The organism is Marinomonas dokdonensis (assembly GCF_052747885.1).
This window is the reverse complement of sequence record NZ_JBRAND010000004.1, coordinates 173,015-403,700: the sequence shown is the minus strand read 5'-3', so window position 1 is coordinate 403,700 and position 230,686 is coordinate 173,015. Positions and strand designations below refer to the sequence as shown.

The following is a 230,686-nucleotide window of genomic DNA, read 5'->3' as shown; positions in this document are numbered from 1 at the left end:
CCTACTGAAGATCAGATTGCACTGTTTAATCAATCTATGTCTCAGCAAGAATTCGAACGACAGCATCAAGCTTGGATGGCGCTTAAGTCTAATAGCGCCTCTCGAGGTGTTGAGCAGGCTCAGTTAAATACTCAGGCTCAGTCTAAAAATGCTGCAGCGAGCAATGCCTCAGCTAGTGATAAATTGACTTTAGCATCAGGGCAAAGTGTTTTGCCTCAATCTAACGCCAGCTCAAATGGTGGCGGTGGTCAGGATGTTGCGGAATTGAAAAACCAACTGTCCGCTTCTCAGGAGTTGTTAGATAAAGAGCAGCGTGAGAAAGCTGAGTTATCCGACAAGCTGGGAGATTTGAATCAGCAGTTAGCTACACTAGAGCAACTAATAAGTCTAAAAGACAAACAAATGGCTGAGCTGCAGTTGCAATTTAGCCAGGCGCAACAAGCGCTACAAGAGCAGAAAAATACAGTAGATCAGCTTTTAGAAGCGGACCAAATGCGCCGTGAAAAAGAGTTGGCGGAAGAAAATTCTCTTTTCAATAAAATATTTGGTAATTCGATTATTGTTTCCATCGGTGCCGTGGTCTTAATGTTACTTGGTTTCTTAGGTGGTATGTTGCTGCGTAAGGGCGGCAAGAAGAAAGAGGATGAACGCGCAACGGATGAGTTCGACCTCGCCAGTGGCGCGGCATTAGCAACAGTTGCTGCCGCACCTGTTGTAGCAGCGGTTGCTGAAGAAGAGCCAGAACCAGTTGTTGAAGAAGATCCATTTGCCTTTGATTTTAATGATAACTCTGAACTTTCTGATGATTTGGACACTTTTGAAGAAGAGTCTTTTGAAGTGGAAGAAACCGAGTTGGCAGATGAGTTCGAATTCCCAGAAGATGACGAGCCAGAAGTGGAGCTTGCCCCAGAAGCAGAAGAGCTTGAAGATGACTTTGCGGAAATTGATTTCGAAGATGAAGACGAAACAATTGAAGAAGAGTCTGTGCCAACGGTTGATCCAATAGAAGATATTAGTGATGAGTTGGACGGGCTTGATGATCTCGACGAAGAAGAAATTAGTGAAGAAGAATCCTTTGTTTCTAGTTTGTTGAACGATGTTGAGCAAGATGATGTAGATGAGTCTGCAGTCTTTGATCAAGACCCCAATGAGGCCCTTGCTAACTCAATTGAAGAAACCTTAGCGGAAGCTCAAGAAGAGATCGAAGCGCCATCCTTTGGTGTTGAAGATGCCATTGAAGATGAAGTAGAAAGTGACGATGAAGAAGAGTTCGATTTCTTTGACGCCAGTGGTGATGAAGTTGCCACTAAACTTGATCTAGCTCGTGCCTACATGGACATGGGAGATGATGAAGGTGCCCGTGTGATCTTTGAAGATGTCGCCAAAACAGGTAACGAACAGCAAGTAGCAGAAGCTAAGAGTATGATGGAGCGGATGTTCCCAAGTGACTAGAAAGAAAGTGGTATTGGTTGTTGAATACGATGGCAGCGCTTACAAAGGCTGGCAAGCTCAGAAATACGGTGTGGCAACGGTTCAGGAGAATTTAGAAAAAGCGTTAAGTGTTATCGCAAATCATCCGGTCACTGTGATTTGCGCTGGACGAACCGATGCAGGTGTTCACGCCAGTGCACAAGTTGTACACTTTGAAACCGATTGTGATCGTCCTATGCGTGCTTGGACGCTAGGCGTGAATTCTCATCTACCTGCGGACATAACTGTAGTGGCTGCAAAGCCGGTTAATGAGGATTTTCATGCGCGCTTTAGTGCTGTGAGTCGTCGTTACCGCTATGTGATTTATTCCTCAGAGATTCGACCGGCGGTATTGTCTAAAGGCGTTACCTGGACTTATAAACCCCTTGATGTCAGCGCCATGCAGCAAGCCTGCAAGGTGTTTTTAGGTACCCATGATTTTACTTCATTCCGTGCTATTGGTTGCCAAGCGAATAGCCCTATCCGAACCATTTTAAATTTCGAAATTCAGCAGCTCGGCCATTATATTGTCTTAGATGTTCGCGCCAATGCTTTCTTGCATCATATGATTCGTAATTTCGCGGGCGTGCTAATGAGTATTGGGGCTGGCGAGAAACCGGTTGCTTGGGCAAAGCAAGTGCTTAATGCTAAAGATCGTGCCCAAGGGGGAGTGACAGCGCCACCACAGGGTTTGTATTTTGTTGATGCGCAATACCCAGAACATTTTAAATTACCTCAAGTACCATTAGGGCCACATTTTTTACCTTTTATTCAAGAGCCTGTTTATGACCTGCCGAGTTAAAATTTGTGGCATTACGAACCTTGAGGATGCGCTGCATGCTTGTGAAGAGGGAGCGGATGCTCTTGGTTTTGTTTTTTATCCGCCAAGCCCTCGTTACATTAGTCCAGAACAAGCCAATGCTATTGTTGAGAAACTACCTCCTTTCGTGACGCCTGTTGCCTTGTTTGTGAATGCCAGCGAAGAGCAGGTGGCACAAGTAGTGTCACAAAACTCCCGTTGGTTGATCCAATTTCATGGTGATGAAGTGGAGTCTGACTGCGTAAAGTATGATCGACCCTACATAAAAGCCTTACGAATGAAAGATGGTGTAGATATTAAAGCGCAAGCAGAATCTTTTCCAAGTGCCTTGGCTATCTTACTCGATGCCTACAAGGCTGGAGTGCCAGGAGGCACGGGAGAATCTTTTGATTGGGCAGCGATACCAAAGCAAATGCCTAAGCCCATCGTTTTAGCTGGGGGATTAAGCCCAGAAAATGTAAAATTAGCGGTAAAAGCCACTAAACCATACGCTGTTGATGTCAGTGGTGGTGTAGAATTGTCGAAAGGCATTAAAAACAAATTTAAAGTAAAAGAATTTATCAGTGGAGCAAAAAGTGGATATTAAAGATATCAACCAAGAATTGCCGGATTCCCATGGCCGTTTTGGTCAGTATGGTGGCGTATTTGTCTCGGAAACCTTAATGGCCGCACTTGATGATCTGACTGAGATGTACGAGCGTCTTTCTAAAGACCAAGAATTTCAAGCCGCTTTTGATAAGGATTTGGCGCATTATGTTGGCCGACCTTCTCCTTTGTACTTTGCCGAGCGTCTTACTGAAAAGGCGGGTGGCGCAAAAATCTATCTAAAGCGTGAAGATTTGAATCACACTGGCGCTCACAAAATCAACAATACCATTGGCCAAGCTTTATTGGCTAAGCACATGGGTAAGCCGAATATTATTGCGGAAACGGGTGCGGGTCAGCACGGTGTTGCTTCCGCTACGGTGGCGGCGCGTCTTGGTCTTAAGTGTAAGGTCTTCATGGGGGCGGAAGATATTCGTCGTCAATCTCTAAACGTTTATCGTATGAAACTGCTAGGGGCAGAAGTTGTATCGGTTGAATCAGGTACGAAAACCCTTAAAGATGCGTTGAACGAAGCCATGCGTTATTGGGTGGGTAATGTTGATGATACCTTCTACATTATAGGTACTGCCGCAGGACCTCACCCATATCCTAAATTGGTTCGTGATTTCCAAGCTGTGATTGGCCGTGAGGCTAAAGCGCAATGTATGGAGCAAGAAGGGCGCTTACCTGATGCAGTGGTTGCTTGTGTCGGCGGTGGCTCTAATGCCATTGGCATGTTCTACCCATTCATCAAAGACGAATCTGTTGCCATGTATGGCGTTGAAGCGGGTGGTGATGGCATCGAGACAGGTCGTCATGCAGCACCTTTGTCTGCGGGTCGTCCTGGGGTGCTACACGGAAACCGTACCTATGTAATGGCGGATGATGATGGTCAGATTATCGGCACCCATTCTATATCGGCAGGTTTGGATTACCCGGGCGTGGGACCAGAGCATGCATGGCTAAAAGATATTGGTCGTGCCAACTATGTGGCAATCAATGATGATGAGGCGATGGAAGGCTTCCGTGACTTAACCCGTCTTGAAGGTATAATGCCTGCCCTTGAGTCAAGCCATGCGGTTGCCTACGGTATGAAACTGGCAGCGACTATGGATAAAGACCAAATTGTCGTGGTGAATTTATCGGGCCGTGGTGATAAAGATATTCTGACAGTAGCGCAATTGGATGGTATTGAAGTATGAGTCGTATAAAACAGTGTTTTGAAAATTTAGAAAAATCTGGTAAAAAGGCGCTCATTCCGTACATTACCGCTGGCGACCCAACACCGAATCATACTGTCACCATTATGAATGAGTTGGTGGCTGCGGGTGCCGATGTTATTGAAATTGGTATGCCGTTCTCAGACCCTATGGCAGATGGCCCGGTTATCCAACTAGCGTGTGAGAGAAGCTTAGCTGCGGGTACAAGTGTTCGTAAAGTACTTGATATTATCCGTGAATTCCGTCAAACGGATACTGAAACCCCTGTGGTTTTGATGGGCTATTTGAACCCAATTGAATTCTTCGGCTATCAAGCATTTTCCGATGCAGCAAAAGAAGCTGGGGTAGACGGTATTTTATTAGTCGATCTGGCTCCAGAAGAAGCGACAGATGTAGTAGAATACTTCAAAGCAAATGAGATTGACCTGATTTACCTATTAGCGCCGACAACAACACCTGAACGCGCTAAAAAGATATGTGACCTAGCTTCAGGCTACGTATATTACGTTTCGGTAAAAGGTGTCACAGGTTCTGCTGAACTTGATGTGGATAGTGTCAAGCAGCATGTAGATTCATTGCGCACGATTACAGACCTGCCAATTGGGGTGGGTTTTGGTATTCGTGATGCAAAAACAGCCGCAGCGGTTAGCCGATGCGCTGATGGTGTCATTGTAGGCAGTGTGCTAGTAAATGCCATTGCTGAAAATCAAGAACGCGAAAAAGAATACATTGCTAATGCGTTAGGGGCGATTTTAAAGCCTATGCGTACCGAAATGGACGCCTAAGCATTAGCTTACAAAGATATGGAGAATTAAATGAGTAGCTGGCTAGATAAATTTGTTCCTTCGATTGTACGCAGTGAGTCGAAGAAATCTGCAGGTTCTGTACCTGAAGGCTTATGGAAAAAATGTCCTAAGTGTGAAAGCGTACTTTATCGCCCAGAGCTTGAAAAAAACCAAGATGTTTGTCCTAAGTGTGAACACCACCTACGTGTTGGCGCGCGCCGTCGCTTAGATTTGTTCTTGGACAAAGAAGGTCGTCAAGAAATCGGTGCTCACTTAGAGCCAGAAGACAAGCTTAAGTTTAAAGATTCTAAGCGTTATAAAGATCGTATCGTTGCCGCTCAGAAAGCAACAGGCGAGAAAGACGCTTTGGTTGCAATGGAAGGTGTGTTAAACGGCATGCCGGTGGTTGCCGTTGCCTTTGAATTTAGCTTCCTAGGCGGTTCTATGGGAGCCATCGTTGGTGAGCGTTTTATTCAAGCTGTGAATGTTTGTCTTGAAAAACGTATCCCGCTTGTGTGTTTTTCTGCAAGTGGTGGTGCTCGTATGCAAGAAGCATTAATTTCTCTTATGCAAATGGCAAAAACCAGTGCAGGTCTTGAACGCATGAAGCAAGAAGGCATTCCGTATATTTCGGTAATGACTGACCCTGTGTTTGGCGGTGTTTCTGCATCTCTTGCTATGCTAGGTGATCTAAACGTCGCTGAGCCAAATGCCTTGATTGGTTTTGCTGGCCCTCGCGTTATTGAGCAAACTGTTCGTGAAAAACTTCCAGAAGGTTTCCAGCGCAGTGAGTTCTTATTGGATAAAGGTGCTCTTGATATGATTATTACGCGCAAAGACATGCGTCAGCGTTTGCATAATATTCTTTCATTGCTTACCAATAAGGCGGCTTAATTAAATGACCCACCCGTCATTGGATGCCTGGCTTTCATATATTGAAAGCCAGCACCCCACTGAAATTGAGCTTGGTCTTGAGCGTGGTGCTAAGGTGCTGGCCAAATTAAATATTGGCCGGCCTAAAGCAAAAATCATTACGGTAGCTGGCACCAATGGTAAAGGCTCGACCTGTACTTTATTGACGCAATTTCTCACCGCACGAGGACATCGTGTTGGTACCTATACTTCCCCTCATTTTATCGCTTTCAATGAGCGTATCGCCCTAAATAATGTCCCTTGTGATGATGCATTAATTTGCCAAGCTTTCGAAACTATCGAGGCCTTAAGAGGTGATGTTTCTCTTACTTACTTCGAGTTCAGTACCCTTGCTGCATTGTGGATTTTTGACCAGCAGCAGCTTGACTATTGGGTGCTTGAGGTAGGGCTAGGCGGTCGTCTCGACTCCGTTAATATGGTCGATACAGATGTGGCGGTGGTCACCTCTATTGCTCTGGATCATACCGATTGGTTAGGGGACAGTTTAGAGGTTATTGCTCAAGAAAAAGTTGGTATTGCCCGTGCCGGTAAACTACTGGTCAGTGGTGTGGTTGCACCACCTGAGTCCTTGGCAGATACAGCTAAGAAAATTGGTGCTAACTTGTATCAAAAAGGTGTTGATTTTCACCTTAGTCAAGATGCTCAATCTTGGTCTTGTGCAGTAGGGGAAACAAATTACACCTCTCTGCCAATGCCACAGTTACCTTTAGAAAATGCGGCAACGGTTGTCGCCGTATTAACCTATATGGGATTAGCACCAGAAAAAGCCGAGTTAGTGGATTTGCTAACGAACTGTCAAATGACAGGTAGATTTCAACAAGTCTCTAGTGAGCCATTAACTTTCTTGGATGTTGCTCACAACCCTGAGGCCGCTCAGCAGTTGGCAACCAAGTTGGCTGAGTTAGATAAGCCTGCTATTGCGGTGTGTGGCATGCTAAAAGATAAAGATATCGCTAGCGTTGTTGAACACCTGAGTGGCGCCTTTAGTGCTTGGTTCTGTGCGGATTTGAATGTTCCGCGAGGATCGAAAGGTACGGATATAATAAACTTATTGCCAGCTAATGTGGCGACTAAAAGCCAAGCCTACGGGAGTGTGGCATTAGCGTGTGAAGCGGCTTATCAGGTGGCGCAGAAAGAAAACTGTGCACTGATTGTATTTGGATCATTTGTGACGGTAACTGACTACCTTTTATCGCAACGACCCCAGGATTAACTATGATCGATAATGCCATTAAGTATAGATTGATTGGTGCCGGGATAATGGTTTTATCCGCTGCGGCGCTTTTGCCCTTGGTATTAGATGGCGAACGCCCCGCTGAGCTTGATAGACAAGTTGAACTAGCCAAAGCGCCCGAATTTGTCGTGCAAAAAATTGAACCTGTACAAAGTTTAGAAGAAATAACGCAGGCACCAAGCTCGACTTTTGAAGAATCTACCAGCGATGAAATTCAGCTTATTCCCGTTCCTAAACAAACCAATGCTGGCAACACTGTCACCAACCTAATTGAAAAACCGACGGCCAAAGCCTCTGTCGTTGAAAAGCCCCAGCCTGCTCCGAGTGTTTCTGCACCGAAAGCGACTCCTGCCCCGGCGGTTTCGACTAAGCCCGCTGAACGCTGGACATTGCAGATCGCGACGTTCAAGAGTCAAGAAAATGCCCAACGTTTGGTGGCTAAATTAAAAGATGCTAATTACGACGCTTACAGCATTACCGTTAACTCTCTTTATAAAGTCTATGTAGGACCTGAGTTTAAGCGTGAAGTATCGGAAAAAGCACGTGATCAAATTAAGAAAGACTTCCGATTAAGCGGCTTTGTTATTAAATATTCTGTGAATTAGTAAAGCATAGTGTGTAGATCCTCAGTGACAGGACTTACAACGACATATGATTGAAATGAGGTTTTAATGGGTTCGTTAGATGCAATTTCCACCATTGATTGGTTAATTATTGCAGTGGTAGTAATTTCTACCTTGTTAAGTTTGAAACGAGGTTTTGTTAAAGAAGTTCTCTCCCTCGTTACCTGGGTGGTGGCTTTTGTTGTCGCTGTAAAGTTTTCAGATCCAATGCAATCCTTATTGGTAGAACAAGTGCAAAGTGATCAGATTCGATACATTGTCGCTTTTGTCTCCTTGTTTATTGCAAGTTTGGTAGTGGGTGCATTGGTAAGCTTTTTGTTAGGCTCACTCATACAAGTTACTGGACTAAGCAGTACCGACAGAGTGCTGGGAATGGTGTTTGGCTTTGCTCGCGGCAGTATGGTTGTGGTGGCCTTTGTTTCGCTATTAAGTTTGAGCCCAGCCATAGAAAAAACAGATATGTGGAAATCCTCTCAGCTGATTCCACAGCTAGTACTATTAAAAGATTGGACAAGAGAAATGCTTGGTAAAGGTTCGGAGTTGGTTAATCCAAGTCTGATTGACCGAGCCTTAAGCAGTTAGTTGTTTGCCAGTTAAATCAAATTGTTAAAACCTGTTGCGGCTGAACCAGCCGCCGTTTCCCAATACGAGGATCTAGAACATGTGTGGTATCGTTGGTGTCGTAGGCACGTCTATAGTTAACCAAGCAATTTTTGATGCGTTAACGCTTCTTCAGCATCGTGGGCAGGATGCTGCGGGTATGGTCACAAGCCATAATGGACGTTTATGTTTACGTAAAGACAATGGTCCTGTCAGTGAAGTGTTTCGTACACGTCACATGAAAAAACTACTTGGGAATATTGGTATTGGCCATGTTCGCTACCCAACAGCAGGCACTTCAAGCTCTGCTGAAGCTCAACCTTTCTATGTAAACTCTCCTTACGGCATTTCACTCGCTCACAATGGTAACCTTACCAATACAGCGAAGTTGAAACGTGAAGTGTTTGAGTCTGATTTACGCCATATCAATACTACTTCGGATTCTGAAGTGCTGGTAAACGTATTGGCTCATGAGTTACACGAAGAAGGTAAATTGGTACCAACTCCCGATGACATCTTTAATGCGCTAGAGCGTGTTTATCAGCGTATCGAAGGTGGTTATGCGGTAGCCGCTCTCATTACTGGCTATGGCATTCTTGCTTTTCGTGACCCAGATGGTATTCGTCCATTGATTTATGGATCACGTGAAACAGAGCAGGGCATTGAGTACATGGTTGCTTCTGAAAGCGTGGCATTAGATGCTGCAGGCTTTAAAGTAGAGCGCGATATTCAGCCGGGAGAAGCCATTTTTTTAGATGTCAATCACAAGGTCCACATGCGTCAATGCACGCCTAAAAAAGTACCACGCCCTTGTTTGTTTGAATACGTTTATTTTGCGCGTCCAGATACTGTTATTGATAGTATCTCGGTTTATAAAGCGCGTATTAACATGGGTGACCGTCTGGCTGAAAAAATTCAGCGTGAATGGCAAGATCATGATATTGATGTGGTCATTCCAATTCCGGATACCAGCCGTACAGCAGCACTACAGATCGCACAGACTCTTGGAATTCCATTCCGTGAAGGCCTGGTGAAAAACCGCTACATTGGCCGTACTTTTATTATGCCCGGACAAGCGGTACGTAAAAAATCTGTACGCCAAAAACTTAATCCTGTGCCATTTGAATTCAAAGATAAAACCGTGCTTTTGGTAGATGACTCGATTGTTCGTGGTACGACCAGTAAAGAAATCATTGAAATGGCCCGCGAGGCAGGTGCTAAGAAGGTGTATATCGCCTCCGCTGCGCCTGAAGTGCGTTATCCAAATGTTTATGGTATCGATATGCCAGCTGCCCACGAATTGATTGCACATAATCGCAATGTAGATGATATCTGTGAACTGATCGGCGCTGATAAGCTCATTTTCCAAGATTTGGATGATCTGATTGAAGCTTGTATTGATGAGAAACACTCTGATGTACGTGAATTCGATACCTCAGTTTTTGATGCAACCTACATTGCTGGCAACATTGATGCAGACTATCTAGCCAACTTAGAAGGTAGCCGTAACGATACCAATAAAACGAATGTTGAAGTGACGGCATCTAGCGATATGATGCACCCAATGTAATCTCGACTAAAGTAAAAGTATGCATTCAACGTTCAGTGAGTATTTAAGGATAAAAAATGTCGAATTTTAAAGATGCGACAAATGCCATTCACGCAGGTGTCGCGCAAACCCAAGAACAAGAAAATAGTGAAGCTATTTTCATGACCTCTAGTTTTGCCTATGCCAGCGCTGAAGAGGCTGCTGGTAAGTTTTCTGGCGATGATGATGGTAATGTGTATTCCCGCTTTACTAACCCAACCGTAAGTTTGTTTGAAAAGCGTTTAGCCAGCTTAGAGAAGGGTGAGGCCGCCATTGCAACCAGTTCTGGCATGGCAGCGCTTATGACACTGGCTTATAGCTTACTAAGTGCTGGCGATCGTGTGGTTTGTTCCCGCAATATCTTTGGCTCTACCGTGAAGTTTTTTAACACCTATACGGTTAAGTTTGGTGTTGAAGTGGTCTATGTGGATGCGACTGACTATGCCGCATGGGAAGAGGCCATTACAGATAAAACAAGCCTTTGCTATTTTGAAACACCTTCTAATCCACTTTACGAAGTGGTTGATGTGGCGAAAGTGTCACAATTAGCACATGACAAAGGTGCTTTGCTTTGTGTTGATACGGTTTTGGCAACCCCTGCATTGCAAAACCCTCTGACACAGGGCGCGGATATCGTTATGCAGTCCGCTACCAAGTTCATCGATGGCCAAGGTCGTTGTTTGGGTGGGGCGCTTATTGCTAGCCAAGAAATCGTTGATGTTTTCACTGCCTTTATGCGCAGTGCTGGGCCTTGCATGAGCCCTTTCAATGCTTGGGTCTTGCTCAATGGTTTAGAGACCTTGTCTCTGCGTATGACGGCCCATTCAGCCAATGCCATTAAGTTGGCGCAATACCTGGAAGCGCACGAGAAAGTGAAGAAGGTAAATTATGGTGGTTTACCGAGTCATAAGTATCATGAGCTGGCGAAACAACAGCAAAAAGACTTTGGTGGTCTGTTATCTTTTGAGCTAGAAGGTGGACGCGATTCGGCTTGGCGCTTTATTAATAGCACTAAGCTTATGTCGATTACCGGTAACTTGGGCGATACCAAAACCTTGGTGACCCATCCTGCTACCACTACCCATGGACGCTTAACGGATGAAGAAAAGCAAAAGGCAGGTATTGCTGAAGGCTTAGTTAGGGTATCGGTTGGTTTAGAAGATATTGACGATATTATTGCGGATGTTGAGCAAGCGTTAGGCCAACTAGATTAGTTTCTTTAGCTAGAATAACTTAGCTCAAATAACCCTCAATGCTTGGTTAAGCCAAACATTGAGGGTTTTTTTATGCCTTACTCAAAGTGAATGGATTCAAGCTGAGCTTTTTCCTTTTTACGATACCCCAATACCAGTAGGCAAGGAGTCAGTATCAGTGTTAAAGGTGTCGCAAAGGTGAGTCCGCCAACAATGGCAGTTGATAGCTGGGTCCACCATTGAGCCGAAGGCGCGCCGACACTCATTGCTTGGTGAGTTAGGTCAATATTGAGCTGGAACACCATAGGTAATAACCCCAGTATGGTGGTGATAGTGGTTAACATAACCGGTCTCAAGCGTTGTACCCCTGTACGAATGGCCGCTTCACGCACCAACATGCCTTGCTTACGTAGGCTATTAAAGGTGTCAATCAATACAATGTTGTTGTTGACCACTATGCCCGCCAAAGCAATGACACCAACACCACTCATAACCACGCCAAAAGGTTCGCCTTTGGCCATTAAGCCAATAAATACCCCCATGGTAGAAAATATAACCGCACTCAGAATCAATAGACATTGGAAGAAGTTATTGAACTGAGTCACAAGAATAATCGCCATGATAAAGAAAGCCACACCAAAGGCTTTCATCAAAAAAATCATAGATTCCTGTTGATCTTCGGTATTACCACGGAACTCATAGGATACATTATCCCCTAAATGAGAGGCATCGAGTTGAGCTTTGATAACTTTAATGACCTCATCGACAACCAGCCCATCTCTAACATCCGCTTCAATCGTCACAGTCTTTTTGCCATCTGTTCGATTTACTACCCCTTGTTTCGGCGCAGCATAGCGGTGAATAAAGTTACTGGCTGGGATGCTGCCTTGGGCAGTCGGAATTTGTAGTTGATCCAATTGCTCTAGATTTCTCTGCTCAACCGGGTAGCGGAGCACAATATCGATTTTGTCATCAGCGCCTTCTGGTAAAAAGTCACTTAACGTAATACCTGTCGTAACCAGCTTAGTGACATTGCCAAGCATGTTGACATCTACCCCATAGAGACTGGCTTGGGCACGATCAATGTCTATTCGCCATTCAATGCCGGGCAATGAACGGTTATCACTGACCGTGATAATTTCATCACGAGCGAGCAGTTCAGCACTGATTTTATCCGCAGCGATATTTAAGGCCTCGGTGAAATTCGAACTAAGTTGCAATTGAATATCTGCACCGGATTGAGGTCCGCCTTGTTGCACCTCAGAGCTTACTTCAATGCCCGGGATTTGATTGGTTCTGGCTCGGATCTTATCTAAGATAATACTGGCAGGCTCACGGCTATACCAGTCGGTAAACTCCAAACTCATGGTGCCGATACTGTCTGTGGCGGCGTTATTACCAGGTGTTGAATAGACAGACACAACCGTACTTTTCAGGCCTGGGAAGCCAAGTACTTGTTGCTCAACTTGTTTAACGAGCTGATCTTTTTCGTTCAGGGATAAATCCCCGCGGGCACGGATATCAAGGCTGGCGGCTTCAGGTTCTACATTGGGGAAAAACTCTACACCCTTACCAAACTTACCGTAACTGATAAAAATACTGATCATCAAAGCTATGGTGAAAAGTAATACCCAGACTGGACGCTCAACTAATCGAGCTAATAAGCGGCTATAGAAGCCTGAGGGGCCTTTAAGTAAGCTTAAATCACCCGTTTCGGTAATGCGTAAGGTGTTGAGCATTTTGTCTGAATAGGCGCCTTTCTTACCTATGATGGAGCCGATCGTTGGGATAACGATTAGCGCCATGACTAATGAAGAGGCCAAAGTAGCTATGATGGTGATGGGCATATAGCGCATGAACTCACCAACAATGTCTGGCCAGAATAGCAGAGGCATAAATACTGCAAGTGTTGTTGCTGTAGAAGCGGTTATGGGCCAGGCCATGCGTTTAGCCGCTTCACTGTAGGCTTGCTGCTTGGAAGCACCTTCAGCCAGTTTTCGGTCAGCGTATTCAGTGACCACAATGGCGCCATCCACCAACATACCCACACTTAGTATCAGCGCAAACAGTACCACCATATTGATGGTGTAGCCTTGTATGTCCAGTAACAGAATGCCAGATAGGAAAGCGCCCGGAATGGCTATGCCCACTAAAAATGCGCTGCGAATGCCAAGCGCCCAAACAATAACGATCATGACTAACAAAGTAGCCGCCAGCACATTATTAAAGAGATCGTTCAGGGAAGTTTCAATTTCTTTAGATTGGTCTTCTGTGAGCTGATATTGAACGCCTTCTGGCCAATATTGACTTTGCTCGGCGACAACATTTTTAACACTCTCTATGGTTTCGATTATATTAGCGCCAACTCGTTTGGATACTGCCAGGGTGATGCTTCGCTGACCGGCTGTTCTCGCATAGCTGGTGGCGTCTTCAAAAGTAAGCTCGCCGGTGGCGATATCACCAAGAAGCACCACATCGTCACCACTTACCTTAATTGGAAGGTTTAAGATGTCTTCTTTGGTTTTTAACAGCCCAGGAACTTTTAACGCAAACTTACCTGCGCCTGTGTCTAAGTTACCCGCGGCCACAAGACGGTTATTGTTGGCCACAAAGCTGGCAACATCTGATAGAGATAAGTTGTAAGCTTCAAGCTGTTCTGGGCGGATGATGATCTGTGCTTGCTGATCTCTGTCGCCACTAATAGCGGCTTCTAATACACCGGTTGTCGCTTCTATAGCGTCTTGAAGGTTATTGGCAACTTGGCTCAAAACTGCAAAGTCAACATTGCCAGATAAGTTCACTCGCAAAACAGGAAAAGTCGACAGGTTGATTTCATTAACCGTGGGTTCGTCTGCGTCATCAGGCAGTTCACTTTTGGCTCGGTCTACCTTTTCTTGGGCATCGATAATGGCTTGATCGATATCTGTACCAGAATCAAACTCAAGAATAATCGACGCATGACCTTCCGAGGCGGTGGAACGCAATTCCTTTAGTCCCTCTAAGCCTTTAAGCTCTTTTTCAAGAGGATGAACCAGCAAGCTGTCTGCATCTTCAGGCGAAATGCCTTCTAAAGAAACTGACACATAAGCCATCGGAATGGTGATGTCAGGGTTACTTTCTTTGGCGATCTCAATATAAGAAACCGTACCAGCGATGAGTATCAACACAAAGAACATCATGACGGTTCTTGAGCGCGCTAGGGCCGCTTCAATAACTTTTTGCATCGGATTTATCCTTAGTCTTGATAATGAGCGTTTACTTTATCGCCTGGCGAAACAAAGCCTTGGCCCACGGTAATGATATTGATGTTATCGGGTAATCCGGTCACCCATACTTTGTCCCGCTCAGATTTCACAATTTCCACAGGCATGAGGGTAACAATGTTGTCGACATCCAAAACCTTGACAGCGGTGTTGCCACTGTCATCAAGGGTTAACAGGGCAGGTGAAAATGCTTGGGCTTTTTGATCCTCTAACAAGAAATCAACATTTGCAGAGAGTCCAGCTGGTATTTTGTAATCAGGGTTGTCGACGAGTATTTCCACACTAATGGTACGACTTGCCTCATTAGCTGTGGTGCTAATATAAGACACTGTGCCTTCAGCACTTCTACCAGATTCGAAGGTCACATCTGCTAGTGTGCCCAGATCAATTTTGCTGACTTTATTTTGCGGTATGTTTACTTGAACTCTAATAGGGTCAAGAGAAACCAAGGTGCCTACGGAAGCGTCGTTGGTCAGAAAAGCGCCTTTTTGCACGTTTAAGGTGTTTAGCACGCCAGTGAATGGTGCCGTTAGATTGGCGTTTTCTAAGTCAATTAACAAAGACTGATAATTAGCTCTTGCGGTGGCTAAATTAGCATCGGCTTGAGCAAGGTTAACCCGAGTGCTGTAGTTGCTCGAGGAAAGTTTCTTAATACCTTCGAACTCTAGCGTTCTTTGCTTAAGAATTAATTTAGCCTCTTCAGTTTGACTGGCTAACACTCTGGTATCGATTTTTAGAATAGAACGCCCTTCGGTGATTGTGTCACCTTTGTCGGCGAAAAGTTGTACGACACGGCCTTGGAAGGTGTTTCTTAATTCAAGGGTTTCATTTGCAAGTGTTTTTCCACTAAGTGGAAGGTGCAATTGTATTGGGCGAGCAGTTATTGTTTGCGCTTGAACGGAATAGCTGGGTTTTGATTCTGCTTTTGCAGTACTGACTTGAGTGTCTGTCGTGGCGCTTTGGTTTGTCTGTGAAGGGGCGGTTGTTAAACCATTGTCACCTGTCGCCATCCATAATATTGCAACACCGGTAACCACCACTGCCGTGATTGGGCCTATTTTATTTTTTAATTCCATTCAATACTCCACTTTCAAGTATACGGCTAATGTGACATTAACTTAGCTGAGAAAAATTTAACTTTATGTCTTGTAAGATAACACAAGCATTAGCCATTTATGTGCGGCTAAGTGGAATTTTTATCAAATTGTTTGCACATTTATACGGCGGTCCATGCAAAGGACTTTTTGTGATTATGTGCGGGTAATTGCTGAATCTGTGTTAGGAAGAATGCTAATATACCGCCACAAAATTTTTACATTATTTGGATAGATATGAGTCTATTGTCATTAGAGCAGGTGAGTGTTGCATTCGGACACAATCCTTTGCTTTCAAAAATTAGTTTTTCTGCAAACGCTGGTGAAAGGGTTGCCATCATAGGTCGCAACGGCGCCGGTAAATCTACCTTACTTAAAATTATCTCTGGCGAACAAGTCGCCGATGAAGGTGTGGTGCGTTTAGAAGGAGGCATGCGCTTAGCACAATTGCCTCAAGAGTTACCTGATGCCAATGAGAAAACAGTGCGTGAAGTGGTAAGTGAAGGGGCAGGTAAAGCGCATGAACTTATGTCTCGTTACTACAAATTACTGGAAGATCTAGACACAGATCACAGTAATGAGCTTGGAGACATTCAAGTAGAGTTAGACAAAATTCAAGGTTGGGATCTCGAACAACGTGTGAATCACATGGTGCAGCGATTGGCACTGCCGGCTGAGAAATTAATGTCTGAGTTGTCAGGGGGCTGGCGCCGCCGAGTGATACTCGCACAAGCGCTGATTTCTAACCCTGATGTATTGTTACTGGACGAGCCAACCAACCACTTGGACGTACCCACCATTGAATGGATGGAACAACAACTCCAGCAATTCCGTGGTTTGATCCTATTTATTACCCATGACCGTCGTTTTCTTGAAAAGCTGGCTAACCGTATTGTTGAGCTTGATCGCGGTAATTTATTGTCGTTCAGCGGTAATATTAATGAATTCTTAGTGTTTAAAGAAAAACTGCTAGAGGAAGAAGAACGTGCTAATGCTTTGTTTGATAAGCGCCTAGCGGAAGAAGAGGTGTGGATTCGCCAAGGTATTAAAGCGCGTCGTACCCGTAACGAAGGCCGAGTTCGAGCATTGAAAGCTTTACGCGTTGAACGTTCAGAGCGTATTAACCGTCAAGGCAATGCCAAAATGGCCATTGAGAGCAAAGAAAAATCAGGCAAAATGGTGGCTGAATTCACTCAGGTTGCTCATGCGTTTGACGACAAAGTTATTTTGCAGCCCATGGACCTTGTGGTTTCAAGAGGCGACCGCATCGGACTGATTGGTCCTAATGGTTGTGGTAAAAGTACCTTCTTGAAGATTTTACTGGGCCAACTTGAGCCGGCTGAAGGAGCTGTGCGTATAGGTACCAAGCTTAAAGTCGCATATTTTGATCAGCTTAGGGAGCAACTCGATCCTGAACAAACGGTTGCTGAGAACGTTGGCGAAGGCAAAGAAACCATTGAAATCAATGGCCAGAACAAGCATGTGATCGGCTACCTAGGCGACTTCCTATTTCCCCCAGAAAGAGCTCGTACCCCAGTTAAAGCATTGTCTGGTGGTGAAAGAAACCGAGTTTTGTTAGCCAAGCTGTTTACCAAACCTGCTAACTTGTTGGTGATGGATGAACCGACCAATGATCTCGATGTGGAAACTCTAGAGTTGTTGGAAGAGCTGCTAATGAATTATGACGGCACCTTGCTGTTAGTTAGCCACGACAGGGCATTCCTAGACAACGTTGTTACCAGTGTGATTGCTTTTGAAGGGCAAGGCTGTGTACGCGAATACGTTGGTGGTTATCAAGACTGGATTCGACAAGGTGGTAAATTCCCAAGTGAATCTACCTCTCAGACCGATGATGTAAAGACTGCAAAACCCAGTGTCGTTGCTGAAACGCCAAAAGCACCGGTAGAACAAAAAACGGCACCTAAACCAAAAGCTAAGTTGAGTTATAAGTTGCAACGAGAGTTTGATGGTATGCCAGAGTTGATTGCCAGTCTTGAAAGCGAAGTGGCAGCTTTGCAAGAAATCACAGCTGGGGCGGATTTTTACGCAGGTGATGCGCAACAAGTACAAGATACGTTGGCCAAAATGGCTGAAAAAGAACAACAACTTGAGAACACTATGGAAAGGTGGCTTGAGCTTGAAGAAATGCAGAATGGGTAAGTTATGAGTAGTGAAATTAAACCTGTATCCTTTGCCGCTCGCTTTGCGGGCGCATTTGGGCAATTTTTTAAATACCTTGGTGATGGTCAATATGCGGCCCGTTGTCAGCAGCTAAGCCATGGCGAGCTATTGGCCAAAGAAGTTGACGCAAAAGTTATTACGGAGACAGTAGAAGTTATCCGTGAGATTGAAGTGCCAGCACCCGTATTAGACACAGTCAATACAGATGGTGCATTGCATCTACTACAGCTTCTACAGCAAGAAGCTCGTTTCATCGATTTCTTACAAGAAAGTATTGATGACTACAGTGATAGCGATGTGGGGGCTGCTGCTCGTCAAATCCATAAAGGTTGTGCCAAAGTCTTGTCTGGGCATTTTACGCTTGAAGTAGTGAACCATAGCCCGGAAAACAGCCGCATAGAAGTGGCAGCCGATTACGACAATAGCCAGATCAAACTGGAAGGTCGCGTCACTGGCGAAGGTCCTTATCAGGGTACGCTAGTGCATCCCGGTTGGCAGGTGACGGACATTCGATTGCCAAAAGTAAGTCGAACCGATCGTTTGCACATTATTGCTCCTGCCCAAGTCGAGGTGTAATCATGAGTCAGTATTTTATTGGTATCGACCTCGGTACCACGCATTCGGCTGTGTTTTATTCTGCTAAAAATGGTGACGATGCAGGACAAATTAAACCTTTAAAAATTCCTCAATTGGTTGCTCCAGGGCAGGTGGATGAATTGGCATTATTGCCGTCATTTGTTTATTACCCTCATAAAACAGAATTTCTAGAAAGTGATTTGCAACTACCTTGGGGGAAAGCCTCCAGTGTGATTGGTCAATTCGCCCGCGAGTTGGGAGCAAAATCTTCTGGGCGTATGGTGCAAAGTGCAAAAAGCTGGTTGTGCCATGCAAGTGTGTCAGTCGATGAAGCGGTTTTACCAATAGACGCTTTAGACGAGGTTGCTAAAGTCTCTCCCCAGTATATTACTCAAGCCTTGCTAGAGCATTTGGTTCAGGCTTGGCACCTTGCCTTTCCAGAAGCTGCGATGGCAGACCAAGAAGTAGTGATCACAGTCCCCGCTTCTTTTGATCCAGCGGCAAGGGTTGCGACAGAACAAGTCGCGCAACAATTAGGGCTGCGTGCGCGCTTAATTGAAGAGCCGTTGGCGGCGTTTTATGCCTGGTTAGGGGATCAATCTAACTGGGCAGATAAACTCACGGTTGATGATCAGGTTTTGGTCGTGGATGTGGGTGGTGGTACAACCGATCTGTCCTTGATTCAAGCGGTTGAGAAAGACGGTGCGCTAGGGCTTGAGCGTGTCGCTGTGGGTCGCCACATCCTGCTCGGTGGCGATAACATGGATATGACCCTTAGTTATCATCTTGCTGCACAACTGGCTCAGTCTGGGACGCAACTGGAAGCTTGGCAGGTTAGTGGTTTAACTCAAGCTTGCCGACAAGCAAAAGAACGTTTGTTAGCTGATGCTTCCCTCGCTGAAGTGAGTGTGGTGGTACCCAGCCGTGGCCGTAGCTTATTCAATAACAGCATTAAAGCAACGCTTACTCAAACAGATGTAGAAACTCTACTACTACAAGGCTTTTTTCCTGAAGTTAATTATGGTGAGCACGCTCAAAAAACGACTCGTAGTGGTTTCAGCACCATTAACCTAGATTATGAAACCGATCCTGCGATCACACGTCATATCAGCGAATTCTTAGCCCAGCATGATGCCAAGCCAAGCAAAGTATTGCTCAATGGTGGTGTCTTTAATGCAAGCATGATTCGTCAGCGTATTGAAGCTCAATTAGCACAGCTTCTTGAGGACATATCTCCAGTTATGCTGGTGCCAAGTCATTTGGACTATGCGGTGGCCAAAGGCGCAACCTTTTATGCTCAGACTCAAGCCGAGGGCGGCATTAAGGTGAAAAGTGGTCTAGCGGCTAATTACTATATTGGTGTCGCCAGTCCTATGCCGGCTATACCTGGTATGCCAACACCTGTCGATGCTTTATGTGTTGCGCCGTTTGGCTTGGAAGAAGGTTCAAGTGAGCTAATGTTGCCCAATGAATTTTCTTTGGTCGTTGGGGAAAAGGTGACATTTCGATTCTTCCAATCCCAGGACGGTGAAACCGATAATATCGGCAAGGTGATTAGTTCTTTCGCTATTGGCAAGCTATTGGAATTGAGCCCTTTGTCAGTAAGTTTAGAAGCGGGACATTATCAAGCGGGCGACATGGTGCGCGTTTACTTAACCGCGCAAGTGACAGAGCTTGGTTTGCTGTTGTTGCAAGCTCACGACAGTCAATCGGATCTAAGTTGGACAATTGAGTTTTTAGTTAGGGAGTCTTAATGTCACCAAATAGCTATCGAGTGGGTATTGATTTAGGCACTACGAACTGTGTGGTTTCTTACCTTTCAGCGGGAGTAACAGAACCTCTGTTATTATCGATGCCGCAAGTGATGGCGGATAATTCGGTGCAGGAGTTTGACTATCTGCCCAGTGCTATTTATCTATTGGCAGAAGATGAAACGCCTTCGACCGTTTTACCTTGGACAAAGACAGCCTACGATAATCTCGCTTGTATTGTGGGCAGTGGCGCATTGGCGTTAGGTCAACGACGTGCGGATCAACTGGTACAAAGTGCTAAGAGTTGGCTAAGTCATAGTAAGGTCGATAGAAGAGCAAAAATTCTGCCTTGGGGCAGTGAAAACGGCCAAAAACTTAGCCCGTTGCAAGCCAGTAAAATCTTGCTGGCGCATATTCGTGCAAGTTGGAATCAGCAATTCCCAGAGGCCTTATTGGAAGAGCAAGAAGTGGCTTTGACGCTGCCAGCTTCCTTTGATGAAGAAGCCCGTGCTTTGACTCTGGAAGCGGCGAAGCTAGCAGGGTTGAAACATTTATACCTATTAGAAGAGCCTCAGGCAGCTTGTTATTATTATATGAATGATGACGCCAAATTGGCTGCGATTGCCGATAAAAAAATGCTCTTAGTGGTGGATATTGGTGGCGGCACAAGCGATTTCAGTTTAGTAGAAATAAAACCATCTAATACTCAAACGGGTGAGATTACTCTGAAGCGTATTGCGGTTGGAGATCACCTTTTACTAGGGGGCGATAATCTTGATCAAGCCCTTGCTTTCCAGTTAGACCCTCAGCAAATATCTGCGTTGTCTACCAGTCGACTTGCCGCTCTGGTACAGCAAACACGCCAAGCGAAAGAGCAGTTGTTAGCTGCGAATGCTCCTGAAAAAGTCAGTATTACTGTGCTGGGTGGCGGTCGCCGTTTAATTGGCGGTTCGCAAAAGTTTGATGTGTATCAGCAGGCCTTACTCGAACAGGTGGAAACAGGTTTTTTGCCTAACGTGACCCTCAGCGATAAGGTCGTGAAAAGTAGCTATGGTATGCATACACTAGGCTTGCCTTACGAAGCGGATGCTGCCTTCACTCGACATCTTGGGGCCTTTTTGACCCAGCACCAATCAGTGATTGTTGCGGCCACAGGCCATAGTATGCCAGATGCTGTGTTATTTAACGGTGGTCTGTTTAACAGCCAAATCTTAAAACAGCGCTTTCTTGATCAACTGACGTCATGGTCTGACCATCCTTTACTGAGTTGTTTAGCGCCAGAGCCTAATTCAGCAGTGGCGAAAGGTGCCGCCTTGTACCTAAGTGCTCTAGCAGGTGAGGGTAAGGGCATAGAAAGTGGGGCTGCTCATAGTTTATATCTACAATTGGCTGATGATCAGTTTGTGGGTATTTTACCGAAAGGAACCCATAGTGCCCAAGCGATTACCCTAGAGCAGACATTTTATGTGGCTGTGGGTGAACCCGTACAATTCCCTTTATACCGCGCTGATGATTCCATCGAATGCCTTCCTGGGGCACTTCATGACGCTTCAGGCATGCATTTTGTGTCGAATCTAACTACTGAACTCGATAGTCAATGCCAAGATGAACAGGTGGCGGTGCAAGTGAGCGCCCAGCTTACCGAAGTGGGTGTGTTGCAGGTCAGCCTTGTGGCAAGGGATTCTAATGACCAATGGCAGTTAGATTTTTCTACACAAGCAAAACAAGAGTTGGCTTCTTCATCCCAAGAAGAGTTACTGCATGCCAATACCGGCGCCGCAGAAGAACACTTGATGAAGTGTTTCTCTAATGTTGGGCAGAAACAATTTCCTGATTTAGTGAAATCCTTAAAACAAGATTTAGATCAGCTGTTGGGAAGCCGTGATACATGGAATCTAGCCACTTCAAGGCGCTTGGTTGATAAGTTGCTGAGCCTTAAGTCAGGCCGCAGTAAGTCTCCTGTCCATGAACGCCAATGGCTACAGTTAGTTGGGTTTTGTTTGCGCCCCGGCTGTGGTGATGCCGCAGATAAACCTCGGGTAGAACAGGTTATTAAGTTGACCAAAGCAGGGGCACTGCATGATTCTGCGCCAGTATGGGGACAGTACTGGACACTGTACAGGCGTATCGCTGGTGGTCTAAGTGTTATGGGTCAGCAGGCGCTATTAAAAGAGTTTAATCAATTCTACTCGCCAGCAGGGCAGCGTTCGCGTGAAAAGATGAAAGCGCTAACGACTCGATCTAGCGACGATCTTATTCGCTTGGTGGGGGCTTTGGAGGCTTTGGCGCTTGAAGATAAGCAAGCTTTATTGGCTTGTTTGCTCAAACGATTAAACAAATCGTCTGAACCAGATACCGCATGGTGGAGTGTTGGGCGTTTGGCTTCCAGACATTTACTCTCAGGGCAAAGTGCTGTCAAACTGCCTGAAACAGAGCTTTACCCTATTCTAGATGCTTGTCTAAAAGAAGATTGGAAAAAGCGTAAACAAGCTGGCTTAGCCGCTGTTTTGATGTCCCAAGTTTGTCTTGATGAAACCGATAAAATGCCGGCATATCGTAAAAAAGTGGCCAACAAACTTAAGAAAGATAAATGCCCAAGTCAGTGGTTAGAGCGTTTAAACAGCGTGGATGAAATCAATGATGATGAGCTAAATGCCTTATTAGGGGAAAGTTTGCCAATAGGTCTACGTCTCTAGACTACTCTAGAGGCCATGGCTTTCCACTAAGGCTAATCTAGTGTAAAGCCAAAAACATTGATGTCTGTCTTGTAGGTCACTTCTTTAGGCTCTTGCTGAAATTCATTGAGCTTAGCAAGGTATGTCACCATTTTATGTGCTATTAAGTTCTTTTCACTAGGAATGCTACTGCCGAATTTTGTGGCCCGTAGCATGCTTTTTATGCCTGTTGTAAGCGCATACTGATTGTTTCCTTGTAAAATTACCTCATCCCCCATGTGCCAAAATATATCAAGATTGGTGATCTGCAAAGGGCTGATAGGCGGCACCAGCGGCACTATATCTTCTGGCGTCACGACTCGTAGCAGGGGGAGGGCGATAAACTTTTTAGCGCCAGTCACATTGGTTACCTTGGGCTGACCAAAGGTAATGACCTGCTGTAAATTGTAGCCATCCTGTTCAAGATACATGGCTAAAATGACGGCGATGGCGCCTCCCAAGCTATGACCTGTAGTAGTGATTGGCTTGCCATCAACTAAGTAGGGTTGAACCTCTTGATAAACCGCCCGAGCGGCACTGGCAAAGCCTTGATGCAAGCTGATCTCTAATGTGGCGTCTGTTTGCAACGCGAGATTAAGGTTCAGCATAACGTTTTCAAGATTGGCGGTGCCGCGAATGGCGATGGTTTGTATGTCGTCATTTGTGCTTAGGAAAAAGCTTACCTGAGAGTTTGTAAAGGTCGCTTGATGCACCAGTGTACGTTGACTCTTTTCGAGTGTTTCTCTAAGTGCTTCATCATCTAAATAAGTACCGTTTGACAATTCTGCATGTTGTTTTATCGCTGCAAAGTCGGGAGCCGAATGGGCATGGGTGGAAAAAATAATCAGCAAGATTAAAGCAAGTACGAGGCGCATAGTGTAGAGCTAATCACAATAGTAAATGGAGGACAGAGACTACTAAATAAAGCATGGCTCGTGAACTAAAGAAGTGTTTATTTAAGTAGTGCTTTTAGTAGATCAAGGAAGTAATTCACAAGTTAAAATATTTACAGTGACTATTGTATGATTATTTGTGACACTCAAAATTCAATAATTAGAATATCGGAGATGAGTAGATGGCTAGTCAGAAAATTGATGCAGGAATGGCGTTTCCAACCTTTACTGCAAAATCTGTAGCGACTGGAGAGCAAATCACTGTAGGTGAAGCCAATGGTAAATGGCAATTGGTGATTGTTTATCGCGGCAAGCATTGCGGACGCTGTAAAAAATACTTAAACATTTTAGAGCAGCAACAACAGGCTTGGGCAGATGCTGGCTTTGATATCATGACTGTCTCTGCAGATTCTCAAACCAAAGCTCAGCTGGATGTTGCTGAGTTTAACTGGACCTTCCCAATCGCTTGTGAGCTGAGCATTGATGAAATGAAAAAGTTAGGCGTCTATATCAGTGAGCCATTGAGTGCCAACGAAGCGGATGGTCCATTTTCTGAACCTGCCGTATTCTGTCTACGTCCTGATGGTAGTGTACAAATTGTGGCGCTATCGAATGGTCCTGCAGCACGACCGGATCTTGCGGAATTACTAGACGGTATGATTTTTACCATTGAGAACGAACGTCCAGCGCGTGGTACTTATCAATAAGTCGTTTTATTTGGGTACCCTGTTGCTAGGGTATCCAAATTTGCCGATTCCTCTCAAGGAAAGGCCTTATTCCTGTTCTATGTCGGCAGGATCGATAAGTTCATGGTCTGCGGCGATTTGCAACAACTGCATGATCAGTTCGTCCGGTGGCAAAAGGTGTAAAGGGGTATGGATTCCCATGTCATTGACCACCTCATCTAATTGCACATCTCGCTCTTCAAACCAAGTATAAATGCTTTGCACCTCAAAACTTGGCTCTAAACCTTTAGCATCATACGTGGCTTCAATGAGAGGCGATATTGTCTCTGGTTCGAGTGCATACACCACATCCGTATCAAATTCGTTAATCCATTCTGCTAAAATGTCACTGGCTTCAAAGCCAAATTCATAGAGCTGTTGTTCGTCTAAATCTAATGGGTTTGATTCTATTGAGTGATCTTCCAACCAGGCATCATCAGGGATGACTAATACTTCTTTTACCTGTGCTGTGTGTGTAGACCAAGTAAAGAGTAATGGGAAAGCTGGCTCGTCGGAAGAATTAGCGACAGCCGTTATGAATATAGGTAAACTTGCCATAATATAGAATCACAATTTAAGTGTAAGGAATAAATGAATGACCAGCCGAATCAAGATTAGTAGTGAATTTGATGGCGGTAATATTTCCGTTATTGACGCGACGGAACCCGACAATATTAGAGTAAAAATCCCTAACGATACAAACTCTAAATTCCTACAGTGGTTTTATTTTCGTTTACAAGGCGGAATGGGCGAACAATGTGTTATTCATTTTGAGAATGCCAGCCAGGCCGCTTATCCAGATGGTTGGGTAGATTATCAGGCTGTGGCCTCTTATGACCGGGAATATTGGTTCCGAGTGCCTACTGAATACAAAGACGGCAAGTTGGTTATTCATCATCAGCCAGAACAAGACAGTGTCTACTATGCCTATTTTGCCCCTTACAGCTATGAGCGCCATTTAGACATGCTGGCTTGGGCGGCCAGCCATGAAGATTGTATTACCGATCATATCGGTGAAACCGCTGAAGGCCGTGATATTACGCTTTTAGAGATAAGTAAAACTCAGGGTTTAGCCAAGAATGTCTGGATCATTGCCCGTCAACATCCTGGCGAAACAATGGCAGAATGGTTTGTCGAAGGCCTGTTAGAACGTTTGTTTGATGAGTCTCACCCTATTGCAAGATCATTACTGAACCAGTGTCGCTTTTACGTTGTCCCCAATATGAATCCAGACGGTGGAGTGCACGGTAATCTCAGAGTGAACTCCAAGGGCGTGAACTTAAACCGCGAGTGGAAAAATCCGAGCAAAGAGTTCAGCCCAGAAGTTCTGGCCGTACAGAAAAAAATGGCTGAAACAGGTGTAGATGTCTTCTTAGATATACATGGTGATGAAGCTTTGCCCGTCAATTTTGTGGACGGTTGTCAGGGTGTGCCATCTTTTGATGAGCGAATGGCCACTATGGAAAGTATTTTCAAAGATGCTTTTTGTGCGGTTAGCCCAGACTTTCAAACAGAGATTGGCTATACCCCGGATCAATTTGGTGAAGCGAACTTAACGGTGGCAACCAAATGGGTAGGGGAGACTTACCGTTGCTTGGCGTTAACCTTAGAGATGCCCTTTAAAGATAACCAAAACTTACCCGATGAAATCGTGGGTTGGTCGCCTGAGCGAGCTAAAATTTTAGGCGCTGATGTGTTATATCCTCTGCATCAAATTATGGCCAGTGCGTCTATGAAAGCTGAGGATTAATTGGTGATATTTAAGGGTGAAGTCTAGATGACAAAGGCATTTTTTCAGCTACACTAGACGACACACTTAAACTTGGATTGAGTGTGTATTTTTAATGGTTTTTATCAGGATATAGAGAATGCCAAAAGCGTCTGAAATTAAAAAAAATGTTGCCATAGATTATGATGGTAAGACCTTTATCGTAAAAGATATTGAGCGTTCTGTGCCTCAAGGTCGTGCTGGTGGGAGCCTATATCGCATGCGTATGTACGATGTGGTAACAGGCAGAAAAGTGGATGAGACCTTTAAAGATTCAGACATGATCAATCTGGCTGATCTTGTGCGTCGTCCAGCGATGTTTTCTTATTTGGATGGTGAAGAATATGTCTTTATGGATACAGAAGACTACACACCTTACAATTTGAATAAGGCCTCCATTGAGGAAGAAGTGCTCTTCATTAATGAAGAAACCACAGGCATCCAGGTGATTTTGGTCAGCGACTCGCCTGTTGCGTTGGATATGCCCACCAATGTGGAATTGGAAGTGGTTGAAACTGATCCATCTATCAAAGGTGCTTCAGCCACGTCTAGAACAAAGCCTGCAGTACTTTCAACTGGAGCAACGGTTCAAGTACCAGAGCATATTTCTACGGGTGACCGCATCAAGGTTAACGTGGAAGAGCGTAAATTTGCAGGTCGTGCTGAAAAATAGCACCGAATGTATTTAGATTAAAAAATGCAGCCTAAGTGCTGCATTTTTTATGCAAAGTTTGTTGAACCTAACTCTGCTCTAAGGTGTAATAATTTACCGATTAGCTTAATAAGCTGCGTAGTTACAACATGTTCAATGACGATGTGAGAAGACCTAATGAGTGAAGCCAAATATCCTATTAAAGGCGCTTGTCAGTGTGGACAAGTGACTTATGAGTTATTAGCCGCCCCAGCTATGGTGGCAGCTTGTCACTGCCGTGAATGTCAAAAACTTTCAACGAGCGCTTTCAGCTTAACAGCCTTTGTAGACAGTAAAAATATTCGCTTTCAAGGTGAAATGGCCGAATGGAAACGCCCAGCAGACAGTGGTAATATCAGCGCCGCAAAGTTTTGTACTAATTGTGGTAACCGCTTATACCATTATAATCCTGCTGAGCCGGACAGTATCAAGCTGAAGCCTTCAACACTTGAAGACACCAGCATCCTGAATCCTGCTATTCATATTTGGACCAGTGAAAAGCAAGACTGGTACCAAATACCTGAAGGTGTTAAAACCTGTGAAAAGCAGCCATAACAGTATTTGCTAAGCGTTACTATGGATATCAAGCGCCCTATATGGGCGCTTTTATTATGTTAAGGAAAAATGTGTGTTAAGGGATTTAAGTGTTAGTGCCATTGTGGCAGGTTTTGTTGCCGTCTTAATTGGTTTTGCAAGTTCAGTGGCAATTGTGTTTCAGGCGGCTCAAGCCGCTGGTGCGGACCCTGCGACTATCGTTTCTTGGATTATGGCGCTTGGTCTTGGCATGGGGTTAAGCTGCTTCTTTCTCTCTTTATGGTATAAAGCCCCTGTCATTACCGCTTGGTCGACTCCCGGTGCCGCACTTTTAGCCACAAGCCTAGGGGCTATTAGTTACCCTGAGGCCATTGGTGTATTTGTTTTTGCCAGTGGCTTAGCCGCCATCACAGGATTGACTGGTGGCTTTGATAAACTCATGCGCTGGGTGCCCTTACCAATCGCTTGTGCCATGTTAGCAGGGGTGCTGTTTAATTTTGGTCTTGCTGTTTTTACATCCTTTGAAAGTAATATATTTTTAGTAGGCGCCATGTTATTGGCGTACTTGGTTAGCAAGCTGGTGGTTCCACGCTATTCAGTGTTAGTGGTATTAGTCACAGGCGTTGTTTGGGTCCTGCTGAATGATAATAGTGCGAGTATGGGTGAAATTCCCCTTACATTAGGGAGCTTTCATTGGGTATGGCCAGAATGGAATCTTGGGGCCATTATTGGTATTGGTATTCCTCTTTATATTGTTACCATGACCTCACAAAATATCCCTGGTGTGGTGGTAATGAAAAATGCTGGCTATCAAACACCGGTTTCCCCGTTGATTTCGTGGACAGGTATTGCTGGCGTTGTGCTAGCGCCATTAGGCGGTTTTGCGTTTAACTTAGCGGCCATTACCGCGGCTATTTGCTCAGGTGATGAGTGTCATAAAGATCCAGCTAAGCGCTATATTGCAGGCTTATCGGCTGGTGTCTTCTATATGCTTGCGGGTATGGCCGGTGCCACGGTTGTCGCTATGTTTTCTATATTTCCTGCTGCCATGATTGCAGCGTTAGCAGGAATCGCCTTGTTTGGCACTATAGCAACTAATTTGAAAAATGCTCTGGGTGAAGATGCTACTCGTGAAGCGGCCTTAGTGACGTTTTTAGTGACTGTATCTGGGTTGTCTTTCGCTGGCATTGCCTCAGCATTTTGGGGGATTTTATTTGGAGCGATTTTCCTAGTGGTGAGCAGAATCAAGCGCTAGGTTTTAAATAATATTAAAAAGGCCCGCACTAAAATTTTAGGCGGGCCTTATTTTTATGAGTCAACAACGTGTCTATTGAGGCAGATAAACCGCTAAGCGTGCGCCACCCAGTAGCGATGACACTTCACGTTTAATAAAACCTTTCGTATCTTTAAGCTGATGAGCATTGGCTGAAAGGGCAGAGAAATAGAGCCCTAGACCTGTATTAGACTCATCGAAGTCACTGGTATCTTCTATTAAATCACTGTCAAAACCTTTGCCATCATCATCAATGGCAAGCACTAAGAAACCATTGTCCAAACTGGCGTTTATGCAAATTTTAGATTTTGCAAAGCGGATAGCATTATAGACAGCCGTACTCACTACAGCAGTCATTAATCGTTCATCAAATGTGCCAATAAGTTTTGGGTCACATTGATACTCTAGCTCTAGAGACTTGGCATTGGCGGATGGTTGTAGGGCGAAGGTTTGATCGTCTAAAAACTCATCCATTAAAAAAGTATCTATATGTAATTCGTAGCCGTCAGAAGCCAGCTTATAGAGATACAGATATTCCACCCACTCATCATTGAGCTTTTTTAATGACTCTTCAATGGTCACTATCTTGTCTTGGTTTTGATCACTTTGGGGAAGGGTATCTTTTAAAGACTGTAATTTGTAGAGCAGGGTGCCAACTTGGTTTTTACTTTCATGAATAGCACTGGCTAATATGGTGCTGATGTCCAAGTTTTTCATAGTCAGGCTCCGAAAGCAGTTTGGTAGGTGGCTATTTGTTCATCGCTTAAAGGGGTAGTTTGTTTTGAGTTGGATTCTGCACTCCAAGTATTAAATACTTGCTTAGCATTTTTCTTATCATTTTTAGCAAGAAGCAAATCGATTTCATAGGAGTAACAGGTAGCACGAACAGAAGGTTGATCAAAAAACAAGTTGTGAAGCTTTTTTAGTGTATTGTTGAAATTACCTTCATGTCGACTAAGTAAGTGCTCTTCCTGAGCAATTTTGACAATAGACTTAAGGTGTCCAAAATATATTTCAGGACTGTTATAACAAGAGTTTTTGGCAAGAAATACCGCTCTACGATAGGCTGTCTCCGCTATGTCGTAATCTCCAAGGGATAAACTAACCTTCCCCAATTCAATTTGACGCATTAGGTTTTTCGGTGAGCGTTCAACCGCATCAATCAAAACTTGCTGGGCTTCTTGTGGTAAGTTCTGCGCCATTTTGATTTTTGCTAACCAATCATAAGCACTTACAAAGAAGCGATTGTCCATCATGAGCTGGCGGAACATTTGTTCCGCTTTATCTAGCTCGCCAATATGGAATTTTGCTTGTGCTTTGCCAAACAATGCCCAAGGCATTTTTCGTTCATTTAGGGTTTTATTAAAGACAGCAATTGCATTTCTGTAGTCTTTAAGTTTTAAGTAACTTTCACCGACAATACGCTGGCATTTACCCGCAAGTTGAGGGTGTTCCTCGGCGATAACTTTTGCTTCCGTGATGGCTTTCTTAAGGTCGCCCGCGTCTAATGCTAGGTTAACCGGAAGTAATTTTTCCTTCATGGTTAACATCTTATCAAGTCGGCGTTGTAGTACTGCTTGAGAGAAGGGTTTGGTAATGTAGCCGTCTGGTTGAAACTCGATGGCGCCCATTACCATCTCAATAGAGGTTTCAGCAGTTACCATTAGATAGGTTGTGGTGTGAGGAATAAGGTTAGAATGGCGTAGCTCTTCCAAAAGCTCCTGACCATCTTTACCACGACCAAGATTGTAATCTGACAATATGACATCGAAAGTGGTGTTTTGTAGTAATTCGATGGCAATTTCTGCCTTCATTGCAATCTCAATAGAGCCAAATCCAAAGTCATTAAGCATCTTCTTCTGCATAATACGCGCTTCCGCCATATCTTCTATCAGCAGTGCTTTTTTCTTTGAAAAATTTTGAGAATGCATGTGTTGTAAACTTCCTGTTTAAGATTTATAAAAATGATTTATTCGCATCAACCCTCAGATCTTCTGAAAATATCTCGTCCTCTTCGGATGTCTGTTGGGGGATTGCGTAAGATTCATTTGCCCATTCACCTAAATCAATGAGTTTACACTTCGAGCTGCAAAATGGTCGATCTGGATTCTCTGTAGACCAGACCACTTTTTTACTGCAAGTCGGACAAGCAATTTTTGCTTGTGATATTTTGTTATCTGTCATAATAACTCTAAAATTTCTTTGTGTAATCTATGAACTTTACCATTCAAATCAATAATATTACCAGTATTTTCCAATACAAAGTCAGCTTTAGAGAGTCGTTCGTCATTACTTAACTGAGAAGCTATTATTTTATCTGCATTGACTTCACTGGTATTGTCCCGATTCATTACCCGTACCCGCTGTAAAGATGTAGGAACATCGATGGCGATAGTGAATTGACATTGGGAGTTTTGACCTGTTTCAAAAAGAAGCGGATGGACCATCAAGACATAGGGTGAAGTGGCTTGGTTTAGTTCCTCTAGAAGCTGTTTTCTAATGGCTGGATGAGTGAGTTGTTCAAGCCATTTTCTTTCGTCACTGTTATCGAAAACTATACTTCTGAGCAGACTTCTATTAAGTGAGCCATCGTCTAGCAATATGTCATCACCATAACGTAAGTGAATGGCTGTAAGGCAATGTGTGCCGATTGCCACCGCCTGTCTTGCCACATCGTCAGCGTCGACAGATTGAATGCCAAGCTCGTTAAACAGTTTTGCAATGGTGCTTTTTCCGGAACCTATGCCACCAGCAAGGCCAATAATAGGGGGGTTATTGAGCATAATAAAAAAACACTACTATTCCTGATATTGCCAAAAAAGGCCCAAAAGCTATCTGGGATGTTTTGCTTACTCTAGAGTTGGTTATAAGCATGGCTAAAGTGTACAAGATGGCCATAAGGCTTGCACCCAGTAAAATACTGGTTAAAGCGCTAGGACCCAGCCAAGCTGCCATTACTGAGTAAAGCTTTACATCCCCCAGCCCCATAACCTCTTGATTTTTAAACATTGAAAAGAAATATCTCAGCAAGAAGAGTGCACCGAAGGCAAGCATCATAGCCAGAACATGACTAGAAAGAGTGTGTGTATTTAATTGAATGGTTAGTGCGCAAACGAGTATGACAAGACAGCATTCGTCGGGTATGTAGCCTGTTTTAAAGTCAATCCTAGAGAGTGTTACTAAAGCGCTTAAAATCAGGAGATTTAATATAAGGCTAATCGCGTTAGGTATTACAAGAGATAAAAGGATTGCTATTATCAGGTGTGTTACTTCTAGTGCAGGGTAAAGCTTAAAAAGAAAGTTATTACATGATGGGCATCTTCTCTGGTTAAGGATGTAGCCCATAACTGGAAGGCGGTGATGGATTTTAAGGGGCTTCTGGCAGCAGTCGCTTTTCCAGAAAGACCCACTATAGCTTATGGGCTTGAATTCTAAGTCGAGAATTTCGTGAGCCTCTCTACGCCATAATAGATCTTGTTGTTTTGGCCAGTTTATACAAAAATACGCACTATAACTGCCTAGAAAAGGACTTAGGAAGATGATCGCTAGGGTTAATGATTGATCCATCATGGTGAAAGATTAAACATGGGGCTGTATAGGACAAGTAGCGTTTTTGCAACAAAACCACCAGCAATGAGTAGGCAGATAACAGGTAGGGTTTTCTCAAAAATATTAATGTTTCGTTGCCAGCGCTTTTCATGTTGGGACGCAGCAAGGGTTAATGCTCGTTCAATATTGCCATCTTTGGCGGCACTATGAAGAGCAAGTTCTGCTTGCTGTGGAAACCAATTTTTGGGAAAGCTCTCAACATAACTTTTACCCAGTTTTAAAGCGTAATAGGTTTTGAGTATTTCGGCCTGTAACCCTTTATGAACAAAATAGTTAGGCATTTGCTGTAGGGCTTGTTGAAAGGCATAACCGGATTTCCGTAATGTATTGATAATGATGAAAAGTTTCGTTAAACGAAAATGCTCATTGTATTTTTCGACGTAAGTGCAAGCATGGCCCGTGATAAGTGCTCTGAATAACAAGACTTGTACACTCGTGATCAAAATGTATTGAGTGAGGATAATTACTAAGTCCATATTACTATCAGGTGATTCAGTTGATAGTAGTAATTGGTTGGCCATCATCATCAGGAAGGCAATTTGAATAATACAGCTGGGGTACATTAATGCTTTAATTAATCGTTTCGACCAAGAGAGCAAAGCGTCTAATTGAGAGATAGACAGCTCAAGGCTAGCAATGCAATCTTCTCTGGAGCCGTGTTCATTGATTAATTGGCAAAAGGCTTGCGTTTGTTTGTGGGATAAACGATTAAGAATACTATTAAGACTGTTACCACGATCTAACTCATTTAAGATTGCTTGGTTAATATCGCAGAAGTTCTGATTGGTATTGGATCTAGTTAAATGTTCAAAGGCGTCTTTTAGTTGAAGCCCAGAAAGCAATGCACTGTGTAGCTCCCTATAAAAAAACAATAAACCCTTATAATGAAAAGGCTTTGGATTCCAGCAGGTTATTTTAATTTGCCATAGCCCAAGTGCTAGGTAGTCATAGAGTAGCGTATCGGGATTTTCATGGAATCGAAATTCGTGCTGATTCTTAGTTGTGTATATTTTAAACCAAGGCATAGGCTTTACTCACTCCTAGTCTTTTAGTGGGCGCTCCAAAGGGTAGGTTGCTCAATTAAGACTTCATAGCTGTTTGGTAGGGTGCCTTGCCAATTAGGCTCAATGGCACTAAAGGCGGCGTATCCAGATGCATCCTTGTAGGACATAGTTTGATGAATGATGAGCTGAAGTGAGCTGACCAAAGAAAAGAAATCTACATTCCAAGCTCGGCAACGATGGATGGCATCCAATGGTGAATTGGTGTGCAGTGTGGCAAGCACTAAATGCCCTGTAAGCGCGGCGCTAACGGCTAAATTGGCTGTATGTGTATCACGGATTTCACCAACCATGATCACATCGGGGTCTTGACGTAGAAATGCCTTTAACAAGTCAGAACTGGTCATTTGAATGGCATCATTGGGCTCGCATTGATTAATGCCAGAAATTTCATATTCCACTGGATCTTCAATAGTGAAAATACTTCTTTGACCTGTGTTTAATTTATCTAAACAGGCATATAAGGTTGTACTTTTTCCGGCGCCTGTTGCTCCGCAAACTAAAATTAACCCATGGGAATGGTCGAGCGCTTTTTCTAGGCTGTTTAATAAGCCATTCGGAAAACCCAGCTGATTGATTGTGAGCCTTTGTTTATCAGGTAGTAATCGTAAGGCAACTTTTTCTCCTTTAATGGTGGAAATAATACTGACGCGGACAAAACATTGGCACCTATGGTCCTCATATAAGAACTGACCTTCTTGGCTGCGACGACTTTCTGATAAATCTAAGTTTGCCCGCATTTTAATTCGATTCACTAAATGACAATCTCGTCTTTGCAACTCGATCGTTTCGAGTTGGCCATAAACACGTTGAGAGATGTAAGTAAGGTCATCTATGTGGGCTATATGAATGTCTGTAGCATGATTCGCAATGGCATTACTGAGAATTTGTTCTAGAGTCATTCTTCAATCTCCTGGCAATGGCTAGGCAACAGAGCTTGTTCAAGATCTGAAGTGCACTTCCAGTTTTGATCGCTATCTCGTTGATAATCAAAATACTGCCCATCATCAATACCCGCATCTGCATTGAGACTAATCACTATATGTCCTGTCATTCCGTCGTTATCTTTAACCTGTACGGATTTAACAACTGAATTATCAGGGAGAGTACGTTTTAAGGGGGAGAATTGTGTGGAGGATGGGAAAGCTCCATTAATCAGTATGAATTCTTCTACTATGGCTTGGTGCTGTGTGGCGATGTTCTGTGCTTCAACTAATTTGGCTTTGGCGATTTGACGAACAAAAGAGGGGGCGGATAGGCTGGCAATGATAGAGATGATCGCAATAACAACCATAAGTTCTAATAGGGTGAAGCCACCCTGTAAGCGTCGGTTTCTCATTCTTCTCTCCTTGAAGATTTACGCTCTAGCATCCTGCTTAAGCGTCATTTGGGATTAGGCTAAAGTATCAAGCCGGTCTCCTATTCTAGTTTGTTGTTGGTAGCGCTCAAGCTGTTGTTGCTCTTCAATAAGCAGTTGCTCACGGGCAAGGTATTCTTCTCTTTGTCGTTCTAGCTGGCGTTGTTGATTAAGTTGTTCTGCTTGTTGTTTCAGCTCATCAATGGATACTTGGCGATTTTGTTCTGCAAGGGCTTGGCTTTCTTCGGATACAGTAACCACCAAATCACTCGATGCTTTGGCATTTCTAGAATGTTGGGCAGCAAGGTTGTTATCATCGTCAGAGCGTTGGTCGAATTGCTCTTGTATAGGCCGTTGGTTAACACTCAAGGTGCTTGAAGCGGCTATAGCATGAGGTAGGCTACCTGACATTTTAATCACCAAATGAGTTAATGGAACAATTTAAGTTTAGTCACCATATAAAATAAATCCAACTCAGTAAACGACTGAGTTGGATTTATTTTTAAGGGCCTAATTAATGTGCAACCTGTCCTGCCTGAATGGCAGTGATGGCAATAGTGTAGACAATGTCGTCAACTAAGGCGCCGCGAGATAGGTCGTTTACTGGCTTACGAATCCCTTGCAACATAGGCCCGATACTGACCACATCTGCGCTTCGCTGAACGGCTTTATAGGTAGTGTTACCTGTATTTAAATCTGGGAAGATAAACACGGTAGCTTTACCAGCAACCTTGCTGTTTGGTGCTTTTTGTTTCGCTACCTTTTCCATGATAGCTGCGTCGTATTGTAGCGGACCATCAATTAATAGATCAGGTCTTAGCTCTTGAGCTATGCGAGTAGCTTCTCGTACCTTGTCCACGTCATTACCTGTACCAGAGCCACCAGTACTGTAGCTGATCATGGCAACTTTCGGTGCAATACCAAACGCTGTCGCAGAGTCAGCACTTTGAATGGCAATCTCAGCGAGCTGCTCGGCTGTTGGGTCTGGGTTAATGGCACAGTCCCCATAAACAAGTACTTGATCAGGTAGACACATGAAGAATACTGACGATACAAGAGATGCGGTAGGAGATGTTTTTACCAACTGTAAAGCAGGGCGAATGGTGTTGGCTGTGGTGTGAATAGCACCCGATACCAGACCATCAACATCGTTGGTTTGGAGCATCATGGTGCCTAACACAACATTGTCTTCAAGTTGTTCTCTGGCAACAATGTCCGTCAAACCACGGTGTTTACGTAATTCGACCATAGGCGCCACATAACGATCACGAATACTGGCAGGATCAAGTATTTCCACACCATGGCTCAATTCAATACCGTTGTTTTGCGCAATGCGGATGATCTCAGCTTCATTACCTAATAAAGTACAGCGAGCAATGCCTCGCTCTGCACAGATTGAAGCCGCTTGTATGGTACGAAGCTCCTCTCCTTCTGGAAGAATGATGCGTTTGTTAAGTGAGCGAGCTTGCTCAATCAAACGATAACGGAAAGCCGGTGGTGAAAGCTTACGTTCGTCTTGGTTTAGGGCAAATGAATTAATCCAATCATGGTCGATACAGCGGGCAATATGTTCTTTAACATTCAAGATACGCTCTTTGTCATCTAAAGGTATCTCTTGGTTAAAAGACTGCATATTGATAGCCGTTTCCCAGCTATTAGACGCAACAGAAAGAATAGGTAAGCCTTTTGCCATAGCTTTACCGCACAAGGCCATAAGGGCTTCACTGGGCTGGTAATTGCCTGTTAATACAAGCGCAGCGATTTTTGTGTCGTTCAATGCCGCAATGGCAGTGGCCATGATGATATCGGTTCTGTCTCCTGGGGTGAAAACCAATACGCCAGGTTTTAGCGCTTCCAGCATGTTTTCAACACCGCGGGCACACAAGGTATAAGAGTGCACTCGACGGCTCTCCATCTCACCGGCATTAACCACCTTAGCTTGTAGAAAGTCAGCTACGTCTTTTACCCTTGGGTAGGTAAGTTCCTCGGAGCGAGGAATCTGACCTAACAAGCTAAAGTTGCGTTTAAAAATACTGCGTTGGGCAAATAAATCACCGTAGGATTTCACACCCAAAGAGCCTGGTGTGGTTTTGTTTAAGATACAGCCGATAACATCTGGGTCTTTAATGCCACCATAAGAGCCAGCAGCGATTTCTACATGATGCTCCAGCTCATTAACACGCATATCTTTTGGAGCCGTCACCAACACAAGACCAGCATCTAGGGTGCGAGCAATGGCTTTATTAAGGCGTGTTGCGTATGGGTGGCCTGGAATCTGAGCAAGACCTTCCACAATCACGGTAGAGTCAGCTTCAACACAAGCCTGGAAACGGCCGACCACTTCTTCCATGAGCTCATCTATGTTGTCGTTATATAAATAACGTTCGGCTTCATGCAGCGGAATAGGTTCAGAAGGGGTAAGGGTGGAACCTTGCGCGACCATTGCGGTAGATTTGTCAGGCCCTGAATCCCCCGGTTGTGGTTGTGCGATAGGTTTGAAAAAACTGGCTTTTAGACCTTGCTGCTCTAAAGCTCTGACCAAGCCAACCGAGACTGAGGTCAAACCAACACCTGGGCCTGTTGGTACGGTCATGAGTACATTGATTGACATAGTTATAAGTCCTTATAAGACGACAAATAAGTCATCTCGGTTATTTCTGAATAAGTGAAATGGTGTCCAGGGCGATCATCAACTCTTCATTAGTTGGGATAACCCAAATTTGAGTCTGGCAACCTTCATTAGTTAGATTACTGATTTCGCCTCTAGGCGCTTGTTGGTTTTTGGTTTCATCAAGCTTGATCCCAAAAGCCTTTAAGCGCTGACAAATTTGCTCACGTAAATAAACTGAATTCTCGCCAATGCCACCCGTGAAGACTAAATGGTCAATGCTGTCTAATGTGGTCGCTGTGCTTGCCAAATATTTTGCAGTGCGAGAGGCAAAGATATCCAACGACAACTTGGCTCTTTCGTCCCCAGACAGCATGGCTTCTTCTAACGTTCGGCAATCATTGGATAATTCTGAAACACCTAATAAGCCGCTTTGTTTATTGAGTACATCTAGAGCGGCGTCTTGACTGATGTTTTCAGCTTGACTGATAAAGGAAATAAGACTTGGATCTAGACTGCCGCTGCGCGTGCCCATCATCAACCCTTCTAATGGCGTGATTCCCATGCTGGTGTCACTGGATTGACCATGGTTGATGGCACAGGTACTGGCACCATTACCCAAGTGTGCAACCAACACCCCTTGTTGTTCACTGCCTGGAGAGGTTTTCGCTAATTGTTGGCTAATGTAGCGGTAGCTGGTGCCATGGAAACCGTACTTACGAAAGCCATGGTTACGGTAGTAGGACATGGGGATAGGGTAGAGGTACTGTTCTGCTTCTAATGACTGGTGGAAAGAAGTATCGAAAACCGCCACCTGTGGAATGCCTGGAAACAGCTCAAAAGTTACTTCAATACCCTTAATGTGTGCTGGGCTATGTAGAGGAGCAAATTTAGCACACTCTTCAATGCCGTTGATAACGTACTCATCAATTATGATGGAGGAAGCGAAGGTTTCACCACCATGGACAACTCTATGCCCAATACCAACGAGACCCTGTAGAATATCTGGGTGCTGATCTAGCCATTGTTTAATCACAGTGACCGCTTCTTTATGAGTGCCTTCTATTAAAGGTGATTGTGATTTTTCACCTTGGTACTTAATGCTAATAAGGCTCTCATCGCTGCCGAGTCTTTCGGCTATGCCCTCGACAAGGGTTTGCTGTCCTGCATTAGCAAGCACTGCAAACTTTAACGAAGAGCTGCCGCAATTAACGACTAAAATATTGTCTTGCATAATGACTCCTAAGCTACCCGTAAAGAAAGGTCGATGGCTTGAACATGTTTGGTAAGGGCGCCAATGGATACGAAGTCCACTCCGGTTTGCGCCACTCTAACTAGCTTTTCTTGATCCATGTTACCGGATGCTTCAAATTTGACTCTATGGCCGTACTCTTCAACAGCAATGGTCATATCTTCATAAGAGAAATTATCCAACATTATGATGTCGACGCCAGCCGAAACAGCCATCGCAACTTCCGATAAATTTTCAGTCTCAACTTCAATAGGCTTGCCGGGGGCAATCTGTTTGGCCATAGAAACGGCGTTAGCAATAGAGCCCGCTGCCATAATATGGTTTTCTTTGATTAAAAAGGCATCATAAAGGCCAAGGCGATGATTCTGTCCGCCGCCGACACGCACGGCATATTTTTGCGCGTGACGTAATCCAGGCAGTGTCTTACGAGTGTCTAGAATGGTTAATTTGCTGTCGGCCACTAAGCTTGCATAATGATGAGTAACCGTAGCGGTAGCAGAAAGTGTTTGTAAGAAATTAAGAGCGGTCCTTTCAGCGGTTAAAATACTGCGCGCATTACCTTCTAAGGTTAAAAAGATCTGATTTTCACTAAGTGAGTGACCTTCTGGGAAATGCCAAGTCAATTTTACGGACTCATCCAGTTGGCGAAATACTTCTTCCACCCATGGCTGACCACATAAGATGGCAAACTCACGGCTAATAACGTTGGCGACAATGTGTTGAGATTCTGGGATCAATTGGGCAGTAATATCAAGATCACCAATATCTTCTTGAAGAGCGAAAGCGACTTGTATCTTCATGTCTTCAGTTGTTTTATTGTCCAGCGAGACCATGATTTATCCTAATTCTTGTTAAGCGAAATTCAATATTGTAGCCGTATATTTATCTATAGTCAGTTACGAATGTTTCTTATTGCCCAATTTACACTAAGTTTTCTGTGAAAAGCTTGATGGTCATCATAATTGTGTCATCACGCTAATTTATTAAGCAAATGTTTGGTTGTTTTTTGTACGAAATGGGGGTGTTTAGTAGATAGAAATCAATGAAAAACACGTATAACTAAATTTTATGGTTGCTATCCATTTGCTGAATGTTAGTGTTTGCTCATAATTTTACAGTGGAGTGGTAAGGATCTCAGAGAAGCAATAGTGACTTATCTGTATGACAAATAGCCGTTTTCATAGGGTAAATGCACGGATTCTTGGGTAGGGTGGCTAGGCGATTTATTGATTAGATGATAGTCTTACGTCCGAATGCCCTATATATCGTAAAATATTGACCGTATTTTTAAGTGAAAATTCAGTGGATATTTTATGATTGGACCACATCCAAAATAAAAAACGATGCAGGTCTTGGTGTTCACTATGATAGAGATTTGAGTGTTTTTGTTTTCATACGGTACAGCTGTATGTTTTGCAAAAGCTTATTTATGGGTTTGATGAACCAAACCCAATAGGAAGCGAACCGACTAGATCTTTTGGTGGTCGATGCAGTGACGCCGTAAGTCAAAATAATAAAAAAATGTCATTGAAAAAATAAACAGGCATCTTGAATTCAGTAGAGATGCTTTTTGTTAGTTGGCTGGAATAGTTATGGCTATTCATACTGTTCCGACGGTTCGTTTAAGTAGCCGCCAAGGCTTTAAAAAAATAGATAGACCTTGGTTGGTTAAGTACTGTTCTAATAGCGGGAGTTATTAATACAATGACTGAGCAGCATATTCTCGAAGACATTGATCCAATTGAAACCAAAGAGTGGATTGATGCGCTTGAGTCTGTCCTTCGTGAAGAAGGCCCTGAACGCGCGCAATATATTTTAAATAAATTGTCGAGCGAAGCGTCAAAAGCGGGTACAAATTTACCATCATCAATCACGACACCTTATCGCAACACGATTTCTCCAGAAAACGAGAAACCACTACCAGGTGACGTATTTATGGAGCGTCGTATACGCTCTATCATTCGTTGGAATGCGTTGGCGATGGTAATGAAGGCAAACCGAGTAGACTCTACTTTGGGTGGCCATATCACGAGTTTCTCATCAGCAGCAACGCTTTACGATATCGGCTTCAACCACTTCTTCCGTGGTGGTGACGGTAAGCAAGAAGCTGATATGGTGTTCTTCCAAGGCCATATTTCTCCAGGTATTTATGCTCGTTCATACATTGAAGGTCGTTTGACTGATGAACAGCTTGATAACTTCCGCCGTGAAGTTGATGGTAAAGGTATTTCCTCTTACCCACACCCTTGGTTGATGCCTGATTACTGGCAGTTCCCAACGGTATCTATGGGTCTTGGCCCACTACAAGCTATTTACCAAGCCCACGTGATGAAGTACCAGCACAGCCGTGGCTTGATCGATCAAGGTGATCGTAAAGTATGGGCGTTCCTTGGTGATGGTGAGTGTGACGAGCCAGAATCTTTAGGTGCCATTGCCCTTGCAGGCCGTGAAAGCCTAGATAACTTGATCTTTGTTATCAACTGTAACCTACAGCGTCTAGATGGCCCTGTACGCGGTAACAGCAAAATCGTTCAAGAGCTTGAAGGCGTCTTCCGTGGTGCCGGCTGGAACGTTATTAAGTGTCTATGGGGCCGTCATTGGGACCCATTATTTGAAAAAGACACGAAAGGTTTGCTTGTTAAGCGTATGAACGAAGTTTGCGATGGCGAGCTTCAGAACTACAAAGCTAACGGTGGTGCCTACACTCGTGAGCATTTCTTCGGTAAATACCCAGAATTGCTAGAGATGGTTAAAGACATGACTGACGATGAGATTATGAATCTTAATCGCGGTGGTCACGATCCATACAAGGTTTATGCAGCCTATGCAGAAGCGACTGCCCACAAAGGTCAGCCGACTGTTATCCTTGCCCAAACGGTTAAAGGTTACGGCATGTTTAAAGCGGCGGAAGCACAAAACACCGCCCACCAAACTAAGAAATTGGATGAAGAGTCTTTGGCTCAATTCCGTGACAAGTTTGGCATTCCTATCAGTGATGAAGAGCTTAAAGATCTTCCTTACTACCGTCCTGCTGAAGACAGCCCTGAAATGCAATACTTGCGCTCTCGTCGTAAGGAATTGAGTGGTGACTTCCCAGTACGTCGTCGTGACTGTGAAGCGCTTGAAGTGCCTTCACTAGAAGCATTCAAAGCACAAATTGCTGGTACTAAAGGTCGTGAAATTTCGACTACTATGGCATTTGTACGCGCCTTGAACGTCATGGTTAAAGACAAGAAGATCGGTGAGCGTGTTGTGCCTATTTTGGCCGATGAAGCACGTACATTTGGTATGGAAGGTATGTTCCGTCAGCTAGGTATCTACAGCTGTGAAGGGCAACGTTACACGCCACATGACCACACACAGATCATGTACTATAAAGAGTCTAAAGACGGTCAGATCCTTCAAGAAGGTATCAACGAAGCCGGTGCATTCTCTTCATGGTTAGCGCTTGCGACGTCTTACAGCAACAGTAATCTACCTATGATTCCTGTGTACATTTACTACTCTATGTTTGGTTTCCAACGTGTTGGTGACTTGGCATGGGCAGCTGGTGACTCACAAGCACGCGGTTTCTTGATCGGTGCTACAGCAGGTCGTACTACCCTAAACGGTGAAGGCCTACAGCACGAAGATGGTCACTCTCATATCTTGGCAGGTACGATTCCTAACTGTGTCTCTTATGATCCTACTTACTCATACGAAGTAGCTGTGATCGTACAAGACGGTTTGCGTCGTATGTACCAAGATAAAGAAAGTGTTTTCTACTACCTAACAGTGATGAATGAAAACTATGCTCATGAAGATATGCCTGAAGGCGTTGAAGATGGCATCATCAAAGGTATGTACAAGCTGCAAACGAATCAGAAGAAAACGAATAAGAAACAAGTTCAATTGCTTGGTTCTGGTGTGATCTTGCGTGAAGTTGAAGCTGCTGCGAAAATTCTTTTCGAAGACTATGGTGTGAACTCTGATGTATGGAGTGTGACATCTTTCAATGAGCTACGTCGTGAAGGCTTAGACGCTAGTCGTTGGAACATGCTTCACCCAGAACAAGAAGCACGTTTGTCTTATGTTGAACAATGCTTAGACGGCAATGGTCCGGTTATTGCGTCAACTGACCACGTTAAATTGTTTGCTGACCAAATCCGTCCATTTATCAAAGGCACTTATAATGTCCTTGGTACAGACGGTTTCGGTCGCAGTGATACACGTGAGCAATTGCGTCATTTCTTCGAGATCAACCGTTATTGGGTTGTTGTTTCTGCTTTGAATGCGCTGGTAAAAGACGGTGTGATCGATGCATCTGTAGTTAGTGAAGCGATCGCTAAGTTTGGCTTAGATCCAGAAAAACCAAACCCAGTTACTTGCTAATTACATAACAAGCTAGTCCATCTAGCTAAGGTTCTGCCTTAGCTAGATAAGTTTTTAAAGTTTGATGCGTCTATACGACAAAGGAGATTTCCGTGAGTACTGAAATCATTCGAGTACCGGATATTGGTGGTGCAGCTGATGTTGAAGTTATTGAAATCAGCGTTCAGGTTGGCGATGTAATTGCCGTTGACCAATCCATTATTGTGTTAGAAACAGATAAAGCTTCTATGGACGTTCCATCGTCTATGGCAGGTAAAGTTGTCAGCATTTCCGTAAAAGAAGGCGATACCGTCTCTGAAGGTGATGAAGTGTTGGTGATTGAAGTGGAAGCAGCAGCAACAGCTGAGAAAGCTGAGGTCGCAGCGCCTGTGGAATCTGCTCCAGCGCCTGTCGCGGCAGCAGCTTCTAGCGAAGAAAAAATTACCATTCCAGACATTGGTGGCGCAACAGATGTTGAAGTTATCGAAGTTTGTGTTGCCGAAGGCGACAAAGTAGAAGAGGGTGATTCCATCCTTGTTCTGGAAACTGATAAAGCTTCTATGGACATTCCTTCTCCGTTCACAGGTACTGTTGGCAAAATCGTTATCAGTGTCGGTGACACGGTATCTGAAGGTGCTGATGTTCTAACCTTGGTGACAGAAGGTTCAAGTGCCCCTCAAGCAGCTCCAGCTCCAGCTCCTGCGGCTGAAGCGGCGGCACCAGCTGCTGTTGCAGGTGGTGTTGAAGCAGTTAATGTTCCTGATATCGGCGGCGCAGAAGGCGTTGACGTAATTGAAGTAGCCGTTGCTGTTGGTGATAAAGTAGAAGAAGGTGATTCCATTATTGTTTTGGAAACTGATAAAGCTTCTATGGAAATTCCTGCTCCAAAAACCGGTGTTGTTAAGTCCTTGTCTATTAAAGAAGGTGACACGGTTTCTGAAGGTGATCTAATTCTTGAATTAGAAGTTGAAGGTGTGGCGGCTCCTGCAGCAGCTCCAGCTTCCGCGCCTGCAAAAGCAGCTGAACCAGCTCCTGCTGCCGCTAAGCCTGCTTCTGCCCCAGCTGTGGATTCATCTGCTGTGCTTTCTACACCGTCTAAGAAAGTTCACGCTGGCCCAGCAGTACGCATGTTGGCTCGTGAATTGGGTGTTGAATTGTCTTTGGTTCGTCCTACGGGCCCTCGTGGTCGTATCCTTAAAGAAGACTTGCATGCTTATGTTAAAGCCGCTGTTCAAAAAGCGACTTCAACGCCTGCAGCAGGTTCAGTAGCCGGTGCCGGTTTACCGACTGTTCCAGACCAAGATTTCAGTAAGTTTGGTGAAATCGAAGTTGTTAAGATGAGCAAGATACAAAAGCTTACTGCACAGAATATGGTGCGTAATGCTCTTGTTGTTCCTCAGGTTACTCAATTCGATAAAGCAGATATTACTGACCTTGAAGGATTCCGTAAGGGTCTGAAGGCTGAAATGGAGAAGCAAGGTGTTAAGCTAACGCCACTACCTTTCCTAATTAAAGCCGTTGCTCAAGCCATGGTCGCTAACCCTGCATTTAATGTGTCTTTGACTGCTGATGGCGAAAGCTATGTACAGAAGAAATATGTACACATTGGTATTGCGGTAGATTCACCTGCTGGTTTGGTTGTTCCTGTATTACGTGATGCGGATAAGAAATCTGTTGTTCAGATTGCTAAAGAAGCTAACGTTCTGATCAAGAAAGCCCTAGATAAGCAACTTAAACCTGCAGATATGCAAGGTGGTTGTTTCACTATTTCAAGTCTTGGTGCTATTGGTGGTACAGGTTTCACACCAATTGTTAACTGTCCTGAAGTGGGTATTCTTGGTGTTTCTAAAGCAGACATCGAACCACGTTGGAATGGTAAAGAGTTTGAACCACGTACTATGTTGCCTCTTTGCTTGTCATACGACCACAGAGCCATCAATGGTGGTGATGCAGGTCGCTTCATGACCTTCTTGAACTCCCTTCTAAGTGATCTACGTCGCTTAACTCTATAATCAATTAGAGTCTAAAAAGCCGCTTTTACTGAGTAAAAGCGGCTTTTTTGTGCCTGCCATTTAATAGCAAGTCATTCTGCTTATTTGATCTTATCAATCTCCAGAAAATCCAAAATCTTATCTTTTTCCCACATAGCATCTTTTTGCCCAAGCTCTATGAGTGCTCGACAGTATTCTGGGGTAAACAGCAAGTAGCTAGCAGCTGAACTGGTTCTTTGTGATGATGAGCCTCCCGCGGCTTTAAGTAGAGTGCGGACGTTTTTGGGTAAGGTGGCGATATGTTGGTCAGCAATTTCGTTAATCTCTTCTGATGGGGAGATAATTAAGGTCTCAGTGGGCAGCTGATGTTGGGCTTTTTTATCATCTGGCAAGTCACGCAAAATGTCATTGAACAGCTCTAATTGATTGATGTCATCCTCTAGGTTATCGATAAAAGCACTGTTTAACAGCTGTCCAAGAATTTGCGTCATGCTGGGCGCAGAAGCAGGTGCCTCAACGGTTTTGCTTGGCCATTCCTTTACTCTTCTGTTGCCACTTACTCCAATGATCATAATTTTTTTCGCGCCTAACTTGAGGGCGGGGTAAATAGCGGATTTTTGTCGAATGGCACCATCTCCGTAGTAGCTCTGATCAATCTTATTGGCAGGGAAAATGGTCGGGATCGCACTGGAAGCGAGCAGGTGATCAACATTGAGCTGCGCTCTAACCCCTTTGCGACGATTACCTTGCCAAGGCTCTATATCCGACAAGGCTTGAAAAAATGTCGTTGACTCGCCAGTGGAGTAACTCATTGCCGTAATGGCAAGAGACTTGAGCCGTTGTTGGTCGACTGCCGTTTGAATGTCTGCAAAGTTCAAATAGTTTTCTAAAAGCTGCTTGAGGGGCGTGTTATCCATCAGTGCAATGGGGTCGTTATGATTGTGACGATGAAATAAGCCGAGCAGCGTTTTTGTGAGCGAGCTGGCCATGGGCCAACGACTCATGGTGTAAATCTGGTCTGGAGTAAGGTGCCGCCATACGAATGCGAGAGTAGACACAGCACGGGTAAAGTTGCCAGCATGACTTGCCAGCATACTGGCATTTAAAGCCCCCGCTGATGTGCCGCATAAAATGGGAAAGGGAAGCTCGCAGGACTTAGGTAGTAATTTGCCAATCGCGGAAAGAACCCCCACTTGATAAGCTGCTCTGGCACCACCGCCAGATAGAATTAAAGCCGTATCCTTGTTGTGATCGTTAATCATAATGGCCTCAAAACCTAAAAATATTCATATATAAGCTACAGTTATCCAATAGTAAAACAAGCATTTGAATCAAATAATTTTGAAAAAAACTGAATATCATGGCTTCAGTGGTATAAATAAATGATATAGTGGTGCGTGAAATATATTTGTATTTAGTAATTTTTTAAGTCTTGGGAAGATGCGAATAAGTCTTCTGCACTTCAGTCTTATTAGAGAAACGGTCTATCAAGGCAAGAGTGAGCAGGAATGTTAATACCTTTCAATCACTCTTAACACAGAGAGGCCGTTTCTCTGAAAGACCCGAAGGGCGCGGGCTAAACATTTTTTATTCTTTGTTAAGCTTCTTACCAATATGTCCAATATTGGACTGCGAAGCTAGCCTCGAATAATAAAGTTTTATCCACACGCTGAAGCCAGTGGACTTGTTCGTATCTTCCCTAGGGAAGGTGCGATAATTACAATAATAAAAGGACAATGTGATGGCGAATTCTGTGGTGATCAGTGGGGTAGGCCTATGGACCCCAAAGTACAGTGTTAGTAATGAAGAGCTGGTGGCGAGTTATAATGCGTGGGCGGCAAACTATAATGAGCAGCATGCTGAGGCAATAGAGCAGGGTGATGTTATCGCAAAGCCTTTTTCAAGCGCGGAATTTATCGAAAAAGCCTCCGGCATTAAAAGTCGATATGTCTATGCAAAAGAAGGTATTTTAGACATCAATCGAATGCGACCCTCGATCGCTCCTAGACAAGATGATGAGCTTTCTCATCAAGCTGAAATGGCTGTTGAAGCTGCGAAAAAAGCTTTATTAGCCGCCAATAAAACCGCGCGTGATATTGATATGGTGGTTGTCTCTTGTGCTTACACCCAACGCTCTTATCCGGCTATTGCTATTGAAGTGCAAGCGGCCTTAGGGATCGAAGGTTTTGCATTTGATATGTTAGTGGCTTGTTCTGCTGCTACCTTCGGCCTACAAAGGGCTTATGATGCTGTTCGCTCTGAAAGTGCAAAAGCTGTGCTGGTGATCAATCCTGAATTAACATCTCCTCAAGTGAACTATAAAGACCGTGATTCACATTTTATTTTTGGCGATGTGGCCACTGCTATTGTTGTTGAAAGTGAAGCAACCTGTCGCTCACAACACGCATTCGATGTGCTGGGTGTGAAATGTGTAACATCCTACTCTAATAATATCCGCTCCAACTTTGGTTACGTCAGTTTTGCAACCGATGAAGCGCCTTATGGGGTGGACAAACTCTTTCATCAAAATGGTCGCAAGGTTTTTAAAGAAGTGTGCCCTATGGCGGCTGAGCATATTGAAGGGCATCTAGCTTCACACGGGATTGAAGTATCTCAACTAAGGCGTTGGTGGTTGCATCAGGCCAATATAAACATGAATTTATTGATCAGTAAGCGACTGTTGGGCCGAGATGCCAGTTTTGATGAAGCACCAATTGTCTTAGACGAGTATGCTAATACCGCCTCAGCAGGTTCAATTATAGCCTTCGCCAAGTACCATGAAGATATGCAAGCCAATGATATTGGGGTGATTTGCTCCTTTGGTGCTGGATACTCTATAGGCAGCTTAATTCTACAAAAGAGATAGCCCTGTTACTGTTAAGTCATTGAAACTATTGTTCAATTAAGGGAGACTGTAAGAACTTAGTTTTAATGACTTAGAGGCATTTATAATATGGCAATTCACCCTCAAGCAGGTAAGCTTGCTCCACTCGATTCATTGGTTAATATTCCTAAACTAATGAGCGCCTACTTTTTGCAAAAACCCGACGTTACCCAAGCTGAGCAACAAGTGGCCTTTGGCACATCAGGACACAGGGGGAATGCTTTTCATACTAGTTTCAACGAAGATCATATTCTGGCGATCAGCCAAGCCATTGCAGAATACAGACTTCAGGAAAAAATTACTGGACCTTTATATTTAGGTAAAGATACCCACGCTTTATCGGAAGCCGCTTTTCAAACTGCATTAAGCGTATTGACCGCCAATGGTGTGAAAGTAAGGGTTCAGTCGGATAACGGCTACACTCCTACACCAGTCATTTCCCATGCAATTCTTACCCACAATGTGTCCAGTAACGAGTTAAGTGACGGCATTGTGATTACACCTTCCCATAACCCACCGACAGATGGCGGTATTAAATACAATTCTTACAAAGGCGGCCCTGCAGATAAAGAGATTACCGATTGGGTTGCAGCGCGAGCCAATGAGCTGTTAGCAGAAGGCCTCATCGGTGTAAAACGCTTGTCTGAGCAAGGCCAAACTGACTCTGGGTTGATTGAACCGTTTGATTTTATTAATCACTATGTGAACGATCTAGAAAATGTCATAGATATGAAAGCCATTGCTAAGGCTAAAGTGCGTATTGGTGTAGACCCTATGGGTGGCTCTGGCATTCATTACTGGCAGCCTATAGCGGATAAATATGGTTTAGATATCACAGTTGTTAATACAGAAGTCGACCCAAGCTTTCGATTTGTACCCCTAGATAAGGATGGCAAAATCCGTATGGATTGCTCGTCACCTTATGCGATGAATGCTTTGTTAAACATCAAAGATGACTTTGACATAGCAGTCGGCAATGACCCGGATTATGACCGTCACGGTATTGTTTGTCCCAAATCTGGCTTAATGAACCCAAATGCTTACCTAGGGGTGGCCATTGAATATTTATCTCAACACCGTGAGCATTGGCCCGCTGATATAAAATTCGGTAAAACCCTAGTTTCCAGTGGCATGATTGATAGAGTAGTCAATGGACTTGGCAAGCAACTAAGTGAAGTGCCTGTCGGCTTTAAATGGTATGTGGAAGGTTTATATCAAGGAGATATGGCCTTTGGCGGTGAAGAAAGTGCGGGGGCCGCATTTTTGCGTAATAACGGCAAGGTTTGGACCACAGACAAAGATGGCTTCATCCTGGCGCTGTTGGCGGCAGAAATTTTAGCTGTTACAGGCAAAGATCCGTCAGAGCTTTATGAAGAACAGGTTTCCAAATATGGCCGACCTTATTACAAGCGAATTGATGTGGCGGCCACGCCAGAGCAAAAAACCATTCTTTCTCGTTTAAGTGCAGAGGATGTTAAGCAAACAGAACTGGCGGGTGAAGAAATTTTGCAGGTTTTGACCCATGCCCCAGGTAACAATGCAGCCATTGGTGGTTTGAAAGTCGTTACCCAAAACGGCTGGTTTGCTGCCCGTCCTTCGGGTACTGAAAATGTTTATAAAATTTATCTAGAGAGCTTTATTTCGGAGCAGCATTTAGCTGAATTGGAGCAGGCGGCGAAAGCCCTAGTGGATCAAGTGTTTGCGGTTTAAAGAAACGAAAGCCCCAACTCTTTAAAGTGTTGGGGCTTTTTTGTGTTATTTTTTCTTAGCTTCTTCTAGAAGGTAAGCAATGAAATTCTTGATGCCAACGATGTTAAGCTCTGCACTTTTCATGTGGTGATCAAGATCAGAAATTTCATGCTCTTGTTTTAGATGTTCACGGCGCGTGACTTCTTCTTTAAGCTCAGCAAGTGTTTGATGAGTTTCATCAATCAGCTTGTGGAGTCTTTCATTGGTCAATACTTTTAAATCACTCATAAATACTCCCGAAACTAAATTACGCTACTAACACCAAGGCATAGTGCTGGAAAGACAAAGAACACCCCTAAGATGTAACCAAGGGCAGCAAACTTATTGTCAGCTGCTGTGTGGCCTAGGGATTCAGCAGCTTTGATGGGGAGGTTGCGAAGCATAGGGATACCATAAATCACCAACACACCCAGAATGTTGTAAATCAAGTGGATAAAGGCGATTTGTAGCGCGGCCTGAGCATTACCCGTCACCGCTGTAGCGGCAAGCACTGCCGTTACGCAAGTACCAATGTTGGCTCCTAGCGTAAATGGATAAATATCTTTCAATTTGAAAGAGCCAGAGCCTGCAAGAGGCACCATAAGTGATGTGGTAGTAGAAGATGACTGAACCAAGATAGTCACTAGGGTTCCAGAAGTGATACCGGAAATCGGTCCACGGCCAATAGCCGTATGCATGATGTCTTTGGCTTTGCCAACCATTAGCTTCTTCAATAATTTACCAACATAGGTAATGGCGATAAAGATTAGAACAATGCCGAGAATGATAAGGGTGATACCGCCCACTTGGTCACCTAATGTCTGAGTTGCTCCTTTAAAGGTATTAACCACAGGTGCGGTAGCCGCTTTTACGAAGTTGAGCCCACTCATAGAGGTGTCACCAGCGCCGTAAAACAAGCTGGTTAACCATGCGCCTGCTTTTTCTAAAATGCCAAAAGCGACTTCTAGAGGCAGGAAGATGAGTACAGACAAAAGATTGAAAAAGTCATGAACGGTAGCCGCTGAAAAAGCACGTTTAAACTCTTCTTTGGCTCGAACATGCCCTAAAGATACTATCGTGTTGGTGATCGAGGTGCCAACGTTTGCCCCCATTACCATAGGAACCGCTAACTCAACCGGTAGACCGCCGGCCACTAGGCCAACGATAATGGAGGTTACGGTAGAAGAAGACTGAATGAGGGCTGTAGCGACAATACCAACCACTAGGCCTGCAAAAGGGTTGCTGGCGAAAGCAAACAGCTCTTTGGCGTGACCACCCGTAGCCATTTTAAAACCACCACCAATCATGCCTACGGCACAAATGAGTAGATAAACCAGTAGGGCAACCATGGCCCACTGCATATAGTTCTGGTATTCACCTCTGTTAGGAAGTGCTGCTTGATTGTTTTCCATAGTGCATTCTACCTATTGGTTTTAAGATAAAATGCATGTTACGTGCACATTCTTACAGTGGTATGACAGCTAGTTCTGCTCTAAACAGGAGGAGCGGGATTAAGATATTTCAGCGAGTCTGGAAAGCCATTTGGTCAGTGGAATATCCAAACTGGTGCTTAATTTTTGCGCCATAGCTTTCATAGCTTTTGCATTGACGGTATGTGTTTTCTTGCAGGCAATAACCACCCAGTTGCCCGTGCCTGTGTCCAACGCCCTAACATCCACAAAATTGTCTTTGAGTAATTCGCTAAGGCCTTCATGGTTTTTGTAGTCACTCCAGCAGTTAAGTACCAGCCAGCCGTTTTCTTTAATATTCCGGGCGCAGTTCTCGATGAAACTGGTGGCTAAAACCGAGCGGTCCATACCCTCTGTATGATAAATATCCGTCATCAAGAGATCGACTTTCTTATCTAAACCTTTATCAAGAAAGCTTGCCGCATTATCCACTACGAAGTTAATACGCTTACCTTGGGGGAGTTTGAAATACATTTGTGCGGTATCCAGCACTTCTTGGCGCAGTTCCACCGCCGTGATTTGTATGCTGGGTACACTATGATAAAGCGCATTCACCAATGCACCGCCCCCTAAGCCTAAAATACATACTCGTTTTGGTTGTATGAAGAGTAAGGGGAGCATCATGGCTTGAGTATATTCATGTTGAAGAATGTGAGGACTGGCAAGTCGGATACGGCTTTGTTCATCACCTTCTGCGAAGGAAAGAATTCGATATTGACCGACATCAATTACGCGAATAGGACCGTATTCGTCTGCACTGTCATGGATAAGGTTATGTTGATTCATGGTTTTCCTGAAAAAATTGGCCCCTTGAATGGGGCCAATTTATAAGCAGCTAGGCTTGGTTGGCAGCAATAGGTTGCTGGGCTTTTTTAAGGTGGGACAAAAGTACCTGTGCCGGATGAGGCAACTTAGCATCATCGAGTCGTTTGGCTTGGCTACGGCATGAATACCCCGTTGCTACCAATTTGCCAGTAAGGCTGGCATCGGTGACTTTTTCCTGCCATGACAACTCATAAATGTGCTTAGACGTTTCTAGGTTGGCACTTTCGTGACCGTAAGTCCCCGCCATACCACAACAACCGACATTTTCAATTTTCAGCTCAAGACCTAATGTACGGTAAACCTTCTGCCAGTCACCGATTGAGCCCGCGGCATTGGTCTTCTCAGTACAGTGGGTCATTAAGTGATAGGTAGAACCTTCACAAGTGAGTGGCTGCTTAGTGAGGTGTTCGGTTTTTTGTGCTAACCATTCTTGCATCAACTGAATATTAGGGATTTGGCGGCTATCGGCAAAAACCTTGGCGTACTCCGAGCGATAAGTTAAAGTCATGGAAGGGTCTATGCCGATAAATGGCAATCCATAAAAAGATAGGCTTTGTAGCATATCTAGGTTCTTACGAGCTGTCTTATGAAAAGCACGCATAAAGCCGTGAACATGCAATGGCTTACCGTTTGGCATGTAAGGAGCAAGGTAGGCTTGGAAGCCTAATCGGCTCAGCATTTCCATGGTATCCAGTACCAACTCGGTTTCAAAGTAACTGGTGAAAGCATCTTGCACAACAATGACAGCGCGCTTTCTGTCTTTAGGGCTAAGGCTTTCGATGGCAAGGGGGGTCGCCAAACGAATGCCGCGCTTAGACATTTCTTTCTTTAAATTGAATTTACTGAACTTAGGGTTATCCGCCAGGCCTAGATATTTGCTGCTAAAGTGATTGATCCAGCTGCGGCTTACTAACCAATTGTAAGGCTGAGGCAAGACAGCAAGGCTTGGCAACATAAATTCTAAAGAGCCGATAAGATAGTCTTTCACAGGGCGTAAATAGCGACCGTAGTAGAGCTCTAAAAATTTAGCACGAAATTCTGGGACATCGACTTTGATCGGACATTGGCCAACGCAAGATTTACAGGCCAAACACCCCATCATTGACTCATGAACCTCATGGGAGAAGTCGTACTCACCACGTCTCTTTGCCAGAGTGTTTTTAAGCTTGGGGATGAAGCTGAAAAGGAAATTACTGTGTTTAACATCTTCACTGGCTTTTTGTGTATCCACCCCTTGGTTGCTCATGCCGCGTAACCATTCGCGCATTAAAGAAGCTCGGCCTTTTGGGGAGTGGCGTCTATCTCTGGTGCCTTTCCAAGAAGGACACATGGCATCGTTCGGGTCAAAATTATAACAGGCACCATTACCGTTACAGTACATGCCTTCTTTGAATTGATCACGATTGTGCAAGGGTATTTGACGGTCAAACTGACCGCGCAGTGGAACTTCGTCAATCTTAAGAAGTTCAGCGCCTAGCTCGAAAGGTGTGGCAATTTTTCCTGGGTTTAATTGATTGCGTGGATCAAAAGCGCCCTTTACTTGCTGGACACTTGGGTATAAGTCACCGAAAAAAGCAGGAGCGTATTCAGAGCGAACGCCTTTACCGTGTTCACCCCATAATAAACCATCGTATTTCTGTGTTAGTGCCACCACCTTATCGGTGATTTCACGAATCATTGGCTCTTGGCTTTCGTCTTTTAGATCCAATGCAGGGCGCACGTGAAGTACCCCGGCATCTACATGGCCAAACATGCCATATTGGACTTCATAGCTGTCTAATACGGCACGAAACTCCATGATGAAATCCGCTAAGTTTTCCGGTGGCACGGCGGTATCCTCAACGAATGGGATAGGGCGCTTTTCACCTTTAGCATTACCTAACAGACCCACAGACTTTTTACGCATGGCCCAGATTTTATTGACGTTATTGTGGCCTTTGGCAATGGTGTAGCCTAATGCGCTGCTATCACCTTGTTCTGCGAGTTTATCCAATTGATCTGTTAAGACTTTGATGCGCTCTGAAACTTCTTGCTCGCTCTTGCCAGTATATTCAACCAGATTGATGCCTTGAATATCTTCCCCAGCTTTTTCGGGGAAAAACTCAGAGACCGAGTTCCAAATGATGTCACCTTTGGCAAGACCCAGAACTTTTGAGTCAACTGTTTCGATAGAGGTCGGTTCGGCTTCTAATAGTTCTCTGGCGTGACGCAATGAACCTTCAAAGCTGTTGTAACGAATGTTAACTAGGGCTGCATAGGTTGGAATGGTTAGCAAATTGACTTTCGCTTCGACGATAAAGCCAAGTGTACCTTCGGAACCACACAACACTGAATTCATATTGAACAAGCCTTGTTCATTACGAATATGAGCAAGGTCATAACCTGTTAGGCAACGGTTAAGCTCTGGGAAGGTTTGCTCAATTTGCTCTGCCTTGTTTTTTTGGATGCTATCGACCAATCTGTGAGCGTGAGCGGCATAACCCTCACCAGATTTAATGGTTTCTAAGGTATCGTCATCTATAGGAGACGAATCTAGCAAACTACCGTCGAGTAAAACGGTTTTCAGAGACAAAACATGATCACGGGTTTTGCCATACATAACCGAGCCTTGTCCGCTTGCATCGGTATTGATCATGCCGCCAATGGTGGCGCGGTTACTGGTAGACAACTCTGGAGCAAAGAACAGCCCATGGGGCTTTATGGCTTTATTCAACTGATCTTTGACAACACCGGTTTGGACTCTTGCCCAGCCTTCTTCGGCATTGATTTCAAGGATTTTATTCATGTGTTTGGATAAATCTACAATCAGACCATCACTTAACGACTGACCGTTGGTACCCGTACCACCACCACGAGGGCTCAGTACTATGTCATGAAATTCGGATTCATTGCTGAGTTTGGTAATCAGCTGAATGTCTTCCACGGTTTTCGGGTAAATAACCCCTTGTGGTAACACCTGATAAATAGAGTTATCGGTAGAAAGGACAACACGGTTGGCATAATCTGGATTGGTGTCGCCGGTAAAACCGGAAGCTTTTAGCCTCTCAATAAAAGCTAGGTACTTGGACTGAAGTGGTGACACTTCAGAAAGCGTTGGAATCATGTTTCATCTCCACAAATGATGAGTGCGCAGATTTTAACAAAATTTATCCTATAAAAGGCAGATTTATCAGGGATATTCTTCGTCTATAAAGAGTAAAGGGTCGCCTTTATTGAATTTTGCCGAGCTTACAGAGAAAAGTGCTTTAAACGAATGGAGATTGCCTATGATATTATGCGTAAAAACTTGATGTTAAGAGACTTTTCGCTTCGTGCTTGAACCTATTGTTATCCCTGCCAACCCTTCATCAAACTCACTTCAGGATTATGAGTTGTTTATTTACCGTGGGGATTTAGAGAACCAAGCTGCCCCTGGTAATAAGTGGCATAAGCTCAAACATCATTTATGTGCAGCTAGCCAGCATAAAACTAAGGTTATAGCGACCTTTGCTGGGCCTTATTCCAATCATCTGCACGCATTTGCAAACACCCTAGAAACACTAGGTGTAAAAGGTATTTGTGTCGTACGTGGTGAGCTACAAGTTAACCTTACACCCACTTTAAAAGATGCCGCAAAAAGTGGAATAGAGTTGTGGCCATCGAGTAGGGCAGATTATCGTCTTGGGGTGGACTCTCTGGTAGCAGCGCAAATTCATGATGAATATGGCGATGTGTATTGGGTGCCAGAAGGGGGCGGCGGCATACTCGGTGCTAAGGGTTGCCAAGAATGGGCTCAGGATATTGCGATGCAAGATAACGACTTTGATGCTTGGGCGGTGGCTGCAGGCACAGGCACAACCGCCGCAGGTTTTTTGTCCGCACTTGAGGTTCCCTTTTTGCATGTGTTCAGTGCGTTAAAAGGGGCGGCTGACCAACAAGCAGAAATTGTTCAGCTTGCTGGTAAACTTAACAGTGCAAACTGTTCTGACAGATTGAAATTTCACAGTGACTGCCACCATGGTGGTTATGCAAAGCACAGTGAAGAATTACGGGTTTTTATGAAGCAAATAGCCCAGCTAAATCCTAACCTGATACTCGACCCTGTTTATACCAACAAAGCCCTCTTTGCCATTATCAAAGCAATGCACTCTGGCCAGTGGCCCCATAGGCGAACATTATTTATACACACTGGTGGTATTCAGGGCTGGCGAGGCTACCAGGATGAGCATAATCCATTTTTGAAAGTCTGTTCACATAGCGAGAGCTAGAGACTTCGTGTTAAAGTGGCGACAACTTAGAAAACAAACCCTGAGCCTTGGCTCATCGAGTTTGTTCGTAATTGTATTGATTGCATTTGATTGATGATAAGAGAATAACGCATGAGTCTTTTTACACGTGTGGGCATTATTGCAAGATTGGATAAGCCTCAGGTTCTAGAAACAGTCAAAAAATTAATGGAATACCTTCAGGACAAGAATCTAGTCCCTGTGTTAGAAACCGAACTGGCTACCATGATGCCAGGGGTGAAGATTGACTCATCCCCGCTTAAAGAACTGGGGGATCATTGTGATCTGGCTATAGTTGTGGGGGGCGATGGTAGCTTTTTAGGGGCCGCTCGCGCTATTTGCAGTTATGATATTCCTGTCTTAGGCATCAACCGAGGAACCCTCGGCTTCCTAACGGACATTTCTCCTCATCAATTAAAAGAAGAATTAGACCCGATCTTTCGTGGTGAATTTCATGAAGAAAAGCGTTTCATGATTCAAGCCAAGGTGAAGCGACAAAATCAAGCCCGTGGTGAAGGGATAGCGTTAAACGATTTGGTTCTTCACCCGGGAAAATCCGCTCGTATGATCCAATTCGATCTCTTTATCAATGATCAATTTGTGATGAATCAAAAATCCGATGGTTTGATCGTGGCTACGCCAACGGGTTCCACCGCTTATGCTCTGTCTGCTGGTGGCCCAATTATGCTACCAACACTGGATGCCATTGTATTGGTACCTATGCACCCCCATACCTTAAGTAATCGACCTATTGTGATTAACGGCAGCGCTAAAATTCGAATTGTTGTCTGTGAATCGAATCTTACTTACCCGAGTGTGAGTTGTGATGGTCAGTTAAACATTACTGCAGCCCCGGGTGATGAAATACATATTACCAAGAAAGAGGGTGGCATCCGCTTAATCCATCCTATGAATCATGATTTTTATGATGTTTGCCGAGACAAATTAGGTTGGCAAAGCAGTTATAAATCCTAACTATAAACCTAACTTTATATTACTAGAGGGGACTCCCAGTAAGGGTTAGATGTTTCCAATTTATCGTTTTAAACCCGATGCCGACCCAGCGGTGCTTAGCCGTTTTTTATGGCAACAGAAAATTGCCCATCGTATCGAATTTTCCAATGGCCACAATGAGCTCTGGCTTGCTAGTGCTCAAGACCAAGCTTATGCGGTAGAAATTATTACGGCTTGGGAAAGTGGCGAGGATTTGTCTCAAATTGTGTCATCCGCAAGCGCAAAACCCGTTCATAAGGCCACATCAAAAAGTCTAGTGGGTTTCTACCTAGCTTATCCTGCAACCATTACGACTATTTTGCTGGCAGCCATCATTGCTTTTGTCACCCAGTTGGGTGCAGATTTAACCAGCGTGGCGTATTTCTCTATTAGTCCGTTTGAAGTGTATGGCAACCAAGTGCGCTTTTTACCACTAGAAGAAGTCCTAGCACAGGGTGACTATTGGCGACTGCTGAGCCCTGCGTTTCTGCATTTTAGTCTACTTCACTTTATCTTTAATGTTCTTTGGGTCTGGGATGTAGGACGTAAAATTGAGCACCTACTGGGTTCTTTTTTATGGCTGTTCGGTGTGCTAATTACCGCATTGCTTAGTAATGTCTTGCAATACGAAATTAATGGTAATCCATTGTTTGGTGGGCTGTCTGGCGTTGTTTACGGGTTAATTGGCTTTGCATGGCTGACACCTTTACTACACCCACGCTGGCCAAGATTGATTAGTAAACAATTGATGGTATTTTTTGTCGTATGGTTGGGTATTGGCTATACGCAAATACCTGAAATGGTGGGTTTAGGCAGTATTGCTAATAGTGCCCATACAATTGGTTTGGTTACGGGGTTGATTTTGAGTGCCTTGTACTGTTTAGCAAATACCATATGGACTAAGAAAAGCCGTTAGCCCTCGCGATTGGTTAAGAGAGAAGAGATATGAACTTTAAAGAAATGATCGACAATATGTCGCCCGAAGTTTACGCCAGCCTAAAACAAGCGGTTGAACTGGGAAAATGGCCAAATGGTGTACGTTTAACACCAGAGCAAAAAGAGCTTAGTTTGCAAGCTGTCATCACCTACGATTACAGCAATAAATCAGAGACGGAAAGGGTTGGGTATATTAATACCGAAGTACACTCAGGTTGTGACAGCAAACAATCTACCGCCGAGCATGAAACCATCAAGTGGGTAGATAACTCGACTAAGGGAAATAATTAATGCTAACGGGTGATCTGAAAAAGATGCAGACCGAGGCTGTAGATGGCAATGTTCGATACCGTCTGCAATTAGGCCAAGACAGTGTTCTCATGAATGAGTTATTGGGGCAAAAAGTACGTTTAGATTTTGCTGGCGTCATTCATTGTGTGAAATGCCAAAAAGTGACCAAAAAATCTTTTAGCCAAGGTTACTGTTTTTCTTGTTTCAGAACTCTGGCTGCTTGTGATACCTGCATTATGAGCCCTGAAAAATGTCATTTTCATTTAGGTACTTGTCGTGACCCACAATGGGCCGAGCAGTTTTGCATGCAAAGTCATTATGTTTACCTTGCCAATTCTTCCGCCTTAAAAGTTGGTATTACAAGAGGGGATCAATTACCCACCCGCTGGATTGATCAGGGCGCAACCCAAGCAAGGCCTTTATTTCGAGTAACTAACCGCCGTATGTCTGGTTTAGTGGAAACATTGTTTAAAAACGAAGTGGCGGATAAGACCAATTGGCGCAATATGCTAAAAGGTTTGGATATCACCATGGATCTGGAGCGTGAGCAAGAGCGCTTAATTGGACTCTTGTATGAAGGGTTAGATGCCTTACAAAATGAGTTTGGTTTGCAAGCCATCACAGATTTATCCGATGAAAATGAAACCCACGAATTTAGCTACCCCGTTATAGAATACCCGACCAAAATTTCTAGCCTTAATGCCGAGAAAACACCAGTCATTGAAGGGACGCTAATGGGCATTAAAGGTCAATATTGGATGCTTGATACAGGCGTTATTAATATTCGTAAATATACTGGCTATCAAGCAAGTTTTACATTTTAGGAGAGAACCCATGAAAGAGAGTCAACCTTCAGCGATATACTTAAAAGACTACCAAGTTCCTCCATTTTTGATTGATAAAACAGAACTCACTTTCGATCTTGATGAAACCACTACGGTTGTCACCTCACGCTTACACATGCGTCGCAACCCTGCCAGTGGCAAATCTACTCAGCCATTGATTCTAGATGGTGGGCCAGATATGAAACTGATTGGCGTAGCCATGGACGATTACCAGCTGCCCCCAGAAGAATATCGCCTAATCGATGATAAGCTTATTATCACTGCGACCGCTGATGAGTTTTTACTGACCTGTGAAACCCTTATTGAGCCGCAAAACAATACCCGTTTAGAGGGGTTGTACCGTTCTTCTTCGATGTTTTGTACCCAGTGTGAAGCGGAAGGTTTCCGTCACATTACCTACTACTTAGATCGTCCTGATGTTATGTCAGTTTTCACGACCACTATTATCGCTGACAGCAAACGTTACCCTGTTATGTTGTCTAACGGTAATGAGATCGAGCGTGGCATGACAGATGAAGGCAAGACCTTTGTTGTTTGGCAAGACCCTTTTCCTAAGCCAGCTTATTTGTTTGCCTTAGTGGCGGGTGATTTGGCAGTCAAAGATGATCATTTCGTGACTATGAGTGGTCGCAAGGTGGCGCTGCAGATTTTTACTGAGTCTCATAATATCGACAAGGTTGATTATGCCATGGAGGCTCTAAAACTCTCCATGCGTTGGGACGAAGAAGTTTATGGTCGTGAATACGATTTAGACATTTTTATGATAGTGGCGGTAGATGACTTTAATATGGGCGCCATGGAAAACAAAGGGTTAAACATCTTTAACTCCTCTTGTTTGTTAGCTAGTCCAGAGACAACCACAGACGATGCGTATTTACGCGTAGAAGCTATTGTTGCTCACGAATACTTTCACAACTGGTCCGGAAACCGTGTTACCTGTCGTGATTGGTTTCAACTGAGTCTAAAAGAAGGCTTTACAGTATTTCGTGATCAGACCTTTTCGGCGGACATGCATTCCGAAACCGTTAAGCGTGTTGAAGACGTTTCCTTTCTTAAAACAGCGCAGTTTGCCGAAGATGCAGGCCCAATGTCTCATCCGGTTAGACCTTCTTCTTTCATTGAGATTTCCAACTTCTATACTCTAACCGTGTATGAAAAAGGCGCAGAAATTGTGCGTATGATCCATACCTTACTAGGTGCCCAGAAGTTCCGCCAAGGCTCGGATCTATATTTTGAACGACATGATGGTCAAGCAGTTACTTGTGACGATTTTATCGCGGCGATGGAAGACGCCTCTGGTGTAGATTTGAGTCATTTCTCACGCTGGTATTCTCAGGCCGGCACACCTGTGGTCACGGCGAAAGACGAATACGATGCTGAACAAGGTATCTACCGCCTCACTTTAACGCAAGAAACCCCTGAGACGCCAAATCAACCAACCAAACTCCCTTTGCATATGCCGGTAAGAGTCGGCTTATTGGATGAAAATGGAAATGAGTTGGCCGCTGGCTATCAAGGTGATGCATCTGTTGAGCATGTTTTAGACTTTACCCAAGCTAGCCAAGTATTTGAATTTACAGATGTCCGTGAGTGCCCAGTGCCCTCATTGTATCGAGGTTTTTCAGCGCCCGTTAAATTGCGTTATGACTACAGCAGTGAAAATTTACTGACACTTATGTCAGCGGATTCTGATGGCTTTAACCGTTGGAGTAGTGCACAGCAGTTGGCGGTCAATGAACTCACTCAACTGATTGAGCAGGCAAAGAGTGGGGTGGAGTTGTCAATTCACTCTCAGCTGGTAAAAGGTTTTAAACGACTTCTTAGTGATGAAAGCCTAGACCCAGCTATGGTCGCGTTAATTTTAGCGTTACCAAGTCAAGCTTACTTGTCTGAATTGGCAACCAGTATTTATCCGGCCGAAATTAAACAAGCCCGTGCCCATTTAAAAGCGTTATTGGCGAACAGTCTTAAAGATGAATTCAAGAAGACTTATCAGTCTTTGAATACTCAGGTTGACTATGAAGCAACCGCTACCGAGATTGCTCGTCGTAGTTTGAAAAATACCACGCTGTCTTATTGGTTAGAAACCGCGGATGAGCAAGCTTTGGTCGCGGTAGCAGAGCAATTTAGTAACGCTAACAATATGACAGATCAATTCGCAGCCTTGTCTATTGCGGTTCAAAACTCTCATCCGCAAGCGGATACCTTCATGGATGCTTTCTATCAGCAGTGGCAAAACGAGCCATTAGTGGTCAATAAGTGGTTGATGTTAAGTGCAAGCCAAGAACGTCCGGATGCATTAGACGTCGTTACTGGATTAATGAGTCATCCTGCCTTCGATCTTAAAAATCCGAATAAAGTACGTTCGGTATTGGGTGGTTTTGGGCAAAGTGTTTCAGCTTTTCACAATCTTGATGGCAGTGGTTATGCCTTTCTTGCCGATCAAATTATTGTCTTGAATAAGCGAAACCCGCAGATCGCTTCTCGCTTGTGTACACCATTGACTCGATGGAAAAAAATGCAGCCAGAATTATCAAGCAAAATGAAAGCTCAGCTTGAACGTATTATGGCCGAAGAACTGTCGAAAGATGTATATGAGGTGATCTCTAAAAGTTTGCTATAAATTAACCTTAAGCAATACCCTTGATAAATTAGGGTATTGCTTTTCCCCTTACCTGAGGTTTTTTGCAATCTTTACAGAAATCTGGCATAAGAGATAACTTATTGTAGAACTTACGTTTATTTGGGAGTGAATAATGAACAAGTGTACGGCAGCGTTAATTCCTTTTGCTTTAGGTCTATTGGCGACAGCCTGTTCTACAAATTCCTCCCAACAGCAAGCTGGTGTGGGTTCAACCGCGAGCTTGGAATCAAGTCAGATCCAATCTGAAACACTTTCTGACTTAAATTCTGCGCTTCAGAGCAAGAATCAAGAAATTTCCCAGTTACAGCAACAACTTAATGACAACACGGCACAACTCACTGAACTGCACAAAGCTTTAGATGAAAAAGATCAGCGTATCGCAGCCCTGGAAAAAGCCAACATAAATGCTGAAACCTTAGCAGAGCTAGAGCAGGAGAAGGGGCGTAGGCTTGAGTTAGAGGCTGAGTATGCTCAGTTAAAAGTTGAGAACGTATCCCTCGTTGATCGTATTGCCGCATTAGAGCAAGAGAAGACACAAAGTATAGTAGCGGCTGTTCCCCCAACAAACCAACAAGCCGATCAAAGCCTTACCGCAATAGATACAAACACAGAGTTTCTTGCGTTAAATAAGAACTTTCAAACCTTAGATTCCGCCCATTATGCACTAGGGCAGAAATATCAGACCTTATTGACTGAAAACTCTCTACTTGAAAGAAAGTATGCAAATTTGCAGGCTGAAAATCAGCATAACCAAGAAAGGTTAACAGAACTACAAGCCGAGAATTTAACGTTAGGCGGTGCGTTATCGGATGCACGAGCCCAGCACCAGCTATTGTGGGACGAAATTAAAACTCTGAAAGCAAATAACAATTCAGGCTTGATTACAGCTAAGAATGATACGTCTCAAGTGCAAGCACCCCAGCCGCCATCAGTGAACGAATCGCCTGTACAGGCGTCAACTCAAACAGAAAGTGAGTTATCGCTTCAGCTAGAGCAAAGTCAGTTGCGTGAATCGACTCTTAGCCAACAATTGGATGCGTTGACTCGTCATACGAAAGATTTAGAACGCTCCATCATTGCGTATGAAAACGAACTGCAACTGGTCAATACAGAACTAAGTGAAAATGAACAGGCAGCCAGTGAGAGACTGCAAGCACTTGGGGAGCAACGTGATCAGTTGTCTCAAGCTCAGCTGGCATTGCAAGAGGAGCTTATCGAAGCGAATCAGCGCCTTGTCACCAGCCAAACAGAACTGTCAGAACTTGCTGAACACTTGAAGATGGTCGAACAAGCGTTACAGACTCAACAAAACGAAAGCATCTCTTTGGTTGCGGCCATGGATGCTTTTGATGCCCAGTTAAAAGCTAAATTAACGCCCCTACAATGGCAATTGCCCAATGAAATGGTGTTGCACAATACCTTTGAAGTGGTGGTCGCTACCCAAGTGGAGGGCGGCGTGTCAGGCCAAACCTATACGGCTCAACTCTTTACCGACAGTGCCATTAACTTGATCAGCTCTGCCAGTGTCGATTCTGTCGTGCAAGACGGTAAGCTACAGTGGCGTTGGCGTTTATCTGGGTTGAATGAAAAGCCCGATGCCAACCTACATTTATTGGTTAACCAGCAAATGAGTTACCAAAATCAAAAGGTCAGTCGTCAGGTTTTGAACGAAAGTCGCAGTTTGGCTCTGACCAACGATAACTTATTAGATAAATACGGCTATTGGGCAGCAGCCATATTGGCTGGGTTGCTGGGTGGCTTCTTAGTTGGCCGCATCAATAAACGTAAAAATTAATCTGTTTAACAAGTCTTCATAAGGCCAAAAATAGCATCGCGCTATTTTTGGCCTTTTTCATTAGATCATTCACTTTCACATTACTAATTTTCAACACTTTTTTATGCGCTTTTAGGTATAGTTACGCTGCATATTATTTTTTGAGGTAGTGACAGTGGTAAAGTCCGATTCGTATTCGATTATAGAAAAACGCTTAGCTGAAAATGTTCTGATCCTAGATGGTGCTATGGGCACCATGATTCAGGACTACAAGCTCGAAGAGGCCGATTATCGTGGTGAACGCTTTGCGGATTGGCAAAGTGATTTGAAGGGTAATAATGACCTACTGTCCTTAACTCAACCAAAAATCATTAAAGATATCTACAGCAGCTATCTCGCTGCTGGGGCTGATATCATAGAAACTAATACCTTCAACGCCAATGACATTTCCATGCTGGATTATCATATGGAAGCATTGAGTTATGAGCTTAATTTTGAGTCCGCACGTCTTGCACGAGAAGCGGCGGATGAGTTCACGGCTCAAAACCCTAGCAAACCAAGATTTGTTGCGGGCGCTGTTGGACCCACCAGTCGTACTTGTAGTATTTCTCCAGATGTAAATGACCCAGGCTATCGCAATGTTCACTTCGATGAACTGGTTGCAGCTTACACCATTGCCGTGGACGGCTTGATTAAGGGGGGCGTAGACCTCGTCTTGATCGAAACCATTTTTGATACCCTCAATGCCAAAGCGGCTATCTACGCGGTGCTGGATTATTACGAAAAAACCGGTGTCCGTTACCCTATCATGATTTCCGGTACAATTACCGATGCGTCGGGTCGAACGCTTTCCGGTCAAACAACCGAAGCCTTCTGGAACTCTATTTCCCACGCCAAGCCACTTTCTGTTGGTCTTAACTGTGCTTTAGGGCCTAAAGATTTAAGACAATATGTAGAAGAACTGTCTCGAATTGCTGACACCCATGTATCTGCTCACCCAAATGCTGGTTTACCAAATGCCTTTGGTGAATACGATGAAAGCCCAGAAGAAATGCTCGAAGAAATTCAAGAGTGGGTTGATGCAGGTTTCTTAAATATCGTTGGTGGCTGTTGTGGTACTTCTCCAAGTCATATTCAAACTTTTGCTGAAGCCTTCGCCGAAGCTGCGCCACGTACGATCCCTGTAGTCGAAAAAGCCTGTCGTTTATCAGGCTTAGAGCCATTTAACATTGATGGTAATAGCCTGTTTGTTAACGTTGGTGAGCGTACTAACGTAACCGGTTCTGCCATGTTTAAGCGTCTGATCAAAGAAGGTGATTTTGATACAGCGCTGGATGTCGCTCGTCAGCAAGTGGAAAACGGCGCACAAATAATAGACATCAACATGGATGAGGGCATGCTGGACTCTCAGGCTGCCATGGAGCGCTTCTTGAAACTGATCGCTTCTGAGCCGGATATCTCTCGTGTGCCTATCATGTTGGATTCGTCTAAATGGGAAATTTTAGAAGCGGGTCTTAAATGGGTGCAAGGCAAAGGTGTTGTCAACTCCATCAGCATGAAAGAGGGTGAAGACAAGTTTATTGAGCAAGCCCGTAAACTTATGAAATACGGTGCCGCAGTAATTGTCATGGCCTTCGATGAAGTAGGTCAGGCCGATACGCGTGAACGCAAGATCGAGATTTGTCGACGTTCTTATCACTTACTTGTAGATGTGGTTGGCTTCCCACCGGAAGATATTATCTTTGACCCGAATATTTTTGCCATTGCTACGGGCATCGAAGAGCATAACCGTTATGCCTTAGACTTTATTGAGGCCACAGGTGATATTACTCGTGAACTGCCTTATGCAAAGGTTTCTGGTGGTGTATCTAACGTTTCTTTTTCCTTTAGGGGGAATAACCCTGTTCGTGAAGCGATTCACGCGGTGTTCTTATACCATGCCATAAAGCAAGGCATGACCATGGGCATAGTGAATGCCGGTCAGTTAGCACTTTATGAAGACATTCCTGTTAAGTTACGTGATGCGGTAGAAGATGCAGTATTAAATCGCACTCCGGATGCTACGGATAACTTGTTGGCGATTGCTGGTGAGTTTGCAGGAACAGGCGCCGTTGTTGAAAAAGAGACACAAGAATGGCGAGGCTTACCTGTTAATGAGCGTTTAAGTCACGCTTTGGTGAAAGGCATTACTGAGTTTATTGACGAAGATACTGAAGAAGCGCGTTTAGCACATGATCGCCCACTGCAAGTCATTGAAGGGCCGTTAATGGATGGTATGGGCATTGTTGGTGACCTTTTTGGTTCCGGTAAAATGTTCCTTCCTCAAGTTGTAAAATCAGCTCGTGTTATGAAAAAAGCGGTTGCCTACCTGATGCCCTTTATTGAGGAAGAAAAAGCCCGCAACCTTGATACAGCGTCTTCCAGTAATGGCAAAATTGTCATGGCGACCGTGAAAGGGGATGTGCACGATATCGGTAAGAATATCGTGGGTGTTGTATTGCAGTGTAATAACTTTGAAGTCATTGATCTTGGTGTCATGGTGCCAGCTGAAAAAATTCTTCGCACAGCGAAAGAAGAAGGGGCTGACATGATTGGTCTGTCTGGGCTGATTACCCCTTCGTTGGACGAGATGGTTCATGTGGCGAAGGAAATGGAGCGTCAAGGCTTCGACCTGCCTGTACTTATTGGTGGGGCGACAACTTCCAAAGCTCATACGGCGGTTAAAATTGAACAAAACTACAAGCGCAACCAAGTTGTTCATGTTACCAATGCTTCACGAAGTGTTGGTGTGGCCAGTGCGTTATTATCCAAGGATGCGGATCGTCGTCAGGCCTTTGTAGATGACATCAAATCCGATTACGAAAAAACTCGAATTCGTTACAAAGACAGAGCAAAAGCAGGTCGTCGTGTTTCATTAGATAAAGCTAGAGCGAACAAAACGCCAGTAGACTTTACTCAAGGTATCAGTGTACCTAAGCAATTAGGGGTTACCGTACTAACAGAGAAGGATATTTCCCTTGAGGAAGTAAAGAACTACATTGATTGGACGCCTTTCTTCCAAACATGGGAACTGGCCGGTGCCTACCCTCGCATACTTACTGATGAAGTGGTAGGTGAAGAGGCTACTCGTGTTTATGAAGATGCACTCGTCATGCTTGATCAGGTTATTAGTCAAGCAAGTTTGCAAGCTCGTGCTGTGGTGGGCTTATTCCCTGCTAATCAGGTGAATGACGACGATATTGAGCTGTACAAGGATGAAACTCGTGAAGAAGTCATTGAGACCTTGTCTTTCTTGCGTATTCAAAACGAACTGACGGCACCTGGAAAATACAACCAGTGTTTGGCAGATTTTGTGGCCCCTAAAACGGCTAACATCCCAGATTACATGGGGGCCTTTGCCTGTGCTGCAGGTTTTGGCATTGATCCATTGGTCGAGAAGTACGAAGCCGATCATGATGATTACAACTCTATTATGATTAAAGCGGTAGCCGATCGCCTTGCCGAAGCCACAGCTGAATATCTGCATGAAAAAGTACGTAAAGAGATCTGGGGGTATGCGGCGGATGAGTCCCTATCCAATGCTGAGTTAATTAAGGAAAAATATCAGGGTATGCGCCCAGCACCGGGTTATCCTGCTTGTCCAGATCATACAGAAAAAGCTAAGCTTTGGTCGCTGTTGGATGTCAAAGATAATATTGATATGGAAATTACGGAAAGCTTTGCAATGTTGCCAACCGCTGCGGTTAGTGGCTGGTACTTTGCTCATCCTGATGCTCGCTATTTTGGTGTCGGTAAAATTGGACCAGATCAAGTCGATAGTTATGCTGAACGTAAGGGTATGTCTAAAGACGATGCAGAGCGTTGGCTTGCACCTAACTTAGGTTATGACCCAGAAGACGACCGAATCTAGAAAATACGAAAAGGCGTCTTTATAGACGCCTTTTTTATGCACATACATGTAAGGTATTAATCGTGGCGAAAACCATTAAAGATCCAGAACTGCACCAAAAGCGCATGCAAGCCATTAAAAAGCACGTTGATAAACGTATTGCTAACGCCCAAGAAGATAAGGGTACTTTTGTGCTTTTAACGGGTAATGGTAAAGGCAAATCCAGTTCCGCTTTAGGTATGGTTGCACGAGCATTAGGGCATAACCTAAAGGTTGGTGTTGTGCAGTTTTTAAAAGGTGATTGGAACACAGGCGAGATAGACTTTTTCCGAAAACAGCAGGGGGTAGAGTGGCAAATCATGCCTTCTGGCTTTACGTGGGAAACGCAGAACCGTGAGGCGGATAGTGAATCTTCTAAACAGGCGTGGCAAATGGCACTAAGAATGTTGCAAGATGCTAGTGTAGATTTAGTTGTTCTAGATGAACTCACGTATTTGCTCCATTATGAGTATCTTGATGAAGATGAAGTGCTAGCGGCATTAATGGCTCGCCCAGAAAATCAGCATTTGGTTGTGACAGGTAGAGGGGCCAGCGATGCCTTGATTGCATTGGCGGATACGGTTAGTGAAGTTAAAGAAGTGAAACATGCTTTTAAAATAGGCATTAAGGCACAGAAAGGTCTGGAGTTTTAATGGTAGAAAGAATTAAATGCCGATGTTCGCTTGCAATACAGTGCTAAATTCTAATAATGGCTTGTTAGAATTGTTTTTTTAATAGATCAAAAAGGGTGATGAGAAAATGACGATTGAGCGTATGGAAGTTGGTCAACGTATGAGCCGTATTGTTAAGCATAACGGTACAATTTATCTGTGTGGCCAAGTGGCAGCTGATGCCTCTGCAGGTGTTCAAGAGCAAACACAAACTATGCTTGATAAAGTTGAAGCGTTACTTGAGCAAGCAGGTTCAGATAAATCTCATATCCTTTCCGCGACTATCTACATTCGTGATATGAAAGATTTCTCTGCAATGAATGAAATCTGGGACGCATGGATTCCAGCGGGTGCGGCACCTGCCCGTGCTTGTGTTGAAGCCCGTATGGCACGAGCTGAGCTTTTAGTCGAAATTTCTGTGGTTGCTGCAGAGAAGTAATGGCTGGCTGGGCGATCACCTGATTGCCCAGCATTTCAACGCATTATCAAACCTTAGTGTTTTCCTTTTTCACAATCGTATTCCCTAGCGAGCGAATAGTTCTTGCCATTTCTCTTGAAAGGTTAAGCAATAAAATCCCAAAGTCAAAAGGGTGGTGGTCGTGGAAATCACTAAATAATTGACTGCTAACCTCCAATAATACCCCGTCTTCAATGGCAACCCCTTTTCCCACTCTGTCGTGTAAAGCGATCATGGAGACAAACCCCATAGCCTCGCCAAAGCCAATTTCTCGGGTCAAAGCCGTTTGGTTATTATGCTGTTTAAAGTAGTTAACCTTGCCTTTGAGGATGATAAAAAAATTATCGCCTTTTTCCCCGTGTCGAAAAATCACATCATGCTTAGAGGCTGCATATAGGGCGCCATTTTCTAGCAGATACGTGATGGCATCATCGCTTAGGGCGCCAAACACCGAACCCTTTTTTAACTGCTCAATGGTTAAGCTGGAATCGAGCTGCGCATGTTCAATCAAATTCATAAGTACTCCTTAAACCGCAGGAGGTAGAAGCCATTGTTAAGATGTCTGCTGGCATAATATTTATTTATATTAAGTCTATTGTAGGACTCAGCTTACAAAATATCAGACTATTTTTACAAAATTTTGTTTTCTTATAGGGTTTCTCTGTATGCTTTTGAAAACTTGTGTATTTCGAAAGTTTATCTCCCATCTAGGTTAGTGCTGTGTGAAAACTATGCGATAATAGTGCCAATATATATGGCTTGTAGATCAAGCTAACCACTCAATATGCTAAACGGAAGAATGCTTTGTTAATTACTGCCAATATCACCATGCAATTTGGTGCCAAACCTTTGTTTGAAAATGTTTCTGTTAAGTTTGCTGAAGGCAAGCGTTACGGTTTAATCGGTGCCAATGGTTGTGGTAAATCCACCTTCATGAAAATCCTTGGGGGCGACCTAGAACCTAGTGCTGGTAACGTATCAAAAGACCCTAATGAACGCTTAGGTAAGCTTAAGCAGGATCAGTTTGCCTACGAAGAGTTTTCTGTTATCGACACGGTTATTATGGGGCACACTGAGTTGTGGGCGATTAAGTCTGAAAAAGACGCTATCTACGCCAACCCAGAAATGAGTGAAGAAGATGGTCTTCGTGCCGGTGATCTAGAAGCAGAATTTGCCGAAATGGATGGTTACACTGCAGATGCCCGTGCCGGAGAGCTGTTACTAGGAGTTGGCATTCCAACAGAACAGCATTATGGCCTAATGAGTGAAGTGGCCCCTGGCCTAAAATTACGTGTATTGTTGGCCCAAGCATTGTTCTCGGATCCTGATATTTTGCTACTTGATGAGCCGACCAACAACTTGGACATTAACACTATCCGTTGGTTGGAAGGGATTTTGGTCGAGCGTAACTGCACCATGATTATCATTTCCCATGACCGTCACTTCCTTAACTCGGTTTGTACCAATATGGCGGATTTGGATTACGGTGAGCTTCGTCTGTTCTCTGGTAACTATGATGAATACATGACAGCTGCCACCCAATCTCGAGAAAGACTATTAGCAGATAATGCTAAGAAGAAAGCACAAATTAATGAGCTTAAGTCTTTTGTGAGCCGCTTCTCTGCCAATGCTTCCAAATCTAAGCAAGCCACTTCGCGTGCGAAACAGATTGATAAAATACAGTTAGAAGAAGTGAAACCTTCTAGCCGTCAGAACCCTTTTATTCGTTTCGAACAAGAGAAGAAGCTTCATCGTCAGGCGGTGCAAATAGAGAACTTGGCTAAAACCTATGATGAAGAGTTGTTCAGTGGCCTGAATATGATGGTTGAGGTGGGGGAGCGCATTGCGGTAATCGGCCCCAATGGTATTGGTAAAACCACACTGCTTAAATGTTTAGTGGGTGACACTGAACTGACTAAAGGTGAAGTGAAATGGTCAGAAAATGCCAATATCGGTTATTACGCACAAGACCACGCCCATGAGTTTGAAAAAGATGTGGATCTTATCGAGTGGATGGGGCAATGGGGGCAAGAAGGGGATGATGAGCAGGTTATTCGCGGTACCCTAGGTCGTTTGTTGTTCTCCCAGAACGACATCAAAAAATCCGTGAAGGTTCTATCTGGTGGTGAGCAAGGGCGCATGCTGTTCGGTAAGTTGATGTTACAACAGCCAAACGTTTTAGTAATGGATGAGCCGACTAACCACATGGACATGGAATCTATCGAGTCATTGAACTTGGCGTTAGAGCATTACCCTGGCACTTTGCTTTTTGTCAGCCATGACCGTGAGTTTGTCTCTTCATTGGCAACACGTATCGTGGAAGTGACTGCCCAAGGTATTGTTGATTTCCACGGCACCTATGATGAGTACCTTGCTAAACAAGAAGCTTAATTCTATTACTTTGGGATATAAACGTTACGAAATATAAAAGCTTCGAGATAAATACAAAAAAAATTGTGCCATAAAAAAGGAAGCCTATTTGGCTTCCTTTCTTGTTTCTGCTCATTATTTTTTGCGTCTATCCAAATAGCTTGGTGCTTCTTGATATTCAAGCACCTCAACCTTGTCACCCACATTTATTTTGCCACTGTTTTCAGCCACCAAATTAATGCCGAAATCTATAGTCTTGTGTGGTGAGAGTCGAAATTTGGCCAAGGTTTTGAGGGGCTCGCCTTTTCGACTGCGCTCTGCAGTTTGTGGGTTTAGTGTCGTGAAGATACAGCGCTCGCAAGGCTTCACATTTTCAAAAATAACTTCACCAATTTTAATCCGCTTCCAAGTGTCTTCAGCAAAGGCCTCATCGCTATCCACCACAATGTTAGGTCTAAACTGAGCCATATTGATTTCTTCTGCTGCAAAGCTATTAACTTCTGCTAAAGAGGCACTCGTGGTCAATAAGAAAGGATAGCCATCGGCAAATTCTACCGGAGTATCGGGTTTTCTATTAGTAAAGCGCTCAGAGCTTGGGCCAAAATAGACAAGTTTAACTTGGGCTTGAAGGACTTGGTTAAACCATCGATCTATATCGTTACCGCAGTGGTGGCCTGTTACTTGGTGGTCCCAGATTTGACACTCAAGGGTAAGGTCAGAAAAAGTTTGGCCGTCGATCACAAGGTCATCTGGCATACTAGGGTGGCTGAGTTGCCATTGTTGTTCTGCCAATTGTTCCGCTCGCACAAGAGAAAGCTGTGGAAACTCGCGGGCTGTAACAGCAACACCTTCAGTGTCAACTAACATATAGTGCCTATCATCAACTAGGCCACTGAGCGTCACTTTAGCTGAAGGGAGGGAAATACCCTGAATGGATTTAATTGGGTAAATGTTTAATTGAGACAAAAATGGTGACACTAGGACCTCCGTTCATATTAGATGCAGTGATAATCATTCTATCAGTAAAAGCCATATAGTTACCAAGCTATCGTTAATTGTCAGTTGTGTGTAAGGCTGGATGTATTCTTCTGCTAAATTAGGGAATTATATTCTTTTGTCTTGATCTTAAATGTTACGTGTTAATAAAATCATTAGAATGAATAATCCTTCATCACGTAGGTTAATTCGAACCATTAAATCAGAAAGCTAATTTGAGAAGCCATTTTGCCAAATGAAATCTGGTTAGGGCCTAAGACAGGTTTAAAATATGTATTTTTACTGCCTAACCCTCCTTTACTAAGAGACGCACCCGATCATGGTTGGGTTGAAACGCCTAATGTTGCCCAACTGATTGAAGACAATGGCAATCACTGGCGCAAAATAGTGACCATCATGGCGAAACTGATTTCGACAGATGAGCAAGATTGGCGTTGTTATCGTGATGAGCACTTGTTTGATCAATGTGCCTTGGTGTTCTCGTTACAACAGCTTAAGCAAATTGAAGGAGATAAATGTACTTTGTTTATTGTGGGTAATGGTTTTCGTCAGGCTATGCCCATATCTGAAAACGCCCAAACACTAGGGGATAAACAGCTTGCCTATGTTAATCAAGATCGCACAATATGGTGTCCCTATTTAGATTATCGGCAATTTCCCAATGCATTAGTTAGCGCTATTCGATTAAAACTTTAGGCAGACTCTGGAGAATCTATGTTACAAGCACTGAAAAACCTTTTTACCCCACCTGCCGAGCAGCGAGAAACCATAAGTTATCACCGTGCGGTTGCCGCTCTTTTAATGGAAGTGATGTTGGCAGATCATAAAATCACGGTAGAAGAAGAAAAGCAGGTTAAGTTGTTGCTAAATGAAGTGACTGATTTGGGTGAAGATATTGATGTTTTGTTTGAGCAAGCCAAACAAGGGGTGGAGGATGCTAATGATTTGTATCAGTTTACCAAGGTCATCAACGCCCAAGCTTCATTAGATGAAAAAATCAACTTACTGAAAGGGCTGTGGCTGGTGGCTTTGGCAGATGGGGATTTAGATGCCTATGAAGATCATCGCATTCGTCGTATAAGCGAGCTGTTATTTTTGTCTCACTCAGAGTTCATTCAGAGTAAGTTAGCGGCACAAGCTGAATAGGGTTTTGTCATCAATAACCACAAAAAAACGCAGCCAACTGGCTGCGTTCTTTTTGACTGGTCTTTTTTAGCTTAAGCTGCGAAGTTTGCTGCGGCAAATTCCCAGTTAGCTAGTGCCCAAAAACCTTTAAGGTAATCAGGGCGAACATTGCGGTAATCAATGTAGTAAGCGTGTTCCCAAAGATCTACAGTGATCAAAGCCGTTTGACCGTTAGTAGCTGGAGTACCAGCGTTGCTAGTGTTAACAATTTCCAAAGAACCGTCAGCGTTTTTAACCAACCAAGTCCAGCTAGAACCAAAGTTGTTTACCGCTTTATCATTAAAAGCTTCTTGGAATGCTGCGAAAGAACCCCAAGTTGCGTTGATCGCATCTGCCAATGCGCCAGTAGGTTCACCGCCACCATTTGGGCTTAGGCTGTTCCAGAAGAAAGTGTGGTTCCAAATTTGTGCTGCATTGTTGAAAACAGGACCAGCAGGAGCACTAGCAATGATTTCTTCCAATGATTTGTTTTCGAATTCAGTACCAGGAACTAGACCATTTAGCTTAACAACGTAAGTGTTGTGATGCTTGCCATGGTGAAATTCCAATGTCTCTACAGACATGTGTGGCTCTAGTGCGTCTTTAGCATAAGGAAGAGCTGGTAATTCAAAAGACATTTCTTTTCTCCTTGCTTATATTTAACGAAAAATGCTTGTTATCAAGCAGTTATTGGTGCTTATATGATAGCATTGAACTTATTAAGATAATATTCTTTAAGTAAGCTGTGTGACCAAGTTCACCTTAATTTAACCAAAGTGATGATGTAAAGTTCCATGCATAGAGATGATGATGTTGAGATCCCAAGTCTAGTCTTGGATCAAGATGAAGTTAGTGACAGAAGACCTGCTGGTGCAACGACTCCTGCACCTAAGCGTCGATTAAATCCCGCTCCTGCAAAACCTGTACAGGCAACAGCAAAACCTCAAAAAACAAGTTTGGCTGGCGTTTATTTTTTATTGTTCTTGATACTTGGCGCCTCTGGTGGCGCCGCATTTTGGCTATGGCAACAAAACACCCAATTGCGCAATGAATTGTATGGCGCGAAAAGCGAAATTCAAAATCTAGATCATCAATTGTTAGCGGCTGACGTTTCGGCAAATAAGCAAGGTGAAACACTAGAAGAAACACTTAAAACCCATGATAGCGAAATTCGTAAATTATGGGCCGTAGCTTATGACCGTAATCGTGGTGCGATTGCAGATAACCTTGCTGCCATTAAAGCTCTAGACAGTAAATTAGCGGCGACTCGTGACAGTCTCTCAACGCAATCTAAGCGTATTGCCATTCAAGCCGATGTCTTTAATGATGTTGAGGAGGGGTACAACAAACTCCTACCGGCAGTTGCTAAGGTAGAAGAAGAGTTTAATGGGGTTAAAGCTGAAATGACTGAATTAAAATCCACAGTCGAAAGTCAATCTCAAACAGTTGGAAGAAATGAGCAGGGTATAACAGCTCTAACAGGCAAGGTGGAAGCGCAAACCCTTAGTCTTGAGCAAGTCGCGCAAGAATTGGCGAGCCTTAAAACCCAGTTAGACAAAATTGAATCCACACCTGTGGAGTCAAATACGACTGAGCTAACAGCAATTACCAGCCAGTTAGCTAAGCACCAAGAAGCCATTGACTCAAGCGATGCATTTCGTAAACAAGTTAATGCAGAGCTTATTCGCTTGCGCCAGCAAGCCAACGAATTTTTACTACAACAGCGATTAGATGCTGAGAATTAGTTAAAAGCGTTTAGCATAAAAAGGGGCCGATTCTGTCGGCCCTTTTTTTGTGAGTGACGTTTGTTGTCCCATACAAAGCATTTTCTATTGCACAACATAAGTTAATATCCTTATGCAATAAAAGTTTAGTTGGGGTGGTTTTTATAACTAATAGGCATGTTATAGTAAATAAAACTGCCTAAGCCTTTAAAAAGAGATGGGGAATTATGAACGAGGCAAGACTGACTCACTTAAAACAACTCGAAGCGGAAAGTATTCATATTATCCGCGAAGTAGCGGCCGAATTTGACAATCCGGTTATGCTTTACTCCATTGGTAAAGATTCTGCGGTAATGCTTCATCTAGCGATGAAAGCTTTCTACCCAGGTAAATTGCCATTTCCACTTATGCACGTGGACACTGATTGGAAATTTAAAGAAATGATTTCCTTTCGTGATGAGCTAGTTGCCAAACTTGGTTTAGAGCTAATCGTTCATAAAAACCAAGAAGGTATTGACCAAGGCATCGGGCCTTTCACCCACGGTAGCTCTAAGCATACTGACGTGATGAAAACTCAAGGCTTGAAGCAAGCACTAGATAAATACGGCTTTGATGCAGCTTTTGGTGGCGCTCGTCGTGACGAAGAGAAATCTCGTGCAAAGGAGCGTGTGTATTCTTTCCGTGATAAACAGCATCGTTGGGACCCTAAAAATCAACGTCCAGAGCTGTGGAACATCTACAACGGTAAAGTGAACAAAGGCGAGAGCATTCGAGTTTTCCCTTTATCTAACTGGACTGAGTTGGATATCTGGCAATACATATACTTAGAAAGTATCCCAATTGTACCGCTTTACTTCTCCAAAGAGCGCCCAGTAGTTGAGCGTGATGGAACCTTGATCATGGTTGATGATGAGCGTATGCCATTGAACGGTGAGACACCGCAGATGAAATCAGTACGTTTCCGTACACTTGGCTGTTACCCACTGACGGGTGCGGTTGAATCTGAAGCGGCTTCCTTGCCTGAAATCATTCAAGAAATGCTATTGACGAAGAGTTCTGAGCGTCAAGGCCGCATGATTGATCATGATTCATCAGGGTCAATGGAAGAGAAGAAAAAGCAAGGTTATTTCTAAGTTTGGAGTAAAGAAGAATGTCTCACCAGTCAGAATTGATAAGTCAAGATATCCTTGGCTATCTAAAACAACATGAAGAAAAAGATCTGCTGCGTCTTCTTACCTGCGGTAACGTAGACGACGGTAAAAGTACCCTAATTGGTCGTTTGCTGCACGACTCTAAACTGATCTATGAAGATCATTTAGATGCGGTAAAACGCGACAGTAAAAAATCCGGTACACAAGGTGAAGAGGTCGATTTAGCCTTGTTAGTCGATGGCCTACAAGCTGAACGCGAGCAGGGCATTACCATTGATGTAGCTTACCGTTATTTCTCAACGGAAAAGCGTAAGTTCATTATTGCTGATACCCCTGGGCACGAGCAATACACACGCAACATGGCCACAGGTGCTTCTACTTGTGACCTTGCTATTATCTTGATTGATGCCCGTTACGGCGTGCAGACTCAGACTCGTCGTCACAGTTACATTGCGGCATTGCTTGGTATTAAGCACATTGTTGTGGCGGTCAATAAAATGGATTTGTTGGACTTCTCTGAAGATAAGTTCAATGAAATCCGTGAAGACTACTTGAATTTTGTTGAACAACTTGGCGATCGTAAAGCCGAAGATATTCACTTCGTGCCAATGTCTGCCTTGCAGGGTGACAACGTAGTAAATGCTTCTGAGAACACACCTTGGTATCAAGGGCAGCCTCTCATGGCAATCCTTGAATCGGTACAAATTAATCGTGATGTGAAGCAAAGCGCTTTCCGTCTACCGGTACAATATGTAAACCGTCCGAACCTAGATTTCCGTGGTTTCTCTGGCACTATCGCATCTGGGGTTGTTAGCCCAGGTGATGAAGTCGTAGCTTTGCCATCGGGTAAAAAGTCCAAAGTGGCTGAGATCGTAACTTACGATGGCAACCTAGATTCTGCCCATGTTGGTCAAGCGGTTACAATTACCCTAGAAGACGAAATTGATATTAGTCGTGGTGATATGTTGGCCCACCCTAGTCATCAGCCATTGATTGCGTCAACTTTGCGTTCATCCGTGGTTTGGATGGCTGAGCAACCTTTGGTGCCGGGTAAGCTGTATGACTTTAAACTAGGTACGCAAACTGTGCCGGGTAAAGTGCATCACTTTAACCATAGGGTTGATGTAAACACCTTAGAAAAAGCGCCCATTACAGAGCTAGAGCTTAATGGTATTGGTGATTGTGTTATTCAGCTGGATGCCCCTGTAGCATTTGATGAGTATCAACAAGTTCGATTAACGGGCGCACTGATCATCATCGACAGATTAACCAATGTAACCGTTGGTGCGGGTATGGTTGAAGAAGCTGTAGCCGATTTGGATGAAGAAGGCCAAGTAAGCGCTGAAGATCGTGCGGCACGTCTAGGTCAAAAACCTGCTGTTATTGCGTTGGCTTCTGAAGTCTTTGCGAAAGCTGATGCCCTTGAGCGCTTGTTGCTGAAACAAGGTATTGTGGCGCTGGCGAAAGCAGATGCAACCCAAGAGCAAGCTAAACTTGTGCGTAGTACAGGTGTGACTTTGTTGGTAGAAAATGCTGATATTGCGGATTCTGCTATCAGTGAAGTGGCTATTGATGAAGTGGTTGAGCGAGTGATCGAAAGCGTTCGCTTATAATTCACTCAAGCTTAAAAAACAAAGGCCAGTTTAGTTTTCTAAACTGGCCTTTTTGTTGTTGAAGAGTTTACTGATTAACTAATGGCTTCAGCGTCTTGGCGTTTGACGACTTTGTGCTCTTCTTCATTAATCCCTAACTTCCAGTAGCTCGAAAGGTATAGGTTTTCTTTGCTGATAGCTTTTTCAACTTTAAAATACTGGCGTAAAACCTTCATAGAGCTGAACTCGCAAGCAGCCCATGCGGCAGCTTCACCCTCTAACCAAGGTAAATCTTTTATGTGATTGTATAAAAACTCACTGTCTACCCCAGGGTTTGGGTTGATTACCCACTTAACGTCCACCCCTGCAGGGGATTTAACGGGTTGAATGTCCTGTTCAGACATAACTTCAATCACAGCGTAGCCTTTAGCGTCGTCTGCTAGGCTTTCTAGATTAACGCTAATGGCGGGCAGGGCAGTCATGTCGCCGGCGAAAATATGCCAATCAGCTGTTGTGCTGGGTAATTTAGCTGGGCCTGGGCCTCCAACAAGAATGGTATCACCAGGTTTTGCATTCATCGCCCAACTACTAGCGGGCCCACCGTCTTGATGAGCAACAAAGTCTAGATCGATTTCATTAACGCGCTGATGTCTAATGGTATAAGTTCGCATGTCGCGTCCATCAGCCTTAGGGTAGATAAGTTTTACATAACCGCCTTCATGTTTTTCTGGAATGCTAGAAATCTCAGCGCCCCCCAAGGTTACCCTGATCATATTAGGGGTAATAAATTCCTGGTGGGTGACAACAAGCTCTCTAATTTTTGGTGCGCTCATACCTGGGCTCCGTAGTGGGGGTAACAAGGTTATAATTCGTTTAGGTTGCTAATCATTTTTTCAGCAATGTGTTTGAAAGACTCAATCTCTTCAGGTGTTAGACCGTAGGCAAGTTTCTCCTGACTTTTTAACTCTAACTCCCTAAAGCGATTAAAGACTTCTTCGCCTTCAGAACTTAAGGTAAGTATCTGGCTGCGTTGATCATTTGGGTTCTTTTGCTTTTTAATTAAGCCTTTTTGAGCAAGCTCATTGATTACACGAGTGATCTGAGCTTTGTCTCTATCTAGGCGATTACTAATAAGCTGTACAGTACAAAATTCAATGCCATTAACGCATTTAAAAATTCGTATATAACTAGCGGGCAGGTTTAATTGGGCATCAACCGTTGCCTGCTGCAATTGTCGCCGATAGCCGTGAATTAATTTTAGTATTGGGTCGGACAATGGCGTGTTCATAGTCTTCTCAAATGTTAATGATTATCATAAATTAACAGTCATCGTTGATACTGTCAACTAAATATATTTACCAAACCGAAAGTCATCTTGTTTGCAAAATTTGATGTAACAAATGTTACTCGAGCTTTATTATGTGAGTTGATTAAAAATAGGACTCCATAGCGAATAGGAACGATGAAACAAGCTAAGATGATTGATAAAGCACAGGTGTACAAAGAAGTTCTTAAAGTTTTGGCTGAGCGCAATAAAACAGCCCAGTTTGCCGCTAAACAAGCGTATGAGGCCGCAACCAACAGTGAGTCTGTCGCGGAAAATAAATACGATACATTTGGTCTGGAGGCTTCTTACTTAGCCCATGGGCAATCTCAACGACTTCTAGAATGTGAGCAAGAATACTTGGCCTTTACAAAATGGCAGCCTGAATCTTTTACAAGTGAAAGTGAGATTAAACTCGGGGCGTTAGTATCTTTATTGGACATGGATTCAGGTTTGGAAAAACATCTTTTTATTGCCCCCATCGCGGGAGGATTATCCATCAGTGTTGAAGATAAAAAGGTGCTTATCATTTCCCCATCCAGTCCCGTGGCAAAAGCAATATGGCATAAAACCCTAGACAGTGAGGTTGATTTGCCCGTCAGCGGGCATAAGGTCAATTTTTGCGTGGAATATATTGCTTGATAATCCACATAGAGTAAGACAATTTTTCGTCTTGCTCTAGTGACGGGCAGCGTGTTCGCATATAATGCTGTGCCTAAAAAATTTAGAACCTAAGGTTTTGGTGTAAGTTAAGCTGGTTTTCTTAGAAGAAAAGCCAACCAAAACCTAGGTAGCAAGAACACATCACTCTTACGAAGACAGTAATAGGATACAAATTATGCGCAGTCATTATTGCGGCGAGCTTAATGCTTCAAACGTTTCACAAGAAATAACCCTTTGTGGTTGGGTTCATCGTCGTCGAGATCATGGTGGTGTTATCTTTTTAGATGTACGCGATCGTGAAGGTATTACTCAAGTAGTATTTGACCCAGATCGTGCTGATAGCTTCGCACTGGCGGACAGTGTGCGTAATGAATACGTTATTAAATTAACTGGTTTGGTTCGTGCTCGCCCTGAGGGAACTGTAAACCCAAATATGGCTACTGGTGAAATTGAAGTGCTAGGCACGAGTTTAGAAATTCTAAATGCCGCACAAACACCACCATTCCAGCTAGACGAGCACCAAGCTGTTGGTGAAGACATTCGTCTTAAAAATCGTTTCATAGATTTACGTCGTCCAGAAGTGCAGCAAAAAATGCGCTTCCGTTCTAAAGTGACGTCAGTATTACGTCGCTACCTTGATGACAATGGCTTTCTTGATATTGAAACACCAATCTTAACACGCGCTACACCTGAAGGCGCTCGTGATTACTTGGTTCCTAGCCGTACACAACAAGGCAGCTTCTTCGCATTGCCTCAGTCGCCACAGTTGTTCAAACAATTGTTGATGGTGTCAGGCTTTGACCGTTATTACCAAATCGCTAAATGTTTCCGTGATGAAGATTTGCGTGCCGATCGTCAACCAGAATTCACACAGGTGGACATCGAAACATCCTTCATGAGCGAAGAGCAAATCATGGCCATGACGGAAGAGATGATCGTAGGCTTGTTTAAAGAACTGCTAAACGTTGATCTTGGCAGCTTCCCGCGTATGCCTTATTCAGAAGCCATGGAAAGCTACGGTAGTGACAAGCCTGATCTACGTATCCCACTGACAATTCAAACAGTTTCAGACCTAATGCTAGGCGTTGACTTCAAAGTCTTCTCTGGCCCAGCGGCCGACCCTAAAGGTCGTGTTGCAGCCCTTAAAGTACCAGGTGGTAGCTCATTAACGCGTAAGCAAATTGATGAGTACACTAAGTTTGTTGGTATTTACGGCGCGAAAGGTTTGGCTTACATCAAGGTAAATGATAAATCTAACCTAGAAGAAGGCTTACAGTCTCCGATCGTTAAATTCCTTCCTGTCGAAGTACGTGCCGCTCTATTAGAGCGCGTTGGTGCAGAAGATGGCGATTTGATCTTCTTCGGTTCTGATAGTGCCAAAGTAGTAAACGAAGCATTAGGTGCTTTACGTTGTAAAGTGGGCGAAGACCTTGATCTTTACACTTGCGAGTGGGCGCCACTTTGGGTTGTCGACTTCCCAATGTTTGAAGAAACGTCTGACGGTGGCATTACCGCTATTCACCACCCATTCACTGCGCCTTCATGTTCTCCAGAAGAATTGAAAGCCAATCCATTAACGGCGCTTTCGCAAGCCTATGACATGGTATTGAATGGTACCGAGCTAGGCGGTGGTTCTATCCGTATCCACCAATCTTCAATGCAGGAAACAGTTTTCGAACTTCTTAACATTAGTGAAGAAGAGCAAGAAGAGAAATTTGGCTTCCTATTAGATGCACTTAAATTCGGTGCGCCACCACACGGTGGTTTAGCATTTGGTTTGGATCGTCTAGTGATGCTAATGACGGGGTCTCAGTCTATCCGTGATGTTATCGCTTTCCCTAAAACTCAGAGTGCAACTTGTTTGTTAACACAAGCACCGGGTGAAGTTAGTGAGAAGCAACTTAAAGAGCTTAGCATTCGCGTTCGTAAACCTGTTGTTGAATAATTACAATTTGTAAACGTCCTAGCTTTACAGACGTTGAAATTGTTAACAGATTGAAAAATATCTGTAAAAGGCCGCTTTAATGCGGCCTTTTTACGTTTTGTCGTTGCATAGTTTGCTCAGGGCTGTTGAAATATACAGTAATTAGGTTAATGGATTATTATTTGTGAGTAAGACAAGAATATTGGCAATTGACCCAGGCTCTCGGGTAACCGGCTTTGCCATTATTGATGTAGACAAAGGTAAGAATCAGTATGTGGACAGTGGCTGCATTCGCTTACCTGATGGTGAACTGTCGGTTCGCCTCAAAGCTATTTTCACGGGTGTTAGCACTCTGTTAGATAAACATCAACCAGATGAGTTTGCCATTGAAGAAGTGTTTCTGGCTAAGAATGCAAATTCTGCCTTGAAACTTGGACAAGCAAGGGGAGCCGCTATCGTGGCCGCTGCGATGCAAGGCCTAGCGGTAAATGAATATGCCGCTCGTCGTGTGAAGCAATCCGTTGTGGGTAATGGTAATGCCGATAAAAGCCAAGTGCAGTCCATGGTGACCTTGTTGCTCGGTTTGTCATCTACACCCCAAGCAGATGCTGCCGATGCCTTGGCGATTGCCCTTTGTCATGCAAACACACGTACGTCAGGTGGTTTAGAATACGGCGTAGGTAAACGTGCTGGTCGCAGTTCTAAACGCTGGTCTGAACAAGATGTAAGGAAGGCCTTGTGATAGGTAGAATTGTTGGAACTCTGATTGAAAAATCCCCCCCAGAATTATTAGTTGATGTGGCGGGCATTGGTTATGAACTAAGTGCCTCCATGACAACTATTTATGACCTGCCACCTGTTGGTGGTGAAGTGGTCCTACACACACATTTTCAAGTAAAAGAAGATTCTCATACCCTTTATGGTTTTAGTAATAAAGGGGAGCGGGCGTTATTCCGTGTACTAATAAAAGTAAACGGTATTGGGCCAAAAATGGCTCTCGCCGTATTATCCAGCATGTCTTCCGAGGAGCTGGTCGCAAATGTCCAAGATTCGGATGTGACGGCTTTGACCAAAATACCAGGGGTCGGCAAAAAAACTGCAGAGCGCTTAATTATTGAATTGCGAGATAAACTCGGTCAGGCCGCTAAGAAGGACTTATTTACGGCGCCTGCCGTACTGCGTCAGGTGCAAGCAGACCCTAGGCAAGAAGCCGAAGCAGCGCTTATTGCACTGGGATATAAGCCTCAGGAGGCCGCTAAAGCTGTGGCAAACGTACCGGTTGATGGTGCCAGCAGCGAAGAAGTGATTCGAGCCGCACTGAAGGGAATGTTAAGGTAACTTTATGATAGATCATGATCGAATTATCTCGGCAGAACTTAAAGGAAATGATCGGCAGGTCGATAGAGCTATAAGGCCTCAGGCCCTAGCAGAATATATTGGTCAACCTGTTGTTCGCGAGCAGATGGAGATTTTTATCCAAGCCGCTCGTCAACGGGGTGAGCCATTGGATCACACGCTAATATTTGGGCCGCCAGGCTTGGGTAAAACTACCTTGGCCAATATTATCGGTAATGAAATGGGCGCCGAAGTTAAAACCACTTCTGGTCCTGTGTTGGAAAGAGCTGGAGACCTTGCGGCCTTGCTTACCAATCTGGGAGAGGGTGATATTTTATTTATTGATGAAATCCACCGTCTTAGTCCAGCGATTGAAGAAGTGTTATATCCAGCCATGGAAGATTATCAACTGGATATCATGATAGGTGAAGGGCCAGCAGCTCGCTCAATTAAAATTGAACTCCCTCCATTCACATTGGTCGGAGCTACGACAAGAGCGGGTTTGTTAACCTCGCCTTTGCGCGACCGCTTTGGCATTGTGCAACGCTTAGAGTTTTATGATGTTGAGTCTTTAACCACGATTGTGGCGCGTTCAGCCAAGAAAATGGGCATGAACCTAGACCATTCTGGTAGCTTTGAAGTTGCCAGGCGCTCACGGGGCACGCCAAGGATAGCCAATCGACTATTAAGGCGTGTGCGAGATGTTGCCCAGGTAGAAAATGTCGACCTAGTGGGGCAAGCAGTTGCCCAGCGGGCATTAGATATGTTAAGTGTAGATAGCCAAGGTTTTGATCACCTTGACCGTCGTATGTTATTGACTATGATAGAGAAATTCGATGGTCGACCAGTTGGCTTGGACAGTGTTTCAGCAGCTCTAGGGGAAGACAAAGATACCATTGAAGATGTCATAGAGCCTTTTTTAATACAGCAAGGCTTTGTTATGAGAACGCCTCGAGGTCGTCAAGTGACGAAACGAGCGTATGAACATTTTAATTACCAATTACCGTCAGAATTAGAATAGAGGTTAATAATGTCAATTTGGGGACTGATCGCCAGTGCTAGTATCGTAGTTCAACTTGTTATGTTGATATTGTTAGCGGCTTCCATTTTTTCTTGGGTGGTTATTTTTCAACGTATTAGAGTGTTGAAACTAGCAAAGAAAACCCGTGCTGAATTTGAAGATCAATTTTGGTCAGGTATCGACCTTAGTCAACTGTACCGCAAACTCACCACTGAAGGTCGTAAGGTACAAGGTGTTGAAAGCATCTTTACCGCTGGTATTAAAGAATTCACTCGATTACGCCAAAGCCACAATGTGGACCCAGACGCCGTAATGGAGGGAGTACAAAGAGCCATGCGCGTCGCCTTGTACCGTGAAGAAGAAAAGCTAGATCAGCATTTACCGTTTCTTGCCACTGTCGGCTCTACCAGTCCATACATTGGTTTGTTTGGTACGGTTTGGGGGATTATGCATTCCTTTATCGGTTTGGCAGAAGTGCAGCAGGCAACCTTGGCAACTGTAGCGCCAGGTATCGCTGAAGCCTTGATTGCTACCGCGATTGGTCTAGCGGCTGCTATCCCGGCAGTCATTGCTTATAACCGATTTTCTGCCAGCGCCGAATCTTTAGCGTCAAGTTACGAAAACTTTTCCGATGAATTTAGTAGTGTCTTGCACCGTAAAGTGCATGTGCGTGAGGGAGGGGTGGCATAGTGGCTCGCTCCAGAAGACGCAACAAACGTCGCCCAATGGGCGAAATCAATGTGGTTCCTTACATAGATGTTATGTTGGTACTGCTGGTTATCTTTATGATCACAGCGCCAATGTTAACCCAAGGAGTTGACGTTGAATTACCCAATGCAAACGCTTCTCCTATCCAAGATACAGAAGAAGATGTGATGATCGCTTCGGTGGATTCATCAGGTCAGTATTATTTGGACTTTGGCGGTGAGCAAACGGCAATCAGCCTAGCTCAACTACAAGATAGAGTGCGTAAGGTAATTACTCAAAACTCAAAAATATCTGTGTTGGTTCGTGGCGATAAAAATGTTTCCTACGGTGAGGTAATTGGTTTAATGGTTGCCTTACAAGGTGCTGGGGTACCAAATGTGGGCCTAGTAACTGAGCCGGATAATAAATAATGAAATGGTTTAAGCATGATGGTTATGGCTTGCCTGCCACCTTAGCGGTTGGTTTGCACGGTGCTATTGCTATTGCTACTTTAGTTGCGGTGGATTTTTCTGAAGAGAAAAAACCAGCACCAAAACATCCTCCTGTGGTTAATGCTAGGGTGCTTGATGTTTCGCAAACAGTCATTGGTCAGCGCGAGGCGGAAGCCGAGAGACAAAAGCAAGCTGAACAGCAAGCCCAGAAAAAGAAAGCAGAAGCTGAGCGCAAACGCCAGGCGGATGCTAAGGCACTAGCCGAGCAAAAACGCAAACTTGCTCAAGCTAAAAAAGAAAAAGAAGAGGCGGTTAGGAAGTCTCAAGAAGCCAAACGCTTAGCGGATCAAAAAGCCGCTGAACAGAAAAAACGCGAGCAAGAGCAAAAACGTTTAGCGGAAAAGCAAGCGGCCGATAAGCGAAAAGCGGAGCAGCTCAAACAAGAGCAGGCCGCTTTGGCAAAGAAACAAGAGGCAGAGCGTCAGGCGGCAGCAGAACGTAAACGTGAAGCAGAGCGCCAGCAAGCCGAACAGGCAAGACGTGAAGCAGAGATTCAGCGAGCAGAGCAAGCCGCCCGTGAAGCAGAAGAACAACGTTTAGCGAAAGAGGCTGCAGAGAAAGCCGCTGAAGAACAAAGGCAGAGGCAAGTTGCCGAGGCTCAGATGGTTCAATCTATTAGTGGGCTGATTAATAGCCGCATAGAGGCCGTGTGGAGCAGACCAGCGAATGCAAGAAATGGTATGCAAACTACTTTGCGTATCTATTTTGTGCCGACTGGTGAAGTAATTAATGTGGAAGTACTTAAACGCAGTGGTGATGACTTATTTGATCAGCGAGCAGTAGACGCTGTTTATAAAGTGGGTCAAATTGAAGAGCTCGCAGATGTTGAGCCTTATGTGTTTGAGCGTAACTTCCGCCAGGTAGAATTATTATTTAACCCAACAGACTTGAGAAATTAATAATGTTTAATAAATGGGTCGCGATTTTAGTATTTGGTCTTTTCTTTAGTAGCGTTTCTAGGGCGCAATTGGTTATTGAGATTAACAGTGGGGCAGACCAGTTACTCCCCATTGCAGTAGTGCCTTTTGGTTACACTGGTACTAGGGCATTACCAGAAGATATCGCACAAATTGTTGAGAATGATCTGGTAAGAAGCGGCTTATTTGACGCAATTCCTCGCGCTAATATGTTAAGCATGCCAAGTAAAGAAGCGGACGTTTATTACCGTGATTGGCGCTTATTAAAAAGTGATTATGTCGTCATTGGTAGTGTGCAAGCGTTAACAGACGGCAAGTTTAGAATTGGTTTCGAGCTGCTTAATGTATTGAGTCAAAAGCCTGTACAAAAACATGCTTACATAGATGTCTCTGAATCCAACTTTCGAGATGCAGCTCATTATATTAGTGACAAAGTTTACGAGTTGCTGACGGGTATACCAGGTGCATTTAGCACGCGAATTCTATATGTTACTACAGAGGGCGATCAAAAGGCCCCAACCTTTAAGTTGCAGGTTGCGGATGCAGACGGGTATCGTCCAATCGTTGTGGTAACATCGAAAGAACCAATATTATCTCCTTCTTGGAGCAGTGATGGTCGCAACATAGCTTACGTAATGTTTCGTAACCGTCGACCAAATATCTTTATCCAAGAGCTGGCTTCTGGTAAAAGACAACAGATAGCGCAGTTTCGCGGATTAAATGGAGCGCCTGCTTGGTCTCCGGATGGCAAGAAATTAGCCTTGGTATTATCTAAGGATAATAACCCAGAGATTTATACGTTAGATATAGCAACACAGAAGCTAGAACGTATGACAAATCATTATGCCATCGATACTGAACCAAGCTGGGAGCCCGATGGTAAAGGTATAGTGTTTACATCTGATCGAGGTGGTAACCCACAGATATACCGTTTAGATGTAGACAGCAAAAGAGTAGAAAGGGTGACCTTTGAAGGTGACCTTAATACAAGAGCAAGAATGACTCCAGACGGTCGTTACCTTGTCACTGTACAGAAGAATGGTGGTAGTTATCATGTTGCTTTACAGGACATGAAAACAGGTCGAGTACAGATCTTAACAGAGACTTACTTAGACGAGTCACCAAGTATTGCGCCAAATGGTAGCATGGTCATATACGCCACAACTCATCAAGGACGCGGCATCTTAGCTGTGGTTTCCGTTGATGGACTTGTTAAGTATAGGTTACCATCAGCTGACGGTGATGTTAGGGAGCCGTCTTGGTCTCCGTATTTCAAATAAAGATAGTTAGGAGTGAATAATGAGTGTAAATAAATTAGGTAAGTTCGCTGTAGTTGGTTTATCTGCGGCTTGGATTGTAGGTTGTAGTACTTCTGCATCAGACACTGATACTTCTACTTCTGCTGAGTCAGAAGCAGCGGCACAAGAAGAAGCGGCTGCAGGTGAAACTGACCAAGCATTTGGTGCTGGCTCAGATAGCTCTTTAACAAGCGTAATTGTTGACGAAGAAGCGGCTGCTGCAGCGGCGGAAGCAGAAGCTAAACAAGCGGCTATGGATCTATTGAGCAGTGCTCAAACTGTTTTCTACTTTGACTTTGACAAATCTATCGTTCGTCCAGAGTCTCGTGAAGCCCTTGCGATTCACGCTCAGTACCTAGTTGCAAACCCATCTGCACGTGTTGTGCTAGAGGGTCATGCTGATGAGCGTGGTACTCGTGAATACAACATGGCTCTAGGTGAGCGTCGTGCTAAAGCGATCAGCCGTTACCTTACTATCCAAGGCGTTGCTGCTTCTCAAATCGAAACAGTTAGCTTCGGTGAAGAAGTGCCAGTTTCTTTCGGTCATGATTCTGCTTCTTGGCAAGCAAACCGTCGCGTAGAAATTCGCTACGAGCAATGATCGTTAAAGCAATGAGAGTACGCTCTTTTGCAATGGCGCTGTGTTTCACAGCGCCTTTTGCGCTTGCAGACACTCTGTCAGTGTCTGCAGGTGGGCTTTCTCCAAACGCCGCGGCAGATTTATTGTTTCAGCTAGAAACGCTGCAGCAAGAAGTACAACACCTGCGTGGTAAGCTAGAAGAACAAGAGTACGAGCTCAACAAAATGAAACAACAGCAACGAGATCGGTACATAGATCTTGATAAGCGTATTTCATTAGTGATGGCAAACGCCTCTAAAAATCCTCAGCCTGCTGTGCAAAGTACACCGGCTGTAGCTGCTACTCCAGCGACTAGTCAACCTACCGTAAACGCTACCGAAACAAACTTAACACCTCTTATCGCACCAATTAAGTTAGAACCTACCTCTGCAGAAGCAAAAGCTGCTTATTCAAGTGCTTATGGATTAATTCGTCAAAAACAATATGAAGCTGCTCATGCTGCTTTTATTCAATTTGTCGCAGACTATCCTAACAATGCTTTAACAGGAAATGGCTACTATTGGTTAGGGGAATTGAAACTCGTTTTGGGCGATCAACAAGGTTCATTGAACGACTTTAAAACCGTGGTACAAAAATTCTCTGGCCACAGTAAAGAAGCCGATGCCATCTATAAACTGGGCATTGTCAATGATCAACTTGGTTCCACAGCTGACGCTAAGCAATACCTGCAAGACGTTATTCGACGCTTCCCAAATACCAACAGTGCAAAACTCGCAACAAAGTACTTGGCTGGCCTAAAATAACTTGCAATTCTCAACGGGCTCTGTAGTATACGCAACCCGTTGGGTCGTTAGCTCAGTTGGTAGAGCAGTTGACTTTTAATCAATTGGTCACTGGTTCGAATCCAGTACGACCCACCAACAACTTCTTTTATTCCATAGTGATTTTTGGGTCGTTAGCTCAGTTGGTAGAGCAGTTGACTTTTAATCAATTGGTCACTGGTTCGAATCCAGTACGACCCACCAAAAACACCTCATTACTGCTCCCCGTATTTAAGGAGTTATCACATGACCGAGCTTTACAACAAAGCGGCTCTTCGCGAGACTGTCCAACAGCACCTGTCTGCTGCTGAAAATACTCTTAAAACACCTTCTGTTGATAATCAATCCATCCGTGATGAAATCAAATCTCTGCTGGAAGAAAAAAATGCAGTGCTTGTGGCTCATTACTACACAGAAGACGCTATTCAAGAGCTAGCAGAAGAAACAGGCGGCGTCATTGCAGACTCCTTAGAAATGGCACGCTTTGGTGCTCAGCACCCAGCACAGACATTAGTCGTTGCTGGCGTAAAGTTCATGGGTGAGACGGCTAAAATCCTTAGCCCAGAAAAAACCGTGTTAATGCCAACTTTAGAGGCGACTTGTTCTTTAGACATCGGTTGTCCGATAGATGATTTTTCTGCTTTCTGTGATCAGCACCCTGATCGCAAGGTTGTGGTATATGCCAATACCTCTGCAGCTGTAAAAGCCCGCGCAGATTGGGTGGTGACATCCAGCATTGCCCTAGAAGTTGTTGAACATTTAAAGGAGCAGGGTGAAAAGATTATCTGGGCACCGGACCAGCACCTTGGCGGCTATATACAACGTGAAACCGGTGCTGACATGGTGCTTTGGGATGGCGCATGTATTGTTCATGAAGAATTCAAAGCCAAAGGCATATTAGACCTTAAAGCAGTTTACCCTGATGCGGCGATTCTGGTTCACCCTGAGTCTCCTGAATCAGTGGTTGAGATCGCTGATGTGGTGGGTTCTACATCTCAATTGCTTAACGCATCGAAAAAAATGTCCAACAGCACGTTTATTGTGGCGACTGACCGAGGTATTTTCTACAAAATGCGCCAAGCATCCCCAGACAAACGTTTTGTGGAAGCACCGACGGCTGGCTCTGGTGCAAACTGCCGCAGCTGTGCTCATTGCCCTTGGATGGCGCTCAATAGTCTAGAGATGCTTAGAGACTCCCTAAAAGCCACTACGGGTGAAATTCAAGTAGATGAAGAGGTGAGGGTTAAAGCGCTCATTCCTTTACAGCGCATGTTGGACTTTAACGTCGCTAAATAAAGCATCAATCTAGGGGTAACAATTATTGATTGATTACCCCTAGATACTTCCTCTCTAAATCCGCAAAGGCTAATTGTAAGCGGTCATATTCTAGGTTTTTCTTGTTGTATTCTACGCGCAGGGCTTGATGGTCATCTTTTGTGATGGCTTGTACATCTTGCTCCTTAAGCTGAGTGATTCTCTGTAATAATTCCCGGTTTTTTGTTCTCTGCGTTTGTAAGCCCTCAGGCACTTGATGCCCCATGGACTCAGCCAGTTTAGCTTTTAGTTCGTCGTTAGCTTTTTCCGCCGTAGTAAGTTCTTGAGCAAGAAGCTCCACACAGGTTTCAGACTCGTGCAGTAAACGCTCTAGCATCTGGCTATCTTTATCCTGCTCTCTTAATGCATCGTTAGGGGCTGACTCCAGAGCAGCGCTAAGGCCTTTTTGAAGCGAATCAAGAGCATCACGTTTATCGCTGTTAATGGATTGTAAAGAACTAATGGCAGACTCATTTTTTTCTACCAGTTGCTTTTCTAACTCTGCTAATCGTTGATCTTTTTTACTAATAGATTTTTTGAGGTTCTGGATGGACAAGTCCGTATCTTTTAGTTCGTGTTCCAATTGTTGGACTATCATCTGAGATTCGGCTGATAACCTTTCAAGTCGGCTCAACGCAACACGTTGGGCTTCTTCTGTATCAGTAGGAGTCGCTTCCTTGTCACCAATTTGATTCTTTAGCTGGTCAATGACGATTTTCTGACGATGAGTAAGGCTCGCTAAACTTGCCGCCTGCAATGCAGAGGCGGGTTTATCTTTGTTCGCTTTAGAGTATTCCGCGGCATTATGTTTAATTAGTTCTGGTGTATCAACCTCCTGACCATTGAGTTTTGCTATTTTCTTTTGTAACTCACTTAGCTCTAACTTGAGTCTTTGGTATTCCGTATGTTTAATCCCCATGCGGCGGACTTTAGTTTTAGTATTCTCAATACTCTTGCGAAGGTCTTCATTAAGAAGCGCTTGGTTCGCTTGCAAAGCTTCTTTAGAAATAAGAATTTCTGTGGTTTGAGTGAACTCTTGTTCTGCCAGTTTCAGCGATTTTTTAAGTTCCTCGCTGTCTACTTTTTGTAACTTAGGTGACGTAATGGCATACAGTAAACTGGATAGAAAACGGCTTAGGGTGGGTTTAGGTTGTTCCGCTTGGTTGTTCAGCAGAATTGAACGCTCAGCTTGCAGTAAGCTGCCCCAAATTTTGAATAAATTGAGCTGTGAAGGGGATTTGATAGTGGGTAGCACAGCAACAGCGTAAGATATTTGCTGATTAATATAGTGTACTAAGCCATGGTAGTTTTCACTATCTTGCAAATTATCAGCTTCAAGACTTTGTTGGCCTTTAGATGCCTCGTCTGCATTTTTAGTATTTTGATTATTTGCGTGCTGTCGACGTACTAACCATGCCATAAGCAAGCTTGCGACAAGTAACACTGTGTTGAATTCAACTAATAACCAGATAAGCCATTTTGGCATAAAAACTCCCATTTGGTGGGTGTAGAGGTATCTTGCTCTAAAGCCATATTGATATACTAATGATTATAGTGCCTTTTAATATATTTTGGATCTAGCTTTTATGAGTGATGAAATTGTTAACTTTATCCGTCAGCGAGCTTCCCATGCTGATTTGTCTTTGCCAGCTCCTAGCCAAGAAGAATGGTTGAAAATACTTGATGCCGCTAGTCGAGCCCCAGATCACGGTAACCTAAAGCCTTGGCGTTTCAGAGTATACCAAGGGGAAGGGCGTCGCAAAATTGGTGAGCTATATTGGCAACACGCCCTGGCGGAAGTGCCAGACCTTAGTGAAGAGAAAAAAGAAGCTTTCATAAAAAAAGCCTACCGTGCACCCAGTATTTTACTTGTTTATGCCAATGTTCAAACCCACCCCAAAGTGCCAGATTTTGAACAAATCATGGCAACTTCTGCTGCTGCACAGCTTGCGCTATTAGCCTTAGAGTCTTTAGGCTATGGTGGCATTTGGCGAACAGGCCCTGCTTGCTTTACCAGTAAAGCAAAAGAGCTTTTGTCATTGTCAGAAGAAGATCAACTGGTCGGGCTTATCTACGCAGGCACGCCAAATAGTGCCAATAGAGAAGTGAAAGATACTCAGATTGAAAATCACCTGGAATGGGTAACAGATTAATTTTTAAGACTATTTGTAAAAAATAGTTGCATTGAAATAGCGACATCATTAATATACGCGGCACAAATTACGCACTGCGTAAATTTTGGTGAGCTGTCCGAGTGGCCGAAGGAGCACGCCTGGAAAGCGTGTATGTCGAAAGGCATCAAGAGTTCGAATCTCTTGCTCACCGCCATTATTCCATAAAGATTAAGACTTAGAAGCCTACTTCTTGATCTTGTACTGCAATCAGTACATCAATAGAAACCGAATAGATTAATTTCTGTTCGGTTTTTTTATGACTCCGGCATCGTCTTAAGCTTCTTCAAGTAGTATTTTATCTTTTATTTTTGAGCTGACTTAACTCATTGAAAAGTTAAATATTCTGGTTACAAATAGTCTTTAAATGGTATCTCTAAGCAAGAATTATTATTTGTAAGTAATTAAAAACCTATTATTTAACACCATGGGCCTACTAGAAGCTAATAATCTCTGGCAAACTCATGGCAGCCCATACTGTTTAAGTTTTTTATAGCGCTTTCAAACTAATAGTACATCAAAATGTGTTATAGAATAAAAACCAGTATTGCGCTTCAGATAATTCAAGCCTGTAAGGATTTTTATGTTAAAAACGGAATTAAAGCAAATTAACTTTAGGCTTTGGCTAGTCTTAATGGTTAGCAGCTTCATCCCGCTTATTTATTCGACAACACGTATTCATTTTATTGGCAGTATGCCAGATAGCTGGTCGCTTAGCATTGCGGCCCAAGTAGCCTGGTTAAACATTGGCTATGAGGTTATTGGTGAAGCTCTCATGCTTCCATTAGCCTTTATTCTTGGGCAAGCTTTCCTGAACCCCGTAGAGTTTAGAAAAAGGGCAATTTCATCATTCGCTATCATTGTTTTGGTTTATGCAATCATGACGGCTTTTGTTGTTCACTTTACTCCTCAGCTTGTTACAGCCATGCAGCAAAACAGCAAGCTATTACAGGAAACCATTGTGTATATCCGCTTAGAAGCACTCGCCATTTTTATTTCTAGTGGTTATATGTTTATGAATTTGCTTCTTGTACTTTATAGTAAGTACAAAGCACTTTATACACTTTTGGTCATCCAAACAGTGCTTACTGTGTTTTGTGACAGTGTTCTGGTTAGCCAACTGCCGTTCTCTTATAAACTTGGTGTAAATGGCATTGCAGTAACAAATATTCTAGTTAACTCATTATTAGTTTTTGTTGCTCTTCAGTTACTCAAGCACAATGGCATTAAGCTATCTTACAAAGACATAAGTTTCAAAAATCAAGTCTGGTTAAGATTATGGTTCAACGTAGGAAGCAAGTCTGGTATAGAGTCTTTTGTTAGAAACACCGCATTTGTGGTTATGATTCTTCAGTTAATGAATCAGCTTCAGCAGGCAGGGACGTTCTGGGTTGCAAATGGATTTATTTGGGGATGGTTGCTATTACCTATACTGACGCTAGGGCAAGTGGTGAAGAGAGATGCAGCAACGAACAACGGACTTAGTGAAGAGCGAATTAATAGCTATTTAATGATCACGCTAGGTGTTGTCGCGTTATGGTTGCTAACGATACCGTTTTGGGAAAGTTTTGTTCATAACGTCATAGGCATAAGCAATGCTTCTGAAGTAACGCATCTAGTGGTGGTTATGATTGGCTTCTATGTTGTCTTTGCCTTCAACAATGTGATCGATAGCTATTTTTACGGCATAGGTCGAACAGACTTAATGTTGTATCAGTCGTTGATCGTAAATACTTTGTTTTATGGCGCAGCTTATATTAGTTATCAGCAAGGAGTGTTTGTACCTTCTTTGAACAAAATTGCGATTATGTTTGGGCTTGGTATCACTCTAGATGCGGTCATTACTTGGCTTTTATATCGAATGGTAATAAAACAAACAAAAACTATGAGGGACGTCTCAGAGCTATTGTTCTCTTAAGACAAATTTGAATTTATTCACCCATTCAGCGATGGAAACGGACGAATGGGGCGCTTTTGGCAGACACTAGTATTAAAGCGTTGGCATCCTTTACTTGCATTTTTACCGGTAGAAACCGTCATCAAAGCGAGACAAGAAGAATACTATCAATCGCTTCGAGAAGCGGACGCCAAGTCTGACTGTAGTGTCTTTATAGAATTTTTGTTATCCGCTATTAATGAGTCACTTACAGAAGCAATCCAGTCGGAAGAAAAAACGACGGTAGAAGTGTCGGTAAAAACCCCAGATCAAATTCTAGCTGCATTATCTGTAAGTCCAGACCTGACATTAGCTGATGTAGCAGAGAGAATTGGTAAGTCATTGAGAACTGTGGAACGGGCTGTGTCGAAGCTGAAAGAGGAAGGGCGCTTGGAGTACCAAGTCCCTAAGAAAAATGGTATTTGGGTGGTTAAAAAAATTTAAAACAGGAATGTTTTTTCCCAAACAAACTAGGAAAAAGAGAAGTCAATGTCGACGTGAAAACGTTAAGTCCATTCCTTTTTCAGATTTCATCCGCTATGCATCAACGACGGAAAAACAAACGTTTTTTGAGAAAGTAAGAGATTTAGCCATTGATGATCAACGGCAAGTCATTGCCCAGGCTGAAGAGCTTAAACATAGAAAAGCAAAGTAACTAGCTTTTATATTACAGAGACTAAAAAGCGTGACAGCTATGAAAAATGGTATAGAGAATACTTGGAAGGAGAAAAGTCTGAGTTAGATAATTGCGAATGGTTTTGAAAGAAAGGAATGGTCGCCTATTATGGACCGGACGATACGGTCACCTCTTTCTACGCAATGGTAGGTGAGCGAGAGAATTCTGACCGTTTACCAAAGTTATGTCAATAACCTTTTCCTGAAATGCAATCAGGCAATAAACGAAGCTTTGCCGATATAGGTGTTGTTGATGGGGATGCATTTGGTGGTTTGATCAGGAGTAGAAGACAATAAAAACCCCCACGTAATCTCAAAGAGACAAGAGGCAGGGGCCATATTACTGATAATGTTAAATTTGGCGACGCTAACAAGTCAAGCGATAACTCCTCTTAATAGGAATCTGACAAATCCATATACAATTGAGTTAGTTGTGCAAGCTTGGATGATAAAACGGGAAAGATAGTTTATGTTCAGTAACTTTGGAGTAACGTGAAATGTTAAAGAGCAATTAGGGACTACTCTTGGTTTAGTTGCTAACCTACCGCAATTTTCATTACTATCACTCACCAAAATAATAACTCAGGATGAGCCCCCATGACCTTAAGTTTCATCATTACGCTTTTTACCATTTGTCTTCTAGGTGCTATGTCTCCAGGGCCAAGCCTTGCGGTTGTGGCTAAGCATTCTTTAACAGGTGGCCGGTTGTATGGTATCGCAGTGGCTTGGTCTCATGCGTTGGGTATTTTGATTTATGCTTTTTTTACCATGAGCGGCTTGTCGATTTTGCTGACACACTCACCGATGTTATTCAAAGCTATTACTTACCTTGGAGCAGCCTATCTTGCTTATTTAGGAATACGATCGCTGTTATCGAAAGGTGGCCTTGAAGATAAGCTAAAGTCGGGGAATAAGGTTAGCATTAAACAAGTCATGATAGATGGCTTGGCTATCTCATTGCTCAACCCCAAGATTGCCCTGTTTTTCATCGCCTTGTTTAGTCAATTCATTAATGAGGCTAACAGCGTATCCATGAACCTAGTGATCGCTTTTACGCCCGCTATTCTTGATGGATTGTGGTACACCTTGGTGGCCATTATTCTTTCTAACAGTGCCATCATTGAGCATATTCGTAGCAAAGCGTCTGTCATTGATAAGGTCACAGGGTTTCTGCTTATTTTGTTGGCTCTAAAGGTTGTTTTTAATTAGATGGCCATGGAGTCACGAATATCATTTCTGGAAGCCATTACGACCCCTAAAAACTCTTCTATCGTGGTGTTTAAGCGACTGGTTTTATACTGGATCTCCATGGGGATTTCAGTATTTACTTTCTCTAGACGGATAAAGTCACAGCCATCACTGTATAGCTTTCGGGTACAGTAGGGGGCTATGGCCGTCCCAAGCCCCGCAGCAACTTCTGTCACCAGGGTTTGCATATGTTTAGGTTGGCTTACGATATTAGGTGAAAAACCTGCCTGACGGCACAGAGTGATGGTTTCATCAAACAGGCCAAGCGCTTCATTTCGATTAAAAATTATAAACTCTTCATCTTTCAATTCACTCAGCTCAACTTGTTGACTGCCAGCTAACCTGTGGTGTTTGTTGACAATCAGCACCAGTTTATCGGTATAAACGTTATGGGCGCTGTAATCGCCTTTGAGGGACTCTGGTAGGGGTCTTGAGAAGGCAATATCTATGGTGTCGCTTTGCAAAGCCTCTATGTTTTCCGTGGCCGTCATTTCATATAAGGATACATGGACATGGGGAAAACTAATTTTATATAAACGAATGATCTGGGCTAGGAAAGATAAGCAGGCCGATCCAAGGTAACCAATATTGAGGCTTCCGATCTGCCCTTTATGAGCGCGCTTAGCCTGAACTTTGGCTTGTTCACTTAATTGCAAGATTAAGGCAGCGTCTTTTAAGAGCTGTTCTCCAGCTGGCGTTATCGATACATCTCTTGAATTTCGACGAAAAAGCAAAACGCCAAGCTCATCTTCTAAGCTAGAAATGTGACGACTAATGGCAGGTTGAACTGTGTTTAGCTCACGTGCCGCTTCAGAAAAGCTCTTATGCTTAGCAACACAAACAAAGCTTTTAAGGGGTTTAATATCCATTGCTATGTCCTTTGGAACACTTTGCTCAATAGGGAATTTATCTATGCTTTTTTAGTATTGAATCAATAAAATAATAACATTTTTGTTATTAATAAATAGACTTTATGATTCAAGCTTAATTAATTGAAAGAGTGTTTCATGAGTCAGACATCCGCAAAACTAGGTCGCTTTTTACTATTGCTGATGACAACTGCCATCGCAGCCAGTGCAGCCAATTTGTACTATAGCCAGCCCATTTTGCCCTTAATGAGAGCAGAGTTCGGTCTTACAGATACCCAGTTAAGTGGTGTACCGGCGCTCACACAACTTGGCTATGCCGTTGCATTATTGTTTATCTCTCCATTAGGGGATTCTATACCTAGAAGAAAGTTAATTAGCATTTTGTCATGCTGTTTGGTGGTTTCGTCGCTACTAGCCTTTGTGACACCAAGTTATTGGCTGCTGCTAGTCGCAGTATTCGTTATTGGCGTTAGTGCGAATATCACACAACAGCTGATCACGTTTGCAGCGTCATTAGTGAGTCAAGAAAATCGCGGTGCAACCTTAGGTACTCTTATGATGGGGTTAACCATAGGTATCTTATTGTCACGAACGTTGAGTGGCTTTCTAGGTGAGCAAACAGGCTGGCGCATTGTGTTTCTGATGTCTGCACTGCTGGCTACTCTGTTCGGTATTCTACTGCAAATGTATCTACCATCGAACACTCCACAAACCAATCTTGGTTATTGGGCGCTTATAAAAAGCTCAGTGAGTATTTTGGCAAAAAGCAAAGCCTTGCAAATTTATACGTTCTCTGGGGCGTGTTGGTTTGCAGCCTTTAATGCTCTTTGGGCCACATTGGCCATTTATGTTAGTGATGTGCCTTTTGAGTACAACGCCCAACAAGCTGGCTTATTTGGTGTGATCGCACTGGCTGGTGTGATTGGCGCAAAATCCTCTGGGAAATGGGTGCATAAAATTGGCTCGAAAAAGCTCATTCATTGGGTGCTAGTGGTTGGCGCGGTCGGTTTTATTGGTAGTGGTGTTTTCGCTGGAGAACTCATTCCTTTAATTATCGGCATTATTCTGATTGATTTCGCAATTTTCAGCGCTCAAGTAGCTAACCAAGTACGTGTTTTTAGCATCGACCCTAAAGCTCAGAGCCGTATTAATGGCTTATACATGCTGGGTTATTACATTGGTGGCGCTGTAGGTTCGACCCTTGGCGTCATAGCATTCGACTACCTACATTGGTTGGGTGTCGTAATAGTAAGTGTGGCGTTTATTTTAATGAGCATGATAACCAATGCTTTTGCAAAGCATTAATATTCAACATTTATTTATAGAGAAGAAACTATGACAAGATTAACAACAGCAGGACAATACACATTGTTATGTATTGCCAGCCTAACCATCATGGTGGGTTCGGTGGTTGCACCTGGGCTTATCAGCATTGCGGCAGGCTTAGGCATTACCGAAAATTCGGTTCTATTAGTCACTTTGCCCGCTTTAGGTGCCGTGTTATTTGCTCCTATTGCAGGCAAAATAATCGATAGATACGGTGCTTATCCATCCTTAGTGATAGGTTTGTTTCTATATGGCCTGATTGGCGCCAGTGTGTATTTATTACATGGACCAACACATGTATTCGCCAACCGTATTCTACTAGGTGGTGTCACATCAATTGTCATGGCAGCCTGTACCGTGCTTATTTCACAATGGTACTTTGGTCACGAAAGACTCGGGATGATCGCTAAGCAGGGCATGGCAATAGAGTTGGGCGGTGTCATCTTTTTGTTTGTGGGTGGACTTTTGGCAGCACAATATTGGGGCTTGCCTTTAGCTATCTATTTATTAGCATGGTTGTTTTTAGTTATGTTGGTGGCCTTGGTTCCACGAAAACACCCAGCTGAACCAAAGGACGAAAGTCCAATTATCGATACAGTCCAACAGCTTGGCATGTCACTTAAGACTGTTTATTTAATTGCTGTATTGGCCATGGTGATTTTCTTTACCAGTACGGTATCTCTGCCATTGGTGTTGCACGAAAGATATTACTCAGAAGAAGAAGTAGGGATACTACTTGCCTTTATCTCAATGGTAGCGGTAATAACGGCGCATTTTCTTCCTAGAATGACAGGGAAATTGGGTGAGCAAAACACCTTACTGGTCGCCTTTATAAGTTTAGGCATTTCCTATGTGTGTTTCATTCAGCCTAATTATTTTGTGTCTTGGGTAGGAGCTATTGCCAGCGGTATAGGTTTTGGTTTTAGTATTCCGCTGCTAAATCACATGACAGTAGAAAGAAGCCCATTGGCAGTAAGAGGGCGCAATTTGTCTTACTTCACCATGGCGGTATTTTCGGGGCAGTTTCTAACTTCCTTTGTAGAATACATACCTGGGGCGCTAACGAATGTTTATATTTTGAACGTGGCAGCCAGCGTTATCATTGTGCTAGCTTTGTTTTTCACAGGAAAAAAGGGTGTGGCATCTAATGGAGCAGAAGCTCAATAAAACTTACTAAGCTGATGAAGGGCTTAGCACCAACCGTCCCTATGACCACCTTCATAGGGGCGGGCATGACCCGAAGTGATCAGTTTATCTGTCAAAGACTCACCATCAATATAAACATCCGCGATTAAGCGAAAATACTTGCCACGTTTTAAGTCTCGAAGCTCAATACTCTTACTATTGGAAAGTAGGCTGCGAGTGAAATCACGAGCAGCTTTGGCCTGTACTTTTTCACTCTCACATTTGCCCCGAATCTCAGCGGCGTCAACGCCGTTAACCCGAATAGACATGTTTTTACCGATAATGTCTGGCCAGCCATTAATGTCGACACGGAAGGTATCGGCATCGTACACAGAAATAACCCGTTCTACGAAAACAGACTGACTATAGGAATGGATAGGGAGCAGTAAAAAGCAAAGTACAACAAGACGATTCATTAAAAGCCTAACAATGTTTTTAGCACGCTCCTTGTGCGATGAAATATTTGAAAATAATTAAGCCAGTTTACTCTTTGAAAAGCAATTCGGCTTCTTTGAAAATAATCGGCTTGCCTTCCGTGTTGGTAGAAGTCACCGTCATATTCGCAGTTAACACCAATTGATTAGTGGTCGCGTGAAAGATCTCTTGAACAAAGATAAGTTTTAACTTTGACTGTCTATCAACATGGGTCTGAATATAGAACTCATCGCCACTCTTTAAAGAGCGTTTGTAATTCAATTCTGCTTTAATCAGCACAAGATGAATGCCTTGCGCTGTGATCTTGGCAAAGTCTAAACCCTTTAATTTGATGAATAGATGCCTAGCGTGCTCAAGATAGTTTTGGTAAACAGAATTATTAACAATCCCCTGCATGTCACACTCGTAATCACGAACTGAAAAGAAGGTCTGTTTAGGAGTAATTAAGTTTGTCATCTTGGCACCTACGTTTAGTTAAGCACTTAAACCATGGGTAGAAACACAATTTTTACCCGAGGCCTTAGCCATGTTTAAATTTCCTTCTGCCCGCGCCATAAGTTCTTGGCAGGTCTCATCACCAAAAATGGTCGCTATACCCACCGATACGGTAACGGGCTTCAACAAAATCTTTGTTTGTTTATAGCGAATCTTTTGGATCGATACCTTTTCACGGATTTGTTCACCTAAATGCGTAGCACTTTTCAATTCCATATCATTGATCACGATGGCAAAACGGCCACCTTGTAATCTGGCAATATAGCCATCATCAGGTAGGCAGGATTTAATCGTTTCAGCGATAAAACGAATGAGGGCGTTGCCTGCTCGTTTGCCGTATTCCTTATTGACAAGGGACAAGCCATCTATGTCAGCCACTAGCAAGCTCAAATCTTCTTCTGCCTGAGGAATGGAATCAACAAGATGCCTTTCCAAACCTCTAAAATTGGCCATTTTTGTTAACTGGTCCAATTCGGTATTCTTTTTCATCTCATTCAATTCGGTATTTAACTTGTCCAGTTCCTTCTGCACATTTTGCAATGAATGACTAAATTGGATGGCCGCTTTGTTGGCTTTCTGTGTGCCTCTTTCGAGATATTTAATGACTTTTTCAACTTGTTTTGGCTCATCAGTATTTTTCAAAGCATGACGGCTCTTACTCAAGGTTTTGGTCAATTGCTGAATTTCTTTGTTCATTTCATTGGAAGAATCTCCAATGTCACTGGTCATGGTCTCCAGTGTTTTTTGATGTTCTCTTTGATAGGAAAACTCATCGGATAACAAAAAATCATGAAAAAGCTCTCTGGCAACATAGCTTGGAAAACTGCCAAAGTTTCTTAGGGTGCTATCCATGAGTTGATTAAGTTTTTGATTGCGATTTGAAACGTATTCGTACCAAACTCCATAGTTGTATGGAGTGGGGGCAATATCGAGCTTTAACATTAGTGGGACTGCTTTGCGCATTAGCCGATTTGCTTGCTTGTTGTTTTCCTGGTACATGAAAACCTCATTTTTACGACTTTCCTTAAACATCCCGTATTCAAGAAAGAGCAATGATGTATATGAGTTTCTAACTCATAGCTATATTATTGATGTTAATCGTTTTTTTAGAACTTTGTAAGCTCTAACCACCAGATATCTTTGCGCTAACCCCTTGTTTTTGGAGTAAATCTTTAATTTTTTCGCGATTATCGCCTTGAATCTCAATCTGGTTGTCTTTTACGGCTCCACCCGTACCACACTGTGCTTTAAGCTTTTTAGCGAGCTGCTTCATCTCATCTAAGGTCATGGCTAAACCGGAAACTAGGGTGACACCTTTTCCTTTACGCCCTTTGGTTTCAAGTGTGATACGCACATTACCATCCCCCAAAATAGAAGATTGGTTGCACTGACAATCATCAATAGCATGTTCACATTCTGGACAAGTACGGCCTTGGTCTGTTGAATAGACTAGGTTTCTTTTCTTCATTATTAAGCCTTGATAATTTGAAACGATATTCAGCTATGCCTATTTATCGACCGGAAGGATTAATTCTTTAGGGGCAAAGAGATAATTAAATTTAATGACAGGATAAACTTGATCGAAAGGTTAATATTTATACGAATCAAGCTTATCTAAAATGCTTTGCAGCTCAATTGGGAAGGGGGCTGTTACCGAGATGTTCTCCTGGGAGGCAGGGTGCTCAAAGGAAAGCTCGGAAGCGTGTAACATTAAACGAAGTTCTTCTGTCCATAATTCTCGACACGCTTTATTAATGTGTCGACAACCATAGCGAGAGTCACCCACTAGAGGGTTTAGCAGGTGTTTAAAATGGCGACGTATTTGATGCTTACGGCCTTGCTTTGGGGTTACTTTTAACCAGCTCAGTCTCATAAAATCATAACGGCTGACAGGTATTGGCAGCTGAAAGCGCTGCACTAACTCAAATTCTGTTACCGCTTCTTTCTCTGTGCCTTCAATTTTAAAGCGAGAACGTCCTTTTACTTCATTCAGCTTGGCTAATGGGTAGTCAATTACTCCATTGGAGTCGCAAAAGCCTCGCACTAAGCAGTGGTAATTTTTACTGACTCGCGCTTCACTAAATTGCAGTGATAATTGGCGCGCAATCTCAGGTGAAAAGGCAAGTAACAAGGCGCCAGAGGTTCCTCGGTCTAAACGATGAACCGGAAATACCCATTGTCCTGTTTGGTCACGAAGACGCTGCACAACAGCGTCTTCTTCCTCTTTAGCAAGCTCAGTACGATGAACCAATAGCCCCGAAGGCTTATTAACGACGATTAAATCATCATCTTGATACAGTATTTCTAGATTCATGAAAGGTTTTCTATAAAGGTGCTCATCTTATCTTGAGCGATTCCCACCAGCTTACGCATGGCATCATCACTGGCCCAAGCAACGTGCGGGGTCAATAAGAAGTTGGGCATATCAAGCAATTCATTCAATGGACTGTTTGCAGGCATAGGTTCGGTTTGTGAAACATCAAAAGCCGCCCCTGCGATCAATTGATTTTTCAGCGCAGTAACTAATGCCTGCTCATCCACTAAGCCACCACGGCCTATGTTTAATAACAAACAAGAGGGCTTCATTTGCTTGAACTCAGCCGTTGATATGAGGTTTTGAGTGGTTGGTGTTAATGGGCAATTAAGGCTAATTGCATCTGCCAAACTAATGGCTTCTTCAAAAGAGATATACCCATCACGAACGGTTTCGGCATCTTTATGATCCGCAAATACCACCTTCATACCGAAAGCTTGCGCAATCTTAGCAACATGAGTGCCAAGAGTGCCTTTGCCAAAAATTGCCATGGTGGTCCCAGCTATATCCTTAATCGGGTAGTCCAGAAAGCAAAAATGCTTTGATTCACTCCATTTGCCGGCTTTTACATCACTAACGTATGACAGCAAATTGCGACGTAAGGCTAACAGCAATGAGAAAGTATGTTCCGGCACACTGTCAACGGAATAGCCCTCAACATTTTGAACCGTGACATTAGCTTCTTTACAGGCTTGGTGATCAACATTATTGGTACCCGTTGCCATCACTTGCACAAGTTTAAGACTCGTTGCTTGAGCGATCGCCTCAGCGTTTAAAATGGCTTTGTTTGTCAGCACGATATCCGCATCTTTAATGCGTTCTATAGCTTCTTCCTGTGTCGAAATTGGGTATTCAACAAATTCGCTAATTTGATCAGGAAGAGCGATATCAATGTAGTTAGGGAAGGTTTCACGGTCTAAAAACACAGCTTTCATTAAATTTTCCTTATTTCTGAAGCATTTCGTATAAGGTTGGCTCAATATTTTCCAGTACAATAATTTGACCTTGAGCATTAGGGTGCAAACCATCACCTAGCATTAGGTCTTTATTTAAGGCAACATTTTCTAGCATGAAGGGTATGTAGTCAGTTTGGTATTTTTGAGCGATGTCTTTATACAAATTAAAGAACATCTGGGTATAACGTTTACCATAGTTTTGTGGGATTTGATTTCCAACCAGCAAAACCTTCGCATCAATTTGCTGAGCTTGCTCAACCATAGTTTCTAAATTTGAGATCGTTTGTTGTAAAGGGTAACCTCTTAACGCATCGTTCGCACCCAGCTCAAGTATAACCCACCGAGGTTTATATTGATCAAGTAGTGCGGGAAACCGAGACAAACCACCTTGAGTTGTTTCGCCACTAATACTGGCATTTATAATGGTGGTTTGTGGGTGCGATGAAGAAAGTTTATTTTCCAATAAACTTACCCAGCCATCTTGCTGTCTTAAATTATAAGCGGCACTCAGACTGTCGCCCATGACCAGTAAGTTCGCTGCACTTGTAAAGCTGCTGGTAAGAATTATTAGAATGGCGCTTAGCCAATACCGAGATTTATAAATCATATTTAACCTTTAGGGTCTTATAGATGAACAGCAACAATGCCATTAAAGTGTCTAATCTAACGCATTCCGTATCATCAAATACAGGAAATTTAACCCTATTAAAGGGAATAAATATGGAAATTAAAGAAGGCGAGTCCGTGGCAATTGTCGGATCTTCCGGTTCCGGTAAATCTACTTTACTAGGACTGTTAGCTGGCCTTGATGTAAACACCTCGGGTGAAATCTATTTATATGATCAATTGTTTTCTTCCCTAAATGAAGAGCAAAGGGCATTACTGCGAGGCCAGTATGTCGGCTTTATTTTTCAGTCATTCCATTTGTTGCCGAGTTTACAAGCCATAGAAAACGTAATGTTGCCCGCCGAATTAAAGGGCGACAAACAGGCGAAACAGCAAGCTAAAGAATTACTCGAAAAAGTCGGTTTAGGCCACCGTTTAGACCATTATCCAAATCAACTGTCTGGTGGAGAACAACAGCGTGTAGCCATTGCACGAGCTTTTGCTTCGAACCCGAAAATCCTTTTTGCTGATGAACCCACTGGAAACCTAGATGAAGCCAATGGCAAAACCGTGATTGATTTACTATTTGATCTAAACAAATCAAATGGTACAACTCTCGTAATGGTGACCCACGATAATGACCTCGCTGCAATGTGTGACCGCCAACTTGTCATGTCTGCAGGCCAGTTAACGGAAAAATCCTCATGAGTTTAGCGCTTAAATTATTACTTCGAGACATTCGTAGTGGGGATCTATTAACACTGGTGATGGCTTTGGTGATCTCTGTTAGTACGGTCACGGCTATCGGGTTATTTGTCGATCGCTTGCAATTGTCCTTCGAACAAGAATCTGCCAATTTGCTTGCTGCGGATCGCCAAGTACGAACTGATGAACAGATTCCCAGCGATTGGCGAGAAAAAGCACAAGAACTTTCCCTTCAACAAGGACAAAGAACCTCCTTTTCGACCATGCTGTTCTCTGACGGTGCTTTACAGCTAGCACAGGTCAGCGCTGTCACAGGCTCATACCCATTGCGCGGAGCATTCTTAACTGATGAAACTTTGTTCGGAACAGGTACACCGGATACACAATCCCCAAAGCCTGGTGAAATTTGGCTCTCTTCAAGACTGTCCAGCTTAATTTCTGCCTCCATTGGTGACAAAGTAGAAGTCGGTGATACAGAGTTAACGGTCAGCCGCTATTTAGTGCGTGATCCAGGTTCGACTACTTCTTCGTTTGCCATCTCTCCTCGAGCCGTTATGAATATGGCAGATTTAGCCGCGACCAACGTTATTATTCCTGGAAGTCGTGTCAGTTATTCATTGCTTCTCGCAGGTGATAAAGAAGCCTTAGAAGATTATGAAGCCTGGATCACACCACAACTGGGTGATGGGCAACGCTGGCGTACACCGACCCAAAAGGGCGAAAGAATTGGTGATACCATTGGTCGAGCCGAATCCTTCTTGTTACTGGCGGGAACCTTGGCTGTAATCATGTCTGGTGTTGCCATGGCCTTGGCGGCAGCCCGTTTTGTGAAAAGACACCTAATGCAAGTAGCTGTGCTTAAAACCCTTGGCGCAACCCCTAAGCTTTTGCGAAAAGTATTTTTTATCCAGCTGGTAATTCTGTTTGTACTTGGCGCAAGTCTTGGTTTGCTGGCAGGTTGGGGATTGCAGCAAATAATTTCAGCTCTTTTAAGTAGCTTGATGTCTACCCAGCTACCCGATCCAAGCTTAACAAAACTCTGGATTGGTGTGGCCACAGGGCTAATCTCAATGTGTGCGTTTTGTTTGCCTTTAATCAGTCGTTTAATTGGTATTTCACCTTTGTCCGTGTTGCAACCCAGCGCTCGGATTGAACAAAACACCTTACTCATTTATGCGGTAGGCTTTGTAGGTCTATACGGTTTGATGTGCTTGTATACCAATGGTTTCCTACTACCCACCGTTATGACCATCGCCATTGCTTGTGTTGGGGTGGTGGTTTGCGTAATCGGCTGGGCAGGCTTCCGCCTTGGTCGGCTGTTATCATCAGGTGCCAGTAACGGTTGGCAAATTGGCTTAGCTTCTTTATACCGTCGATTAACACCAAATCTTTTTCAGTTGTTGGTTTTTACCCTAATCATCATGTTGGGTTTAATTTTACTCGGTATTAAAACTAGCCTTGTTTCGGACTGGCAAAGCCAGCTTCCAGAGGATGCACCTAATCACTATTTGTTTAATGTACAGGCAGATCAAGTCGAGCCGATTAATGACACCATTTCACAGCTGAACGTGCCAGCCTCTGAGTGGTTCCCAATGGTACGTGGTCGTGTCACTGAATTTAATGGTGTCAGTGCAAAAGTCTTGTACCCAAGAGAACGAGACGAACCAGAATTGTTTGAGCGTGAGCTTAATTTAACCTGGGCAGACACTATTGGTGAAGCCAATAAACTTATCGCTGGGGATTTTAATGGCGAAGGCCTATCGGTCGAACAAAGTGCCGCTGAAGAAGCGAATATCCAATTAGGTGATGAGTTAACTCTCAACATTGGTGGTGTTGATTACACTTTGCCGGTGACATCGATACGCTGGGTAGATTGGGGGTCAATGCAGCCAAACTTCTATCTGATTTTGCCTAAAAAAGTCTTGCAAGATTATCCAGCAAACTTTGTCAGCAGTCTTTTTGTGGAAGACGATAAAGCCCAGAGCTTTTATCAACAGATGGCTAATTACCCAACGGTTTCCATGCTTAATGTGGGAGATCTGCTTAAGCAAATTCAACTCGTCTTCGGTCAGTTAACACAAGCCATTCAGTTAGTATTAGTGTGTATTTTGAGTGCTGGTGCTCTAGTTTTAGTGGCCAGTGTTCGTGCCACGCTAGAAGAAAGGTTAGAGGAAGGCGCGCTATTAAGAGTGTTAGGGGCGAGAAAAGCGTTAGTGCAACAAGCATTGCTGGTAGAGTTTGGAGCGCTAGGTTTCTTCTCTGGTTTAATTGCCGCCCTAGGCGCCGAGGCTTGTTTATTTGGGCTTCAAGTTTTTGTGTTTAATTCCCCTGCCAGCTTCCATGGATTACTTTGGTTGGTTGGACCTGCCATTGGCATTGGGGTAATCACGGCCATTGGCTTGTTTGCTAGCCGAAAAGTGTTAAGCGTGCCCCCCATGCTGATTCTACGACAGCTATAAGGCTAAATTCGTGACTGAAATGATCGAAGGCAAGGGCTACATCATTAGTCGGCAATCCAAAGATGTAGAAGGGCGATTAGAGCAGAGTTTTTTTGTAAAAACGCCCCAAGGAACGGTTCAGCTTTTCCCTGAAAAGCAGTTTAGTGTTTTTTTTACGAATGCTCCATTAGACATTTTTGGACGGACAATCGAAGGGTTAGAGATTACCGCTAGCCCTTATCGATCTTTTAGCAAAGAGGCAGTTGCGGCCATAAAATGTCATAGCCTAACACTTCAAAAGCAAGCCATTAACTTGATTAAATCTCACGGGTATGAGGTTTATGAAGAAGACATCAAATCCCATAACCGTTACCTTATGGAGCGGAATATTCGTGGTGCGGTGCGTTTTATTGGCAAACCGGATTTAGCCCAGCAACGTTTCCATCAAGCACGACTCATCCCTGGGGATTGGCAGCCTCAGTGGCGAGTTTGGTCTTTAGATATTGAAACTTCAGTATCTAATAACACCTTGCTGTCTATCGGCATTACTTGTGATGAAGAACGCTATGTTTTTGTTGTCACAGAGTCGGCTTATGAAGCGGATGGCGATTATGTTTTTCGTGATGAAAAATCCCTATTACTCGCTTTTATTCAATTTGTAAGAAAGCATTCTCCAGACATCTTTATTGGCTGGAACCTCATTAGTTTTGATCTACATTTCATCGATCAGCGCTGCCAAGTACTTGGCGTTAGGCCTGCTTTTGGTGTGAATGGTGAAACCTGGCAACTAAGGGCATCCGATAACCAAGGGCGATACTTTATTAGCATTCCCGGTCGTGTAGCCCTAGATGGGATTACCTTACTAAAAGTGGGTGGCTATCATTTTGAATCCTACAGTTTGAACCATGTTAGTCAGCAAATATTACAAGACTCTAAACTGTTAAAAGGTTCTAGTCGTTGGCAAGAAATCGAGCGTATGCACGCTGAAGATTTACCCATGTTTATTGCCTATAACTTACAGGACTGTGATCTAGTTTATCGCATCTTTAAAAAACTAAAGCTTATTGAACTGCAGCAAACTCGGGTGGATTTAACAGGCATCCCCCTTGAACAACCCGGTGGTTCTGTCGCCGCATTCGAGAATTTATATTTACCCAGATTGCATAATAAAGGCTGGGTGGCCCCAGCTTGGCGAGATGAAGAATTTGTCGCAAGCCCTGGCGGTTTTGTGATGTCCTCTATACCTGGCCTGTATAAGAATGTCTTAGTATTTGATTACAAAAGCCTGTACCCCAGTATTATTCGCACATTTTTTATTGATCCGCTAGCTCGGATTTGTGCTCAAGGCAACCCTGAAAGTGCACAAGGTCAAATTGTCCCTGGTTATCTTGGGGCAAGTTTTAGTAAGTTCGATGCCATTTTACCTGAGCTTGTCAGTGAGCTTGCTCACGCAAGAGAGGAAGCAAAAAAATCCTCAAATGACATTCTAAGTTATGCCATTAAAATCATCATGAATTCCTTTTATGGGGTTTTGGGCTCTAATGTCTGCCGCTTTTATCATGCCGAATTGGCCAGCTCCATCACCATGAGAGGTCATGAACTTCTGGGCTTAACCAAAAAATGGATGGAACACAGTGGTGCTAAGGTTATTTATGGGGACACAGATTCGCTCTTCGTCACCTTGGTAAATGATGTTGAGGACCCACAAGAGGCTGGCACTAAGCTATGTGATGCCATGAATGTTCGACTAAAAGACTGGTGTGCAGATTACGCACAACTGGATTCAAAATTAGAGCTCGAATTCGAGCGTTTATACAGTCGCTTTTTTATGCCGACCATTCGTGGGCAGGAAGAAGGCAGCAAGAAACGTTATGCTGGGCTTGCTAACGGTGAGCTTGTGTTTAAGGGACTGGAAGCAGCGAGAACGGATTGGACGCCTCTGGCCCGCAATGTTCAACGTAAATTGTTTGAGCTAATTTTTAACGATGAAAATCCTATTGCTTATATTCAATCGGTTATTGCCGATTTGCTTGCGGGCAAGTTTGACCAAGATCTTATTTACAGTAAGCAACTGAGCCGACCGCTAAGTGCTTACACTAAGAATAAGCCACCTCATGTTCGAGCCGCTGCTATGGTAGACGAGGAACGAAAAGCCCTAGGCCAACCTCTAGAGTTTGATAAAGGGCGGAAACGTGTCGCTTACTATTATCAGCTATCGGGAGTGAAGCCTTATACCGATGCTGAAAAGCCAACTAACATTGATTACGATCACTACATCGAAAAGCAGATTACGCCCATTGCCGACAGCTTGTTACCGTTTTTTAATACCAATATGGAAACCCTGCTGTCTAAGCAAATGACTTTACTCTAACTATCCCTTTCGTGGTTTTATGCCAAATAAGACTTGGCTGTTTTTTCGGGTTTGCTCGATTAGCGCTTCAACAGACATGTTTTTTAGTCTGGCCACTTCCTCAGCAACATAAGGTAGATACTTAGGGTGGTTACGCTTTGGCCTTGGGCGAATGTTTCTGGGCAGCAAATAGGGCGCATCTGTCTCTATATGTAATTTATCTAGTGGTATGAAAGGCACGGATTCTTGTAAATCTTGCCCACGACGTTCATCACATACCCAACCAGTGACGCCAATGGACAAGCCGAGTGAAACATAGTTTTTTAATTGTTCAAGATTGCCCGTAAAACAGTGCACTATGGATTTACTGGCCAGTACGGGATGCTTCTCTAGGTGTTTTAACATCTCATCATGGGCATCACGCTCATGTAAGTACAAGGGCAAATCAAATTCTAGTGCTAATTCAATTTGTTGCTCAAAGGCGTAGATTTGCTCTGTTGGTGTCGAATAATTACGGTTGAAATCTAGGCCAGTTTCACCAATCGCCACGGGGTTACTTTGTGTAATAAGCTTTCTTGCTTGAGCTAAGTTGTCTTGCCCCCATTCTTTCGCTTGATGAGGGTGGCAACCTATGGTGTGCCACAGGTTGTCATGTTGTTCGCACAAAGCCATTATGGTTTGGCTTTCTTTTAGGTCCGATGCGATGCAAATGAGATCACTCACACCTGCTTGGGCAGAGTCGGATAGGGTTGTCGCAAGATCATCAAGGAAATAAGAATGGTTGATGTTCACACCAATATCGATCATGTAACAGCCCTTAAAATTAAGCTAAAATGGAAGGATCAAGAGTCTGCACCGATTGACTGTTAGGATAATAAGTGCAAAAAATGTCTAACTCATTATATTTGATCAAAAAATTACTGCCACACTTGTGTTAATGCAATATCATAGCAATATGATTACTGGCAAACATTAGAACTTTGGAGAAATGTATGGCGAGCATGCTAGAGGCCGTTGACCAACGTACCAAACTGGTGGGTGAAAACCGCTTAGAACTGCTGATGTTCAGAATGAATGGCATGCAGATGTTTGCTATCAACGTATTTAAAGTTCAAGAGGTGGTACAACTCCCAAAATTGAACTTGATGCCCCACCGTCATCCTTCTGTTGCTGGTGTTACACATTTCCGTAATCGAACCATTCCTGTTGTTGATCTTTCCGAATCCATCGGAATGCGCCCGATTAATCGTGATGAGCCCTGTAATTTAATTGTTACTGAATACAATAATTCAGTACAAGGCTTCATGGTAGGGGAGGTTGATCGCATTATTAATATGAATTGGAATGAAATTCTCCCGCCACCAGATGGAACCGGCAGACAACATTACCTCACTGCTATCACTCGCGTGAAAGAGCGTATTGTTGAAATTATCGATGTAGAAAAAGTTTTGGCTGAGATTTCACCATACGATAGTTCTATTAGCCCAGATGTGATTGACGAGGATTTGTTAACCCTTGCCAAGGGTTTAGAAGTGCTTATCGTAGATGATTCTTCAGTGGGCTTGGCTCAATGTCGATCCACTCTCGATTACTTAGGAATCACGGTTCATATTGCGACCGACGGTAAACGTGCCCTCGAGAAACTGAAGAAATGGTCAGCAGACGGTGAAGTGGTTCCAGAGAAACTCTTAATGATGATAACGGATGCCGAAATGCCTGAAATGGATGGCTATCGTTTAACCCGTGAAGTCAGAGAAGACCCTAAACTCAAGGATTTATATATTGTTCTGCACACATCTTTGAGTGGCAGCTTTAACAAAGCCATGGTTCAAAAAGTAGGTTGTGATGATTTCCTCTCTAAATTCCAACCAGATAAACTTGCCACACTGATCCAAGAACGGATTCGAAGCGTAGTTTATAGAGATTAGTTTACAGCTAATTTAACCATTTAAAAAAACAGGCAATGGCCTGTTTTTTTTTGAGCAAACAGAGTGATTAACTGAATGACAGAATATTATATTTTATTGCTAATCGTTGGGGCCACCAGTGGCATCTTAGCGGCGTTAATAAACACCTGCTCATCATTATTGATCATACCCAGCGTATACTTCTTTATGTCCCTACTTGGTTTGCAACCTGAAGAAATGCTGTTACCCCTCATCGCCAGTACACTGGTCGCATTATTGCCCAGCCATTTATATCAATGGTTACAAAATATTCGCCAAGATACCCAGGCTTACAAAGTTATATTCGCCTATGCTCCAGGCTTGGCTATGGGTGGAGTGATTGGAGCCCAGGTGTTTTCGTTAGTGCCTTATGCTGTCGTTATTTTGGGCTTAGTCTTGATGTTAATAATCTCCAGTTTCAATTTAGCCTTATACCGCCGCCAAACTTCCCTAAGCCTGCTGAAAGCAGAAAACCCACTTAAACTTTTTATCGGTCTTGGTATAGGGACTTTTAGTATTTTGGCTTCTAATTCATCAAAGAGTATTAGTCAGGCGTTATTGCCTGTGAGATCCACTAACAATTTGGTGGGTAATGCTTGTGCTAGTGCTCTAGCTGTATTTACCAGTGTTGGTGCTTTGGTGGGCTTTGTGTATCCAGCAAGCTTGTCAGGTCTACCAATGGGTGAAAACTATATTGGCTTACTTCATATACCAAGTGTGGTCATTCTGATGTCGAGTCACTTTATCGGCTATTGGCTGTTTAGAAAGAAAGGTACCCAGCTGGATACCATAGTCGTCAGTTGGTTTGCTATAGGCTTATATATTGTTACCTGTGTAAGGTTAGTTTGGCGCCTAATTTAAGCCAGTCTAGTCATAACACTGGTCTGTTTTAAGACGCTATGACCTTGAATTTTCTAGTTTAAGCGCTATTTACATATTATTAGTTTTTATCGAAAGGGTTGTTTATGAAGAGTAAGGTCAATTACGGTGTTCTACTAATTAATCTTGGTACACCCAAAGCTCCAACCGCGCCAGAAGTCAGAAAGTTTTTACGTGACTTCTTGTCAGACCCGCGTGTTGTCGATCTTAATCCCTTACTCTGGAAGCCAATCTTAAATGCAGTGATTTTAACCATTCGTCCTCCCAAAGTTGCGAAGGTATATCAACAAGTTTGGATGGATGAAGGCTCCCCTTTAATGGTGTACTCTCAGCGTTTAAAGCAAAAGGTTGCAGGGGCTCTTATTGAACAAAACGTGCCAGTAGAACTTGCCATGACATACGGTGAGCCGAGCATTGAGGATGGCGTAACAAAACTGCGCCAAGCAGGTGCTGAAAAGATTTTAGTGTTACCCATGTATCCTCAGTTTTCTTCAACCACTACTGCAGCCGCTTACGACAAGCTTATGTCTGTACTAAAAAACAATCCCCATTGGCCAAGCTTACACTTGATCCATGATTATGCTGACCACCCCTTATACATAAAAGCTTTAGCAAACAGCATTTCTAAACAATGGGATGAGCAGGGCGAGAAGCGCCATTTGGTTTTTTCTTATCATGGCATTCCAAAGCGCTATGTACAGAACGGTGACCCTTATGCGAAAAGATGTGAGGCAACGAGTCAAGCTGTGGCAGAACTTTTACAGCTGGAAGACGAAGATTGGACTCATGTTTATCAGTCTCGCTTTGGCCGTGAAGAGTGGCTTAAGCCCTATGCGGATGCGACCATTAAATCTTTACCGGATATGGGTGTTAAAAAGATTAACGTGATCAGTCCAGCTTTTGCTGCTGACTGTATTGAAACGCTGGAAGAAATTAAGCTAGAACTCGGAGATGAGTTTAAAGATCATGGCGGCAAGGAATTTGATTATATACCAGCCCTTAACGATGGTGATGATCATCTCGCTCTCTATCTTGCTCTTATTGAAGCAAACACCCGCCAATGGCAAACAATAGGCTAATCATGTTAACCAATCAGATTAAAGTGATCGCGTTTGATGCGGACGATACGCTTTGGAAAAATGAAGACATTTTTGTACATACGCAGGATGCATTCGTGAATTTGCTCTTGCCATATCACGAGGATGCCTACATACGCGAACACCTTGCCGGCGTTCAAATCAATAATTTAAAACATTTCGGCTACGGCATTAAAGGTTTTACATTATCCATGATAGAAACCTCCATAGAGCTGACTGAAGGGCGCATTACAGGAACTGAAATTCACCGTATCATTGAACTTGCGAAACAAATGCTGGCATATCCAATTACCTTATTAGGTAATATTGAGTCGGTACTCAACACCTTGAGTAAGCACTATAAGTTAATGGTGATAACTAAAGGCGATTTATTGGACCAAGAGGGTAAGATTGCTCGTTCCGGCATAGCTGAATTATTTGATTATGTGGAAATCGTTAGTGATAAAACGCCAGCGGCCTATGAGCAAATACTACAACGTTATGAGATTTCAACTCAGAACTTCCTAATGGTTGGTAACTCTCTTAAATCCGATATATTGCCAGTGCTAGAACTTGGTGCTCAAGCCGTTCATATTCCCTATCACATGACCTGGGATCATGAGTGCGTCGATGAGCAAACCCTACAAGGGTATCCTGATCTAGTTACGATTGAGGATATAGAGCAGCTAGTGGGGCTACTTTCCACAACAGATAAAGAGAAGGTGTGTGATGAAGTTATTTAATATTTTATTTCTCGTTTTACTGTCTTTTAATACGGTTAGCCATGCAGAGCAGACTTTTCTTGAAAAAACACAAGAAGGTGCTGCTTCCTTATGGGAAAAGACCAAAGAAAAAAGCTCTGAGGTGGCGGATCAGGTCTCAGAGAAGTCCATTGTACTGAGGGAGAAAGCAGGTGAGACCGGATCAGAAGTGGCCGAAAAAGCAAAAGTTACCGGCGCTAAAGTTTGGAGTTCTGTGAAGGAAGCCGGGCAGGCTGCGGCGTCAAAGACTAAACAGGGTATTGAAAAATTAAAAGAAAGCACTCAGCATAAGGAATGTGAAGAAGATTCAGCCTTATGTTTTACTGATAAAGAGTAAATGAGTGGACAAGAAATCACCGCCGTCAAATACGAGAGTTAGTGGCTGGGAACAAGAGTTTCTGGAGCAGGATGACGCTCATATAAAAGCAGCAAAAATCCGCTATCGTTGCCCGAAATGTGAAGCATTACTGAGCTTAAAAAATGGTAGTAAAGGCAAATTCTGGGGCTGTGAAAACTACCCAAGTTGCGACTACACCGCCAATGATGAAGACGGCAAACCCGTGCGCAGTAAACGTTATTTTTGTCCTGCTTGCCAATCTGTGCTTAGAAAGAAAACATTTGGCGAAAATGTATTCTGGGGCTGCTCGAATTATCCTGATTGCAAAATCACCTTAGAAGATGACAACGGCGTACCTTCAAGTTCTAAAAAATACCCTTGCAGGGTTTGTGGTCATTACTTGGTTAGGAAGAAAAGTAAAAATGGTTATTTTTGGGGATGTATAACCTACCCGAAATGCACTCATACTTTAAGCGATGATAATAACGCCCCTAAACTCAAAAAACCTAAGGCCTAACCCTTACTGACAGGCCAATGTGTCTCGATATCAAGAAGAGCTTCTTCGATCGTTTTAAATTGGAAGTCGAACTGTTCTTCAAGCAAGCGCTTGGGATACACCGCAGCACCTTGCGTCAGCAAAACAGACATTTCACCCAATAAAAGTTTCAGCAAAGTATTCGGTGTCGTCAGCCATGAGGGTCGATTCAAGCTGGTGGCGTAATGCTTAGCAAAAACTTTTTGTCTTACGGGTTTAGGTGCGGTTAAGTTATAGGTGCCAGTGAGTCTATCAGTGTTAAGTGCGATTAAAATCGCCTGCATCACATCCTCTATATGAACCCAGCTAAACCATTGATTACCACTACCAATTTTTCCGCCAAGTGCCATAAGATAAGCGAGGCGCATTTTTGATAAAGCACCGCCATTTCCTAGCACCACACCTAGTCTAAAAATGATCTGCTTGTCGGCTTTAAAGGTTTCGACTGCTTGTTCCCATTGTTGGCATAGCTGGTGAGTAAAGCTTTCTTCAGCAGGCGTGGATTCATCAACTTGATCATTGTTAGAGTCCCCATAAAAGCCAATAGCAGACATAGAGATTACTTTCTTAGGTGGATGCTTGAGTTGCCTAGCGATTTGCTCCGTAAGCGTAACTCTGCTCCCATAAAGCGCTAGCTTTCGTGACTTGCTCCAAGGCTTAGCGGCAATATTTTCACCCGCTAGATTGATCAGGCAATCTACTTGTTCGCTAATAGTGTCTAGCTCAGAGACGAATACTTGTTTTACACCATTTGGCAGAGCAGGAGAGTGCTTACGAACCACAGCGACAAGCTGGTGCTCATTGAGGTTAAACTTTGAAAGCAAATGCTGACCTATGAAGCCAGTCAAACCAGTGATCATTATCAGCATAACAAATGCTCCTTTTTTGACTCTAAAACTTAATAGATACGCTAAAAAAATGAAACTGGATCAATGATTTCAGTAAATTTGATAATTAACGGATTAGTGGGTATAAGTTTTACAGCTTTTTATTATTGTGACTTCTTTTTCTCCATTAGGATGGCTAAAATGTCCTTAACAAGTGACACTAGGTATAACAATGCTACATGAAGAATACGATCATATAATTTTACTTGCTCATGGGAGTCCAGATCCTCTATGGAAGCAGCCATTTGAGTCACTCTATGAGCAAGCCCTAGCGCTCTATGGTCGTCAACGTTGTAGTCTCGCCTTTATGGAGTTAACCACACCTACTTTAGAAGAGGTAACGGCGAACCTGCCTGAACATGTAAATAAGGTGGGTGTTTTGCCGCTGTTTCTAGCCGTTGGTCGTCATCTAAGAAAAGATGTGCCATTACAAATTGAAGCGCTTCAAAGTGAACAGCTATCGATGACTTTATTACCTCCAATCGGCGAAGACGAAACCATCAAGCAAGCCATGCAAGCTGTAATCGCCTCCCATATTGGTAAGACACTATGACTTCGCAACGACTGACCCAGCCATGGAGCATATTCTATGCTGTTTAAACATTTGCCCGATGAGATTTTTCAGGCACTAAGTGGTTCAAACAAGGCATTAATTGAATCGGTATTATTTGATCTCTCTGACGTTTTTTATGATCACGCGGAAGACCCGATTAAAGACAAATCCACCATTATTGAATCCATTGAAGATACCCTTCACAAACTCGATACTCTAGCTTGGCACGATGATCAAAAGGAATCTTTTGATTCCCCTAAAACTATTCATGATTATGCCTTAAGAATTTATCACCGTTTAGTGAAAACAGGCTGGTTAGTGGAAGAGCAAGAGCTATATCGTGTCAGTGTGTTAATGACACCACAGATTTCTATGTTGTTACGCTCCTTGGTGGAAATCAGTCGTCACGGTAAACGCAATTATGGCGCAACCGTTTTAAGTATTTTAAGTAACCTTGAGTCGGTTGCGAATCACCCGAAAGAGCGTGGCGTGACCCTTAGTCAATCTGCCGAGGCAGCACGAGAATTCTCTGCCCATCTAAACCAAATATTATTGGGAATTCGCAGCTTACAACGAGAGCTTTTTGCTAGCCGTGACCCTAAGGCTATTGTGGCAGGTTTCTTTGATTTATTTGTTGAAGGCATCTTGATTGCTGACTATAAAACCATCAAAACAAGTAACAACCCTTTTAGGTTTCGCCGCCAAATTCTTGAACATACTCAGAGTTTTCTAAGTAACCCTGAATTACTTGGGCAAATTGCCCAGTGCTATATTGATCAGCAACTTATTACCATGGCGCAAGCACAAGCCATGATAGAAAAAGACTGTCAGGATATTATTCAGACCTTTAGCAGCATTGAGCAGCGCTTAGAAAGAATTGATGAATACCGATACCGTTTAGAAAAACGCGCGGCCGATACCGCGCGTTATATGGACAGTTCACGTCCTGGTATGGCCAATAAAATTGCCGGTATTATTTCAGATGTGGCGAGTTATGAATCTCTTCCCACCCTGAAACAGGTCGTGGGCGCTAAATTCGTTGGCATGGAATCGGCTGCGCAACCTACCAAACGCCGTGAGCCACCACCACCTAGAGTGATGACACCTGCAGAAATTTCAGTTGATGCCATTAAACTAAGGGAACAGCAGCGCCGCTTCCATGAAGCTCGCCAAGTTACTGTTGTGAAGCTACAAAGCTACCTTGAAAGACAAATGTCAAATCATGACAGCCGTCACATTCTGGATTTCAGCATTGAATCTGTGGAAGATTTTGTCTGTTTTGACCATTTAAGATACATAGGTTCACTCGGGGTTAACGCCAAGAAAATCGAAAATCAATTCGAAATAAAATTTACCGACCAGTATTTAGATGTACATAAATTTGTGGAATGTCGCGAATTTAACGTAGTACGTAGGAGCGAGAAAGCGGATGCTTAGAGAATTAAAAAAAGTTGTTGAAGAATCTGGTAAGGATGCGCAAGAGTTTCAGCAGACCGCTAACTTTATCATTGCCAATCAATTTGCCAGCGCCTACAAACATGGCCAACGTAAACATTACCTGCTTATCGAATCCTACCAAGACTATTTTAGTATTTTGTTCGATGCATTAGGCATGAAGTTATATGTGAATGAAAATGAGCGCTTAGCGGGTGTGCTGCCAGTTCAGCGAGAAGCATTCGTACGACTTAAAACTGATGAAACCTTATTTTTACTTGTGCTTCGTCAGATTTATGAAGAGAAGATCGAGAACTTTGAGGTCGACAACGGATTTGTTGCCACCAACACTCACACCATTCTTGACCGATATGTACAGCTAGTAAAACGTGAAATTCCATCAGAAACACGTTTTAAAGACATCTTAGCTTTGTTTAGTCGTCATGGCGTCTTGATACGTGGCAAGGTCTACGAAGAAGACAGTAAAAATATGATGATCAATATTACCCCCGTGGTTCGATTGATTGTCACGGAAGCTTACTTAAGACAGCTTGAATCGTTTAACGGCACAGATCCTGAAGATGATCTTGATACAGAGAACGACCTTGAAAACGCATCAGAATCTACTCAAGACTAGGGCCAAAATATGAAAAAGTTAAATCGAATCGTATTAGTAAATTGGTACCTATTGGGTGCAGAAGAAATTGAAATTCGTGGTAATACCGCCATTATCGGGCCCACTGGTTCAGGTAAATCATCATTGCTTGATGCCATCCAGACGGTATTAACCGGTGCCAGCAAACGTCATTTGAATTACAACGCCAGTGCAAACGATGGTAAGGCCAGTGGTCGTAGCATTCGTTCCTATATATTGGGCATGATAGATTCCGGGCAAGCCAATGCCAAAGTGTTTGGCACCGAACCGCGCCAAGATGCCATGAGCTATTTAGGCTTGGTGTTTGAAGACAGCAACACAGGCAAAGAATCCACTGTGGGACTCGCTTTAAGTGCTTCATTGGCTTCCCCAGAAGAGGATATTCTTGGCCGTTTTGTTTTGCCAAATTATGGCGTGCGTAAAGCAGATTTCATTGACGCACTAGAAGGCAAGAGCTATCAAGCTAAACCTTGGATTGAAGTACGTGAGTCATTAAAAAAACTCTGCTTGGACCCTTATATAAAGTCGGGGAGTGCGTCTGCAACTCAGTACATTAACCGCTACCTTGAAGAGTTAAGCCCAAGCCCAGATCAATTGATCACGCTAGATGGTTTCTTAAAAAACTTTAAGAATGCCCTTAAATTTGTGCCCATCGCCTCACCAACACGCTTTGTTCAAGATTTCGTGTTAGCAGAAGCGCCATTGCAGGTGGGTGCTTATCAAAAATCTCTTAATGAATACCGTCACCTTGAAGCCAAGACTCTTGAGGTTTCCAAGCGCATTGATGATTTAAAGCTCATACAGCAAGATTGTGAGAAAAAGCATCAGCAAGAACAAAGTGCTATCAACTATCAATGGGTAGCAACTGAAGCTCGATTTGATGAGTTGGGTAGCAAGCAAGACGACATCCAAGACCAGTATGAGTTGCAACAAGAGCGCGAGGAGGAGATAGAAGAAGAGCTGTCCACTCAAGCCAGTTTGCTAAAGCAATTACAGGGTCAATTGTTACGCTTAGAACAACAGTATGAGCACTCTGATGTTGGCCTCAAGCTACAGCAGCTTGAGCAAAATAAAAAACTACTAAACTTACAAGGTCAACAAGATCAAAAGGCTTTGTTACAAGTTCGTCAGTTAACCTTATTACTAGACTCGTTAAAACAGTTTGATGATATTTTATCTTCTCAAGTTAAAGCTTTTGTGGAAGAGTTTTCTCAGTTTAGTGGCCTTATCGCCGACGATGGTCAGGTGACAGGAAGCTTAAAGCCGCTTTCACAAAAACTGAGCTCGCTCAATAAGCTACTGGATGAAGAAAAATCTCAAGTTTTCCGTCAACGCTCTGAATTAAACCGAAACATTCTTAATTTGAAAGACGAGTGTAAGCAGCTTGAAGCCGATGTCTTTTCATTAAAAGGCGGTGTTAGCCCACTGTCACAAAATACCAAGCGACTCATCGCTTTATTGAAAGACGCGGACATAGTAGCCACACCTTTAAGTCATCTGGCGGAAGTAACCGATAGAAAATGGCAAGATGCCATTGAAGGTTACCTTGGTGCGCAGCGTGAAGCCTTAATCGTAGAACCAGAGGATGCCGAAGAAGCCATTCGCATTTTCCGCGCTCACCGTCGCCAATTAATGGGTTGTCGAGTCATTGATACCACCCAAACACGTTTATGGCTGAGTCGTGGTGATCATAAGTCCGCTTTACGCTTTATTCGTTGTAACAATGATCACGCCCAGGCCTACTTGAATCGCCGTTTAGGTGGTATTAAACCTGTCGAAACAGAGCGTGAATTGTTACGTGAAGACAGTGCTATGACAGCCGATGGCATGTTGAAGCTTTCAGGTACTATCTCCACCATACGCTCCGTCCCTCACATGATGGTCGGCATCAATACGGATGGCATGCGTAAGTCTAGGGAAGATAAGCTGGCGACATTAAGCGCAGAGTTAATGGATCACTTAAAAGTGGACCAGCGTCTTGAGCAAGCAGACAATTTATTGGGTCGCGTTATGGCCAGCAATCAAATTGATGCAGAAGCCCTAAGCACGGCCAATCACACCTTAACTCGTCTTAACCAAGAACTTGAAAGTGTAGAAGCGGACATTCAGCAACTACAAAAGCATGATGATACAGAGCTTCAAGAACGCATTGAAGAACTCAAAGGCCGCATCGCAAGTGTTGAACTTGATCAGAAAAAACTAGATCGCGAGCGTCAGCAAATTGCTGAGCAGTTCGGTTCCTTGAATACTCAAAAGAACCAGCTGAGTACGGCTTTATCCGCATTAGACGAAGACAGAAACCGACTTACCGCCAACCCTAAATTTGATGCGGAATTTGCTAGCGAGCGTTATGCATTACTAGAAAGTAGTATGGTTAATGGTGCTGCCATCTATAAAGAAGCCATTAGTCGATCAGAAAAAGCCAGTGAAAAGGCGCGTAGTTTTGATCAGAAGGTGCGTAAAGAAGTTGCCGATCACTATGGTAAATATCATCAGGCCAATTTAGACGACGATGTACAATTAGATTACCTTGAGTCTAAGTTTGAAGAGTTCGAACACTATGTTTCTTATCAAATTGATGTTCTAAGTGAAACCGAGTTGGCAAAATACTCTAAGCGTGCAGAGCTTGCCCGCCGTGAAGCAGAAGAGACTTTCCGTTCAGACTATGTCTCCAAGCTGAAAGACTCTCTTGATCAGGTAGCTCATATTATCAGAGAGCTTAATCACAGCCTTAAACGCCGTCCATTTAACCAAGAGATCTATCAATTCCGTTATTACGCAAATGGCGATATGAAGGACATCTTGGACTTGGTTGAAAGGTTTAGTGCCCAAGATCAAGCTAACGTTGGCGGATTGTTTGATCCTGAATTAGCAGGCGATCCTGAGCACATTAGGGCAATCACAGCTATTCAAGAGCTCATTTCCGATGAGGAAAAACAGCAGGATTTAGCGGACTATCGTAAGTTCTACAACTTCGAAGTAGATATACTGGATAACGAAGGTAATAAGAAAACCACTTTAAGCCAGCGTATTCAAACAGGTTCTGGTGGTGAACACCAAATTCCATTTTATCTTGCGATTGCTGCCGCTTTATCTACAACATATCGCCTACATGAGACAATGGACGGTGATATAGTGGGGGGCTTCTCCTTGGCTATGTTTGACGAAGCCTTTAACAAGATAGATATGGTTAAAACCTCTACTTGTATGGGCTTTATGAAAGACATTGGCTTACAAGTTATTGCTGCAGCACCCGATGATAAGCGTGCTGTTATGGCGGCTAATATGGATACCATCATCAGTGTATGGAGAGAAGGTGGTGCCGTTTCTATCGATGTGGCTTATCCTAAAGAGAAAGGCCAAGTGTTATTAAATGGCCAGGCCGATAATTTAGATACCCCCGTTTCATAGAGAAGAATATGATAGTTCAGCAACAAATCGAATCACGATTAAAATCTGCATTTAATGTAGAACATATTGAGCTTGTAAACGAGAGTTACAAGCATAACGTTCCAACTGGAAGTGAATCACACTTTAAACTTATTTTGGTTAGTGATGACTTTAAGGGAAAAATGAAAGTGAAACGCCACCAGCTGGTTTACGGTGCTCTAGCGACAGAAATGGATTTGATACACGCCCTTGCTATGCATCCTTACACGACGGAAGAGTGGGCTAAACAGTCTGCTAACGTTCCATCTTCTCCCAATTGTTTGGGAGGAGAGTAGTCATACGCTACTCTAGGAGAATTTTATGAGTGTATCCGTTCAAGCTAACGAGTCACAAAAAACATTGACTATCCATATCATGGGCAGCTTTGACTTTTCATTATTTAATGAATTTCGGGCCGCTTACAGTGATTATGCAGGCAAGTATGACGAATATTTTGTGGATATGAGCCAGGTAGAGTATTTAGACAGTGCTGCCTTAGGCATGTTACTCAGTATGCGCAATGCGGTGGGTGAACAAAGCAAAATCGAATTAATTGGTGCGAATAGTTTTATCAAGGACATACTAATGATTTCGCGTTTCGACAAATTGTTTAGCATTAAGTAAAGGATTTACAATGAAGCTTTTGTGCATTGACAGTGAAGCTGTATATCGTGAAATTGTCACCCTGTGCGCCGAAAGCGAAGGGCTTGAAGTGAAATCAGCAGGTTCTGTGGAACAAGCTGTGGCACTTTTTGAAAATTGGCACCCCGATATCGTTTGTTTAGACTATCTGCTGAAAGGCGGAAATGGTCTGGACTTGGTGAAGAAGTTTAAAAGTCTCTCTGGCACCCGATATGTGCCAATGATCTTTTTAACTTCTCACGCATCAGACTCTATCATGGACCTGTGTTTCAAAGCTGGAGCGGATGATTTTCTACCTAAGCCTTTTCATGAATTATTATTTTCTGTCCGCTTAAAAAAACATATTGAGCATGTTCAGCTAATTAATGAGCTGTATGAAAAAAATACCACGCTAACTTATTACCAAACCATCAATGAACGCGAACATGAAATGGCTCACCAGGTACTAGGGCACATTTTGCAACGCAATGATCAAAACAGCGACTCTGTCGCTATCACCCATTTATCAGCTGACAGCTTTAACGGTGATCTTGCCTTAATTAAAACCCGTGCGGATGGCGCGAAGTTAATTTTCGTCGGGGATTTCACGGGGCATGGTTTGTCTGCATCCATTGGCGCCTTACCCTTAGCCCAAACCTTCTTTGACGCTGCAGACGAATGCCTAGACCTTGAGTCATTAACTAAACGCATCAACAGAATGTTAAATAGTATTCTGCCTGATTATATGTTTTGTGCTGCTTACGTGTTACTTCTCGAGCCTGACAAGCATTTATCCTATTGGGGTGGTGGGATGCCTAAAGCTTTTATTCGCAAAGAAACTGGCAGTATAGACTACTTGTCTTCTCAACATATGCCATTAGGTGTACTGCCTAACCAAGTTTTTGATAGTGGCTTAGCATCAATCGTTCTTGGTGAAGGGGACAGTCTAGTAATTGTTTCTGATGGGGTTCTAGAGCTAAAAGCCGAAAATGGTGTGATGCTAGGGCAACAAGCTACTGAAGCTTTAATCGTCGAGCACTACCAGCAAGGTACTAATATCTCTTCCGCTCAAAAAGGCTTTCAGCAAGCTTTAGCGGATTATTCAATCAACGCAGTACAAGATGACGATATCACTATTTTTTCACTGCGCGCTTAATTAATTCTACAGCTGATACTGTCATTTCCAGTATCAGCTGTTTGTCGGCTATTTACGCTTATGTTTTTTGTTGGTATTTTTCTTAGCATTGTTTTGCTTAGGGAAAGGGCGTTTTTCTGGCTCTGTTCTTAGTACCAAAAATAAATCCGTTACAACTTCTGGGATTTGAGCGATACAAGAGTTAGTGAGTTTTTCACTGGAACGAATCTGCTTCACTTCCTGATCGTCAAAAAGGTCGGATGCGACCATCACAGGTAATAATAATTCAGCTACCACCTCCTCTTTTTCGGACTCGAACCAGTCTTTTTCAGTCATGAAAACGCCTTCCATGAACCCCGTCGCCCACTCTTGAAGTTCGCTTAGTTCATCATCCGATGTGCCCATTTCAATGTCGCAAGGGAACATGAAGCCTTCTTCAGATTCCAGCTCCTTTTGAATATCAACAAACAAACGAGACAATAACTGAAGAATTTGTTTTTCTTCTTTTTCAGAGCTGAATGTTGGTGTGTCTTCAAACATGACAGGCAGCCATGCTTCCTCAGAAATATCCGATGGGCAAATGGCCAATGCGGTTAAAAAACCATGAGCCATGACAAAATTCTGACATTCTTCATGGACTTGATCGGAATCTAAAAAATTTTCTAGGGTATCTAGTTCTAAGTCATCAAGAGGTTGGTGTGCCATGGGGTTTTCCTAATAAAAATAAGTGGCTTATTTTACCCAAGTCAGGGGTAAAAATCGATGCAGAATAGTCAGCGATAAGAGATAATTAACTTATGATTTCAAAGCAGTCTATCCTACATCAACTTGGTTATAACAAGTTCCGTCCCCTTCAAGAAGAGGCTATTGACGCTCTATACAATGGGCAAGATGTTTTGTTTGTCTCATCTACTGGTAGCGGCAAGTCTTTAGTGTACCAACTGACAGGGGTGATGAAGGAAGGTGTGGCGGTTATCGTCAGTCCGCTACTATCTTTGATGCACCAACAGGTGGAAACACTCAAGGCAAAAGGAGTTCGCGCCGAGTTTCTCAACTCCAGCCTTAATCCTGGAGAACAAGATGATTTGGTTACCTCCCTACGTCATAAGCACATAGATTTGCTGTATTTAGCACCAGAAAAATTGATTCAGCCATCTGTCATAGGCTTATTGCACAGTATAGAGGTTTCGTTATTTGCCATAGACGAAGCCCATTGTATCACCCAATGGGGTAGTGCCTTTCGTCCGGAATATAGCCAACTTGGACAACTAAGAGACAGCTTTCCATCCGTCCCCATTATTGCTTTAACTGGTACAGCTGATAAACAGACGATTGAAGAGGTTCAATCTTCTTTAAAGTTGAGGGAATGCACGCTGATAAAAAGTGCATTTGATCGCCCAAATATTGAAATCAAAATCGCCCAGAAGCGTAAAGCCAAACAGCAATTATTGCATTTCTTACACTACGAAGTAGCAGGGCAGTCTGGCGTAGTTTATTGCCGCTCCCGAAAAAATACGGAATCCCTTTCACAATGGTTAAGCCAGTTTGGCTTTATCAGTCACTGTTACCATGCAGGTATGAGTGAATTTGAAAAGCATCAAAGTCATCAGGCTTTGTTAAATAAACAGGGTTGTATTTTGGTGGCCACTACTGCCTATGGTATGGGGGTGGACATTGCTCATCTTGATTTTGTTGTTCATATGGATCTCCCTAATAGTCCAGAAGCTTTTTTGCAGGAAGTCGGCCGTGCCGGTCGAAATGGTCAAAAAGCCAAAAGTCTGCTCCTATACGGACTTCAGGATATGATGAAGGCCTTGCAGCTAACTTCATCAAGCAATGAAGACAATGATAAAAACCAACAGCAATTGCTGGATCTCTTTCAGGTGTTAGAGGGTAGGGGGTGTCGTAGAAAAAACCTCATGGCACACTTTGGGGAAGATATTAACAATTGTGGCCACTGCGAACGTTGTCTGACACCGAAAGCCGAACAAAATATGACGATTGCTGCGCAAAAAATATTGTCGTTAATTTATCATACCAAAGGGCTTCAGCCTTTTAGTTTAATCATTCAAGTATTAGTGGGCAAAAAAACCAAGGCTGTTACTGACATCAAGGCGGAGAAGCTGTCCTTATTTAACAAAGGACGCGAACTTACGGACATACAATGGAAGTCTGTTATCCGTTATCTACTGGCCTATGGTTTCCTGAGGGTGTCTACAGGTAATGTTTTTATGGTACACCTTACGGAAAAAGCAAGATTGATTCTAAAAGGCGAACATCAGGTTTTATTACCACAAGAGCATTTTTATCCCTTTATGGATGATAAAAGCATTAACACAGATACGGCTATCTGGTACCAATTAATGCGTTGGCGATATACTCATCCCGAACTACAAATCAATGAAAAACAACTTAAACAAGTGTATTTGCATAAGCCAAATTCCAGCGCGTCAATGAGTCGACTGACTGGCTTGTCCAAAGAAAGTATTAACCCTTATTGGGACTCTTTACAAAAACAGTTTTGTGAACCAGAAAGTGCTCAAGAGTGATGGGCTAGGATGAATGATCAGCAAGAAAAGGCGTATACCGAAATCAGTCAGCAGGTTTCCATCTGCTTCGATAAAGCCGATCGTTTTTTCAAAGGACGGTTTAAGCGCCCGAGCATGAATCTAAAGCAACGAGGCAAAGCTGCTGGAACAGCCTATTTAGAAAAAAATGAACTGCGCTTCAATCTTTACATGTATGAGCAGGATCCAGCAAAATTCTTGCAAACAGTCGTTCCCCACGAAGTCGCTCACCTTATTGTCCATCAAATCTATTCTCGACAAGCGTCCGCCCATGGTAAGGAATGGCGAGCTGTGATGGAAAAGGTCTTTGACACGCCAGCAGAGCGTACCCACACCTTTAAAGTTAAGCCCCCTAAAGTATCTTTTCACTATGCTTGCGATTGTCAGACACATATTTTCAGTAAGCAAAGGCATAATAGAGCGTTAAAGGGAACTCAATATTTGTGCAAGCTCTGCAAGAGAAACTTAGAATTTGTAATTGCAGATTAATATATTTTCAACAAGGCTGGCATTTTGCTTCTTGGGCCAGTTTTTACTGCTTTTTTAATGCGGCTATATCGAGCTTATAGTAAGATAGCCGCATTTCGTTTACAGCGTGATTATGATGGATTTATCGAGTCGACCCAAAGAAAAGTTAGAATTAAATAAGTTACAAAAGCGTCTTCGTAGAATGACAGGGCAAGCAATCTCTGATTTCAATATGATCGAAGATGGTGATAAGGTAATGGTGTGTTTATCTGGTGGTAAAGACTCTTTTACCATGTTGGATATTTTACGTAACCTACAAGCCAGTGCGCCGATTAACTTTAGCATTGTTGCCGTTAACCTAGATCAGAAACAGCCAGGCTTTCCTGAGCATATTTTGCCTGCGTACCTAGAAGAGCTTGGAGTGGATTTCCATATTTTAGAACGCGACACTTACAGTATAGTAAAAGAGATTGTACCGGAAGGTAAAACCACATGCGGTCTATGTTCTCGTTTAAGACGTGGCTCTTTATACGGTTTCGCTGAAGAAATTGGTGCGACAAAAATCGCCCTTGGTCATCATAGAGATGACATTCTAGAAACCTTCTTTTTGAATATGTTTTTTGGTGGTAAATTAAAGACCATGCCACCAAAACTACTAAGTGATGATGGCAAGCATGTGGTAATTAGACCATTAGCTTACTGCAAAGAGAAAGACATTGAAGCCTTTGCGATAGCCAAAGAGTATCCGATTATTCCGTGTAACTTGTGTGGCTCTCAAGAAAACTTACAGCGCCAGGTTGCGAAAGACATGCTCAACACTTGGGAAAAAGAATACCCTGGTCGTACTGACATTATGTTCTCTGCCATTAAAAATGTAGTACCATCACATTTAGCAGATACGGAACTCTTTGACTTCAAAGACTTAAAACAAAGCGAAGACGCCTTAAATAAATTAAACATTATTTCATTATAGGAAGATAGAAATGACCCAGCTTCAAAAAGCTCTATTAGTCGCTTTCGGATTAACAGGTTCTACTTTAGTAAGCGCGTCAAATGCTAGCGTTAACTTAACCAATGACATAATTAACGGTGATGCCACCATAAATTTTGGTAATTTTGCTGTTAGCGGTGGTGGTACATACGATGAGGATTCTAACTCCAGTATTGCTTACGTAGGAATTGGTGTTGAGGATGCGGAACCAAATGGTCCATTACAGGCTGGGATAGGAGTACGTGGCTCTCTAATTGATACAGATACAGAGGACGATGAGAATACTCTGGCAGCAGCCGTTGGATTGGGTGGGTGGTATCGCTATACCCTTCCACAAGCTAACCGTTTAAGTATCTACGGTTCTGGCTATTACTCACCAGAGATTTTAACGTTGACAGAGTTAGATCATACCTATACTTATGAAATCCGTGGTGAATATATGACCATGCGAAATGCTAGAGCCTATGTCCGTTACGGAAAAACTGTCGTTGTTTTTGATGATGGCACACATAAAAACATCAATACTGGCATTTCAGTTGGTGCAACAGTCGACTTCTAAGTTTTTCGATAAAATTTAGATAATAAAAAAGGTGGCTTAGGCCACCTTTTTTATTTGTACTTATTTCTCTTTATTCGCCTTCATAGGCGCATAAGCTAAATACTGGCACATTGGATTCACGCAATAATTGACTGCCGTTAAGGTCAGGTAGATCAATAATCGCTGCCACTTCTTTAATAGAAGCACCTTGGCTCTTGAGTAGTTTAATTGCTGCGAACAATGTACCGCCTGTGGCGATCAAATCATCAAACAACAGCACTTGGTCACCGGACTTAACAGAGCCTTCTTGGATTTCAAGTTCTGCTTCACCGTACTCAAGCTTATAACTCTGAGAAATCGTTTTGCCAGGTAGCTTGCCTTTTTTACGGATCAAAATTAGGGGCTTTTGTAGTTCGTAAGCGATAATAGCAGCAATCAAGAAGCCACGAGCATCAATACAAGCAATGTGGCTGATATCACTATCAATATAGCGATGAATGTAAGCATCCGCCACCATTCTTAGGCCTTTTGGGTCGCTAAAAATAGGTGTAATATCACGAAAACTAATGCCTTCTTTTGGCCAATCTTCAACTGTTTTAATTAATGACTTAATGTAAAAATCATCGTAGATCATAATACTTCTAAACCTTGTTACTATTATCAAATAGCATCAATTCTACCACAGTCGCTGTGCATACCTACGAGTTTTTGAACCTCAACCAGATCGATTATGGTTATTTCCTTACCTTCAACCTTGATTAAACCGCTTTTTTGAAAGCGGGTGATGACTCGACTAACGGTTTCAACCGCTAAGCCTAGATAGTTACCGATTTCATTGCGTGACATAGACAGTCGGAAAGAGACAGCGGAATAACCGCGTTTTTCAAATCGGTTTGATAAATTCAATAAAAAAGAAGCGACCTTTTCATCGGCATTCTTCTTCCCTAAAAGCACCATCATTTGTTGGTCATCAGAAATTTTACGACTCATTATTTTGAAAATTTGGCGCTTTAGAGAAGGGATCTGTGATGACAATTCTTCTAGATGGGTAAATGGAATCTCGCAAACCGTAGTCGTCTCTAAGGCTTTTGCGGAAACAGGATAAATGTCCGTATCTATACCGCTTAAACCAAGCAACTCACTTGGGCAGTAGAAGCCGGTAATCTGCTCTTCACCGGTACTGGTGATATTAAAGGTTTTTAGTGTCCCAGTACGTACAGCATACACAGCATCAAAACTCTGCCCTTGACGGAATAAAACATCGCCTTTTTTTAGAGGGCGCTTTCTTTCGATGATTTTATCTAGCTTATTAATGTCTTCATCTGCCAAAGCAATCGGCAAGCATAGAGCACTCAAGCTGCATTGTTGGCATTGGGCAGTTAACTGGCTGCTGAATTTAGGTGTTAGGGACGAACTAGACATACTTATCTCCGTGTTCCTACTAGATTACTTTTGAATAAGCTGTTCTTTGGGGTAAGTGCTTATCAAAAACCATACATATACATCGTATTATTTGGCGGCCAGATGCTGATACAGACAACGTGTAAGACGATGAGGTGAGATTAATATTTAGTATACCATCATCGATCATGGGTTGAAGCAATAACACCTCGTTAGCAAAGTAATCTTTAAAGCAAATGCCATAACAAGCTTCAATAGCACTAATATCAAGGTTTAGATTGCAAATAAGCTGCATGATAATTTGATGACGAATAATATCATCCTGAGTTTTAATGTAGCCCTTTGCAATAGGTAATTGGCCATTCAAAATACTGTTTTTATAAAGATTCATATCCGTATGGTTTTGCACAAAAGCATCATTAATATCGCTAATGGCTGAACAGCCAAAACCAATTAGGGCTGTTTCTGCATGAGTGGTATAACCTTGGAAATTCCTCTGCAATCGTCCCTGTAACTTAGCGGTGACTAAAGGGTCACTAGGTTTTGCAAAGTGATCCATTCCAATGTGCTCATAGCCTGCCTCTAATAAGCGCCTTGTTGCCAACTCAAGTAGTTCAAGCTTCAATTTAGCATCAGGTAAAGTGTCTGAATCAATTCTTCTTTGTGGAGCAAACCTTTCGGGCAAGTGAGCGTAATTAAAGACCGACACTCTGTCAGGTTTCAGGGCAATGACTTTATCTAGGGTAAGGTTGAAATTATTTAAACTCTGATAGGGTAGCCCATAAATCAAGTCGAAATTAATTGAGTTAATTTGCTTTCGTCTCAGTAGCTGCATCAGCTCAGTTATTTGTTCAAAAGTTTGCACCCTGTGTATGGCTTTCTGTACAGTAAGATCAAAGTCCTGTACGCCAATACTGATACGATTAATGCCTTTAGACACTAACAAATCAATGTGCTCTGAACTTACTTGGCGGGGGTCAATTTCAACACTGAAGTCATGGTCGCCACTAGTATCGAGAGTGAAATATTGCTCAATGATAGCAAATAACTTTTTGAACTGATTTACCGTTAAAAATGTTGGCGTACCGCCCCCAAAGTGTAGTTGGGTCACTCTATTGGTATCATTTAGGATAAGGCTTTTTAAGCGAACCTCTTCTTCTAACAGCTCAAGATATTCATCTGCTTTGCTTTGTTGTTTTGTCACTATTTTATTGCATGCACAGTAGTAACAAAGGTGAGCGCAAAAAGGAATGTGAAAATACAAACTTAAGCTGCGAGACGCTGAAGTCATCATCTTATCGATGAGTAAAATCCGCTTTATATCTTTATCGAAAGATAAGGCCGTTGGATAGGATGTGTACCTTGGTCCTGAAACATTATATTTTTCGATTAAATTTTGATCCCACATTGTTAAATACCCTTAATTAATCATATGAGTATCTTAAGACTCTTTGGGGTATTAGACGCTGACGCGGGTCAAGACTTTGTCACTCTTAAAATATTGCCCAGCATCTTGTGTTAAACCCGTGCCTAAACATAGGGATGGCTTTATAATTATGAGATATCAATGAGGAAAATCGTCTTGAAAGAACCGACAATATGGTTATCTCATGGTGCTGGCGCTGGTCACAGCAGTAGTTTCATGGCGCAATTCAATCAAGTTTTAGCGGAACAATTTAACACTGTAATCAAAGCCTATACCTTTGATTACATGCTACAGCAGGAGCTTACTGGGAAAAGGCGGCCACCGCCAAGATTCCCGCTGCTCGTTAGCGAGTGGCAATCTCATATTCTATCTGGTCAAAACCATCTATTGATTGGTAAATCCATGGGGGGCAGGGTGGCTACCCAGTTGACTAAAATTGATGGTGTTAAAGGGGTTGTCTGCATTGGTTTTCCTTTTTACCCAGCTGGCAAGCCAGAAAAACATCGCTTAGCTTTTTTAGAAGCGCTCGAAGTTCCTTGTTTAGTTATTCAAGGGTCTCGCGATCAAATGGGCAACTACGACTGGGTCTCGCAACAAAGCTTACCAAACCAAGTCGATCTTGTTTGGGTAGAGGGTGCAGACCATGACTTTAAGCGACTTAAGAAGCAAAACATTAGCCAGCTTGAAACCTTACAAGAGCTGGCATTAATTATCGCTGACTGGCGAATAAAGCACTCAATTTAATTTGGAGAAATAATGCAACACCAAGCCGTACTCGATGCAGAAGGACTATTGTGCCCAGAGCCTGTGATGATGCTACATGTTGAAATGCGTAAACTCGAACCCAAAGAGGTGTTAAAAGTTATCGCCACTGACCCATCTACTACTCGAGATATCCCTAAGTTTTGTCAATTCCTAGGCCATACTTTGTTGGATCAACAACAAAACGACGATGGTTTTTATTTTTACTGGATACAAAAAAAAGAGGGCTAAACTAGCCCTCTCTCGTTCTCACCTTCTTTAACGCTCGGTAAATTATGCAACACGCAATTTGTGTTCGTGTCTTGTCGTACCGTGAATCGCAATATGGTAAGTGTTTGCAAAGTTTGAAGAAGCCACATCTAGATCAAGCTTCAATTGTCTCGCCACATCATTAGATGAAATTAGGCCGCGAATCTTTTTGCTTTCTTCGTCTAGTACTAATAGATGTTGCTGAAAGTTATCTTTTTGACTAAATAGCAAAGACTCGATATCAGCTTTTTGAAGTGACGTAAAAGACAAGGCTAACAAATCTTCTTTACTCCGCATTAAATCAGCCACCAAAATCTCTGAGCGTTTGAAGCCTTTTGCAATGTGCTTAATAAAAGCCTCTTCAGATAGATCTTCTAAACTGATAATACCTTCAAATTGATTGCTCTCATCGACCACGATTTTCAATCGAACATGCTCTTTACGCATAAGGCGAACCAATTCATCTGCACGAGTATTGGACTCGATCATACGAGGAGCATTTTCATTGAAATCTGTAAATACAGTCGTCGCTGAGCTGTATAAATTAATGTTTTCTACGCGAGCAGGAAAAGTTAAGCCGTGTGTGTTCTTAGTTGAAACATAAGTAAGTGTTTTCATAATACTGTCCAAAATAATGAATTAAAAAATATTTGGGTCGAGTTATATGAAAAGTACTGGGGGTGCTCGCGGATGGATTTCTTCTAGTGATAATGAAGAAACAGATGGGTTAGGGCGTAGGAAAGAACTCTTTACAGGTTCAACCAAGTTAAGTGATCGAGAAAGGGTAACAACACTAGAATCACTGTCTAGGTCCAGTTCTCCAACACTAATATCGAAAAATAAGTGGCTTTGGGCAGGCTCTAACCATTTTAGATCATGGCCATCACTTGCTTTGGCGGTTTGACCAATCGCCAGCAATGAAGCCAATAAAATAATGATATTAAAAAAACGATGTGTCATCACATCCCCCAAAGCCATTTAATCTTTTTACAATATAGACCTAAATAAACAGAAAGCCTAGCAACATTAATGTGTTACTTGATTTTTGCTTTATCTGTTCAAATATGACGCAAGTCTGTAGTCAATGGTCATAATGTCATGCATAAATTACGCTGGCATCATTATGGTTGCTTCGCCAGTCACTACTAACTTACCTTCACATAGGCATTCTGTTTTCAAGGTAACGCGCTTTCTACGCTGGTTTATATCAACAACGGTGATACGGGTAACAACTTCCTGACCAATAAATACAGGACCACGAAACTTCACACTTTGATCCAGATAGATACAACCAGGCCCAGGTAACTTAGTACCAATGGCGGCAGAGATAAAGCCAGCGCTAAGCATGCCATGAGCAATGGGTTGACCAAAGGATGTTTTAGCAGCGTATTCGGCGTCAAGGTGAACGGGGTTGGTGTCGCCTGTTACTCTTGCAAAATCCTGCACATCTTCTTGGGTAACTGTTTTCACATACTCGACGCTTTGATCTAAAGAAAGTTGATCTAATGTGTAACCTGTAGTCATGTTCCATCCTAATAGTAAATTTTACGCTATCTTACACCCTTGGATTTAAGCGAGCCAGATGAGAAGCGGTATGCTCGCCCTGAAATAATCAATACATTTAGAAAACAGTGGTATAAAATTCGTGCATAAGAAAAACCTTACCTCTTTAAGGCTTTGCGCACCAAACCAAGACAGTGACAATTAGGATGATTTAATGAGTTGGACTGAACAAGAAGACGAACAACAAGCTAAGAAAACTCTTACCGACAATGAAATGCTCTCTACACAACCCCAAGACTCACAAGCTAATAACTTGCAAGATAACAATTCGCAAGACAGTAAAATCTGGCAATTACTTGAAAAAACCTTGAATGAAAATGTCGTTGAAAAACGCCGTGCCCGTCGTTGGAAAATCTTCTTTCGTCTAGTTACTTTATCTATCATCGCGAGCCTAGGAGTCTTCTGGTTTACCCAACAAAAACTCGATGTTATGGCAGTGGATCAAAATGTCGTGGCGCTAATGCCCATGAGAGGTACGATAGGTGCCAATGCAGAAATTGATTCCACTGAATATGTCTCCCTTATAGAAGATGCTTATCAAAACACTAACCTTGAAGCGCTAGTAATTCAGCTCAACAGCCCAGGGGGGAGTCCGGTCCACTCGGGGTTAATCTATGATGCCATTAAAGATAAACAAGCTCTTTACCCAAGCATTCCCGTGATTGTTGTTGTTGAAGATATGGCGGCTTCAGGTGGCTATTATATCGCGGCAGCCGCCAATGAAATTTATGCTAATAAAGCCAGCTTAGTCGGTTCTATTGGTGTCATATCTTCAGGTTTTGATGCCACGGGCCTCATGGATAAAATCGGGGTAGAGCGACGTACTTTTACGGCAGGACGGAACAAGGCCTTCCTAGATCCCTTCAGCCCTATGACAGAAGAAGCCCGCGGTAAATGGCAAGCTGTCCTGAATGAAACCCATCAGCAATTTATTGATGCCGTTATGGCGGGGCGGGGCAATCGCTTAAAAATCAACGATGATGTTTTTTCTGGCCTAGTCTTTACCGGTGCAAAAGCTGAAAAAATTGGCTTAATTGACGGTCTTTCCAGCATTAACGACATACTTAACAATCGCTTTGCCAACGCCAATGTGGTGATTTATCAGCCATATCAAGAATCTTGGCGTGAGTTAGCGAAAGAGCTTGGTGTTGAAGTTGTAACCAAAGTATTCACAGATTTAAAGCTCAAATAACAATGTTTATGCCAAAAGATAAATAATGTAATATAAACGCATTATTTATCTTTTATTGTTAGTTGGAGTTCATCATGGCTAGAAAGGCGAACATCTCGAAAGAAGAAATACATCTAGCCTGTTGGGCGCTTTTAGAAAAGAACACCTTCCCTAATATCCCCAGAATCGCCGAATACTTTATCAACAAAGATGGCCGTAAGTGCTCAAACACCACACTTCTCAACGCTATCACCGAATGGGAAGAAATCTACAAAGAACACCAACAACACCAGCTCAAGCAATTAGATGACGTTATGTCGCCCGTATTTCAGCGCTTTAATCGTGATGTTACTCAAAGCCTTGGCAAACTTCTGGATGAAATCACCTTCGACCTTGAGCAAGGTTTGGACCGCAAGGATAAAGCTGTCAACGGAGGTTATCTCTCTCTTTCTAAGACCCTCATCCAATGCCAAGAAGAACTAGACCATAGTGAAGATAAATTAAATCAACTGGCACAGGAAAATCAGTCATTACAAGAAAAAGTTGAAACATTAACACAGCGCAACCAAGACCTAGCCGCTACCAATAACGTTCTTACTGCTCAAATCAGTCAACTTCAAGAGCAACATAAAGAGTTGGTCATCAATCTTGCCCAAAAAGATGTAGATCTTGCAAAAATAGACAATGAACTCGCAGCTCGTAATAAAGAGTACGAGAATGCATTGCGCAAACAACAACAGCTGGAAGAGGACAATCGTAAATTAGAGCAAGAGAATTGGCAAAAGATACGACAGCAGTTGGATTCTATGAACAATAGCATTAACACTTTGAGCGCCAAGCATGGAGACAAAAAGGATTAACCGATATAATGCATTTAGTAGAATCCATCCACTATATAAGTAGTTTACATGAGTTATAAGCAAAGCATTGTTCGTGATCTAAGCAGCATTAAAGACTTTATCCGCTGGACCTATAGCCAATTTCAGAAGTCCGATATTTTTTATGGCCATGGCACAGATAATCCATGGGATGAAGCGGTACAGCTGGTTATGGGGGCCTTAAAACTGCCTCTAGATTTTGACCGTGACATGCTAGATTGCGCGCTTTGCTATAACGAGAAGAAACACATTCTGAAGTTGGTTCATTTGCGCACTACAAAACGCCAACCTTTGCCTTATTTACTCGGTGAAGCATGGTTTATGGGGCTGCCTTTTAAAGTCACTGCAGACACTCTCATTCCTAGATCACCAATTGTCGCCTTACTTGAAAATGAGTTTTCCCCTTGGCTGACAAGCTATCCTCAATACATTCTGGATATGTGTACAGGAAGTGGCTGCTTAGGCATAAGCGCCGCGTTGGTGTTCGAAGACGCTGAGGTAGACATTACAGATATCAGTGAAGCAGCCTTAGTTGTGGCCAATGAGAATATTCTGCGCCATGAAGTAGAAGATAGAGTGCAGGCCATACATTCAGATATGTTCACGGCACTGGATCAAGATAAAAAATACGATCTCATCATTTGTAATCCACCTTATGTTGATGCAGTTGACTTCCGTGAAGCGCCAAAAGAGTTTCATAACGAACCGCAACTGGCACTAACATCTGGTGATGATGGTTTAGAGTTTACCCATAAATTCCTTGCCCAAGCCGCGCATTATCTCAGTGATGACGGTATATTAGTTTACGAAGTTGGCAATACGGAAGTCGCCTTACAAGCTGCCTACCCAAACACAGCATTTATGTGGGTAGATTTAGAACAGGGTGGCAATGGGGTATTCATTTTGACCAAACAACAATTAAGCGAACTTACACAAGAGTAAAAATAACATTATGTCAGGCAACACATTTGGAACACTTTTTAAAGTCACCACATTTGGTGAAAGTCATGGGCTTGCGTTGGGCGCTATTGTTGATGGCTGCCCACCTGGCATTGAAATCTGCGAAGCGGACCTACAACGAGATCTAGATTTACGAAAGCCTGGTACTTCAAAACATACCACGCAACGCAGAGAACCCGATGAAGTTAAAATTTTATCGGGAGTGTTTGAGGGCAAAACAACCGGCACACCTATTGGCCTAATGATCGAAAACCAAGATCAACGCTCCCGAGATTACGGCAATATTGCTGAAACATTTCGCCCAGCCCACGCAGATTATACTTATGACCAAAAATATGGCTTCCGCGATTACCGTGGTGGTGGTCGTTCTTCTGCCCGTGAAACCGCAATGCGCGTAGCAGCTGGGGCGATCGCTAAGAAATACCTGCGCCAGCAATTCGGAATTGAAATCCAAGGCTTCTTGTCACAACTTGGTCCTATCAAACTAGAAGTTAAAGATCTTAACCAAGTCTATGAAAATAGCTTCTTTAGCCCTGATCCAGACGCGATTCCAGAGCTCGAGCAATACATGACAGCACTTCGTCGTGAAGGGGACTCCATTGGCGCTAAAATTAGTGTTATCGCCAAAAATGTTATGCCAGGATTAGGCGCCCCTGTTTTTGACCGCTTAGATGCCGACATCGCTAAAGCTATGATGAGCATTAACGCTGTAAAAGGTGTTGAAATTGGCGATGGCTTTGAGGTTATTGAGCAAAAAGGCAGCGAGCATAGGGATGAGATGACGCCAACTGGTTTCTTAAGCAACCATGCAGGTGGAGTGTTAGGTGGTCTGTCCTCAGGACAAGACATTATCGTTCATATGGCACTTAAACCAACATCTAGCATCACTATTCCTGGCAAAAGCATCGACAGATCTGGCCAGCCAATTGAGGTGATCACAAAAGGGCGTCACGACCCCTGTGTTGGCATCCGCGCAACGCCTATAGCAGAAGCTATGTTAGCACTAACGCTGATGGATCATTTATTGAGACACAGGGCGCAAAACGCCGATGTACAATGCCCAACGCCAATCATTACCCAAACTAGCCTGTAATAATATTAATAACCTAAAGCCGCTTTAAATCCAAAGCGGCTTTTTTATCTGTTAAGGATACAGATGACAGACATAATCAACTTGTGTGTAGGCTCCAATAATCCGGTTAAAATCAATGCCGCCATTGAAGCCTTTAGCCTTTGTTTTTCAAACCACAGCATTCAAGCGGCAGGAATGCACGCGCCATCCAAGGTAGCGGATCAACCTATGACGGAAGCAGAAACTCGTCTAGGTGCTGAAAACCGAGCTTTATTTTGTGAAGAGCAAGACACATTAAATGCCTACGACTTTTATTTGGCAATGGAAGGGGGCGTTGACACATTTCCAGAAGGCGCTGCCACATTCGCGTACGTGACCATCATTGATCGAAAAGGCGTAATGACAACTGGTAGAACAGCGAATTTACCCATTCCAAATAGCATTTACGAACAGCTAAAAAACGGTCTTGAACTTGGCAACATCATGGATGAACGATTTAACACAGAGAATGTAAAACAAAAGGGCGGTGCAATAGGGCTGTTTACCAACCAAGCAGCTACTCGCCAAAGCATCTACAGCCAAGCCTTAGTGTTGGCTTTAGCCCCCACACTTCACCCAAATCACTACAAATAAGTAAAAGCCCCCATATGAAGTACCAATGGATTTTCTTTGATGCAGACGAAACTTTATTTCATTTTGATAATTTCGCTGGTCTAGTACGCATGTTCAGTAAACATGGCATTGATTTTAAACAAAGTGATTTTGATACCTATCAGGCTATCAATAAGCCACTATGGGTCGAATATCAAAACGGCAGCATTACAGCGGAACAATTACAAACGCGCCGATTCAAATACTGGAGTGAGAAATTAGCCATAAGTGAAAAAACACTCAACAAAGAGTTTCTCGATGCCATGGCAGAGATTTGTGAAACCTTAACCGGTGCAGAACAACTTGTTCAAAGTTTAACCGCGCAAGGAATTAAGCTTGGCATCATAACCAATGGTTTTAGACAATTGCAGAAAGTTCGCCTAAAGAAAACTGGACTCGATCAATATTTCGACTCAGTGATCACATCCGAAGAAATTGGTGTAGCAAAGCCTAATCCAATCATCTTTGAAGCCGCTATGAAAAGCTTATCTGTGACAGACAAAACCAAGGTACTCATGGTTGGCGATACACTTGAGTCTGACATTCTTGGTGGCATCAAATTTGGTATAGACACTTGCTGGTTAAATTCACACAACAAAACTAACAACGAGATCAAGCCAACAGTTGAAGTTACATCACTACAAGACTTGCTCGCATACCTTAGCGAGACAAACTAACGCACAAATGAAAGAGCGCAGGGTTTAACACCAAGCGCTCAATGGTGCAGTCAGACTAAGCGAAATGAAATTCAGCAAGCAAACATTAAATTTAGAGCAGCCATTCACATTCACTATTTCCGATAAATGTTATTATCGGAAATAGTGTAATAAGACAGATTATGCTGTTATTCGATAAATTTAAGCCTGTTATCGCTTGGCATCATTCCATCTAGTCCACAACTGTTACGACTATCAGCCCTCGGCATCTCATGCAAAGACTTAGTATTCAAAAGTTATCGCAGCCTATTCTGACTTGCTGACTTGCTGACTTGCTGACTTGCTGACTTGCTGACTTGCTGACTTGCTGACTTGCTGACTTGCTGACTTGCTGACTTGCTGACTTGCTGACTTGCTGACTTGCTGACTTGCTGACTAATAATAATTTAACCTAAGGCACCATTGTCTATGCTCAAATGCTCAAATGCTCAAATGCTCAAATGCTCAAATGCTCAAATGCTCAAATGCTCAAATGCTCAAATGCTCAAATGCTCAACATTGATAATCCAAAGCGATAAGTGAAGCGACCCCATAAAATTGCCATTTTTTAAATTTACTCATTTTGCTGATTGACACCCAAGCTCTCTAACTCTGCTCGAATAAGATAAATTTAATAAATTTAAAGCGTAATTTATTAAATGAAAGTCTTTAAGGCTTATCAAACTATAGGCATTAAAAAAGGGTGCCTAAGCACCCTCTTCTTTTAACAAATCGGTTTAGATCTAAGCTGCACTCGTATCAGTATTCAGTTTCTTGTTAATCAGCACCATGATAAGTCCGATCAGTGATAGCCCAGCTGCCGCGGTGGGAATCCATTCATAGCTAAAGCCGATACTGATCACTAAGCCACCTAACGCAGCACCTAATGCATTGCCTAGGTTGAAAGCACCTATATTAATAGACGAAGCAAGACTTGGCGCCGCAGCGGCTACTTTCATAACCTGCATCTGTAATGGCGGTCCACTACCAAAGATAACGGTTCCCCATAACAATACTGTAATAGCTGCACCAATAACCGTTGTAGCTGTGAAACTAAACACTAACAAGACCAATACCTGCAAACCCAGAAATACATACAAGGCTAAATTTGGTGACTTATCGGTGAGTTTACCACTGAGATAATTACCTAACGTGAAGCCTATTCCCGTTAAACCCAGCATAAAGGCAACCGCATTATCGGAAGCTTGCGCCAAGGTCTGCATGATAGGAGTAATGTAGGTGTACAAAGTAAACATAGAACCCGCGCACATAACTGTGGTGGCAAAAGCGCGCAATGCGGATGGCTGCATAATAACTTTCAGTTCGCTTTTTACATTTACTTTTTCGGGCGGTGCAGTATTCGGCAAGTTTTTATTAAGCCCATACATAGCTATCAGGCCAAGCGCAGCGGTAACCGCAAAGGCTAAACGCCAATCAAATTGCTGACCCAGCCAAGTAGTAAAAGGTACACCCACTATATTGGCAATGGTTAAACCTAAGAAAATAGCAGCAACCGCAGAGCCTCGTTTATGCAGAGGCGCAAGATTCATCGCCACCACGGCACCAATACCAAAAAAGGCACCATGAGATAAGCTAGTGATAACCCGAGAAATCAGAAAGGTTTCATAGTTAATCGCGAGCGCTGAAAAAACATTACCAGAAACAAATATCAGCATAAGAATGAGCAAGGCTGTTTTATGGCTGTACTTGTTAAGAAACAAAGTGATTAGCGGCGCTCCAACCATAACACCTATGGCATAAGCGCTGATCAACATACCGGCAGCAGGTATAGAGGCTTCCACACCCTCGGCAATAACTGGTAACAAGCCCATCGGCATAAACTCCGTCGTGCCTAAGCCGAATGTCCCTAAGGCTAGGGCAAAAATACCCCATTGATATGCTTGCATGTACTCTCCATTATTTATTGTGTATCGCGGTATGATTAACGCAAAAAAATAAGCCAAGAATAATTCTTAGCTTATTTGAGTTAGGTGTCTAAATTGTGTTTTACAGTGACAAATTAATGCAGCTTAAGCTTTGGCTTCACTACCTTGCCGATTTTCTGTGCTGCAATGATAACAGTAGCTTTTACCCAGCCATGAATGGCGATCAAGTGCAGTCTATACAAAGAAATGTAGACGAAGCGGGCTATGCGACCTTCTACAAACATAGAGCCACCGGTTAAGTTGCCCATTAGGCTACCAACGGTACTGTAACTGCTTAGATTCACAAGTGAACCGTAATCTTTATAAACATATTCTTTAAGAGCTTCACTACGGAAAGAAGCCTTAATATTATCAAAAACAAGACTCGCCATCTGGTGAGCAGATTGAGCTCTTGGTGGAACAAAAGAACCATCAGCCTGCTTACAGGCACAGCAGTCGCCAATTACGTAGATATTATCAAAGGCAGCTGTTTGTAATGTGCCTTTTACTAATACTTGATTGCTACGGGTGGTTTCGAAGCCTTTAATATTTCCAACGAAATCTGGCGCCTTAACACCTGCCGCCCAAATCATTAAGTCTGCATCAATGGTTTTTTCATCTGCTGTTTCAAAGCCACCATCAAACGCCTGAACCACACGTGTGCTTTGGCTAATGGTTACGCCCAAACGGCTCAGTTCTTTACTGGCCAACATGGCAACTCGGTCTGGTAAAGCAGGCAATATTCGAGGACCAGCCTCAATCAATTCCACATGCACTCGCTTACCCGACATATCAGGCATCCCGTAGGCTTTTAACATATCTGCAACGTGGAAAAGCTCTGCAGATAACTCAACACCGGTAGCCCCACCACCGACAATGGCGATTTTAAGCTTTTCATCGGCGCCAGTTTGGTGAACTCGTAAAAAGTGATTTAACAAGGCTTGCTGAAAGCGCTCAGCTTGTTTGTGAGAATCTAAGAAATAACAATGTTCTGCAACACCAGGCGTACCAAAATCGTTACTCACACTGCCTATCGCCATGATAAGAATGTCATAGTCCAATGTTCTTTCAGGCAAGATCACATGGCCCTTTTCATCCGAAAGAGCATCCAAGGTCAGTTTTTTGGCCTCTCCGTCTACATCGATCAAAGTACCAAGTTGGAATTGATAATGATGCTTGGCAGAATGCGCGCGGTAATTAAGGCCATCATTGTTAATGTCTAAGGAACCGGTTGCCACTTCATGAAGCAAGGGTTTCCAAATATGGGTCCGACTGCGATCAATCAAGGTGATTTCTGCTTGTCGCTTTTTGCCGAATACATGGCCAAGCTTGGTCACCAATTCTAGGCCACCTGCGCCACCGCCTACTACAACGATTTTTTTCATATTAATCCCCAAAAATTTAAGCTATTTGCAAAGCCATGATTGGAGCTTTGCAAATAGCTCATGAAAGCGACTTCTAACGGCGTCGCTTCGCTAAGAGCTTGTCCAGAGTATTGGCAAAGGCCATTCTGTCCTTTTGATTAAAAGTGTCTGGCCCCTGAGTTTGAATTCCAGAGGAACGCATTTGCTCCATAAAATCTCGCATACTAAGACGTTGGCGGATGTTCTCTCGTGTATACAGCTCGCCACGTGGATTAATGGCCAAGGCACCTTTTTCAATCACATCTGAAGCCAATGGAATATCCGCGGTAATCACCAGATCATCTTCGTTGATTTGCTCAACAATGTAATTATCTGCCACATCAAATCCGGAGCTGACCACTTTACGTTCAATCCACTTAGAAGGCGGGATAGCAATGGCTTGGTTTGCCACAAGAATACAAGGTATTTCTACTCGTTCGGCAGCACGAAATAAAATGGTTTTTATTACGTTTGGGCACGCATCTGCATCGACCCATAGGCGCATATTTCTCTCCTTTTTAGCAAAGGACTATTATCAAACATGCCACTGGCTAAATCCAGTATTGAGTATAAAGAAAAGGGCCACGAAATTGTGACCCTTAGCGGTAAAAAAATGATATTAAAATCACATATTTGGGTAATTTGGTCCCCCTGCACCTTCTGGCGTTACCCAAGTGATATTTTGAGACGGATCTTTTATATCACAGGTTTTGCAGTGCAAGCAGTTTTGCGAGTTAATCTGCAGTTGTGGTGTTTCGTCACCCTCAACAATTTCATAAACACCTGCTGGACAGTATCGTTGAGCAGGCTCATCAAATACTGGTAAGTTTTTAGATATAGGTAAATCAGCGTCTTTGAGTTTGAGATGGCAAGGCTGATCCTCTTCGTGGTTGGTGTTTGATAAAAACACCGAAGACAAACGATCAAAGCTTAATAAACCATCCGGTTTAGGATAGTTTGGCGCTTTATGCTGGTCTGCTGGTTCAAGGGTTGCGTAATCTGGTGTGAGATCCTGAAAGCGTAAAGGCAAGCTTCCCGCAAAGATATTTTGATCCAACCAGTTATAGGCCCCACCCCAGAAAGTACCCAATTTGTGCATTGCTGGTACGAAGTTTCGAGCCTGCTCTAATTCTTGCCCTAGCCAAGAATTAGCTAAGTGAACATCGAAAGATTGAATAATTTGATCACCCTGCTCACTGCCTAAGGCTTCAATAATGGTTTCCGCGGCGAGAATACCACTCTTCATGGCGGTGTGAGTGCCTTTGATTTTAGCTGGGTTTAATGTTCCCGCGTCACAACCTATGACCAAGCCACCAGGAAAACTCATTTTAGGCAATGAAGACCAGCCACCTTTTGCGATGGCTCGAGCGCCATAGGAAACACGCTTAGCACCTTCTAGGTGCTTGGCGATAAGTGGGTGGTGCTTATAACGCTGAAACTCTTCATAAGGGCTCAAATGTGGGTTTTTGTAGTTTAAATCCATGATCAAACCCACTACTACCTGGTTGTTTTCTAAATGGTATAAGAAACCACCCCCTCCAGCTTCTTTCCCCAAAGGCCAACCGGCAGTATGAATTACGGCGCCCGGTTTACTTTGCTCTGCTGGCACGTCCCATAACTCTTTAATACCGAGACCATAATGTTGCGGTGCTTGATTTTCATCCAGCTTATATTTAGCGATAAGTTCTTTGCCAAGATGTCCGCGACAGCCTTCGGCAAACACAGTGTATTTTGCTTTAAGCAGCATGCCGGGCATGTAGCCTGATTTTTCATCACCGTTGGCGCCGACACCCATATCACCAGTAATAATACCTTCTACTTCCCCTTGTTCGTTATAGGCTAAGCTGGCTGCGGTAAAACCTGGAAATATCTCTACGCCTAGTGATTCAGCTTGTTCTGCTAACCAACGACATAGGTTACCCAAACTGATAATGTAATTACCGTCATTATGTAAGGTTTTAGGAACCACCCAATGGCTCATTGCAGAGGATTTTTCCGCACTGGAAAGCCAATGCAACTCGTCCACATTGACCTTGGTATGCAGTGGTGCACCCAGCTCTTGCCAGTTTGGGAAGAGTTCAGATAAGGCCGTGGTTTCCACCACAGCACCTGATAATATATGAGCGCCAATTTCTGAGCCTTTTTCCACTAAGCAAACACTCAGCTCTTGTTCTCTCGCTTGCGCTTGTTGCATTAAACGACAAGCAGTAGAAAGTCCTGCAGGTCCACCACCAACAATGACAACATCAAATTCCATCACTTCTCTATCAGTCATATGCGCCTTCCAATTCTTTATAATTATAATGTTAGGTCTTGCCAGATTTAGCGTTCAAAACTCAAGATCGTTAAATCCGCCATTGAATCCTGCCCAGATGCAATGGTTTGTGCATGCATGTGAGCGCGAGGCAACACATGATCACAATAGAAATTAATTGAATGTAGCCAAGAGGCTTTTTGCTCTTCGCCCATTTGTTGATTTTCTAAGCATAGTTTTTGCGCTCTAATCTGTAACCAGCCACCAATTACATAGCCACACATCATCATGTAAGCATAGGCTGAACCTGTGCCTTCATTGGCGTCACGCTGCATTATCTCTAAACAGTTTTTAGTCGCATGACGTGCCACAGCAATAGAGCTAGTCAGTTTTTCCACATTGCTTTGTAGAGCCTCTTGCCTATAACTTTTTAACTCTTCCTCAATCTCATCTAGCAATAGGTACATTTGCTCACCTTTATCTAGGTGTAACTTACGCCCGATAAGATCAATAGCTTGTATACCGTTTGTGCCTTCATAGATAGGTAGAATACGAGCGTCTCGTGCATGTTGTGCAACACCAGTTTCTTCAATAAAGCCCATACCACCATGGATTTGAATGGCCAACGACGTAATTTCCTGAGCTTGCTCAGTGATCCAGCCCTTAACGATTGGAGTGTATAGTGCGGTACGTTTAATGGCGGCCTGTTGAACTTCTCCAGAAGCTAAATGGGATAGATCATTTTCTACCGCAGCAAGATAAATTAGGCTTCGCATGGCATCAATTTGGGACTTCATCATCATAAGCATACGACGTACATCAGCATGCTCTATAATGGCTGCTTTACCAGATCGGTCAGCTTTCATACCTTGCTTGCGTTCTTTCGCATAGCTTAATGCTTGCTGATAAGCCCTTTCAGAAATACCAAGACCTTGTAAGCCTACCCCTTGTCGGGCGTTATTCATCATGGTGAACATGGCTTTTATGCCTTCGTTGGCCTGCCCTACAAGGTACCCAATGGCTCCTGCTTTATCGCCAAAACTCATCACACAAGTTGGGGAAGCATGAATGCCCATTTTATGTTCCACTGAGACCACCTGAACATCGTTACGCTGTGCAGGTTGATCATTAGCATCCAGTAAGAATTTCGGCACGATAAATAATGAAATGCCCTTTACGCCTGCTGGAGCGTCCGGAAGACGAGCCAACACTAGATGAACTATGTTGTCGCTCATCTGGTGATCACCCCAAGTGATAAATATTTTTTGTCCTTTAATTTTGAAATGGTCACCTTCGGGAGTTGCTTTACATGCGATAGCGGCAAGATCAGAACCTGCAGCAGGCTCAGTTAAGTTCATGGTTCCAGTCCACTCACCTGTTAGCATTTTCGGAATGTAACGCTGCTTAAGTTCTTCACTGGCATGGGATTCGATCGCTTCGATTGCCCCTTGGCTTAACAAGGGGCAAAGAGAAAAAGCTAAGTTAGCAGCTTGAACACCTTCATTCACGGCAGTCGCTAGACTTGAAGGTAAACCCTGACCACCAAATTCTGGATTACCTGCTAGTGCTAACCAGCCTGATTCGCGGTAAGTGTGGAATGCTTCTTTGAAACCCTCTGCTTCATAGACTTCACCTTGCTCTACGCGTGAACCTTGTTGGTCACCTGAAGCATTAATGGGGGCAATGACTTGCTCACTTAATTTACCCGCTTCACTTAAAATGGCGTCTAATAATTCAGAATCTAGTGGTTCTTCTAAAAAGGGGGACAAGCGCTCAAGTTGAGCGATAGACTGCAGGCTAAATTGAATGTCATTTTGTGGATATTGGTATTCGCTCATTTTTTATTCTCCAAGTTATTATCCGAGCGGATGATGACTTATAGAATGGTAAAATGAAGCGAATCTCTCAATAACATTTCTAGCCTATATTTCTGACAAATACATTCACTAGAAAATCAAAAGCCTGATCGTATGGCCTGTTAAGAGGATCTGATGCCTTTATCAAATTTCAAATATTCCTCACTTTTACGGTATTCACCTGGCGTCATTCCTGTCCATTTTTTGAAGGATCTAAAAAACGCACTGGGTTCATCGAAGCCCATTAAGCCTGCGATATCATTGATACTTAAACGCGGAACATTCATGTAAGTGATGGCGGCCTCTTTACGAGACTCATCTTTGATTTGTTGGTAGGAAGTGTTTTCTTCGTTCAAGCGGCGTCTCAAGGTCGAAACACTCATATTCAAGCCACTGGCCACTTCATCGGCACTGGGCATTTCACGGGAGAAGTCTTTCCCTAAAATAGCCATGACTCTAGATTTTAAGCTGTTATCGTTTTCAACCATGACCAATAGCTGATATGGCGCGGTTTTTAAAAAACCACGTAAGCTATCTTCCGTTTGTACTATGGGCATATCTAAGTAACTGGCAGGAAAGACCAATGCGTTAGCATGTTGGTTATACTTCACTTCCGATTGAAACAGGGTTTTATCGTATTCCACATCATCTGGGCGCTCACTGGTGAAATAAGCCGCCTTCAAACTGAGTCGGCGACCAATCAACCAACAGAAAAAGTGATGCCACATAGACAAGGTGGTTCGCAGTTGTTCCTTGGACTCAGGCTTTAAAATGGTTTCAACTTCGTCGTGCATGGATTCAATAGGAGCAAAGGTCACCAAGGCAAAACGGCCTTTTTTTATTAGCACTGGTTTAATGGTGGGGCCACGACAAATTTCATAAAAGTCACTGCAACGATACAAAGCATGGGCCAGCGAACGCGCATGAATAATGCTCAAACACATCATTCTAAACGCACCATTAGGGATTTTACCGCCACTGAGCATGCCGAAAGATTCGTCCTGCATTAGCCACATGATTTTCTGATAAAGCATGCCGTATTGATAAGCCGGAAAACTTTGGGCATCAATAAGGTCTTGTTCCTGTATGTCTAAACTTTCTAATAAAGCCTTTCTATCAAGCCCTTGGTTTTCAACAGCCTGCAACAAGTAACGTACGCTTGACATAGGAACAGTGGCTTTATCATTCATAAAATACTACTTAATTTTGAAAAATGGCTGGATCAATCAGACAATATTAAAAGCATAAAAAAAAGGCTGCAAGCGCAGCCTTTTATAACAACAAGATAATCCTAGTGTTCTTCTGAAAAAGCTGAAAGCAGCTCATCGGTAGAAAGGGTTTCTGTATCCGGATCAATACCTTGTTGTTTGATCTTTAATGCAGCGGCTTTTTTAGCCTCCTGTTCTTCATCAACAGGTTTTACGAAGACAAAACGACGCGGACGTGCTGCCACGGTAGCTTCTTCTTTTTCGGGTAACAAGCCAAGTCTTTCAAGTTTTTTGTGCGCCTGTTCTTTGCGAGCTTTCGCTTTTTTTGTCGTAAATCGGCGAACTGATGAAGCTTTACGAGCTTTATTTTGCTCTTTCATCATTTCTTTGGAACCGGTTTTACCCAGTTTTCCACGCATGGTGCGTGATTTTTTAGTACGAGCCATAATTTCCTCTCTCTATCGCCGCGCATTGTAACAGCACATAGTGATAAGATCACCTATTAGTCAAGCAGTTCACCCATGATAAAGTACAAATGGATCTTCTCGTGTCAAAAATAGCGTATTTTAGTCTATTAATGAGTGTTTTTTTTAGTGCATCAAGTTTTGCCGAGTGTCGGGACTTAGATGCCAAACAAGCGGCAGACCGCGTGGCGGAAAACTATTACCAAGGTAGAGTATTTAAACAGGGAATGGTGCTTAAGAAACATTTGCCCAGCCATCGAAAGGAAGTGGTTAGCTATATTCAGCGTGGCGAGTACTATTACAGTGTGTTTTTGTGGGTGGATCAGGAATGCCAAGTACAAATTATCAAACAGAGTAAGGGCAAGTATTAACCCTTACTCTGTCGATTAAAGACTAAGACTTAGAGGACTCTTTTTTGTCTTGGTCTTTTTTCTTTTCGCTATCTTCGTCGTCTTCTTCCTCGTCATCCTCTTCTTCGCCTAACTTAGAAATTTCTTCTAAGCGTAAAATCACTTTGGCGGACAAGCTATTTTCAGGGTATTCCCCTTCTTCGTTGGCAACACCTGGCTCTATGCCCGTCAGTAAATGCAAGGCTTCGTCTGCAGTAGCAATTGGATAAACATGGAACAAGCCTGCTTCAACGGCTTCGATGATTTCATCGTTTAGCATCAGGTTATTCGCATTCGATTTTGGAATGATAACCCCCTGTTTACCAGTTAAGCCTCTGGCATTACAAACGTTGAAGAAACCTTCAATTTTTTCATTCACGCCGCCAATGGCTTGCACTTCACCATACTGATTAAGGGAGCCAGTAATGGCTAAATCTTGGCGCAATGGCACTTGAATCAAGGCCGACAATAGACAACATAATTCAGCGGTTGATGCTGAATCCCCGTCTACATAACCATAGCTTTGCTCCATTGCTATGGAAGCTGAAATATCCAACGGGTAGCGCTGAGCGTATTTGTTACCTAAATAGCCTGACAGTATTAACACCCCTTTGGAGTGAATATTCTGGCCAAGATTAGACTCACGCTCAATATCAATAATACCCTTCCCACCCGGGTGAACCGTTGTTGAAATACGCGCGGGGGCACCAAAGCTGCTGTCACCAATTTGCATCACGGTTAAACCATTGATTTTACCTACCGCAAAGCCATCACTTTCCAGTAGCACCGTACCTTCAAGAATTTCTTCAATGATTTTTTCGCTGACTCGTCCAGTACGGTGTTTCTTAGCTTTAAGGGCACGGGCAATATGAGACTGAGTAATCAGATCATCTTTGGCCATTTGACGAACAAAATCCGCCTCCCCAAGCAGCTCAAAAACATCGCCAATCTTAGCGGCCATTTCTCTTTGATGCTCCGCCAAACGGCTGCTGTATTCGATTAACGCAGCAACACCATCACGGCTTACATTGGCATATTCTTCTTTATCGACTCGATCTTTCATGAGACGAGCAAAGGCGATTTCCGACTCCTTGTTACGTTTAAGGGTGTCATCAAAGTCCACCAAGACACGGAACATTTCTTGGAAATCAGGATCCGCGTCCTGTAGCAAGTAATAAATCTCGCGAGAACCGATCAGCACAACTTTTACCTGCAATGGTAAATCTTGTGGTGACAGGGTCATGGTATTGGTTAAGCCCATGTCCGCATAAGGGTGCTCAATTTTTAAGGTTTTATTTTTTAGGGCGCGTTTTAACGCTTCCCACAAATAATGATCGGTGAGTAGCTTTTCGGCATCCAAGATTAAATAGCCACCGTTGGCAGCATGCAAACTACCCGAACGAATTAAGCGGTAGCTAGTGATTAACATACCCTGGTCGCTACTGTGCTCCACCTGACCAAACAAGTTACGGTATGTGGGATGTGGCTCATATATTACAGGCTGACCACCATCAGCTTCATGGGTCACAGCAATATTTGGTAAGTAAAGCTCTTCGTATAGCTGGCGGCGGGCAATCTCATCACGGTTTTCGCTGGCTTTATCATCCGCCATTTGATCAATAATGACCTTATCTAAATCCTCCCGCATGGCTTTTAGATAATCTGTTACCGCTTCATCGTCTTGGTATTTAGCAAACAAGCCAGACATGAGTGGATCTAAGGCTTCTTGCAATGTGTTGAGGTTTAATTGACGAAGCTGTTCGTAAGTAGCGCGTTTCCATTGAGGAAGGCTCAATAACTCTTCATTAAGCATGCTCTCAAGAGTAGAAACGCCCTCTTGGAAAGCGTCGCGTTCTTCGTCGCTAAGGGCGGCAAATTCATTTTCTTCTAAGGCTTTGCCATCTTTCATGGGGGCAAAGCTTACAGAAGAGGCGTCACGGAACATGGCAACACCAATTTTCACCGAAACCCGCTCAACTTTATTGATTGCCGCTTCATACTGCTCGTTGAAAGCCCGATCAATAACGCCTTTTTGTTGCTGATATGTAGTGTTTTCAAATGCTGCGGGAAAGGTCACCATAAGACCGTCAATGAGAGTACGGATTTCCTGCTCAAACTCTGCTGCTAAGCCCGGTGCAAACTCTAATGCTTTCGGCCTATGACTTTCTGTGAAGTTGTTGACGTATGCCCATTCTGTTGGTGCATCGCATCGCTTTGCTTCACTTTTCAAATAGCTCATTACGTAGGAAGAGCGGCCGGTTCCTGAATCGCCCATGGCAAAAATATTGTAGCCCGGACGCTGCATAGCCACGCCAAACTGAATCGCTTCTACCGCACGTTCTTGGCCTAATATGCCACTCAAAGGTGTAATGTCGTTAAGGGTTTCAAAAGGAAGGTGGTCCGCTGGAACTTTAGCGGCAAGATCTTTAGGTGGAAGCGCTTTAACCATACTGGTCATTAATGATATTCCTTATGTCAAAACAAACCCTTTGTAGTGGGTTTGGGAAAGAAGAAATCCTTCTTTCGTTTTTTGTTTTATCTTGTATGTGTGATCAGATTAACATTGATAATCTCTATGCGCCTATAAAAAATGCGCCATTAAGGTGACGAAAATCTGTCGCGAAGAAGAAATCAGCACTTACACAGTTAGCTGGTAATCTGGCTGGGCCCTTTTGAATACTCGATGGAAATTTTCTGCACTGGCTTCAAGCAAAGCCTCGTAACGAATACCTTTTAGATCCGCAACGTATTGAGCCACTTCTTTAACAAACTTCGGCTCATTCTTTTTGCCACGAAAAGGCACCGGGGCCAGATACGGGGCATCGGTTTCAACTAATAATGAAGATAAAGGAAGCTTTCTGACCGTTTCTTTTAATTCTTCAGCGGTTCGAAAGGTTACGATACCAGAAATCGAGATCAGGTAGTTTTCCTCTAGCGCGGCTTTAGCCATGGGGTAATCTTCTGTAAAGCAATGCAAAACCCCAGCAGAGTCTTTATTACCATACTGCCTGATAAGGTCCATGGTATCTTGCTGTGCATTTCGTGTGTGCACGATAACCGGTAAATCCAACTGGCCAGCTGCGATCAAATGCTGCTTAAAACTTTCACGTTGCGCGGTATGAATCTCTTCGCTGGTTTCATAAAAGTAATCTAAGCCAGTTTCACCAATCGCAATGATTTTTTTATTTTCAGCAAATTGCTTTAACGCTGAACCATCCGTTAACAAACCTTCAGTATGCAAAGGGTGCACACCACAACTTGCGTAAACCCCTTCACGCTCCGTAAATGCCAGCAACTTAGACATGTCTTCAAGGTTCACCGCAATGGAGAGCAATTGCCTTACACCCTCATGGTAAGCGGCATCCAGCGCACCGTGAAGATTATTGTCATAAGGGGATAAATCCAGTTTATCCAGATGGCAATGGGTATCGATTAACATATAAGGGTTACCACTGATTCAATTCTAAGGTTAATTGCATAATGGGGTTTAAATTGGTTTTTTGAAGGTCTTGCTTCAAATTTTGCAGCGCTTGATAGCGTTGCATTATTTTGCGGATACCACATCGGTTCATAAGAATCTCATAAACCTGATTAAGAGACGGGCTAAGTTCTGCCCCAGTTGAATGACAAATGCACTGGTGAAGTATCGCGGCTAAAGCATCACAGTAATGACCAATATTATTGCTGTCTAAGCCTTTAAGAATTTGCTCAACACTCATTGTTGATTGCAAAAACTGACAAAGCTTATCCGGCAATTCTGTATAGAAGTCTAATTTACCATCATCCCTCAAAGCCAACAGACGATAGGGCTGTGTTGTTAACCAGAACAAGGCTTTTAATGCTTCACCCTGCTCTTGTTGGTTGAGCCAGCCGGCGACCATTTCACTGTTTGGCGTTGGCACATTAAGTAGCAAGCATCGGCTACGGATAGTGGGTAAAAGGCTCGTAGATTGAGAGCTCGTCAAGACAAAATAGGTACGATCAGCCGGCTCTTCTAAGGCTTTTAAGACAGCATTGGCGGCATTTATGTTCATAGCCTGAGCATGACGTATCAGCACTACTTTATTTTGCCCAACTTGAGGCTTCTGGCTAATTTTGCTGACTAGGTTACGAATTTGATCAATTTTAATGGCGCCATCTTCACCATCCAAAATACGGTAATCTGGATGGGTTTCAGCCTGCATCAACTGGCAAGAATGGCATAAATTGCAAGGAGCCAATCCTTGGCCTTCGCACATTAAGCTTTTCACTATTTGCTCGGCCAGTACTTCTTGCCCTACCCCTTGCGCACCACTTATAAGCAGCGCATGAGACAAACTATTGGTTTGCTTTAAAGTCTGCACTCTTTCAAGAGGTGGCAACAGCCAGCTGGCGATATCTTGCATTTAGACCCCTTTAACCCAAGCTTGATTTAGCTGGTGAAGTTGTTCAACTATTTGTTCATGCACCTGCTCTATAGCAAGTTCGGCATTAATGACTTTAATGCGCTCCGGTTCAGCCTTTGCCCGATCTAAAAAGCCCTGTCTAACCTTCTCATGGAAGCCTATAGACTCTTGATCCAATCTATCTGCGCCTTGCCTTAACCCTACGCGCTGCATCCCCACTTCAACACTAACATCCAATAACAAGGTTGAGTCCGGTTGATGGTCACCTACCACCCATTGGGTAAGTTGATCTAGGGTACTTATCTGACCACCACGGGCGATCCCTTGATATACATAGGATGAATCAATGAAACGATCACTTATGACCCATAACCCTTGCTGCAGAGCAGGAATGATTTTTTCACTAAGGTGCTGCGCTCTCGCCGCATACATCATCAGGAGTTCTGTCATATCACTGACAGTTTCTTGCCTTGGCTTTAGCACAAGATCGCGAATTTCTTCCGCTAAAGGTGTGCCGCCAGGTTCACGTGTCATCAGGTAAGCGATACCCTGCTCTTGTAGCCAGCTTTCAATACAAGCAATAGCAGAGGATTTACCGCTACCTTCACCACCTTCAAGGGATATAAATTTGCCTTTGTTCATTGACTGTTTCCTATTCGGCCTTAGGTGTTGAGCGATAATCAGAGCGGCGCTTGAACTGATAAGCTTTAACCGCGGCATTGTGCTCTTTTAAAGTGTTTGAGAAAGCATGTGTGCCATCACCCTTAGCTACGAAATATAAGGCTTTGGTGACACCTGGATGTAATGCAGCTTCAATGGCCTCTTTACCCACATTGGCAATCGGTGTGGGAGGTAAACCAAAGTGACGATAGGTATTATAAGGGGAAGTATCTCGTAAACCTTTACGAGTTAAATTGCCATTAAAACTGTCTCCTAGGCCATAAATAACCGTTGGGTCTGTTTGCAGGCGCATGTTCTTTTCTAAGCGACTGATAAAAACCCGAGAAATTAATGGTCGCTCCTCAGGGGCAGCGGTTTCTTTCTCCACTATGGAGGCCATTATCAGGGCTTCATAGGCGGTTTTATAAGGCAAATCTTTAGCTTTATTCTGCCAGTTATCTTCTAGGTGTTTCTCTAATAACTGATTAGCACGGGTTAGGATTTGAACATCGGTATCCCCTTCGTGATAGCGATAAGTATTGGCAAAAAACATACCTTCGGCATGTTTTGCAGACAAGGCAAGTTTTTCAGCTATTTCCGTATTAGATAACCCCTCAAGGGTCATTTCTATTTTACCCGTAGCGGCCAGCGCCTTAATAAACTCCTTCGTTGTATGCCCTTCCAGCAAGGTGACAGAGTGGAAGATGGCTTTGCCAGAATCCAATAGCGCCATAACATCAAGCAAGTTCATAGGTTGTTGCAAGGCGTACTTGCCGACTTTTGGAACCCACTCAGGTTGAAGCTTAGCAGCGATTCTGAGTAACCAGGGCGTGTCTATTAAACCTTGTTGATACAAGCCATTGGCCAGTTGAAATGAAGTGTCACCTGCTTTTACCTCAAAGGTCTGCTGTTCAGTAATGGGTAATGGAGATGTAATTTGGTTATATAGCCATGCACTGCTGATGGCAGCTAGGGTGATGCCTAAAATAATGGCCCTTAAGCACCATTTAAATAATGTCATTTTAATCCTTAAACTGCATAAGTGATTGCAATGTGCGTGTTCGTTGCCCAATAGCAAATTGACGACCAGCAAATATGGTCACAGGCACAATGGCCATCAGACTATTGGTAATAAATATCTCGTCCGCCTGTTGAATATCCACTAATGAAAATTTGGATATGAGTAATGGGTAACGAGTTTGCTGCTCAATAATTTTTTGTCGATAAGTCCCACATACACCCGCTTGGTTCAGTTGAGGTGTGCAAAGTTGACCGTTTTTGAACCAAAAAATATTACTCTGAATACACTCAATAATATTGCCATGCACATCAAGCATGAGGGCTTCAAAAGCATCTTCAGATAAGTGTTGTTTAGCAATAACATTTTCGAGACGATTAAGGTGCTTAATGCCCGCCAAAAAAGGGTTTAAATTGACCTGTACTGGAGAAAGCTCCACTTTCACACCCTCCCGTTTCTGCAGCTGATAGTTTGGCGCAGGAAGGATACCTATCACAACATTATGACTTACTTTATCTGGTGCCTTATAACCTCTACCACCCTCACCTCGGGTCACGATTATTTTTACCACACTCTCAATTGGTAAGTGCTGGCTAATCTTCTCATCAAGAAACTGAGATAAGTTATCGGACTGCACTTGATTTAGAGGCATAGCTAAACGCTTTAGACCGCGTTGTAACCGGGATAAATGGGCATCAAGTGATTGAAGCTTGCCATCATAAGCATGGATGGTCTCAAAAACCCCATCACCATAAGCAAGGCCACGATCCGCCACAGGCAGTGTCGATGATTTCTGATAATTGACGAACCAAGTCATAAGGAAGCAGCTCAAATAATGGGTTCATTATAATAACGTAAAAATAAGCCCCATCCCATAGACTCATCATATAGGCCATACGGTAAACATCAGACAAACCTTAAGTGAGCTCACTCAATTAAGCATTCAACCAAGCAGATGGCTATTAATTTTGCAGCAGGCACAAAAAAGCCGAACAGAAAGTTCGGCTTTAAGCTATCGACATTAAGCGATGATAAAAGATGAGTGGCGTCCCATAGGGGGTTCGAACCCCTGTTACCGCCGTGAAAGGGCGGTGTCCTAGGCCTCTAGACGAATGGGACACAAATAAACTCAAATACTTTCTTCACACACATCACAATATAGTGATGGCGTCCCATAGGGGGTTCGAACCCCTGTTACCGCCGTGAAAGGGCGGTGTCCTAGGCCTCTAGACGAATGGGACACATGGCTTCATTACTGAAGACTTAAATTCTTCACCTAAATGAAGATGGAGCGGGAAACGAGGCTCGAACTCGCGACCCCAACCTTGGCAAGGTTGTGCTCTACCACTGAGCTATTCCCGCAAAACTAAAACTAACAAAGCAAATTGTACTAGACGACATACCATCTCTATGAAAAGATGGCGTCCCATAGGGGGTTCGAACCCCTGTTACCGCCGTGAAAGGGCGGTGTCCTAGGCCTCTAGACGAATGGGACAACGTTACAGACTTGCTGTGTGAGCGGGTGCGTATATTACTGTTACTAATCTGAAAATCAACAGTTTTTTTAATATTTTGTCTAAACGAATCGAAAAGTTACTTTTAAAATCAATAGAATCGGAGCATTTATGCTATTCAAACCTGCGTTTTTAACTCTATCACTTTCTGCTGCTTTATTAGCTGGCTGCTCAACTACCCATTACATTGATATTTCGCCAAAAGCAGATGTAAAAACCAACACCTATACCAACAACAAGGTTATTGAAGTTCTAACAACCACAAAACTATCTAAAACTGTTGGTGCGATCGATACTGGCATTAAGGAACATGCAGACATCTTAATTGCGAATGACATCAAAGAAAGTGTTAAAGCAAGCGTACTAGAAGGCATTAAAGCCCTAGGCTTCACACCTGAGCAAGGCCTATTACCGGCGAGCACAATTGCGATTGAAATTTCTAAGATGAGCTATACCACTAAGGTAGAAACCCTTAAGACAGTGGCAACCTTAGACTTTGAGTTAAAAGTTACCACGACGGCCAAAGGTCAAATCTACAAAGCTAACTATGGCTCTCAAAAAGTTAAAGAATATGGCACCATGCCATTTAGAGAAACCGTTGAAGAAGATATGAATGAGCTAGCAAGTCAAACAGTTACCCGTCTGTTAAATGACAATAACGTTGTTATTCTTCTTAAAGACTAGTTTATAGTTTAACAAACCAAGTCCTTATAAAGGGTCATAGCCTACACTCACTGTCTGGTTATGGCCCTTTTTTATCTCACCCGCCTTTATAGCTAAGTCGTTTGACCCAAAGACTATTCAGTGTAATATCAATCTACTACAGCACATTAAGCAGAAGGAATCGGTGTGGAAATTCGCAAGTCTAATAAATTAGCCAATATCTGTTATGAAATCCGTGGCCCAGTACTAAAAGAAGCCATGCGCATGGAAGAAGAAGGCCAACGCATTTTAAAACTCAACATTGGTAACCCTGCACCATTCGGCTTTAAAGCGCCCGACGAAATACTGGTGGATGTGATACGCAATTTACCAACCGCGCAAGGCTACTGTGAATCCAAAGGTTTATTCGCCGCCCGTAAAGCGGTTATGCAGAAATATCAAGCCATGGGGCTTAAATCTGCAAACGTAAATCATGTTTGGATGGGCAATGGTGTTAGCGAGCTAATCGTCATGGCCATGCAAGCACTACTTAATGATGGCGACGAAATATTAATCCCTGCCCCCGACTACCCTTTATGGACAGCTGCTGCCACCCTGTCTGGCGGCTATGTACGCCACTACCTTTGTGATGAAGGCTCAGGCTGGCAGCCAGACATTCAAGACATTCGCGCCAAAATTTCGAACAAAACAAAAGCCATCGTTATTATTAACCCCAATAACCCTACTGGCGCTGTTTACGAAAAATCCGTGCTTGAAGACATAGTAAAAATTGCTGAAGAGCACAACCTAGTGATTTTCTCTGACGAAATCTACGATCAAATATTGTATGACGAAGCACAGCATATCCCTACGGCCACTTTAACCGAAGACCGTGTCCCCTGCTTCACCTTTGGCGGCTTATCTAAGGTTTACCGTACCGCAGGATTCCGATCTGGCTGGATGATTGCAACAGGCGATAAAAGCCATATTGGCGATTACATAGATGGCGTCGATATTTTAAGCTCCATGCGTTTGTGTGCTAACGTACCTGCACAACATGCCGTACAGACAGCTTTGGGGGGCTATCAAACCATTTACGATCTCACCGCCCCGGGTGGACGCTTGTATGAACAACGGGAAGTAGCATGGCAGGCACTTGACGCCATTCCAGGTGTTCATTGTCACAAACCTCAAGGGGCGCTGTACCTATTTCCAAGACTGGACCCTGCTATTTACAAAATCCAACACGACATGGATTTAGTTCTGCGCTTCTTACAAGAAGAAAAAGTACTAATCGTACAAGGCACTGGCTTTAACTGGCCAACCCCTGACCACGTGCGCTTTGTTTTCTTACCGCACATTGAAGAGCTAGCCCCTGCCATGGAAAGATTTGATGCATTTTTGGGACGATTAAGGAAACGTTAATTTCGCCTGCAAATTAGCTTGAATTTCATCCGCTAAGCCCTACTATGCTTCTATCTATCATTTTTAGGAGCATATCTATGCGTATCTTGCTTTTCATCCTCACAAACCTTGCGGTAATGGTTGTCGCAGGGATTGTGTTGAGCCTACTGGGCGTTAATGGCTATATGTCTAGCAATGGACTGGACTTCACCTCATTGCTAATTTTCTGTGGTGTGTTTGGTTTTACTGGCAGCTTCATTTCTTTGTTCATGTCAAAATTTATGGCAAAACGAGGCTCTGGCGCGGTGTTGATCGAACAACCTCGTAATCACAAAGAAGTTTGGTTGTTAGATACCGTCAAAGAGCTATCAGATAAAGCTGGCATTAACATGCCTGAAGTGGCGATTTTCCCATCCCATGAAGCCAATGCGTTTGCTACAGGCTGGAATAAAAACGCTGCCTTAGTGGCCGTTTCTAGCGGTATGTTAGATCGCTTTTCACCCGATGAGATCAAAGCTGTGCTTGGCCACGAGATTGGCCATGTTGCTAATGGCGACATGATCACCCTAACCTTGATTCAAGGGGTGGTGAATACCTTTGTGATGTTTTTTGCGAGAATCGCCGCCTACGCGGTTGATCAGTTTTTACGCCGCAATGATGACGAAGGCTCGGTCGGCTTTGGCTATTACATCGCCACCTTCGTTTTTGAGATCCTATTCGGTGTCCTCGCCTCTATTATTGTTATGTGGTTCTCGCGGGTGCGTGAATTTAAAGCGGACGAAGCTGGCGCCAGGCTAGCAGGCAAAGGCGCGATGATTGCGGCACTGGCTCGCTTACAACAAGAACATGAGGAAAGCCGCATGCCAGATTCCATGCTAGCGTTTGGTATTCGCCGCGGTAAAGCACCGACCTTCGGTGAGCTATTCTCAAGCCACCCACCCATTGAAGACCGCATTCGAGCCTTACAAGCGCTTTAATCGGGCACAAAAAAACGGCCGCTTTAAGCGGCCTTTTTTTTTACATTTCTCTATCACTATTTAATTTTGTTTTTCTGGGTTTCCAGAATATAAGCCGTTAAAGGGATTACCAACTCTTTGCTAATGTTGAGAAAACTCACCCCATACACATAAAAGAAATCCGCTCCCATTCTGGTTAAAAATTCGTTTTCCACCAGCGAGGCCTGCAAGTCTTCTAACATTTCGATGTTTTGCGATTTAATCTCACAATTGGCTTTTACCACATGGTTATAATCACCAATTCGTAAATTAAAGGCGATTTCCATTTTTTGACCAACCACGCCAAAATCTTCCTTAGCGATTAAGCGCGCACCGCCCATACTTAAGTCAACAACAATACCAATGGCCGAAGCATCTATAGAGTCTTCTAAGTTGGTTGGCTCAAGGTTAGCCACCAAGTAGGTTTCGACACGCACAGTCTGGCGAACAGTTGAAGTCTCAACGTATTCTGGGTATGCGATGTGCAAGTGCGCTGCTGGCTCCAAGTAACTCTTTGCCACTTTACTGGAAAAAGCACACACCTGAGTTGCTAGCATTAAGCGTACATTCACCAACTGGCTCTCACGAACCAAAATATTTTTGCCCTTTACACGAGGACAAGACAAGATCAAAGAAGAACCAGGTATACCGCCCAACACCTTCACCATGTGACGGCCTGGAGGAGAGATAAATTCCAACTGCACTGCCGTGCCCATTGGTACGTCTAAATCACCAAGATCTACTTGCTTTACGCCAGCCATGAGTTTCCTTTTATTTACTATTATTTGCTGTCATATCGACTGAAAAGCCAACTGATTTAAGGGTATTCCCTATTTCAGCCTTCTCCATAGAAACATAACAAGAGTTTAACTCATCACGCTCTGTGTAATTCTTTCTTAGCCAATCAAACACTCTAGGGTGTTTTTGCATTCTATATTGATAACGCATTGCGGCATCATCACGCGCTAGGTTATAAATACCATGAATTGCCCTAGCAATCATTTCTTCTTTATCACCAAGATTAAATATATTTATGGATTGAATCCAGCCAGCACTAATTGCTGTCTCAGCCAAGCCTTCAGGGATAGGCGCCTGCAAAAACTTACACAGGGCCTGAAAGACCATCCAAGTACCCTTTTCTCGTCCTTGCTTGCTATAGCCTGCAATATGAGGGGTGGCAATATCCACCAGAGCAAATAACTCCAAGTTAATCTCTGGCTCATTATTCCAAACATCTAGCACTAGGTTCATTTCGCCACTGCGAGCATGAAATGCCTGTATTAAAGCCGCTTCATCGATAATACCGCCACGACCTGCAGAAATAATGCTGGCATTTTCAGGCAAGTTCGCTAATTCCTCAGTTCCAATCATGCCTTTCGTCGGAAAGTCTGAACCCGTTGTCAAAGGGGCGTGGAGACAAAGAATGTCTACCTTCATGACTTCTTCAAGACTCACAAAGCGAACACCCTGCACGCCCTGACTAGCCTTGAAAGGGTCATGCACTACAACATCTAAACCTAAGGAAGCAAAGCGCTGATAAACAATCTGACCCACATTGCCAAAACCAATAATACCTATGCGCTTTGAGCACCAGTTAAGTGACTTAGTAAAATATAAAGAACTCAAGGCACTGAAAACATAATCCGCTACTGCTTCAGCATTACAACCAGGAGCACTAGCAAATTGAATACCCTGTTGTTGCAAATACACTTGGTCGATGTGATCCACACCAATAGTAGCACTGCCAACAAACTTGATTTGAGTGCCTTCAAGTAGAGCGGGCGTTACTTTAGTAACCGATCGCACCAAAAGCACTTCTGCGTCTTGTAACTGGTCTTTTGTGAGTTGACGACCGTCAACTAAACAAACATCCCCTAGATGCGAAAACAAAGCCTTGGCATTGGGCATGTTTTCATCTGCAATTATTTTCATACTGCTGCTTAATAAAATCGTGAAAATTCAGCTTTACAGAGCGCAAAGCCAATAAATATTTGGCAAACATTTCGCCTCGAGGCGGTAAACCAGATTCGAGGTAATCTGCTATTTGCTGATTGACGGCTAACGCAAAATGGCGATCATCGTGATCCACTAACGCCAAGTTATCTACGCTTACACGAAAATTAAGCCCTAAACTCCAGTGCAGAATACACTCCAATGCCTGAGGCTTAACCTCTACCTTCTCAAATTCTAATTGACTCGCTTCATCTCTCGTATCAGTTTCATACCAATAACCATAATCCTCTTGGTCACGCCTCTTTGCGCCGGCAATGCACCAATGACTAATTTCATGCAGAGCACTGGACATATAATCAGAGCGAAAAAAAATACGTGCAGGTAAGGTTTTCGTACTAGGTAGGTATAGAGGCTCTTCGGCCCCACCAACTAATCGAGTATTAAAAGTCTCAAGAAAACAGTCGTCAAATGCGGCTATCAGCTGTTCACAGTGCATCGACAATCACTCAAAAAAAGAAACGTATTATGCCACATCAAACAAAAGTGCGCCATGACAGAGACTCCGTCATGACGCACTTGTAATGGGTTTAACAATTATAAAATTAGCCTCTAAAGTATCTAGCAGGAACAAATGGCATAGCAGCCTTAGTTAACGGAATACTCTTACCACGAACCTGAGCGAACAAAGGCTCTTCAGATGTCAAAGATTGACTATCAACATAGGCCATAACAATTGGTTGAGATAAGCTTGGTGAGAAACCACCACTGGTCACTTTCCCTTTGCAATCGCCCTGTTCATTAAAGATCTCTACCCCTTCACGCACAGGCGCCTTGCCATCAACCAAGAAACCAACACGCTTTTTGCTAGTGGGCTCACCAAATTGAGCTAGAATTTTTTCTGCGCCTGGGAAGCCCCCTGCACGCTCACCATCTAATCGGCGAACTTTCTGAATCGCCCAATTTAATGATGCCTCAACTGGGCTAGTAGTTAAATCTATATCATGGCCGTACAAGCACAGGCCAGCTTCTAGGCGTAATGAGTCACGAGCACCCAAGCCAATCCACTCAACTTCTTCATAAGCCAGTAATTGCTCAGCAAAGGCTTGCGCCATGTTATTAGGAACGGAAACCTCATAACCATCTTCCCCTGTGTAACCTGAACAACTTACCCACAGCTCAACATCTTGCCATGTGAATTTAAGGCTTTGCATAAAGGTCATTGATGCCACTTCAGGAATCATACGGGCAAACACTTCACGCGCCTTAGGCCCTTGAATGGCTAGCAGGGCTCTATCTTCAACAGGAATAACCTCACAATCCGACAAGCTTGCTTGCATATAAGCAATATCCTGCTCCTTGCAAGCAGCATTCACTACCATATAGATATCATCGCCCCAGTTGGCAAACATCAAATCATCACTAATGCCACCTTCTGCCGTGGTAAAGAGTCCATAGCGTTGGGTATTCAGCGCCAAGCCTTGTACATCTACAGGCAAAATGGTCTCTAGAGACTTTTTAACGGCATCACCCTTAATAATCACCTGCCCCATATGAGAGACATCAAATAGACCAACTTGCTCACGCACCCATAGATGCTCTTTCTTAACACCAAGGGGATATTGAACTGGCATTTCATAACCAGCAAATTCAACCATTCGTGCATTTGCCGCAATATGTTGCTCATAAAAAGCTGTACGTTTCATGTTTTTACCTCAAGCAAATTGTCTTTCTTGTTTCCAATAAGAAACAGAGTAGCGAAAACCACCTAGCATTGACAAGTAACTGGCCAAAATAATTTGCCTTACTAGCAGATATAACGCCCCATTTATTTTATTAAACACTTGGTCAAATTAAATTTGACAAGTTTTTAAAAGTTTTTCGCTTTCGTGTTTCCAATTGGAAACTTTTTGGCTATGATTATCAAAAGTTAGCAGGTGCACAATGATTTTAGGACCTATTAAATTGATCTTTTTTCATTTTATTAGGTGCTCTAAGTGTTATTATACGCATGACTCATTATCCTATTAGACATACATGTTTATTCAAGAGGAATTATTCCATGGCCAACACCGAAGCCTTTTTCAGCCAAACTCTGGCTGAGCGTGATCCTGAACTATTTGCCACTATTGTTGAAGAACAAGAGCGTCAAGAAGTTGGTATCGAACTAATCGCATCAGAAAACATCACCTCTAAAGCGGTTTTAGAAGCTCAAGGCTCAGTTCTTACAAACAAATACGCAGAGGGCTACCCTCACCGTCGTTACTACGGTGGTTGTGAAGCCGTTGACCAAACTGAACAATTGGCCATTGACCGTGCTAAGAAACTTTTCAACTGTGAATTTGCTAACGTACAGCCTCACTCAGGCGCACAAGCAAACGGCGCAGTAATGCTAGCACTGCTACAACCAGGTGATACCATTCTTGGTATGTCTTTGGACGCCGGTGGTCACTTGACTCATGGAGCGCCACCAGCTCAGTCAGGCAAATGGTTTAATGCGGTTCAGTACCAAGTTAACCCAGACACACTATTGATCGATTACGATGCTATCGAAGCGCAAGCTTTAGAATGTAAACCTAAAATGATCATTGCGGGTGGCTCAGCTATCCCACGCGTTATCGATTTCAAACGCTTCCGTGAAATTGCCGATAAAGTTGGCGCATACCTGTTCGTTGATATGGCTCACATTGCGGGTCTTGTGGCAACAGGTGCTCACCCATCGCCACTTCCGCATGCTCACATTGTCACAACGACGACTCACAAAACTTTGCGTGGCCCTCGTGGTGGTATGATCCTTACTAACGATCTTGATCTTGGTAAGAAAATCAACTCTGCTGTATTCCCAGGCTACCAAGGTGGTCCTTTGATGCACGTCATCGCAGGTAAAGCCGTTGCTTTTGGTGAGGCGCTTAAACCTGAGTTCACAACTTACATTAATCAAGTTGTGGCCAACGCTAAAGTATTGGCTGAAGTTATGATCGAACGTGGTTGCGACGTCGTAACGGGCGGTACAGACAACCATCTAATGCTGGTTGACCTTCGCCCTAAAGGCTTGAAAGGTAATGTTGCAGATAAAGCCCTTGAACGTGCTGGCATCACTTGTAACAAAAACGGCATTCCGTTCGACACTGAAAAGCCAATGATCACGTCTGGTATCCGTATTGGTACACCAGCAGCAACCTCTCGTGGTTTCGGTGAAGAAGAGTTCCGTTTAGTGGGCCACTTGATCAGTGATGTATTGGATGGTTTGGTTGAAAGCCCAGAAGGTAACCCTGAAGTTGAAGCTCGTGTTCTTAGCCAAGTTAAAGAGCTTTGCCAGCGCTTCCCACTTTATCGTTAATCGCTATTGCCCGAGATTCGTCTCGGGCTTCTTAACAGAAGGATCATACTAATGAGTAACATCCCAGAAAATTTAAAGTATGCAGAGTCTCATGAGTGGGTTTTAGATAATGGCGACGGTACAGTTACCGTAGGTATTACCGATCACGCTCAAGACCTTTTAGGCGATGTGGTATATGTGGAACTGCCTGAAGTTGGCCTTGAAACCTCTGCTGCAGAACAGTTTTCCCTCGTTGAGTCAGTTAAAGCCGCTTCTGATATCTATGCACCTGTTTCCGGTGAAGTGATTGCCGTAAACGAAGCACTAGAAGATGCTCCTGAACTGATCAATGAAGAACCTTTTGAAGGCGCTTGGATCGCTAAGATCAAATTAAGCGACAGCTCTGAACTCGATAAATTACTTGATGCCGAAGGCTATTCAGCCTCAATTGAGTAAGCTCTAAACCGGCGCTTTGCTGCCATAGCAAAGCGCCCATATCTCCCGATAATTTCTAATAGGTAGAACGCCATGACTTCGTGTATCCGCGATTTGTTAAATAGTGATGAATTCATTTCACGTCACATAGGGCCAGACGCCAATGAACAGGCTAAAATGTTGGCCAGTATAGGCACGGACTCCTTAGCCTCATTAATTGAGAAAACTGTTCCACAAGCAATTCGCCAAGCCAATCTTGAGCTAAGCTCTCAACCAATCAGTGAAAATGACGCACTTGTTCAATTGCAAGCTATTGCCAAACACAACAAAGTTGCGCGCTCTTTTATTGGTATGGGCTACCACGACACGCATGTGCCTTCCCCTATTCTACGCAACCTATTAGAAAATCCAGGCTGGTACACAGCTTACACCCCTTACCAACCAGAAATCTCTCAAGGTCGCTTAGAAGCACTACTCAACTTCCAACAAGTTGTTATTGACCTTACTGGCATGGAAATCTCTAACGCCTCTTTGCTCGATGAAGCGACTGCGGCGGCGGAAGCCATGACGCTGATGAAGCGCTCTAACCGCAAGAAAAGCGACACCTTGTTTGTGGCAAGCCACTGCCTACCACAAACCATTGACGTGGTAAAAACCCGCGCAGAACTGCTTAACATTGAAGTCGTCGTGGATGATATTGCCAATTTTTCACAACATGATGTTTTTGGTGCCATTGTTCAATACCCAGGCATCGACGGCACAGTAACAGACCTTACCGATTTTATTGCCCAGGCCCATGAGCAAGGCGCTTTAGTCAGTACAGCAGTTGATCTACTAGCACTCGTCTTGATCAAGTCTCCTGGTGAAATGGGAGCAGATATTGTGTTCGGTAGCGCTCAACGCTTTGGCGTACCAATGGGATTCGGTGGTCCTCACGCTGCCTTCTTAGCCACCAAAGACGCCTACAAACGCTCCATGCCAGGCCGAGTGATTGGTGTCTCTAAAGATAGCCATGGCAAACCTGCATTGCGCATGGCAATGCAAACTCGTGAGCAACACATTCGTCGCGAAAAAGCCACATCCAACATCTGTACCGCTCAAGCACTTCTGGCCATGATGGCGGGATTTTATGCGGTTTATCACGGCCCACAAGGTCTTAAGAAAATCGCTAAGCGTGTCGCGGCTTTGACCCATTGCTTTGCTACAGCATTGAAGGCAAACGGCTTTACTTGCAACGACCACTACTTTGACACCCTTGTTATTGATACCAAAACTGCTACTAATGACATTCTTGCTGCGGGTCAAAGCAAGCTAATGAACTTTTATAAGGTTAGCGATACTCAGCTATCTCTAAGCTTTAATGAAACCATCACCATGGCAGATCTTAGTGACCTAGCCGAGTGCTTTGGCTTCAAGCTAGACACTTCTGAGATTGCTGAAGCCGCATCTACACAGGGCTTCGATGATGCTCTATTGCGTCAAGATAGCATCCTGTCTCACCCAGTGTTCAACAGCCATCACAGTGAAACTGAATTGATGCGTTATATGCATCAGTTAGAAGTTAAAGACATTGCCCTAAACCAAAGTATGATTCCTTTAGGGTCTTGTACGATGAAACTTAATGCTGCATCGGAAATGATTCCTGTGACTTGGGCGGAGTTTGGTCGTATTCACCCATTTGCGCCAGACTATCAAGTATCTGGTTACCACACCTTGCTTAACGAGCTAATCGACATGCTCGCTAAAGCCACTGGTTATGACACAGTCTCTTTGCAGCCTAACTCTGGCGCGCAAGGGGAATATGCAGGCCTTATCGCTATCGATAAATACCACAAATCCCGTGGTGACCATGACCGCAACATTTGCTTAATTCCAAGTTCTGCCCACGGTACTAACCCAGCATCCGCTGCATTAGCTGGCATGAAAGTGGTAATTGTTAAATGTGACAAAGACGGTAACATTGACCTTGTTGACCTTGCAGCCAAAGCTGAAAAGCATGCGGACCAGCTAAGCTGCATTATGGCCACCTACCCTTCTACTCACGGCGTATTTGAAGAACACATTCGTGAAGTCTGTGACACAGTTCATAAGTTTGGCGGACAGGTCTACATAGATGGTGCTAACTTAAATGCACTGGTTGGCGTTGCGCCTCCGGGCAGCTTTGGTGGTGATGTCTCCCACTTGAACCTTCACAAAACTTTTTGTATTCCACATGGTGGCGGTGGTCCTGGCATGGGACCAATTGGTGTTAAATCCCACTTAGCGCCTTTCTTACCTGGCCACGCAGTGACGCCAGTATTAGGCATGGCTGAGCAGCATGGCGCTGTCTCCGCAGCACCTTATGGTAGCGCCAGCATACTCGTCATCACTTGGATGTACATCAAGATGATGGGCGACATAGGCCTACGTGAAGCGACCTACAACGCTATCCTTAATGCCAACTATGTCGCTAAGCGCTTAAGCGGCCATTACCCTGTGCTTTACACAGGCAAAAACAACACAGTGGCACACGAATGTATTATCGATATTCGCCCATTAAAAGCCGAATCTGGCATTAGCGAAGAAGACATCGCTAAGCGTTTGATGGATTTTGGTTTCCATGCGCCAACCATGTCCTTCCCGGTTGCGGGTACGCTTATGATAGAGCCAACGGAATCCGAAAATCTTGAAGAACTGGATCGCTTCTGTGATGCCATGATTCAAATTCGCCAAGAGATTACTAAAGTTCAATCTGGCGACTGGCCTCTAGAGGACAACCCTCTAGTTAACGCACCTCACACAGCAGACAGCTTGCTGGATACGGAATGGACGCATGCCTACTCCCGTAAAGAAGCGGCTTACCCACTAGCTTGGATTAAAGCACGTAAATACTGGCCACCGGTAGGTCGTATAGACAATGTTTACGGCGACCGTAACCTATTCTGTGAATGCCCACCGATTGACAGTTACGAAGACTAATTAGCCAGACCATGCGAGCAACCTATCCCATTCATAAAGGATGGGTTGCTCGCTTTTTTTTGCTTGAAAAAGCCATTAATAGGCACATTTCTTAACTGAACTCCAAGCACAAAAGCGTCAACATCTAATTTGTTCTAGTCTTGTAATGCAAATTCACACTAAATTACAAACTTCAAAATTGATAATCTTAACCGAGTGGTAAAATTCATTTCTTATAAAGTCTGAGGCCAAATGATGCCTTCAAACCAGACTTAGGATTTTACCCTTGCTAGAGATCAAGATGAAAACTGTCCTTCAAAGGCTACTGGGGGATAAGAATTTTCCCACCCAATACACCCATCATGCGGCGCTCATCACTTGCAGCTGTGGCTACCTGTTTTCCGCTTGGTTCAATTACCACTACCAGATTTCAGATATAAGTAATGTATATTTTCAACTCGCCCTAGGGTCGTTTTTAGCTTGGATTTGGTTTCGCTCAAGATTCCACAACCAATTTAACACCATGGCCATTGTTTTTATGATGCTCATGCCAATTTTAAGTGTGCCGGTTAACTGGTTTTTCAATGCTGGCTCATGCGGACCCTCATACATACTTGCACTTGCTACATTAATTTATATTTCAGCTACGTTTAGGCACTTTGGGGTATACCAAAAAATTGCACAGCTACTTTGTGTATTAATACCTTTGCCGCTACTACTGCTTGAAATACAAAACCCTGATTTGATTTTTAATTATGCTGACTTACACACTCAGCAAGTTGACTTGATTGTGTCATTCGTACTGGTAAGTCTGGTAATGCTATTACTCATGTCGGCCAACACCATGCACTTCCGACTGGAGCAGCAAAAGGTAGAAGCCCTGTCTGACCAATTACGCCTACTTTCAGAACAAGACTCTTTAACTGGCTTGTCGAACCGACGCATTTTAGACAGAGAGTACGATGCTTGGCAGAGCAATACCGACCAGCTCTGTTTGGCGATTATAGATTTAGATTGGTTCAAGCAAGTGAATGATAACTATGGTCATGCCTATGGGGATCATGTGTTACGTACATTGGCCGGACTTCTAAAAGAAACAGCCATTAACTCAAATGGTCTGGCAGTTCGCTTGGGGGGTGAAGAGTTCGTGCTACTTATGCCCATCAGCCAAATGGAAGCATTTACCTGCTTAAATGTGCTAGCCGATAAATTACGTAACACTCATTTCGAGCACGGTACTATTACCTTTAGTGCTGGCCTTATTAAGGTGAAATCTGGTGATACCCAGATCGAAAGCCTAAAAAAGGCGGACACTTTACTTTATGATGCGAAAAATAGTGGCCGAGACAGAATAGCAACAAGCCATTATTTGCAATGAAAAATGGAGGCTTAAAGCCTCCATTTTGATTTCCCAGTATTAGCCTTAAGAAAACTTAGCAACCAATACATTGTTCATTAATTGTTGCCAGGATTTTTCAATCGGTGCCTCTAACAGAAGACGCTCACCCTGTAATTCCATATCTAATCGAGTAGCATGCAGACAAAGCCTTTTGAAACCAAGCTCTTTGGTTAGCTTTAATTGCTCCGCACTGGCGTACTTTTCATCCCCCACTATTGGGTAGCCCGCATGCAATGCGTGCACTCTGATTTGGTGAGTACGACCTGTAACTGGTTCACACTCCACTAAACTGTAATCCTCGAACTGACGGACCAACTTAAAGCGGGTTAAGCTTTCTTTACCATCATGATGGACTTTAACGACGCGCTCACCAGATTTAAGCTCGTTTTTTAACAATGGCGCATTCACCTGCACTTTGCGTTTCGGCCAATGACCATACACCAAAGCAAGGTAGGTTTTCTGTAAACCAGTTTTTTCTCTAAGTGCTGTATGCAGCTCTTTTAGTACGGCGCGCTTTTTGGCAATCATGATTAGACCTGATGTGTCTCGATCTAATCGATGAGCAAGCTCAATAAATTTCTCTTGGGGTCTAATTTGTCGAATAATTTCTATTAGCCCGAAACTCAAGCCACTACCGCCATGTACAGCAATGCCTGATGGCTTATCCACGACGATGAGGCCCTTGTCTTCATAGACGATGCGGGACTCAATTTCTGTTTTTAAACGATCCGGTAAGCTGGGCTTGTCCGATTCAGGTGCAATGACAATTGGGGCTATGCGCACAATATCGTCCATCTGCAGGCGATAGTCAGGCTTAGTTCGCTTCTTATTGACGCGAATTTCACCTTTGCGCAGTAAATTATAGATTTTCCCCTTCGGCACTCCTTTCAACAAGGTAACCAAGAAGTTATCGATTCTTTGATCAATATTATTTTCGTCAATTGTGACGTATCTAACAGCGGGACGTGGGCTGTTATTTTGCTCTAATTCCGACATAACCAAAGATTGCTTTCCTTTATAATTGAAGCACTTAGTTTTTACTGTTATATTCACATTCGCAAAGGGTAAGAGGCAACAAAACACCTCGAAGATATGATGCAAGAAATGAATGAAACGGTGAAGCGACACTTCACCCTCCTATCTTACCTCTGTAACAGTCAATCTTAAATAATAAACCGCATGATTCGGACAAATCCGCTTCAGTGGAAAGTATTCTCGTTACTTACAGGGCATTGCATAAGCATTTCTCTAACAAAGAAAAAAGAGATAGGTTAAGACACAATTTGGAACTTATTACGGCAGCGACCGCACCAAGCGTTTAATAACAATAAACGTATCGCGTACTCCTCTCGCCTGAACAATACCAATGAGCAATTCTCGACCTAAGTCTGCACCTTTAGTACGACTTACCTTCCTTTGAATGGATTCTGTTCGATTCAGCTAACAGAGTTCACAAATAAAATGATTAGAATGCTAATAAATGCAACTCAACAAGAAGAGTTGCGCGTTGCCCTAGTAGATGGACAGCGCTTGTATGATCTTGATATCGAATCTGGTTCACGAGAGCAAAAAAAGTCGAATATCTATAAAGGCCGAATTACTCGTATTGAACCCAGTCTTGAAGCGGCATTTGTCGATTTTGGTGCAGAACGCCACGGTTTCCTCCCTCTTAAAGAAATTTCCAAAACCTACTTTTCTAAAAAATCCAATCACGAAGGCCGCGTTAACATCAAAGATGTGCTTAGCGAAGGTCAAGAAGTCATTGTTCAAGTAGATAAAGAAGAGCGTGGCAACAAAGGTGCTGCTCTAACGACTTTTGTTAGTTTAGCAGGCCGTTACTTGGTGCTAATGCCAAATAACCCAAGAGCTGGTGGTATTTCTCGTCGTATCGATGGGGATGATAGATCACAACTTAAAGAAGCTATGTCTGGCCTTAAAACACCTGAAAACGGTGGCTTAATTGTCCGTACTGCTGGCGTTGGTCGCTCTACTGAAGAACTACAGTGGGATTTAGACTACCTAGATACCCTATGGTCATCCATTACTAAAGCAGCCTCTGAAAAACCCGCACCATTCTTGATTTACCAAGAAAGTAACATTGTTATTCGTGCGATTCGCGACTATTTGCGTGAAGACATTGGCGAAGTGCTTATCGATGAGAAAAGTGCTTACCAAGATGCGATCAACTTTGTTATGCAGGTTATGCCACATTTCAAATCTCGCATCAAAATGTACACAGACTCTACGCCGCTGTTCAACCGCTTCCAAATCGAGACGCAAATTGAAACAGCTTTCCAGCGTGAAGTTAGACTACCTTCTGGTGGCTCAATTGTTATTGACCCTACTGAAGCGCTTGTGTCGATCGACATCAACTCCGCGAGAGCAACTAAAGGCGGTGACATTGAAGAAACCGCTCTACAAACCAACTTAGAAGCAGCAGACGAAATCGCTCGTCAGTTACGCCTACGTGATATTGGTGGCTTGGTGGTTATCGACTTTATCGATATGACACCAGTGCGCAACCAGAAAGAAGTCGAAAACCGCATGAAAAATGCCCTTGAGGCAGATCGCGCCCGTGTACAACTGGGCCGTATTTCTCGTTTCGGCTTGCTTGAAATGTCCCGTCAACGTTTGCGCCCTTCTCTAGGCGAAACCAGTGGTATTGTGTGTCCACGTTGTAATGGTCAAGGTTTTATACGTGACGTGGAATCCCTTGCTTTATCCGTGCTTCGCCTTATCGAAGAAGAGTGTTCTAAAGAACGTACAGCACAAATCAGAGCCGTATTGCCTGTATCTGTTGCCACCTTCTTGCTAAACGAAAAACGCACGAACATCGCCAAGATCGAGAAACGCAACAGCGTTCATATCATTCTTGTACCAAACCCTCATATGGAAACACCGCATTTTGAGGTTGAACGTATTCGCGATGACAGCAGTGTTGTGACGCAGAACGAAAACAGCTACACACTTGTTGAAACACCAGAGCAACCACCTTATGAGCCACGCCAGGTTAACGAAGATGTGCGTCCTCAAGCTGCGGTAACCAGTATTGCTCCGAATGCCCCAGCGCCTGAGCATAAAGCGCCAGCAACCCCTGCACCCAAGGCAAAAGCGAATAAGCCTGGCTTGTTAAGCCGCCTATTCACAGCGCTTTTCGGTGATACGTCTGGTAGCAGTGAAAAAGCTGAGAAAGAGAAGAGTACACCACAGCGCAGCAACAAAACGACAGCAAACGACAAACCAAAAGCAAAATCTGGTAACCGTCCTAATCGTAACAAGCGCAGTGCTAAACATCAGAATGCTGATCGCGACAACTCGAATGAAAACCAACGCTCAACTCGCCAATCACGCCGAGAAGAAGCGGAAGCGGGTTCAAAAGGTAACCGACGTAACCGTAATAACAAGTCGGATAACCAAGAGTCCCGCGGCGAAAAACAAGAAGCGGCCGTAAAACCTTCTCGTCAGCCAAAAGCGAAACAAGTGCCAGAAGTAAAAGAAAGAAAGCGTGACCGCAATGAAAATCGCCGTCGCAATGGCAAGCTTAAAGACGAGGCGCTTGAAGCAGGCAAGCTAAAAGAGCAAGAAGAAGCAAATGCTTTAGAAGCAGCTCAAATTAACGAAGCAGCCCAAAAAGATGATAACGCTGATGCACCTCGTGAACGCCGTTCCCGTCGCTCACGTCGTTCTCGCCGCCCTCAGAAAGATGACAGCACCCAACAGGCGCAAACAGAAAACAACGAAGCGACAGATAACAAGGACGCTAAAGCAGCGCCTGTCGTAGAAGCTGTTATTGAGAAAGCTGAAGTCGTTGCTGAAACACCTGTTGTTGAAGAAGCGCCAGCAGTTGTGGTGGAAACACCTGTCATTGAAGAAACTCCAGTCGTTGCTGAGACTCCAGTCGTTGCTGAGACTCCAGTAGTTGAAGAAACGCCAGTTGTTGCTGAGACTCCAGTAGTTGATGAGACTCCAGTAGTTGAAGAAACGCCAGTAGTTGATGAGACTCCAGCCGTTCAAGAGACTCCAGTTGTTACTGAAACACCTGTAGTTGAAGATGCTCCTGTTGTTAAAGAGACTCCAGTTGTTACTGAAACACCTGTAGTTGAAGAAACGCCTTTAGTTGCTGAGACACCTGTCATTGAAGAAGCTCCAGTTGTTGCTGAATCACCTGTCGTTGAAGAGACTCCAGCAGTTGAAGAAGCGCCAGTCGTTGCTGAGAAACCTGTCGATGAAGAAGCTCCAGTTGTTGAAGAGACTCCAGTAGCAACAACTGAAAAGCCAGCTCGTGCGGCCCGCGCACCTAGACGTGGTCGCGGCAAGCCAGCCGTTAAACCTGCTAGCAATACCAACCAAGCGCCTGTTGAACTTCCAGCCGCTATTCTTGCCCAGCAAGAACAGATGCGCAAAGAACAGGAAGAAAAACGCAATGCCGCTGGCCAAAGACGTCGTTCTACAGGACGCGTTAAGAACGATCCTAGACTAGAACGCACCACTACCGACAGCACTTCACAAGAAGCCGCTGAGCAAGAGTAGTATTGTCATAAGGTCAACGCAAAGAGCCCGCTTTATGCGGGCTCTTTTGTAACTTAGGCTTTTTAAATGTTAATCTGCCAAATATTATTCTTACACTAAGACACTTAACACAACTAACATTAGATAAATGGGCACACAAACTAATGATAATTGATTTTTCTCGCTTTAAAGATTGGACTCTAGTAGGCGACCTTTTCGGTGGGGTTACCACTGCCATCGTCTCTTTACCGCTCGCGCTTGCCTTTGGTGTTGCCTCGGGTGCTGGGGCAGAAGCCGGTTTATGGGGAGCCATTTTAGTTGGCTTTTTTGCAGCCTTATTTGGTGGTTCCACTTCTCTAATTTCTGAACCAACAGGCCCTATGACGGTGATCATGACCGCCGTTCTAACCAGCATGTTAGCGAGCTACCCAGAAGGTGGTGTTGCAATGGCCTTCACCGTTGTGATGATGGCTGGTCTGTTTCAAGTAACCTTAGGCTACTTGAAACTGGGGAAATACATCACCTTGATGCCCTATAGCGTTATTTCAGGCTTCATGTCTGGCATAGGCATTATATTAATTATTTTGCAGCTCGCGCCCTTCCTAGGCCACCCATCACCCGCTGGTGGTGTAATGGGCACTATAACCGCTCTACCGAGCCTCATTTTTGAGCTCAAATTTTCCGAGCTGTTTTTAGGTGCTCTAACGCTAGGTGTTTTATTTTACTTACCTAAAAAATGGCGTCGTCTTGTGCCACCGCAACTGGTTGCCTTGGTGGTAGTGACTCTAATCTCAATGCTACTTTTTAGCGACACAGGGGTTCGCAGAATTGGTGAAATCCCCTCCGGTTTACCTGCCATTCAATGGCCGCACTTTGGCTCTGACGTCATCATGGAGATGGTGATTGATGCACTTGTACTAGGTACGCTAGGCTGTATTGATACCCTACTGACCGCGGTCATTGCAGATAGCTTGACCCGAAAAGAGCACGACTCAAACCGTGAGCTGGTCGGTCAAGGTGTTGCTAATTTGTTCTCTGGCCTATTAGGTGGCTTACCAGGGGCTGGCGCCACAATGGGCACTGTGGTTAACATTCAATCTGGTGCCAAATCTCCTATTGCCGGAATAGTACGTGCCTTTATATTGCTTTTGGTCGTGCTAGGTGCCTCTCAGCTTACCAGCCCTATCCCTATGGCGGTGTTAGCAGGTATTGCCCTCTATGTGGGTATTAACATTCTGGATTGGAGTTTCTTAAAGCGTGCCCATAAAGTCGCTTTGATGCCAACTATTATAATGTATGGCGTCATGGCACTTACTGTCTTTGTTGACCTTATGGTTGCCGTGGGCATTGGTGTATTCATTGCCAACATCATCACCATTGAAAAGCTCAGCCGTTTACAATCTGGCAATGTTAAAGCCATTAGTGACGCGGACGATGATGTTCCTCTTACAGAAGACGAGAGAGAACTGCTTGATAGAGCCGAAGGTAGAGTTCTAGTGTTTTATCTTTCTGGCCCTATGATATTTGGTGTTAGTAAAGCCATTGCCAAACATCACAATCGCATCCATCAATATAAAGCGGTTGTGCTGGATCTAAGTGCCGTACCTATGATGGACTTAACCGTCAGCTTAGCATTAGAAAACGCGATTAAAGATGCGATCGAGGCAAACTGTGATGTCTATATCTTTAGTCCTAATGGTCAAACCACAGAGCGTTTGGAAAAGCTTGGCGTTATGCAACGCTTACCTCACAATGCTTTTTGTGACTCTCGTAAATCCGCGTTAGAGCTAGCGGTTAACAACCTTTCTTAATAACACTTCAAAGGCTAACGATTAACTCAGCTTAATCGTTAGCCTACTTCAAGCAACCGATATAATGACCCAAAACCGTCACTCCCCTATTCAGCCAGACTTTTTTATTGCATTATAAATCTCTCGATAACGTCAAAGAGCCAAAAAGGTAATTTTGCAATAGATCTAATGAGTTGAGTCCATTATGAGCGATGTGTTAGCCACAGAGTTTTCCAGCAGAGATAAGAGCCAATTTTTTCACGGCGAGCTTGCGGAACAAAAAGTACTGATCATTGACGATCTATCCGATATGCGGATACTGCTTAAGTCTCTTATGGTGAATTTAGGCTATGGCATCATTGATACTATCCCGACGGCTAAACGCGCTTTTGAAAGCATTCGCACCAATCAGTACGATCTAATTCTCTGCGATTATAATCTCGGCGAAGAATTTAACGGTCAACATATCCTTGAGTACGCTCGCCGCTTTTACTCTACCAGCCATGTTTGCAGCTTCATTATGGTAACGGCCGACACCACTTATGAAAATGTTGTCGGTGTCATGGAATACGAGCCTGACGGTTATTTAGTTAAGCCTTTTCTACCTAATGCCTTCCAGCGACGCATAGAGCGAGTCATTGAACAGAAGTTTAACTTCTCTCAGATCGATAAAGCCCGAGCAGATAAAAATTATGAGTTGATGGAGTCTTTAGCCAGAAAAATCATGCAAGACTTCCCTCAATACCTAAGCTTATGCTTAAAGGCCATTGGAGAATCATTGACTAAGCGAGGTCTCTTCAAGCAGGCGAGAGAGCATTATTTTAGTATTACCGAGGATAAACCCAATTATGCATGGGCTTATTTCCATTTAGCTTTATGTGGTTTAAAACTAGAATCCCACTCTTTAGCCATAGAGCACTTCAAACAAACACTTTCTTTAAATAAGCATTTTTTATCTGCCTACGATCACCTAGCTACAGCTTATGAAGCCTGTGAAGAAATCCCCTTAGCTCAAAAAGCCTTGATTGATGTGTTGGCTATTTCTTCAAGATCATTGGAAAGAAACATAAGATTGGGTAAATTGAGCCTAAAACTCAATGACTGGGAAACGGCAGAAGTGACTTATTCGCGGGTGATTCGCTACGTTCGTGATACTAAGAAAGAAACTTTCGACCGCTACTACGTTCACTTAAGAGTTTTAACGAAGCTTATTGAACAAAGACCCGATGACAGTGAGCTTACTGAAAAATTTCGCCGCTCCCTGTTTCGACTTAGAACAATAGCGAAGGATAATCCTGTTGCCCTTTCTAACTCTTATCGTGCGGAGTTACAAAGATATTTAATAATTGAGCAATTAGAAGATGCTATTAAGGTTTGGCGAGAATGGGATATTTTGATTCGCAGCCAAGAAGCCGCGCCACTCAATCACCTTCAAGAACTGAATCTAAAGCGCAAGTTAGGTTTGGTCATCATGACACTGTAAAGCCCGATTAGCTCATGAGTGCATGCTGTTTATTAGCAACGCTATCAGGCTGACTTAACCAATGCAGAAAGCGTTCTGTGCTCTCTCGATCCTTGGTGCTGTACAAATAAATACGCGACGCGGGGTTAGCTGCTTTAGATTCACGCATTAGCTGAGGATAAGCCTGAGTTAAGCGCCTTAAGAGCTGTGCAACAACCCCCTGACTAGGCTCAACAATTTCACATTCCTCACCCATCTCAGCTGTAAAGAACTCCATGACTAAAGGGTAATGTGTACAAGCGAGCACAAGTGTGTCCACTTGCTGGCGTTTCATCTCACTACACAGCTGCGCTACAGTATGCTGTATTCTGGCCTTCGAAGCTGGCCATGAGTCGATATCAAACGCCAATGATGCACTTGAATAAATGGTTACATGACTGTCTAATTTCCACAGATCAATAAGCTTGTTTAACCGCTCACTCTTGGCAGTAAAGGGAGTCGCCAGCACGGCAACTTCTCTTTTTTTACTTATGCGACAGGCAGGCTTTACAGCTGGCTCTACACCTATGACAGGTAAATCGGTGTGCCGCCTTAATATTTCGATGCCAGCTACTGTAGCGGTATTGCACGCCACAACAATGGCAGAGACTTCTAACTTTTCAAAATACTTGCCGACTTTAAGTAGACGCTCTTGCAAGGAAGTTTGATCTTTCTCACCATAGGGAGCGAATGCATCGTCGGCGAGATAATGTAGTTCAAGAAATGGCAATTGATGCTGAATAGCGTTTAGAATGGTGATTCCACCCACACCTGAATCCATCACTCCAACCTTCATACTAGACACTACCTATATAAGAATGAGGTAACATAACCGGCTCGCGCTCCAGCGTAACTGAGAATTTCTCTAAGACAGAGTGCTTAATTTGACCTTCTAAATCCAGTAGAGCATTAGCTGTTTGTTCCTCGTAATTGACCATCACTAGGGCTTGTTTGTCATACACACCAACCCCCTTAAATTTATGGCCTTTCCAACCCGCTTGATCAATAAGCCAACCCGCTGCTAGCTTCACTTTTTCGCCTGCAGGAAACATCACAATATTAGGGAATTTTGCTTTAAGAAGTTGAGCATGCTCAGATTCAATAATGGGGTTCTTAAAAAAACTGCCAGCATTAGCCAGCACGGCTGGATTAGGCAGCTTCTCACTGCGTATCTGGCAAATCGTTTTGTAAAGCGCTTCAATAGAAAGATTATCCTTCAGTCGCTCATTCAACCCGCCATATTCTAAAGTGTATTTCTCTTGAAGGGATAAGGCTAATTCGATGGCTAGGATGCAGTAACGACCTTTCCATTGACCTTTGAAATGACTTTCACGGTAGCCAAAACCACACTCTTCCGCCACCAGCCATTGAATTTTCCCCGTCGTTAAATCCAGCACTTGTACTTGGGTTAAGCAATCTTTGACCTCTACGCCATAAGCCCCTATATTTTGCACGGGAGCAGCCCCAGCGGTACCCGGTATTAAGGCTAAATTTTCGATTCCATACCAAGCATGCGCTACGGTGTAGCTGACTAAATCGTGCCAATTCTCCCCTGCACCAACCCTTAAAAGCACTCGACCTTCCTGGGATGTCGACTCAATACCTTTAAGCCTATTGATGATAACCAAGCCGCTAATATTGGCAGCGATGAGCAAGTTGCTGCCGCCACCAATTAGGGTGATTTCAAGACGATTGTCATTTGCCCAATTAACCAACTCGCAGAGATGTTCTGCACTGTTGGCTTCCACAAGGTACTGAGCAATATAATCAAAACGAAAGGTGTTGTAGGCTTTCATCGACGCATTTTCAATAACGCCAGTGGCTAAGCTTTGAATTTTTTCTGACTGATTAAACATAAGATCTTAATCTGAATGTAAAAGGTGTTGTATGAAAGCATCTGAGATCTGCTTAAGGTGATCGTACATGCTTTCAAAGCCTTCATCTTCACCATAATATGGGTCGGCAATTTCGCCCCAATTGACGGAAGCATCAAACTGGCCAAATAGAACCAGTTTAGCGCTACTACCTTTAGGCTGAATGGCTTTTAAATCTTTTAAATTGGATTTATCCATGGCCAGAATCCAGTCATAGTAGTCAAAGTCTTCGACTTTAACCTGTCGGGCAGCTTGACTTCGAATATCAATACCATGGCCTGCGAGCGTTTTAATAGAGCGTCGATCCGGTTGCTTACCTATATGGTAAGCCGCTGTACCCGCGGAATCCACCTGCAAATCTAGCTTCTGAGCTTGCCCAGAAAACTCTAACAAACCTTGAGCCGCAGGGGAGCGACAGATATTCCCCAAGCAAACAGTAAGAATCTTATAATGCTTCATTTCGAGCCGTCTAATCGCTCATCAGCTGTCAATGTTCTCGCCTCAGTTTCCAACAAAACTGGAATGCCATCACGCACAGGGTAAGCCATACCACTAACACGACTGATTAACTCTGTACCATCATCACTTAGGGTTAAGGGTGTTTTAGTTACTGGACACACCAGGATATCTAACAAAGCTTTATTCATGATTCTGCAATTCCAAATTGATTCTATTTAATTTATCCAACAAGACAGTGGCGAATTCTTCCGTCAATTGAAGGGAAATGGGTAAATACCAAATATTTGAGTTAGACGTTTTCAGATACTGACATTTTACTGCATCTTTTTCCGTCATAATAACCGGTAAATTTGTCGGAATGTCCTGTCCGACAAAAGCATGATGATCTGTAAACCATTGATGGGTGAAACCCGCAGGAAGGCCTAATGCCTGCAAACTGTGCTGAAAACGTAATGGATTACCTATGCCTGCCATTAAATGCCATTGAGAATGCTCCGCCAGCAGTTGTTTAGCGGGACGGCGCTCATCTCCTTGAAGCTGATACAGATAATCTGTCTGTAGTGGCATGGCATGAATAGGAAGTGATAACTTGTCTAAAACAGCCGATACTTGCTCGCCTATGGTCACCACAAAGTCGACTTCTAATAATCGGCTTGCTGGCTCCCTTAAAGGGCCCACGGGCAAAAGAGAACCATTACCAAGCCCCCTTTGATTGTCCAACATGGCGATTTCAATATCCCGCTGCAAAGCATAATGTTGCATACCATCATCACTGATGATGACATCCACCTGGGCATTGGACAACAAATGCTTTACGGCTTCATCTCGCTTAGGGAAAACTACAAGTGGGCATTGAGTACGTTTGGCCAGCATCACAGGCTCATCCCCTACTTGGGCGGGTAAGCTGTTACTTGACACCTCCACAGGACTAGAGACTTTAGCCCCGTGACCTCTGGAAACTATCCCTGGCTTATAGCCTTGAGTCTTTAATAGTTCGCAGAGTGCGACCACCATAGGCGACTTACCAGTCCCCCCCACACTGATATTACCTACAACAATAATAGGAATAGGAGCACGGTAGGATGCGGCTTTATTAAGTAAGAAGTTATTACGTTTTTTTGCTACCACTCTATTAACGAGTGGCAGTAACGGTTTAAACAGCTGTGTCCAACCTTTCTCTTGATACCAAGAGCGATTAAAGGCATTTTCTAGACTCACGGAGCCACATCTCTTTTCGCAGTATGAGCAAGCTTGGTAATCCCTAATTGAGCGGCTGCATCATAGACTTTCAACACCATATCGTAGGAAGACTTTGCGTCTGCGGTAATGATTAAGGGACGCTGGTAATCTCCTTCAAACACTTCCTTTAAACCCTGAACCAAGGTGGAAACTTTCTCGTTGATTAGCGTCTGGCCATTGATAACGTACTGTCCATCGGCTGTAATCACCATTTCAACTTGAGCAACTTGTGTTTTCGGAGCGTCACTGGTTGCAGTAGGCAAATCTATCGTTAGCTCAGTGCTTTGATTGAAAGTGGTACTCACCATAAAAAAGATTAGCAACAAAAAAACCACATCAATCAAAGGCGTCAAGTTAATTTGCACGTCATCCATTTTTTGACGTTTAAATTTCACTGAGGGCCTCCTGAGTGATTGTTTCTTTCCCCATGTAACGCATCAACCAGTTTGGTAGATTGCTGTTCCATGCTCACCACAAGCTCATCGATTCGACGAATAAAGTAACGATGGAAGATCAATGCTGGGATAGCGACACCCAGCCCTGCAGCAGTCGTCAGTAAAGCTTCCGATATACCACCGGCCAATAGCGCGGTATTGCCTGCACCATTTTCCATGAGCACAGCAAAAACTTTGATCATACCGACCACTGTGCCTAACAAGCCCAACAAAGGAGATATGGCAGCGATTGTGCCTAGAGCACTCATAAAGCGTTCTAGTTCATGTATGACATGGCTAGCGGCTTCTTGGATACTTTCTTTCATGGCACTGCGGCCATGTTTGGTATTCAGTAACCCTGCTGCAAATACAGAGGCTAATCCTGTATTTGCCTGCATTCCACGAATGTATTCCAATGACATTCTGTCATCACGAAGACGGGTCATTACATCGGATAACAAGCCGGCTGGCGCAACTCGGGATTTACGTAAGGTCCAGAACCTTTCAAGAATGATAGCTAATGTGAGAATCGAACAGGCCAACAAAGGCCACATAAAAAAACCACCCGACTGAATAAAAGCTAACACTAAACTCTCCCAATAAAATTTGACCCTAATTTAACATATTCTCAAGTAATTCAATACGCTTGCAAGTGTCAGATTTAAAGGTAAAAAATGTAAAATGACAAGGAGAATAATGTAGTCGAACAGGCTTCTCAGACATATAGAAATCCAAGTATCCATCCTTGGCTATTTGCAGCCAATTAACCCTCAGGGCTCTTAGTAAAATTTTTTCATCTTCTACTAAAGGCTTTTTAATAAGAAGCCATTTTATTTTCTTGTTGATTAGAGCCTCTCTTAGTAATGAAATCTTTGATGAAGTCGCTATCGCTACATTTTTTACCTTGGGGATAATATGATTAAGCTCGATAAGCTGACCAGCTTCATGATGCCATGCGTCCGAAAACAACCATTCATTGCCGCGCGTTACAATCAATTCGTTATGCTTATGGCTTATCCTATATTTGCCCTCTTCACCAACGAAAACAAAGGGCTGAATCAGCATCACTAAAATTAACCCTGTGGCAAAAAAGCTCCTTTTTAAGGGGGCGTGATAAACCCAATATAGGATGAGCACAATCAGTAAGCTACGAGCCCATTGTGACGCCGATATCCAGAGCCCCAACATTGGAAGATGAAAAACCAACCACTCTAGAATTTGTAGAACATAACCAATCAGGAAATCTAACAGCTGGTAAACATAAGTTGATTTAAACACTACCCACTCGACTGCAGAAAAAGCACCAACCGGAAACCAAATAAATGCAACCAAGGGTACCATCAGAAGATTAGCCAAAATTGTCACAATTGAGATTTCTGTTTGCCAGCCCAGAATCAGTACCATGGACGCCAGACTTAACATAATTTGCAAGCTAATCAGTCGCAATTGATGAGGCTTGGGCTGACAATACACAATCAACAAAATCACCATGCTGAAAGAGAGCCACAAGCTTGGTTGTAATATGCTCCTTGGCTCAATCAAGAGGATAAGCCACAAAGCAAAGCCTACTAGATGAGAAGCGGACAACCTCACCGCAAAAATATTAGCTAACAAAACCGCCCCAAGCATTAAACTGGCTCTGACAATCGGCTCTCCCCATTGAGTTAGGTACGCATAGAGCAGTAACATGGGTGTAATCACTAAAAAATTTAGAGAAGCGATATGAACACCCATCAGTAACCAGCTAGCGGGCAAACACCACCAAATGCATCTTGCTAGCATTACCCCCAAAAGGTACACAAAACCTGCGTGCAAGCCTGATACGACAAACAAGTGAGACAAGCCTAAACTTCGAACCATCCATGTATCCTTAGCCGACCACAGTTGATCACGACCCAAGATTAATGCCTGAGTCAGTCGCCAGGACTCAAATGAGCCCATTCCCTCATTTAGTGTCTTTAATACCCAATTATCTAACCTACAACCTTGATGGTTTTCTGGTGCCACCTGCTCAGCATCAAAACTAATTTCAAGCTGAGCTTGGAGGCGTTTGCTGTATAGCCAGTTTTGTATCCAACCCTCCCCCTTTGCAGAGACAATTACCTTCTTTATCACCCCCTTATAAGTTGAACTTTTATCGTTGAAGTGAGTCAATTTTAAAGGCTGCATTTGGTAATAACGCCCACCTTTATCTCGCCAGCGAATGCCATATCGCTCATAAGCCGTTAGAGGTAAAGTGTGTTCAGAGTCATCTATAGCGATACTTTCTGAAGCAAAATCCACATAGACAACTTGATCTGGCAAGAATTCATAGACAGGAATTTCCTGCCACTCATGAATCGCGACAGAAATAATCGACACAATTAACAAACATAATGCAATTAATCGCTTTGTGTAGATTAGATAGAGACAGCTAACAATGATGTGCGTAGAATACAGCAACTCTAATTTAGCAGGCAGAATGATCCCGCCTACTAAAATAAACAACCCACTTAGTAACATAAGACCTCCCTGTCTTAGTCGCTAAACTGATTTTTATTTGCCTATGCCAAAGCGTTATTTTAAAAGACTGACTCCGAATCCAGAGACACTTCGACAAAATAAGATGTTGAAGCTGCTAGGCGATAAGGCATATGCCGCTGACTTATGGCATCTAAATAGGAAATCGGTTGCGTTGGCTTTTCTTAATGGCGTGTTCTGGGCTTTCATTCCCATGCCACTCCAGATGCTTTCCGCTGCGGTTTTAGCCATTCCACTAAGAGCTAACATTCCTTTGTCTGTTGCGCTTGTGTGGTTAACCAACCCTTTCACCATGCCTTTTGTGTTTTATTTTAACTATAAGATTGGCACGTTAATTTTAGGTTCGCGAGAAAAAGAGCATTTTAAGCTTTCTGTTGAATGGATTTGGCACAAAATTGAGCACATTTGGCTTCCCCTATACGTAGGTTCATTTGTGAATGCTATTATCGCTGGCGCACTTTCTTACTTGATCATCATGGTTATTTGGCGTTTACATGTTTTAAAACGTTGGAAAGAAAGAAAAATTCGCCGCTGCCAAAAATAAAAAAACCACTTTAAAAGTGGTTTTTTTTTCAGCAGAATTTTTAGTTATTTTAGTTGTATTAAATCACCTTGCGATAACCGGTAAGCACTGTCCATCCACTCCAGCATTTTCTCATCATGAGTCACCACCAAAAAAGCCATATTATGGCGCTCTTTTAACTCAGTAATAAGCCTTTGGATTTCCAAGGATGTGGACTCATCTAAGTTACCTGTTGGTTCGTCCATTAATACACAGGCAGGGGTATTTGCTAATGCTCTGGCAATGGCCACACGCTGGCGCTCACCACCAGATAACTGTGAAGGCTTATGATGTAAACGCTCGGCTAAGCCAACTTGCTCCATAAGCTTTTCAGCCTCTTTTTTGGCCTGCTGCTTATTAGTTAAAGCAATCCACATAGGCATCATGACATTTTCGAGGGCACTGAATTCTGGCAATAAATGATGAAACTGATAGACGAAACCCATTTGTTTATTGCGCATCTTAGATCGCTTGCCATCCCCCATGGAAGACCAGGACTGACCCGCTAGCTTTACATCGCCACCACTCGCTAAATCCAAACCTGCTAATAAGTTAAGCAAGGTCGTTTTGCCTGACCCTGAAGCCCCTACAATGGCGCAAGCTTCACCCCGAGATACCGCAAGCTCAATGGATTTAAAAACCTCAACGGTACGCTTTCCATCTTGGTATTGTTTAGAAAGCCCTTGGCATTCAATTACGACTGTATCACTCATACCTAAGAGCCTCCGCAGGTTCCACTTTCGAAGCGCGCCAAGCAGGATAAATAGTCGCGGCAACTGTCATCACAAAAGCGCAGACGACAATAAATCGTACATCCGACCAAACTAACTCAGAGGGCAAATAATTTATGAAATACACATCGGCATTTAGGAACTGAACATCCAGTAAAGTCTGAATGCCCGCAATAATATCGCTAACGTTTAAAGCCAATGTCACCCCAAGCACCACACCTATAAGAGTACCTAGCATACCAATGAACACACCTTGAACAATAAAAACCCACATAACCTGCCCTGAGGTTAGGCCCATGGTGCGCAAAATGGCAATGTCATTACGCTTATCGGTAACGACCATCACTAAGGTTGAAACGATATTAAATGCGGCGACCGCAACAATCAGCAGCAACAACAGACCTATCATGGTCTTTTCCATTTTAATGGCTTGAAATAGGTTGCCATGGGTACGAGTCCAATCGCTAACGCGATTTTGTCCGGGCACGGCGCGGGCGATTTCCCAAATTTTACTGGGCGCAACAAACAAGTCATTAAAGGAAATGCGCAATGCTTCCACCTGATCTTTTTGATAGCGCTTAAGCTTAGCGGCATCTTGATAATTGATATAAGCCAAGCTGCTATCTAACTCTGCACCTACTTCAAAGGTTCCCACTAGAGTAAAACGTTTTAACACCGGGGACACACCTGCTATTGATACGTTTGCTTGAGGCAAAATTGCCGTTACCTTGTCACCCAAGCCAACCCTTAGGGTTTTCGCTAACTGAGCCCCAAGCACAATACCAAAGCTGCCATCATTTAACGCTTCGAGAGAGCCAGATTTCATGTTATCGCCAATAATAGAGACTTTTTGCTCCATTTCAGGATCAATACCATTTAATAAGGCGCCATGAACACTAGAGCCAGATTGAAACATAACCTGAGCCTGAGTGTGTGGAGCGACCCCGATCACATTTGGCAACTGAGAGACTTGTTCTGCCGTCCCACGCCAATCTTCAAGAGTTGGCGCCCCCCACAAAGTAGCGTGAGGAACCATGCCTAGGATGCGTTGACGTAATTCCCTATCAAAACCATTCATGACCGAAAGCACAGTAATGAGCACAGCAACCCCTAATGCTAGGCCCGCGATAGAAGAAAAACTGATAAATGAAATAAAATGATTCGAACGTTTGGCACGAGCATAGCGTAAGCCAATGGCCACAGGGAGAAAATTAATCAAGTACAGATCCTTTAAGGCAAGTGAAGGAGCAAAAGCTCCTTCATTTTTAACAAGATCATTGAAATATTAGGCGTCGAAATCGATGCCTATTCGACGACCGACATCTTCATAGGCTTCAATTACACCACCTAGACCCTGACGGAAACGGTCTTTATCCAGTTTCTCTTTGGTGTCGGCATCCCATAAACGGCAGCCATCTGGAGAGAACTCATCCCCTAACACAACCTCACCTTTGAACAAGCCAAATTCAAGTTTGTAATCCACCAGAATCATACCGCCATCAGCAAACAACTGCTTCAATACATCGTTTACTTTATATGTTAGCTCTTTGGCTTTTTGTAGGTGCTCAGCTTTCGCCCAACCAAAAGACTCAACATGAGATTCGTTGATCATTGGGTCACCTAACGCGTCATTCTTTAAAAACAGCTCAAAGGTTGGTGGCGTTAAAGTTTGACCTTCTTCAACCCCTAGTCGACGACATAAGCTACCCGCAGCGACATTTCGCACCACACATTCAACCGGCATCATATCCAAGCATTTCACAAGACACTCGGTATCTGAAAGAAGCTTTTCAAAATGTGTTGGAATACCTGCTGCTTGCAGTTTAGACATAATGAACGCATTGAACTTGTTATTCACCATGCCTTTACGGTCTAGTTGCTCTACTTTTTTGCCATCAAATGCAGAGGTATCATCACGAAACACTAGAACCATTTTATCAGGGTCATCTGTACGAAAAACAGATTTGGCTTTACCTGCATACAGCTCTTGTCGCTTTTCCATTAGAGGGTCTCCGGTTTGCTTGTGTTAAATTATTCGTTATTTTAAAAACTTCTTAGCAAAGAAGTAGGATGTTAATTGTGGGTTCTCAGTAGCGGATACATCGATTACCAAAAAGTCACCCGCTGCTTGACGCTCAACCTTATAAGGGTAAACACGCTCTTCCCAACTAACATTGTCAAGATCACGACGACGTACATTAAAAAGCTTCTGGGTCTTACCATTACCAACAGGTATTTCCAATGCCACTATATCACCGACACGGGCAATATCATCCTCAGCCACAGCCGATAACTGATTGTTTTCACCAATCAGATATAAACCTGCATTACTAATCTTTTGATTGACCTGTTCTAAACTTACTTTTTTACCTAAATAAGCGGCAAACATACCCGCACCATTTATCCACACAGGCGATGGCTCAGGTTGTTTTTTGCGATCCGATAGATAAGAAGAGTTTTGATCAAGTTTACGACCAATGGTGCCCCACAATTTAACGGCCAAAGCATAGCTGTTTGGGTCTTCTGCAGGGCTAACCCAATCATTGGCGTTGTCATCTTGAGAAACTTCACGGGTCTGCATTCTAACTAAAGTAGAACCATTGTCTTGTGGCAATATATCGAAGGAAAACTCGCGCTTATCTGGGTAAACGCGTGTAATTTTACTCCAAGTAGAACGCCACCAGGATTGCTGAGTTAATAAGGTAGGTATGGTTGTCACTCTGTTATCAGAGTTAGACTCAACGATTCCCTCTTCATTGATGAAACTAACAGAGAAATCCTCTACGATCTTTTTAGATTGCCTAATATCGGCTGGGAACACATAATCGACTGACGCTTCTTTCTCCATCATCACGACCTTGGCCATAGACTGATACAGAAAGGGTGCTCTTGGTGCTACAAATTCTTTCTTTTCCTGTAAATCAGCTACTGCATCTTCATTTGGAATAACCAATTTGTCTTCTAAAGGTGACGAGCCATCAGGTGCGACTAAGGTTTCACTATGTTCAACCCCATTTTGGTAATCGTCAGCATGGTCTGTTAGGAAACTACTACATCCCGTTAGTAGTAAACCAGTACTGGCGATAGTAACCATAGTCGAAGTCAATTTCTTCATACAGTAATCGCTCCTGCATCCATCATTGCTTGCTTCACTGTGGCTTTTTTATCCTCAGACAGAACTGTCAATGGCAAACGTATGGCTTCATCACACAAGCCTAATTGGCTACAAGCCCATTTAACAGGAATAGGATTTGATTCCACAAATAGTTTAGTGTGTAGAGGCTTGATTAAATCATCCGCCGCATAAGCAGATGCTTTATCACCGGCAATCGCCAGCTCAGCAGCCTTGGCAACACTGGTTGGAACGACGTTTGCTGTAACAGAAATATTTCCTTTACCACCCAACAACATAAGGTCAACCGCTGTTGGGTCATCCCCTGAGTACACAGCAAAATCTTCTGCTACGGCAGCAATAAGTTCTTTACCGCGAATCAAATCCCCTGTCGCATCTTTCACGCCAACAATATTAGAAATTTTCGATAAGCGAATAACAGTTTCGTTACTCATATCACAGGCTGTACGACCCGGGACATTGTATAAAATTTGAGGGATATCCACGGCTTCAGCAATGGCTTTGAAATGCTGAAACAAACCTTCTTGTGTTGGCTTGTTGTAGTAAGGTGTAACCAATAAGCAAGCATCTGCGCCAGCCTCTTTCGCCGCAAGGGTCAAATCAATCGCTTCGTGGGTGGCGTTAGCCCCCGTACCTGCGATGACAGGTATGCGACCATTTACGGTACGCACAACTTGGCGAATAACATCCGCATGTTCTTTGGTGGTAAGGGTGGAAGACTCACCCGTGGTTCCCACGGCCACTATGCCATGGGTGCCAGAACGAATATGGAACTCAATCAGATCATCTAATTTTTTAGTATCTACCGCTCCACTCGACAACATTGGGGTGATAAGAGCGACTAAACTACCTGTGATCATTTCAAGTCTCCAATAAAAAATAATAAGCGCGCCTATATTACCGTTCAGCTACACCTTACACAATAATGAGAAGGGTAAAGCGAGAGTAAAACCGCAAGAAAATCGGATCTGCGGGATTTTTTCGGTTGGAATTGGTAAGCTAATAATATGCAAAAGAATTTATCCTACTGGAGAGTGACCTAATGACCCTAGCAATTGGCCAAACAGCACCAGATTTCACGGCGAAAGATGAGCATGGCAAAGACATCACCTTAAGTCAGTTTAAAGGTAAAAAAGTAGTTCTTTATTTTTACCCAAAAGATTCAACGCCAGGTTGTACTGCCCAAGCTTGTAATTTACGTGATAACTATCAAGCACTACTTGATCAAGGTTATGTTGTACTTGGAGTGAGCACAGATACAGAAAAGCGCCACCAGAATTTTATTACGAAACATGAACTCCCCTTCCCACTGATTGCCGATACTGAGCGCGAAGTTCATGAATTATATGGCACCTGGCAGCTTAAAAAGTTCATGGGCAAAGAGTTCATGGGGACAGTTCGTACCACATTCATCATTGATGAGAACGGCCTAATCAGCGACATTATTAGCAAGGTAAAAACCAAAGAGCATACTGCTCAAATCTTAGGCTAAGCCTATCCAATACAATTTGGGGCAAGATGATTAACTCACCTTGCCCCAAATAATTTCACATTCCTAATCAACGTTATTCTGAACTACTGCCTAGTCAGGCGATCATTGCCCATTTGCTGATCTGAGGTCGAGCGGTATGGGTTAATATCCAACCCACCCCGACGCACATATCGAGCATAGACCAATAAGCTTTCTGGCTGACATTTACGCATGATGTCGATAAAAATACGCTCGACACATTGTTCATGAAAATCCGTATGTTCACGAAAAGACACGATATATTTCAATAAACTCTCATGGTCAATTTTACGACCAGAATATTCGATAAAGACAGAACCCCAATCTGGTTGATTGGTCACCGGGCAATTAGATTTAAGCAAATGACTGACTAAGCGCTCCTCAACCATTTGACTACTGGCATCATTCGTTAATAGATCCGCGCTAGGGTGATATTCACTGACTTCGATATCTAATTCATCAATACAGTAGTCAGGTGTGAGAATAACTAAAGTCTCTAGAGCATTTACATCGCGTATTTTTACGCTAACTTGCGCCCCCGCCACCTGAGATAAATCTCTTTCTAGCAAAGCCTGCACTTCATACTGATCCTCATAACGCATTTGGTTTAATGAGTTTAAGTACAGTTTGAAGGATTTGGACTCGATAATATTAGGTGAGTCGTGGGGAATACGAAACTCAGCCAGAGCGACAATCGGCTTACCTTTGCCGTTAAGCCAAGACAATTCATAAGCATTCCAAATATCTTCGCCATAAAAAGGCAAGCCTTCAGATGAAATCCCCATTTCTGACCATTTATCAACTCGTGCAATGGGATAAAGCAACCCTGCATCATATTCAGCAACATACTCCGTTTGCTGACCTAAGGGTAAAAAGCCCATACATTTTTCCTCAACTTCTAATGCCTTGCCCGCGATTTAACAGGTAAAGTCCATACCAAAAGAACACCACAATAAACACCAAGACCATAACTAAGGCCCAATAAACATTAATGTCTGACACACCTAAAATGCCATAGCGAAAAGCGTTCACCATATACAAGACAGGGTTTAACAGAGAAAAGCCCTGCCAAAAGTCTGGTAACAAACTAATCGAATAAAACACCCCACCCAAATAAGTTAATGGGGTGAGAATAAAGGTTGGTACGATGGAAACATCGTCAAAGCTTTGGGCATAAATACCATTTACAAAGCCACCTAAAGAGAACATAACAGCGGTCAAGAAGATCACCAAGACAGTGATAAAAAGGTTCTCTATAGAAAGTTGAGTGAAGAACAAAGAAAGTAAGGTAACGATAAAACCGACACACAAACCACGGGCTACACCACCTAACACATAGCCCATCAAAACAACCCAATTAGGTGTCGGTGAGACCAACAGCTCTTGGATACTGTGCTGAAACTTCGCCGAGAAGAAAGACGAAGACACATTGGAATAGGAGTTGGTGATCACCGACATCATGATCAAACCTGGCACTATGAATTGCATATAACTAAAGCCATCCATCAGGCCAATACGATCACCAATAAAGTTGCCGAAAATAGCGAAATATAACGACATAGTAATAGCAGGTGGCAGTAGGGTTTGCGGCCAAATGCGGGTAAACCTGCGTATTTCTCTAACCAAGATGGTATAGAAGGCAATCCAGATCTCAGAGTTTTTCATGTATTTAACCCTTAATTAGTTTAACGAACAGTTCTTCTAGACGGTTCGACTTATTTCGCATGCTCAAAACCTTGATAGACACAGCATCCAAGGCACGAAAAATATCATTAATGGACTGGCCTTTGATTACTTCGATCTCAACGCTTTGTGACCCCTCATTAGCGTTTAAGGTAAAGTTTGGTACTTCAAATCCTGATGGTAACTCAGCATCTAAATCTAGGATAAAAGTTTCACGACTCAAGGTTTTCAATAAGGCTTTTATACTGGTATTTTCAACAATCTCACCCGCATTGATGATGGCAATATTGCGACACAATTGCTCGGCTTCTTCGAGATAATGTGTCGTTAGTATAATAGTTACCCCTTGCTCGTTTAGCTTTTTAATAAACTCCCACATAGAGCGACGCAGCTCGATATCCACCCCAGCGGTAGGTTCATCCAATATCAGCACTTGAGGCTCATGGATTAACGCTCTCGCTATCATCAAACGACGTTTCATACCGCCAGAAAGAGTGCGGGACTGTTCGTTACGCTTATCCCATAAATCGAGCTGTTTAAGGTATTTTTCGGCACGGACTTTAGCCACTTCTTGGCTAATGCCATAAAAACCAGCCTGGGTAACCACCACATTGAAAACCGTTTCAAAAACATTAAAGTTAAATTCTTGTGGCACCACACCAAGATGTTTTTTCGCAAGTGCAAAGTCTTCATCAATATCCACTCCGAAGATGGACACCTTGCCTGAGGTTTTATTTACCAAAGAACATAAAATACCTATGGTGGTGGATTTGCCCGCACCATTAGGGCCAAGCAAAGCAAAAAAATCGCCCTTTTCCACCTGTAAGTTGATACCTTTTAATGCTTCAAAGCCCCCTTCATAGCGTTTTTTTAGGTCACTTATTTCGATTGCATATGTCATAATTACAGCTCTCATACGGCACTTGCCGATTTAGCAGTTATTTATTAAATAGGGTTTTACGTGGAATCACGCACTCAATATATCTATGATGCCTTTGCAGAATTACGCCAACGGATTTCTGAGCACTCCCCATTCGATCAGACAGACCTCAATTCAGAGGAAGTCGACTTTCTTGAAAAGTGGGATTCATTAATGACTTTGATCGAGTCCAGCAGCCCTGATTACACCTTTGAAGCACAAGATTTATTGTCTCGTTTTATCCGCTGTTATGCGAACCTAGTGCCACTCATTAAGCGTGAGTTACTTTGGTTTGTCGGTGGCGAATGCTTACATTTTTTAGGTGATGAAGAAATGGCTCTTTACCAACAATTAGAAGACCAACTTTATGCGCTAGAGGCGCAAAACACCCCGTACGACATTGCTAAAGAGATTGCCACCTTAAGGGGTGACTCATTACAAGTGCATTAAGATAAAGGGTGAGACGTTCTCACCCTTATCAGTATCAAGAAACTTTCTTGAATACCAAGGTTCCGTTTGTGCCACCAAAACCAAATGAGTTATTTAACACCACCTCAATTTTGCGTTTTTGCGGGGTAAAAGGAACATAGTTTAGATCACAGCCTTCACCCGGCTCTTCCAAGTTAATGGTTGGAGGCGCGACTTGATCGCGAATAGCCAAGATAGAAAAGATTGACTCTACTGCACCAGAAGCACCTAACAAGTGCCCTATCATCGACTTAGTCGAGCTTATCGCAACATCGGAAGCATCTTCACCCAACACAGATTTAACGGCCTGAGTTTCGGCCAAATCCCCAGCTGGGGTCGAGGTACCGTGGGCATTAATATAATCCACTTTGTGGGCAGGGATATCAGCATCGGTTAAGGCGGCACGCATAGCAGAAGCTGCGCCTTCACCACTCACTGGCGGTGCTGTCATATGGTGCGCATCATCACTCATACCGAAACCCGCTAGCTCGGCATAAATCGTCGCACCACGAGCAACAGCGTGCTCATACTCTTCTAGCACCAAGATACCCGCGCCATCCCCCATGACAAAACCTTCGCGGTTTTTATCCCAAGGACGACTAGCGGTTTTAGGGTCATCATTTCGAGTGGAAAGCGCTCTTGCTGCGCCGAAACCACCAATGCCCAACGGTGTGATGGCCATTTCTGCACCACCGGCAATCATCACATCGGCATCACCATAGGCAATCATTCTGCCGGCCATACCGATATTATGAGTACCTGTCGTGCAAGCCGTCACAATAGAAATATTTGGTCCTTTGAAGCCAAAACGGATGGCTACGTGACCTGAAATCATATTTATAATGGCACCTGGCACAAAGAAAGGCGAAATACGCTTTGGACCAGATTCATTTAATAACTCAAGGTTCTTTTCGATCATTGGTAGACCACCAATGCCAGAACCTATCGCGCATCCTACTCGAGATAAATTCGTGCTGTCTTCATTGATGCCGGAATCTTCAAGGGCTTGCACAGTTGCGGCAATACCGTATTGAATGAATAGATCCATTTTACGAGCTTCTTTCACACTCATATATTGAGTGGCATCAAAATCGCTTACTTGTGCTGCAAAGCGCGTGGAAAATAAGCTGGTATCAAAAGACGTAATGTCAGAAACACCACTTTTACCTTCTAATACATTATCCCACGTATCCTTCACATTGTTGCCAAGGGGCGTCACCATACCCAAACCTGTGACCACTACCCGACGACGAGACATAGAATTCCTCCAGTAAAACGCCCAAAAAAACTTAAAGGGCTATCAATAAGAAAAGCCGCTGTACGGAATACAAGCGGCTTTTCGGGAAACTCAGTTCACCAAGATATTACAAGTTAGCGTTGATGTAGTCGTTCGCTGCTTGTACAGTGGTGATTTTTTCTGCTTCTTCATCAGGAATTTCAGTATCGAATTCCTCTTCAAGAGCCATAACTAGCTCAACTGTGTCTAGGGAATCGGCACCCAAATCATCAACGAAAGATGCTGAACTAACAACCTCTTCCTCTTTAACACCTAGTTGTTCGCAAACGATTTTTTTAACGCGTTCTTCAATGCTACTCATTAGAAGTTCCTACTCTACTCGGTTAACAGCTCATTGTGAGCATATTATAATATTCTTACCTATACGGTGTGATTCACAACAAGAACCAGACCTGTATTTTCGTTGAATTGAATCGAAAATTCAACACAAATTACGACATATACATACCGCCGTTGACATGCAACGTTTCACCGGTGATATATGCAGCGCCAGAAGACGCTAAAAATGCAACAGCCGCTGCAATTTCTTCGGGTTGACCAAGACGTGCAGAAGGAACTTTTTCGACTAATTTAGCCTTATGCTCTTCTGGCAAAACTTTGGTCATATCAGTTTCAATGAAGCCTGGAGCAACACAGTTAATGGTGATGCCACGTGACGCAATTTCCGCCGCCAATGAACGACTAAAACCTTCCAAACCTGCTTTTGCAGCTGAATAGTTAGTTTGTCCACCGTTACCCATAGAACCTACGACAGAGCTAATGCTGATGACACGACCAAACTTCGCTTTGGTCATGCCACGCAAGCAGGCTTTGGTGACACGGAAAACAGATGTCAAATTAGTGTTTACCACTTGCTCCCATTCATCTTCTTTCATACGCATCATCAAGTTATCGCGAGTAATGCCAGCATTGTTCACCAAAATTGTTGGCGCACCATAAGCGGCATTAATCTCTTTGATCACAGCATCTACAGATTCGGAAGAAGATACATCCAGCACCCAACCTTTACCTTTGCCGCCCAAGTACTCACTGATACTCTGAGCACCAGTTTCGCTGGTCGCTGTACCAATTACGGTCGCACCCTGCTCTGCCAGCATTGTTGCAATGGCTTTACCAATACCACGAGTTGCCCCTGTTACAAGCGCAATCTTTCCTTCAAGACTCATATTACTGTCTCCATATAATAATTTTAAACAATTAGGTTAAGCTGATAGTGCCGCTTCAAGACCCGCAAGATCACCAAGTGAAGCGGCCCCCAAACCTTTAACGATGCGCTTATTCAAGCCGCTCAAGACCTTACCCGGGCCACACTCTAAAGTAGACGTTACGCCCAGACCCGATAGCAACTCTACAGATTGCGTCCATAATACAGGCTCACTCAACTGAGACACTAGGTTTGCCTTAATGATAGCCGCATCTGATACCGCCTTTGCTGTAACATTTTGTACCAAGGTACAAGTCGGGGTGCTGAACTCAATAGACTCTAGTTTTTCAGCCAATTTCTTGCCTGCAGGAATCATCAACTCACAGTGAGAAGGCACACTCACTGGCAGTGGCAAAGCACGCTTAGCGCCTGCTTCTTTAGCATTTGCCATAGCTTCTTCAACAGCCGCCACATGGCCAGCGATAACTACTTGGCCCGGGGAATTAAAGTTCACCGCACTAACAATACCGTTAGCACTTTCACAAGCTGCGACAACCTGATCATCAGCCAAACCGATAATAGCCGCCATAGCACCAGTACCTGCAGGCACGGCCGCTTGCATAAACTCACCACGCAACTTCACCAATTCAACAGCATCGGTAAATTTGATCACGCCAGCGCACACCAGCGCTGAATACTCACCTAGGCTGTGACCTGCAACATAAGCAGGCTGCGCGCCACCCAGTTGCTGCCACAAACGCCAAATAGCGACGCTCGCCGTTAGCAAAGCGGGTTGAGTTTTATCAGTTTGACTTAGTTTTTCAGCGTCATTTTGCACAAGATCCCACAGATCATAACCTAGCACTTCTGATGCCTCAGCGAAGGTTTGACCTATTACATCGTGTTTTTCAGCCAAATCCGCCAACATTCCCAACTGCTGAGAACCTTGCCCCGGAAAAACAAACGCTAATTCAGTATTCATTACATTTCCTCATTACAAAGACGCGCATCAATTGCAGAACAAAGATCCGCACGCGCTATATCAATTCCATATTCAATCGCACCGACAATAGCCGCACGATCAGAACTACCATGACCTTTTACCAAATTGCCACCAACACCCACTAAGCAGGCGCCATGTCGGCGCTCAGTTTGGTAAAAACTCTCGAATAAACTAGGTGCGTTAGAACCAAGAGATTGCATCTGACCTAGCAAGAACTTAAGCAAACCTTCTGAGGCTTTTAAGACTGCATTCCCAACCATGCCATCACACACAATGACATTTTTTTCACCATGAAAAAGCTCACTACCTTCGGCATAACCTAAATAAACTGGCCAAGATTTTGCCGATAACAAACGGTCAGCTTCTTTAATAACCGAGCTACCCTTTGAGTTTTCGACCCCGACATTAAGCAAACCAATCCGCGGTGGCACATCACTCAAGGCTTCCACGTAAGCAGCCCCTAACTGTGCAAAGCCTTGCAACATAGTCGCAGGGCAATGAACATTCGCACCAAGATCCACTAGACAACGCAACGGCTTAGAATGCAACTCACGTATTAACGCAGGGTAAAGCTTAGGACGCAACAAGCCCAGCACATGACGAGCCAATGCCACCATAGCGCCAGTATTCCCCATGGTTACCACCACATGACTGCGCTGCTCCTTAAGACTTGTTAAAGCTTGATAAAGGGTACTATCGCAACGACGAAATAGCCCGCGAGTCACTTCTTCATCAGCGGCAATTGTATCATGACAAGGTATTAGGGACAGTCGCGCGTGAGGCGCGGGAAGCTCAAGATGAACACCTGGAGCATAATATATATCGATCGCTATATCTGGGTATTGAGACAGCACTTCGAGTGCGCCTTCAAAAGCAATGCGGGGACCTAAGTCCCCGCCCATAGCGTCTAAAGCTACCCTGATCATGGGTATCTTAGTTACTCACCTTTAGGAGTGATAACTTGACGGCCACGGTAAAAACCATCAGCAGAAACGTGATGACGACGGTGTAGTTCACCAGTAGTCTGTTCTACAGAAAGAGTTGCGCCTGTCAAAGCGTCATGTGAACGGCGTTGGCCGCGGCGTGAACGAGTCACTTTACTTTTTTGTACTGCCATTTTTGGAGCTCCTAACTTTTACTTGGCTTTCAATTGAGCCAATATACTAAATGGATTCGGTTTTTCGTCATCCGGTGCGTCATCGGTAGACGAGGCATACTTTACAGCTGTTGGGTTGCAACCACTTTCTTCGTGATAAGCGACAATAGGTAAAGCAAGTATAATTTCTTGTTCTACCATATCTGCCAAGATTACGTCACCATCGGTCATGACAACAGGGTCGTAATCAGCCGGTATATTTTTCGCATGGTCTTCGTCATAAACGAATGCCAAGGATAAATCTAACGTCAGATCATGTGCTACAGGCCCCATACAACGCTGGCACACAATTTGTACCTTTGTTGTTAATGTACCTGTGGCAATGTAGCGCCTATCCTCATCAACTCTAAAGTCTAGATGAATAAAAGCATCACCCTCATCCGACGCCAAGAGAGCACATAGCTCCTTAAACTGGTTAAGGGGTATATTCCCATCAATCGCTGACTCATGGTTAGCGTATTTACGAGGGTCAAAATATTTAGGTAATGCGTCATTCAACATGGCGGCAAATAATATTGCCAAGCCGCCCTATTGTCAAAGTCTAAGTGCCTTGAAAGCCATTTATTTCGCTGTTTTTGTGCATATATTCAGAAAAAGAGTAAAATCTTCAAACATTCTTAGATCACGATGCATTTTTATGACCCCAAAATTAGTTTTAGGCTCTTCATCAAGCTACCGTAAAGCTCTCCTAGAAAGACTCAGAATCCCCTTTGATTGCGTGAATCCAGACATAGACGAAACCCCTAAAGCAGAGGAGTCTGCTGAACACTTGGTTCGGCGTTTAACCCTAGAAAAAGCTCAAAGTGTTTACCAACAACTTAATAGTGAGCACGCTCATTGCATTATCACGTCCGACCAAGTCGCCCTGATCAACAACAAAATACTTGGAAAGCCAAATGATCATCAAACCGCTGTTAAACAACTGCAAAGCTTTAGTGGTCAAGCGGTGTCCTTTTTAACTGGGCTCGGCGTTTACAACACCCAAACACAGCAGCAAAGCTACCGCTTAAATGTTTATAAGGTGTATTTTAGAGAACTGACGTTAAGTGAAATCGAGCGCTACGTACAGCTAGAGCAACCTTTCGATTGCGCTGGCAGCTTTAAATGCGAAGGACTGGGGGTGACTTTATTTGATAAAATGGCTGGCGATGATCCCAACAGCCTGATTGGATTACCCTTAATCGACCTTTGTGCACTACTAAGAGAGAACAAGATCAACCCATTAAGCCTATAGCTTATTTTCTCAAGCCCTCATAAACAAAGGAAATACGCCCTTCAGACAGTTCCTCGCGAGCAACATTAGCCACGTTTAAAAATCGCACCTTATCACTTAACCTTGGCCCCAGCGCCAAGGCTATGTCTGAAATATATTGATCAGCCCTTGCGATCGCCGACAATCCACCCTCTTGTTTGGCTGATACATAAGCCACAACCGTTTCACCAGGAGACAAATCATTCAAGAATCGTCTAATGCGAGGTACGTCTTGGGCGTCCATCTGAGCAACCAAATCAAAGCCTAGACCCCGTGGTGCCGCCATCTTAACTTCATCAAGACGCACCATAATGTCCCCTGCACCGCGGCGATTTAGGTACATTAGTTGATAAACACTACCTTCTTGCACCACCAGCAAAGTTTGGTTTTGATCTCCACCATACAACAAGTATTCTTTAAAGAAGTCATTCGCCCAAGCATTACTGCTACCACAGTCACGACTATGACATTCAAAAACCACAGCGTTATTCGCCGTTGCAATAGCGTCACGATAATAACGCTCTACATCCGCCAACACGGCATTACGATGAATTTTGTAGAGAGACTGATAGGCTTCCGCTTTGACTCGCAACACCTCTTCCGGCTCCCACCCGCGCCCAGCACGCTTAATTGCACCAAGAGGGATTTCGACTGAAACATCTTCTTTCGTTGAGCTTTTAATAAGCTGAGCATCTTGATAAGGCGCAATGTCTGCCACTCCCGCATGAAGCTTTGGCAAGGATAGTAGCAAGGCTGCAGCAAAGGTCATTTTCAAACTTTTTTTAACTAAGGCCTGTGGTGTTTTATTCATAATTATTCTGCCTAATAAATCGTTGGATTTCTGTTCTGACAGCAGGTGCCGTAACGGGTTCCAAATGAAAGTGATGATTCCCCGGTAACCACTTAGTCACCACGGCAGGTATTTGCTCCACCCTCTCTTGCAACCTTACATCATCGGATGAAAACAACCCTTGCTCTGCGAACAGCATAAGCGTAGGACAGGTAATCTTCGCCATAAATGCCCGCACACTTTCTTCGTCCATTTTATAAGGAGAAGGAAATTTTAAAGCACTATCATGACGCCACAACCATTTCCCGTCGCAGCCTTGGTAGCTTCCCCTGGCAACCAGATGTTCGGCCGCCGCCATCGACAGGGAGGTAAAACCTTGACTACGAGCCTTTACCATAGCGCCCATAGAGTCGTAGCCCTTAGCGCTGCGGCCAGCATTCACATGCATCGCCTTAATGGCTTTTGCTAAGGAAGCCACTCTTTCTGTGGCTTTCTCAACAAGGGGGCCTGCTGAATCCAAAATGATAAGTTTCGAGATGCCTTCAGGTAGGATGGCGGCCACCAAAATAGCCACTGCACCACCTAAACTGTGACCTAACAATACCACTGGCCCCTGCTGTTGACGAATGAGATAAACCACATCCTGAACATAGTCCCATAAATGGTAAAAGCTGCCCGCTCCTCTATGATCCGAATACCCGTGCCCCGCCAAATCAATGGCTAGACAACGATAGCCACTAATATAAGGCAAACACTGCTGAAAGCTCGCACTATTGTCCAGCCAACCATGCAATGCAATTAATACCGGTTCGTCACCCTCACCATTAGACCAACTTTGGCCTCGCAATTGAGTATGAGGTAATGAAAATACAAGCTGTTGAGCTTCCATCAAGAAACACTCATCAACATGAAGGCGAGATGAACCATTGATATTGCGCACATGCCATATACCAATCGTCAGATTCCAAACAAGCTAATGTCGCAGTTGTCATGGCAAAATCTCTCGGCAAAGGCGCATCCGCTAAATAGGCAACAAGTTCATAGGCAAAAGGCTGGTGAGTAACAAGCAAGATAGATTCGAACGGCTGATCAGCCAACCAATCCGCTATTTGCATGGCTTTACCATAGGGCGTAATCAGAGCATTAGTATCACGATGTGGCACATTACCTAGCTGATCACAAAAAATGTCAGCGGTTTGTTGAGCACGAAGATAAGGGCTCACCATCACCGCATCTAAGGCTAAGCCTTTAGCAAAAAAATCTTTAGCCGTCGCACTCACTTCTTGGCGGCCAAATTCTGTTAACTGACGCATCTCATCAGCTACATCATAACCATAGGGTTCGGCCTCCCCATGGCGCAAGACATACAGACGCTTAAGCTTCTTCATCCGTATCTACCTGGGGCCAGGGTTGAAATGGAAAAGGCTTATCTTCGGACTTGTAAGATAGGAATTCAAAAGTCTGCTGAATAAACAAAGCCACACTACGCAACCATGAGGCTAAGGTTTCTGGGTGGTGGCGCGAGCCAAATTTAATAATACTGACAACAATCAATAAGATTCCAAACACAGTGATGGCCACATTTAGCAATGCCCAATACACCAACATAAAAATCAACCTGAACCAAAACCCTTGTTCTGCATAACCTGGTTTAGACATTTTTCACCTCATCATTTGTCGCAAATTCGACATCCCATTTTTGTTCGCCAGTCATCATGGAGCCAATTAATGACTCCAGTTTAGCACCTTCAAATAATAATTTTGATAAGCCATCTGCGAGCGGCATATAAAGCTGATGTTTATTCGCTTCAGCCACTACCATGCGTAAGGTATTTACCCCTTCAGCCACCTCACCAATACTCTCAACGACTTCTTCTAAGCTTTTACCAGAACCAATGCCATAACCTACTCGGTAGTTTCGGCTTAATGGCGAAGTACAGGTGGCTATTAAATCCCCCATCCCTGCAAGGCCCAAGAATGTCATAGGGTTAGCGCCAAAGTGCACCGCAAAACGACTCATTTCCGCCAAACTACGTGTCATAATCATAGACATGGTGTTTTCACCAACGTTTAAGGCCTTTGCCAATCCACACACAATAGCGTAAATATTTTTTAGCGCCCCAGCCAGTTCAACACCCTTGGTATCCGCGTTCTCATAGACTCGAAAAGTTGGTGACTTTAACAGCTCGATCGCATGCTTACGTACCGCTTCGTCGTGACTGGCCACCACACTGCCTGTCATATGGCCAGCAGCAATTTCCTTGGCTAAATTAGGGCCACTGAGCACGCCGATTTTTTGCGTCACGGAATTACGCTTAAGTATGTCACTCATCAATTCAAAGCGCTGAGGGTTAAAGCCCTTAGTGGTACTAATGAGAATTTTATCCGCCGTCAGCAAAGGCTCAATATTCTGCACCACTTGCTCGAAAGATTTGGAAGGAATCGACACAAAAACCGTATCGCTTTCGCGAATGGCCTGCTCAAGGTTACTAGTAGCCAACAACTCTCTATGCAAAGGCGAGTCCGGTAAATAACGGCTATTTAAACCGGTTAAATTGATTTCTTCTACTTGTTGTTCATTGCGCATCCACTGGCTAACTTGGTGACCATTTTTAGCCATAATATTGGCCAACACAGTGCCAAAACTTCCGCCACCCAATACACAAACAGAATGTTTCATTTCATACGTCCTTTACCAATCTATTCACTAGGAAGAGCAACTTACTTCTAATGATTTTGCCCAACCCGGAGCTCTGCGAGCCAATGCTTCGCAAGCCGGATGCTCATCAAAGGGCTGTGTAATAAGGTTTAACAAACGTCGAAACGGTAGGTAATCCCCCGCTTCGGCGGCCTGAATCGCTTCGTGAGCCAAATAATTGCGTAACACATACTTGGGGTTTACCGTTAACATCCCCTGCTGTACTTGCTGCCAATCTTTGCCTTGTAACGAACGAATAGACATATATTCATCCAACCATGTACGAAGGCGCTCTCTGTCGATCACTTCATCAAGCAGCAAGCTGTAATCGTCTGCACTAAGCAGACTTAAACTGCGCAAGAATAAACTATAATCCAGCTTCTCCTGACTCAATATAGTGACAAGAGATGGCCATAATTTATGAAGATCTGCCACGTCACTTAAACCTAACTTTTGTAGCATCAGGCTATCATAGTGGCTTTGCAAAGCGGTTTCGTAGGTTTGTAAAATAGTAACCAACTGATCTCGCGTTAAATGACTCGAAAAACAGCGCATTAAACAATTGAGATTCCACAAGCCTACACCCGGCTGTCGGTTAAAAGCGTATCGACCTTCATAGTCGGAATGATTACAAACCCAGCTTTCATCATAGTCTTCCATAAAGCCAAATGGGCCATAATCTATGGTCTCACCGGTAAAAGAGAAGTTATCCGTATTCATAACACCGTGCTGAAAGCCATGGGCCTGCCACTTTGCAATCATGTGGGCGGTTCGCTCGACCACCGCCAGCAACATATTTTCGATGGGAGACGATGTCTCTAAACATTCAGGGTAATAATGACTCAAACAATATTGGATAAGCGCATCCAATTCATCCGTCATGCCTCGGGAAAAGAAGTACTCAAAGTGACCAAAGCGGATATGACCATTGGCTGTGCGCAATAACATAGCCCCCATTTCTGGGGTTTCACGATGCACAGCTTCTCGACTATCAAATAATGCCAATGCTCTTGAGGTAGGAACACCCAAGGCAAACATGGCCTCAGAAGCCAGATATTCACGCATACATGAGCGTAATACTGCTCGACCATCGCCACGACGAGAATAAGGGGTTGGCCCTGCACCTTTCATGTGTAGATCAATCAGCTTACCTTGTTGATCTACAACCTCCCCTAACAACACCCCACGACCATCACCAAGCTGAGGGGAAAAACCGCCAAATTGATGGCCCGCATAGACCATACTAAGGCTAGCGGTTATTGGTTGTTCACCACTTAACAGAGCAAGCGTTTCACTGTCTTTAAAATCTATAGCGAGGTTGTCAGCGAGCGTTTGGTTGCATTCAACCAAACGCTGCTCTAAGAGGGGTTGGATAAGTGTTGCCGAATAGAAAGACTCACCCAAAGTAGAAAAGTTGTGCTTTAAATGCATCTCAACTCACTTATCAATAAAGTGCAATTATGAAGACGTATTTACCATATATTCACAGCGAATCGATTCACCAACGACCTTTTCGATCTCAGGGATCATAAAAGCATCATCTTCACTGGCAAAGCTCACCGACTTACCGGTTTCACCACCACGACCAGTACGACCAATACGGTGTACATAATCTTCAGGGTCTTCTGGTAGCGCGTAATTCACTACCAACTCAACGTTATCCACATGGATACCACGTCCAGCCACGTCCGTTGCTACAAGCACTTGGATACGACCATCTTTAAAGCCCTTAAGGGTTTTCACACGTTTATCTTGAGCTACTTCACCGGATAAAATCGCGCAATTAATATTGGCTTTATGCAAGCGCTCATACAAGTCACGGGTCTCGTCACGACGGTTAGCAAAGATGATGGTACGCTGACCACCATTTTCTTCGATTAGTTGCTTCAGTACAGGCCACTTTTGGTCTGCTTCAACCGTATAAATCACCTGTTCTATATTTTGGTTAGTTGCCTCTTTTGGCACCACAGACACTTCTTTCGGGCAGTATGTCCATTGACGGGCTAATGCTTGTACATCTTTAGGGAAAGTCGCACTAAACAACATGGTTTGACGCTTTTCTTTATGTGGCGTCATACGAATAATGCTCTTAACATCTGGAATAAAGCCCATAGACAGCATACGGTCTGCTTCATCCAGCACTAAACACTCTACCTTGTTCAACAGCACTTTCTTGCTGCGAGCAAAATCTAACAAACGGCCTGGTGTAGCTACCAAGATATCAACCTGTTCCGTTTGCAAAGCGATTTTTTGTTTTTCATAACTTAAACCACCCACTAAAGAAACCACATTCAAATGACAGTTAGTGGTTAATTTCTCCGCTTCGTCAGCAATTTGAAGAGCCAACTCGCGAGTTGGTGCGATAATCAGACCACGAGCCAAATTATTAGGGCGAGCTTCTTCTAGAGGGTAATCTAAGAAATCACTGATCATAGCAATCAAGAAGGCTGCAGTTTTCCCCGTACCTGTCTGCGCTTGACCAATAATGTCATAACCCAACAATGTCATAGGCAAGGTTTCAGCTTGAATTTCACTGCAATATTCAAAGCCCATTTCCGCAATGGATTTCAATACACGATCAGGTAGATTCAAATCATGAAATCGCAATTTACCTTCAACACTTTCTACCACGAAGTCATCGATAGACCACAAGCCCTGCTTGCCAGAATCCTGTTGGGTGCTTGCTGCGGGAGTTGCAGTTTGGGAAGACTCTGTAGCCTTGTTGTTACGAGGACGCTTGTTTTGGCGACGGGTACGTTTAGGTTTTGCAGTGCTTTCAGGTGATGCGTCTTGAGTTTGGTTTTCCATATTGGAATCTTTGCTTCTTTAATCGAGTGAAATTAATGTTTCTTTGAGTGAAGTGTACCTAATTGAGTGGCGTTTATCACCCTTTCTTCTGCTTACTTAGTCTTCTATTCATAACGGTACGGAGGCAGACTGTTGATTAACTGGGAGCCATATCGCTTGGTTTTCAAACGTTTGTCTAATATGTGTATTTCACCACTGTCAGTTTCACTTCTTAATAAGCGCCCAGTGGCCTGTACCAGCCGCAACGAAGCATCAGGAATGGTGATTTCCATAAAGGGATTGCCGCCACGTTTCTGTATCCATTCCGCTAAAGTGGCTTCTACTGGGTCATCTGGCACGGCAAAGGGTATCTTTGCTATGTAAACACAGGTTAGGTAATCCCCAGGAAGATCGACCCCCTCAGCAAAACTTGCCAGACCAAATAATAGGCTACCCTTGCCCTCATCTATTTTGGCTTTATGGGAATCCAAAATAACGCGTTTAGACTGCTCACCTTGAATCAGCAGTATTTCCTGCAAACCTGCATTAACAGATTGCGCCACTTCTTCCATCTGTTTACGGGACGAGAACAAGACTAAACTGGCTTTTTGTGGGTCAACCTTGTCATTTAGATATTCAATGATCTCACCGGTATGAAGGTCAGCCCGATTAGGTTCGTTGGCCATATCAGGAACCACTAATTTACCTTTACCGTTGAAATCAAAAGGGCTGATCACACGCAGGTATTCACTCTCTTTGGGTACACCAGAACGCATATTAAAACGATGAAATTGATTGAGGGCGGTTAAGGTGGCCGATGTGACCACAGCACCAAAGCATTTGTCCCATAACTGCTGCCTTAGGGTATTAGCCGCCAATATGGGTGAGCCACCTAACTCAATATCTTGCTCCATACCCTGACCTGTCAATAACAACCATCGGGCATTAGGGGGGTAATTTAGATCATCTAAACTTGAATACAGGCGCCATAACTCAACACACTGCTCAAGGCGCCCTAGGATCACCCCTAGAATCGGCTGCCATGTTTCAGCCGTTTCAGGGGTAATTCCCATACCTTCATTTTGTTTGGTTTTCTTACACTCATCCTGAATACTTTCAATGTTATTAAATAACTTTTGATAAGAAGTTTGTAAGCTGTAAGCCAGCTGACGTAATTCATCTGGCACCACGCCAAACTCAAATCTATGTTGGTTGTTATCTTGGTCTAACCCCAAGCCCTGAATATACGGGGCTAGGCCTTGTTGAGCGTATTGAATAAAGTTGGTAATGGATTGAATCTGTTGCGGGATTTTCAACAAGAGTTGCCCAGTCAAACTCACATCATCCGTTAACTCTTGCTTAAGATTGACAAGGTTTTTTTCCAGCTGACGCAACCAAGAAATACTCTGCTGTAAACGCACCTCATGGCGGAAATGACCGATGGCCTTATCGGGCAAATGGTGACCCTCATCGAATACATAGATGGTTTCTTTCGGGGCACTTAGAATAGCACCACCACCCAAAGATAGATCCGCTAACACCAAATCATGGTTAGCAACAATCACATCTGCTACTTCAATTTCAGCCCTAGCCTTAAAAAACGGACAAGCTGAGTAATTAGCACAATTTCGATTCGTACACTGCTGATGATCCGTCGTTAAGCGACGCCAATCTTGTTCACGTATGATCCCAGACCAATTATCTTTGTCGCCATCCCATTCCCCGGCAGATATGGCAGTATCCATTTCTTGATAAAGCACAGTATTGACATCGTCAGACTGCAAGTGCTGCTCAAACAAACCCGCAAACATATCATCCATGGCTTGCTCTTCGGTACTCAAATAACCTTCTAGGTTATTCAAACAAAGATAGCGCCCCCGACCTTTGGCCAAGGTATATTTAAAGGCAAAATCCGTATGCTCCAATAAATTTGGCAGCTCTTTATGAAGTATCTGCTCTTGCAAGGCCACCGTGGCAGTCGAGATCACCAACTTTAACCCTTTAGCCTTAGCAATCGGAATCGCCGCCAGACAATAGGATAAGGTTTTACCTGTACCCGTCCCCGCCTCAATCACGGCCACATGCTTTTCTTCCAAGCGATTCCCTTCGCTGTCTTGGCGAATATTCCCCAATGTACGAGCGATAGCACCGATCATTTGGCGCTGACCTACCCTTGGCTTATGGGACTTAGCGTCAAGGGAATCACGGTAAGCTTGCTGAATTTGTTTTTTAAGTTCGTCTGAAAGCATTTAATTTATTGAGTATCGTGGATAATGCTGTATATAATAACAGTTACTGTATAAACAACCAGATGACCTATGATTAAATTAACCAAAAGACAATCTGACGTACTAGAAACCATTCGCGAATTTATTAATGAAACAGGTTTCCCACCAACACGAGCAGAGATCGCTAGGCGATTGGGCTTTAAATCCCCTAATGCCGCCGAGGAACATCTTAAGGCCTTGGCGAAAAAAGGCGCGATCGAAATGCTGTCTGGTGCGTCCCGTGGCATTCGTTTAATCGAACAAGCCGCCAACGAAGAAACCGACGAGCTCGGCTTACCCGTTATCGGCAAAGTCGCCGCTGGTTACCCTGTGCTAGCCCAGGAAAACATTGATTCACACGTCAATATTCCTGCTGCCATGTTCTCTCCTAAAGCAGACTATTTTCTGTCTGTAACCGGTACCAGCATGAAAAACATTGGCATTATGGAGGGCGATTTATTAGCCGTTCATAAAACCACTGCTGTACGTAATGGTCAAATCGTCGTCGCTCGGATTGGCGATGAAGTTACTGTAAAACGCTTTGAGCAAAAAGGCAGTAAAGTAAGGCTAATCCCTGAAAACGAAGAGTTTAATGACATCATAGTTGATCTTGAAAGCGAAGAGTTTGCCATTGAAGGCCTCTCCGTTGGTGTCATTCGTCAGGGTTTATAAGAACCTAAGCAATAGACAATAAAAAAGGTGAAGCTAAGACTTCACCTTTTTTATTGTTGTATTTTCTCTAGTGAAGAATCTTCGGGCGCATATCACCCCCTTCTAAAGACTCGGTTTCTTCACCAAAAGTTTGCTCATCAGAATACACAAAGTCTATGCCGGCATGAAACATACACTTCGCTAATTCAAAATAACGCTCTTTCAGGTAGGACTTGGTATCGTCAGAAATTTGTAACGTCGCTAATGGCTCAGTTTCTTCGCCATCTTCACTGGCAGGACGTAACACAATGTCACCATTATCTAACTCAACAATTTCTAAATAGGACTCTTTCATTTTAATACTCTGATGACTCTTCTCTAAAACGTAACACTAATTCAACCAGTTTTGATAAATAGAAGCCAACAGACGCACCTTCATCACCACCTTTACCAATCAAATCCTCACCAACCACCGCCACGGTAGACGTTCGGCATTCGAACTCAACCAAATAAGCTTGTTGTAGTTGTGAGCACCAAGACTGCGGCTGAGCAAGCAAATCCCCAAGCTCAGACAATACTGGAATGACCAAGCCCTTTTGCGCGGCTTGCTCCAATAAATTTGTCACATCCCAAGAAAATGACAAGCCATAGGCGGTACGGACTTCTTGCAACAAACCATTCAACGCACTGCGCAATTGAAAGATGGCCGAGCTTTCCAGCCCAGCACATAACCAATGCTCATTGCAGGCTTGGCTTTGTTGTATCAACCGACGGGCTGCGTCTAATTTTTGGTTGGTCGCGCTTGCGATACTCGCCCCTGTCATTTCTTTTTCTTACCCTCTTCGATGACCCACTTAGTACCAACATAGAAGGCTTTCCAACCAGTAGGCTTGCCTTCTTCTTCTGTCATCACATACTGCTCTTTGGTTTTACGACTGTAACGAATAATCGTTGGTCGACCTTCGGAGTCAGCAACAGGCGCGGTACGGAAGAAATGATACTTAGGATCAATCTGCTCCATATAAGGTAACAGCTCACTCACTAGCGGCGCACGTGTCTCTCGCTTACGAGGGAATTGACTGGCAGCCAAGAACAAACCGGTCGCCCCATCACGCAATACATAATGGTCTTCAACCTTAAGACAAGCCAGATCCGGCATGGGTACAGGGTCCATTTTTGGCGGCGCTGCTTCACCATTACGAAGCAACTTACGAGTGTTTTTACAGGTTTCGTTGGTACAACCAAAGTATTTACCAAAACGCCCTGTTTTTAACTGCATGTCCGAGCCACATTTATCACATTCCAATAAAGGACCGTCATAGCCTTTTATTTTAAAAGTGCCGGACTCAACTTCATAACCAGAACACGATGGGTTATTGCCACATACATGAAGCTTGCGCTTCTCGTCCATCAAGTAGCTGTCCATGGCGGAGCCACAAATGCTGCAACGACGCTTATTGATAAGCGCTTTAGACTCACCTTCTTCATCATCCACAGCAACAGCTTCGTCACCACGAACTAGGTTGATGGTGGCTTTACAACGTTCTTTTGGTGGCAAAGCATAACCAGAACAAGACATGAACACACCGGTACTGGCAGTACGAATTTGCATTGGACGAGAGCAAGTAGGACAAGCCACATCGGTCGGTGTCGGCTCGTTTAACATCATACCCTGCTCAGGGTCTTCCGCTTTAGCTAAAACGCCACTGAAATCATGATAGAAAGCATTTAGAGCTTTAATCCAGTTCTCACGGCCTTCTGCTATTTCATCCAGTTGCTCTTCCATCTGTGCGGTAAAGCTGAAATTCATCAAAGAATGAAAACTATCCACCAAACGTTCGGTAACTATGTCACCCATCTTTTCGGCATAGAAACGACGGTTTTCTACCCGCACGTAACCACGATCTTGGATTGTTGAAATAATTGACGCATAAGTGGATGGTCGGCCAATACCACGTTTTTCAAGTTCTTTTACCAAACTTGCTTCACTAAAGCGGGCAATAGGCTTAGTAAAGTGCTGCTCTGGCAATAGTTGGTTAAGGCTTAAGGACTCTCCTTTCGCCACATCCGGTAAGATATTATCTTCACCTTTTTTCACAACTGTTTGCATGGCACGAGTATAACCATCGAAGCGTAGAATACGGCCTTTGGCTTTAAACTCGTACTCATCACCACTAACAGTAACGGTAGTAGAAGTGTATTCAGCCGGTGTCATTTGACAGGCCATGAATTGACTGCGAATCAGATCGTATAGACGGTGGGAGTCTTTTTCCATACCCAGCAAATCATCAACACGAACATTGATATCGGAAGGACGAATCGCCTCGTGGGCTTCTTGTGCACCTTCTTTACTGCTATAGCGAATAGGTTCAGGTGGTAAATAAGCTTCCCCGAAGTTGGTGCCTATGTATTCTCTTAAAGACTCAACCGCTTCCGCACTCAAATTAGTAGAGTCGGTACGCATGTAGGTAATGTAACCCGCTTCATACAGTCTTTGAGCCAGCATCATGGTTTTCTTAACGCCAAAACCTAGACGTGTGCTAGCCGCTTGCTGCAAGGTAGAAGTAATAAATGGGGCTGAAGGCTTACTTTTTGTCGGCTTATCTTCGCGACTGGTAACAACAAAACTGGCTTTTTCCAGACGGGCGACATGTTCAGCGGATTGTTCACTGGTGGCAGGTCGATACTCTTTTTCTTGGTATTTAACCGCCTCAAATTTAATCACTTCTTTTGCTGGGGTTGCCAACAAGGCATCCAGTTCCCAAAACTCTTCAGGAACGAACGCTCGAATTTCTTTTTCGCGTTCAACGATCAATCTCACAGCCACTGACTGTACTCGCCCCGCAGATAAGCCACGGGCAACTTTAGCCCACAGCAAAGGCGACACCATGAAGCCAACCACGCGATCTAGGAATCGACGCGCCTGTTGGGCATTAACACGGTTCATATCAAGTTCAGATGGCGTCTCAAAAGCAGATTTAATGGCTTTTTTAGTGATCTCGTTAAAGACAACACGCTTGTAGCGGCTATCGTCACCACCAATGGCTTCTCTTAGATGCCACGCAATGGCCTCACCCTCTCTATCCAAATCGGTCGCGAGATAGATGGTGTCAGCATTTTTGGCTAGGCGCTTGAGCTCATCAACCACTTTTTCTTTGCCGGGTAACACTTCATAGTGAGCCGCCCAGTCATTTTCTGGGTCCACTCCCATGCGATTAATCAACTGAGTACGCGCTTTTTTACGCTTGTACTCTAGTTTGTCTTCTGGGCTCATTTTTCGCGTCAATGCCGCTTGTTTTGCTCGCTCTTGTGGCGTCGATGTCGCTGTCGCCCCAGATGGCAAATCTCGAATGTGTCCTACACTCGATTTCACAACAAAGTCATTGCCAAGGTATTTATTGATGGTTTTCGCCTTAGCGGGCGATTCCACGATAACCAGTGATTTTCCCATTGAACTATGTAAGCCTTTTATTAAGTACGTTTGCAAACCCTGCTTGCACGTAGTTTAGTCTTTGGGCGCTGATATTAAGCAAACACCTTTTATATAACAAGCAATCCCTGTAATGTTTCGCACATTAAATCTTGCCGAAGCCAGTATTTCTTATTTACCATACTGAATTCATTGCTTAAGGACAATCATGGCTACTCTTCAAATTTTAACCATTATCTTTCTCATGATCATCGTTGTGCTGTCCGTTATTGTTGGCACTCGCGCTCATCAAAAAGAGAAAGAAGCCACTGCAAGACGCTTTAAGCAAATGCAATTGGCCAATCGCGCTGAACGAGTAGAACAACACATTAAAGGCCTAGTAGACATCAACACAGATACCATTGCCACCGATGTCCTTTATGATTTCTATCTAGACACACTTCGCGAACTTCTGCAACACGCCGATGACCCAGAGCGCGTCGAGGTCATGATTGCCAAAGCCGAAGAAGCAAGAGACAGCGGCTCTGTGATATTCAATCCTGAAGCCGAAGCATTATCCTTTCAAGCAAAAACAAATTATAAAGAGCGCCTTACCAAAGTCGCTAAAATGCTGTTGTTTTTACGTCGCAAAGGCCGTATCAGTAACAACCACTACCAAGCTTGTTATGACTATTTACGCTGGTTAAATCTATGGATTCAACTTAATCGACAACTGGTACAAGCCAACACCAACTTTATTAACGGTGATGCTCGTGTTGCCCAAACCCTCTATGGTGTCATTTTGTCTCACATCAAGTCAGACAGCATTGAAAGGCCAGAGAAAAAAATACTGGAAGACTTCGTTAAAGAGCGCATGAAAAAAATGCTATCCCCAAGTATCGAAGCCGCCCAAAATGCGGAAGACCCAGAAGAAGCACTGACCCAATTGATCCAAAATCTTGACCAACCGACACCACCAAGCCCGTAATCACCCTCCTATTGAGTGTATTTTTTCTAGCTTATAGAGAAGATCACTCATGACCTCTAACATGGCCTCGTCACCTCGTTCATGCCAATAAAAGCTGACCACTTCAGGGGTGATTTCTATCCCCCTTAAATAATCTCCATATTCCATTAAGCTATCGGTAACAACTTTGGGAATTGGCATCGAATTATTGCACCACCAGCCTTCACAAATTTCTACATATTTCCAGACTTCATAGGGCAACAGCCAAGTATTGGCTGGTAAACTGTCCACTGCTTTGCCGCGATATAAGCGGTAAGCACAAACATTATGGGCAGTTGTTGTTTTATCCCACTTGTCAGGAAGATCTATTGAGGTAAGCTGAACAGTAAGACCTAATTGGCGCGCCTTCATTCTTAGCGCCATTTTAAGCCGCTCCCTTTTGGGCGGCAAAACCCATAATGCGGACCCCATTAAAGAGAGTGAAATAAAGATAATAATTAAAGCCGTCATTTTATAAATCTCTTAAGGTTTGAGACTATACTAACCAGTAGAGCCATTTTTTTAGTTGGAGGTAATCCATGATGTATAAACGAATAGTACTCGCAGTTGATCTTACCGATGAAAGTATTTTAGTCGCAAACAAAGCCCTATCCCTTTGCCAATCCACCGGCGCAGACCTCACCATCATTCACGTTATTGAGTCTCTAAACTATGCCTATGGTGGCGACGTACCCATTGACGTGACAGACATACAGCAACAACTAAAAGAAACAGCAAGTGAGCGCATGGCCATTCTTGCCGCACAGCTTGACTTACCTAACCAAGATACCTGCATTACTCAAGGCGGCATTGAAAGCGAGATTCATCGAATCGCCAAGGACAAACAAGCAGACCTAATTGTTGTGGGTAGCCACTGCAAGCATGGCCTAGCCTTGTTACTGGGCTCTACTGCCAGCGGCGTGCTGCATGACGCACCTTGTGATGTGTTAGCTGTTCGCGTCAAAAAAGACTAGCTTCAATTGAAAAAGGCGATGTTTACACATCGCCTTTTTTATCAATTACGAGTCCAGCTCGTCCCTTCTCTACTGTCTAACAACTCTATACCTTGAGCGGCCAGTTCATCGCGTATCTCATCACTGCGGGCAAAGTTTTTATCTTTACGAGCCTGAGTCCTTTCATCGATTAAAGCCTGTATTGCCGCTTCATCCAAGCCATCACTGATGACAGAATTTTGCAAGAAATACTCTGGATCTTGGTACAACAAGCCCAGCAAGGAAGACAGAGACAAGAGTTCAGCCGCCAATTTCTCCGCTAAACCTGAATCTTCTGTTTTGGCTTTATTCAACTCTCGAACCAATTCAAACAAGACAGAAACAGCCACAGGAGTATTAAAATCATCCTTCATGGCAACTTCAAAGCGTTCTGTGTAGTCAGTCGCCTCATACTGATCTGCCACAACTTGGTTGCGCAAAGCCGTATACAAACGCTCTAGAGCCACTTTAGCTTCATGTAAGCTTTGATCTGAGTAATCAATAGCACTACGGTATTGACTGGACACCATTAAATAGCGAATCACCTCTGGGTTAAACTTTTCCAGTACGTCACGTACGGTAAAGAAGTTACCCAAAGATTTAGACATTTTTTCGTTATTGACGCGCACCGCGCCACAGTGCATCCAGTAGTTTACATACTGCTTACCCGTAGCCGCTTCAGATTGAGCAATTTCATTTTCATGATGCGGAAATTTAAGATCTGGCCCACCACCGTGAATATCGAAATGGCTGCCTAGGCAGCTAGTTGACATAGCGGAACATTCAATATGCCAACCTGGACGACCTTGCCCCCACGGAGAAGTCCAAGACACTTCGTCTTGTTTCGCTTGCTTCCACAGTACAAAATCCGCTGGGTGCTCTTTCGCGCTCTCCACATCAATACGGGCGCCCGCCAGCATTTCGTCGAGCTTACGGTTATTCAGCTTTCCATATTCTTTGAACTTGCTGGCACGATAGTACACATCACCAGACGTTCCTTGATAAGCAAACCCTTTATCAATCAGAATTTGCACCATGTCGATAATTTCCTGCATAAACTCCGTGGCTTTGGGCTCTCTGTCAGGCATTTTATTACCTAACTTAAGCTCATCTTCACGCTGGGCAGCAATCATTCGCTCAGTCAAAGACTGGGTTGACTCGTTATTTTCTTGGGCACGTTTAATGATTTTATCGTCAACATCTGTGATGTTGCGCACATAATTAAGGTCATAACCCAGGTGTCGAATAAAGCGCGAGATAATATCGAAGGAGATCATGGCTCGCGCATGGCCAATATGGCAAAAGTCATACACTGTGTTACCACACACATACATGCTGACCTTGCCTTCAACAATAGGCTTAAAGTCTTCTTTCTTACCCGATAGCGTATTATAAACTTTCAACATGCCTACTTACCTTTTGCCTCAATTTTTGCCCATGAATCACGTAGTGTAACGGTACGATTAAACACCATACCCTGTTCTTCTAGGTCACGACAAAAGTAGCCTTCTCGTTCAAACTGGAAGCTTTGGCCATTCTCTGATGCCAACAAAGAAGGCTCTAACTTGGCATTGCTGATCTGAGTCCAAGACTCACTATTAATAAAGTCTAAGAAAGATTTACCTTCATGGTTAGCGTCCGGAGCTTCTTCATTGAATAAACGATCGTAAAGATTCACTGTCGCATCAACGGCGTGCTTAGCACTAACCCAATGAATAACACCTTTTGGCTTGTAGCCTTCAGGATTTACACCCAAGGTGTTTTCATCATAACGACAACGCAATTCAACCACTTTGCCGCTGTCATCTTTAATGGCTTCATCACAAATAATCACATAGCCGCCACGTAAACGCACCGCGCCTTCAAGTGTTAAACGTTTCCACTTGCGAGGCGGCACTTCAGCAAAATCGGCTTCATCTATGTATAAGGTCTTGCTGAATGGCACTTCACGAGTACCTGCCTCTTCATTTTTAGGGTGATTATTAACCGTAAAAATTTCTTCTTTGTCTTCTGGGTAGTTAGTCAAAACCACTTTAATAGGGTTTAAAACCGCCATCGCACGATTAGCATTGGCATCCAAATCTTCTCGGATAGCATGCTCTAGCATACCCATATCCACCACACTGTCGGATTTGGTGACACCGATACGCTCACAGAAATTGCGAATAGAGTTTGGCGTGTAACCACGACGACGAAGGCCTGAAATGGTTGGCATTCGTGGGTCATCCCAACCACTTACATGGTTTTCATCCACCAGCTGCTTAAGCTTACGTTTACTGGTAACTGTGTAATTCAAGTTCAAACGAGCAAACTCAATCTGCTGTGGATGCGCTGTTTGCAAGGTTTCCAATACCCAGTCGTAAAGTGGACGATGGTCTTGAAACTCAAGAGTACATACAGAGTGAGTGATATTTTCCAAGGCATCCGATAAACAATGGGTAAAGTCATACATAGGATAAACACACCATTTATCCCCTGTTTGATGGTGATGCACATGACGTACGCGGTAGATAATAGGATCACGCAAGTTAATGTTCGGGCTTGCCATATCGATTTTAGCGCGAAGCACCACTTGACCGTCCGAATATTTACCCGCTTTCATATCCATAAAAATAGCCAGGTTTTCTTCTGGGCTGCGATCTCGGTATGGGCTATTTTTACCCGGTTCTTTTAATGTGCCACGATACTCACGCATTTGTTCAGCGTTTAATTCACAAACATAAGCTTTACCCGCTTGGATAAGCTGCACCGCAAAATCAAATAATTGATCGAAGTAGTCAGAGGCAAACTTAGGCTCTTCTTTCCACTCAAAACCTAACCATTCCACATCACGTTTAATGGACTCGATGTATTCAACACTTTCTTTTTCTGGGTTGGTGTCGTCAAAACGTAGATTACATTGACCATTAAAACGTTGCGCCAAACCAAAGTTCAAACAGATAGATTTTGCGTGGCCAATATGTAAGTAGCCATTTGGCTCAGGTGGGAAACGGGTCATTACAACACCGCCGTACTTTCCTGATTCGTTATCTTTATCAATAATTTGGGTAATAAAGTTACCGGGTTTTGACGTTTCTGACATGATAGATGTGAGTCCTGATAAATTTTCGACTAACCGTATTGTTACTTTAGCCAGCAAGTATATCTGATTTCCCTTTCATAGGGACAATGACAGACACTTTTTTCCACTAACTTTCCTCTAAAGCAAAAGATATTTGCCCAGAAAAAACACCAACACCCCTACGGATATGGTTAGCAACTGCTGTTGTCGCCAAATTCCGATAGCAAAAGCCGCAACGGCCCCCCATAACCATGGGTTACCTAAGCTCAAAGTTAACTGACCATTAAGAACAAAGACCATTGGCGTAATGATGGCCGTTAACACGGCTACTGGCACAAACTTAAGCGCTCGCTCCAACCAATCCGGCATTACGACTTTATGAGCCCTGGCAAACAAAACGAAGCGAACACCAAAAGTAACAACAAACATCCCAAAGATTATCGATACACTATCCAAGACTGACATTAGACCTCTCCCTTCTTACTAACATTCAGCTTTTGCGCAACGAGTGTGTCAGCGAAAAAACCAACCAGCACACCAATCAAGGCAGATAACAAAAGCCCAAGGTTGTTTGGTAGTCCATTTAAAACCAAGGAAGCCACAGCAGAGGCAAGCATAGCCAAAACGAAGGGACGCTTTTTCAAATAGGGGGTAATAATACCGATGAAGGTCGCCACCATAGCAAACTCCAAACCCCATTCGCTCATGCCAGGAATCAATTCACCACTCATAAAGCCAAGTAAGGTGGCCCCATTCCACATTAGGTAAAATGAGACAAAAGAACCTATATAAGCAAAATGTCCAGTTTGTTCATTTATTTGGCCTGATTGATACAAGGGACGCACCGCAGCGTAAGTCTCATCAATTAATCCAAAACCCATAAAGAGTCTTAAACCAAAGGGTAAATGCTTCACAAACTTCACAAGATCAGCGGCATATAGCAGGTGTCGAAGATTAACAATGAAAGTAGTGGAAACTATCACCCAGATTGGCGCCCCAATAGAAATCAAACCGATGGCGACAAACTGAGCAGAGCCTGCAAAAACAATGGACGACATGGCAACAGCAAACCAAATGCTTAAATCGTTAGCGGAAGCTAATGATCCAAACAAGATACCAAAGGGTAAGCCCCCTACCAACATAGGAATTGAGGCGACCGCGCCAAGGCGCATTTGTGTAAAACCTTTCATACTGTTATCACCACTGTTTCTCCATATACATATCTGCGCGACGATACTCGCTCGGTAAATTCTTTGGCATCAATACAAAACCATTTTTTTCATAAAGCTGACGCGCCGCCTGCAAGCAGCTAGCCGTTTCTAAACAAAGTTTCTTGACCCCTAGCCCATTAGCACGCTGCTGGCTATGATCAATCAAAGCCTGACCCAAACCCTTTTGCTGATAATGGGTCGCTACCGCCAGCTTAGAAAGCTTAATCATTTTGTTAGCTGGTGGTTCCAACACCAAGCTGCCCAGCAGGTTGCCCCGCCCACTAACGGCCAGCCATATTTCCCCACCCGCGGACATCACTTGCTCAGGGCGGGTAAGTAACCGATGATCGGCTTCTTCGATTTGCCCACTAAAATAACGCTGCAACCAATCCATATTGAGCTGATAGAAGGCATCTTGGTAAGCGCCGTCATAGGGAACAAGCTGATAACCCTCCAAACGCTCCAGCACCTTGGTGGCAAAACTACCACGATGAACCTGGCGCTCTAGATGAACCTGGCGCTCTAAATGTTCGATCGCCTGCATAAAATGTTCACTCTGTTGCTGGCAAGCTTGTTCCAACAACCACTGCATTTCTTGCAAAATGGGTTCAATCTGCGCCATGGTCTGCACAGCTTGCGGTGACAACTTCAACACAAAGCGACGCTGATCTTGCTTATCCATGTCTTTAAGTAACAAGCCTTCCTTAAGCATTTTACTGGTTTGTTTACTGATCGCCGGATGGCTCAACTGCAAACTATGAGCAAGCTCCATGACAGACATGGCCCCTGAGCTTTGCAGGCTCCTTAAAATTGGGAAGTAGGTCGAAGACACTGGTAGATGCTGATCATGGTAAATGGCCTGCACCTCTTGAAATAAATAATCACTTAAACGCTTTAAGCGACTTCCTAGGGACAAAACTCCAAATTCTTCCATTTAACCCCTCAATATAGGTAACCGGTTACATAAATTAGAATATTAACCAAGGCACACCCTTTAAGCAAGACTGTCATGGCGTTAATTCTGCTACAATGAAGCTTTTGCTACACAGTAGGACCCCTTGTCATGAATCCCAAAGCTGTTGTTGTCTATTCTGGCGGAATGGACTCTTACACCGTTTTACATCACGCCCTAAAACAAAACCGACAGGTATTCGCCATTTCCTTTAACTATGGGCAGAAGCACAGCAAAGAATTGATTGTCGCTGCCGAAGTTTGCCGAAGCTTAAACATCCCCCACAAGGTAGTGGATATCACGAGTATTAACAGCCTGATGGCAGGCTCATCTTTAACCGGAGATCAAGCTATTCCTGAAGGTCACTATGAAAGTGATAATATGAAGTCTACGGTCGTGCCAAATCGCAACATGGTGCTACTTTCTATGGCGATCGCTTATGCCGTTTCTCTAGAGGCGGGTGAAGTCTATTATGGTGCCCATGCGGGTGATCACCATATTTACCCCGATTGCCGACCTGAATTTGTCAATGCGATGAATGCCGTATCGAAAATTGCCAACTATCAATCTGTCGAAATAGTTACTCCTTTCCTACATTCTTCCAAAGGGGAAATTCTAGCCTCAGGGATAGCCATGAATCTCGACTATAACCACACTTGGACCTGTTATAACGGCCGCGAACAGGCTTGCGGTAAATGCGGGGCTTGTCACGAACGCCTCGAAGCCTTCGCTGAAAAAGGTGTAACGGACCCTTTGTGCTATGAAGCCCAATAAAAAGTAACAAGACTAAATTTTGCCTTCACGCTGGCATCATTAGGCGCAAACACATAAAATGCCCGACAACAGCGTAGCCAGCCAAAGAGCTTACGGCTTTATTGTTTATTTTTAATAAATATAGGAATTTAAAATGATCATTTTGCATACAAACCACGGCGATATCCACGTAGAGCTGGATTATGACAAAGCTCCGAAATCTGCGAAAAACTTCGAAGAGTATGTAACATCAGGCTTTTACGACGGTGTAATCTTCCACCGTGTGATCAATGGTTTTATGGTTCAAGGTGGCGGCTTTGAGGCTGGCATGAAGCAAAAAGAAACGCGTACCGCTATCGAAAACGAAGCAGACAATGGTCTAAAAAACGAAGTTGGCACTCTAGCCATGGCTCGTACCATGGATCCTCATTCTGCATCAGCACAGTTTTTCATTAACGTAGCGGATAACAGCTTTTTGAACCACCGCAGCAAAACTACTGACGGCTGGGGTTACGCAGTATTCGGTAAAGTGTCGGCAGGCATGGACGTAGTCAACAAGATTAAAGAAGTAAAAACTACCGTTAAAAGCGGCCATCAAGATGTGCCTGCTGAAGACGTAATTATTGAAAGTGCTGAATTGGTAGAAAACGAAGCGGAATGATTCGTTACTTCATATCCGACTTGCATCTAAGTGACAAACGCCCGGATCTTATCCGGGCATTTGTTCTGCTAACACAGTCACTAAAAGACACCAAGCCACCGGCGCAGCTCTATATATTGGGTGATTTTTACGACGCCTGGATTGGCGATGATTTTCATGCTCAATGGAACGATACCATTGAGCAAGCTATCAAAGAATTGCAACAGGCCAATTGGCAGGTGTTTTTTCTACATGGCAACCGAGACTTCTTAATCGGTAAAGACTGGTTCCAACGCACTGCCACTTCACCTCTCAACGAGCAAAGCCCCATTTCTGAGCTAAACTTGCTACTCGCCCATGGGGATGAGTTTTGCACTGAAGACAAAGAGTACCAGACATTCCGAACCATGGTGCGCTCTTCTGCTTGGCAACAACAGATCCTTTCTCTTCCCATCGAGCAAAGACTGGCCCTTGCTGCCAAATTACGTAATGACAGCAAAACCAATTCAGCCGAAAAAACCATGGAAATTATGGATGTAACAAAAAGTGCTGTGGTGGAATCTCTGCACCAGCATCAATGCTACAACATGATACATGGCCACACTCATCGCCCTGCAATCCATAAAGAAACAGATCATATACGTTGTGTTTTAGGAGACTGGGATAAAGATGTTTGGCTGGCGCGTGTAGAAGAAAATGAATTTATTCAAAGTAAGTGTGATGTTGGAGCTTTTATAGGGTCTCAATTAACGGCTTTGGTAGAACAGCATAGACAAAAACTACACCTGTAATGCTGAGTGTAAGCCCTGCTCACACTCAGCCACACTACCTACTCTAAATGTAATAAGGCTTTAACCCAGTTGGTTTCTTGTTTATTGCGGGAACGTTCGTACTCTGTTTGTCTTTCCTGCAATATGCCAATCGCCCGAAAAAAAGCATTGTTAACCATTACGGGGGTTAGCTCGATCGCGTGCTGTTGTCGCCAATAAAGTGTCGCCTTGGTGGTTAACAATTGATAAAGATAATCTAGTTCCAGTGATCCACGATATATACTATCCAAATCAACCACATATTGGCTTTTAGATATTTCTAATGCCATCCAATAGGTAACATCAGACAACTTATCTCTGTTTACTATACCCATATCACCGCCTCCAATTTTAGAGTAGATAATATGAGTCTAGCAGGCTTTTTGAGTTACGTATCTTAAATGTCTATAAACGCTCGTGAAATCAGTAACTCTAAATAGCTTAGGCTGGTGGCCCACTATGTACACGAAATTCCACATCAGGCTCGGTAATTAACTTACCTTCTAACTCTCTAAAGAAAGCGACACGCTCATCAATTGGCTCACCAGCGTACTCTTCTGCTAACGCCAGGTAATCTTCAAAGTGACGAGCTTCAGATTTCAGCAAAGAAATGTAGAACTTTGAAAGCTCTTCATCCAAATGAGGGGCCAAAACCGCAAAGCGTTCACAGGAACGAGCCTCTACAAAGGCACCTATAATCAAGGTATCCACTAAGCGCGCTGGCTCGTGAGTACGAATATGCTTGCGTAACCCATCTGCATAACGGGATGCAGTTAAATGCTCGTATGCCACGCCACGCTTGCGCATGAGTTTATGCACTTGCTCAAAATGCAATAGCTCTTCTCGAGCCAAACGAGACATCTTATGCAATAAATTATCTCTATCAACATAGCGGTACATAAGACTCATGGCCGTGCTTGCGGCTTTTTTCTCACAATGAGCGTGGTCATTCAGTAGCAATGATTGATTCTCAAGGGCCCAATTAAGCCATGCTTTTGGAGACTCGCATGGTAAGAAATTAACGAGCTCAGGATACGCAGATAACATTATTCTACCTTTTATTCTAAAAAAAGCTGATTATACTCGTTATTATACCTTTTAGGCACCAACGTCTTGTTTTGGATATCAAATTTCTGATGAATGAATACTACGACCCGCAAAAGTTAAAAATCAGTCAACATGTCGGTGTTGAACTAGACCCCTATGTCCTCAACTATCCTGCTAATGACAGCAAAACTACCTGGGTAGCGGATCAGGGCGGTCGTCCTTTTGTATTACGTTTCTTTCAAGCCAATAAGGGTAAAGTAGAAGACTTCCTCCAAAATGCCAGAAAGTATGCAGGGATCAAACACCCTGCGATCACTCCAAGCTACCCACCTTTTTATTCAAATTTTTGGGTGTTTTCTTGTGCGGCTGTGTGTGGTGGAGAGAATCTTAATAGCTTTCTTGGCAAATACCCAGATGGCGCTCCGCTCAATGTCGTCATCAGCCTATTCGACAATATTGCCAAGGCATTAGATAAAGTTCACGAGAAAAACCTTTCCCATGGGCACTTGGATCTAAACGCCATCCATGTTGTTAACGGCACAGGCGTCATGACGGGATTTGGCGCTCATCATTGGATGGATCGCATTTCTAAAGATGAGATGGACCCTAGGCTATTTCCACCCGAGTTTAAAAAGAAAGATCAAAAGCGTGGCCCAGCCGCTGACCGATACACTTTTATGAGACTGCTGATTGCCTCATTATGTGGTGAATCCATCCTTGATAAAGAACTCCCTGCAGCCTTACCCGACCATCACCCAATTTTAAGTGATCAAACGTGGAATAAGCTGGTCAAATGGAGCCGCCCACAAGAAAGGCATCGGCCTAAATCTCTGACAGAAGTCATGCAGATATTGCGGGCTAATCTTTTCAAGCCTGCACCAATCAATACCCCTCGAAAGCGACCCATTGCCAGACAGATGGCTCGTCGCTTAACCCCCAAGGTACTCATACCAGCCGGTATATTAGTTACCTTAATGGTCGTGGCCGCCAGCTTTTGGCCAGAGGATGAAGCCCCAGCGCCAGAGACTCCTTTAGTGGTCAAACCAAAAACCGAAGAAAAAACACCAGAAGAGGTTTTTGAGTCCTTACCACAAACCTTAGAAGAACCTCTTAAAGTGGGCGGCAAAGCTCCTAAGGTTGAGAAAATTGCCCCGGCTGTATTTGAAATGGGAGATCAACAAAGGATAGGTGACGATAACGAGCGCCCCGTTCATACAGTAGACATTCCGAAAGGGTTTTACTTTGGTAAATATGAAGTCACCTTTGATCAGTACGATCAATTTGCTAAGACTACTGGTCGTGTTTTACCCCCAGATAATGGCTGGGGTCGCGGAAAACGCCCTGTGGTGAATGTGAACTGGCACGATGCGAAAGCCTATGCCTTATGGATTTCTGAGCAAACTGGACAAGAATACCGCCTACCGACCGAAGTTGAGTGGGAATACTCCGCCCGAGCAGAATCCGACACTTCTTACTGGTACGGGGAGAATGTTAAGCCTGGGTACAGTGTTTGTGACAGCTGTGGCAGCCAGTGGGACGGCCTTTCAAGTGCTCCCGTAGGTAGTCAAGCCAGCAATCCATTAGGCTTATATGACATGCATGGCAATGTGGCAGAATGGATAGAAGACTGCTACCACGACTCTTACGATGGTGCTCCCAGCGATAACCAAGTATGGCTTTCTGACCAATGTGACAGCCGTGTTATCCGTGGCGGCTCATGGTTTGACATCCCCAGAGTCGGTCGCAGTTCAACCCGATACAGAGCCAACCCTGAGTTGAGAGCCAGTAATTGGGGCTTTAGAGTGGTTCGCATCATTCACACAAACGTGGAAAATTCTAAAACGGAATAATTCCACTAAATGTCACCTATTCGAAATTGTTATGATGCAGCATAAGCTTTTAGTGCTATTTTTCTATAAAATAGCACTATCTAAATGAATAATTCTCGATTAGACGGACCTTAAAATCCGCCTACTGCATTAACTTATCAGTAATTTTTGCTGATATAGCAACCAATATTCAGAGGTGAAAATGAGCCTGTATACTGCATACTTACAAGAAATAGAAGATCGCAAACTCGAAGGATTACATCCTAAGCCGATCGACAGCAGCGACCTACTAGCTGAAATCATTGCTCAAATTAAAGACACTCAAAATGAACACCGCGAAGCGTCTTTAAACTTCTTCATTTACAACACCCTACCTGGTACTACCAGCGCAGCTGATGCCAAAGCACAGTTTCTAAAAGAAATTGCCCAAGGCGATGAAGTGATTGCTGAAATTACACCAACGTTCGCCCTAGAGCTTCTTTCACACATGAAAGGTGGCCCTTCTGTTAAAGTATTGCTAGACCTTGCTTTATCTGATGACGCAGAAATTGCTGCAGCCGCTGCAGAAGTTCTTAAAACTCAGGTGTTCTTATACGAAGCCGACATGGAGCGCCTAGAAGCTGCTTATAAAGCTGGTAACGCTATTGCAACAAGTATTTTAGAAAGCTACGCAAAAGCTGAATTTTTCACCAAGCTTCCTGATATTGAAGAAGAAATTGAAGTTGTTACCTACATCGCTGCTGAAGGCGATATTTCTACAGACCTACTGTCTCCAGGTAACCAAGCTCACTCTCGTTCTGACCGTGAACTACATGGTAAGTGCATGATTTCTCCTGAAGCTCAGGACGAAATTAAAGCGCTACAAGCTAAACACCCTAACGCTAAAGTTATGTTGATTGCCGAAAAAGGCACCATGGGTGTGGGTTCTTCTCGTATGTCTGGCGTGAACAACGTAGCGCTTTGGGCAGGTAAACAAGCTAGCCCTTACATTCCATTTGTTAACTTTGCACCGATTGTTGCGGGTACTAACGGCATCTCACCTATCTTCTTAACAACAGTAGGTGTAACAGGTGGTATTGGTCTTGACCTTAAAAACTGGGTGAAAAAATTAGACTCAGCTGGCAAACCAATGGTTGATGAGAATGGCGACGCTATTCTAGAGCAAGCTTACTCAGTTGAAACAGGCACTGTGCTTACCATCAACACTAAAGAGAAAAAACTTTATAAAGGTGATGAAGCACTAGTAGATGTTTCTTCTGCCTTCACACCACAGCAAGTTGAGTTCATGAAAGCGGGTGGTTCTTACGCTGTAGTATTCGGTAAGAAACTACAAACGTTCGCTGCCGAAACACTTGGCACTGAAATGCCTGCGGTATTCGCACCAGCGAAAGAGATCTCTAATGATGACCAAGGTCTAACGGCTGTTGAAAAAATCTTCAACAAAAATGCTGTAGGCGTTAACTCTAAGAAAGCCCTACACTCTGGCTCTGACGTTCGCGTTAAGGTAAACATCGTTGGTTCACAAGATACAACGGGCTTGATGACCTCTCAAGAACTTGAGTCTATGGCAGCCACTGTCATTTCCCCAAGTGTTGACGGCGCTTACCAATCAGGCTGTCACACAGCTTCTGTATGGGACTCTAAAGCACAAGCTAACATTCCAAAACTTATGTCTTTCATGAACAAGTTTGGTTTGATTACTGCTCGTGATCCAAAAGGCGTTTACCCGCCAATGACAGACGTAATCCATAAAGTATTGAACGACATCACGGTTGACGATACGGCCATCATCATTGGTGGTGACTCTCACACTCGTATGTCTAAAGGTGTCGCATTCGGTGCTGACTCCGGTACTGTAGCCTTGGCACTGGCAACAGGTGAAGCAACTATGCCTATCCCTGAGTCTGTAAAAGTAACCTTTAAAGGTGAAATGCAGAGCCACATGGACTTCCGTGATGTGGTACACGCAACCCAAGCCCAGATGCTTAAAAAATTCGGCGGCGAAAACGTTTTCCAAGGCCGCGTAATCGAAGTACACATTGGTACTTTGCTTGCTGACCAAGCTTTCACTTTCACTGACTGGACTGCAGAAATGAAAGCGAAAGCTTCTATCTGTATTTCTCAGGACGATACCCTAATTCAATCTCTTGAACTTGCGAAAAAACGCATTCAAATCATGATTGATAAAGGCATGGAAAACGAAACACAAACACTTCACGGCCTAATCAAACTTGCTGATAAGCGTATTGCTGGCATCCAATCTGGCGAGCAACCAGCTCTTGCACCAGACAACAACGCAAAATACTACGCAGAAGTTGTGGTGGACCTTGACGAAATCGTTGAGCCAATGATTGCTGACCCAGACGTTAACAACGATGACGTTTCTAAGCGTTACACCCACGATGTTATCCGTCAGGTTTCTTTCTACGAAAACAAGCCTGTTGACCTTGGTTTCGTTGGTTCTTGTATGGTTCACAAAGGTGACATGCAGATCATCGCCTCTATGCTTCGCAACCTTGAAGCTCAGAATGGCGAAGTTAGCTTTAAAGCCCCTCTTGTTGTTGCACCACCAACTTACAACATTGTTGATGAGCTGAAAGCTGAAGGCGATTGGGAAATCCTTAAGAAATACGCTGGTTTCGAATTTGATGATGCAAAACCAAAAGGTGAAGCTCGTACTAAATACGAAAACATCCTATACCTAGAACGCCCAGGCTGTAACCTATGTATGGGTAACCAAGAGAAAGCGGAACCTGGTGATACCGTTATCGCAACCTCAACTCGCTTGTTCCAAGGCCGTGTTGTTGCAGATACTGCTGAGAAGAAAGGTGAGTCTCTACTAGGCTCAACACCTCTTGTTGTACTGTCTACTGTACTTGGTCGCTTCCCTACTCTAGAAGAGTACAAAGCGTCTGTAGCAGGCATCAACCTGACTGACTTCGCGCCACCAGCGGAAGAAATGACAACAGCACCTGTTGAATTCATTCCAGTTAGCAACGTTTAAGTAAAAACTTAAATAACACTAACGAATGACAAAACCGCTGTGAAAAAATGCTATGCATTTTGGATCAGCGGTTTTTTATTGTCTAAATTTTGGTGAATAGACAGGCACAAAAAAGCCCCGCTAGGCGAGGCTTTATCAGTTAATATTTTAAGCAGTTAAATCACTTCACGCTCAACCAAGGCATTAAATTCTGCTTGCTGCTGTCGCTCATCCGCACTTTCCACATCGTGAGCATTAAGATGATGCTGGCGCCCTGTATGCTTAGCTTTATATTTAATTAACTGTTTTTCGAGCTTTCCTACCAAAAGGTCTAGGGCAGGCTTAAGTTGTTTATCCGTCTTAACGGTGGCAAAAAGATCATGGCCAGGAATATGCACACTGGCTTCTACTATTAACTCATGAATTTCATGTTTTTCGGTATTAAGAATCACTTTGATGCTGGTAATTTGGTTGTTTATACGGGCCAAATGATCCATTTTTTCTTTAACCAATTCTTGAACTTCTTCACCTGATTGAACGTGGTGACCACTAATATTCAATGTATACATAGAAATTATCCTTCTGTGTTAAAAGTTTGTTTTTACTAAGTTTTTGCTCTCCTTTGTTATGCTCATACTTATAATCTAAGGATGATGCGGGTAAATTTCAACGTTTAGAATGTAAATACTTGTGTTGAATAATGGATTAAATACTAATACCAAACTCCAGCCACTCAATAACCATCCCATGACTTATGAATAGCACAGCTTCATGCCACGAGCAATGCTTTTTCAAAGCCACAAAAAAAGGTGCTGACAATCACGTCAGCACCTTCTGTATCGCGTAAACAATTCTAGCGACTAGTCAGCCAATAAGATTCGCAACATACGACGTAGAGGCTCTGCAGCACCCCACAATAGCTGATCCCCTACCGAGAACGCACTGATGTACTCAGGCCCCATGTTTAACTTACGAATACGGCCAACTGGGATACCTAACGTACCTGTTGCTACCGTTGGCGTTAAACGCTCCATTGTCGCTTGCTTATCATTCGGCACCACATCAACCCATTGGTTATGCTCGGCCAACATAGCTTCGATATCCGCCACAGGAATATCTTTATTTAGCTTGATAGTAAAAGCTTGGCTATGGCAGCGCATCGCACCGATACGTACACACAAACCATCAACAGGGATGATAGCGCCAGTGTTACCCAGAATCTTGTTGGTTTCTGCTTGAGCTTTCCACTCTTCACGACTCTGACCATTCTCAAGCTGTGAGTCGATGTAAGGGATCAGGCTGCCCGCTAATGGCACACCAAACTGATCAACAGGCATGGTATTAGAACGCATTTGCTGAGCGACTTTACGATCGATCTCTAGGATAGCGCTCGCAGGGTCCGCCAACTCAGTGGCTACAGAAGACTGCAACATACCCATTTGATTAATCAGTTCGCGCATGTGACGAGCACCGCCACCTGATGCGGCTTGATAGGTCATGGATGTCATCCATTCAATGTGACCTTTCTCAAACAGACCACCCAATGCCAATAGCATTAAGCTAACGGTACAGTTACCACCTACAAAGGTTTTCACGCCATCTTGCAAACCTTGCTTGATAACGTTTTGGTTAACTGGGTCCAATACAATGATGGCATCTTTTTCCATACGCAAAGAAGATGCCGCATCAATCCAGTAACCTTTCCAACCAGCCTTACGTAACTGAGGATAAATAGCCTTGGTGTAATCACCACCCTGACAGGTGATAATAATGTCCATTTTTTGTAGAGACTCAATGTCCATTGCGTCTTGTAAAAGTGGAATATCTTGACCAATTTCAGGGCCTTTTTGACCTGCTTGCGAGGTGGTGAAGAAGACTGGCTCAATATGATCAAAGTCTTTTTCTTCTCGCATACGTTGCATTAGCACAGAACCGACCATTCCGCGCCAACCGACTAAACCTACAGTTTGTTTTGACATGGTTTTACTACCTTTTTTGTGGGGTCGCTCATACCAAGAGCATTATCCCGAATGAATACACTCAATAACCGTTTGTTATTAAGCTTTTAGTGCTGCTAGTACCGCATCGCCCATGGCTTGAGTACTAACTGTGTTACAACCATTTGAGGCTATATCCGCTGTTCTTAGACCTTGATCTAGAACCTTGCTCACGGCCGCTTCAATAGCATCAGCTGCTTGCTTGGCATCCAGAGAATAGCGCAACATCATAGCAACAGATAAAATTGTTGCCAATGGGTTGGCAATGCCCTGCCCTGCAATATCTGGCGCAGAACCATGACATGGCTCATACATACCACGGCCTTGTGCATTCAAGGACGCAGACGGCAACATACCGATAGAGCCCGTCAACATGGCCGCAGCGTCAGATAGAATATCACCAAACATATTGCCAGTAACCATTACATCAAACTGTTTTGGCGCCCTAACAAGCTGCATAGCAGCATTATCCACTAGCATGTGAGTTAATTCGACATCAGGATACTCTTTCGCTACTTCTTCCATGACTTCTTTCCAAAGTACGGTTACTTCGAGTACGTTGGATTTATCGATAGAGCACACACGTTTGCCACGCTGACGAGCAGCTTCGAAAGCCGAACGGCCAATGCGACGAATTTCAGGCTCGCTGTAAACATAAGTGTTGTAACCCTGGCGTTCACCGTTTTCTAGGGTACGAATACCTCGAGGCTGACCAAAGTAAATACCGCCAGTTAACTCACGAACAATCAAAATATCTAAGCCAGCAACGATTTCAGGCTTTAGGCTAGAAGCCTCAGCAAGCTGAGGATACAAGATAGCTGGACGAAGATTAGAGAAAAGCTCAAGATTAGAACGCAAGCCTAACAAGCCTTTTTCTGGACGTACTGCCATGTCTAGACCATCCCACTTAGGGCCACCCACTGCACCGAGCAAAATAGCATCAGCGTTTTTGGCCTTATCAAGGGTAACCTCTGGTAATGGCGAGCCGGTTTCATCATAGGCAGAGCCACCCACTAGCGCTGACTCATGCTTAATGTCCAATGAGAATTGCTCAGTCACTGCATCTAAAACACGTACGGCTTGTTCTACGATTTCTGGACCAATACCATCGCCAGGCAATATCAATACGTTCTGTGTCATCTTGCTACCTAAATCCTTAAATAATAATTATCTGATTACTCACCACGGGATAAAAATAACCATGGCGCTTCATTCATGCGCTTCTCTTCGTAGCGGCGAATATGGGCTTCTTGCTGCAAGGTTAAGCCAATATCGTCTAGTCCATTCAATAGACAATGTTTACGGAAACTATCAACGCTAAACTCAAACTTAGCACCAGAAGGTGACGTAACCGTTTGCTCTTCAAGATCAACCACAATGTTAGCACCGGCGCTAGCCGTTACTTCTGCAAACAGTTGATCAACTTCTTCAGCTTGCAGAACAATCGGCAACAAACCATTTTTAAAACAGTTGTTGTAAAAAATGTCCGCAAAGCTTGGTGCAATAATTGAGCGAAAGCCGTAGTCATCCAACGCCCATGGGGCATGTTCACGACTCGAACCACAACCAAAGTTTTGACGCGCTAACAACACACTCGCACCAGCGTAACGCTCTTGGTTCAATACAAAATCTTCACGCAAAGGACGTCCCGTGCATTCTTGGTCAGGCTGACCTTCATCTTCATAGCGCAACTCGTCAAACAAGTTTTTGCCAAATCCTGTGCGCTTGATGGATTTCAAGAACTGCTTAGGGATAATCATATCTGTATCAACATTAGCCAAATCAAGAGGTGCGGCTAACCCTGTATGTTTCGTAAAAGGACGCATAGTTTCTCCTAATTAAGGTCTAGTGTTTAACCAACTCGTTTACATCAACAAAGTGACCAGCAATCGCGGCCGCCGCTGCCATAGCAGGACTCACCAAATGAGTACGACCGCCAAAACCTTGTCGACCTTCAAAGTTACGGTTAGACGTGGAAGCACAGTGCTCGCCGCTGCCCAATTTGTCCGCATTCATTGCCAAACACATTGAACAACCAGGTTCACGCCATTCAAGGCCCGCTTCTTCAAATATTTTATCCAAACCTTCTTTTTCGGCTTGCGCCTTCACTAAACCAGAGCCTGGCACAACAATCGCTTGCTTCAACGTAGACGCAACTTTGCGGCCTTTTACGACCTCAGCCGCAATACGAAGATCTTCTATTCGTGAGTTGGTACAAGAACCAATGAAGACACGATCAAGGGTGACATCAGCCAAACTGGTTTTACCT

Annotated in this window: 218 protein-coding genes, 7 tRNA genes and 1 pseudogene (2 of these 226 cut by a window edge); 113 read left to right on the top strand and 113 right to left on the bottom strand. The window is 43.6% G+C overall.

Features of this window, described 5'->3' with window-relative positions; all coding sequences use genetic code 11:
* The 11 genes from ACUM5Y_RS12720 to ACUM5Y_RS12670 all read left to right on the top strand — a co-directional run.
* Positions 1–1,452: the 3' portion of a motility hub landmark protein FimV gene (locus ACUM5Y_RS12720; protein ID WP_445977249.1), read on the top strand. The gene continues 678 nt to the left of window position 1, outside the view; the window shows 1,452 of its 2,130 coding nt (coding positions 679–2,130); its start codon lies off the left edge, out of view; its stop codon occupies positions 1,450–1,452.
* Complete coding sequence (gene truA / locus ACUM5Y_RS12715) at positions 1,445–2,272, top strand: tRNA pseudouridine(38-40) synthase TruA (RefSeq protein ID WP_445977248.1); 828 nt, start codon at positions 1,445–1,447, stop codon at positions 2,270–2,272. Before ACUM5Y_RS12720 ends, truA begins: the two co-directional genes overlap by 8 nt.
* A complete protein-coding gene (locus tag ACUM5Y_RS12710) occupies positions 2,256–2,876 on the top strand; it encodes a phosphoribosylanthranilate isomerase (RefSeq protein ID WP_445977247.1) in 621 nt (206 codons plus the stop codon). The genes truA and ACUM5Y_RS12710 overlap by 17 nt, the downstream gene beginning before the upstream one ends.
* On the top strand, positions 2,866–4,077 hold the full coding sequence (gene trpB, locus ACUM5Y_RS12705; protein ID WP_445977246.1) for a tryptophan synthase subunit beta: 1,212 nt from the start codon (positions 2,866–2,868) through the stop codon (positions 4,075–4,077). Before ACUM5Y_RS12710 ends, trpB begins: the two co-directional genes overlap by 11 nt.
* Positions 4,074–4,880 carry a tryptophan synthase subunit alpha gene (gene trpA, locus ACUM5Y_RS12700; protein ID WP_445977245.1) on the top strand — a complete coding sequence of 269 codons (807 nt, stop codon included), beginning with the start codon at positions 4,074–4,076 and terminating at the stop codon, positions 4,878–4,880. The genes trpB and trpA overlap by 4 nt, the downstream gene beginning before the upstream one ends.
* Positions 4,881–4,910: 30 nt before the next feature.
* Positions 4,911–5,774, top strand: a complete 864-nt coding sequence (accD, locus tag ACUM5Y_RS12695) for an acetyl-CoA carboxylase, carboxyltransferase subunit beta (protein WP_445977244.1) — start codon at positions 4,911–4,913, stop codon at positions 5,772–5,774.
* A 4-nt stretch (positions 5,775–5,778) separates the two neighbouring features.
* A complete protein-coding gene (gene folC, locus ACUM5Y_RS12690) occupies positions 5,779–7,026 on the top strand; it encodes a bifunctional tetrahydrofolate synthase/dihydrofolate synthase (protein WP_445977243.1) in 1,248 nt (415 codons plus the stop codon).
* A gap of 2 nt (positions 7,027–7,028) precedes the next feature.
* Positions 7,029–7,652 carry an SPOR domain-containing protein gene (locus ACUM5Y_RS12685; protein WP_445977242.1) on the top strand — a complete coding sequence of 208 codons (624 nt, stop codon included), beginning with the start codon at positions 7,029–7,031 and terminating at the stop codon, positions 7,650–7,652.
* 66 nt (positions 7,653–7,718) lie between these two features.
* Complete coding sequence (locus tag ACUM5Y_RS12680) at positions 7,719–8,252, top strand: CvpA family protein (RefSeq protein WP_445977241.1); 534 nt, start codon at positions 7,719–7,721, stop codon at positions 8,250–8,252.
* A 79-nt stretch (positions 8,253–8,331) separates the two neighbouring features.
* On the top strand, positions 8,332–9,840 hold the full coding sequence (gene purF / locus ACUM5Y_RS12675) for an amidophosphoribosyltransferase (RefSeq protein WP_445977240.1): 1,509 nt from the start codon (positions 8,332–8,334) through the stop codon (positions 9,838–9,840).
* A 56-nt stretch (positions 9,841–9,896) separates the two neighbouring features.
* The gene (locus tag ACUM5Y_RS12670) at positions 9,897–11,072 is read left to right on the top strand and encodes an O-succinylhomoserine sulfhydrylase (protein WP_445977239.1); all 1,176 of its coding nucleotides are present in this window, start codon (positions 9,897–9,899) and stop codon (positions 11,070–11,072) included.
* 77 nt (positions 11,073–11,149) lie between these two features.
* Here the strand turns inward: ACUM5Y_RS12670 and ACUM5Y_RS12665 are convergent, their stop codons facing one another.
* Positions 11,150–14,275 (bottom strand): efflux RND transporter permease subunit, encoded by a 3,126-nt coding sequence (locus ACUM5Y_RS12665; RefSeq protein ID WP_445977238.1) that lies wholly within the window; start codon positions 14,273–14,275, stop codon positions 11,150–11,152.
* Positions 14,276–14,286: 11 nt separating this feature from the next.
* Complete coding sequence (locus tag ACUM5Y_RS12660) at positions 14,287–15,390, bottom strand: efflux RND transporter periplasmic adaptor subunit (protein WP_445977237.1); 1,104 nt, start codon at positions 15,388–15,390, stop codon at positions 14,287–14,289.
* Positions 15,391–15,645: 255 nt separating this feature from the next.
* Between ACUM5Y_RS12660 and ACUM5Y_RS12655 the strand changes: the two genes are divergently transcribed.
* Genes ACUM5Y_RS12655 through ACUM5Y_RS12640 form a run of 4 tightly spaced genes read left to right on the top strand, consistent with a single transcriptional unit; the run spans position 15,646 to position 22,612 of the window.
* Complete coding sequence (locus tag ACUM5Y_RS12655; protein ID WP_445977236.1) at positions 15,646–17,568, top strand: ATP-binding cassette domain-containing protein; 1,923 nt, start codon at positions 15,646–15,648, stop codon at positions 17,566–17,568.
* 3 nt (positions 17,569–17,571) lie between these two features.
* Positions 17,572–18,165: a DUF2760 domain-containing protein gene (locus tag ACUM5Y_RS12650; RefSeq protein WP_445977235.1), complete on the top strand. Its 594-nt coding sequence runs from the start codon at positions 17,572–17,574 to the stop codon at positions 18,163–18,165.
* A 2-nt stretch (positions 18,166–18,167) separates the two neighbouring features.
* Positions 18,168–19,919, top strand: coding sequence for an Hsp70 family protein (locus ACUM5Y_RS12645; protein ID WP_445977234.1), 1,752 nt, complete (start codon positions 18,168–18,170; stop codon positions 19,917–19,919).
* Positions 19,919–22,612, top strand: a complete 2,694-nt coding sequence (locus ACUM5Y_RS12640; protein ID WP_445977233.1) for a hsp70 family protein — start codon at positions 19,919–19,921, stop codon at positions 22,610–22,612. Before ACUM5Y_RS12645 ends, ACUM5Y_RS12640 begins: the two co-directional genes overlap by 1 nt.
* A gap of 32 nt (positions 22,613–22,644) precedes the next feature.
* Here ACUM5Y_RS12640 and ACUM5Y_RS12635 read toward each other — a convergent pair whose 3' ends face one another.
* Positions 22,645–23,505, bottom strand: a complete 861-nt coding sequence (locus ACUM5Y_RS12635) for a lipase family protein (protein WP_445977232.1) — start codon at positions 23,503–23,505, stop codon at positions 22,645–22,647.
* Positions 23,506–23,705: 200 nt separating this feature from the next.
* Between ACUM5Y_RS12635 and ACUM5Y_RS12630 the strand changes: the two genes are divergently transcribed.
* Positions 23,706–24,230 carry a redoxin domain-containing protein gene (locus ACUM5Y_RS12630; RefSeq protein WP_445977231.1) on the top strand — a complete coding sequence of 175 codons (525 nt, stop codon included), beginning with the start codon at positions 23,706–23,708 and terminating at the stop codon, positions 24,228–24,230.
* 66 nt (positions 24,231–24,296) lie between these two features.
* Here the strand turns inward: ACUM5Y_RS12630 and ACUM5Y_RS12625 are convergent, their stop codons facing one another.
* On the bottom strand, positions 24,297–24,806 hold the full coding sequence (locus ACUM5Y_RS12625; protein ID WP_445977230.1) for a hypothetical protein: 510 nt from the start codon (positions 24,804–24,806) through the stop codon (positions 24,297–24,299).
* 37 nt (positions 24,807–24,843) lie between these two features.
* Here ACUM5Y_RS12625 and ACUM5Y_RS12620 point away from each other — a divergent pair, with 37 nt between their 5' ends.
* From ACUM5Y_RS12620 to ACUM5Y_RS12605, 4 genes are all read left to right on the top strand, one after another.
* Positions 24,844–25,998: a M14 family metallopeptidase gene (locus ACUM5Y_RS12620; protein ID WP_445977229.1), complete on the top strand. Its 1,155-nt coding sequence runs from the start codon at positions 24,844–24,846 to the stop codon at positions 25,996–25,998.
* A gap of 118 nt (positions 25,999–26,116) precedes the next feature.
* Entirely contained in the window at positions 26,117–26,689 is a 573-nt protein-coding gene (gene efpL, locus ACUM5Y_RS12615) for an elongation factor P-like protein EfpL (RefSeq protein WP_445977228.1), read from the top strand.
* A 156-nt stretch (positions 26,690–26,845) separates the two neighbouring features.
* A complete protein-coding gene (locus tag ACUM5Y_RS12610) occupies positions 26,846–27,262 on the top strand; it encodes a GFA family protein (protein ID WP_445977227.1) in 417 nt (138 codons plus the stop codon).
* Between the two features lie 25 nt (positions 27,263–27,287).
* Positions 27,288–28,496 carry a benzoate/H(+) symporter BenE family transporter gene (locus ACUM5Y_RS12605; protein WP_445977270.1) on the top strand — a complete coding sequence of 403 codons (1,209 nt, stop codon included), beginning with the start codon at positions 27,288–27,290 and terminating at the stop codon, positions 28,494–28,496.
* A gap of 72 nt (positions 28,497–28,568) precedes the next feature.
* On the opposite strand, the gene ACUM5Y_RS12600 is transcribed toward ACUM5Y_RS12605, so the two are convergent.
* The 12 genes from ACUM5Y_RS12600 to nadC form a co-directional block, all read right to left on the bottom strand.
* Positions 28,569–29,231, bottom strand: a complete 663-nt coding sequence (locus ACUM5Y_RS12600) for a sensor histidine kinase (RefSeq protein ID WP_445977226.1) — start codon at positions 29,229–29,231, stop codon at positions 28,569–28,571.
* A 2-nt stretch (positions 29,232–29,233) separates the two neighbouring features.
* The gene (locus tag ACUM5Y_RS12595) at positions 29,234–30,445 is read right to left on the bottom strand and encodes a response regulator (RefSeq protein WP_445977225.1); all 1,212 of its coding nucleotides are present in this window, start codon (positions 30,443–30,445) and stop codon (positions 29,234–29,236) included.
* Positions 30,446–30,470: 25 nt separating this feature from the next.
* Positions 30,471–30,698 (bottom strand): DNA gyrase inhibitor YacG, encoded by a 228-nt coding sequence (yacG, locus tag ACUM5Y_RS12590; protein ID WP_445977224.1) that lies wholly within the window; start codon positions 30,696–30,698, stop codon positions 30,471–30,473.
* Positions 30,695–31,297, bottom strand: coding sequence for a dephospho-CoA kinase (gene coaE, locus ACUM5Y_RS12585; protein WP_445977223.1), 603 nt, complete (start codon positions 31,295–31,297; stop codon positions 30,695–30,697). The genes yacG and coaE overlap by 4 nt, the downstream gene beginning before the upstream one ends.
* On the bottom strand, positions 31,287–32,084 hold the full coding sequence (locus ACUM5Y_RS12580) for a prepilin peptidase (protein WP_445977222.1): 798 nt from the start codon (positions 32,082–32,084) through the stop codon (positions 31,287–31,289). Before ACUM5Y_RS12580 ends, coaE begins: the two co-directional genes overlap by 11 nt.
* Entirely contained in the window at positions 32,081–33,148 is a 1,068-nt protein-coding gene (locus ACUM5Y_RS12575; RefSeq protein WP_445977221.1) for a type II secretion system F family protein, read from the bottom strand. The genes ACUM5Y_RS12580 and ACUM5Y_RS12575 overlap by 4 nt, the downstream gene beginning before the upstream one ends.
* Before the next feature lie 23 nt (positions 33,149–33,171).
* A complete protein-coding gene (locus tag ACUM5Y_RS12570; protein ID WP_445977220.1) occupies positions 33,172–34,086 on the bottom strand; it encodes a GspE/PulE family protein in 915 nt (304 codons plus the stop codon).
* Positions 34,083–34,523 carry a pilin gene (locus tag ACUM5Y_RS12565; RefSeq protein WP_445977219.1) on the bottom strand — a complete coding sequence of 147 codons (441 nt, stop codon included), beginning with the start codon at positions 34,521–34,523 and terminating at the stop codon, positions 34,083–34,085. The genes ACUM5Y_RS12570 and ACUM5Y_RS12565 overlap by 4 nt, the downstream gene beginning before the upstream one ends.
* A 54-nt stretch (positions 34,524–34,577) precedes the next feature.
* Positions 34,578–34,952, bottom strand: coding sequence for a hypothetical protein (locus ACUM5Y_RS12560; RefSeq protein ID WP_445977218.1), 375 nt, complete (start codon positions 34,950–34,952; stop codon positions 34,578–34,580).
* Between the two features lie 103 nt (positions 34,953–35,055).
* A complete protein-coding gene (gene pta / locus ACUM5Y_RS12555) occupies positions 35,056–37,152 on the bottom strand; it encodes a phosphate acetyltransferase (RefSeq protein WP_445977217.1) in 2,097 nt (698 codons plus the stop codon).
* A 40-nt stretch (positions 37,153–37,192) separates the two neighbouring features.
* Positions 37,193–38,383, bottom strand: a complete 1,191-nt coding sequence (locus tag ACUM5Y_RS12550; protein ID WP_445977216.1) for an acetate/propionate family kinase — start codon at positions 38,381–38,383, stop codon at positions 37,193–37,195.
* An 8-nt stretch (positions 38,384–38,391) separates the two neighbouring features.
* A complete protein-coding gene (gene nadC, locus ACUM5Y_RS12545; protein ID WP_445977215.1) occupies positions 38,392–39,234 on the bottom strand; it encodes a carboxylating nicotinate-nucleotide diphosphorylase in 843 nt (280 codons plus the stop codon).
* Positions 39,235–40,105: 871 nt separating this feature from the next.
* Between nadC and aceE the strand changes: the two genes are divergently transcribed.
* Positions 40,106–42,772, top strand: a complete 2,667-nt coding sequence (gene aceE, locus ACUM5Y_RS12540) for a pyruvate dehydrogenase (acetyl-transferring), homodimeric type (RefSeq protein WP_445977214.1) — start codon at positions 40,106–40,108, stop codon at positions 42,770–42,772.
* 92 nt (positions 42,773–42,864) lie between these two features.
* Positions 42,865–44,763, top strand: coding sequence for a pyruvate dehydrogenase complex dihydrolipoyllysine-residue acetyltransferase (gene aceF, locus ACUM5Y_RS12535; protein WP_445977213.1), 1,899 nt, complete (start codon positions 42,865–42,867; stop codon positions 44,761–44,763).
* Positions 44,764–44,843: 80 nt separating this feature from the next.
* Here aceF and ACUM5Y_RS12530 read toward each other — a convergent pair whose 3' ends face one another.
* A complete protein-coding gene (locus ACUM5Y_RS12530) occupies positions 44,844–46,004 on the bottom strand; it encodes a patatin-like phospholipase family protein (protein WP_445977212.1) in 1,161 nt (386 codons plus the stop codon).
* A gap of 479 nt (positions 46,005–46,483) precedes the next feature.
* Between ACUM5Y_RS12530 and ACUM5Y_RS12525 the strand changes: the two genes are divergently transcribed.
* Both ACUM5Y_RS12525 and pgm read left to right on the top strand, forming a co-directional pair.
* Positions 46,484–47,608, top strand: coding sequence for a beta-ketoacyl-ACP synthase III (locus tag ACUM5Y_RS12525; protein ID WP_445977211.1), 1,125 nt, complete (start codon positions 46,484–46,486; stop codon positions 47,606–47,608).
* Positions 47,609–47,695: 87 nt separating this feature from the next.
* A complete protein-coding gene (pgm, locus tag ACUM5Y_RS12520) occupies positions 47,696–49,336 on the top strand; it encodes a phosphoglucomutase (alpha-D-glucose-1,6-bisphosphate-dependent) (protein ID WP_445977210.1) in 1,641 nt (546 codons plus the stop codon).
* 45 nt (positions 49,337–49,381) lie between these two features.
* On the opposite strand, the gene ACUM5Y_RS12515 is transcribed toward pgm, so the two are convergent.
* The 4 genes from ACUM5Y_RS12515 to ydiJ all read right to left on the bottom strand — a co-directional run bounded on the left by ACUM5Y_RS12515 (position 49,382) and on the right by ydiJ (position 54,751).
* Positions 49,382–49,603, bottom strand: a complete 222-nt coding sequence (locus ACUM5Y_RS12515; RefSeq protein ID WP_445977209.1) for a hypothetical protein — start codon at positions 49,601–49,603, stop codon at positions 49,382–49,384.
* 14 nt (positions 49,604–49,617) lie between these two features.
* Positions 49,618–50,766, bottom strand: coding sequence for a Na/Pi symporter (locus ACUM5Y_RS12510; protein WP_445977208.1), 1,149 nt, complete (start codon positions 50,764–50,766; stop codon positions 49,618–49,620).
* A 99-nt stretch (positions 50,767–50,865) separates the two neighbouring features.
* Positions 50,866–51,609, bottom strand: a complete 744-nt coding sequence (locus ACUM5Y_RS12505; protein WP_445977207.1) for a spermidine synthase — start codon at positions 51,607–51,609, stop codon at positions 50,866–50,868.
* Positions 51,610–51,658: 49 nt separating this feature from the next.
* Positions 51,659–54,751, bottom strand: coding sequence for a D-2-hydroxyglutarate dehydrogenase YdiJ (gene ydiJ / locus ACUM5Y_RS12500; protein WP_445977206.1), 3,093 nt, complete (start codon positions 54,749–54,751; stop codon positions 51,659–51,661).
* A 208-nt stretch (positions 54,752–54,959) separates the two neighbouring features.
* Here ydiJ and ACUM5Y_RS12495 point away from each other — a divergent pair, with 208 nt between their 5' ends.
* From ACUM5Y_RS12495 to ACUM5Y_RS12450, 10 genes are all read left to right on the top strand, one after another.
* Positions 54,960–55,895, top strand: a complete 936-nt coding sequence (locus ACUM5Y_RS12495; protein ID WP_445977205.1) for a 1-aminocyclopropane-1-carboxylate deaminase/D-cysteine desulfhydrase — start codon at positions 54,960–54,962, stop codon at positions 55,893–55,895.
* A 111-nt stretch (positions 55,896–56,006) separates the two neighbouring features.
* On the top strand, positions 56,007–56,888 hold the full coding sequence (locus tag ACUM5Y_RS12490) for an NAD(+) kinase (RefSeq protein ID WP_445977204.1): 882 nt from the start codon (positions 56,007–56,009) through the stop codon (positions 56,886–56,888).
* Between the two features lie 49 nt (positions 56,889–56,937).
* The gene (locus ACUM5Y_RS12485) at positions 56,938–57,822 is read left to right on the top strand and encodes a rhomboid family intramembrane serine protease (protein ID WP_445977203.1); all 885 of its coding nucleotides are present in this window, start codon (positions 56,938–56,940) and stop codon (positions 57,820–57,822) included.
* Between the two features lie 29 nt (positions 57,823–57,851).
* Positions 57,852–58,133: a YeaC family protein gene (locus ACUM5Y_RS12480; RefSeq protein ID WP_445977202.1), complete on the top strand. Its 282-nt coding sequence runs from the start codon at positions 57,852–57,854 to the stop codon at positions 58,131–58,133.
* Entirely contained in the window at positions 58,133–58,957 is an 825-nt protein-coding gene (locus ACUM5Y_RS12475; protein ID WP_445977201.1) for a DUF2797 domain-containing protein, read from the top strand. Before ACUM5Y_RS12480 ends, ACUM5Y_RS12475 begins: the two co-directional genes overlap by 1 nt.
* Before the next feature lie 10 nt (positions 58,958–58,967).
* A complete protein-coding gene (gene pepN / locus ACUM5Y_RS12470) occupies positions 58,968–61,601 on the top strand; it encodes an aminopeptidase N (protein WP_445977200.1) in 2,634 nt (877 codons plus the stop codon).
* A 133-nt stretch (positions 61,602–61,734) separates the two neighbouring features.
* Positions 61,735–63,417 (top strand): coiled-coil domain-containing protein, encoded by a 1,683-nt coding sequence (locus ACUM5Y_RS12465; RefSeq protein ID WP_445977199.1) that lies wholly within the window; start codon positions 61,735–61,737, stop codon positions 63,415–63,417.
* Between the two features lie 154 nt (positions 63,418–63,571).
* A complete protein-coding gene (metH, locus tag ACUM5Y_RS12460; protein ID WP_445977198.1) occupies positions 63,572–67,306 on the top strand; it encodes a methionine synthase in 3,735 nt (1,244 codons plus the stop codon).
* Between the two features lie 62 nt (positions 67,307–67,368).
* Positions 67,369–67,977 carry a cob(I)yrinic acid a,c-diamide adenosyltransferase gene (gene cobO, locus ACUM5Y_RS12455; RefSeq protein ID WP_445977197.1) on the top strand — a complete coding sequence of 203 codons (609 nt, stop codon included), beginning with the start codon at positions 67,369–67,371 and terminating at the stop codon, positions 67,975–67,977.
* A gap of 106 nt (positions 67,978–68,083) precedes the next feature.
* Positions 68,084–68,434, top strand: a complete 351-nt coding sequence (locus ACUM5Y_RS12450) for a RidA family protein (RefSeq protein ID WP_445977196.1) — start codon at positions 68,084–68,086, stop codon at positions 68,432–68,434.
* Between the two features lie 46 nt (positions 68,435–68,480).
* On the opposite strand, the gene ACUM5Y_RS12445 is transcribed toward ACUM5Y_RS12450, so the two are convergent.
* Positions 68,481–68,969, bottom strand: a complete 489-nt coding sequence (locus tag ACUM5Y_RS12445) for a Crp/Fnr family transcriptional regulator (protein ID WP_445977195.1) — start codon at positions 68,967–68,969, stop codon at positions 68,481–68,483.
* A 287-nt stretch (positions 68,970–69,256) separates the two neighbouring features.
* Between ACUM5Y_RS12445 and ACUM5Y_RS12440 the strand changes: the two genes are divergently transcribed.
* A complete protein-coding gene (locus tag ACUM5Y_RS12440) occupies positions 69,257–70,843 on the top strand; it encodes an ABC-F family ATPase (protein WP_445977194.1) in 1,587 nt (528 codons plus the stop codon).
* Between the two features lie 114 nt (positions 70,844–70,957).
* On the opposite strand, the gene ACUM5Y_RS12435 is transcribed toward ACUM5Y_RS12440, so the two are convergent.
* Positions 70,958–71,800, bottom strand: a complete 843-nt coding sequence (locus tag ACUM5Y_RS12435; protein ID WP_445977193.1) for an MOSC domain-containing protein — start codon at positions 71,798–71,800, stop codon at positions 70,958–70,960.
* A gap of 246 nt (positions 71,801–72,046) precedes the next feature.
* On the opposite strand from ACUM5Y_RS12435, the gene ACUM5Y_RS12430 reads away from it, so the two are divergent.
* A complete protein-coding gene (locus ACUM5Y_RS12430) occupies positions 72,047–72,514 on the top strand; it encodes a DUF6942 family protein (protein WP_445977192.1) in 468 nt (155 codons plus the stop codon).
* Between the two features lie 18 nt (positions 72,515–72,532).
* A complete protein-coding gene (locus tag ACUM5Y_RS12425; RefSeq protein WP_445977191.1) occupies positions 72,533–72,964 on the top strand; it encodes a tellurite resistance TerB family protein in 432 nt (143 codons plus the stop codon).
* 71 nt (positions 72,965–73,035) lie between these two features.
* Here ACUM5Y_RS12425 and ACUM5Y_RS12420 read toward each other — a convergent pair whose 3' ends face one another.
* The gene (locus ACUM5Y_RS12420; protein WP_445977190.1) at positions 73,036–73,620 is read right to left on the bottom strand and encodes a superoxide dismutase; all 585 of its coding nucleotides are present in this window, start codon (positions 73,618–73,620) and stop codon (positions 73,036–73,038) included.
* A 156-nt stretch (positions 73,621–73,776) separates the two neighbouring features.
* Here ACUM5Y_RS12420 and ACUM5Y_RS12415 point away from each other — a divergent pair, with 156 nt between their 5' ends.
* The 3 genes from ACUM5Y_RS12415 (at position 73,777) to cysN (ending at position 77,470) form a co-directional block, all read left to right on the top strand.
* Positions 73,777–74,727, top strand: a complete 951-nt coding sequence (locus ACUM5Y_RS12415) for a hypothetical protein (RefSeq protein WP_445977189.1) — start codon at positions 73,777–73,779, stop codon at positions 74,725–74,727.
* A 206-nt stretch (positions 74,728–74,933) separates the two neighbouring features.
* Positions 74,934–75,839, top strand: a complete 906-nt coding sequence (gene cysD / locus ACUM5Y_RS12410) for a sulfate adenylyltransferase subunit CysD (protein WP_445977188.1) — start codon at positions 74,934–74,936, stop codon at positions 75,837–75,839.
* Positions 75,840–75,856: 17 nt separating this feature from the next.
* Entirely contained in the window at positions 75,857–77,470 is a 1,614-nt protein-coding gene (gene cysN, locus ACUM5Y_RS12405; RefSeq protein ID WP_445977187.1) for a sulfate adenylyltransferase subunit CysN, read from the top strand.
* Between the two features lie 74 nt (positions 77,471–77,544).
* On the opposite strand, the gene ACUM5Y_RS12400 is transcribed toward cysN, so the two are convergent.
* Together ACUM5Y_RS12400 and ACUM5Y_RS12395 are read right to left on the bottom strand one after the other, a co-directional pair.
* Positions 77,545–78,282 (bottom strand): siderophore-interacting protein, encoded by a 738-nt coding sequence (locus ACUM5Y_RS12400; protein WP_445977186.1) that lies wholly within the window; start codon positions 78,280–78,282, stop codon positions 77,545–77,547.
* A gap of 29 nt (positions 78,283–78,311) precedes the next feature.
* On the bottom strand, positions 78,312–78,737 hold the full coding sequence (locus ACUM5Y_RS12395; protein WP_445977185.1) for a MarR family winged helix-turn-helix transcriptional regulator: 426 nt from the start codon (positions 78,735–78,737) through the stop codon (positions 78,312–78,314).
* A gap of 174 nt (positions 78,738–78,911) precedes the next feature.
* On the opposite strand from ACUM5Y_RS12395, the gene ACUM5Y_RS12390 reads away from it, so the two are divergent.
* The 14 genes from ACUM5Y_RS12390 (at position 78,912) to nadA (ending at position 89,827) form a co-directional block, all read left to right on the top strand.
* Complete coding sequence (locus ACUM5Y_RS12390) at positions 78,912–79,415, top strand: transcription elongation factor GreAB (protein WP_445977184.1); 504 nt, start codon at positions 78,912–78,914, stop codon at positions 79,413–79,415.
* 196 nt (positions 79,416–79,611) lie between these two features.
* The gene (gene aspS / locus ACUM5Y_RS12385; RefSeq protein ID WP_445977183.1) at positions 79,612–81,381 is read left to right on the top strand and encodes an aspartate--tRNA ligase; all 1,770 of its coding nucleotides are present in this window, start codon (positions 79,612–79,614) and stop codon (positions 81,379–81,381) included.
* A gap of 163 nt (positions 81,382–81,544) precedes the next feature.
* The gene (gene ruvC, locus ACUM5Y_RS12380) at positions 81,545–82,102 is read left to right on the top strand and encodes a crossover junction endodeoxyribonuclease RuvC (protein ID WP_445977182.1); all 558 of its coding nucleotides are present in this window, start codon (positions 81,545–81,547) and stop codon (positions 82,100–82,102) included.
* Positions 82,099–82,698 carry a Holliday junction branch migration protein RuvA gene (ruvA, locus tag ACUM5Y_RS12375; protein ID WP_445977181.1) on the top strand — a complete coding sequence of 200 codons (600 nt, stop codon included), beginning with the start codon at positions 82,099–82,101 and terminating at the stop codon, positions 82,696–82,698. The genes ruvC and ruvA overlap by 4 nt, the downstream gene beginning before the upstream one ends.
* A gap of 4 nt (positions 82,699–82,702) precedes the next feature.
* The gene (gene ruvB / locus ACUM5Y_RS12370; RefSeq protein ID WP_445977180.1) at positions 82,703–83,716 is read left to right on the top strand and encodes a Holliday junction branch migration DNA helicase RuvB; all 1,014 of its coding nucleotides are present in this window, start codon (positions 82,703–82,705) and stop codon (positions 83,714–83,716) included.
* A 9-nt stretch (positions 83,717–83,725) separates the two neighbouring features.
* Positions 83,726–84,406 carry a protein TolQ gene (gene tolQ, locus ACUM5Y_RS12365; protein ID WP_445977179.1) on the top strand — a complete coding sequence of 227 codons (681 nt, stop codon included), beginning with the start codon at positions 83,726–83,728 and terminating at the stop codon, positions 84,404–84,406.
* Positions 84,406–84,834, top strand: coding sequence for a protein TolR (gene tolR, locus ACUM5Y_RS12360; protein ID WP_445977178.1), 429 nt, complete (start codon positions 84,406–84,408; stop codon positions 84,832–84,834). Before tolQ ends, tolR begins: the two co-directional genes overlap by 1 nt.
* Positions 84,834–85,814 (top strand): cell envelope integrity protein TolA, encoded by a 981-nt coding sequence (gene tolA, locus ACUM5Y_RS12355; protein WP_445977177.1) that lies wholly within the window; start codon positions 84,834–84,836, stop codon positions 85,812–85,814. Before tolR ends, tolA begins: the two co-directional genes overlap by 1 nt.
* Positions 85,815–85,816: 2 nt before the next feature.
* Positions 85,817–87,112, top strand: a complete 1,296-nt coding sequence (gene tolB / locus ACUM5Y_RS12350) for a Tol-Pal system beta propeller repeat protein TolB (protein ID WP_445977176.1) — start codon at positions 85,817–85,819, stop codon at positions 87,110–87,112.
* Between the two features lie 19 nt (positions 87,113–87,131).
* Positions 87,132–87,731 (top strand): peptidoglycan-associated lipoprotein Pal, encoded by a 600-nt coding sequence (pal, locus tag ACUM5Y_RS12345; RefSeq protein ID WP_445977175.1) that lies wholly within the window; start codon positions 87,132–87,134, stop codon positions 87,729–87,731.
* Positions 87,732–87,742: 11 nt separating this feature from the next.
* The gene (gene ybgF / locus ACUM5Y_RS12340) at positions 87,743–88,513 is read left to right on the top strand and encodes a tol-pal system protein YbgF (RefSeq protein WP_445977174.1); all 771 of its coding nucleotides are present in this window, start codon (positions 87,743–87,745) and stop codon (positions 88,511–88,513) included.
* 41 nt (positions 88,514–88,554) lie between these two features.
* Positions 88,555–88,630, top strand: a tRNA-Lys gene (locus ACUM5Y_RS12335).
* A gap of 29 nt (positions 88,631–88,659) precedes the next feature.
* Positions 88,660–88,735, top strand: a tRNA-Lys gene (locus ACUM5Y_RS12330).
* Positions 88,736–88,777: 42 nt separating this feature from the next.
* The gene (nadA, locus tag ACUM5Y_RS12325; RefSeq protein WP_445977173.1) at positions 88,778–89,827 is read left to right on the top strand and encodes a quinolinate synthase NadA; all 1,050 of its coding nucleotides are present in this window, start codon (positions 88,778–88,780) and stop codon (positions 89,825–89,827) included.
* Positions 89,828–89,849: 22 nt separating this feature from the next.
* Here nadA and ACUM5Y_RS12320 read toward each other — a convergent pair whose 3' ends face one another.
* Positions 89,850–91,331, bottom strand: coding sequence for a coiled-coil domain-containing protein (locus ACUM5Y_RS12320; RefSeq protein WP_445977172.1), 1,482 nt, complete (start codon positions 91,329–91,331; stop codon positions 89,850–89,852).
* 100 nt (positions 91,332–91,431) lie between these two features.
* Here ACUM5Y_RS12320 and ACUM5Y_RS12315 point away from each other — a divergent pair, with 100 nt between their 5' ends.
* The 6 genes and pseudogenes from ACUM5Y_RS12315 (at position 91,432) to ACUM5Y_RS12290 (ending at position 95,836) form a co-directional block, all read left to right on the top strand.
* Entirely contained in the window at positions 91,432–91,998 is a 567-nt protein-coding gene (locus ACUM5Y_RS12315) for a nitroreductase family protein (RefSeq protein ID WP_445977171.1), read from the top strand.
* A gap of 87 nt (positions 91,999–92,085) precedes the next feature.
* A tRNA-Ser gene (locus tag ACUM5Y_RS12310) sits at positions 92,086–92,173 on the top strand.
* A gap of 426 nt (positions 92,174–92,599) precedes the next feature.
* A complete protein-coding gene (locus ACUM5Y_RS12305) occupies positions 92,600–93,934 on the top strand; it encodes an MATE family Na+-driven efflux transporter (RefSeq protein ID WP_445977170.1) in 1,335 nt (444 codons plus the stop codon).
* Positions 93,935–93,946: 12 nt separating this feature from the next.
* Positions 93,947–94,000, top strand: a pseudogene (locus tag ACUM5Y_RS12300) (Fic family protein); the annotation flags it as partial.
* Positions 93,980–94,396 carry a Fic family protein gene (locus ACUM5Y_RS12295; RefSeq protein ID WP_445977169.1) on the top strand — a complete coding sequence of 139 codons (417 nt, stop codon included), beginning with the start codon at positions 93,980–93,982 and terminating at the stop codon, positions 94,394–94,396. The pseudogene ACUM5Y_RS12300 and the gene ACUM5Y_RS12295, both read left to right, overlap by 21 nt.
* A gap of 828 nt (positions 94,397–95,224) precedes the next feature.
* Positions 95,225–95,836 (top strand): LysE family translocator, encoded by a 612-nt coding sequence (locus tag ACUM5Y_RS12290; RefSeq protein ID WP_445977168.1) that lies wholly within the window; start codon positions 95,225–95,227, stop codon positions 95,834–95,836.
* On the opposite strand, the gene ACUM5Y_RS12285 is transcribed toward ACUM5Y_RS12290, so the two are convergent.
* Positions 95,833–96,744 carry a LysR family transcriptional regulator gene (locus ACUM5Y_RS12285; RefSeq protein ID WP_445977167.1) on the bottom strand — a complete coding sequence of 304 codons (912 nt, stop codon included), beginning with the start codon at positions 96,742–96,744 and terminating at the stop codon, positions 95,833–95,835. The genes ACUM5Y_RS12290 and ACUM5Y_RS12285 overlap by 4 nt on opposite strands.
* Positions 96,745–96,882: 138 nt before the next feature.
* On the opposite strand from ACUM5Y_RS12285, the gene ACUM5Y_RS12280 reads away from it, so the two are divergent.
* A complete protein-coding gene (locus tag ACUM5Y_RS12280) occupies positions 96,883–98,049 on the top strand; it encodes an MFS transporter (RefSeq protein WP_445977166.1) in 1,167 nt (388 codons plus the stop codon).
* A gap of 30 nt (positions 98,050–98,079) precedes the next feature.
* Positions 98,080–99,237: an MFS transporter gene (locus ACUM5Y_RS12275; RefSeq protein ID WP_445977165.1), complete on the top strand. Its 1,158-nt coding sequence runs from the start codon at positions 98,080–98,082 to the stop codon at positions 99,235–99,237.
* 23 nt (positions 99,238–99,260) lie between these two features.
* Here ACUM5Y_RS12275 and ACUM5Y_RS12270 read toward each other — a convergent pair whose 3' ends face one another.
* The 7 genes from ACUM5Y_RS12270 to ACUM5Y_RS12240 form a co-directional block, all read right to left on the bottom strand.
* Positions 99,261–99,671: a thermonuclease family protein gene (locus ACUM5Y_RS12270; protein WP_445977164.1), complete on the bottom strand. Its 411-nt coding sequence runs from the start codon at positions 99,669–99,671 to the stop codon at positions 99,261–99,263.
* A gap of 67 nt (positions 99,672–99,738) precedes the next feature.
* Positions 99,739–100,146, bottom strand: coding sequence for an acyl-CoA thioesterase (locus ACUM5Y_RS12265; protein ID WP_445977163.1), 408 nt, complete (start codon positions 100,144–100,146; stop codon positions 99,739–99,741).
* Positions 100,147–100,164: 18 nt separating this feature from the next.
* Positions 100,165–101,148: a GGDEF domain-containing protein gene (locus ACUM5Y_RS12260; protein ID WP_445977162.1), complete on the bottom strand. Its 984-nt coding sequence runs from the start codon at positions 101,146–101,148 to the stop codon at positions 100,165–100,167.
* Between the two features lie 160 nt (positions 101,149–101,308).
* On the bottom strand, positions 101,309–101,653 hold the full coding sequence (gene yciH / locus ACUM5Y_RS12255; protein WP_445977161.1) for a stress response translation initiation inhibitor YciH: 345 nt from the start codon (positions 101,651–101,653) through the stop codon (positions 101,309–101,311).
* Positions 101,654–101,773: 120 nt separating this feature from the next.
* Positions 101,774–102,499, bottom strand: a complete 726-nt coding sequence (locus tag ACUM5Y_RS12250) for a pseudouridine synthase (RefSeq protein WP_445977160.1) — start codon at positions 102,497–102,499, stop codon at positions 101,774–101,776.
* Entirely contained in the window at positions 102,496–103,434 is a 939-nt protein-coding gene (locus ACUM5Y_RS12245; RefSeq protein ID WP_445977159.1) for a D-2-hydroxyacid dehydrogenase, read from the bottom strand. The genes ACUM5Y_RS12250 and ACUM5Y_RS12245 overlap by 4 nt, the downstream gene beginning before the upstream one ends.
* A 10-nt stretch (positions 103,435–103,444) precedes the next feature.
* Positions 103,445–104,062: an arylesterase gene (locus tag ACUM5Y_RS12240; protein WP_445977158.1), complete on the bottom strand. Its 618-nt coding sequence runs from the start codon at positions 104,060–104,062 to the stop codon at positions 103,445–103,447.
* A 23-nt stretch (positions 104,063–104,085) separates the two neighbouring features.
* Between ACUM5Y_RS12240 and ACUM5Y_RS12235 the strand changes: the two genes are divergently transcribed.
* Genes ACUM5Y_RS12235 through ACUM5Y_RS12225 form a run of 3 tightly spaced genes read left to right on the top strand, consistent with a single transcriptional unit; the run spans position 104,086 to position 109,575 of the window.
* Positions 104,086–104,769, top strand: a complete 684-nt coding sequence (locus tag ACUM5Y_RS12235; RefSeq protein WP_445977157.1) for an ABC transporter ATP-binding protein — start codon at positions 104,086–104,088, stop codon at positions 104,767–104,769.
* Positions 104,766–107,225, top strand: a complete 2,460-nt coding sequence (locus ACUM5Y_RS12230; protein WP_445977156.1) for an ABC transporter permease — start codon at positions 104,766–104,768, stop codon at positions 107,223–107,225. Before ACUM5Y_RS12235 ends, ACUM5Y_RS12230 begins: the two co-directional genes overlap by 4 nt.
* Before the next feature lie 19 nt (positions 107,226–107,244).
* Entirely contained in the window at positions 107,245–109,575 is a 2,331-nt protein-coding gene (locus tag ACUM5Y_RS12225) for a DNA polymerase II (protein ID WP_445977269.1), read from the top strand.
* Here ACUM5Y_RS12225 and ACUM5Y_RS12220 read toward each other — a convergent pair whose 3' ends face one another.
* Positions 109,576–110,361 carry a TatD family hydrolase gene (locus tag ACUM5Y_RS12220; RefSeq protein WP_445977155.1) on the bottom strand — a complete coding sequence of 262 codons (786 nt, stop codon included), beginning with the start codon at positions 110,359–110,361 and terminating at the stop codon, positions 109,576–109,578.
* A gap of 185 nt (positions 110,362–110,546) precedes the next feature.
* Here ACUM5Y_RS12220 and ACUM5Y_RS12215 point away from each other — a divergent pair, with 185 nt between their 5' ends.
* The 6 genes from ACUM5Y_RS12215 (at position 110,547) to ACUM5Y_RS12190 (ending at position 115,070) form a co-directional block, all read left to right on the top strand.
* Positions 110,547–111,482 (top strand): chemotaxis protein CheV, encoded by a 936-nt coding sequence (locus ACUM5Y_RS12215; RefSeq protein WP_445977154.1) that lies wholly within the window; start codon positions 110,547–110,549, stop codon positions 111,480–111,482.
* Between the two features lie 75 nt (positions 111,483–111,557).
* A complete protein-coding gene (locus ACUM5Y_RS12210; RefSeq protein ID WP_445977153.1) occupies positions 111,558–112,361 on the top strand; it encodes a TSUP family transporter in 804 nt (267 codons plus the stop codon).
* A 104-nt stretch (positions 112,362–112,465) separates the two neighbouring features.
* Positions 112,466–113,458, top strand: a complete 993-nt coding sequence (gene hemH, locus ACUM5Y_RS12205) for a ferrochelatase (protein WP_445977152.1) — start codon at positions 112,466–112,468, stop codon at positions 113,456–113,458.
* Between the two features lie 2 nt (positions 113,459–113,460).
* Positions 113,461–114,198, top strand: coding sequence for an HAD family hydrolase (locus tag ACUM5Y_RS12200; protein ID WP_445977151.1), 738 nt, complete (start codon positions 113,461–113,463; stop codon positions 114,196–114,198).
* On the top strand, positions 114,182–114,553 hold the full coding sequence (locus ACUM5Y_RS12195) for a hypothetical protein (protein WP_445977150.1): 372 nt from the start codon (positions 114,182–114,184) through the stop codon (positions 114,551–114,553). The genes ACUM5Y_RS12200 and ACUM5Y_RS12195 overlap by 17 nt, the downstream gene beginning before the upstream one ends.
* A 4-nt stretch (positions 114,554–114,557) precedes the next feature.
* Entirely contained in the window at positions 114,558–115,070 is a 513-nt protein-coding gene (locus tag ACUM5Y_RS12190) for a DNA topoisomerase family protein (protein ID WP_445977149.1), read from the top strand.
* On the opposite strand, the gene ACUM5Y_RS12185 is transcribed toward ACUM5Y_RS12190, so the two are convergent.
* Positions 115,067–115,957: a TIGR01777 family oxidoreductase gene (locus tag ACUM5Y_RS12185; protein WP_445977148.1), complete on the bottom strand. Its 891-nt coding sequence runs from the start codon at positions 115,955–115,957 to the stop codon at positions 115,067–115,069. The two genes, ACUM5Y_RS12190 and ACUM5Y_RS12185, sit on opposite strands and share 4 nt — an antisense overlap.
* A 190-nt stretch (positions 115,958–116,147) precedes the next feature.
* Here ACUM5Y_RS12185 and ACUM5Y_RS12180 point away from each other — a divergent pair, with 190 nt between their 5' ends.
* The 7 genes from ACUM5Y_RS12180 to ACUM5Y_RS12150 are packed head-to-tail and all read left to right on the top strand — an operon-like array spanning position 116,148 to position 123,823.
* Positions 116,148–116,528 carry a sirohydrochlorin chelatase gene (locus tag ACUM5Y_RS12180; RefSeq protein WP_445977147.1) on the top strand — a complete coding sequence of 127 codons (381 nt, stop codon included), beginning with the start codon at positions 116,148–116,150 and terminating at the stop codon, positions 116,526–116,528.
* A 36-nt stretch (positions 116,529–116,564) separates the two neighbouring features.
* Positions 116,565–117,965 carry a Wadjet anti-phage system protein JetA family protein gene (locus ACUM5Y_RS12175; protein ID WP_445977146.1) on the top strand — a complete coding sequence of 467 codons (1,401 nt, stop codon included), beginning with the start codon at positions 116,565–116,567 and terminating at the stop codon, positions 117,963–117,965.
* Complete coding sequence (locus ACUM5Y_RS12170) at positions 117,958–118,599, top strand: DUF4194 domain-containing protein (RefSeq protein ID WP_445977145.1); 642 nt, start codon at positions 117,958–117,960, stop codon at positions 118,597–118,599. Before ACUM5Y_RS12175 ends, ACUM5Y_RS12170 begins: the two co-directional genes overlap by 8 nt.
* Before the next feature lie 9 nt (positions 118,600–118,608).
* The gene (locus ACUM5Y_RS12165) at positions 118,609–122,028 is read left to right on the top strand and encodes an SbcC/MukB-like Walker B domain-containing protein (RefSeq protein ID WP_445977144.1); all 3,420 of its coding nucleotides are present in this window, start codon (positions 118,609–118,611) and stop codon (positions 122,026–122,028) included.
* Between the two features lie 8 nt (positions 122,029–122,036).
* Positions 122,037–122,342, top strand: coding sequence for a BolA/IbaG family iron-sulfur metabolism protein (locus ACUM5Y_RS12160; RefSeq protein ID WP_445977143.1), 306 nt, complete (start codon positions 122,037–122,039; stop codon positions 122,340–122,342).
* Between the two features lie 25 nt (positions 122,343–122,367).
* Positions 122,368–122,670 (top strand): STAS domain-containing protein, encoded by a 303-nt coding sequence (locus tag ACUM5Y_RS12155; RefSeq protein ID WP_445977142.1) that lies wholly within the window; start codon positions 122,368–122,370, stop codon positions 122,668–122,670.
* A gap of 10 nt (positions 122,671–122,680) precedes the next feature.
* Positions 122,681–123,823 (top strand): SpoIIE family protein phosphatase, encoded by a 1,143-nt coding sequence (locus ACUM5Y_RS12150; protein ID WP_445977141.1) that lies wholly within the window; start codon positions 122,681–122,683, stop codon positions 123,821–123,823.
* A 48-nt stretch (positions 123,824–123,871) separates the two neighbouring features.
* On the opposite strand, the gene ACUM5Y_RS12145 is transcribed toward ACUM5Y_RS12150, so the two are convergent.
* On the bottom strand, positions 123,872–124,507 hold the full coding sequence (locus ACUM5Y_RS12145) for a UPF0149 family protein (RefSeq protein ID WP_445977140.1): 636 nt from the start codon (positions 124,505–124,507) through the stop codon (positions 123,872–123,874).
* A 92-nt stretch (positions 124,508–124,599) separates the two neighbouring features.
* Here ACUM5Y_RS12145 and ACUM5Y_RS12140 point away from each other — a divergent pair, with 92 nt between their 5' ends.
* From ACUM5Y_RS12140 to ACUM5Y_RS12125, 4 genes are all read left to right on the top strand, one after another.
* Positions 124,600–126,351 (top strand): RecQ family ATP-dependent DNA helicase, encoded by a 1,752-nt coding sequence (locus ACUM5Y_RS12140; protein ID WP_445977139.1) that lies wholly within the window; start codon positions 124,600–124,602, stop codon positions 126,349–126,351.
* A 9-nt stretch (positions 126,352–126,360) separates the two neighbouring features.
* Positions 126,361–126,858 carry a SprT family zinc-dependent metalloprotease gene (locus ACUM5Y_RS12135; RefSeq protein WP_445977138.1) on the top strand — a complete coding sequence of 166 codons (498 nt, stop codon included), beginning with the start codon at positions 126,361–126,363 and terminating at the stop codon, positions 126,856–126,858.
* A gap of 112 nt (positions 126,859–126,970) precedes the next feature.
* A complete protein-coding gene (gene ttcA / locus ACUM5Y_RS12130) occupies positions 126,971–127,810 on the top strand; it encodes a tRNA 2-thiocytidine(32) synthetase TtcA (protein WP_445977137.1) in 840 nt (279 codons plus the stop codon).
* 10 nt (positions 127,811–127,820) lie between these two features.
* A complete protein-coding gene (locus tag ACUM5Y_RS12125) occupies positions 127,821–128,387 on the top strand; it encodes a YfaZ family outer membrane protein (RefSeq protein WP_445977136.1) in 567 nt (188 codons plus the stop codon).
* A gap of 70 nt (positions 128,388–128,457) precedes the next feature.
* Here the strand turns inward: ACUM5Y_RS12125 and ACUM5Y_RS12120 are convergent, their stop codons facing one another.
* The 3 genes from ACUM5Y_RS12120 to hemN are packed head-to-tail and all read right to left on the bottom strand — an operon-like array spanning position 128,458 to position 131,175.
* Positions 128,458–129,000 carry an adenine phosphoribosyltransferase gene (locus tag ACUM5Y_RS12120; protein ID WP_445977135.1) on the bottom strand — a complete coding sequence of 181 codons (543 nt, stop codon included), beginning with the start codon at positions 128,998–129,000 and terminating at the stop codon, positions 128,458–128,460.
* Between the two features lie 26 nt (positions 129,001–129,026).
* Positions 129,027–129,788 (bottom strand): fumarate/nitrate reduction transcriptional regulator Fnr, encoded by a 762-nt coding sequence (fnr, locus tag ACUM5Y_RS12115; protein ID WP_445977134.1) that lies wholly within the window; start codon positions 129,786–129,788, stop codon positions 129,027–129,029.
* 19 nt (positions 129,789–129,807) lie between these two features.
* Positions 129,808–131,175, bottom strand: a complete 1,368-nt coding sequence (gene hemN, locus ACUM5Y_RS12110) for an oxygen-independent coproporphyrinogen III oxidase (protein ID WP_445977133.1) — start codon at positions 131,173–131,175, stop codon at positions 129,808–129,810.
* A 159-nt stretch (positions 131,176–131,334) separates the two neighbouring features.
* Between hemN and ACUM5Y_RS12105 the strand changes: the two genes are divergently transcribed.
* Positions 131,335–131,937: an alpha/beta family hydrolase gene (locus ACUM5Y_RS12105; protein ID WP_445977132.1), complete on the top strand. Its 603-nt coding sequence runs from the start codon at positions 131,335–131,337 to the stop codon at positions 131,935–131,937.
* Positions 131,938–131,949: 12 nt separating this feature from the next.
* Complete coding sequence (gene tusA / locus ACUM5Y_RS12100; RefSeq protein WP_445977131.1) at positions 131,950–132,186, top strand: sulfurtransferase TusA; 237 nt, start codon at positions 131,950–131,952, stop codon at positions 132,184–132,186.
* A 42-nt stretch (positions 132,187–132,228) separates the two neighbouring features.
* On the opposite strand, the gene ACUM5Y_RS12095 is transcribed toward tusA, so the two are convergent.
* The 3 genes from ACUM5Y_RS12095 to ACUM5Y_RS12085 all read right to left on the bottom strand — a co-directional run bounded on the left by ACUM5Y_RS12095 (position 132,229) and on the right by ACUM5Y_RS12085 (position 133,728).
* The gene (locus tag ACUM5Y_RS12095) at positions 132,229–132,822 is read right to left on the bottom strand and encodes a CBS domain-containing protein (RefSeq protein WP_445977130.1); all 594 of its coding nucleotides are present in this window, start codon (positions 132,820–132,822) and stop codon (positions 132,229–132,231) included.
* Between the two features lie 42 nt (positions 132,823–132,864).
* A complete protein-coding gene (locus ACUM5Y_RS12090; RefSeq protein ID WP_445977129.1) occupies positions 132,865–133,164 on the bottom strand; it encodes a hypothetical protein in 300 nt (99 codons plus the stop codon).
* 147 nt (positions 133,165–133,311) lie between these two features.
* A complete protein-coding gene (locus ACUM5Y_RS12085; RefSeq protein WP_445977128.1) occupies positions 133,312–133,728 on the bottom strand; it encodes a MaoC family dehydratase in 417 nt (138 codons plus the stop codon).
* Positions 133,729–133,921: 193 nt separating this feature from the next.
* On the opposite strand from ACUM5Y_RS12085, the gene sppA reads away from it, so the two are divergent.
* The 6 genes from sppA (at position 133,922) to yjjG (ending at position 139,176) form a co-directional block, all read left to right on the top strand.
* Positions 133,922–134,959, top strand: a complete 1,038-nt coding sequence (sppA, locus tag ACUM5Y_RS12080; protein WP_445977127.1) for a signal peptide peptidase SppA — start codon at positions 133,922–133,924, stop codon at positions 134,957–134,959.
* A 74-nt stretch (positions 134,960–135,033) separates the two neighbouring features.
* Complete coding sequence (locus ACUM5Y_RS12075; protein ID WP_445977126.1) at positions 135,034–135,798, top strand: hypothetical protein; 765 nt, start codon at positions 135,034–135,036, stop codon at positions 135,796–135,798.
* Between the two features lie 48 nt (positions 135,799–135,846).
* Positions 135,847–136,758, top strand: coding sequence for a 50S ribosomal protein L3 N(5)-glutamine methyltransferase (prmB, locus tag ACUM5Y_RS12070; RefSeq protein ID WP_445977125.1), 912 nt, complete (start codon positions 135,847–135,849; stop codon positions 136,756–136,758).
* A 10-nt stretch (positions 136,759–136,768) separates the two neighbouring features.
* The gene (gene aroC / locus ACUM5Y_RS12065) at positions 136,769–137,869 is read left to right on the top strand and encodes a chorismate synthase (protein ID WP_445977124.1); all 1,101 of its coding nucleotides are present in this window, start codon (positions 136,769–136,771) and stop codon (positions 137,867–137,869) included.
* A 63-nt stretch (positions 137,870–137,932) separates the two neighbouring features.
* Positions 137,933–138,481 carry an inosine/xanthosine triphosphatase gene (gene yjjX, locus ACUM5Y_RS12060; RefSeq protein ID WP_445977123.1) on the top strand — a complete coding sequence of 183 codons (549 nt, stop codon included), beginning with the start codon at positions 137,933–137,935 and terminating at the stop codon, positions 138,479–138,481.
* Positions 138,482–138,495: 14 nt separating this feature from the next.
* Positions 138,496–139,176, top strand: coding sequence for a pyrimidine 5'-nucleotidase (gene yjjG / locus ACUM5Y_RS12055; protein WP_445977122.1), 681 nt, complete (start codon positions 138,496–138,498; stop codon positions 139,174–139,176).
* A 761-nt stretch (positions 139,177–139,937) separates the two neighbouring features.
* On the opposite strand, the gene ACUM5Y_RS12050 is transcribed toward yjjG, so the two are convergent.
* From ACUM5Y_RS12050 to ACUM5Y_RS12020, 7 genes are all read right to left on the bottom strand, one after another.
* Positions 139,938–141,101, bottom strand: coding sequence for an MFS transporter (locus ACUM5Y_RS12050; RefSeq protein WP_445977121.1), 1,164 nt, complete (start codon positions 141,099–141,101; stop codon positions 139,938–139,940).
* A 113-nt stretch (positions 141,102–141,214) separates the two neighbouring features.
* Entirely contained in the window at positions 141,215–142,504 is a 1,290-nt protein-coding gene (locus ACUM5Y_RS12045; protein WP_445977120.1) for an NAD(P)/FAD-dependent oxidoreductase, read from the bottom strand.
* A gap of 73 nt (positions 142,505–142,577) precedes the next feature.
* The gene (locus ACUM5Y_RS12040) at positions 142,578–143,027 is read right to left on the bottom strand and encodes a YaiI/YqxD family protein (protein ID WP_445977119.1); all 450 of its coding nucleotides are present in this window, start codon (positions 143,025–143,027) and stop codon (positions 142,578–142,580) included.
* Between the two features lie 120 nt (positions 143,028–143,147).
* On the bottom strand, positions 143,148–144,797 hold the full coding sequence (locus ACUM5Y_RS12035) for an electron transfer flavoprotein-ubiquinone oxidoreductase (RefSeq protein ID WP_445977118.1): 1,650 nt from the start codon (positions 144,795–144,797) through the stop codon (positions 143,148–143,150).
* A gap of 47 nt (positions 144,798–144,844) precedes the next feature.
* Entirely contained in the window at positions 144,845–146,614 is a 1,770-nt protein-coding gene (locus tag ACUM5Y_RS12030; protein WP_445977117.1) for an acyl-CoA dehydrogenase family protein, read from the bottom strand.
* Positions 146,615–146,754: 140 nt separating this feature from the next.
* A complete protein-coding gene (locus ACUM5Y_RS12025; RefSeq protein ID WP_445977116.1) occupies positions 146,755–147,822 on the bottom strand; it encodes an AraC family transcriptional regulator in 1,068 nt (355 codons plus the stop codon).
* Between the two features lie 101 nt (positions 147,823–147,923).
* Positions 147,924–148,286: a hypothetical protein gene (locus ACUM5Y_RS12020; RefSeq protein WP_445977115.1), complete on the bottom strand. Its 363-nt coding sequence runs from the start codon at positions 148,284–148,286 to the stop codon at positions 147,924–147,926.
* Between the two features lie 101 nt (positions 148,287–148,387).
* Between ACUM5Y_RS12020 and ACUM5Y_RS12015 the strand changes: the two genes are divergently transcribed.
* Entirely contained in the window at positions 148,388–148,675 is a 288-nt protein-coding gene (locus tag ACUM5Y_RS12015; RefSeq protein WP_445977114.1) for a hypothetical protein, read from the top strand.
* Between the two features lie 22 nt (positions 148,676–148,697).
* Here the strand turns inward: ACUM5Y_RS12015 and ACUM5Y_RS12010 are convergent, their stop codons facing one another.
* From ACUM5Y_RS12010 to ACUM5Y_RS11965, 10 genes are all read right to left on the bottom strand, one after another.
* A complete protein-coding gene (locus tag ACUM5Y_RS12010) occupies positions 148,698–151,151 on the bottom strand; it encodes a Lon protease family protein (protein ID WP_445977113.1) in 2,454 nt (817 codons plus the stop codon).
* A gap of 180 nt (positions 151,152–151,331) precedes the next feature.
* Positions 151,332–152,132: a TatD family hydrolase gene (locus ACUM5Y_RS12005; RefSeq protein WP_445977112.1), complete on the bottom strand. Its 801-nt coding sequence runs from the start codon at positions 152,130–152,132 to the stop codon at positions 151,332–151,334.
* 7 nt (positions 152,133–152,139) lie between these two features.
* The gene (gene holB / locus ACUM5Y_RS12000; protein ID WP_445977111.1) at positions 152,140–153,078 is read right to left on the bottom strand and encodes a DNA polymerase III subunit delta'; all 939 of its coding nucleotides are present in this window, start codon (positions 153,076–153,078) and stop codon (positions 152,140–152,142) included.
* Positions 153,079–153,720, bottom strand: coding sequence for a dTMP kinase (tmk, locus tag ACUM5Y_RS11995; protein ID WP_445977110.1), 642 nt, complete (start codon positions 153,718–153,720; stop codon positions 153,079–153,081).
* Positions 153,721–153,730: 10 nt separating this feature from the next.
* Entirely contained in the window at positions 153,731–154,759 is a 1,029-nt protein-coding gene (gene mltG / locus ACUM5Y_RS11990) for an endolytic transglycosylase MltG (RefSeq protein WP_445977109.1), read from the bottom strand.
* A 1-nt stretch (position 154,760) separates the two neighbouring features.
* Positions 154,761–155,573, bottom strand: a complete 813-nt coding sequence (gene pabC / locus ACUM5Y_RS11985) for an aminodeoxychorismate lyase (RefSeq protein ID WP_445977108.1) — start codon at positions 155,571–155,573, stop codon at positions 154,761–154,763.
* A gap of 226 nt (positions 155,574–155,799) precedes the next feature.
* A tRNA-Glu gene (locus ACUM5Y_RS11980) sits at positions 155,800–155,875 on the bottom strand.
* Between the two features lie 46 nt (positions 155,876–155,921).
* A tRNA-Glu gene (locus ACUM5Y_RS11975) sits at positions 155,922–155,997 on the bottom strand.
* 46 nt (positions 155,998–156,043) lie between these two features.
* Positions 156,044–156,118 (bottom strand) — tRNA-Gly (locus ACUM5Y_RS11970).
* Between the two features lie 57 nt (positions 156,119–156,175).
* Positions 156,176–156,251 (bottom strand) — tRNA-Glu (locus ACUM5Y_RS11965).
* Between the two features lie 130 nt (positions 156,252–156,381).
* On the opposite strand from ACUM5Y_RS11965, the gene ACUM5Y_RS11960 reads away from it, so the two are divergent.
* The 3 genes from ACUM5Y_RS11960 to htpX all read left to right on the top strand — a co-directional run bounded on the left by ACUM5Y_RS11960 (position 156,382) and on the right by htpX (position 159,293).
* Complete coding sequence (locus ACUM5Y_RS11960; protein ID WP_445977107.1) at positions 156,382–156,954, top strand: YajG family lipoprotein; 573 nt, start codon at positions 156,382–156,384, stop codon at positions 156,952–156,954.
* Positions 156,955–157,119: 165 nt separating this feature from the next.
* Complete coding sequence (locus ACUM5Y_RS11955) at positions 157,120–158,337, top strand: pyridoxal phosphate-dependent aminotransferase (protein WP_445977106.1); 1,218 nt, start codon at positions 157,120–157,122, stop codon at positions 158,335–158,337.
* 77 nt (positions 158,338–158,414) lie between these two features.
* Positions 158,415–159,293 (top strand): protease HtpX, encoded by an 879-nt coding sequence (htpX, locus tag ACUM5Y_RS11950; protein WP_445977105.1) that lies wholly within the window; start codon positions 158,415–158,417, stop codon positions 159,291–159,293.
* A 56-nt stretch (positions 159,294–159,349) separates the two neighbouring features.
* Here htpX and ACUM5Y_RS11945 read toward each other — a convergent pair whose 3' ends face one another.
* From ACUM5Y_RS11945 to gcvT, 4 genes are all read right to left on the bottom strand, one after another.
* The gene (locus ACUM5Y_RS11945) at positions 159,350–160,072 is read right to left on the bottom strand and encodes a flagellar brake protein (protein ID WP_445977104.1); all 723 of its coding nucleotides are present in this window, start codon (positions 160,070–160,072) and stop codon (positions 159,350–159,352) included.
* A gap of 10 nt (positions 160,073–160,082) precedes the next feature.
* Positions 160,083–161,243: a 4-phosphoerythronate dehydrogenase gene (locus ACUM5Y_RS11940; protein ID WP_445977103.1), complete on the bottom strand. Its 1,161-nt coding sequence runs from the start codon at positions 161,241–161,243 to the stop codon at positions 160,083–160,085.
* Positions 161,224–161,760: an elongation factor P hydroxylase gene (locus ACUM5Y_RS11935; RefSeq protein ID WP_445977102.1), complete on the bottom strand. Its 537-nt coding sequence runs from the start codon at positions 161,758–161,760 to the stop codon at positions 161,224–161,226. The genes ACUM5Y_RS11940 and ACUM5Y_RS11935 overlap by 20 nt, the downstream gene beginning before the upstream one ends.
* Before the next feature lie 106 nt (positions 161,761–161,866).
* Positions 161,867–162,967 (bottom strand): glycine cleavage system aminomethyltransferase GcvT, encoded by a 1,101-nt coding sequence (gene gcvT, locus ACUM5Y_RS11930; RefSeq protein WP_445977101.1) that lies wholly within the window; start codon positions 162,965–162,967, stop codon positions 161,867–161,869.
* A 356-nt stretch (positions 162,968–163,323) separates the two neighbouring features.
* Between gcvT and glyA the strand changes: the two genes are divergently transcribed.
* The 4 genes from glyA to ACUM5Y_RS11910 all read left to right on the top strand — a co-directional run bounded on the left by glyA (position 163,324) and on the right by ACUM5Y_RS11910 (position 169,330).
* Positions 163,324–164,601 carry a serine hydroxymethyltransferase gene (gene glyA / locus ACUM5Y_RS11925; protein WP_445977100.1) on the top strand — a complete coding sequence of 426 codons (1,278 nt, stop codon included), beginning with the start codon at positions 163,324–163,326 and terminating at the stop codon, positions 164,599–164,601.
* 51 nt (positions 164,602–164,652) lie between these two features.
* A complete protein-coding gene (gcvH, locus tag ACUM5Y_RS11920) occupies positions 164,653–165,036 on the top strand; it encodes a glycine cleavage system protein GcvH (protein WP_445977099.1) in 384 nt (127 codons plus the stop codon).
* 72 nt (positions 165,037–165,108) lie between these two features.
* Entirely contained in the window at positions 165,109–167,973 is a 2,865-nt protein-coding gene (gcvP, locus tag ACUM5Y_RS11915) for an aminomethyl-transferring glycine dehydrogenase (RefSeq protein ID WP_445977098.1), read from the top strand.
* A gap of 280 nt (positions 167,974–168,253) precedes the next feature.
* Entirely contained in the window at positions 168,254–169,330 is a 1,077-nt protein-coding gene (locus ACUM5Y_RS11910; RefSeq protein ID WP_445977097.1) for a GGDEF domain-containing protein, read from the top strand.
* Positions 169,331–169,375: 45 nt separating this feature from the next.
* Here the strand turns inward: ACUM5Y_RS11910 and ACUM5Y_RS11905 are convergent, their stop codons facing one another.
* Positions 169,376–170,347, bottom strand: a complete 972-nt coding sequence (locus ACUM5Y_RS11905; protein WP_445977096.1) for an RluA family pseudouridine synthase — start codon at positions 170,345–170,347, stop codon at positions 169,376–169,378.
* A gap of 465 nt (positions 170,348–170,812) precedes the next feature.
* On the opposite strand from ACUM5Y_RS11905, the gene rne reads away from it, so the two are divergent.
* From rne to ACUM5Y_RS11890, 3 genes are all read left to right on the top strand, one after another.
* Positions 170,813–173,881, top strand: a complete 3,069-nt coding sequence (gene rne / locus ACUM5Y_RS11900) for a ribonuclease E (protein ID WP_445977095.1) — start codon at positions 170,813–170,815, stop codon at positions 173,879–173,881.
* A gap of 143 nt (positions 173,882–174,024) precedes the next feature.
* Positions 174,025–175,671: a SulP family inorganic anion transporter gene (locus ACUM5Y_RS11895; RefSeq protein WP_445977094.1), complete on the top strand. Its 1,647-nt coding sequence runs from the start codon at positions 174,025–174,027 to the stop codon at positions 175,669–175,671.
* Positions 175,672–175,855: 184 nt separating this feature from the next.
* Entirely contained in the window at positions 175,856–177,133 is a 1,278-nt protein-coding gene (locus tag ACUM5Y_RS11890; protein ID WP_445977093.1) for a response regulator, read from the top strand.
* 7 nt (positions 177,134–177,140) lie between these two features.
* Here ACUM5Y_RS11890 and murI read toward each other — a convergent pair whose 3' ends face one another.
* Genes murI through ACUM5Y_RS11850 form a run of 8 tightly spaced genes read right to left on the bottom strand, consistent with a single transcriptional unit; the run spans position 177,141 to position 183,659 of the window.
* The gene (gene murI, locus ACUM5Y_RS11885; protein WP_445977092.1) at positions 177,141–177,947 is read right to left on the bottom strand and encodes a glutamate racemase; all 807 of its coding nucleotides are present in this window, start codon (positions 177,945–177,947) and stop codon (positions 177,141–177,143) included.
* A gap of 1 nt (position 177,948) precedes the next feature.
* Positions 177,949–179,007 (bottom strand): UDP-N-acetylmuramate dehydrogenase, encoded by a 1,059-nt coding sequence (gene murB / locus ACUM5Y_RS11880; protein WP_445977091.1) that lies wholly within the window; start codon positions 179,005–179,007, stop codon positions 177,949–177,951.
* A gap of 6 nt (positions 179,008–179,013) precedes the next feature.
* Positions 179,014–179,484: a low molecular weight protein-tyrosine-phosphatase gene (locus ACUM5Y_RS11875; protein WP_445977090.1), complete on the bottom strand. Its 471-nt coding sequence runs from the start codon at positions 179,482–179,484 to the stop codon at positions 179,014–179,016.
* A complete protein-coding gene (locus ACUM5Y_RS11870; protein WP_445977089.1) occupies positions 179,481–179,672 on the bottom strand; it encodes a Trm112 family protein in 192 nt (63 codons plus the stop codon). The genes ACUM5Y_RS11875 and ACUM5Y_RS11870 overlap by 4 nt, the downstream gene beginning before the upstream one ends.
* A complete protein-coding gene (gene lpxK / locus ACUM5Y_RS11865; RefSeq protein WP_445977088.1) occupies positions 179,665–180,702 on the bottom strand; it encodes a tetraacyldisaccharide 4'-kinase in 1,038 nt (345 codons plus the stop codon). Before lpxK ends, ACUM5Y_RS11870 begins: the two co-directional genes overlap by 8 nt.
* On the bottom strand, positions 180,699–181,118 hold the full coding sequence (locus ACUM5Y_RS11860; RefSeq protein ID WP_445977087.1) for an ExbD/TolR family protein: 420 nt from the start codon (positions 181,116–181,118) through the stop codon (positions 180,699–180,701). The genes lpxK and ACUM5Y_RS11860 overlap by 4 nt, the downstream gene beginning before the upstream one ends.
* The gene (locus tag ACUM5Y_RS11855) at positions 181,115–181,744 is read right to left on the bottom strand and encodes a MotA/TolQ/ExbB proton channel family protein (protein ID WP_445977086.1); all 630 of its coding nucleotides are present in this window, start codon (positions 181,742–181,744) and stop codon (positions 181,115–181,117) included. Before ACUM5Y_RS11855 ends, ACUM5Y_RS11860 begins: the two co-directional genes overlap by 4 nt.
* Before the next feature lie 25 nt (positions 181,745–181,769).
* Complete coding sequence (locus tag ACUM5Y_RS11850; protein WP_445977085.1) at positions 181,770–183,659, bottom strand: ComEC/Rec2 family competence protein; 1,890 nt, start codon at positions 183,657–183,659, stop codon at positions 181,770–181,772.
* Between the two features lie 103 nt (positions 183,660–183,762).
* On the opposite strand from ACUM5Y_RS11850, the gene ACUM5Y_RS11845 reads away from it, so the two are divergent.
* Entirely contained in the window at positions 183,763–184,221 is a 459-nt protein-coding gene (locus tag ACUM5Y_RS11845) for a DUF2062 domain-containing protein (RefSeq protein WP_445977084.1), read from the top strand.
* A gap of 44 nt (positions 184,222–184,265) precedes the next feature.
* Here ACUM5Y_RS11845 and ACUM5Y_RS11840 read toward each other — a convergent pair whose 3' ends face one another.
* From ACUM5Y_RS11840 to dapA, 5 genes are all read right to left on the bottom strand, one after another.
* Positions 184,266–184,952 (bottom strand): ABC transporter ATP-binding protein, encoded by a 687-nt coding sequence (locus ACUM5Y_RS11840; protein WP_445977083.1) that lies wholly within the window; start codon positions 184,950–184,952, stop codon positions 184,266–184,268.
* On the bottom strand, positions 184,945–186,189 hold the full coding sequence (locus tag ACUM5Y_RS11835; RefSeq protein WP_445977082.1) for a lipoprotein-releasing ABC transporter permease subunit: 1,245 nt from the start codon (positions 186,187–186,189) through the stop codon (positions 184,945–184,947). Before ACUM5Y_RS11835 ends, ACUM5Y_RS11840 begins: the two co-directional genes overlap by 8 nt.
* Positions 186,190–186,255: 66 nt before the next feature.
* Positions 186,256–186,972 carry a phosphoribosylaminoimidazolesuccinocarboxamide synthase gene (gene purC, locus ACUM5Y_RS11830; RefSeq protein WP_445977081.1) on the bottom strand — a complete coding sequence of 239 codons (717 nt, stop codon included), beginning with the start codon at positions 186,970–186,972 and terminating at the stop codon, positions 186,256–186,258.
* Positions 186,973–187,008: 36 nt separating this feature from the next.
* Positions 187,009–188,085 carry a hypothetical protein gene (locus ACUM5Y_RS11825; protein ID WP_445977080.1) on the bottom strand — a complete coding sequence of 359 codons (1,077 nt, stop codon included), beginning with the start codon at positions 188,083–188,085 and terminating at the stop codon, positions 187,009–187,011.
* Positions 188,082–188,963, bottom strand: a complete 882-nt coding sequence (dapA, locus tag ACUM5Y_RS11820; RefSeq protein ID WP_445977079.1) for a 4-hydroxy-tetrahydrodipicolinate synthase — start codon at positions 188,961–188,963, stop codon at positions 188,082–188,084. The genes ACUM5Y_RS11825 and dapA overlap by 4 nt, the downstream gene beginning before the upstream one ends.
* A 182-nt stretch (positions 188,964–189,145) precedes the next feature.
* Here dapA and bcp point away from each other — a divergent pair, with 182 nt between their 5' ends.
* Complete coding sequence (gene bcp, locus ACUM5Y_RS11815; protein ID WP_445977078.1) at positions 189,146–189,595, top strand: thioredoxin-dependent thiol peroxidase; 450 nt, start codon at positions 189,146–189,148, stop codon at positions 189,593–189,595.
* A gap of 83 nt (positions 189,596–189,678) precedes the next feature.
* Here the strand turns inward: bcp and queF are convergent, their stop codons facing one another.
* From queF to ACUM5Y_RS11800, 3 genes are read right to left on the bottom strand one after another with little or no spacing between them, the layout of a single operon-like run.
* Positions 189,679–190,494 (bottom strand): NADPH-dependent 7-cyano-7-deazaguanine reductase QueF, encoded by an 816-nt coding sequence (gene queF, locus ACUM5Y_RS11810; RefSeq protein ID WP_445977077.1) that lies wholly within the window; start codon positions 190,492–190,494, stop codon positions 189,679–189,681.
* 10 nt (positions 190,495–190,504) lie between these two features.
* On the bottom strand, positions 190,505–191,278 hold the full coding sequence (locus ACUM5Y_RS11805) for an ABC transporter permease (RefSeq protein WP_445977076.1): 774 nt from the start codon (positions 191,276–191,278) through the stop codon (positions 190,505–190,507).
* Between the two features lie 4 nt (positions 191,279–191,282).
* Positions 191,283–192,197 carry an ABC transporter ATP-binding protein gene (locus ACUM5Y_RS11800; RefSeq protein WP_445977075.1) on the bottom strand — a complete coding sequence of 305 codons (915 nt, stop codon included), beginning with the start codon at positions 192,195–192,197 and terminating at the stop codon, positions 191,283–191,285.
* A gap of 60 nt (positions 192,198–192,257) precedes the next feature.
* Here ACUM5Y_RS11800 and ACUM5Y_RS11795 point away from each other — a divergent pair, with 60 nt between their 5' ends.
* Entirely contained in the window at positions 192,258–192,665 is a 408-nt protein-coding gene (locus tag ACUM5Y_RS11795) for a PA2817 family protein (RefSeq protein ID WP_445977074.1), read from the top strand.
* Positions 192,666–192,699: 34 nt separating this feature from the next.
* On the opposite strand, the gene fabF is transcribed toward ACUM5Y_RS11795, so the two are convergent.
* The 7 genes from fabF to ACUM5Y_RS11760 all read right to left on the bottom strand — a co-directional run bounded on the left by fabF (position 192,700) and on the right by ACUM5Y_RS11760 (position 197,805).
* A complete protein-coding gene (fabF, locus tag ACUM5Y_RS11790) occupies positions 192,700–193,941 on the bottom strand; it encodes a beta-ketoacyl-ACP synthase II (protein ID WP_445977073.1) in 1,242 nt (413 codons plus the stop codon).
* 106 nt (positions 193,942–194,047) lie between these two features.
* Positions 194,048–194,281, bottom strand: a complete 234-nt coding sequence (gene acpP, locus ACUM5Y_RS11785) for an acyl carrier protein (RefSeq protein WP_115896560.1) — start codon at positions 194,279–194,281, stop codon at positions 194,048–194,050.
* Positions 194,282–194,411: 130 nt separating this feature from the next.
* Positions 194,412–195,146 (bottom strand): 3-oxoacyl-ACP reductase FabG, encoded by a 735-nt coding sequence (gene fabG, locus ACUM5Y_RS11780; protein WP_445977072.1) that lies wholly within the window; start codon positions 195,144–195,146, stop codon positions 194,412–194,414.
* A gap of 36 nt (positions 195,147–195,182) precedes the next feature.
* A complete protein-coding gene (fabD, locus tag ACUM5Y_RS11775; RefSeq protein WP_445977071.1) occupies positions 195,183–196,106 on the bottom strand; it encodes an ACP S-malonyltransferase in 924 nt (307 codons plus the stop codon).
* Positions 196,106–197,053, bottom strand: coding sequence for a fatty acid synthesis protein (locus ACUM5Y_RS11770; RefSeq protein WP_445977070.1), 948 nt, complete (start codon positions 197,051–197,053; stop codon positions 196,106–196,108). The genes fabD and ACUM5Y_RS11770 overlap by 1 nt, the downstream gene beginning before the upstream one ends.
* Positions 197,054–197,064: 11 nt before the next feature.
* A complete protein-coding gene (gene rpmF / locus ACUM5Y_RS11765; RefSeq protein ID WP_347984321.1) occupies positions 197,065–197,244 on the bottom strand; it encodes a 50S ribosomal protein L32 in 180 nt (59 codons plus the stop codon).
* Between the two features lie 18 nt (positions 197,245–197,262).
* Entirely contained in the window at positions 197,263–197,805 is a 543-nt protein-coding gene (locus ACUM5Y_RS11760; RefSeq protein WP_445977069.1) for a YceD family protein, read from the bottom strand.
* Between the two features lie 115 nt (positions 197,806–197,920).
* Here ACUM5Y_RS11760 and ACUM5Y_RS11755 point away from each other — a divergent pair, with 115 nt between their 5' ends.
* Positions 197,921–198,517: a Maf family protein gene (locus ACUM5Y_RS11755; RefSeq protein WP_445977068.1), complete on the top strand. Its 597-nt coding sequence runs from the start codon at positions 197,921–197,923 to the stop codon at positions 198,515–198,517.
* 1 nt (position 198,518) lies between these two features.
* On the opposite strand, the gene ACUM5Y_RS11750 is transcribed toward ACUM5Y_RS11755, so the two are convergent.
* The 8 genes from ACUM5Y_RS11750 to dinG form a co-directional block, all read right to left on the bottom strand.
* Positions 198,519–199,346 (bottom strand): DUF4892 domain-containing protein, encoded by an 828-nt coding sequence (locus tag ACUM5Y_RS11750; RefSeq protein ID WP_445977067.1) that lies wholly within the window; start codon positions 199,344–199,346, stop codon positions 198,519–198,521.
* Entirely contained in the window at positions 199,339–200,265 is a 927-nt protein-coding gene (locus ACUM5Y_RS11745) for an alpha/beta fold hydrolase (RefSeq protein ID WP_445977066.1), read from the bottom strand. Before ACUM5Y_RS11745 ends, ACUM5Y_RS11750 begins: the two co-directional genes overlap by 8 nt.
* Complete coding sequence (gene sixA / locus ACUM5Y_RS11740; RefSeq protein WP_445977065.1) at positions 200,228–200,713, bottom strand: phosphohistidine phosphatase SixA; 486 nt, start codon at positions 200,711–200,713, stop codon at positions 200,228–200,230. The genes ACUM5Y_RS11745 and sixA overlap by 38 nt, the downstream gene beginning before the upstream one ends.
* Positions 200,700–200,984 carry a DUF4389 domain-containing protein gene (locus ACUM5Y_RS11735; RefSeq protein ID WP_445977064.1) on the bottom strand — a complete coding sequence of 95 codons (285 nt, stop codon included), beginning with the start codon at positions 200,982–200,984 and terminating at the stop codon, positions 200,700–200,702. Before ACUM5Y_RS11735 ends, sixA begins: the two co-directional genes overlap by 14 nt.
* On the bottom strand, positions 200,977–202,005 hold the full coding sequence (locus tag ACUM5Y_RS11730) for an NAD(P)H-dependent glycerol-3-phosphate dehydrogenase (RefSeq protein WP_445977063.1): 1,029 nt from the start codon (positions 202,003–202,005) through the stop codon (positions 200,977–200,979). The genes ACUM5Y_RS11735 and ACUM5Y_RS11730 overlap by 8 nt, the downstream gene beginning before the upstream one ends.
* A gap of 27 nt (positions 202,006–202,032) precedes the next feature.
* Positions 202,033–203,454: a protein adenylyltransferase SelO gene (locus ACUM5Y_RS11725; RefSeq protein ID WP_445977062.1), complete on the bottom strand. Its 1,422-nt coding sequence runs from the start codon at positions 203,452–203,454 to the stop codon at positions 202,033–202,035.
* 27 nt (positions 203,455–203,481) lie between these two features.
* Entirely contained in the window at positions 203,482–204,831 is a 1,350-nt protein-coding gene (locus ACUM5Y_RS11720) for a DEAD/DEAH box helicase (protein ID WP_445977061.1), read from the bottom strand.
* Between the two features lie 104 nt (positions 204,832–204,935).
* Positions 204,936–207,059, bottom strand: a complete 2,124-nt coding sequence (gene dinG / locus ACUM5Y_RS11715; RefSeq protein WP_445977060.1) for an ATP-dependent DNA helicase DinG — start codon at positions 207,057–207,059, stop codon at positions 204,936–204,938.
* 69 nt (positions 207,060–207,128) lie between these two features.
* Between dinG and lexA the strand changes: the two genes are divergently transcribed.
* Positions 207,129–207,749: a transcriptional repressor LexA gene (gene lexA / locus ACUM5Y_RS11710; protein WP_445977059.1), complete on the top strand. Its 621-nt coding sequence runs from the start codon at positions 207,129–207,131 to the stop codon at positions 207,747–207,749.
* Between the two features lie 67 nt (positions 207,750–207,816).
* Here lexA and ACUM5Y_RS11705 read toward each other — a convergent pair whose 3' ends face one another.
* Genes ACUM5Y_RS11705 through topA form a run of 3 tightly spaced genes read right to left on the bottom strand, consistent with a single transcriptional unit; the run spans position 207,817 to position 211,179 of the window.
* Positions 207,817–208,083, bottom strand: a complete 267-nt coding sequence (locus ACUM5Y_RS11705; RefSeq protein ID WP_445977058.1) for a hypothetical protein — start codon at positions 208,081–208,083, stop codon at positions 207,817–207,819.
* A 1-nt stretch (position 208,084) separates the two neighbouring features.
* Positions 208,085–208,552 (bottom strand): DUF6586 family protein, encoded by a 468-nt coding sequence (locus ACUM5Y_RS11700; protein ID WP_445977057.1) that lies wholly within the window; start codon positions 208,550–208,552, stop codon positions 208,085–208,087.
* Positions 208,549–211,179, bottom strand: coding sequence for a type I DNA topoisomerase (topA, locus tag ACUM5Y_RS11695; RefSeq protein WP_445977056.1), 2,631 nt, complete (start codon positions 211,177–211,179; stop codon positions 208,549–208,551). Before topA ends, ACUM5Y_RS11700 begins: the two co-directional genes overlap by 4 nt.
* Positions 211,180–211,366: 187 nt before the next feature.
* On the opposite strand from topA, the gene ACUM5Y_RS11690 reads away from it, so the two are divergent.
* On the top strand, positions 211,367–212,125 hold the full coding sequence (locus tag ACUM5Y_RS11690) for a DNA topoisomerase I (protein WP_445977055.1): 759 nt from the start codon (positions 211,367–211,369) through the stop codon (positions 212,123–212,125).
* Here the strand turns inward: ACUM5Y_RS11690 and ACUM5Y_RS11685 are convergent, their stop codons facing one another.
* Positions 212,126–212,614, bottom strand: a complete 489-nt coding sequence (locus ACUM5Y_RS11685) for a hypothetical protein (protein ID WP_445977054.1) — start codon at positions 212,612–212,614, stop codon at positions 212,126–212,128. It lies immediately after the preceding gene.
* Positions 212,615–212,682: 68 nt separating this feature from the next.
* Here ACUM5Y_RS11685 and ACUM5Y_RS11680 point away from each other — a divergent pair, with 68 nt between their 5' ends.
* Positions 212,683–213,117, top strand: a complete 435-nt coding sequence (locus ACUM5Y_RS11680; RefSeq protein ID WP_445977053.1) for a universal stress protein — start codon at positions 212,683–212,685, stop codon at positions 213,115–213,117.
* A 41-nt stretch (positions 213,118–213,158) separates the two neighbouring features.
* On the opposite strand, the gene cysS is transcribed toward ACUM5Y_RS11680, so the two are convergent.
* The 5 genes from cysS to ACUM5Y_RS11655 all read right to left on the bottom strand — a co-directional run bounded on the left by cysS (position 213,159) and on the right by ACUM5Y_RS11655 (position 218,341).
* A complete protein-coding gene (cysS, locus tag ACUM5Y_RS11675) occupies positions 213,159–214,541 on the bottom strand; it encodes a cysteine--tRNA ligase (RefSeq protein WP_445977052.1) in 1,383 nt (460 codons plus the stop codon).
* A gap of 2 nt (positions 214,542–214,543) precedes the next feature.
* On the bottom strand, positions 214,544–216,217 hold the full coding sequence (locus ACUM5Y_RS11670) for a glutamine--tRNA ligase/YqeY domain fusion protein (RefSeq protein WP_445977051.1): 1,674 nt from the start codon (positions 216,215–216,217) through the stop codon (positions 214,544–214,546).
* A 117-nt stretch (positions 216,218–216,334) separates the two neighbouring features.
* Positions 216,335–216,661 carry a branched-chain amino acid transport AzlD family protein gene (locus tag ACUM5Y_RS11665; RefSeq protein WP_445977050.1) on the bottom strand — a complete coding sequence of 109 codons (327 nt, stop codon included), beginning with the start codon at positions 216,659–216,661 and terminating at the stop codon, positions 216,335–216,337.
* A complete protein-coding gene (locus tag ACUM5Y_RS11660; protein WP_445977049.1) occupies positions 216,661–217,386 on the bottom strand; it encodes an AzlC family ABC transporter permease in 726 nt (241 codons plus the stop codon). The genes ACUM5Y_RS11665 and ACUM5Y_RS11660 overlap by 1 nt, the downstream gene beginning before the upstream one ends.
* Positions 217,387–217,393: 7 nt before the next feature.
* Entirely contained in the window at positions 217,394–218,341 is a 948-nt protein-coding gene (locus ACUM5Y_RS11655; RefSeq protein WP_445977048.1) for a GNAT family N-acetyltransferase, read from the bottom strand.
* Between the two features lie 129 nt (positions 218,342–218,470).
* On the opposite strand from ACUM5Y_RS11655, the gene queC reads away from it, so the two are divergent.
* The 3 genes from queC (at position 218,471) to ACUM5Y_RS11640 (ending at position 220,543) form a co-directional block, all read left to right on the top strand.
* Positions 218,471–219,133, top strand: a complete 663-nt coding sequence (gene queC, locus ACUM5Y_RS11650; RefSeq protein ID WP_445977047.1) for a 7-cyano-7-deazaguanine synthase QueC — start codon at positions 218,471–218,473, stop codon at positions 219,131–219,133.
* A 133-nt stretch (positions 219,134–219,266) separates the two neighbouring features.
* The gene (locus tag ACUM5Y_RS11645; RefSeq protein WP_445977046.1) at positions 219,267–219,773 is read left to right on the top strand and encodes a peptidylprolyl isomerase; all 507 of its coding nucleotides are present in this window, start codon (positions 219,267–219,269) and stop codon (positions 219,771–219,773) included.
* Complete coding sequence (locus tag ACUM5Y_RS11640; RefSeq protein ID WP_445977045.1) at positions 219,770–220,543, top strand: UDP-2,3-diacylglucosamine diphosphatase; 774 nt, start codon at positions 219,770–219,772, stop codon at positions 220,541–220,543. Before ACUM5Y_RS11645 ends, ACUM5Y_RS11640 begins: the two co-directional genes overlap by 4 nt.
* Before the next feature lie 38 nt (positions 220,544–220,581).
* Here the strand turns inward: ACUM5Y_RS11640 and ACUM5Y_RS11635 are convergent, their stop codons facing one another.
* A complete protein-coding gene (locus tag ACUM5Y_RS11635; protein WP_445977044.1) occupies positions 220,582–220,896 on the bottom strand; it encodes a hypothetical protein in 315 nt (104 codons plus the stop codon).
* A 106-nt stretch (positions 220,897–221,002) separates the two neighbouring features.
* On the bottom strand, positions 221,003–221,608 hold the full coding sequence (locus ACUM5Y_RS11630; protein WP_445977043.1) for a MiaE family protein: 606 nt from the start codon (positions 221,606–221,608) through the stop codon (positions 221,003–221,005).
* An 89-nt stretch (positions 221,609–221,697) separates the two neighbouring features.
* Here ACUM5Y_RS11630 and ACUM5Y_RS11625 point away from each other — a divergent pair, with 89 nt between their 5' ends.
* Together ACUM5Y_RS11625 and ACUM5Y_RS11620 are read left to right on the top strand one after the other, a co-directional pair.
* Positions 221,698–223,458 (top strand): SUMF1/EgtB/PvdO family nonheme iron enzyme, encoded by a 1,761-nt coding sequence (locus ACUM5Y_RS11625; RefSeq protein WP_445977042.1) that lies wholly within the window; start codon positions 221,698–221,700, stop codon positions 223,456–223,458.
* A gap of 181 nt (positions 223,459–223,639) precedes the next feature.
* The gene (locus ACUM5Y_RS11620; RefSeq protein ID WP_445977041.1) at positions 223,640–226,441 is read left to right on the top strand and encodes a bifunctional aconitate hydratase 2/2-methylisocitrate dehydratase; all 2,802 of its coding nucleotides are present in this window, start codon (positions 223,640–223,642) and stop codon (positions 226,439–226,441) included.
* Between the two features lie 155 nt (positions 226,442–226,596).
* On the opposite strand, the gene hpf is transcribed toward ACUM5Y_RS11620, so the two are convergent.
* From hpf to leuC, 5 genes are all read right to left on the bottom strand, one after another.
* Positions 226,597–226,989: a ribosome hibernation-promoting factor, HPF/YfiA family gene (hpf, locus tag ACUM5Y_RS11615; protein ID WP_445977040.1), complete on the bottom strand. Its 393-nt coding sequence runs from the start codon at positions 226,987–226,989 to the stop codon at positions 226,597–226,599.
* A gap of 291 nt (positions 226,990–227,280) precedes the next feature.
* Positions 227,281–228,399 carry an aspartate-semialdehyde dehydrogenase gene (asd, locus tag ACUM5Y_RS11610; RefSeq protein ID WP_445977039.1) on the bottom strand — a complete coding sequence of 373 codons (1,119 nt, stop codon included), beginning with the start codon at positions 228,397–228,399 and terminating at the stop codon, positions 227,281–227,283.
* Between the two features lie 78 nt (positions 228,400–228,477).
* On the bottom strand, positions 228,478–229,557 hold the full coding sequence (leuB, locus tag ACUM5Y_RS11605; protein WP_445977038.1) for a 3-isopropylmalate dehydrogenase: 1,080 nt from the start codon (positions 229,555–229,557) through the stop codon (positions 228,478–228,480).
* A 35-nt stretch (positions 229,558–229,592) separates the two neighbouring features.
* Positions 229,593–230,243: a 3-isopropylmalate dehydratase small subunit gene (leuD, locus tag ACUM5Y_RS11600; protein WP_445977037.1), complete on the bottom strand. Its 651-nt coding sequence runs from the start codon at positions 230,241–230,243 to the stop codon at positions 229,593–229,595.
* Between the two features lie 19 nt (positions 230,244–230,262).
* Positions 230,263–230,686: the 3' end of a 3-isopropylmalate dehydratase large subunit gene (gene leuC / locus ACUM5Y_RS11595; protein WP_445977036.1), read on the bottom strand. It continues 1,004 nt past the right edge of the window; 424 of the gene's 1,428 nt are visible here — the last part of the coding sequence; its start codon lies off the right edge, out of view — the gene reads right to left on this strand; the stop codon is at positions 230,263–230,265.

Excerpts from the sequence above, each read along its gene's own strand:
- ACUM5Y_RS12710 (WP_445977247.1), top strand. The coding sequence starts at position 2,256 with ATGACCTGCCGAGTTAAAATTTGTGGCATTACGAACCTTGAGGATGCG.
- trpA (WP_445977245.1), top strand. The coding sequence starts at position 4,074 with ATGAGTCGTATAAAACAGTGTTTTGAAAATTTAGAAAAATCTGGTAAA.
- accD (WP_445977244.1), top strand. The coding sequence starts at position 4,911 with ATGAGTAGCTGGCTAGATAAATTTGTTCCTTCGATTGTACGCAGTGAG.
- folC (WP_445977243.1), top strand. The coding sequence starts at position 5,779 with ATGACCCACCCGTCATTGGATGCCTGGCTTTCATATATTGAAAGCCAG.
- ACUM5Y_RS12685 (WP_445977242.1), top strand. The coding sequence starts at position 7,029 with ATGATCGATAATGCCATTAAGTATAGATTGATTGGTGCCGGGATAATG.
- ACUM5Y_RS12680 (WP_445977241.1), top strand. The coding sequence starts at position 7,719 with ATGGGTTCGTTAGATGCAATTTCCACCATTGATTGGTTAATTATTGCA.
- purF (WP_445977240.1), top strand. The coding sequence starts at position 8,332 with ATGTGTGGTATCGTTGGTGTCGTAGGCACGTCTATAGTTAACCAAGCA.
- ACUM5Y_RS12670 (WP_445977239.1), top strand. The coding sequence starts at position 9,897 with ATGTCGAATTTTAAAGATGCGACAAATGCCATTCACGCAGGTGTCGCG.
- ACUM5Y_RS12665 (WP_445977238.1), bottom strand. The coding sequence starts at position 14,275 with ATGCAAAAAGTTATTGAAGCGGCCCTAGCGCGCTCAAGAACCGTCATG.
- ACUM5Y_RS12660 (WP_445977237.1), bottom strand. The coding sequence starts at position 15,390 with ATGGAATTAAAAAATAAAATAGGCCCAATCACGGCAGTGGTGGTTACC.
- ACUM5Y_RS12655 (WP_445977236.1), top strand. The coding sequence starts at position 15,646 with ATGAGTCTATTGTCATTAGAGCAGGTGAGTGTTGCATTCGGACACAAT.
- ACUM5Y_RS12650 (WP_445977235.1), top strand. The coding sequence starts at position 17,572 with ATGAGTAGTGAAATTAAACCTGTATCCTTTGCCGCTCGCTTTGCGGGC.
- ACUM5Y_RS12645 (WP_445977234.1), top strand. The coding sequence starts at position 18,168 with ATGAGTCAGTATTTTATTGGTATCGACCTCGGTACCACGCATTCGGCT.
- ACUM5Y_RS12640 (WP_445977233.1), top strand. The coding sequence starts at position 19,919 with ATGTCACCAAATAGCTATCGAGTGGGTATTGATTTAGGCACTACGAAC.
- ACUM5Y_RS12635 (WP_445977232.1), bottom strand. The coding sequence starts at position 23,505 with ATGCGCCTCGTACTTGCTTTAATCTTGCTGATTATTTTTTCCACCCAT.
- ACUM5Y_RS12630 (WP_445977231.1), top strand. The coding sequence starts at position 23,706 with ATGGCTAGTCAGAAAATTGATGCAGGAATGGCGTTTCCAACCTTTACT.
- ACUM5Y_RS12625 (WP_445977230.1), bottom strand. The coding sequence starts at position 24,806 with ATGGCAAGTTTACCTATATTCATAACGGCTGTCGCTAATTCTTCCGAC.
- ACUM5Y_RS12620 (WP_445977229.1), top strand. The coding sequence starts at position 24,844 with ATGACCAGCCGAATCAAGATTAGTAGTGAATTTGATGGCGGTAATATT.
- efpL (WP_445977228.1), top strand. The coding sequence starts at position 26,117 with ATGCCAAAAGCGTCTGAAATTAAAAAAAATGTTGCCATAGATTATGAT.
- ACUM5Y_RS12610 (WP_445977227.1), top strand. The coding sequence starts at position 26,846 with ATGAGTGAAGCCAAATATCCTATTAAAGGCGCTTGTCAGTGTGGACAA.
- ACUM5Y_RS12600 (WP_445977226.1), bottom strand. The coding sequence starts at position 29,231 with ATGAAAAACTTGGACATCAGCACCATATTAGCCAGTGCTATTCATGAA.
- ACUM5Y_RS12595 (WP_445977225.1), bottom strand. The coding sequence starts at position 30,445 with ATGCATTCTCAAAATTTTTCAAAGAAAAAAGCACTGCTGATAGAAGAT.
- yacG (WP_445977224.1), bottom strand. The coding sequence starts at position 30,698 with ATGACAGATAACAAAATATCACAAGCAAAAATTGCTTGTCCGACTTGC.
- coaE (WP_445977223.1), bottom strand. The coding sequence starts at position 31,297 with ATGCTCAATAACCCCCCTATTATTGGCCTTGCTGGTGGCATAGGTTCC.
- ACUM5Y_RS12580 (WP_445977222.1), bottom strand. The coding sequence starts at position 32,084 with ATGATGGATCAATCATTAACCCTAGCGATCATCTTCCTAAGTCCTTTT.
- ACUM5Y_RS12575 (WP_445977221.1), bottom strand. The coding sequence starts at position 33,148 with ATGCCTTGGTTTAAAATATACACAACTAAGAATCAGCACGAATTTCGA.
- ACUM5Y_RS12570 (WP_445977220.1), bottom strand. The coding sequence starts at position 34,086 with ATGACTCTAGAACAAATTCTCAGTAATGCCATTGCGAATCATGCTACA.
- ACUM5Y_RS12565 (WP_445977219.1), bottom strand. The coding sequence starts at position 34,523 with ATGAGAAACCGACGCTTACAGGGTGGCTTCACCCTATTAGAACTTATG.
- ACUM5Y_RS12560 (WP_445977218.1), bottom strand. The coding sequence starts at position 34,952 with ATGTCAGGTAGCCTACCTCATGCTATAGCCGCTTCAAGCACCTTGAGT.
- pta (WP_445977217.1), bottom strand. The coding sequence starts at position 37,152 with ATGTCAATCAATGTACTCATGACCGTACCAACAGGCCCAGGTGTTGGT.
- ACUM5Y_RS12550 (WP_445977216.1), bottom strand. The coding sequence starts at position 38,383 with ATGCAAGACAATATTTTAGTCGTTAATTGCGGCAGCTCTTCGTTAAAG.
- nadC (WP_445977215.1), bottom strand. The coding sequence starts at position 39,234 with ATGGTCTCGCTGGACAATAAAACAACTGAAGACATGAAGATACAAGTC.
- aceE (WP_445977214.1), top strand. The coding sequence starts at position 40,106 with ATGACTGAGCAGCATATTCTCGAAGACATTGATCCAATTGAAACCAAA.
- ACUM5Y_RS12530 (WP_445977212.1), bottom strand. The coding sequence starts at position 46,004 with ATGATTAACGATCACAACAAGGATACGGCTTTAATTCTATCTGGCGGT.
- ACUM5Y_RS12525 (WP_445977211.1), top strand. The coding sequence starts at position 46,484 with ATGGCGAATTCTGTGGTGATCAGTGGGGTAGGCCTATGGACCCCAAAG.
- pgm (WP_445977210.1), top strand. The coding sequence starts at position 47,696 with ATGGCAATTCACCCTCAAGCAGGTAAGCTTGCTCCACTCGATTCATTG.
- ACUM5Y_RS12515 (WP_445977209.1), bottom strand. The coding sequence starts at position 49,603 with ATGAGTGATTTAAAAGTATTGACCAATGAAAGACTCCACAAGCTGATT.
- ACUM5Y_RS12510 (WP_445977208.1), bottom strand. The coding sequence starts at position 50,766 with ATGGAAAACAATCAAGCAGCACTTCCTAACAGAGGTGAATACCAGAAC.
- ACUM5Y_RS12505 (WP_445977207.1), bottom strand. The coding sequence starts at position 51,609 with ATGAATCAACATAACCTTATCCATGACAGTGCAGACGAATACGGTCCT.
- ydiJ (WP_445977206.1), bottom strand. The coding sequence starts at position 54,751 with ATGATTCCAACGCTTTCTGAAGTGTCACCACTTCAGTCCAAGTACCTA.
- ACUM5Y_RS12490 (WP_445977204.1), top strand. The coding sequence starts at position 56,007 with ATGAGTCTTTTTACACGTGTGGGCATTATTGCAAGATTGGATAAGCCT.
- ACUM5Y_RS12485 (WP_445977203.1), top strand. The coding sequence starts at position 56,938 with ATGTTTCCAATTTATCGTTTTAAACCCGATGCCGACCCAGCGGTGCTT.
- ACUM5Y_RS12480 (WP_445977202.1), top strand. The coding sequence starts at position 57,852 with ATGAACTTTAAAGAAATGATCGACAATATGTCGCCCGAAGTTTACGCC.
- ACUM5Y_RS12475 (WP_445977201.1), top strand. The coding sequence starts at position 58,133 with ATGCTAACGGGTGATCTGAAAAAGATGCAGACCGAGGCTGTAGATGGC.
- pepN (WP_445977200.1), top strand. The coding sequence starts at position 58,968 with ATGAAAGAGAGTCAACCTTCAGCGATATACTTAAAAGACTACCAAGTT.
- ACUM5Y_RS12465 (WP_445977199.1), top strand. The coding sequence starts at position 61,735 with ATGAACAAGTGTACGGCAGCGTTAATTCCTTTTGCTTTAGGTCTATTG.
- ACUM5Y_RS12450 (WP_445977196.1), top strand. The coding sequence starts at position 68,084 with ATGACGATTGAGCGTATGGAAGTTGGTCAACGTATGAGCCGTATTGTT.
- ACUM5Y_RS12445 (WP_445977195.1), bottom strand. The coding sequence starts at position 68,969 with ATGAATTTGATTGAACATGCGCAGCTCGATTCCAGCTTAACCATTGAG.
- ACUM5Y_RS12425 (WP_445977191.1), top strand. The coding sequence starts at position 72,533 with ATGTTACAAGCACTGAAAAACCTTTTTACCCCACCTGCCGAGCAGCGA.
- ACUM5Y_RS12420 (WP_445977190.1), bottom strand. The coding sequence starts at position 73,620 with ATGTCTTTTGAATTACCAGCTCTTCCTTATGCTAAAGACGCACTAGAG.
- ACUM5Y_RS12415 (WP_445977189.1), top strand. The coding sequence starts at position 73,777 with ATGCATAGAGATGATGATGTTGAGATCCCAAGTCTAGTCTTGGATCAA.
- cysD (WP_445977188.1), top strand. The coding sequence starts at position 74,934 with ATGAACGAGGCAAGACTGACTCACTTAAAACAACTCGAAGCGGAAAGT.
- cysN (WP_445977187.1), top strand. The coding sequence starts at position 75,857 with ATGTCTCACCAGTCAGAATTGATAAGTCAAGATATCCTTGGCTATCTA.
- ACUM5Y_RS12400 (WP_445977186.1), bottom strand. The coding sequence starts at position 78,282 with ATGAGCGCACCAAAAATTAGAGAGCTTGTTGTCACCCACCAGGAATTT.
- ACUM5Y_RS12395 (WP_445977185.1), bottom strand. The coding sequence starts at position 78,737 with ATGAACACGCCATTGTCCGACCCAATACTAAAATTAATTCACGGCTAT.
- ACUM5Y_RS12390 (WP_445977184.1), top strand. The coding sequence starts at position 78,912 with ATGAAACAAGCTAAGATGATTGATAAAGCACAGGTGTACAAAGAAGTT.
- aspS (WP_445977183.1), top strand. The coding sequence starts at position 79,612 with ATGCGCAGTCATTATTGCGGCGAGCTTAATGCTTCAAACGTTTCACAA.
- ruvB (WP_445977180.1), top strand. The coding sequence starts at position 82,703 with ATGATAGATCATGATCGAATTATCTCGGCAGAACTTAAAGGAAATGAT.
- tolQ (WP_445977179.1), top strand. The coding sequence starts at position 83,726 with ATGTCAATTTGGGGACTGATCGCCAGTGCTAGTATCGTAGTTCAACTT.
- tolA (WP_445977177.1), top strand. The coding sequence starts at position 84,834 with ATGAAATGGTTTAAGCATGATGGTTATGGCTTGCCTGCCACCTTAGCG.
- tolB (WP_445977176.1), top strand. The coding sequence starts at position 85,817 with ATGTTTAATAAATGGGTCGCGATTTTAGTATTTGGTCTTTTCTTTAGT.
- pal (WP_445977175.1), top strand. The coding sequence starts at position 87,132 with ATGAGTGTAAATAAATTAGGTAAGTTCGCTGTAGTTGGTTTATCTGCG.
- ybgF (WP_445977174.1), top strand. The coding sequence starts at position 87,743 with ATGAGAGTACGCTCTTTTGCAATGGCGCTGTGTTTCACAGCGCCTTTT.
- nadA (WP_445977173.1), top strand. The coding sequence starts at position 88,778 with ATGACCGAGCTTTACAACAAAGCGGCTCTTCGCGAGACTGTCCAACAG.
- ACUM5Y_RS12320 (WP_445977172.1), bottom strand. The coding sequence starts at position 91,331 with ATGCCAAAATGGCTTATCTGGTTATTAGTTGAATTCAACACAGTGTTA.
- ACUM5Y_RS12315 (WP_445977171.1), top strand. The coding sequence starts at position 91,432 with ATGAGTGATGAAATTGTTAACTTTATCCGTCAGCGAGCTTCCCATGCT.
- ACUM5Y_RS12305 (WP_445977170.1), top strand. The coding sequence starts at position 92,600 with ATGTTAAAAACGGAATTAAAGCAAATTAACTTTAGGCTTTGGCTAGTC.
- ACUM5Y_RS12295 (WP_445977169.1), top strand. The coding sequence starts at position 93,980 with ATGGGGCGCTTTTGGCAGACACTAGTATTAAAGCGTTGGCATCCTTTA.
- ACUM5Y_RS12290 (WP_445977168.1), top strand. The coding sequence starts at position 95,225 with ATGACCTTAAGTTTCATCATTACGCTTTTTACCATTTGTCTTCTAGGT.
- ACUM5Y_RS12285 (WP_445977167.1), bottom strand. The coding sequence starts at position 96,744 with ATGGATATTAAACCCCTTAAAAGCTTTGTTTGTGTTGCTAAGCATAAG.
- ACUM5Y_RS12280 (WP_445977166.1), top strand. The coding sequence starts at position 96,883 with ATGAGTCAGACATCCGCAAAACTAGGTCGCTTTTTACTATTGCTGATG.
- ACUM5Y_RS12275 (WP_445977165.1), top strand. The coding sequence starts at position 98,080 with ATGACAAGATTAACAACAGCAGGACAATACACATTGTTATGTATTGCC.
- ACUM5Y_RS12270 (WP_445977164.1), bottom strand. The coding sequence starts at position 99,671 with ATGAATCGTCTTGTTGTACTTTGCTTTTTACTGCTCCCTATCCATTCC.
- ACUM5Y_RS12265 (WP_445977163.1), bottom strand. The coding sequence starts at position 100,146 with ATGACAAACTTAATTACTCCTAAACAGACCTTCTTTTCAGTTCGTGAT.
- ACUM5Y_RS12260 (WP_445977162.1), bottom strand. The coding sequence starts at position 101,148 with ATGCGCAAAGCAGTCCCACTAATGTTAAAGCTCGATATTGCCCCCACT.
- yciH (WP_445977161.1), bottom strand. The coding sequence starts at position 101,653 with ATGAAGAAAAGAAACCTAGTCTATTCAACAGACCAAGGCCGTACTTGT.
- ACUM5Y_RS12250 (WP_445977160.1), bottom strand. The coding sequence starts at position 102,499 with ATGAATCTAGAAATACTGTATCAAGATGATGATTTAATCGTCGTTAAT.
- ACUM5Y_RS12245 (WP_445977159.1), bottom strand. The coding sequence starts at position 103,434 with ATGAAAGCTGTGTTTTTAGACCGTGAAACCTTCCCTAACTACATTGAT.
- ACUM5Y_RS12240 (WP_445977158.1), bottom strand. The coding sequence starts at position 104,062 with ATGATTTATAAATCTCGGTATTGGCTAAGCGCCATTCTAATAATTCTT.
- ACUM5Y_RS12235 (WP_445977157.1), top strand. The coding sequence starts at position 104,086 with ATGAACAGCAACAATGCCATTAAAGTGTCTAATCTAACGCATTCCGTA.
- ACUM5Y_RS12230 (WP_445977156.1), top strand. The coding sequence starts at position 104,766 with ATGAGTTTAGCGCTTAAATTATTACTTCGAGACATTCGTAGTGGGGAT.
- ACUM5Y_RS12225 (WP_445977269.1), top strand. The coding sequence starts at position 107,245 with ATGATCGAAGGCAAGGGCTACATCATTAGTCGGCAATCCAAAGATGTA.
- ACUM5Y_RS12220 (WP_445977155.1), bottom strand. The coding sequence starts at position 110,361 with ATGATCGATATTGGTGTGAACATCAACCATTCTTATTTCCTTGATGAT.
- ACUM5Y_RS12215 (WP_445977154.1), top strand. The coding sequence starts at position 110,547 with ATGGCGAGCATGCTAGAGGCCGTTGACCAACGTACCAAACTGGTGGGT.
- ACUM5Y_RS12210 (WP_445977153.1), top strand. The coding sequence starts at position 111,558 with ATGACAGAATATTATATTTTATTGCTAATCGTTGGGGCCACCAGTGGC.
- hemH (WP_445977152.1), top strand. The coding sequence starts at position 112,466 with ATGAAGAGTAAGGTCAATTACGGTGTTCTACTAATTAATCTTGGTACA.
- ACUM5Y_RS12200 (WP_445977151.1), top strand. The coding sequence starts at position 113,461 with ATGTTAACCAATCAGATTAAAGTGATCGCGTTTGATGCGGACGATACG.
- ACUM5Y_RS12185 (WP_445977148.1), bottom strand. The coding sequence starts at position 115,957 with ATGCTGATAATGATCACTGGTTTGACTGGCTTCATAGGTCAGCATTTG.
- ACUM5Y_RS12180 (WP_445977147.1), top strand. The coding sequence starts at position 116,148 with ATGCTACATGAAGAATACGATCATATAATTTTACTTGCTCATGGGAGT.
- ACUM5Y_RS12175 (WP_445977146.1), top strand. The coding sequence starts at position 116,565 with ATGCTGTTTAAACATTTGCCCGATGAGATTTTTCAGGCACTAAGTGGT.
- ACUM5Y_RS12170 (WP_445977145.1), top strand. The coding sequence starts at position 117,958 with ATGCTTAGAGAATTAAAAAAAGTTGTTGAAGAATCTGGTAAGGATGCG.
- ACUM5Y_RS12165 (WP_445977144.1), top strand. The coding sequence starts at position 118,609 with ATGAAAAAGTTAAATCGAATCGTATTAGTAAATTGGTACCTATTGGGT.
- ACUM5Y_RS12160 (WP_445977143.1), top strand. The coding sequence starts at position 122,037 with ATGATAGTTCAGCAACAAATCGAATCACGATTAAAATCTGCATTTAAT.
- ACUM5Y_RS12155 (WP_445977142.1), top strand. The coding sequence starts at position 122,368 with ATGAGTGTATCCGTTCAAGCTAACGAGTCACAAAAAACATTGACTATC.
- ACUM5Y_RS12150 (WP_445977141.1), top strand. The coding sequence starts at position 122,681 with ATGAAGCTTTTGTGCATTGACAGTGAAGCTGTATATCGTGAAATTGTC.
- ACUM5Y_RS12145 (WP_445977140.1), bottom strand. The coding sequence starts at position 124,507 with ATGGCACACCAACCTCTTGATGACTTAGAACTAGATACCCTAGAAAAT.
- ACUM5Y_RS12140 (WP_445977139.1), top strand. The coding sequence starts at position 124,600 with ATGATTTCAAAGCAGTCTATCCTACATCAACTTGGTTATAACAAGTTC.
- ACUM5Y_RS12135 (WP_445977138.1), top strand. The coding sequence starts at position 126,361 with ATGAATGATCAGCAAGAAAAGGCGTATACCGAAATCAGTCAGCAGGTT.
- ttcA (WP_445977137.1), top strand. The coding sequence starts at position 126,971 with ATGATGGATTTATCGAGTCGACCCAAAGAAAAGTTAGAATTAAATAAG.
- ACUM5Y_RS12125 (WP_445977136.1), top strand. The coding sequence starts at position 127,821 with ATGACCCAGCTTCAAAAAGCTCTATTAGTCGCTTTCGGATTAACAGGT.
- ACUM5Y_RS12120 (WP_445977135.1), bottom strand. The coding sequence starts at position 129,000 with ATGATCTACGATGATTTTTACATTAAGTCATTAATTAAAACAGTTGAA.
- fnr (WP_445977134.1), bottom strand. The coding sequence starts at position 129,788 with ATGTCTAGTTCGTCCCTAACACCTAAATTCAGCAGCCAGTTAACTGCC.
- hemN (WP_445977133.1), bottom strand. The coding sequence starts at position 131,175 with ATGTGGGATCAAAATTTAATCGAAAAATATAATGTTTCAGGACCAAGG.
- ACUM5Y_RS12105 (WP_445977132.1), top strand. The coding sequence starts at position 131,335 with ATGAGGAAAATCGTCTTGAAAGAACCGACAATATGGTTATCTCATGGT.
- tusA (WP_445977131.1), top strand. The coding sequence starts at position 131,950 with ATGCAACACCAAGCCGTACTCGATGCAGAAGGACTATTGTGCCCAGAG.
- ACUM5Y_RS12095 (WP_445977130.1), bottom strand. The coding sequence starts at position 132,822 with ATGAAAACACTTACTTATGTTTCAACTAAGAACACACACGGCTTAACT.
- ACUM5Y_RS12090 (WP_445977129.1), bottom strand. The coding sequence starts at position 133,164 with ATGACACATCGTTTTTTTAATATCATTATTTTATTGGCTTCATTGCTG.
- ACUM5Y_RS12085 (WP_445977128.1), bottom strand. The coding sequence starts at position 133,728 with ATGACTACAGGTTACACATTAGATCAACTTTCTTTAGATCAAAGCGTC.
- sppA (WP_445977127.1), top strand. The coding sequence starts at position 133,922 with ATGAGTTGGACTGAACAAGAAGACGAACAACAAGCTAAGAAAACTCTT.
- ACUM5Y_RS12075 (WP_445977126.1), top strand. The coding sequence starts at position 135,034 with ATGGCTAGAAAGGCGAACATCTCGAAAGAAGAAATACATCTAGCCTGT.
- prmB (WP_445977125.1), top strand. The coding sequence starts at position 135,847 with ATGAGTTATAAGCAAAGCATTGTTCGTGATCTAAGCAGCATTAAAGAC.
- aroC (WP_445977124.1), top strand. The coding sequence starts at position 136,769 with ATGTCAGGCAACACATTTGGAACACTTTTTAAAGTCACCACATTTGGT.
- yjjX (WP_445977123.1), top strand. The coding sequence starts at position 137,933 with ATGACAGACATAATCAACTTGTGTGTAGGCTCCAATAATCCGGTTAAA.
- yjjG (WP_445977122.1), top strand. The coding sequence starts at position 138,496 with ATGAAGTACCAATGGATTTTCTTTGATGCAGACGAAACTTTATTTCAT.
- ACUM5Y_RS12050 (WP_445977121.1), bottom strand. The coding sequence starts at position 141,101 with ATGCAAGCATATCAATGGGGTATTTTTGCCCTAGCCTTAGGGACATTC.
- ACUM5Y_RS12045 (WP_445977120.1), bottom strand. The coding sequence starts at position 142,504 with ATGAAAAAAATCGTTGTAGTAGGCGGTGGCGCAGGTGGCCTAGAATTG.
- ACUM5Y_RS12040 (WP_445977119.1), bottom strand. The coding sequence starts at position 143,027 with ATGCGCCTATGGGTCGATGCAGATGCGTGCCCAAACGTAATAAAAACC.
- ACUM5Y_RS12035 (WP_445977118.1), bottom strand. The coding sequence starts at position 144,797 with ATGACTGATAGAGAAGTGATGGAATTTGATGTTGTCATTGTTGGTGGT.
- ACUM5Y_RS12030 (WP_445977117.1), bottom strand. The coding sequence starts at position 146,614 with ATGAGCGAATACCAATATCCACAAAATGACATTCAATTTAGCCTGCAG.
- ACUM5Y_RS12025 (WP_445977116.1), bottom strand. The coding sequence starts at position 147,822 with ATGAATGATAAAGCCACTGTTCCTATGTCAAGCGTACGTTACTTGTTG.
- ACUM5Y_RS12020 (WP_445977115.1), bottom strand. The coding sequence starts at position 148,286 with ATGGCTCGTACTAAAAAATCACGCACCATGCGTGGAAAACTGGGTAAA.
- ACUM5Y_RS12010 (WP_445977113.1), bottom strand. The coding sequence starts at position 151,151 with ATGACCAGTATGGTTAAAGCGCTTCCACCTAAAGATCTTGCCGCTAAA.
- ACUM5Y_RS12005 (WP_445977112.1), bottom strand. The coding sequence starts at position 152,132 with ATGTTAATCGATACCCATTGCCATCTGGATAAACTGGATTTATCCCCT.
- holB (WP_445977111.1), bottom strand. The coding sequence starts at position 153,078 with ATGCAAGATATCGCCAGCTGGCTGTTGCCACCTCTTGAAAGAGTGCAG.
- tmk (WP_445977110.1), bottom strand. The coding sequence starts at position 153,720 with ATGAACAAAGGCAAATTTATATCCCTTGAAGGTGGTGAAGGTAGCGGT.
- mltG (WP_445977109.1), bottom strand. The coding sequence starts at position 154,759 with ATGACATTATTTAAATGGTGCTTAAGGGCCATTATTTTAGGCATCACC.
- pabC (WP_445977108.1), bottom strand. The coding sequence starts at position 155,573 with ATGACTTGGTTCGTCAATTATCAGAAATCATCGACACTGCCTGTGGCG.
- ACUM5Y_RS11960 (WP_445977107.1), top strand. The coding sequence starts at position 156,382 with ATGCTATTCAAACCTGCGTTTTTAACTCTATCACTTTCTGCTGCTTTA.
- htpX (WP_445977105.1), top strand. The coding sequence starts at position 158,415 with ATGCGTATCTTGCTTTTCATCCTCACAAACCTTGCGGTAATGGTTGTC.
- ACUM5Y_RS11945 (WP_445977104.1), bottom strand. The coding sequence starts at position 160,072 with ATGGCTGGCGTAAAGCAAGTAGATCTTGGTGATTTAGACGTACCAATG.
- ACUM5Y_RS11940 (WP_445977103.1), bottom strand. The coding sequence starts at position 161,243 with ATGAAAATAATTGCAGATGAAAACATGCCCAATGCCAAGGCTTTGTTT.
- ACUM5Y_RS11935 (WP_445977102.1), bottom strand. The coding sequence starts at position 161,760 with ATGCACTGTGAACAGCTGATAGCCGCATTTGACGACTGTTTTCTTGAG.
- gcvT (WP_445977101.1), bottom strand. The coding sequence starts at position 162,967 with ATGAAACGTACAGCTTTTTATGAGCAACATATTGCGGCAAATGCACGA.
- glyA (WP_445977100.1), top strand. The coding sequence starts at position 163,324 with ATGGCCAACACCGAAGCCTTTTTCAGCCAAACTCTGGCTGAGCGTGAT.
- gcvH (WP_445977099.1), top strand. The coding sequence starts at position 164,653 with ATGAGTAACATCCCAGAAAATTTAAAGTATGCAGAGTCTCATGAGTGG.
- gcvP (WP_445977098.1), top strand. The coding sequence starts at position 165,109 with ATGACTTCGTGTATCCGCGATTTGTTAAATAGTGATGAATTCATTTCA.
- ACUM5Y_RS11910 (WP_445977097.1), top strand. The coding sequence starts at position 168,254 with ATGAAAACTGTCCTTCAAAGGCTACTGGGGGATAAGAATTTTCCCACC.
- ACUM5Y_RS11905 (WP_445977096.1), bottom strand. The coding sequence starts at position 170,347 with ATGTCGGAATTAGAGCAAAATAACAGCCCACGTCCCGCTGTTAGATAC.
- rne (WP_445977095.1), top strand. The coding sequence starts at position 170,813 with ATGATTAGAATGCTAATAAATGCAACTCAACAAGAAGAGTTGCGCGTT.
- ACUM5Y_RS11895 (WP_445977094.1), top strand. The coding sequence starts at position 174,025 with ATGATAATTGATTTTTCTCGCTTTAAAGATTGGACTCTAGTAGGCGAC.
- ACUM5Y_RS11890 (WP_445977093.1), top strand. The coding sequence starts at position 175,856 with ATGAGCGATGTGTTAGCCACAGAGTTTTCCAGCAGAGATAAGAGCCAA.
- murI (WP_445977092.1), bottom strand. The coding sequence starts at position 177,947 with ATGAAGGTTGGAGTGATGGATTCAGGTGTGGGTGGAATCACCATTCTA.
- murB (WP_445977091.1), bottom strand. The coding sequence starts at position 179,007 with ATGTTTAATCAGTCAGAAAAAATTCAAAGCTTAGCCACTGGCGTTATT.
- ACUM5Y_RS11875 (WP_445977090.1), bottom strand. The coding sequence starts at position 179,484 with ATGAAGCATTATAAGATTCTTACTGTTTGCTTGGGGAATATCTGTCGC.
- ACUM5Y_RS11870 (WP_445977089.1), bottom strand. The coding sequence starts at position 179,672 with ATGAATAAAGCTTTGTTAGATATCCTGGTGTGTCCAGTAACTAAAACA.
- ACUM5Y_RS11850 (WP_445977085.1), bottom strand. The coding sequence starts at position 183,659 with ATGTTACTAAGTGGGTTGTTTATTTTAGTAGGCGGGATCATTCTGCCT.
- ACUM5Y_RS11845 (WP_445977084.1), top strand. The coding sequence starts at position 183,763 with ATGTTGAAGCTGCTAGGCGATAAGGCATATGCCGCTGACTTATGGCAT.
- ACUM5Y_RS11840 (WP_445977083.1), bottom strand. The coding sequence starts at position 184,952 with ATGAGTGATACAGTCGTAATTGAATGCCAAGGGCTTTCTAAACAATAC.
- purC (WP_445977081.1), bottom strand. The coding sequence starts at position 186,972 with ATGGAAAAGCGACAAGAGCTGTATGCAGGTAAAGCCAAATCTGTTTTT.
- ACUM5Y_RS11825 (WP_445977080.1), bottom strand. The coding sequence starts at position 188,085 with ATGAAGAAATTGACTTCGACTATGGTTACTATCGCCAGTACTGGTTTA.
- dapA (WP_445977079.1), bottom strand. The coding sequence starts at position 188,963 with ATGATCACAGGTAGTTTAGTCGCTCTTATCACCCCAATGTTGTCGAGT.
- bcp (WP_445977078.1), top strand. The coding sequence starts at position 189,146 with ATGACCCTAGCAATTGGCCAAACAGCACCAGATTTCACGGCGAAAGAT.
- queF (WP_445977077.1), bottom strand. The coding sequence starts at position 190,494 with ATGGGCTTTTTACCCTTAGGTCAGCAAACGGAGTATGTTGCTGAATAT.
- ACUM5Y_RS11805 (WP_445977076.1), bottom strand. The coding sequence starts at position 191,278 with ATGAAAAACTCTGAGATCTGGATTGCCTTCTATACCATCTTGGTTAGA.
- ACUM5Y_RS11800 (WP_445977075.1), bottom strand. The coding sequence starts at position 192,197 with ATGACATATGCAATCGAAATAAGTGACCTAAAAAAACGCTATGAAGGG.
- fabF (WP_445977073.1), bottom strand. The coding sequence starts at position 193,941 with ATGTCTCGTCGTCGGGTAGTGGTCACAGGTTTGGGTATGGTGACGCCC.
- acpP (WP_115896560.1), bottom strand. The coding sequence starts at position 194,281 with ATGAGTAGCATTGAAGAACGCGTTAAAAAAATCGTTTGCGAACAACTA.
- fabG (WP_445977072.1), bottom strand. The coding sequence starts at position 195,146 with ATGAGTCTTGAAGGAAAGATTGCGCTTGTAACAGGGGCAACTCGTGGT.
- fabD (WP_445977071.1), bottom strand. The coding sequence starts at position 196,106 with ATGAATACTGAATTAGCGTTTGTTTTTCCGGGGCAAGGTTCTCAGCAG.
- ACUM5Y_RS11770 (WP_445977070.1), bottom strand. The coding sequence starts at position 197,053 with ATGATCAGGGTAGCTTTAGACGCTATGGGCGGGGACTTAGGTCCCCGC.
- rpmF (WP_347984321.1), bottom strand. The coding sequence starts at position 197,244 with ATGGCAGTACAAAAAAGTAAAGTGACTCGTTCACGCCGCGGCCAACGC.
- ACUM5Y_RS11755 (WP_445977068.1), top strand. The coding sequence starts at position 197,921 with ATGACCCCAAAATTAGTTTTAGGCTCTTCATCAAGCTACCGTAAAGCT.
- ACUM5Y_RS11750 (WP_445977067.1), bottom strand. The coding sequence starts at position 199,346 with ATGAATAAAACACCACAGGCCTTAGTTAAAAAAAGTTTGAAAATGACC.
- sixA (WP_445977065.1), bottom strand. The coding sequence starts at position 200,713 with ATGAAGAAGCTTAAGCGTCTGTATGTCTTGCGCCATGGGGAGGCCGAA.
- ACUM5Y_RS11735 (WP_445977064.1), bottom strand. The coding sequence starts at position 200,984 with ATGTCTAAACCAGGTTATGCAGAACAAGGGTTTTGGTTCAGGTTGATT.
- ACUM5Y_RS11730 (WP_445977063.1), bottom strand. The coding sequence starts at position 202,005 with ATGAAACATTCTGTTTGTGTATTGGGTGGCGGAAGTTTTGGCACTGTG.
- ACUM5Y_RS11725 (WP_445977062.1), bottom strand. The coding sequence starts at position 203,454 with ATGCATTTAAAGCACAACTTTTCTACTTTGGGTGAGTCTTTCTATTCG.
- ACUM5Y_RS11720 (WP_445977061.1), bottom strand. The coding sequence starts at position 204,831 with ATGGAAAACCAAACTCAAGACGCATCACCTGAAAGCACTGCAAAACCT.
- dinG (WP_445977060.1), bottom strand. The coding sequence starts at position 207,059 with ATGCTTTCAGACGAACTTAAAAAACAAATTCAGCAAGCTTACCGTGAT.
- lexA (WP_445977059.1), top strand. The coding sequence starts at position 207,129 with ATGATTAAATTAACCAAAAGACAATCTGACGTACTAGAAACCATTCGC.
- ACUM5Y_RS11705 (WP_445977058.1), bottom strand. The coding sequence starts at position 208,083 with ATGAAAGAGTCCTATTTAGAAATTGTTGAGTTAGATAATGGTGACATT.
- ACUM5Y_RS11700 (WP_445977057.1), bottom strand. The coding sequence starts at position 208,552 with ATGACAGGGGCGAGTATCGCAAGCGCGACCAACCAAAAATTAGACGCA.
- topA (WP_445977056.1), bottom strand. The coding sequence starts at position 211,179 with ATGGGAAAATCACTGGTTATCGTGGAATCGCCCGCTAAGGCGAAAACC.
- ACUM5Y_RS11690 (WP_445977055.1), top strand. The coding sequence starts at position 211,367 with ATGGCTACTCTTCAAATTTTAACCATTATCTTTCTCATGATCATCGTT.
- ACUM5Y_RS11685 (WP_445977054.1), bottom strand. The coding sequence starts at position 212,614 with ATGACGGCTTTAATTATTATCTTTATTTCACTCTCTTTAATGGGGTCC.
- ACUM5Y_RS11680 (WP_445977053.1), top strand. The coding sequence starts at position 212,683 with ATGATGTATAAACGAATAGTACTCGCAGTTGATCTTACCGATGAAAGT.
- cysS (WP_445977052.1), bottom strand. The coding sequence starts at position 214,541 with ATGTTGAAAGTTTATAATACGCTATCGGGTAAGAAAGAAGACTTTAAG.
- ACUM5Y_RS11670 (WP_445977051.1), bottom strand. The coding sequence starts at position 216,217 with ATGTCAGAAACGTCAAAACCCGGTAACTTTATTACCCAAATTATTGAT.
- ACUM5Y_RS11665 (WP_445977050.1), bottom strand. The coding sequence starts at position 216,661 with ATGTCAGTCTTGGATAGTGTATCGATAATCTTTGGGATGTTTGTTGTT.
- ACUM5Y_RS11660 (WP_445977049.1), bottom strand. The coding sequence starts at position 217,386 with ATGAAAGGTTTTACACAAATGCGCCTTGGCGCGGTCGCCTCAATTCCT.
- ACUM5Y_RS11655 (WP_445977048.1), bottom strand. The coding sequence starts at position 218,341 with ATGGAAGAATTTGGAGTTTTGTCCCTAGGAAGTCGCTTAAAGCGTTTA.
- queC (WP_445977047.1), top strand. The coding sequence starts at position 218,471 with ATGAATCCCAAAGCTGTTGTTGTCTATTCTGGCGGAATGGACTCTTAC.
- ACUM5Y_RS11645 (WP_445977046.1), top strand. The coding sequence starts at position 219,267 with ATGATCATTTTGCATACAAACCACGGCGATATCCACGTAGAGCTGGAT.
- ACUM5Y_RS11640 (WP_445977045.1), top strand. The coding sequence starts at position 219,770 with ATGATTCGTTACTTCATATCCGACTTGCATCTAAGTGACAAACGCCCG.
- ACUM5Y_RS11635 (WP_445977044.1), bottom strand. The coding sequence starts at position 220,896 with ATGGGTATAGTAAACAGAGATAAGTTGTCTGATGTTACCTATTGGATG.
- ACUM5Y_RS11630 (WP_445977043.1), bottom strand. The coding sequence starts at position 221,608 with ATGTTATCTGCGTATCCTGAGCTCGTTAATTTCTTACCATGCGAGTCT.
- ACUM5Y_RS11625 (WP_445977042.1), top strand. The coding sequence starts at position 221,698 with ATGAATGAATACTACGACCCGCAAAAGTTAAAAATCAGTCAACATGTC.
- ACUM5Y_RS11620 (WP_445977041.1), top strand. The coding sequence starts at position 223,640 with ATGAGCCTGTATACTGCATACTTACAAGAAATAGAAGATCGCAAACTC.
- hpf (WP_445977040.1), bottom strand. The coding sequence starts at position 226,989 with ATGTATACATTGAATATTAGTGGTCACCACGTTCAATCAGGTGAAGAA.
- asd (WP_445977039.1), bottom strand. The coding sequence starts at position 228,399 with ATGTCAAAACAAACTGTAGGTTTAGTCGGTTGGCGCGGAATGGTCGGT.
- leuB (WP_445977038.1), bottom strand. The coding sequence starts at position 229,557 with ATGACACAGAACGTATTGATATTGCCTGGCGATGGTATTGGTCCAGAA.
- leuD (WP_445977037.1), bottom strand. The coding sequence starts at position 230,243 with ATGCGTCCTTTTACGAAACATACAGGGTTAGCCGCACCTCTTGATTTG.